The sequence below is a fragment of the Rhodococcus sp. 14-2483-1-2 genome (assembly GCF_002259405.1).
Taxonomy (GTDB): Bacteria; Actinomycetota; Actinomycetes; order Mycobacteriales; family Mycobacteriaceae; genus Rhodococcoides.
The window spans coordinates 287,361-518,046 of sequence record NZ_NPFW01000021.1; the positions used below are offsets into that span (position 1 = coordinate 287,361).

217 protein-coding genes, 3 tRNA genes, 1 other RNA gene and 1 riboswitch are annotated in these 230,686 nt (G+C 65.3%); of the genes, 127 read left to right on the plus strand and 94 right to left on the minus strand.

Annotation, left to right across the window (positions count from 1 at the left end; genetic code table 11):
- Positions 1-17: 17 nt before the first annotated feature.
- Both CH295_RS19835 and CH295_RS19840 read right to left on the minus strand, forming a co-directional pair.
- Positions 18-91 (minus strand) — tRNA-Ile (locus CH295_RS19835).
- Positions 92-160: 69 nt separating this feature from the next.
- Positions 161-2,296 carry a molybdopterin-dependent oxidoreductase gene (locus tag CH295_RS19840; protein WP_094741714.1) on the minus strand — a complete coding sequence of 712 codons (2,136 nt, stop codon included), beginning with the start codon at positions 2,294-2,296 and terminating at the stop codon, positions 161-163.
- A gap of 85 nt (positions 2,297-2,381) precedes the next feature.
- Between CH295_RS19840 and CH295_RS19845 the strand changes: the two genes are divergently transcribed.
- The 3 genes from CH295_RS19845 to CH295_RS19855 all read left to right on the plus strand — a co-directional run bounded on the left by CH295_RS19845 (position 2,382) and on the right by CH295_RS19855 (position 4,380).
- The gene (locus tag CH295_RS19845; RefSeq protein WP_094741715.1) at positions 2,382-3,185 is read left to right on the plus strand and encodes a serine hydrolase domain-containing protein; all 804 of its coding nucleotides are present in this window, start codon (positions 2,382-2,384) and stop codon (positions 3,183-3,185) included.
- A gap of 144 nt (positions 3,186-3,329) precedes the next feature.
- Entirely contained in the window at positions 3,330-3,842 is a 513-nt protein-coding gene (locus CH295_RS19850) for a DUF3145 domain-containing protein (protein WP_037192992.1), read from the plus strand.
- 91 nt (positions 3,843-3,933) lie between these two features.
- Positions 3,934-4,380: a cold-shock protein gene (locus tag CH295_RS19855; RefSeq protein WP_037192990.1), complete on the plus strand. Its 447-nt coding sequence runs from the start codon at positions 3,934-3,936 to the stop codon at positions 4,378-4,380.
- Between the two features lie 206 nt (positions 4,381-4,586).
- On the opposite strand, the gene CH295_RS19860 is transcribed toward CH295_RS19855, so the two are convergent.
- The 6 genes from CH295_RS19860 to aceE all read right to left on the minus strand — a co-directional run bounded on the left by CH295_RS19860 (position 4,587) and on the right by aceE (position 13,165).
- The gene (locus CH295_RS19860; protein WP_037192988.1) at positions 4,587-6,020 is read right to left on the minus strand and encodes an acyl-CoA carboxylase subunit beta; all 1,434 of its coding nucleotides are present in this window, start codon (positions 6,018-6,020) and stop codon (positions 4,587-4,589) included.
- 128 nt (positions 6,021-6,148) lie between these two features.
- Positions 6,149-7,399, minus strand: coding sequence for a KasA/KasB family beta-ketoacyl-ACP synthase (locus CH295_RS19865; RefSeq protein WP_037192986.1), 1,251 nt, complete (start codon positions 7,397-7,399; stop codon positions 6,149-6,151).
- A gap of 8 nt (positions 7,400-7,407) precedes the next feature.
- Positions 7,408-7,752, minus strand: coding sequence for a meromycolate extension acyl carrier protein AcpM (acpM, locus tag CH295_RS19870; protein ID WP_045199610.1), 345 nt, complete (start codon positions 7,750-7,752; stop codon positions 7,408-7,410).
- 89 nt (positions 7,753-7,841) lie between these two features.
- Positions 7,842-8,750 carry an ACP S-malonyltransferase gene (locus CH295_RS19875; protein WP_037192984.1) on the minus strand — a complete coding sequence of 303 codons (909 nt, stop codon included), beginning with the start codon at positions 8,748-8,750 and terminating at the stop codon, positions 7,842-7,844.
- 128 nt (positions 8,751-8,878) lie between these two features.
- On the minus strand, positions 8,879-10,258 hold the full coding sequence (locus tag CH295_RS19880) for a PucR family transcriptional regulator (RefSeq protein WP_230596340.1): 1,380 nt from the start codon (positions 10,256-10,258) through the stop codon (positions 8,879-8,881).
- 87 nt (positions 10,259-10,345) lie between these two features.
- On the minus strand, positions 10,346-13,165 hold the full coding sequence (aceE, locus tag CH295_RS19885; protein ID WP_037193545.1) for a pyruvate dehydrogenase (acetyl-transferring), homodimeric type: 2,820 nt from the start codon (positions 13,163-13,165) through the stop codon (positions 10,346-10,348).
- A 258-nt stretch (positions 13,166-13,423) separates the two neighbouring features.
- On the opposite strand from aceE, the gene CH295_RS19890 reads away from it, so the two are divergent.
- The 4 genes from CH295_RS19890 to CH295_RS19905 all read left to right on the plus strand — a co-directional run bounded on the left by CH295_RS19890 (position 13,424) and on the right by CH295_RS19905 (position 15,717).
- Entirely contained in the window at positions 13,424-13,846 is a 423-nt protein-coding gene (locus CH295_RS19890; protein WP_032379129.1) for a DUF3052 domain-containing protein, read from the plus strand.
- Positions 13,847-13,877: 31 nt separating this feature from the next.
- Positions 13,878-14,339 (plus strand): peroxiredoxin, encoded by a 462-nt coding sequence (locus tag CH295_RS19895; RefSeq protein WP_032394459.1) that lies wholly within the window; start codon positions 13,878-13,880, stop codon positions 14,337-14,339.
- Positions 14,340-14,426: 87 nt separating this feature from the next.
- Positions 14,427-14,498 (plus strand) — tRNA-Val (locus tag CH295_RS19900).
- A gap of 235 nt (positions 14,499-14,733) precedes the next feature.
- Positions 14,734-15,717: an AraC-like ligand-binding domain-containing protein gene (locus CH295_RS19905; RefSeq protein WP_094741716.1), complete on the plus strand. Its 984-nt coding sequence runs from the start codon at positions 14,734-14,736 to the stop codon at positions 15,715-15,717.
- A gap of 61 nt (positions 15,718-15,778) precedes the next feature.
- Here the strand turns inward: CH295_RS19905 and CH295_RS19910 are convergent, their stop codons facing one another.
- From CH295_RS19910 to CH295_RS19920, 3 genes are all read right to left on the minus strand, one after another.
- The gene (locus CH295_RS19910; RefSeq protein WP_037192979.1) at positions 15,779-16,549 is read right to left on the minus strand and encodes an SDR family NAD(P)-dependent oxidoreductase; all 771 of its coding nucleotides are present in this window, start codon (positions 16,547-16,549) and stop codon (positions 15,779-15,781) included.
- A gap of 26 nt (positions 16,550-16,575) precedes the next feature.
- Positions 16,576-17,007 (minus strand): nuclear transport factor 2 family protein, encoded by a 432-nt coding sequence (locus CH295_RS19915; protein WP_094741717.1) that lies wholly within the window; start codon positions 17,005-17,007, stop codon positions 16,576-16,578.
- A gap of 235 nt (positions 17,008-17,242) precedes the next feature.
- Positions 17,243-18,634, minus strand: a complete 1,392-nt coding sequence (locus CH295_RS19920) for an LLM class flavin-dependent oxidoreductase (RefSeq protein ID WP_094741718.1) — start codon at positions 18,632-18,634, stop codon at positions 17,243-17,245.
- A 169-nt stretch (positions 18,635-18,803) separates the two neighbouring features.
- Here CH295_RS19920 and CH295_RS19925 point away from each other — a divergent pair, with 169 nt between their 5' ends.
- From CH295_RS19925 to CH295_RS19940, 4 genes are all read left to right on the plus strand, one after another.
- Positions 18,804-19,811 carry a methionine ABC transporter ATP-binding protein gene (locus CH295_RS19925; RefSeq protein ID WP_094741719.1) on the plus strand — a complete coding sequence of 336 codons (1,008 nt, stop codon included), beginning with the start codon at positions 18,804-18,806 and terminating at the stop codon, positions 19,809-19,811.
- A gap of 83 nt (positions 19,812-19,894) precedes the next feature.
- Positions 19,895-20,512, plus strand: coding sequence for a methionine ABC transporter permease (locus tag CH295_RS19930; RefSeq protein ID WP_094741847.1), 618 nt, complete (start codon positions 19,895-19,897; stop codon positions 20,510-20,512).
- 25 nt (positions 20,513-20,537) lie between these two features.
- Entirely contained in the window at positions 20,538-21,425 is an 888-nt protein-coding gene (locus tag CH295_RS19935) for a MetQ/NlpA family ABC transporter substrate-binding protein (RefSeq protein WP_094741720.1), read from the plus strand.
- 98 nt (positions 21,426-21,523) lie between these two features.
- A complete protein-coding gene (locus CH295_RS19940; protein ID WP_094741721.1) occupies positions 21,524-22,198 on the plus strand; it encodes a nitroreductase in 675 nt (224 codons plus the stop codon).
- Here CH295_RS19940 and CH295_RS19945 read toward each other — a convergent pair.
- Both CH295_RS19945 and CH295_RS19950 read right to left on the minus strand, forming a co-directional pair.
- Positions 22,179-23,534 (minus strand): MFS transporter, encoded by a 1,356-nt coding sequence (locus CH295_RS19945; protein WP_094635655.1) that lies wholly within the window; start codon positions 23,532-23,534, stop codon positions 22,179-22,181. The genes CH295_RS19940 and CH295_RS19945 overlap by 20 nt on opposite strands.
- A 283-nt stretch (positions 23,535-23,817) precedes the next feature.
- Positions 23,818-24,759 (minus strand): NAD(P)/FAD-dependent oxidoreductase, encoded by a 942-nt coding sequence (locus tag CH295_RS19950; RefSeq protein WP_094741722.1) that lies wholly within the window; start codon positions 24,757-24,759, stop codon positions 23,818-23,820.
- 104 nt (positions 24,760-24,863) lie between these two features.
- On the opposite strand from CH295_RS19950, the gene CH295_RS19955 reads away from it, so the two are divergent.
- Positions 24,864-26,264, plus strand: coding sequence for an amino acid permease (locus CH295_RS19955; RefSeq protein ID WP_052047845.1), 1,401 nt, complete (start codon positions 24,864-24,866; stop codon positions 26,262-26,264).
- Between the two features lie 6 nt (positions 26,265-26,270).
- Here the strand turns inward: CH295_RS19955 and CH295_RS19960 are convergent, their stop codons facing one another.
- Positions 26,271-27,437 carry an iron-containing alcohol dehydrogenase gene (locus CH295_RS19960; RefSeq protein ID WP_094741723.1) on the minus strand — a complete coding sequence of 389 codons (1,167 nt, stop codon included), beginning with the start codon at positions 27,435-27,437 and terminating at the stop codon, positions 26,271-26,273.
- 29 nt (positions 27,438-27,466) lie between these two features.
- A complete protein-coding gene (locus CH295_RS19965) occupies positions 27,467-28,960 on the minus strand; it encodes a CoA-acylating methylmalonate-semialdehyde dehydrogenase (RefSeq protein ID WP_094741724.1) in 1,494 nt (497 codons plus the stop codon).
- A 112-nt stretch (positions 28,961-29,072) separates the two neighbouring features.
- Between CH295_RS19965 and CH295_RS19970 the strand changes: the two genes are divergently transcribed.
- A complete protein-coding gene (locus CH295_RS19970; RefSeq protein ID WP_094741725.1) occupies positions 29,073-29,969 on the plus strand; it encodes a LysR family transcriptional regulator in 897 nt (298 codons plus the stop codon).
- Positions 29,970-30,333: 364 nt separating this feature from the next.
- Positions 30,334-31,302: a cobalamin biosynthesis protein gene (locus CH295_RS19975; RefSeq protein ID WP_094741726.1), complete on the plus strand. Its 969-nt coding sequence runs from the start codon at positions 30,334-30,336 to the stop codon at positions 31,300-31,302.
- Here CH295_RS19975 and CH295_RS19980 read toward each other — a convergent pair.
- From CH295_RS19980 to CH295_RS19990, 3 genes are read right to left on the minus strand one after another with little or no spacing between them, the layout of a single operon-like run.
- Complete coding sequence (locus CH295_RS19980; protein ID WP_094741727.1) at positions 31,243-32,160, minus strand: SURF1 family cytochrome oxidase biogenesis protein; 918 nt, start codon at positions 32,158-32,160, stop codon at positions 31,243-31,245. The two genes, CH295_RS19975 and CH295_RS19980, sit on opposite strands and share 60 nt — an antisense overlap.
- Before the next feature lie 18 nt (positions 32,161-32,178).
- Positions 32,179-32,652 carry a low molecular weight protein-tyrosine-phosphatase gene (locus CH295_RS19985; protein ID WP_170945988.1) on the minus strand — a complete coding sequence of 158 codons (474 nt, stop codon included), beginning with the start codon at positions 32,650-32,652 and terminating at the stop codon, positions 32,179-32,181.
- Complete coding sequence (locus tag CH295_RS19990; RefSeq protein ID WP_037192952.1) at positions 32,649-33,341, minus strand: HAD-IA family hydrolase; 693 nt, start codon at positions 33,339-33,341, stop codon at positions 32,649-32,651. The genes CH295_RS19985 and CH295_RS19990 overlap by 4 nt, the downstream gene beginning before the upstream one ends.
- A gap of 55 nt (positions 33,342-33,396) precedes the next feature.
- Here CH295_RS19990 and cobC point away from each other — a divergent pair, with 55 nt between their 5' ends.
- From cobC to CH295_RS20020, 6 genes are all read left to right on the plus strand, one after another.
- Positions 33,397-34,434: an Rv2231c family histidinol phosphate aminotransferase CobC gene (gene cobC / locus CH295_RS19995; protein ID WP_094741848.1), complete on the plus strand. Its 1,038-nt coding sequence runs from the start codon at positions 33,397-33,399 to the stop codon at positions 34,432-34,434.
- 14 nt (positions 34,435-34,448) lie between these two features.
- Positions 34,449-35,570, plus strand: coding sequence for a Nif3-like dinuclear metal center hexameric protein (locus tag CH295_RS20000; protein WP_094741728.1), 1,122 nt, complete (start codon positions 34,449-34,451; stop codon positions 35,568-35,570).
- Positions 35,571-35,694: 124 nt separating this feature from the next.
- Positions 35,695-36,432: a zinc ribbon domain-containing protein gene (locus tag CH295_RS20005; protein WP_094635483.1), complete on the plus strand. Its 738-nt coding sequence runs from the start codon at positions 35,695-35,697 to the stop codon at positions 36,430-36,432.
- Entirely contained in the window at positions 36,429-37,547 is a 1,119-nt protein-coding gene (locus CH295_RS20010) for a bifunctional RNase H/acid phosphatase (protein WP_094741729.1), read from the plus strand. The genes CH295_RS20005 and CH295_RS20010 overlap by 4 nt, the downstream gene beginning before the upstream one ends.
- A gap of 606 nt (positions 37,548-38,153) precedes the next feature.
- Positions 38,154-38,516: a hypothetical protein gene (locus CH295_RS20015; RefSeq protein WP_212556194.1), complete on the plus strand. Its 363-nt coding sequence runs from the start codon at positions 38,154-38,156 to the stop codon at positions 38,514-38,516.
- Between the two features lie 345 nt (positions 38,517-38,861).
- On the plus strand, positions 38,862-39,515 hold the full coding sequence (locus CH295_RS20020; RefSeq protein ID WP_094741730.1) for a hypothetical protein: 654 nt from the start codon (positions 38,862-38,864) through the stop codon (positions 39,513-39,515).
- Positions 39,516-39,521: 6 nt separating this feature from the next.
- On the opposite strand, the gene CH295_RS20025 is transcribed toward CH295_RS20020, so the two are convergent.
- From CH295_RS20025 to CH295_RS20040, 4 genes are all read right to left on the minus strand, one after another.
- Positions 39,522-40,145 carry a hypothetical protein gene (locus CH295_RS20025; RefSeq protein ID WP_141217064.1) on the minus strand — a complete coding sequence of 208 codons (624 nt, stop codon included), beginning with the start codon at positions 40,143-40,145 and terminating at the stop codon, positions 39,522-39,524.
- 301 nt (positions 40,146-40,446) lie between these two features.
- Positions 40,447-40,683, minus strand: coding sequence for a DUF2188 domain-containing protein (locus CH295_RS20030; protein ID WP_094741732.1), 237 nt, complete (start codon positions 40,681-40,683; stop codon positions 40,447-40,449).
- Positions 40,684-41,083: 400 nt separating this feature from the next.
- On the minus strand, positions 41,084-42,334 hold the full coding sequence (locus CH295_RS20035) for an SLC13 family permease (protein WP_094741733.1): 1,251 nt from the start codon (positions 42,332-42,334) through the stop codon (positions 41,084-41,086).
- Complete coding sequence (locus CH295_RS20040; RefSeq protein WP_094741734.1) at positions 42,331-42,855, minus strand: DUF1697 domain-containing protein; 525 nt, start codon at positions 42,853-42,855, stop codon at positions 42,331-42,333. The genes CH295_RS20035 and CH295_RS20040 overlap by 4 nt, the downstream gene beginning before the upstream one ends.
- A gap of 63 nt (positions 42,856-42,918) precedes the next feature.
- Between CH295_RS20040 and rnpB the strand changes: the two genes are divergently transcribed.
- The 3 genes from rnpB to CH295_RS20055 all read left to right on the plus strand — a co-directional run bounded on the left by rnpB (position 42,919) and on the right by CH295_RS20055 (position 45,036).
- Positions 42,919-43,360: RNase P RNA component class A (rnpB, locus tag CH295_RS20045), an RNA gene on the plus strand.
- A gap of 60 nt (positions 43,361-43,420) precedes the next feature.
- Complete coding sequence (locus CH295_RS20050) at positions 43,421-43,603, plus strand: hypothetical protein (protein ID WP_037192936.1); 183 nt, start codon at positions 43,421-43,423, stop codon at positions 43,601-43,603.
- Between the two features lie 2 nt (positions 43,604-43,605).
- Positions 43,606-45,036, plus strand: coding sequence for an RNB domain-containing ribonuclease (locus CH295_RS20055; protein WP_094741735.1), 1,431 nt, complete (start codon positions 43,606-43,608; stop codon positions 45,034-45,036).
- Here the strand turns inward: CH295_RS20055 and pip are convergent.
- The 4 genes from pip to CH295_RS20075 form a co-directional block, all read right to left on the minus strand.
- Positions 45,026-45,982, minus strand: coding sequence for a prolyl aminopeptidase (pip, locus tag CH295_RS20060; protein ID WP_094741736.1), 957 nt, complete (start codon positions 45,980-45,982; stop codon positions 45,026-45,028). The genes CH295_RS20055 and pip overlap by 11 nt on opposite strands.
- A gap of 1 nt (position 45,983) precedes the next feature.
- Positions 45,984-46,430: a hypothetical protein gene (locus CH295_RS20065; RefSeq protein WP_052047844.1), complete on the minus strand. Its 447-nt coding sequence runs from the start codon at positions 46,428-46,430 to the stop codon at positions 45,984-45,986.
- Between the two features lie 41 nt (positions 46,431-46,471).
- Positions 46,472-47,323: a 3-methyl-2-oxobutanoate hydroxymethyltransferase gene (panB, locus tag CH295_RS20070; RefSeq protein WP_037192931.1), complete on the minus strand. Its 852-nt coding sequence runs from the start codon at positions 47,321-47,323 to the stop codon at positions 46,472-46,474.
- A 118-nt stretch (positions 47,324-47,441) separates the two neighbouring features.
- Entirely contained in the window at positions 47,442-49,172 is a 1,731-nt protein-coding gene (locus CH295_RS20075) for an NAD+ synthase (RefSeq protein ID WP_094741849.1), read from the minus strand.
- 80 nt (positions 49,173-49,252) lie between these two features.
- Between CH295_RS20075 and CH295_RS20080 the strand changes: the two genes are divergently transcribed.
- From CH295_RS20080 to CH295_RS20090, 3 genes are all read left to right on the plus strand, one after another.
- A complete protein-coding gene (locus CH295_RS20080) occupies positions 49,253-50,821 on the plus strand; it encodes an alpha/beta hydrolase (RefSeq protein WP_094635475.1) in 1,569 nt (522 codons plus the stop codon).
- Between the two features lie 102 nt (positions 50,822-50,923).
- Entirely contained in the window at positions 50,924-52,264 is a 1,341-nt protein-coding gene (gene glnA / locus CH295_RS20085) for a type I glutamate--ammonia ligase (RefSeq protein WP_032379097.1), read from the plus strand.
- Between the two features lie 129 nt (positions 52,265-52,393).
- Complete coding sequence (locus CH295_RS20090; protein WP_094741737.1) at positions 52,394-55,441, plus strand: bifunctional [glutamine synthetase] adenylyltransferase/[glutamine synthetase]-adenylyl-L-tyrosine phosphorylase; 3,048 nt, start codon at positions 52,394-52,396, stop codon at positions 55,439-55,441.
- 12 nt (positions 55,442-55,453) lie between these two features.
- Here the strand turns inward: CH295_RS20090 and CH295_RS20095 are convergent, their stop codons facing one another.
- The 5 genes from CH295_RS20095 to glnA (CH295_RS20115) all read right to left on the minus strand — a co-directional run bounded on the left by CH295_RS20095 (position 55,454) and on the right by glnA (CH295_RS20115) (position 60,682).
- Positions 55,454-56,437 carry a glycine betaine ABC transporter substrate-binding protein gene (locus tag CH295_RS20095; protein WP_037192922.1) on the minus strand — a complete coding sequence of 328 codons (984 nt, stop codon included), beginning with the start codon at positions 56,435-56,437 and terminating at the stop codon, positions 55,454-55,456.
- Complete coding sequence (locus CH295_RS20100) at positions 56,437-57,222, minus strand: ABC transporter permease (RefSeq protein WP_037192920.1); 786 nt, start codon at positions 57,220-57,222, stop codon at positions 56,437-56,439. Before CH295_RS20100 ends, CH295_RS20095 begins: the two co-directional genes overlap by 1 nt.
- Positions 57,219-58,415: an ABC transporter ATP-binding protein gene (locus CH295_RS20105; protein ID WP_094741738.1), complete on the minus strand. Its 1,197-nt coding sequence runs from the start codon at positions 58,413-58,415 to the stop codon at positions 57,219-57,221. Before CH295_RS20105 ends, CH295_RS20100 begins: the two co-directional genes overlap by 4 nt.
- Positions 58,408-59,058, minus strand: a complete 651-nt coding sequence (locus CH295_RS20110) for an ABC transporter permease (RefSeq protein WP_037192916.1) — start codon at positions 59,056-59,058, stop codon at positions 58,408-58,410. Before CH295_RS20110 ends, CH295_RS20105 begins: the two co-directional genes overlap by 8 nt.
- A 187-nt stretch (positions 59,059-59,245) precedes the next feature.
- A complete protein-coding gene (gene glnA / locus CH295_RS20115; protein WP_032368128.1) occupies positions 59,246-60,682 on the minus strand; it encodes a type I glutamate--ammonia ligase in 1,437 nt (478 codons plus the stop codon).
- A gap of 167 nt (positions 60,683-60,849) precedes the next feature.
- Between glnA (CH295_RS20115) and CH295_RS20120 the strand changes: the two genes are divergently transcribed.
- Positions 60,850-61,314, plus strand: coding sequence for an RDD family protein (locus tag CH295_RS20120; protein WP_037192914.1), 465 nt, complete (start codon positions 60,850-60,852; stop codon positions 61,312-61,314).
- A gap of 40 nt (positions 61,315-61,354) precedes the next feature.
- Here the strand turns inward: CH295_RS20120 and CH295_RS20125 are convergent, their stop codons facing one another.
- The 5 genes from CH295_RS20125 to sucB form a co-directional block, all read right to left on the minus strand.
- Positions 61,355-62,110, minus strand: a complete 756-nt coding sequence (locus tag CH295_RS20125) for a DUF4191 domain-containing protein (RefSeq protein ID WP_037192911.1) — start codon at positions 62,108-62,110, stop codon at positions 61,355-61,357.
- Between the two features lie 60 nt (positions 62,111-62,170).
- Positions 62,171-63,184 carry a lipoyl synthase gene (lipA, locus tag CH295_RS20130; protein ID WP_170945989.1) on the minus strand — a complete coding sequence of 338 codons (1,014 nt, stop codon included), beginning with the start codon at positions 63,182-63,184 and terminating at the stop codon, positions 62,171-62,173.
- A gap of 10 nt (positions 63,185-63,194) precedes the next feature.
- Entirely contained in the window at positions 63,195-63,974 is a 780-nt protein-coding gene (gene lipB / locus CH295_RS20135; RefSeq protein WP_037192909.1) for a lipoyl(octanoyl) transferase LipB, read from the minus strand.
- A 21-nt stretch (positions 63,975-63,995) separates the two neighbouring features.
- Positions 63,996-64,886, minus strand: coding sequence for a TIGR01777 family oxidoreductase (locus CH295_RS20140; protein ID WP_037192907.1), 891 nt, complete (start codon positions 64,884-64,886; stop codon positions 63,996-63,998).
- A 149-nt stretch (positions 64,887-65,035) separates the two neighbouring features.
- Positions 65,036-66,814 (minus strand): 2-oxoglutarate dehydrogenase, E2 component, dihydrolipoamide succinyltransferase, encoded by a 1,779-nt coding sequence (gene sucB, locus CH295_RS20145; RefSeq protein WP_094741739.1) that lies wholly within the window; start codon positions 66,812-66,814, stop codon positions 65,036-65,038.
- Positions 66,815-67,191: 377 nt separating this feature from the next.
- On the opposite strand from sucB, the gene CH295_RS20150 reads away from it, so the two are divergent.
- A complete protein-coding gene (locus CH295_RS20150) occupies positions 67,192-67,533 on the plus strand; it encodes an oxidoreductase (RefSeq protein ID WP_094741740.1) in 342 nt (113 codons plus the stop codon).
- A 48-nt stretch (positions 67,534-67,581) separates the two neighbouring features.
- Here the strand turns inward: CH295_RS20150 and CH295_RS20155 are convergent, their stop codons facing one another.
- Positions 67,582-69,105 (minus strand): leucyl aminopeptidase, encoded by a 1,524-nt coding sequence (locus CH295_RS20155; RefSeq protein ID WP_094741741.1) that lies wholly within the window; start codon positions 69,103-69,105, stop codon positions 67,582-67,584.
- A 117-nt stretch (positions 69,106-69,222) separates the two neighbouring features.
- On the opposite strand from CH295_RS20155, the gene gcvT reads away from it, so the two are divergent.
- Both gcvT and CH295_RS20165 read left to right on the plus strand, forming a co-directional pair.
- Positions 69,223-70,323, plus strand: coding sequence for a glycine cleavage system aminomethyltransferase GcvT (gcvT, locus tag CH295_RS20160; RefSeq protein WP_094741742.1), 1,101 nt, complete (start codon positions 69,223-69,225; stop codon positions 70,321-70,323).
- Positions 70,324-70,364: 41 nt separating this feature from the next.
- Positions 70,365-71,468 (plus strand): branched-chain amino acid aminotransferase, encoded by a 1,104-nt coding sequence (locus CH295_RS20165; protein ID WP_037192897.1) that lies wholly within the window; start codon positions 70,365-70,367, stop codon positions 71,466-71,468.
- Here the strand turns inward: CH295_RS20165 and CH295_RS20170 are convergent.
- From CH295_RS20170 to CH295_RS20185, 4 genes are read right to left on the minus strand one after another with little or no spacing between them, the layout of a single operon-like run.
- On the minus strand, positions 71,465-72,226 hold the full coding sequence (locus CH295_RS20170) for an adenosylcobinamide-GDP ribazoletransferase (protein ID WP_094741743.1): 762 nt from the start codon (positions 72,224-72,226) through the stop codon (positions 71,465-71,467). The genes CH295_RS20165 and CH295_RS20170 overlap by 4 nt on opposite strands.
- A 2-nt stretch (positions 72,227-72,228) precedes the next feature.
- Positions 72,229-73,347, minus strand: a complete 1,119-nt coding sequence (cobT, locus tag CH295_RS20175; protein ID WP_094741744.1) for a nicotinate-nucleotide--dimethylbenzimidazole phosphoribosyltransferase — start codon at positions 73,345-73,347, stop codon at positions 72,229-72,231.
- Positions 73,344-73,913: a bifunctional adenosylcobinamide kinase/adenosylcobinamide-phosphate guanylyltransferase gene (gene cobU / locus CH295_RS20180; protein WP_037192888.1), complete on the minus strand. Its 570-nt coding sequence runs from the start codon at positions 73,911-73,913 to the stop codon at positions 73,344-73,346. Before cobU ends, cobT begins: the two co-directional genes overlap by 4 nt.
- A 5-nt stretch (positions 73,914-73,918) precedes the next feature.
- Positions 73,919-74,578: a DUF3043 domain-containing protein gene (locus CH295_RS20185; protein WP_037192886.1), complete on the minus strand. Its 660-nt coding sequence runs from the start codon at positions 74,576-74,578 to the stop codon at positions 73,919-73,921.
- Between the two features lie 100 nt (positions 74,579-74,678).
- On the opposite strand from CH295_RS20185, the gene CH295_RS20190 reads away from it, so the two are divergent.
- From CH295_RS20190 to CH295_RS20200, 3 genes are all read left to right on the plus strand, one after another.
- Positions 74,679-75,752 (plus strand): glycerate kinase family protein, encoded by a 1,074-nt coding sequence (locus tag CH295_RS20190; RefSeq protein ID WP_094741745.1) that lies wholly within the window; start codon positions 74,679-74,681, stop codon positions 75,750-75,752.
- Positions 75,753-75,816: 64 nt separating this feature from the next.
- Complete coding sequence (locus CH295_RS20195; RefSeq protein ID WP_037192882.1) at positions 75,817-76,182, plus strand: HesB/IscA family protein; 366 nt, start codon at positions 75,817-75,819, stop codon at positions 76,180-76,182.
- Between the two features lie 104 nt (positions 76,183-76,286).
- Positions 76,287-77,261, plus strand: coding sequence for a carbohydrate kinase family protein (locus CH295_RS20200; RefSeq protein WP_094635465.1), 975 nt, complete (start codon positions 76,287-76,289; stop codon positions 77,259-77,261).
- A 94-nt stretch (positions 77,262-77,355) separates the two neighbouring features.
- On the opposite strand, the gene asnB is transcribed toward CH295_RS20200, so the two are convergent.
- On the minus strand, positions 77,356-79,284 hold the full coding sequence (gene asnB / locus CH295_RS20205; RefSeq protein WP_094741746.1) for an asparagine synthase (glutamine-hydrolyzing): 1,929 nt from the start codon (positions 79,282-79,284) through the stop codon (positions 77,356-77,358).
- 224 nt (positions 79,285-79,508) lie between these two features.
- Here asnB and ctaC point away from each other — a divergent pair, with 224 nt between their 5' ends.
- Both ctaC and CH295_RS20215 read left to right on the plus strand, forming a co-directional pair.
- Positions 79,509-80,588, plus strand: a complete 1,080-nt coding sequence (gene ctaC, locus CH295_RS20210; protein ID WP_037193526.1) for an aa3-type cytochrome oxidase subunit II — start codon at positions 79,509-79,511, stop codon at positions 80,586-80,588.
- Positions 80,589-80,606: 18 nt separating this feature from the next.
- Entirely contained in the window at positions 80,607-81,023 is a 417-nt protein-coding gene (locus CH295_RS20215; RefSeq protein ID WP_037192876.1) for a cytochrome c oxidase subunit 4, read from the plus strand.
- A 160-nt stretch (positions 81,024-81,183) separates the two neighbouring features.
- On the opposite strand, the gene CH295_RS20220 is transcribed toward CH295_RS20215, so the two are convergent.
- The 5 genes from CH295_RS20220 to ctaE form a co-directional block, all read right to left on the minus strand.
- On the minus strand, positions 81,184-81,459 hold the full coding sequence (locus CH295_RS20220; protein WP_037193523.1) for a helix-turn-helix domain-containing protein: 276 nt from the start codon (positions 81,457-81,459) through the stop codon (positions 81,184-81,186).
- Between the two features lie 224 nt (positions 81,460-81,683).
- Complete coding sequence (gene qcrB, locus CH295_RS20225; RefSeq protein WP_094741747.1) at positions 81,684-83,444, minus strand: cytochrome bc1 complex cytochrome b subunit; 1,761 nt, start codon at positions 83,442-83,444, stop codon at positions 81,684-81,686.
- Positions 83,441-84,652, minus strand: a complete 1,212-nt coding sequence (gene qcrA, locus CH295_RS20230; protein WP_255138312.1) for a cytochrome bc1 complex Rieske iron-sulfur subunit — start codon at positions 84,650-84,652, stop codon at positions 83,441-83,443. Before qcrA ends, qcrB begins: the two co-directional genes overlap by 4 nt.
- Entirely contained in the window at positions 84,649-85,497 is an 849-nt protein-coding gene (gene qcrC, locus CH295_RS20235; protein ID WP_037192872.1) for a cytochrome bc1 complex diheme cytochrome c subunit, read from the minus strand. Before qcrC ends, qcrA begins: the two co-directional genes overlap by 4 nt.
- 83 nt (positions 85,498-85,580) lie before the next feature.
- Positions 85,581-86,192, minus strand: coding sequence for an aa3-type cytochrome oxidase subunit III (ctaE, locus tag CH295_RS20240; RefSeq protein WP_037192869.1), 612 nt, complete (start codon positions 86,190-86,192; stop codon positions 85,581-85,583).
- A gap of 151 nt (positions 86,193-86,343) precedes the next feature.
- Here ctaE and CH295_RS20245 point away from each other — a divergent pair, with 151 nt between their 5' ends.
- Together CH295_RS20245 and trpD are read left to right on the plus strand one after the other, a co-directional pair.
- The gene (locus tag CH295_RS20245; protein WP_094741748.1) at positions 86,344-86,820 is read left to right on the plus strand and encodes a hypothetical protein; all 477 of its coding nucleotides are present in this window, start codon (positions 86,344-86,346) and stop codon (positions 86,818-86,820) included.
- Between the two features lie 51 nt (positions 86,821-86,871).
- Positions 86,872-87,933 (plus strand): anthranilate phosphoribosyltransferase, encoded by a 1,062-nt coding sequence (trpD, locus tag CH295_RS20250; protein WP_094741749.1) that lies wholly within the window; start codon positions 86,872-86,874, stop codon positions 87,931-87,933.
- Between the two features lie 12 nt (positions 87,934-87,945).
- On the opposite strand, the gene CH295_RS20255 is transcribed toward trpD, so the two are convergent.
- Together CH295_RS20255 and CH295_RS20260 are read right to left on the minus strand one after the other, a co-directional pair.
- On the minus strand, positions 87,946-88,221 hold the full coding sequence (locus tag CH295_RS20255; RefSeq protein ID WP_027497377.1) for an Lrp/AsnC family transcriptional regulator: 276 nt from the start codon (positions 88,219-88,221) through the stop codon (positions 87,946-87,948).
- Positions 88,222-88,275: 54 nt separating this feature from the next.
- Positions 88,276-90,075, minus strand: a complete 1,800-nt coding sequence (locus tag CH295_RS20260; protein ID WP_094741750.1) for a DEDD exonuclease domain-containing protein — start codon at positions 90,073-90,075, stop codon at positions 88,276-88,278.
- A gap of 147 nt (positions 90,076-90,222) precedes the next feature.
- Here CH295_RS20260 and CH295_RS20265 point away from each other — a divergent pair, with 147 nt between their 5' ends.
- From CH295_RS20265 to CH295_RS20285, 5 genes are all read left to right on the plus strand, one after another.
- Positions 90,223-90,504, plus strand: coding sequence for a hypothetical protein (locus tag CH295_RS20265; protein ID WP_037192862.1), 282 nt, complete (start codon positions 90,223-90,225; stop codon positions 90,502-90,504).
- A gap of 115 nt (positions 90,505-90,619) precedes the next feature.
- Positions 90,620-90,783, plus strand: a riboswitch (cyclic di-AMP (ydaO/yuaA leader).
- Positions 90,784-90,799: 16 nt separating this feature from the next.
- Entirely contained in the window at positions 90,800-91,354 is a 555-nt protein-coding gene (locus tag CH295_RS20270) for a C40 family peptidase (RefSeq protein ID WP_037192860.1), read from the plus strand.
- 307 nt (positions 91,355-91,661) lie between these two features.
- The gene (locus tag CH295_RS20275; protein WP_037192859.1) at positions 91,662-92,723 is read left to right on the plus strand and encodes a C40 family peptidase; all 1,062 of its coding nucleotides are present in this window, start codon (positions 91,662-91,664) and stop codon (positions 92,721-92,723) included.
- Positions 92,724-92,826: 103 nt separating this feature from the next.
- Positions 92,827-94,107, plus strand: coding sequence for a basic secretory family protein (locus CH295_RS20280; protein ID WP_252342113.1), 1,281 nt, complete (start codon positions 92,827-92,829; stop codon positions 94,105-94,107).
- Positions 94,108-94,130: 23 nt separating this feature from the next.
- Positions 94,131-95,255, plus strand: coding sequence for a glycosyltransferase family 4 protein (locus CH295_RS20285; RefSeq protein ID WP_094741752.1), 1,125 nt, complete (start codon positions 94,131-94,133; stop codon positions 95,253-95,255).
- A 10-nt stretch (positions 95,256-95,265) separates the two neighbouring features.
- On the opposite strand, the gene CH295_RS20290 is transcribed toward CH295_RS20285, so the two are convergent.
- Positions 95,266-97,071, minus strand: coding sequence for an AMP-dependent synthetase/ligase (locus tag CH295_RS20290; RefSeq protein WP_094741753.1), 1,806 nt, complete (start codon positions 97,069-97,071; stop codon positions 95,266-95,268).
- Positions 97,072-97,240: 169 nt separating this feature from the next.
- On the opposite strand from CH295_RS20290, the gene CH295_RS20295 reads away from it, so the two are divergent.
- The 6 genes from CH295_RS20295 (at position 97,241) to CH295_RS20320 (ending at position 101,900) form a co-directional block, all read left to right on the plus strand.
- A complete protein-coding gene (locus CH295_RS20295; protein WP_094635457.1) occupies positions 97,241-97,633 on the plus strand; it encodes a polyketide cyclase / dehydrase and lipid transport in 393 nt (130 codons plus the stop codon).
- A 133-nt stretch (positions 97,634-97,766) separates the two neighbouring features.
- Positions 97,767-98,201, plus strand: a complete 435-nt coding sequence (locus CH295_RS20300; RefSeq protein ID WP_037192848.1) for an SRPBCC family protein — start codon at positions 97,767-97,769, stop codon at positions 98,199-98,201.
- A gap of 29 nt (positions 98,202-98,230) precedes the next feature.
- Complete coding sequence (locus CH295_RS20305; protein WP_094741754.1) at positions 98,231-99,457, plus strand: ArsA family ATPase; 1,227 nt, start codon at positions 98,231-98,233, stop codon at positions 99,455-99,457.
- 31 nt (positions 99,458-99,488) lie between these two features.
- Positions 99,489-99,962: a hypothetical protein gene (locus tag CH295_RS20310; RefSeq protein ID WP_094741850.1), complete on the plus strand. Its 474-nt coding sequence runs from the start codon at positions 99,489-99,491 to the stop codon at positions 99,960-99,962.
- 55 nt (positions 99,963-100,017) lie between these two features.
- On the plus strand, positions 100,018-100,992 hold the full coding sequence (locus CH295_RS20315; protein WP_037192841.1) for an ROK family protein: 975 nt from the start codon (positions 100,018-100,020) through the stop codon (positions 100,990-100,992).
- A 179-nt stretch (positions 100,993-101,171) separates the two neighbouring features.
- Positions 101,172-101,900: a lysophospholipid acyltransferase family protein gene (locus CH295_RS20320; RefSeq protein ID WP_037192839.1), complete on the plus strand. Its 729-nt coding sequence runs from the start codon at positions 101,172-101,174 to the stop codon at positions 101,898-101,900.
- 22 nt (positions 101,901-101,922) lie between these two features.
- Here the strand turns inward: CH295_RS20320 and CH295_RS20325 are convergent, their stop codons facing one another.
- Positions 101,923-103,215: a glycosyltransferase 87 family protein gene (locus CH295_RS20325; protein ID WP_502694517.1), complete on the minus strand. Its 1,293-nt coding sequence runs from the start codon at positions 103,213-103,215 to the stop codon at positions 101,923-101,925.
- A gap of 80 nt (positions 103,216-103,295) precedes the next feature.
- Between CH295_RS20325 and CH295_RS20330 the strand changes: the two genes are divergently transcribed.
- Both CH295_RS20330 and CH295_RS20335 read left to right on the plus strand, forming a co-directional pair.
- Positions 103,296-103,787 (plus strand): polyadenylate-specific 3'-exoribonuclease AS, encoded by a 492-nt coding sequence (locus CH295_RS20330; RefSeq protein ID WP_027497365.1) that lies wholly within the window; start codon positions 103,296-103,298, stop codon positions 103,785-103,787.
- A 45-nt stretch (positions 103,788-103,832) separates the two neighbouring features.
- Positions 103,833-105,218, plus strand: coding sequence for a class II 3-deoxy-7-phosphoheptulonate synthase (locus CH295_RS20335; protein WP_032394396.1), 1,386 nt, complete (start codon positions 103,833-103,835; stop codon positions 105,216-105,218).
- Here CH295_RS20335 and pknB read toward each other — a convergent pair whose 3' ends face one another.
- Positions 105,219-107,201, minus strand: coding sequence for a Stk1 family PASTA domain-containing Ser/Thr kinase (gene pknB / locus CH295_RS20340; protein ID WP_094741852.1), 1,983 nt, complete (start codon positions 107,199-107,201; stop codon positions 105,219-105,221).
- A 186-nt stretch (positions 107,202-107,387) separates the two neighbouring features.
- On the opposite strand from pknB, the gene CH295_RS20345 reads away from it, so the two are divergent.
- Positions 107,388-107,759: an Rv2175c family DNA-binding protein gene (locus CH295_RS20345; protein ID WP_037192837.1), complete on the plus strand. Its 372-nt coding sequence runs from the start codon at positions 107,388-107,390 to the stop codon at positions 107,757-107,759.
- Here the strand turns inward: CH295_RS20345 and CH295_RS20350 are convergent.
- The 4 genes from CH295_RS20350 to CH295_RS20365 form a co-directional block, all read right to left on the minus strand.
- Positions 107,756-108,721 carry a phytoene/squalene synthase family protein gene (locus tag CH295_RS20350; protein ID WP_037193512.1) on the minus strand — a complete coding sequence of 322 codons (966 nt, stop codon included), beginning with the start codon at positions 108,719-108,721 and terminating at the stop codon, positions 107,756-107,758. The two genes, CH295_RS20345 and CH295_RS20350, sit on opposite strands and share 4 nt — an antisense overlap.
- A gap of 11 nt (positions 108,722-108,732) precedes the next feature.
- Positions 108,733-110,376 carry an alpha-(1->6)-mannopyranosyltransferase A gene (locus CH295_RS20355; RefSeq protein WP_094741755.1) on the minus strand — a complete coding sequence of 548 codons (1,644 nt, stop codon included), beginning with the start codon at positions 110,374-110,376 and terminating at the stop codon, positions 108,733-108,735.
- 157 nt (positions 110,377-110,533) lie between these two features.
- The gene (crtI, locus tag CH295_RS20360; protein WP_252342114.1) at positions 110,534-112,117 is read right to left on the minus strand and encodes a phytoene desaturase family protein; all 1,584 of its coding nucleotides are present in this window, start codon (positions 112,115-112,117) and stop codon (positions 110,534-110,536) included.
- A gap of 11 nt (positions 112,118-112,128) precedes the next feature.
- Complete coding sequence (locus CH295_RS20365; protein ID WP_094741756.1) at positions 112,129-113,187, minus strand: polyprenyl synthetase family protein; 1,059 nt, start codon at positions 113,185-113,187, stop codon at positions 112,129-112,131.
- 248 nt (positions 113,188-113,435) lie between these two features.
- Between CH295_RS20365 and metF the strand changes: the two genes are divergently transcribed.
- Entirely contained in the window at positions 113,436-114,362 is a 927-nt protein-coding gene (gene metF / locus CH295_RS20370; RefSeq protein WP_037192830.1) for a methylenetetrahydrofolate reductase [NAD(P)H], read from the plus strand.
- Positions 114,363-114,368: 6 nt separating this feature from the next.
- Here metF and CH295_RS20375 read toward each other — a convergent pair whose 3' ends face one another.
- From CH295_RS20375 to CH295_RS20395, 5 genes are read right to left on the minus strand one after another with little or no spacing between them, the layout of a single operon-like run.
- Entirely contained in the window at positions 114,369-115,538 is a 1,170-nt protein-coding gene (locus CH295_RS20375; protein WP_252342115.1) for a glycosyltransferase family 2 protein, read from the minus strand.
- On the minus strand, positions 115,535-116,290 hold the full coding sequence (locus CH295_RS20380) for an LppM family (lipo)protein (RefSeq protein WP_196250558.1): 756 nt from the start codon (positions 116,288-116,290) through the stop codon (positions 115,535-115,537). The genes CH295_RS20375 and CH295_RS20380 overlap by 4 nt, the downstream gene beginning before the upstream one ends.
- Before the next feature lie 27 nt (positions 116,291-116,317).
- Positions 116,318-117,178: a carotenoid biosynthesis protein gene (locus CH295_RS20385; RefSeq protein ID WP_037192825.1), complete on the minus strand. Its 861-nt coding sequence runs from the start codon at positions 117,176-117,178 to the stop codon at positions 116,318-116,320.
- Positions 117,175-118,782: a phytoene desaturase family protein gene (locus CH295_RS20390; RefSeq protein WP_094741757.1), complete on the minus strand. Its 1,608-nt coding sequence runs from the start codon at positions 118,780-118,782 to the stop codon at positions 117,175-117,177. Before CH295_RS20390 ends, CH295_RS20385 begins: the two co-directional genes overlap by 4 nt.
- 4 nt (positions 118,783-118,786) lie before the next feature.
- The gene (locus CH295_RS20395) at positions 118,787-119,404 is read right to left on the minus strand and encodes a GNAT family N-acetyltransferase (protein ID WP_037192822.1); all 618 of its coding nucleotides are present in this window, start codon (positions 119,402-119,404) and stop codon (positions 118,787-118,789) included.
- A 196-nt stretch (positions 119,405-119,600) separates the two neighbouring features.
- On the opposite strand from CH295_RS20395, the gene CH295_RS20400 reads away from it, so the two are divergent.
- Both CH295_RS20400 and CH295_RS20405 read left to right on the plus strand, forming a co-directional pair.
- The gene (locus CH295_RS20400) at positions 119,601-120,056 is read left to right on the plus strand and encodes an SAV_6107 family HEPN domain-containing protein (protein WP_094741758.1); all 456 of its coding nucleotides are present in this window, start codon (positions 119,601-119,603) and stop codon (positions 120,054-120,056) included.
- Positions 120,057-120,283: 227 nt separating this feature from the next.
- Positions 120,284-120,721, plus strand: a complete 438-nt coding sequence (locus CH295_RS20405; RefSeq protein WP_094741855.1) for an SCO2097 family morphological protein — start codon at positions 120,284-120,286, stop codon at positions 120,719-120,721.
- A 43-nt stretch (positions 120,722-120,764) separates the two neighbouring features.
- On the opposite strand, the gene CH295_RS20410 is transcribed toward CH295_RS20405, so the two are convergent.
- A complete protein-coding gene (locus CH295_RS20410) occupies positions 120,765-121,142 on the minus strand; it encodes a hypothetical protein (RefSeq protein ID WP_094741759.1) in 378 nt (125 codons plus the stop codon).
- A gap of 92 nt (positions 121,143-121,234) precedes the next feature.
- On the opposite strand from CH295_RS20410, the gene mraZ reads away from it, so the two are divergent.
- The 23 genes from mraZ (at position 121,235) to CH295_RS20520 (ending at position 147,949) form a co-directional block, all read left to right on the plus strand.
- Complete coding sequence (gene mraZ / locus CH295_RS20415) at positions 121,235-121,666, plus strand: division/cell wall cluster transcriptional repressor MraZ (RefSeq protein WP_027497352.1); 432 nt, start codon at positions 121,235-121,237, stop codon at positions 121,664-121,666.
- Positions 121,667-121,886: 220 nt separating this feature from the next.
- A complete protein-coding gene (gene rsmH, locus CH295_RS20420) occupies positions 121,887-122,918 on the plus strand; it encodes a 16S rRNA (cytosine(1402)-N(4))-methyltransferase RsmH (RefSeq protein WP_037192814.1) in 1,032 nt (343 codons plus the stop codon).
- Positions 122,915-123,709, plus strand: a complete 795-nt coding sequence (gene ftsL / locus CH295_RS20425) for a cell division protein FtsL (protein WP_502694518.1) — start codon at positions 122,915-122,917, stop codon at positions 123,707-123,709. Before rsmH ends, ftsL begins: the two co-directional genes overlap by 4 nt.
- On the plus strand, positions 123,706-125,562 hold the full coding sequence (locus CH295_RS20430) for a peptidoglycan D,D-transpeptidase FtsI family protein (RefSeq protein WP_094635449.1): 1,857 nt from the start codon (positions 123,706-123,708) through the stop codon (positions 125,560-125,562). The genes ftsL and CH295_RS20430 overlap by 4 nt, the downstream gene beginning before the upstream one ends.
- Before the next feature lie 158 nt (positions 125,563-125,720).
- Positions 125,721-127,322 (plus strand): UDP-N-acetylmuramoyl-L-alanyl-D-glutamate--2,6-diaminopimelate ligase, encoded by a 1,602-nt coding sequence (locus tag CH295_RS20435; RefSeq protein ID WP_094741760.1) that lies wholly within the window; start codon positions 125,721-125,723, stop codon positions 127,320-127,322.
- Positions 127,319-128,827, plus strand: coding sequence for a UDP-N-acetylmuramoyl-tripeptide--D-alanyl-D-alanine ligase (locus CH295_RS20440; RefSeq protein WP_094741761.1), 1,509 nt, complete (start codon positions 127,319-127,321; stop codon positions 128,825-128,827). Before CH295_RS20435 ends, CH295_RS20440 begins: the two co-directional genes overlap by 4 nt.
- The gene (gene mraY / locus CH295_RS20445; protein ID WP_032394385.1) at positions 128,824-129,909 is read left to right on the plus strand and encodes a phospho-N-acetylmuramoyl-pentapeptide-transferase; all 1,086 of its coding nucleotides are present in this window, start codon (positions 128,824-128,826) and stop codon (positions 129,907-129,909) included. Before CH295_RS20440 ends, mraY begins: the two co-directional genes overlap by 4 nt.
- Before the next feature lie 3 nt (positions 129,910-129,912).
- Positions 129,913-131,385 carry a UDP-N-acetylmuramoyl-L-alanine--D-glutamate ligase gene (gene murD / locus CH295_RS20450; RefSeq protein WP_094741762.1) on the plus strand — a complete coding sequence of 491 codons (1,473 nt, stop codon included), beginning with the start codon at positions 129,913-129,915 and terminating at the stop codon, positions 131,383-131,385.
- A complete protein-coding gene (ftsW, locus tag CH295_RS20455; RefSeq protein WP_094741763.1) occupies positions 131,382-132,992 on the plus strand; it encodes a putative lipid II flippase FtsW in 1,611 nt (536 codons plus the stop codon). The genes murD and ftsW overlap by 4 nt, the downstream gene beginning before the upstream one ends.
- Positions 132,989-134,131 (plus strand): undecaprenyldiphospho-muramoylpentapeptide beta-N-acetylglucosaminyltransferase, encoded by a 1,143-nt coding sequence (gene murG / locus CH295_RS20460; RefSeq protein ID WP_212556196.1) that lies wholly within the window; start codon positions 132,989-132,991, stop codon positions 134,129-134,131. Before ftsW ends, murG begins: the two co-directional genes overlap by 4 nt.
- Before the next feature lie 63 nt (positions 134,132-134,194).
- The gene (gene murC / locus CH295_RS20465) at positions 134,195-135,700 is read left to right on the plus strand and encodes a UDP-N-acetylmuramate--L-alanine ligase (RefSeq protein WP_094741764.1); all 1,506 of its coding nucleotides are present in this window, start codon (positions 134,195-134,197) and stop codon (positions 135,698-135,700) included.
- Positions 135,697-136,491, plus strand: coding sequence for a cell division protein FtsQ/DivIB (locus CH295_RS20470; RefSeq protein ID WP_170945990.1), 795 nt, complete (start codon positions 135,697-135,699; stop codon positions 136,489-136,491). The genes murC and CH295_RS20470 overlap by 4 nt, the downstream gene beginning before the upstream one ends.
- Before the next feature lie 172 nt (positions 136,492-136,663).
- Positions 136,664-137,938, plus strand: a complete 1,275-nt coding sequence (ftsZ, locus tag CH295_RS20475) for a cell division protein FtsZ (RefSeq protein WP_094741765.1) — start codon at positions 136,664-136,666, stop codon at positions 137,936-137,938.
- A complete protein-coding gene (gene pgeF / locus CH295_RS20480) occupies positions 137,935-138,699 on the plus strand; it encodes a peptidoglycan editing factor PgeF (RefSeq protein WP_094741766.1) in 765 nt (254 codons plus the stop codon). Before ftsZ ends, pgeF begins: the two co-directional genes overlap by 4 nt.
- A gap of 19 nt (positions 138,700-138,718) precedes the next feature.
- Positions 138,719-139,474 carry a YggS family pyridoxal phosphate-dependent enzyme gene (locus tag CH295_RS20485; RefSeq protein ID WP_094741767.1) on the plus strand — a complete coding sequence of 252 codons (756 nt, stop codon included), beginning with the start codon at positions 138,719-138,721 and terminating at the stop codon, positions 139,472-139,474.
- 83 nt (positions 139,475-139,557) lie between these two features.
- Entirely contained in the window at positions 139,558-140,205 is a 648-nt protein-coding gene (locus CH295_RS20490; RefSeq protein ID WP_094635445.1) for a cell division protein SepF, read from the plus strand.
- Between the two features lie 82 nt (positions 140,206-140,287).
- A complete protein-coding gene (locus tag CH295_RS20495; protein WP_037192795.1) occupies positions 140,288-140,575 on the plus strand; it encodes a YggT family protein in 288 nt (95 codons plus the stop codon).
- 160 nt (positions 140,576-140,735) lie between these two features.
- Positions 140,736-141,587 carry a DivIVA-like cell division protein Wag31 gene (gene wag31 / locus CH295_RS20500; RefSeq protein WP_094635444.1) on the plus strand — a complete coding sequence of 284 codons (852 nt, stop codon included), beginning with the start codon at positions 140,736-140,738 and terminating at the stop codon, positions 141,585-141,587.
- Between the two features lie 79 nt (positions 141,588-141,666).
- The gene (locus CH295_RS27885) at positions 141,667-141,843 is read left to right on the plus strand and encodes a hypothetical protein (protein ID WP_037192792.1); all 177 of its coding nucleotides are present in this window, start codon (positions 141,667-141,669) and stop codon (positions 141,841-141,843) included.
- A gap of 280 nt (positions 141,844-142,123) precedes the next feature.
- Positions 142,124-145,261 (plus strand): isoleucine--tRNA ligase, encoded by a 3,138-nt coding sequence (gene ileS, locus CH295_RS20505; protein ID WP_094741768.1) that lies wholly within the window; start codon positions 142,124-142,126, stop codon positions 145,259-145,261.
- Positions 145,258-145,905 (plus strand): peptide deformylase, encoded by a 648-nt coding sequence (locus tag CH295_RS20510; RefSeq protein WP_094741769.1) that lies wholly within the window; start codon positions 145,258-145,260, stop codon positions 145,903-145,905. The genes ileS and CH295_RS20510 overlap by 4 nt, the downstream gene beginning before the upstream one ends.
- Before the next feature lie 2 nt (positions 145,906-145,907).
- A complete protein-coding gene (locus CH295_RS20515) occupies positions 145,908-147,266 on the plus strand; it encodes a DNA polymerase IV (RefSeq protein ID WP_094741770.1) in 1,359 nt (452 codons plus the stop codon).
- Positions 147,267-147,463: 197 nt separating this feature from the next.
- On the plus strand, positions 147,464-147,949 hold the full coding sequence (locus CH295_RS20520) for a WKL family lipoprotein (RefSeq protein ID WP_170946004.1): 486 nt from the start codon (positions 147,464-147,466) through the stop codon (positions 147,947-147,949).
- Positions 147,950-148,047: 98 nt separating this feature from the next.
- Here the strand turns inward: CH295_RS20520 and CH295_RS20525 are convergent, their stop codons facing one another.
- Both CH295_RS20525 and CH295_RS20530 read right to left on the minus strand, forming a co-directional pair.
- Positions 148,048-148,791 (minus strand): hypothetical protein, encoded by a 744-nt coding sequence (locus CH295_RS20525; protein WP_094741771.1) that lies wholly within the window; start codon positions 148,789-148,791, stop codon positions 148,048-148,050.
- Entirely contained in the window at positions 148,788-149,759 is a 972-nt protein-coding gene (locus tag CH295_RS20530; protein WP_252342116.1) for a hypothetical protein, read from the minus strand. Before CH295_RS20530 ends, CH295_RS20525 begins: the two co-directional genes overlap by 4 nt.
- Positions 149,760-149,848: 89 nt before the next feature.
- Here CH295_RS20530 and lspA point away from each other — a divergent pair, with 89 nt between their 5' ends.
- The 4 genes from lspA to dnaE all read left to right on the plus strand — a co-directional run bounded on the left by lspA (position 149,849) and on the right by dnaE (position 155,752).
- Complete coding sequence (lspA, locus tag CH295_RS20535) at positions 149,849-150,481, plus strand: signal peptidase II (protein ID WP_094741772.1); 633 nt, start codon at positions 149,849-149,851, stop codon at positions 150,479-150,481.
- Positions 150,478-151,404 carry an RluA family pseudouridine synthase gene (locus CH295_RS20540; RefSeq protein ID WP_037192779.1) on the plus strand — a complete coding sequence of 309 codons (927 nt, stop codon included), beginning with the start codon at positions 150,478-150,480 and terminating at the stop codon, positions 151,402-151,404. Before lspA ends, CH295_RS20540 begins: the two co-directional genes overlap by 4 nt.
- Positions 151,404-152,069, plus strand: coding sequence for a hypothetical protein (locus CH295_RS20545; protein WP_094741773.1), 666 nt, complete (start codon positions 151,404-151,406; stop codon positions 152,067-152,069). Before CH295_RS20540 ends, CH295_RS20545 begins: the two co-directional genes overlap by 1 nt.
- A 146-nt stretch (positions 152,070-152,215) precedes the next feature.
- Positions 152,216-155,752: a DNA polymerase III subunit alpha gene (dnaE, locus tag CH295_RS20550; protein WP_037192775.1), complete on the plus strand. Its 3,537-nt coding sequence runs from the start codon at positions 152,216-152,218 to the stop codon at positions 155,750-155,752.
- Here dnaE and CH295_RS20555 read toward each other — a convergent pair.
- Positions 155,723-155,992, minus strand: coding sequence for a hypothetical protein (locus tag CH295_RS20555; protein WP_052047837.1), 270 nt, complete (start codon positions 155,990-155,992; stop codon positions 155,723-155,725). The two genes, dnaE and CH295_RS20555, sit on opposite strands and share 30 nt — an antisense overlap.
- Before the next feature lie 158 nt (positions 155,993-156,150).
- On the opposite strand from CH295_RS20555, the gene CH295_RS20560 reads away from it, so the two are divergent.
- Both CH295_RS20560 and ilvA read left to right on the plus strand, forming a co-directional pair.
- Positions 156,151-156,585 carry a nitroreductase family deazaflavin-dependent oxidoreductase gene (locus tag CH295_RS20560; protein ID WP_094635438.1) on the plus strand — a complete coding sequence of 145 codons (435 nt, stop codon included), beginning with the start codon at positions 156,151-156,153 and terminating at the stop codon, positions 156,583-156,585.
- 106 nt (positions 156,586-156,691) lie between these two features.
- A complete protein-coding gene (gene ilvA, locus CH295_RS20565; RefSeq protein WP_094635437.1) occupies positions 156,692-158,047 on the plus strand; it encodes a threonine ammonia-lyase IlvA in 1,356 nt (451 codons plus the stop codon).
- Positions 158,048-158,076: 29 nt separating this feature from the next.
- Here the strand turns inward: ilvA and CH295_RS20570 are convergent, their stop codons facing one another.
- The gene (locus tag CH295_RS20570; protein WP_094635640.1) at positions 158,077-158,601 is read right to left on the minus strand and encodes a TetR/AcrR family transcriptional regulator; all 525 of its coding nucleotides are present in this window, start codon (positions 158,599-158,601) and stop codon (positions 158,077-158,079) included.
- 137 nt (positions 158,602-158,738) lie between these two features.
- On the opposite strand from CH295_RS20570, the gene CH295_RS20575 reads away from it, so the two are divergent.
- Positions 158,739-160,286, plus strand: a complete 1,548-nt coding sequence (locus CH295_RS20575) for an MFS transporter (protein WP_037192768.1) — start codon at positions 158,739-158,741, stop codon at positions 160,284-160,286.
- Here the strand turns inward: CH295_RS20575 and treZ are convergent.
- Genes treZ through CH295_RS20595 form a run of 4 tightly spaced genes read right to left on the minus strand, consistent with a single transcriptional unit; the run spans position 160,259 to position 168,905 of the window.
- Positions 160,259-162,004 carry a malto-oligosyltrehalose trehalohydrolase gene (gene treZ / locus CH295_RS20580; protein WP_094741774.1) on the minus strand — a complete coding sequence of 582 codons (1,746 nt, stop codon included), beginning with the start codon at positions 162,002-162,004 and terminating at the stop codon, positions 160,259-160,261. The two genes, CH295_RS20575 and treZ, sit on opposite strands and share 28 nt — an antisense overlap.
- A 26-nt stretch (positions 162,005-162,030) precedes the next feature.
- Positions 162,031-164,406: a malto-oligosyltrehalose synthase gene (treY, locus tag CH295_RS20585; RefSeq protein ID WP_094741775.1), complete on the minus strand. Its 2,376-nt coding sequence runs from the start codon at positions 164,404-164,406 to the stop codon at positions 162,031-162,033.
- A gap of 3 nt (positions 164,407-164,409) precedes the next feature.
- The gene (gene glgX / locus CH295_RS20590; RefSeq protein WP_094741776.1) at positions 164,410-166,701 is read right to left on the minus strand and encodes a glycogen debranching protein GlgX; all 2,292 of its coding nucleotides are present in this window, start codon (positions 166,699-166,701) and stop codon (positions 164,410-164,412) included.
- A gap of 56 nt (positions 166,702-166,757) precedes the next feature.
- The gene (locus CH295_RS20595) at positions 166,758-168,905 is read right to left on the minus strand and encodes an acyltransferase family protein (protein WP_094741777.1); all 2,148 of its coding nucleotides are present in this window, start codon (positions 168,903-168,905) and stop codon (positions 166,758-166,760) included.
- 293 nt (positions 168,906-169,198) lie between these two features.
- Here CH295_RS20595 and CH295_RS20600 point away from each other — a divergent pair, with 293 nt between their 5' ends.
- Entirely contained in the window at positions 169,199-170,413 is a 1,215-nt protein-coding gene (locus tag CH295_RS20600) for an MFS transporter (protein WP_094741778.1), read from the plus strand.
- A gap of 529 nt (positions 170,414-170,942) precedes the next feature.
- Here the strand turns inward: CH295_RS20600 and CH295_RS20605 are convergent.
- Positions 170,943-171,740 carry a MerR family transcriptional regulator gene (locus tag CH295_RS20605; protein WP_094741779.1) on the minus strand — a complete coding sequence of 266 codons (798 nt, stop codon included), beginning with the start codon at positions 171,738-171,740 and terminating at the stop codon, positions 170,943-170,945.
- A gap of 16 nt (positions 171,741-171,756) precedes the next feature.
- Between CH295_RS20605 and CH295_RS20610 the strand changes: the two genes are divergently transcribed.
- On the plus strand, positions 171,757-172,755 hold the full coding sequence (locus tag CH295_RS20610; RefSeq protein WP_094741780.1) for a GGDEF domain-containing protein: 999 nt from the start codon (positions 171,757-171,759) through the stop codon (positions 172,753-172,755).
- A gap of 6 nt (positions 172,756-172,761) precedes the next feature.
- Here the strand turns inward: CH295_RS20610 and CH295_RS20615 are convergent, their stop codons facing one another.
- Positions 172,762-173,358 (minus strand): CHAP domain-containing protein, encoded by a 597-nt coding sequence (locus tag CH295_RS20615; RefSeq protein WP_094741781.1) that lies wholly within the window; start codon positions 173,356-173,358, stop codon positions 172,762-172,764.
- A gap of 47 nt (positions 173,359-173,405) precedes the next feature.
- Here CH295_RS20615 and CH295_RS20620 point away from each other — a divergent pair, with 47 nt between their 5' ends.
- Positions 173,406-174,182, plus strand: coding sequence for an SIR2 family NAD-dependent protein deacylase (locus CH295_RS20620; RefSeq protein WP_094741782.1), 777 nt, complete (start codon positions 173,406-173,408; stop codon positions 174,180-174,182).
- Between the two features lie 55 nt (positions 174,183-174,237).
- On the opposite strand, the gene CH295_RS20625 is transcribed toward CH295_RS20620, so the two are convergent.
- From CH295_RS20625 to CH295_RS20640, 4 genes are all read right to left on the minus strand, one after another.
- Positions 174,238-175,299 (minus strand): ABC-2 membrane transporter-related protein, encoded by a 1,062-nt coding sequence (locus tag CH295_RS20625; RefSeq protein WP_094741783.1) that lies wholly within the window; start codon positions 175,297-175,299, stop codon positions 174,238-174,240.
- Positions 175,296-176,156 (minus strand): ABC transporter ATP-binding protein, encoded by an 861-nt coding sequence (locus CH295_RS20630; protein ID WP_094741784.1) that lies wholly within the window; start codon positions 176,154-176,156, stop codon positions 175,296-175,298. The genes CH295_RS20625 and CH295_RS20630 overlap by 4 nt, the downstream gene beginning before the upstream one ends.
- On the minus strand, positions 176,153-176,554 hold the full coding sequence (locus CH295_RS20635; protein ID WP_037192750.1) for a GntR family transcriptional regulator: 402 nt from the start codon (positions 176,552-176,554) through the stop codon (positions 176,153-176,155). The genes CH295_RS20630 and CH295_RS20635 overlap by 4 nt, the downstream gene beginning before the upstream one ends.
- Positions 176,555-176,624: 70 nt before the next feature.
- The gene (locus CH295_RS20640) at positions 176,625-177,005 is read right to left on the minus strand and encodes a helix-turn-helix transcriptional regulator (protein ID WP_252342117.1); all 381 of its coding nucleotides are present in this window, start codon (positions 177,003-177,005) and stop codon (positions 176,625-176,627) included.
- 62 nt (positions 177,006-177,067) lie between these two features.
- Between CH295_RS20640 and CH295_RS20645 the strand changes: the two genes are divergently transcribed.
- From CH295_RS20645 to CH295_RS20655, 3 genes are all read left to right on the plus strand, one after another.
- The gene (locus CH295_RS20645) at positions 177,068-177,457 is read left to right on the plus strand and encodes a DUF6841 family protein (protein WP_094741786.1); all 390 of its coding nucleotides are present in this window, start codon (positions 177,068-177,070) and stop codon (positions 177,455-177,457) included.
- Positions 177,458-177,524: 67 nt separating this feature from the next.
- Positions 177,525-179,828: an accessory Sec system translocase SecA2 gene (secA2, locus tag CH295_RS20650; RefSeq protein ID WP_094741787.1), complete on the plus strand. Its 2,304-nt coding sequence runs from the start codon at positions 177,525-177,527 to the stop codon at positions 179,826-179,828.
- Entirely contained in the window at positions 179,821-180,228 is a 408-nt protein-coding gene (locus CH295_RS20655) for an META domain-containing protein (protein ID WP_170945992.1), read from the plus strand. Before secA2 ends, CH295_RS20655 begins: the two co-directional genes overlap by 8 nt.
- Positions 180,229-180,232: 4 nt before the next feature.
- On the opposite strand, the gene CH295_RS20660 is transcribed toward CH295_RS20655, so the two are convergent.
- Positions 180,233-180,820, minus strand: coding sequence for a TetR/AcrR family transcriptional regulator C-terminal domain-containing protein (locus CH295_RS20660; protein WP_037192738.1), 588 nt, complete (start codon positions 180,818-180,820; stop codon positions 180,233-180,235).
- 125 nt (positions 180,821-180,945) lie between these two features.
- Between CH295_RS20660 and bioB the strand changes: the two genes are divergently transcribed.
- Genes bioB through CH295_RS20675 form a run of 3 tightly spaced genes read left to right on the plus strand, consistent with a single transcriptional unit; the run spans position 180,946 to position 182,785 of the window.
- Complete coding sequence (gene bioB, locus CH295_RS20665; protein ID WP_094741789.1) at positions 180,946-181,938, plus strand: biotin synthase BioB; 993 nt, start codon at positions 180,946-180,948, stop codon at positions 181,936-181,938.
- A gap of 22 nt (positions 181,939-181,960) precedes the next feature.
- The gene (gene bsaP, locus CH295_RS20670) at positions 181,961-182,185 is read left to right on the plus strand and encodes a biotin synthase auxiliary protein BsaP (RefSeq protein WP_037192732.1); all 225 of its coding nucleotides are present in this window, start codon (positions 181,961-181,963) and stop codon (positions 182,183-182,185) included.
- A gap of 9 nt (positions 182,186-182,194) precedes the next feature.
- On the plus strand, positions 182,195-182,785 hold the full coding sequence (locus CH295_RS20675; protein WP_037193483.1) for a DUF2567 domain-containing protein: 591 nt from the start codon (positions 182,195-182,197) through the stop codon (positions 182,783-182,785).
- Between the two features lie 10 nt (positions 182,786-182,795).
- On the opposite strand, the gene CH295_RS20680 is transcribed toward CH295_RS20675, so the two are convergent.
- Positions 182,796-183,494, minus strand: coding sequence for an NUDIX hydrolase (locus tag CH295_RS20680; RefSeq protein WP_037193481.1), 699 nt, complete (start codon positions 183,492-183,494; stop codon positions 182,796-182,798).
- A gap of 79 nt (positions 183,495-183,573) precedes the next feature.
- Between CH295_RS20680 and nadA the strand changes: the two genes are divergently transcribed.
- From nadA to CH295_RS20700, 4 genes are read left to right on the plus strand one after another with little or no spacing between them, the layout of a single operon-like run.
- Entirely contained in the window at positions 183,574-184,632 is a 1,059-nt protein-coding gene (gene nadA, locus CH295_RS20685) for a quinolinate synthase NadA (protein ID WP_052047833.1), read from the plus strand.
- On the plus strand, positions 184,629-186,197 hold the full coding sequence (locus CH295_RS20690; RefSeq protein ID WP_094741790.1) for an L-aspartate oxidase: 1,569 nt from the start codon (positions 184,629-184,631) through the stop codon (positions 186,195-186,197). Before nadA ends, CH295_RS20690 begins: the two co-directional genes overlap by 4 nt.
- 1 nt (position 186,198) lies before the next feature.
- Positions 186,199-187,074, plus strand: coding sequence for a carboxylating nicotinate-nucleotide diphosphorylase (nadC, locus tag CH295_RS20695; RefSeq protein ID WP_094741791.1), 876 nt, complete (start codon positions 186,199-186,201; stop codon positions 187,072-187,074).
- A gap of 33 nt (positions 187,075-187,107) precedes the next feature.
- Complete coding sequence (locus tag CH295_RS20700) at positions 187,108-187,482, plus strand: RNA-binding S4 domain-containing protein (protein ID WP_037192726.1); 375 nt, start codon at positions 187,108-187,110, stop codon at positions 187,480-187,482.
- 32 nt (positions 187,483-187,514) lie between these two features.
- Here CH295_RS20700 and CH295_RS20705 read toward each other — a convergent pair whose 3' ends face one another.
- Complete coding sequence (locus tag CH295_RS20705; RefSeq protein ID WP_094741792.1) at positions 187,515-188,498, minus strand: LysR family transcriptional regulator; 984 nt, start codon at positions 188,496-188,498, stop codon at positions 187,515-187,517.
- Between the two features lie 78 nt (positions 188,499-188,576).
- On the opposite strand from CH295_RS20705, the gene CH295_RS20710 reads away from it, so the two are divergent.
- The gene (locus CH295_RS20710) at positions 188,577-188,993 is read left to right on the plus strand and encodes a DUF5997 family protein (protein WP_094635416.1); all 417 of its coding nucleotides are present in this window, start codon (positions 188,577-188,579) and stop codon (positions 188,991-188,993) included.
- Here the strand turns inward: CH295_RS20710 and CH295_RS20715 are convergent.
- The 3 genes from CH295_RS20715 to rhtB are packed head-to-tail and all read right to left on the minus strand — an operon-like array spanning position 188,990 to position 190,154.
- Positions 188,990-189,373: a YchJ family protein gene (locus tag CH295_RS20715; protein WP_094741793.1), complete on the minus strand. Its 384-nt coding sequence runs from the start codon at positions 189,371-189,373 to the stop codon at positions 188,990-188,992. The genes CH295_RS20710 and CH295_RS20715 overlap by 4 nt on opposite strands.
- Complete coding sequence (locus CH295_RS27890) at positions 189,370-189,516, minus strand: hypothetical protein (RefSeq protein WP_155292933.1); 147 nt, start codon at positions 189,514-189,516, stop codon at positions 189,370-189,372. Before CH295_RS27890 ends, CH295_RS20715 begins: the two co-directional genes overlap by 4 nt.
- A gap of 11 nt (positions 189,517-189,527) precedes the next feature.
- Positions 189,528-190,154, minus strand: coding sequence for a homoserine/homoserine lactone efflux protein (gene rhtB / locus CH295_RS20720; RefSeq protein WP_094635415.1), 627 nt, complete (start codon positions 190,152-190,154; stop codon positions 189,528-189,530).
- An 82-nt stretch (positions 190,155-190,236) separates the two neighbouring features.
- Here rhtB and CH295_RS20725 point away from each other — a divergent pair, with 82 nt between their 5' ends.
- From CH295_RS20725 to hisI, 12 genes are all read left to right on the plus strand, one after another.
- Positions 190,237-190,704, plus strand: coding sequence for an SRPBCC family protein (locus CH295_RS20725; protein ID WP_094635414.1), 468 nt, complete (start codon positions 190,237-190,239; stop codon positions 190,702-190,704).
- A 115-nt stretch (positions 190,705-190,819) separates the two neighbouring features.
- Positions 190,820-191,338: a DinB family protein gene (locus CH295_RS20730; RefSeq protein WP_094741794.1), complete on the plus strand. Its 519-nt coding sequence runs from the start codon at positions 190,820-190,822 to the stop codon at positions 191,336-191,338.
- 106 nt (positions 191,339-191,444) lie between these two features.
- Positions 191,445-192,797 carry a histidinol dehydrogenase gene (gene hisD, locus CH295_RS20735; protein ID WP_094741860.1) on the plus strand — a complete coding sequence of 451 codons (1,353 nt, stop codon included), beginning with the start codon at positions 191,445-191,447 and terminating at the stop codon, positions 192,795-192,797.
- Positions 192,794-193,924 (plus strand): histidinol-phosphate transaminase, encoded by a 1,131-nt coding sequence (locus CH295_RS20740; protein ID WP_094741795.1) that lies wholly within the window; start codon positions 192,794-192,796, stop codon positions 193,922-193,924. Before hisD ends, CH295_RS20740 begins: the two co-directional genes overlap by 4 nt.
- Positions 193,921-194,544 carry an imidazoleglycerol-phosphate dehydratase HisB gene (gene hisB / locus CH295_RS20745; RefSeq protein ID WP_032394340.1) on the plus strand — a complete coding sequence of 208 codons (624 nt, stop codon included), beginning with the start codon at positions 193,921-193,923 and terminating at the stop codon, positions 194,542-194,544. Before CH295_RS20740 ends, hisB begins: the two co-directional genes overlap by 4 nt.
- A 61-nt stretch (positions 194,545-194,605) precedes the next feature.
- On the plus strand, positions 194,606-195,724 hold the full coding sequence (locus CH295_RS20750) for an MFS transporter (protein WP_094741861.1): 1,119 nt from the start codon (positions 194,606-194,608) through the stop codon (positions 195,722-195,724).
- Positions 195,721-196,350, plus strand: coding sequence for an imidazole glycerol phosphate synthase subunit HisH (gene hisH, locus CH295_RS20755; RefSeq protein ID WP_037192708.1), 630 nt, complete (start codon positions 195,721-195,723; stop codon positions 196,348-196,350). The genes CH295_RS20750 and hisH overlap by 4 nt, the downstream gene beginning before the upstream one ends.
- Complete coding sequence (locus tag CH295_RS20760; RefSeq protein WP_037192707.1) at positions 196,347-196,553, plus strand: hypothetical protein; 207 nt, start codon at positions 196,347-196,349, stop codon at positions 196,551-196,553. The genes hisH and CH295_RS20760 overlap by 4 nt, the downstream gene beginning before the upstream one ends.
- A 56-nt stretch (positions 196,554-196,609) precedes the next feature.
- Positions 196,610-197,344, plus strand: coding sequence for a bifunctional 1-(5-phosphoribosyl)-5-((5-phosphoribosylamino)methylideneamino)imidazole-4-carboxamide isomerase/phosphoribosylanthranilate isomerase PriA (gene priA, locus CH295_RS20765; protein WP_094635411.1), 735 nt, complete (start codon positions 196,610-196,612; stop codon positions 197,342-197,344).
- A gap of 7 nt (positions 197,345-197,351) precedes the next feature.
- Complete coding sequence (locus tag CH295_RS20770) at positions 197,352-198,182, plus strand: inositol monophosphatase family protein (protein WP_094741796.1); 831 nt, start codon at positions 197,352-197,354, stop codon at positions 198,180-198,182.
- Complete coding sequence (gene hisF, locus CH295_RS20775) at positions 198,179-198,952, plus strand: imidazole glycerol phosphate synthase subunit HisF (RefSeq protein WP_094741797.1); 774 nt, start codon at positions 198,179-198,181, stop codon at positions 198,950-198,952. Before CH295_RS20770 ends, hisF begins: the two co-directional genes overlap by 4 nt.
- Positions 198,953-198,967: 15 nt before the next feature.
- Positions 198,968-199,321: a phosphoribosyl-AMP cyclohydrolase gene (gene hisI, locus CH295_RS20780; protein ID WP_037192701.1), complete on the plus strand. Its 354-nt coding sequence runs from the start codon at positions 198,968-198,970 to the stop codon at positions 199,319-199,321.
- On the opposite strand, the gene CH295_RS20785 is transcribed toward hisI, so the two are convergent.
- Positions 199,312-199,818 (minus strand): MarR family winged helix-turn-helix transcriptional regulator, encoded by a 507-nt coding sequence (locus tag CH295_RS20785; RefSeq protein ID WP_094741798.1) that lies wholly within the window; start codon positions 199,816-199,818, stop codon positions 199,312-199,314. The genes hisI and CH295_RS20785 overlap by 10 nt on opposite strands.
- Before the next feature lie 88 nt (positions 199,819-199,906).
- On the minus strand, positions 199,907-200,368 hold the full coding sequence (locus CH295_RS20790; protein WP_037192697.1) for a peroxiredoxin: 462 nt from the start codon (positions 200,366-200,368) through the stop codon (positions 199,907-199,909).
- Between the two features lie 56 nt (positions 200,369-200,424).
- Here CH295_RS20790 and CH295_RS20795 point away from each other — a divergent pair, with 56 nt between their 5' ends.
- The 12 genes from CH295_RS20795 (at position 200,425) to CH295_RS20850 (ending at position 217,100) form a co-directional block, all read left to right on the plus strand.
- Positions 200,425-201,993, plus strand: coding sequence for an anthranilate synthase component I (locus CH295_RS20795; protein WP_037192694.1), 1,569 nt, complete (start codon positions 200,425-200,427; stop codon positions 201,991-201,993).
- Positions 201,990-202,655: a TIGR02234 family membrane protein gene (locus CH295_RS20800; protein WP_094635410.1), complete on the plus strand. Its 666-nt coding sequence runs from the start codon at positions 201,990-201,992 to the stop codon at positions 202,653-202,655. The genes CH295_RS20795 and CH295_RS20800 overlap by 4 nt, the downstream gene beginning before the upstream one ends.
- A 79-nt stretch (positions 202,656-202,734) precedes the next feature.
- Positions 202,735-203,544, plus strand: a complete 810-nt coding sequence (gene trpC / locus CH295_RS20805; protein ID WP_037192691.1) for an indole-3-glycerol phosphate synthase TrpC — start codon at positions 202,735-202,737, stop codon at positions 203,542-203,544.
- A gap of 120 nt (positions 203,545-203,664) precedes the next feature.
- A complete protein-coding gene (trpB, locus tag CH295_RS20810; RefSeq protein ID WP_052047895.1) occupies positions 203,665-204,936 on the plus strand; it encodes a tryptophan synthase subunit beta in 1,272 nt (423 codons plus the stop codon).
- Positions 204,933-205,736, plus strand: coding sequence for a tryptophan synthase subunit alpha (gene trpA, locus CH295_RS20815; RefSeq protein ID WP_037192689.1), 804 nt, complete (start codon positions 204,933-204,935; stop codon positions 205,734-205,736). Before trpB ends, trpA begins: the two co-directional genes overlap by 4 nt.
- Entirely contained in the window at positions 205,733-206,755 is a 1,023-nt protein-coding gene (lgt, locus tag CH295_RS20820) for a prolipoprotein diacylglyceryl transferase (protein ID WP_094741799.1), read from the plus strand. The genes trpA and lgt overlap by 4 nt, the downstream gene beginning before the upstream one ends.
- Positions 206,748-207,620 carry a TM2 domain-containing protein gene (locus tag CH295_RS20825; RefSeq protein WP_094635407.1) on the plus strand — a complete coding sequence of 291 codons (873 nt, stop codon included), beginning with the start codon at positions 206,748-206,750 and terminating at the stop codon, positions 207,618-207,620. Before lgt ends, CH295_RS20825 begins: the two co-directional genes overlap by 8 nt.
- A gap of 40 nt (positions 207,621-207,660) precedes the next feature.
- Positions 207,661-208,281, plus strand: a complete 621-nt coding sequence (locus CH295_RS28610; protein WP_502694520.1) for a TM2 domain-containing protein — start codon at positions 207,661-207,663, stop codon at positions 208,279-208,281.
- 266 nt (positions 208,282-208,547) lie between these two features.
- Positions 208,548-213,131: a glutamate synthase large subunit gene (gene gltB, locus CH295_RS20835; RefSeq protein WP_094741862.1), complete on the plus strand. Its 4,584-nt coding sequence runs from the start codon at positions 208,548-208,550 to the stop codon at positions 213,129-213,131.
- Positions 213,124-214,629 carry a glutamate synthase subunit beta gene (locus CH295_RS20840; RefSeq protein ID WP_037192681.1) on the plus strand — a complete coding sequence of 502 codons (1,506 nt, stop codon included), beginning with the start codon at positions 213,124-213,126 and terminating at the stop codon, positions 214,627-214,629. The genes gltB and CH295_RS20840 overlap by 8 nt, the downstream gene beginning before the upstream one ends.
- A gap of 122 nt (positions 214,630-214,751) precedes the next feature.
- On the plus strand, positions 214,752-216,170 hold the full coding sequence (pyk, locus tag CH295_RS20845; protein ID WP_082323730.1) for a pyruvate kinase: 1,419 nt from the start codon (positions 214,752-214,754) through the stop codon (positions 216,168-216,170).
- A gap of 96 nt (positions 216,171-216,266) precedes the next feature.
- Positions 216,267-217,100, plus strand: coding sequence for an acyl-CoA thioesterase (locus tag CH295_RS20850; protein ID WP_230596361.1), 834 nt, complete (start codon positions 216,267-216,269; stop codon positions 217,098-217,100).
- Here CH295_RS20850 and CH295_RS20855 read toward each other — a convergent pair.
- On the minus strand, positions 217,066-217,590 hold the full coding sequence (locus tag CH295_RS20855; protein ID WP_094741801.1) for a DNA-deoxyinosine glycosylase: 525 nt from the start codon (positions 217,588-217,590) through the stop codon (positions 217,066-217,068). The two genes, CH295_RS20850 and CH295_RS20855, sit on opposite strands and share 35 nt — an antisense overlap.
- A gap of 57 nt (positions 217,591-217,647) precedes the next feature.
- On the opposite strand from CH295_RS20855, the gene CH295_RS20860 reads away from it, so the two are divergent.
- On the plus strand, positions 217,648-217,851 hold the full coding sequence (locus tag CH295_RS20860) for a hypothetical protein (RefSeq protein WP_141217065.1): 204 nt from the start codon (positions 217,648-217,650) through the stop codon (positions 217,849-217,851).
- Here the strand turns inward: CH295_RS20860 and CH295_RS20865 are convergent.
- The gene (locus CH295_RS20865) at positions 217,827-218,315 is read right to left on the minus strand and encodes an anthrone oxygenase family protein (RefSeq protein ID WP_252342125.1); all 489 of its coding nucleotides are present in this window, start codon (positions 218,313-218,315) and stop codon (positions 217,827-217,829) included. The two genes, CH295_RS20860 and CH295_RS20865, sit on opposite strands and share 25 nt — an antisense overlap.
- Positions 218,316-218,467: 152 nt before the next feature.
- On the opposite strand from CH295_RS20865, the gene CH295_RS20870 reads away from it, so the two are divergent.
- Positions 218,468-219,457: an AraC family transcriptional regulator gene (locus tag CH295_RS20870; RefSeq protein ID WP_094741863.1), complete on the plus strand. Its 990-nt coding sequence runs from the start codon at positions 218,468-218,470 to the stop codon at positions 219,455-219,457.
- Here CH295_RS20870 and CH295_RS20875 read toward each other — a convergent pair.
- From CH295_RS20875 to CH295_RS20885, 3 genes are all read right to left on the minus strand, one after another.
- A complete protein-coding gene (locus tag CH295_RS20875; RefSeq protein ID WP_094635402.1) occupies positions 219,442-220,173 on the minus strand; it encodes an AAA family ATPase in 732 nt (243 codons plus the stop codon). The two genes, CH295_RS20870 and CH295_RS20875, sit on opposite strands and share 16 nt — an antisense overlap.
- Positions 220,174-220,176: 3 nt before the next feature.
- On the minus strand, positions 220,177-220,353 hold the full coding sequence (locus tag CH295_RS27895) for a hypothetical protein (RefSeq protein WP_170945993.1): 177 nt from the start codon (positions 220,351-220,353) through the stop codon (positions 220,177-220,179).
- 74 nt (positions 220,354-220,427) lie between these two features.
- Positions 220,428-220,504 (minus strand) — tRNA-Leu (locus CH295_RS20885).
- 120 nt (positions 220,505-220,624) lie between these two features.
- On the opposite strand from CH295_RS20885, the gene CH295_RS20890 reads away from it, so the two are divergent.
- Both CH295_RS20890 and CH295_RS20895 read left to right on the plus strand, forming a co-directional pair.
- Positions 220,625-221,257, plus strand: a complete 633-nt coding sequence (locus tag CH295_RS20890) for an ANTAR domain-containing response regulator (protein ID WP_037192661.1) — start codon at positions 220,625-220,627, stop codon at positions 221,255-221,257.
- A gap of 173 nt (positions 221,258-221,430) precedes the next feature.
- Positions 221,431-222,765, plus strand: a complete 1,335-nt coding sequence (locus tag CH295_RS20895; RefSeq protein ID WP_037192660.1) for an ABC transporter substrate-binding protein — start codon at positions 221,431-221,433, stop codon at positions 222,763-222,765.
- A 145-nt stretch (positions 222,766-222,910) separates the two neighbouring features.
- Here the strand turns inward: CH295_RS20895 and CH295_RS20900 are convergent, their stop codons facing one another.
- From CH295_RS20900 to CH295_RS20915, 4 genes are read right to left on the minus strand one after another with little or no spacing between them, the layout of a single operon-like run.
- Positions 222,911-223,711 (minus strand): ABC transporter ATP-binding protein, encoded by an 801-nt coding sequence (locus CH295_RS20900; RefSeq protein WP_032394315.1) that lies wholly within the window; start codon positions 223,709-223,711, stop codon positions 222,911-222,913.
- On the minus strand, positions 223,711-224,805 hold the full coding sequence (locus tag CH295_RS20905; protein ID WP_252342118.1) for an ABC transporter ATP-binding protein: 1,095 nt from the start codon (positions 224,803-224,805) through the stop codon (positions 223,711-223,713). The genes CH295_RS20900 and CH295_RS20905 overlap by 1 nt, the downstream gene beginning before the upstream one ends.
- Positions 224,798-225,787 carry a branched-chain amino acid ABC transporter permease gene (locus CH295_RS20910; RefSeq protein WP_032404006.1) on the minus strand — a complete coding sequence of 330 codons (990 nt, stop codon included), beginning with the start codon at positions 225,785-225,787 and terminating at the stop codon, positions 224,798-224,800. Before CH295_RS20910 ends, CH295_RS20905 begins: the two co-directional genes overlap by 8 nt.
- Before the next feature lie 7 nt (positions 225,788-225,794).
- On the minus strand, positions 225,795-227,135 hold the full coding sequence (locus CH295_RS20915; RefSeq protein ID WP_052047893.1) for a branched-chain amino acid ABC transporter permease: 1,341 nt from the start codon (positions 227,133-227,135) through the stop codon (positions 225,795-225,797).
- A gap of 260 nt (positions 227,136-227,395) precedes the next feature.
- Here CH295_RS20915 and polA point away from each other — a divergent pair, with 260 nt between their 5' ends.
- Complete coding sequence (polA, locus tag CH295_RS20920) at positions 227,396-230,137, plus strand: DNA polymerase I (RefSeq protein WP_037192659.1); 2,742 nt, start codon at positions 227,396-227,398, stop codon at positions 230,135-230,137.
- 94 nt (positions 230,138-230,231) lie between these two features.
- Here the strand turns inward: polA and trxA are convergent, their stop codons facing one another.
- A complete protein-coding gene (trxA, locus tag CH295_RS20925) occupies positions 230,232-230,603 on the minus strand; it encodes a thioredoxin (protein WP_037192657.1) in 372 nt (123 codons plus the stop codon).
- Positions 230,604-230,686: the final 83 nt, after the last annotated feature.

Here is a 230,686-nt window from a genome sequence, read left to right on the forward strand (position 1 = left end):
GGCAGGCCAACCGGGTGTGGGGCGGGCGGGGCTCGAACCCGCGACCAATGGATTATGAGTCCACGGCTCTAACCGACTGAGCTACCGCCCCATGCCCGCACCAGGTACGAGCCTGCAGAATCGTACAGAATCGCGCAGCCTCGTCGGTGCATCGGGGCAGCTATTTCGCCCGGACCTGCACCGGTACGCCGTTGAGGATCGCGTTCGCCGATACGGCGTCGACGCGACTCGGGTCGGTGATGTCGTTGACACTGGGGCCGGTCACCGTCGTGGCAACGGACAGCTCCACGCCGGGGCGCTGATGCCCGAAGCCGTGCGGCATGCTCACCACACCCGGCATCATCTTCTCCGACGCCGCCACCTCGATGTCGACGGTCCCGGCGGCGGAGGTTACCGATACCATCGCCCCGTCCTCGATGCCGCGATGTTCCAGGTCGTCCGGGTGAGCCAGAAGTTGATGTCGCGCTTTGCCTTTGGTGAGCCGGGCGGTGTTGTGCATCCAGGAGTTGTTGCTGCGCAGGTGTCGACGACCGATCAGCAACAGTTCATCGCCGGTCGGAACGGCGCTCGAATGCATCAGGTCCACCAATGCGGGGAGTTCGGTGACAACGAGGTCCTGAATCAGCTGTACGCGCTTGTCCCGCGTCTTCAGCTTCTGCGGGAAGCCGGGACGCAACGGTCCGAGATCGACACCGTGTGGGTTGGCTCGAAGCTTTCTGAGCGACAAGCCTTTTCGCTGGCTGCGGAGCAGAATGTCCAGGGTGCGAGCGGGGGACAGTCGCAGGCTTGCCTCGCTGATCACGCTCTTGGGGGTCAATCGTGACTTCAGTCGACCGACCGTCGAACCGGCCATCCGGCTCTTGTAGCGGAGCGTCAGATCCCGGAATATCTCCCAATCGTGCTTTGCCCCAGCCTTCTTGGGCAGGACGGCCGGCATGTACTTGGCGGTGTTGTGGACCGCGAAGGAGTTGAAGATCAGATCGTAGTGGTCGCGTTCGAGAGACATCGTCGGCGGCAGAATCACGTGTGCGTGACGCGAGGTCTCGTTGATGTAGAAGTCGAACGACACCATGAAATCGAGACCTGCGAACGCATCGTTCAAGGTGGTGCCGCCGGGCATCGACAACACCGGATTGCCGGACAGGACCGCCATCGCGCGGATCTGGTCCTTGCCCTCGGTGGTGATCTCGTCGACGAGCGTCGAACAGGGGTATTCGCCCGCGAACTCGGGCAGGTTGCGAACGCGACTGCGCCACTTGTCGAAATGGCCGCGGCCGACGATGCCCTGCTTGATCAGATCGATCGCGGGATCTGTCACCATGGCACCGCCAGGTCGATCGAGATTGCCCGTGATGATGTTCAGTACCTGAATCGCCCACTGGCACACGGTGCCGAACTGCTGGGTCGAGACCCCCATTCGGCCGTATGTCACCGCGGACTTCGCCGAGGCGAAATCACGTGCCAGAGTCGAGATCTCCTCCGCAGCAATACCGACGACCGGAGCGACGGCTTCCGGTGTGAATTCTGCGACGAGATCCGCGAGCCGATCGGCCCCATCGATGTAGTCGGCCACTGTCACGGTGCCGTCGGCGACGATGGTGTGGATCATCGCGAGCAGCAGCAGTGCGTCGGTGCCGGGGCGAACGAAGAAATGTGTGTCCGCGATGTCCGCGGTCTCGGTCCTGCGTGGATCGACCACGACCAGGCGACCGCCCCGCTGACGCAGTGCCCGCGCTCTCTTGGCGAAATCGGGGACGGTCATCATGCTGCCGTTCGACGCCATCGGGTTGCCGCCGAGGACGAGGAAGAAGTCGGTTCGATCGATGTCCGGGATCGGCAGCAGCAGTTGGTGCCCGTACAGCAGGTGGTCGACGAGCTGATGCGGGAGTTGATCCAACGACGTGGCGGAGTATCGATTACGCGTCCGCAGGAGCGAGGTGAAAGGAATGCCGTGGGTCATGGCACCCATCGAATGCACGTTGGGGTTGCCCTGATAGAGGCCGACGGCATTGCGGCCGTGCTTCTTGCGCGTCGAGATCAGACCGTCGATCACGAGGTCGTAGGCCTCGTCCCAGCCGATCTTCTCCCATTTCTCACCCACACGTTTGACCGGTGTGGTGAGTCGGTCCGTATCGGCGTGCAGATCGATCAGCGACAGGGCCTTCGGGCAGATGTGGCCGCGCGAGAGAGGGTCCTTCTCGTCACCGCGGATGGCCGTCACCGCATCGTTCTCCACCGTGAACTCGAGCCCACAGATCGCTTCGCACAGATTGCACGATCCATACACAACTGACATCGCATTCCTCCCACTCATGTGCTGCGAGCGTAGCCCGGCGGGGGACCGGGGCAGCGTCATCGACAGACAATTAGGCTCGTGAATCGTGACCACCCTCGATCTCACGTCCTCCTGGCCCGTCGACCATGTCAGTGCAGCAGTCGTCACCGACTCCGGAGTTCGTGAGGAGGTCGGCGACACCGACCGCGTCTACGAGCTGGCCTCGGTCACCAAACTGCTCAGTGCGTACGCCGTTCTGGTCGCCGTCGAGGAAGGCGCGGTGGAGCTCGATCAACCCGCAGGACCGGAAGGGTCGACGGTTCGGCATCTGCTGGCGCACGCGTCGGGGTTGGCGTTCGGCGACCGCACCGTCCAGGCACCGGCCGGCACCAAGCGGATCTATTCGAGCGCCGGGTTCGAGGTGCTGGCCGAACTGATCGAAACCGAGGCAGGCATCGCCTTCCCCGACTACCTCGACGAGGGCGTATGCCGGCCACTGCAGATGACGAACACCGTACTACCGGGTTCGGCGGGCCACGGTGCCAGCTCCACCCTGGCGGACCTGAAGAAATTCGCGGCGGAGCTGTTGCAGCCCACGCTCCTCGCCTCGCAGACCTTCTCCGCGGCGACAGATGTGCAGTTTCCGGGTCTGAACGGGATCGTGCCCGGCTACGGATCGCACAAACCGTGCGACTGGGGGCTCGGGTTCGAGCTGCGCGGTGAGAAGACCCCGCACTGGACCGGAAGCACCAACTCGTCGGCCACGTTCGGTCATTTCGGTCAGGCCGGAACGTTCCTGTGGGTGGATCCGTCAGTGCGGACCGCGTGTGTGGTGTTGACCGATCGAGCCTTCGGGGACTGGGCGAAACCGCTGTGGCCGGAGCTGTCCGACGCCGTCCTGGCAGGGTGAACTCCGCCCGTTAACAGATTGCACTGGCGCAACAGGGGTAACTCGGGGCACACTAGTACACATACGTGTTGATTCACTGCAGCCAGCCGAAGCATGTCGAGGTCGTTGGGGAAGACGTCCCTCGTCGAAGCTGGAGGTAGTGCAATGCGTGGATCGAATCAGTTCGCAGAAGCGACGTCGGGTGTTGTGTACATCCACTCGTCGCCCGCTGCGCTGTGCCCGCACGTCGAATGGGCGTTGACCGACGCCCTCGATTGCCGTGCGAATTTGAAGTGGTCTGCGCAGCCCGCCTCCGACGGGCAGCTGCGCGCCACCACCGACTGGGTGGGCCCGGTCGGTACCGGAGCGAAGCTGGCCGGCATTCTGCGCTCGTGGCAGATGCTGCGGTACGAGGTGACCGAGGACGCAAGCGAAGGCGTCGACGGTGAACGGTTCTCGCACGTGCCAGGGTTGGGCCTGTGGCGCGGAACGACGAGCGCGAACGGGGACGTGGTGCTCGGCGAGATGCGGCTGCGCGCCCTCATGGAGAACAACCAGGGAAACTTCACCGCCGCCGTGGAGCACGCTCTCGGATCGGACTGGGACGCCGCCCTCGAGCCGTACCGCACCGGTGGTGCCGGAGCCGAAGTGACGTGGTTGAGCCGCAACGTCGGCTAGTCGTGGGAGTTGCTGGGGGTTCGGAGCCGCGGTAGTTTCGCGTTCGTGCCTGGGGTAGGCATGTGGGAACGACCGTGGAGTGGTGAGTTCGATGTTGTCGACCGGAAAAGTGATTCGATTCGACGAGTTCAAGGGGTACGGATTCGTAGCGCCGGACGAGGGCGGCGAGGACGTGTTCATTCACGTCAACGATCTGGATTTCGACAAGAGGCTGTTGGCACCGGGGGTTCGCGTCGAATACGTGGCCGTCGACGGCGACCGTGGTCTCAAGGCCACTCAGGTGCAGATCATCGACAGTCCCGCATCGACCGCGCTGGTCACCCGGCGCAAGCCCGACGTTCCGTTCCACGACGTTCCGGTCAGCGAACACCAGCAGCTCGAAGATGTCATCTGCGATGTGCTCTCCGAGGCGGACTTCACTGCCGAAGTGACCGAGGCGCTGCTGACGGCCAACGGAACAGTGACCGCAGCGCAGATCCTCGACATCCGATCGGCGATGCTGCGACTGGCTCACGATCACAAGTGGATCGAGAACTGACCGACGCGTAGCCGCTTCATCCCGCCTTGGAGCCCGTTCGGCTCCGGATGAATGTGGCTTTGTTGTCCACTCAGATCGCCTGAAAGCCGCATTGAGCCACCGTGAATGGACCATTACATGCGTCTGGGCCCTGCAAGGGTCCATTCACGCGGCCGGGGGAGGACGGGGCTGGGTGCTGAGTCAGGGCCGCAAGCGAAGCCGGACGATCAGAGCGGAATGTTCTTGTGGTTGCCGCGCGCCGCGGGGGCTGCCGCGAGAGCCTTGGCGACCGTGCTGCGGGTCTTGCTCGGCTCGATGACCTCGTCGACGACTCCGATGGCGACGGCACGCTCGACGCCGCCGGCGATGTTCTCGTGCTCGACGGTGAGGCGATCGTGCAGTGCCTCACGCTCCTCCTCGGGAGCGGCCGCGAGGGCCTTCTTGTGCAGGATGCCGACGGCTGCCTTCGCGCCCATCACGGCGACCTCGGAGCCGGGCCAGGCGTACACAGCAGTGGCACCGAGTGCGCGAGCGTTCATGGCGATGTATGCGCCGCCGTAGATCTTGCGTGTCACCAGGGTGACACGGGGGACTTTGGCTTCGGCGAAAGCATGCAACAGTTTCGCTCCGCGGCGGACGACGCCTTCCCATTCCATGCTGACGCCGGGCAGGTATCCGGGAACGTCGACGACCACGATCAGCGGGATGCCGAATGCGTCGCACAGGCGCACGAAACGGGCTGCCTTCTCGGCACTTTCGGAGTTGAGGCAACCGCCGAGACGAATGGGGTTGTTGGCGATGACGCCGACGGTGCGGCCGCTGATGCGTCCGAGGCCGATGACGATGCTGCGGGCCCAGCCGCCCTGGAACTCCTCGAAGGTCGATTCCCCTTCGACGTTGTCCAGCAACTCGTGGACGATCGGGTGGACATCGTATGCGCGACGGTTGGATTCGGGCATCAGAGCCCGAAGATCGGTGTCTCCGTGCTCGGCGGCGGCGATGTCGAATTCGCCCTGCTCGCAGAACATGGACACCAGACGGCGGGCGCGGGTGAACGCGTCCATCTCGCTGTCGGCGACGATGTGGCACACGCCGGACTTCTTGTGGTGGGTGTCGGGGCCGCCGAGCGAGGCCATGTCGACCTGCTCACCGGTGACGCTGCGGACGACGTCGGGACCGGTGACGAACACACGTCCCTCGGGAGCCATGATGACGACGTCGGTCAACGCAGGACCGTAGGCGGCACCGCCGGCTGCGAAGCCGAGGACGACGGAAACTTGGGGGACCAGGCCGGATGCTCGAACCATGGCCTCGAAGACGAGCCCGACGGCATGGAGGGCTTCGACGCCCTCGGCGAGGCGAGCGCCTCCGGAATGCCAGACGCCGACGATCGGAGCGCGCTGCTCGATGGCCGTGTCGATGGCGGCGACGATGTGCTTGCAGCCGTCGACGCCCATGGCACCGCCCATGACGGTGGCGTCGGAGCAATACGCGATGGTGTGGACGCCGTCGATCTCGCCGGATGCTGCGAGGATGCCGGATTTGTCCCGATCATGCAGCGGCACAGTGGTTCCGGCGTCGAACAGATTCTCGAGGCGGGCGAGTGGATCGCGGGGATCGGTGGACGTACCGGATCGTGTGACAGGGGCCAGAATAGTCATCGCTTGTCCTTCTTCAGGGCCCCTGAGGGGGCGAGGCCCGGACCGGAACCGTTCCCTGGGAACGGCCCCGGTCCGGATCATGCACTGCGAGAGCGAGATTCGCTGAGTCGAGGAGACGACTCAGGCCATCACGCCTTTCCGAAGGCGAGCGCTACGTTGTGCCCACCGAATCCGAACGAGTTGTTGATCGCGTAATCGATCTGTCCGACGCGGGGCTCGCCCTTGACGACGTCGAGATCGATCTGGGGATCCTGATTCTCCAAATTCAGTGTGGGAGGGATGATTCCCTCGCGCACTGCCAGCACCGTCAGTACCGACTCGAGGGCACCGACGGCACCGATCGAGTGGCCCAGAGCGGATTTCGGTGCGTACACCGCTGCGTGATTTCCGACGGCCTTGTTGATCGCCAGCGCCTCGGCGGTGTCTCCGATGGGAGTTGCCGTTGCGTGGGCGTTCACGTGGGTGATGTCGGACTTCTGCAATCCTGCGGTCTCGATCGCACGCTTCATGGCGCGCGCGGCACCTGTGCCCTCCGGGTCGGGAGCCACGAGGTGGAACCCGTCGGAGGTGATTCCGGCACCGAGCAGGCGGGCGTGGATCGTTGCGCCGCGTGCCTTGGCGTGCTCCTCGGTCTCGATGACCATGAGCGCACCCGCTTCACCGAAGACGAAGCCGTCACGATCCTTGTCGAACGGACGTGACGCACCCTTCGGATTGTCGTTGTTGGTGCTCATCGCCCGCATCATGGAGAAGCTGGCGATCGGAACCGCGTCGATGTAACCCTCGACGCCGCCGGTGACGACCATGTCCGCGTCGCCCATCACGATCATCCGCCACGCGTGAGCGATGGCTTCCGATCCCGAGGAGCAGGCAGAGACAGGAGTGATGACACCGGCCTGTGCTTTGAGCTCGAGTCCGACGACCGCTGCGGGGCCGTTCGGCATGACCATCTGAACGGCGAGCGGAGACACCTTGCGGTAGCCGCCGGCCTTCATCTTGTCGTTGGCGTCGATGAGAGAATCGCCGCCACCGAGGCCGGTGCCGATCGACACGCCGAGGCGGAGGGGGTCGACGTCGGGAGTCCCGGCGTTCTTCCAGACCTCACGACCGAGCACGGTGGCCAGCTGCTCCACGTAGCTCAGGCGTCGAATCTCGACCCGCGAGAGCAGGGTCTGCGGGTTCACCGCGAGGTGGCCGCCGATCCGCACGGGCAGGTCGTACTCGGCGACGAAATCGTCTTCCAGAGTTGCGATTCCGCTGTCGCCGTTCAGCAGACCCTTCCACGTGGCATCGACGTCACCCGCAAGTGACGTGGTCGCAGCGAGGCTGGTGACGACGACACTGGGGAAGCGTCCGTTGGCGGTGGATGGGTTGGTCATGGGCCGTGTCACTCGCTCGCGGAGTCGTCGAGCTTGGCCTTGATAGCTTCTGCGGCTTCGGGGTTCTCCGCTTCGAGCTTCTGGATGTAGTTGACGGCGTCGCCGACGGTGCGCAGACCTGCGAGGTCCTCGTCGGGGATCTTCACGCCGTACTTGTCCTCGGTCTGCACTGCGATCTCGACCATGGAGAGCGAGTCGATGTCGAGGTCGTCCACGAAGGACTTCTCGATGGTCACCTCGGACGGTTCGATGCCCGTGACCTCCTCGATGATCTCTGCAAGTCCGGCGATGAGGTCTTCCTGGCTGGCCACTGTTGTGGCTCCCTTCTCTTCTGTGTAGAACGCCGAAGTCATGTGCTTCGAGACGCGATTGTGCATTTCTGCCACTCGGGGAGTGGAAGTGTGATCCGCAGTTCTGTGACTGCGGGGTGTGTGGGGTCGAGCTAACCGAGCTCGGCCATTGCGGAAATGTCCGCCGGTGTCTTCAGGCCGAGGTTGGCGACGCCACGCAGTTCGCGTTTGGCGATGCCGACCAGTGCGCCTGCCGGGGGCAGTTCCACAAGTCCGGTGACCTGCGCGGTACGCAGGTAGGCATTGCACAGATCCCATCGCACGGGGCGAGTGACCTGAGCAGCAAGCTTGTTCAGTGCGTCGGCACCCGAGGCCACGGGCTGACCGTCCGAATTGGACAGCAGCGTCCGCGTCGGTTCCGACGGGGTGATGGCGGCAGCGGCTGCGGCGACGGTATCGCCCGCGGACGCCATGTACTTGGTGTGGAACGCGCCTGCGACCGGCAGTGCGCGAACCCGAGCCTTCTCGGGTGCGCTCTCGGCCAACTCGGCAAGCTTGGTGAGCAGTCCGGCCGCAACGATCTGACCGGCAGCGTTGACGTTGGCCGGAGCGAGGTCCAGCTCTTCGAGGCGGGCCAGGACAGCAGCTTCGTCTCCGCCGAGCACGGCGGACATGCCGGTCGGTTCGAGTGCGCATGCCTTGGCCATTGCTGCGCCGCGGACGGCGGCGAGCGACACGGCGTCGTCGGAGGAGATGACGCCTGCGATCGCGGCAGCGGCGAGTTCGCCCACCGAGTGTCCGGCGACGATGGTGTCTTCGGGGAACAGGCCGCGCGAGGCGATCTCTTCGAATGCGAGCAAGGCGGATGCCACGACCAGGGGCTGGGTCACCGCTGTATCGGTGATCTCCTCGGCGGTAGCAGTGGTACCGAGACGGACGAGATCGAGACCGGAGGCCTTCGACCACAACGCGAGTCGGTCTGCTGCACCCGGCAATTCGAGCCAAGGCAGCAGCATGCCGGGAGTCTGGGAGCCCTGACCGGGCGCAAGCAACGCAATCACAGGGTTAAGAGAACACCGTCGGGTGCCGAATGGGTGATGTCGCGCTCGATGAACTCTCGACAAGCAATTTGTGGGAACCCTACAAATTGCCTCGTGGGGAACCGCTATCGCCGGAGGGTGGTTCGGCGTTACGTGACTACTTCTCCGAATGTGACCTGTGTGACATATGGGGCAGGATGGGGCGGTTCGTGATGCGTTCGAGCCAACCTACCTACCGTTGCTGCAACTCTGAGCACGTACGCATCCCGCGGGTGAGTGGGGTCGCGACCGGTGACCTCGGCGATGCGCTTGAGCCGATACCGGACGGTATTTGGATGAACAAACAGCTGCCGTGCGCAGGTTTCGACGGCTCCGCCACAGTCGAGATACGCATCGAGGGTGTCGGCCAATCCCGAACCTGCCGCCGCCAACGGAACGACCACGTGATCGTTCAACGCCGATATCGCTGCACCGTCGTTGAGCAGTGCCCGTTCGGGCAACAGCTCACCGGCGTGCACCGGACGCGGCGCACCCCGCCAGCCGGCCACGGCCTGCATACCCGCGAACGCCTCCACCGCGCTCGAATGCGCCGCCCCGAGAGTCCGAGTGGTCGGGCCGATGACGACGGGTCCGTCCGAGAAGTTCTGCAGCATGTCGTCGATGAAGGCGCGATGGGTGGCAGTGTCGTCGAGTTGACCACTGACCACCATCACCAACCGCGTTCCCTGCACGACGGCCAACGCGGCGCGGCCGTGCTTCTGCGCGACGGCGTGCACGGTTCCGACCACCGACACGCCCCGATCGTCCGGGGGAGTGCCGACCAACACCGTGGCGGGCGCAGTGGCGTCCCAGTTCAACGTGGCGGCACGCGAGAGCATGTCCGAGCCGGTGTCTCCGCGCACGACGGCGTCGACCACGAGGGCTTCGAGGCGGGTGTCCCAGGCTCCGCGTGATTCGGCGGCGCTGGCGTAGACCGACGCTGCAGCGAAACCGAGCTCGCGTCCGTAGCGCAAGACGGCCTCGGTCAGCGCCACCAACTGCTGATCGTTGCGTGCCAGCGCCGGGAGCCACTGCTCGAAGAACTCCATCGCCACCCGGACCATGTCGACGGTCTGGCGCAGAGTGAGGCGTCGGGCAAGGTCTTGCGGAATGACCTGGAAGGCATCGAGCGAGAAGCGAATATCGCTGTTGGGGTTCTTGAGCCACTCGAGGAAGTTGTCGACAGCTGTCTGAATCAACAACTGAACACTTGCGCGTTGGGCGGCGTCGAGATCACCGAAGAACGGCAGTTGGCCCTGCATCGTCGTCACGGCCTCGGTCGAGAGTCGGCCGGAGAACTGTTTGACGCGACGCAGCAGCGCATCGGGCAGGGGATCGCGCTTCTGGCGCGAGGGTGCCAACGAGGCGACCGGAAGGTGCACTTCGTTGTCCGAGGTCAACGATTCACGCAACGCCTCACGGTAGGCGTCGCGTCGGGACACATCACGTGCGGACGCACTGTCCGGTGAACCGGGTTTCGCATCGGACATAAGGAGAACCTACGCCCGACCCCCGCCCCTATCGCGATGGACGTACTTCGCGACGTGGGACGGGGGTCGGGCGAACAAGGGTGGAACCTACGCGGAACCGGTGTCGGCGAACGACGTCGGCGCAGCGGTGACGTCGTCGATCTTGTACTTCTCCGCGGCCTCGACGGCCTTGGACTTGTCGATCTCACCGGAGTCCGCGAGCGCGGACAGCGTGGCGACGACGATCGACTCGGCGTCGACGTTGAACACCCGTCGCGCGGCCGGACGCGTATCGGAGAATCCGAAGCCGTCGGTGCCGAGGGTGACGTAATCACCCGGAACCCACTGACGGATCTGGTCCGGAACCGCACGCATCCAATCCGAAGATGCGACAACCGGGCCGTGCGCGTCGGCCAGTGCCGAGGTGACGAACGGAACGCGCTTGTCGGCACCGGGATTGCGCAGAGATTCCTTCTCGGCCTCGACGCCGTCGCGGCGCAGCTCGCCCCACGACGTCACCGACCACACGGCCGAACGAACGCCCCATTCCTCGAACAGCAGCTCTCGGGCCTTGCGGGCCGAGACCATGCCGACACCCGACGCCAACAGTTGTGCCTCGGGTCCGTCGCCCTCCTGGGGAGCCGCGAACCGGTAGATGCCCTTGAGCAGACCCTCGACGTCGAGGTTCTCCGGCTCGGCCGGCTGTACGTACGGCTCGTTGTAGAGGGTGATGTAGTAGAAGATGTTCTCGCCGCCGAAGCCTTCCACGCCTTCGGTGCCGCCGTACATCCGTCGCAGACCGTCCTTGACGATGTGTGCGATCTCGTACGAGAACGCCGGGTCGTAGGCCACGGCCGCCGGGTTGGTCGACGCCAGGAGCAGCGAGTGACCGTCGGCGTGCTGCAGACCCTCACCGGTCAGGGTGGTGCGGCCGGCGGTGGCACCGAGGACGAATCCGCGAGCCATCTGGTCCGCGGCAGCCCAGAGACCGTCACCGGTGCGCTGGAATCCGAACATCGAGTAGAAGATGTACAGCGGAATCATGACCTCGCCGTGCGTGGCGTACGAGGTACCGACCGCCGTGAACGACGACGTGGAACCGGCCTCGTTGATGCCCTCGTGCAGGATCTGGCCGACCGAGCTCTCCTTGTAGGCGAGCATCAGCTCCGAGTCCACCGAGGTGTACAGCTGACCGTTGCGGTTGTAGATCTTGAGCGACGGGAACCACGAGTCCATACCGAACGTACGGGCCTCGTCGGGGATGATCGGCACGATTCGGTGGCCGATCTCCTTGTCTCGCAACAGCTCCTTCATGACGCGCACGAGCGCCATGGTGGTGGCGACTTCCTGCTTGCCGGAACCCTTGCGGAGCGTCTTGTACGTGTCGTCGCCGGGCTGTGGCAGCGGCTTGACGTCCACTCGCCGCTCCGGAACGAATCCGCCGAGCTTGTTACGACGATCGAGCATGTACTGGATCTCGGGAGCGTCCGCACCGGGGTGGTAGTACGGCGGCATGTACGGATCCTTCTCGAGCTCCTCGTCGGAGATCGGGATGTGCTGGAGATCGCGGAACGTCTTGAGATCGTCGAGCGTCAGCTTCTTCATCTGGTGCGTGGCGTTACGGCCCTCGAAGTGCTTGCCGAGGGTGTAGCCCTTGATGGTGTGCGCCAAGATGACCGTCGGCTGGCCCTTGTGCGACATCGCGGCCGCGTAGGCAGCGTGCACCTTGCGGTAGTCGTGGCCGCCGCGCTTGAGGTTCCAGATCTCGTCGTCCGAGAGATCCTTGACGAGCTCCTTGGTGCGCGGATCGCGGCCGAAGAAGTGATCGCGGACGTAGCTGCCGTCGTTGGCCTTGTAGGTCTGGAAGTCGCCGTCGGGCGTGGTGTTCATGAGGTTCACCAGCGCGCCGTCGCGGTCCTTGTGCAGCAGCGAGTCCCACTCGCGGCCCCAGACGACCTTGATGACGTTCCAGCCGGCTCCGCGGAAGAACGACTCCAGTTCTTGGATGATCTTGCCGTTACCGCGCACCGGGCCGTCGAGACGCTGCAGGTTGCAGTTGACGACGAAGGTGAGGTTGTCGAGGCCCTCGGTGGCGGCCACGTGCGCGAGTCCACGCGATTCCGGCTCGTCCATCTCGCCGTCGCCGAGGTACGCCCACACGTGCTGATCGGAGGTGTCCTTGATGCCGCGATCGTTGAGGTAATGGTTGAAGCGCGCCTGGTAGATGGCGTTCATCGGGCCGAGACCCATCGACACCGTCGGGAACTCCCAGAAGTCCTGCATCAGACGCGGGTGCGGGTACGACGGCAGTCCGCCGCCCTCGTTCACGTGGCTGGCTTCCTGGCGGAAGCCGTCCATGCGCTCGGCCGGGATGCGACCTTCGAGGAAGGCGCGGGCGTAGATACCGGGGGAGGCGTGGCCCTGGATGAAGATGTGGTCGCCGCCGCCCGGGTGGTCCTTGCCACGGAAGAAGTGGTTGAAGCCGACCTCGTACAGAGCAGCCGACGAGGCGTACGTGGAGATGTGGCCACCGACGCCGACGCCGGGACGTTGCGCGCGGTGCACCATGATCGCGGCGTTCCAACGAATCCAGGCACGGTAGCGACGTTCCATCGACTCGTCGCCGGGGAACCACGGCTCGTTCTCGGTGGGAATGGTGTTGACGTAATCCGTCGACGTCAGCGACGGCAGCGCCACGCGGCGCTCACCGGCGCGCTCGAGCAACCTGAGCATCAGGTAGCGAGCGCGGTTGGGGCCGGACCTCTCCAGCAAGCCGTCGAACGACTCGATCCATTCGTTGGTCTCGTCGTTGTCGATATCGGGCAGGTACGACGCGACACCCTCGCGGATGACGCGGACCCGGCCGTCCGAGCCCTTCTTGCCTGCAGACGATGTGTTCTGCCGTTCGCCGCTGTTCACTTCGGACAACGTGTGCACTCCTCAATGTGGCGGACGCTCGGTGTGGCGCCCGGTCCCGGTAGACCCGCCCCTGTGACGGCGGTCTACTTTCCTCGTTCTCGTGATTCCTCCCCAATCCTGCCGCATCTCGTCGGTTCTGGTAGTACAGAGGTCCAATACCCACCAGTAGAAATTTATGTACTCAATTTCGGCGCGGTCAGCTTGCGCGAACGGCTTCAACACTGTTCGCTTTGACTACTGCACCCACAATTCAAGGAGGTCACCACCGTGGTCGCCGCGGCGGACGCTCAGAACTACGCTCAGAAACTTGGCATCACTCGCGACATGGTCGTACAGGAGCTGGGCTGGGACGAGGACACCGACGATGATCTGCGCGCCGACGTAGAAGATGCGATCGGTGGCGAGACCCTCGACGAGGATTCCGACGAGGTGATCGACGTTGTACTGCTGTGGTGGCGCGACGGAGACGGTGACCTGGTCGATGCACTCATGGATGCCATCGGTCCGCTCTCGGACGACGGCATCGTGTGGGTCCTCAGCCCCAAGACCGGCATGTCCGGTCACGTCGAACCCAGTGAGATTGCCGAGTCCGCCCCGACCGCAGGATTGACGCAGACCTCTGCGGCAAACCTCGGTGACTGGATCGGAAGTCGATTGGTTCAGCCCAAAACCCCTGCCACCAAGCGGTAGGCCGATTCTCGACACAGGAAGACGGTTCTAGATGCCGATCGAGGTTGGCGCGGTTGCGCCCGACTTCACCCTCAAAGACCAGAACAACCAGCTGGTCACGTTGTCGTCGTACAGGAACGTGAAAAACGTTCTGCTCGTGTTCTATCCACTGGCCTTCACCGGCACGTGCCAGGGCGAGCTGTGCAAAGTGCGCGACGAGTTACCGACCTTCGAGAACGACGAGACTGCCATCCTGGCAATCTCGGTCGGTCCGCCTCCGACCCACAAGATCTGGGCTGCAGAACAGGGTTACACCTTTCCGCTGCTGTCGGACTTCTGGCCGCACGGCGAGGTTGCTCAGGCGTACGGCGTGTTCAACGACAGCGCCGGGTTCGCCAATCGCGGGACGTTCGTGGTCGACAAATCCGGAATCATCCGGTTCGCCGAAATGAACGGACCCGGTGAGGCCCGCGACAGTTCATCGTGGGCCGAGGCACTCGCTCAGGTGAGCTGACCTGCGGAATTGTAGTTAGAGATCAGACACGATAAATTTCTCCAAGCGTTCCGGTGGCCCGGGGTTGTACCCAGGCCACCGGTACTCGGGCGTATAGCTCAGCGGTAGAGCTCTGGTTTTACACACCAGCGGTCGGGGGTTCGAACCCCTCTGCGCCCACCCTCGATCGAATTGCCACAGGTGTCGTCGTCCCTGATTCGGCCCGCCGGTCATCATCGGTCACAGTCGACCTCGTCCGTATCTGCCCGTCCATGCTCACGGCGCTTCACATCCGGTTCGTCGGCTGCGTGAGGTGACGGTTACGCGTCGACTCCTCACGTGCAACGGCTCGGAAACGACTGCCCAGCATCATCGGTGGGACGAGCGCGAACTTCGATACGGGCGAGGCTTGACCATGGAGCATTGGACGACGGAAGACCTGCCGGTGACCGACCAATTCGGCTACTGGCGCGACGCGATCTGCGACGCGTTCACACCGTTGTTCCCCCGCCGCCCGGCCGTAGACCCGACAGCCTCGTCGACACCCGGTGGGATGAGCGGGTGGGTTCGCGCTGCACCGGTTGGATCCATTCGGCTTGCGGAAATCGCGTCGGAGCCTCAACTCCACATTCACGGGCGTTCAGAGGTAGCGAGAACCACGGAGGACGTGACGTTCGTGAATCTGGTCTTGGAGGGCAGCTGTGTCGGGAGTCAGGCAGGCCGGACGTGTGTCGTGAACGCAGGCGATTTCGCGTTGTTCGATGCAACTCGACCGTTCGGACTCGATTACCGGAGCAGGTGGAGAGTGCTGTCGATGAAGGTCCCCAACGGCATGTTGACACCGTTGATCAAGGACTCGAACGGGAGAACCGCAGTATCTTTCTCGCCGGCCAATGCGTCCGCGCACGTAGCCGGCGCCGCGATGACTGCGGTGTGGCAGCGAGCCGATCGAATGGGGCGCGCGGATGTCCTTGCCACCAATTCGGCACTGCTCACTCTCATCGCATCAGCGGCCGGATCGAGCAGAGAAGAAGGGGCCGTCGACGGCCGGAGCATCCGAGCCGAGACGAGAGCCGCCATCAACACCTATGTGGCAGAACAGATTCGATTTGGATCGGTGCCTGCCGAGCACACCGCGCGGCGCTTCTCCATCTCCGTACGCAAGCTCCACCAGCTGTACGAGGAGACCGACCTCTCGTATGCCCGAACTGTCATGAAGTCGCGAGTCGAGGCGTGCGCCGCAGATCTCGACTCGGCGACCCGGCCGACGTCGATGTCCACCCTCGCAGCTCGGTGGGGTTTCGCGGACCTGTCGCATCTCAATCGTGTCTTCAGAACGCACAAAGGCTGTCTGCCTTCGGAATACCTCGGTCGACGAGCCGCGTCTCCGTCGTCATGACACCGACGGACGTGCTCACCGCCCGGTGCACTGTCTGCTTCGGGGCGGTGAGCGCCGACGATCACATTCCGGTCATGCCGCCGTCCGCGGTGAAGATGCTTCCGGTGACGTAGGACGCCTTGTCCGAGGCCAGGAAGAGCACGACATTCGCGATCTCCTCGGGCTCGGCGTACCGCTTGATGGCGGTGCTGTCGGCGAACTGAGACTTCGCTGCCTCGGGGTTGTCGGCCGACAGGCCGTTTTCGATTCCGCGCATCATGCGAGTGTTCACCGGACCGGGACACACTGCGTTCACTCGAACACCGCTGTCTGCTGCTTCCAATGCAGCCACGCGCGTCAGGCCGATCACAGCGTGCTTCGAGGCGGTGTACACACCGAGGGCGGGAAAGCCGATCAACCCGGCCATCGACGACGTGTTGACGATGGCACCCGACTTCTGTGTGATCATCGTCGACAGGACGTGTTTGATGCCGAAGAACGATCCCTTGACGTTCACGTCGAGGATCGTGTCCACGGTCTCGGCGTCGGTATCGACCAGGGCTCCGGTCTTACCTTCCACGCCCGCATTGTTGAAGAAGACGTCGATCCTGCCGAACCGCGTTGTGGCACCGGCGACGTATCCCTCGACCTCACTTTCGCTCCTGACATCGGCTGCGACGAGTAGCAGTCGGTTCTCGGGGAGGCCCAGATCGGCGGCGATCTTCTCGAGCGCCGACAGTGACAGATCCACCAACACCAACGTGGCACCTTGTTCGGCGAACGCCTTTGTCGCAGCGTGGCCGATGCCGCCGGCTGCACCGGTGATCAGAACTACCTTGTCTTCGAAATCCATGATTGCCTTCTTCGTTTCGCGAGTGGTCAGACGGGTTCGGTGACGGCGGTGAAGTCAGCGATCTTGGTGTGCGCGGTGACGTCCCTGCACGAGTACTTCCACCCGCTGTCCGTCTTTTCGAGCGCGTCGTTGTACTCGCAGATGGTCCCTTCGGTACGTCCGTCTTTCGCCGAGAAGAAGAGGAGATAGCACTTCTGAGTGGCTTCGTTGCCGCTCACCGTGATGATCTCGTTGGTCGTGAGGTGGTGCATTCGCCCGAACGCCTCGGTGACGATGGGCATGAAGCGAATCAGTTCCTCTGTGCCAGTCGGGGTCTGGCCCGGAAGGAGGGCGTTGAAGACGCCCGTGGAGGTGAAACAGTCGGCCCAGGCAGGACCGTCGGTTTCGTCCACCGCGAAGTTGTAACGAGCGTTGAGTTCTTGGATGGCGTGTACGTCTTCCACCGGTGAGTCGGTCATGGCGCTCCTGTCGAAATGGCTGAGCCGCCGATGTACAGCGGCACTGATACTCGGAGGGCGACAGTGACCTCGCGAGGTACCCCACGGACGAGAGTCGTTCTCGGTCGAGTGGGGCGACAGAATTCATCCAAGCGCGAGACGGTTCGGCTGCATCGAACCAGCGTGCACATGTTCTGGTACGGATGCGCACACATGACGGAGTCAGAGGGTATTCAGGGGCGCGTCCGATCGGGGGTCACGCCTGCGTGCGATGGCTCTCGACCTCCCGAACGATCTGCTGTGCCCGGTGTTCCTCGGGCAGTCGATCGCCCTTGCCGAAGAGCTTGTGGCGCAATGTGCCCGGCGTGTATTCGGTGCGATAGACGCCGCGGCGCTGCAATTCGGGTACGACGTAGTGCACGACGTCCTCGAAGGTTCCCGGTGTGATGGCGTAGGCGAGATTGAAGCCGTCCACGTCGGTCTCGTCCACCCACTCCTGCAGTTGATCCGCGACCTCGCCGGGGGAACCGACGATGCGCGGACCTGCACCGCCGATGCCGCCCCACTCGGCGATATCGCGCACCGTCCATTCCTTGCCATCGGCTCCGATGGACTGGAACGACGCGACGAACGACTGAATGGCATTGCTCTCGACATTGCCGAGCGGCTCGTCGAGCGCATACCGCGACAGGTCGACGCCCATCCAGCCTGACATGAACACCAACGCACCCTCGGCACTGGCATACGAACGATACTCGTCGTGCTTGGCATGAGCCAGCTCGGATGTCTCATCGGTGACGATGGTGAGCAGCTGATAGATCCGCGCCGAATACGGATCGCGCCCGGCATCGCGCAATGCTCGACGGATACTCGAAACCGTCTGCGCCAGAATCTCCTTGGTGGGCGCGCCGACGAAGATCGCCTCCGCATTCTGCGCGGCGAACCGTACGCCACGCGGTGACGCGCCGGCCTGGAAGATCACCGGTGTCCGCTGAGACGACGGCTCGGCGAGGTGGATGCCCGGGACAGTGAAGTGCTTGCCGCGGTGGTTGATTCGATGCACCTTGGCGGGATCGGTGAACACACCGGTCTCGCGATCACGGACCACCGCGTCGTCGTCCCACGACGCCTCCCACAGCTTGTAGAGCACCTCGAGGTATTCGTCGGCGTGGTCGTAACGGTCGTCGTGCTTCAGCTGGTCGTCGTGGCCCATGTTCTGCGCCGCCGACGGCAGGTACCCGGTGACTACATTCCAGCCGATCCGGCCGTTGGTGAGGTGATCGAGCGTGGAGAGCCGTCGCGCGAACGGATACGGATGCTCAAAACCGGTACCCGCAGTGATGCCGAACCCCAGATGTTCGGTCACTGCGGCCTGTGCACTGACGAGCAGCAGCGGATCCGAGACTGGAATCTGCGCACCGTGTCGGATGGCAGCGTCGTGATTGCCGCCGTACACGTCGTAGGTGCCGAGAACGTCGGCGACGAACAGGCCGTCGAACAGGCCCCGTTCCAACAACTTCGCCAGATCGGTCCAGTAGCCGAGTTCCTTGTACCGCCACGACTGATCCAACGGATGACGCCACAGACCGGGGGACTGATGCGCGACGCAATTCATGTCGAAGGCATTGAAACGAATCTCGCGTGACACGGGGGAACTCCTTCGGCGGGACGACCTGTCCGAATATCGACAGCGGTGCGACGCTACCGACGACCCAGGCCGGTGGGAACAGTTCGGATCGTGATGAGTCGATAGCTGGTCATGGAGCCGCCGACACCTCAGTGTTGCGCCGTCACATCACTGAAAAGAGCGTCGGAGCATGATCGAAATAGCGCAGTTGACCAAGACCTACGGGACGGGGAAGAACACAACCGTCGTACTCGACCGGCTGGATTTCTCGGTTCGGTCCGGCGAGATTCTCGCCGTGGTCGGCCCCAGTGGTGCCGGCAAGAGCACGCTGGCCCAATGCATCAACTTGCTCACCCGGCCCACCTCGGGCTCGGTGATCGTCAACGGGGACGACCTGACGGCGTTGAATGCCAAGCAACTTCGGGTGGCGCGGCGGCGCATCGGTACCGTGTTTCAGTCTTCGAGTCTGCTCTCGCGTCGAACCGTGGCGGAGAACGTCGCCTTGCCATTGGACTTCCTCGGGGCCACGAAAGCCGAGACGGCCAGGAGAGTGGGTGAGCTTCTCGACCGAGTCGGGTTGTCCGACAAAGCCGCTCGCTATCCCTTTCAACTCTCGGGCGGACAGCGTCAACGAGTGGGGATTGCGCGAGCGTTGGCGCTTCGACCGTCGGTGCTGCTCTCCGACGAGGCCACCTCCGGCTTAGATCCGCAGACCACCGAATCGGTGGTCGAGTTGCTGCGAGAACTGCGCCAGGACCTCGACCTTGCCATCGTGTTCATCACCCATGAAATGGATACCGTTCTGCGAGCCGCAGATTCGGTAGCTCGACTCGATCACGGACGCATCGTCGAATCCGGGAACCTCGTCGATCTGCTGACCGACCACACCTCAGCGCTCGGTTACGAGCTGCGCCCCAGGCGTGAGGACGCACAGGCCGCGGCCGGCGACGTGCAATGGAACGTGACCTACGATTCGCCCGAGGTTCCGCAGGACTGGATCGGCCGGTTGGGTCAGGACCTGGGCTCACCGGTGGCGCTACTCGGAGCATCGGTCCAGGTTGTCGCCGGAGTAGCTGTCGGCAGCGCGTCACTCGGCATCGGTGCCCACCTGAGTGCACGCGTTCCCGGTGCGCTGGAGGCGCTGGGGTTGTCCGGTTCGCCGCTCACCGAGCAGACGATCCTCGAGGCCGCGTCGTGATCGCAATTGTGGCCGCAGGCAACAAGGTTCCGGTCGATGAACTGCCCGCACTGCTGTTGCCCGCATTGGGCGACACACTGACGATGGTCGGGATAGTGATGTTCATCGTGGTGCTCGTCGGTGTACCGCTGGGTTCGACGCTGTTCAACCTGGGCCCCGGCGGGCTGTTCGAGAACCCGGTGCTCCATGCGCCGGTCAGCTGGATCGTCAGTATCGGGCGGTCGTTGCCGTTTCTGATCTTGATGGCTGCACTGGTTCCGGTCACGCGATGGATCACCGGGACCAACATCGGTATCGCAGCCGCTGTGGTGCCGATGTCGTTGGCGGGCATCGCGTTCTTCACCCGCATCGTCGAGAACTCTCTGCGCTCGGTCCCGACGTCGGTGGTCGACGTCGCCCGGGCGTCGGGTGGCTCCACATTGCAGGTCACCACCACGCAGTTGTCCGAGGCGGTGCCGTCGATCATCGGTGGATTGACCATCAACGTCATCGCCATGATCGAATACTCGGCCATCGCCGGAACGATCGGTGCAGGCGGAATCGGTTATGTCGCAGTCACATACGGATACCAAAGATTCGATCACACCGTCATGATCGCAACGATCGTCATCCTGATTCTCACCGTCGCCGCCGTCCAGCTCGTCGGCGACGCGCTCGTTCGCTACACCACACCTCATCAACGCGCTGTGCGCACTGTCTGAACCACATTCGAGAGGTCCATTCACCATGACAACGTCCACCGAAGCACACGGCTTCGAGCTGAAGAACCGTCGAAAGGCGCCCTGGATCATCGCGGCCGTCGTACTGCTGATCGCCCTAGCGGTGGTTGTCCGCATCGCGTTCTTCGGCGACACGGCCTCGGCCAACGAGACCGAGGGCGCAACCCTTGTTGTCGCCACTGCCGAAGGCAATGCATCCGAGCAGGCCCTGGTCGAATTCGTCGCTGACCAGGTTGCCCCCAAGTACGGCATCACAGTCGCATTCCGCGGACTCGCCGACAGCAACACCATCAACCGCGCGGTGAGTGAGGGCGAAGTGGCCGCCACGGTCTACCAGCACAAGCTGTGGCTCGGCCAGGTCCTCGAATCCAACCCGGACTTCCAGGAGGAAGCCGCAACCCCGGTGTTTCGCTGGGGCTTCGGACTCTGGTCCGACAAGTACTCCGACCCGGCCCAATTGCCGGACGGCGCAACAGTGTCGCTGTACTCCGACCCGGCCAACGAAGCCCAGGGCCTGTGGGTACTCGAACGAGCAGGTCTGATCACTCTCGACCCCGCGGTCGACAAGTCGACGGCTACGCAGAAGGACATCGTCGGAAACCCTAAGAACCTGCAGTTCACGCTGCTGGACTTCGCAGCGCAATCGCGGGCGCTGCCGGATCTCGATGCAGCAGTGGGCTACACCGAGTACTACCTCGCCGCAGGCATCCCCGTCGAGAAGCAGATCTTCGCGCCGCCTGCACCGGACGAGTTCGCCGGCCAGCTCACCATCGGTAGCCGCTGGGCCGATACCGACAACATCAAGAATCTCGTTGCGGCCTTCAAGGATCCTGCGGTGCAGGAATTCCTGGCCACCGACCCGCGAGTGAAAGACATCCTGCTACCCCTGCAGTAGCAGCACCCTGCGCCCGACGGTCCAGCAGCCGACCGTCGGGCGCAGCCGTGGTGTTACGTTCGACCCGCACCCGATGGCACCGACACGAGGCGGACGATGTGACCCGGTACGACGCGCTGACAGAACTACTCGACGAGCGGTACTCGTGCCGGCAGTTCCTGCCGACGCAGGTCTCGCGCGAGGTACTCGAACAGCTGCTGTCGGCCGCCCGGCGCACACCTTCTTGGTCCAACACCCAGTCGTGGCAGATCATCGTGACCGAAGGCGATGCCACCCGGAAGTTCTCCGACGCCTTGGTGGAGCACCTGGCGTCCGGTGTGCCGCAACCGGACTTTCCGTTCCCGGCGAATTACAACGCTCTGCACCGTGCACGGCGACGTGAATGCGGTGGCGCGCTGTACGAGAGCATCGGGGTGGTCAAGTCCGACACCGAGGCGACAACGCGTCAATTCATTCGCAACTACGAGCTGTTCGACGCGCCGCATGCAGCCATCATCACCACCGATGCCGACCTGGGCGTGTACGGCGCGGTCGATTGCGGGTTGTATCTGCAGACTTTCCTGCTGGCCGCCCAGAGTCTCGGTCTGGGAGCCATCGCACAAGCAGCCCTGGCCGCGTACTCACCGTTCCTGCACGAGTGGTTCGACATCCCGGACACTCGAAAAGTGGTGGCCGGAATCTCCTTCGGCTACCCGGACGAGACACACCCGATCAACGGATTCCGTACCGGCCGAGCGCCTCTGGACGAGACGGTCACCTTCGTCGGACGCTGACGTCGTCGTCGAGCGCACTCGTCGACGGCAGTACGTCTGCGGCTCGGCTGCCTGTCCGCAACCCGCCGTAGGTCTTCTGACGAATGGTCGCCAGAGTGATCATTCCGATCACGGCGGAGCCGATGACGAAGTACGCAGGTGACACCGAGCTTCCGGTGCGGTCGATGAGCCACGTCGCAATGTAGGCGGCGGTCCCACCCGTGGCGATCGTCGCAATGTTGAAGCCGAGAGCGACGCCGGTCAGTCGAACTCGCGAGTCGAACAACGACGGGAACAGGGGAGCGGTTGCCGTCTGGATCAAGGGTGTGCCTACCGCGAAGAACATGAAAGCAATTGCAGCAACGAACAACCCGTGTCCGCTCATCATCGACATTGCCGGGTACGCGAGCAGCGCCGAGGCGAGTAATCCGCTGGCCAGCACACGCACGCTGCCGAACCGATCCACCAGCAGCCCGGCGAGCGGCATTGACGCCGCGACGAGCACGATGACACCGGCCGCAGTCCAGGTGACCGAACTCTGACTGAATCCGCCTTCGCGCACCAGATGGATACCGATGTAGGTGAGCACCATGTATCCGGTCGCGTTCTGAGCCACACCCAGTCCGAAAACCTGCAGAACCTGCTTGGGATGAGTGCGAAGTAGTTCGGTCAACGGTGCCTTCGCCACCTCGTTTTCCGCGGCTGCATGGACGAACTGCGGGGTGTCTTCGATTCGCGTGCGGGTCCAGAGACAGAACAGCACCAGGGGGATGCCGAGCAGGAACGGAATTCGCCAGCCCCAGCTGGTCATCTGCGCGTCGGTGGTGAGTGTGGAGGTGATCGCCACGGCGATGGCCGCGAGTGCGAAACCGCTGTTGCTACCCAGTGCGACGAAGGACGCACCGAGCCCCTTGCGTTTTTCGCCGACCGTCTCGTAGACGTATGTGAGCGCGCCTCCGAGTTCTCCACCGGCCGAGAAGCCCTGGACCAGACGGGCGATGACCAACAGGATCGGCGCGAGAACCCCCGCGTTCTCGTAGGTGGGGAGGAAGGCCATCAGTGCACTGCCGACGCCCATGAGCAGAACAGAGAACAATAAGGCGCGCTTGCGCCCGTGTCTGTCACCGAGGCGGCCGAAGAAGATTCCGCCGATCGGACGCATCAGGTAGGCAGATGCGAAGACGGCCAGACTCGCGAGCAACGACGCAGTCGGGTCGTCGCCGGGGAAGAACAATGGGCTGACGACGACCGCGAGGTAGGCGTAGACGGTGAGGTCGTAATACTCGACGATGGTGCCGACCGTGGCAGCGAGTACGCCACGGCGTCTGGTCTGCTCAGGGGTGCGAATGGTGGCCACGGACTGCTCCGATTCTGTGTGCGACGGCGACGAGGGGGCGAGATCTGCACGTGTCGTCACACCTTAACCGGTTAAATGTGTACATACTTCGAAATAGTGAACAAGAATTAAAGTAACTATCCTACGGTCGACGTAGCTGCCGGCGATCCGGTTGAGAGATGTTCGCGCGCACTGTTTTCGGTGGCACCAGCGGGCATGAACACGGCAACGGTCCACACCGATTGCGCTACCGCCACGAGGAAACCCGAGCGCACAAGGGAGTGGAGCAGTCGCGCCGCGAGGTTCAGTGCCGGAGCGCGTCGACCAGCGCACGCGCCACATCTGTGCCCGAACGCCAGGCGCTCTCCACTCGGGGCACTCCGGACTCGCACCACTGATCGCCCGCCGAACCGACGAAGCGTCCGTCCTGCTCGCGAAGCGCGAAGTTGGAATCGTGCTGCGCTGCGGGCTTGGCGAAGGTCCACCGATGAGCGTGGGTCCATGTGGGTTGCGTGGATGCGACGGACAATTCGCGAAGGGCGTCGACAACTGGGGCGATCGCACCGTCGGGGTCGTCGAGATGCTGCTGCGCTCGTTCCGACGTGGTGTGCACCACCAGAACCGGAGCGCCGTCTCCGCGGCGTGCACCGTCGTCGACGACAAAATCAATATCGGGATGATCGTTGACGAACGCTGCGTCCCGGAAGGGAATGTCGAGCACGTCGAACCCACACGCCACCGAGATGACGGGTACGTAGTCGACCGCATCGGGAATTGTGGTCAGTCGCATCGCCTGAGGATCCGGCATGGCGAGCACGACGTGGCCGTCGGGCAATGCGGTCAACTCGGTGGAATGTTCGATGTCGAAGCCCTCGAGCATGTTTCGTACCAGCGATCGCAGACCGTTCGGGGTAGCCCAGCGAACCGGTCCGGTCGTTGTGCACGGTGCCGTGGCGGGCTTGAGGATGCCGAACGTGTTGGCCCACTGGCGCGCCAATCCACCCGACTCCCACTCGGCGACCACCGTCGAGAATTCCTGATCTCGGACGGTGAAGTAGCCGGCACCCAAGTCGACGCGACGGCCGTGCAACTCCGGCGATGACATCCGCCCACCCGGAGCTCGGCCTCGGTCGACGATGCGGAACGGCACGTCTGCGCCGCGAAGAACCCGCGCGCAGGCCGCACCGGCTATGCCCGCACCGACGATGGTGACCGGATCGGTGATGCTGCCCGCTTCGGAGTTCATCGGTCCAGTATGCCCGGATTTGCGCCAATATCTCTGTACCACCGGCTGTCTGGACATATCGGTCACCCGCTGCGTCCGCGTCCACATTGTGTTCGACTACAGGGATGGCCATTACGGAGAAGCCGGACACCGGCGAGAACGGACTCGGTACCAGCCTGAAACCACGGCACGTGACGATGATTTCGATAGCCGGAGTCATCGGCGCGGGATTGTTCGTGGGTTCGGCCAACGCCATCGCCACGGCAGGCCCGGCAGTGCTGCTGGCGTACCTGTTCGCGGGCACGCTCGTGATCTTGGTGATGCGCATGCTGGGGGAGATGGCAACGGCCAATCCCGACACCGGCTCGTTCTCCACGTATGCCACACGCGCGCTCGGGCATTGGGCCGGATTCTCGGTCGGATGGCTCTACTGGTGGTTCTGGGTGTTGGTGATCCCGGTCGAAGCCACCGCGGCTGCTTCCATTCTCACCAACTGGCTCGGCGGAGCCCAGTGGATGTGGGCACTGCTCATCGTCATCGCCCTCACCGCGACCAACCTGATCAGCGTCGGCAACTACGGCGAATTCGAGTTCTGGTTCGCCCTGGTGAAGGTCGTGGCGATCATCGCGTTCATAGGCCTCGGCATCGCCGCCATCCTGGGGTGGCTACCCGATTCGGAAGTCAGTGGTGTGGACCAACTCTGGGCCTCGGGCGGATTCATGCCCCTCGGGTTCGGTGCGGTGATCGCGGCCATGCTGACGACGATGTTCTCGTTCATGGGCTCGGAAATCGTCACCATCGCCGCTGCCGAATCCAAGGACCCGGCAAAGGGAATCACCCGCGCCACCAACTCGGTCATCTGGCGAATCTCGATCTTCTACTTCGGTTCCATCTTCGTCATCGTCGCGCTGGTGCCCTGGAACGAACTGGATCCCAATACGGGCTCGTACCAATTCGTACTGTCCAAGATGGGAATCCCGCACGCCGAGACCATCATGGACATCGTCATCCTGACTGCCGTCGCGTCGTGCCTGAACTCTGCGCTCTACACCGCGTCGCGCATGCTGTATTCGCTCGGCGATCGAGGTGACGCACCCCGGGCGGTCAAGAAGATCACCACGAACGGGGTGCCGTGGGTCGCGGTGATCGCCTCGATGGTGCTCGGGTTCCTCGCCGTCATCGGAAACTACATCCTGCCCGAGAAACTCTTCACCTACCTGCTGGCGACCACCGGGGCCGTCGCGCTCTTCGTCTACCTCGCCATCGCCAGCAGCCAGCTGGTGCTGCGGCGTCAACTCGACCGCGACGACGAACGCCCTGCCGTTCGGATGTGGCTGTACCCGTGGTTGACCTACCTGGCCATCGGGTTCATCGTGTTCGTCCTGGTGATGATGGTGGTGCGGCCGGAGCAGCGGTCGTCGATTCTGCTCTCGGCCGTCCTCGCCGCAGTGACCGTGATCGGCGGAATCCTGGTGCAACGCCGAAATACGCGGCGCGACACTGTCGCCGCCCGCGCATCGGAGTGAGTGCAACTAGACCCCCGCGTACACCTGCCGGTACAGATCGACGATCTGTTCGGTGGTCGGCACGACCGGATTGTTTCCCGGGCTGCCCGACGCGAGTGCCTGCTCGGCCATGAGTGGCAGCAGCTCGTCCCACTTGGCCTTGTCGATACCGAAGGTCTCCGGAGTCGGAACCTCCACCTCACGACACAGTGTGACGATCGCATCCTGCAGCTTGCCACCGGCAACCTGATCCGAATCGCTTTCCGACGCCGCGCCCAGTGCGCGTGCGCAGTCGGCGTAACGTGCCGGTGCCCCGTCGATCGAGAATGCCGTGACGGCAGGCAACAGCATGGCGTTGGACAGCCCGTGTGCAACATGGAAGTGCGCGCCGATCGGTCGACTCATGCCGTGGACCAGACAGACACTCGCATTGGAGAATGCCATGCCGGCCTGCGTCGAGGCATGCATCATCGCCTCGCGCGCCTGCCGGTCGTCGCCGTCCCGATACGCCCGCAGCAACGACGTCCCGATCGTGCGAATCGCACTGAGCGCCAAACCGTCGGAGATGGGGTTGGCCTTCTTACTGACGTACGCCTCGATGGCGTGGGTCAGTGCATCGACACCGGTATCGGCCGTCAGACGCGCAGGCATCGACATGGTCAGCTCGAAGTCGATGATCGATGCGATCGGGAGAAACGACAGCCCGGGGCACAGCATCTTCTCGTCCGAGGCGACGTCGGTGATGATGGTGAACTGAGTTGCCTCCGAACCACTTCCGGCCGTGGTGGGGATGGCGATGATCGGTAGGGCCGGGCCGGTCGACAGCACGGGAGCCTTGAAGTCCCGCATCGTGCCGCCCTGCACCGCGAGAATGGCCAACGCCTTGGCCGTGTCCATCGGACTGCCACCGCCGAAGCCGATGATCGAATCGGCCGAATGCTGCTGCACCGCTTCGAGACCGGCGACCAACGAATCGGTCGTCGGATCCGGAACGGTGCCCGAGAACAATGCAGGCGTCTTACCGGCCTCGGCCATGATCTTCATCAAACGATCCGCCGAGCCGTTGCCGGCCATGAACGCATCGGTGACGAGCAACGGCCGAGACACGTCGAGGTCGGTCAGAACGGTCCCCAGCTCCTCGACGGCACCGCCGCCCAGCTTGAGAAACCGAGGAAACGAAATATTGGCAACCATGGTGTGCTCCTTCGCGGTGTCTTCGGAACTCAGCTGTTTTCGGGGAAGCCGAGGTTGATGCCGCCGTGGCTGGGGTCGAGCCAGCGACTTGTGACAGCTTTGCCGCGGGTGAAGAAGTGGACACCCTCGGTGCCGTGTGCGTGGCTGTCGCCGAAGAGGGAGTTCTTCCACCCGCCGAAGCTGTAGTACGCCATGGGAACCGGGATCGGCACGTTGATGCCGACCATGCCGACCTCGACCTCGTTCTGGAAGCGTCGGGCCGCCCCACCATCGTTGGTGAAGATGGCGGTGCCATTGCCGTACGGGTTCTCGTTGATCAGTCGAAGGGCGTCGTCGTAGGTCTCGACGCGGACGACCGAGAGGACCGGTCCGAAGATCTCGTCGGTGTAGACGCTCATGTCGGGCGTCACGTTGTCGATGAGGGTGGGCCCGAGCCAGAATCCGTCGGTGCCGCCGTCGGGCTGGACGGTACGTCCGTCGACGACGAGGGTGGCCCCGTCTGCTTCGCCTGCATCGACGTACGAGGCGACCTTGTCACGGTGGGCCTTGGTGACGAGCGGTCCCATGTCTGCCCCGCGGGTTCCGTCACCGGTGACCAGCGGAGTGGTGCGCTCGGCGATCTTGGCCACGAGTTCGTCGGCGATGTTCCCGACAGCGACGAGTGCGGAGATGGCCATGCACCGTTCGCCTGCGGAGCCGAAACCGGCGTTGACCATGGCGTCGGCGGCGAGGTCGAGATCTGCATCGGGGAGCACGACGGCGTGGTTCTTGGCCCCGCCGAGGGCCTGGACGCGCTTTCCGTTGGCGGTGCCGGTGGAGTAGACGTACTGGGCGATGGGGGTGGAGCCGACGAAGGAGACCGACTTGATCTTCTTGTTCTCGAGAAGCTCGTCGACGGCCACCTTGTCGCCCTGAAGGACGTTGAACACGCCGTCGGGCAGGCCCGCCTCGGCCCAGAGCCGGGCGAGCCAAATGCTGGCGCTCGGGTCCTTCTCCGAGGGCTTGAGTACCACGGTGTTGCCGGCCGCGATGGCGATGGGGAAGAACCACATCGGGACCATGGCCGGAAAGTTGAAGGGGGAGATGATCGCTACCGGTCCGAGCGGTTGACGGATGGAGTAGACGTCCACGCCGGTCGACGCGTTCTCGGTGTACCCACCCTTGAGCAGATGCGCCATGCCGCAGGCGAATTCGACGATTTCCTGGCCGCGGGAGATCTCGCCGAGTGCATCGGAGAGGACCTTCCCATGCTCGGCGGTGATGATCTCGGCGAGCTCGTTCTTCCGCGCGTTCAACAGCTCTCGGAACGAGAACAGGACAGAGGTCCGCTTGGCGAGGGAAGTATCGCGCCACGCCGGGAATGCGGCTGCGGCCGCGTCGATGACCGCGCGGGCGTCGCCGGGATCGGCCAGGGTGAGGGTGCCGGTGACCTCGCCGGTAGCGGGGTTCGCGACGGGGGCGGTCCGGTCGGAGCTACCGGAATAAGTCTTTCCATCGAGCCAGTGCGCAATGACGTCGGTCAACGTTCGATCCTTCCATCGGTGTGTCTCGAGTCTCACTTGTACGGATGCACATGTCAAAGGCCAAAACCGCAGATCGCTGTGCAGAAATGCACACCGGCGATAGTCTCGGTGGGTGTTCAACGCAGACCATCTCCGCTACTTCCTCGAAGTGTCGAGGACCGGGCGTCTGACCGACGCCTCGCACACTCTCGGTGTGGACCACACCACCGTCGGTCGGCGCATCACGGCGCTCGAGAAATCGGCCGGGCAGCGCCTGTTCGACAGAACGCCGTCGGGTTGGCGACTCACCGAGGCGGGTCGACGCCTCGTCGGATATGCAGAGACCGTCGAATCGACACTCATCGCCGCCTTCGAGGATCAGACCTCCGACACCGGCTCCCTGCGAGGGACCGTGCGCATCGCGGCCCCGGACGGTTTCGGAGCGTTCGTCCTTACACCGAAGCTCGGCGTACTGCGAGACAAGCATCCGGATCTCGACATCGAACTGGTCACCGCCACCGAGCACAACTCATTGGCCACCAGGGAATTCGACATCGCCATCACGTTGGAGCGACCGTCGCCGCGATTCGTCGTCACTCGCAGATTGGCGACGTACTCCCTCGAGCTCTACGCTGCCGCACAGTATCTCGCCGCGATGCCGCCTATCGATACCGTCGACGATCTGCGAGAACACACGCTGATCTCGTACGTCGACGCGCTGCTCGACGTGGCACCGCTGCGAATCCTGGATGCGATCCTGCCGGAGGGCCGCGCGCAGATTCAGACCAACAACATCACCGGGCAGTGGATCGCGGCGAGATCCGGGGTGGGAATTGCGCCCTTGCCCAGCTACATCGGTCAGCCCGACGAGGCCCTCGCGTCGGTGTTGCCCGGCGTCGTCTCGGTCGAACGGACGTATTGGACGGTGGTTCCGCGAGAGCTGACCGGTCTGGCGCGGGTGAAGGTCGTCGACGAATTCCTCCGGTCGGTCGTGACCGACGAACAGCATCTCTTTCCTGTGCCGCAGTAACGACGGGCGAAGTGCACAGTCCGAGAGTGCCGGTGGCCGTTGACATTTGGACGTTCCGATGAGACGCGCGTCTCGTGATGACGGACACACGTGACGCCGACCTCAAAGGAGTGGGAAACGGCGAAGATAGGGGTAACAATCTGTTACAGACACATCCGCGGACGCGGATCCACTCGAGATTCTGGGGGAATCATGACACTGTTCGTAATGGCAACTGTCGGCTTCGTCGGTATGGCAATCGCACTGCTCAACGACGGTAGCGACATGAATTTCCGCGGTCGCCAGCTGGCGGGCGCGTACCGCCAACGCTGAGTCCGGCATACCGAATTCCTGCGCCGGGTGCGCAGTTGGCAAGATCCGTGGGATGTGGACACACCCCCGAGCGACCGGCTTACTGGTCGGCTACGGCCTCGATCGAGTGTTCGCAGACCCGCAACGCTGGCACCCGGTTGCAGGATTCGGCACCACGGCGCTGCGCGTCGAACACGTCCTGTATCGCGATAGTCGAGCGCTGGGCGTCGTCCACGCAGTCGCGCTGATCGGCTCGGTGACCGCACTCGGCGTCGGGTCGAGTCGGGTGGCCGGTCGGGTGGGTGCACCTGCCGAGGTCGCTCTGGTCGCGGCCGCTACCTGGGCCGCCCTGGGAGGCACGTCCCTGTCGAAGGTGGGTCGGCAGATGGCGGACCACCTCGACAACGACGACCTCGAGAGCGCACGCGCGCTGCTGCCGTCACTGTGCGGTCGGGATCCGGAACCACTCGACTCCGACGGCCTCGCACGCGCCGCACTGGAGTCCATCGCGGAGAACACGTCCGACGCGACGGTCGGAGTGCTGGTGTGGGGAGCACTGGCCGGGGTGCCGGGGATTCTGGCCTACCGAGCGAGCAACACGCTCGACGCGATGGTCGGGTACCGGTCTCCGAAATATCTGCGTTTCGGTTGGGCCGCAGCACGAATCGACGACGTTCTGAACCTGCTACCGGCTCGCGTCACCGGCGTGGCGACGGTTGTCGCAGCGCCCTCGGTGCAGGGTTCGCCCGCCCGAGCCCTGAAGATGTGGCGACGCGACGCCGCGCAGCACCCCAGCCCCAACGCAGGCGTTGCGGAGGCGTCGGCTGCCGGGGCACTGGGGCTGCAGCTCGGCGGCAGAACGCAGTATCGACACGGCGTGGAGATCAGGCCGACACTCGGTGACGGCCACGCGCCGACAGCACGCGATCTTCGTCGATCGGTCGCACTGTCGAGCCGAGTGCAGGAACTGTCTGCGGTCGCGTCAGCGATTCTTGCCGTAGCGATCGGCCAGGCGAGGATCCGACGGCGTCGTCTCGCGTGACGCCGCGCGCGCCCGTGCTCGCTTCTCGCGGCGGGTGGGCAGCGTGAATTCTTCTTCCGCGTCGGGACCGGCCTCGTCCTCGGGCTCGGTGTCCGGCTCGCCGGACATCGCGTCCGCGAGTTCGGCACGTGAATTGCGGCGTTCCCGTATCTCCGCCCGGGCGAAATACGCCAGGCCCAGCGGTGCCATGATGCCGAACGCCAGCCACTGCAGACCGTAGGACAGGTAGGGGCCTGCGTCGGTCTGCGGCAGTTCGATCAGGCCCAGACCGCCCGGCTGAGCGTCGTCGAGCTGTAGGTATCCGTCGATGGCGTCGACTCCGACCGCTGCGCCGATCTGTTCCGGATTGATGTTGTAGACCTGCAGCCGACCGTCGTCCTCGACGGGCTCGCGCGAGGTGCCTTCGGCTTGGCGTACCCGTGCGTTCAGCGTCACTTCACCGGCGGGTGCCGCCTCGAACTCCGGCGCTCTGGTTCCCTCCACCGGCAACACGTACCCGCGATTGACGAGCACGGTGGGCCCGCCGTCGATCACGAACGGGGTGATGACCTCGTAGGCGGGCTGATCACGGATGCTGCGTAGCCGCACCAGTACGTCGGAATCGGCGACATAGGACCCGGGCGCGATGACCCGACGCCACTCGTCCTCGGCCGGAAATCCGTTTGCGGTGAGAACATCGGAGATCGGCACCGGATCCGCGTCGACGGAGCGGGTGATCAGATCGTTGCGCTCGGACGTCGAGGTGTTCTTCCCCAACTGCCACGGAGCGAGCACGCTGAAACACAGGAACGCGAAGGCCAGCACCACCGCAGCCAGCACCAACCATTTGGGTCGCAGCAAGAACGCTAACTTTCGCACTCCACCACGGTAGCCGGGTCAGTGAGAGAGTCGAGACCGTGCCCAGTCCAGCATGCCGGGAACGGCACTTTCGATCTGCTCGCGCACCTCGGTGAACGCCGAATCGGACGAGTAGTACGGATCGGCCACCGACGAGTCGTCGGCATCGGGATCGAACGACCGCAGCAGGGCGACACGGTCTGCCGGAGCGCCGAGCTGCAGCAGGGCGCGCGCATGACCGGTATCGAGCGCGACGATCAGATCCGCGGCCAGGTGATCCGGCCCGACCTGCGCCGCCTCGTGCTCGCTGTCGTATCCGTGGGCATCGAGCTCGGCGACGGTTCGTGGATCTGCGCCGTCGCCCACATGCCAACCGCCGGTCCCGGCGCTCGAGACACGCACCGCCTCGCCCAGACCGGCGTCGCGCAGATGCCCTGCGAAGACCTTCTCGGCCATCGGTGATCGGCAGATGTTGCCGGTGCACACGAAGGTCACATGCAGTGGCTCGTTCACTGCACGGCCGCCGTGTTCTGCTCCAGCACGGTGGCCAGTTCGTCCATGCTCGACGCGGTGAACGCGGCGTCGTCGCTCTCGCCGTCGACGCCGTAGCCCCACTCCACGTACACCGTGGGAATGCCGAATCGAGCGGCACCGTGCACGTCGTGATCACGATCACCGATCATGATCACCCCGGCTGTGCCGCCGTCCGCGGACTCCACCGGATCGATGCCGAGGTTGGTCAGCGAATGCGCGATCACGTCGGACTTCGCCCGTCGGGTGCCGTCGTTGCTGGCACCGCCGATGAACTCGAAGTACCGCGACAGACCGAAGTGGTCCAGAATGCGGACGGCGAATCGCTCCGACTTCGACGTCGCAACGCCGAGGCGCACGCCGCGTTCCTGCAATCGCGTCAACACCGTCTCGATGCCGTCGAACGCGGTGTTCTCGGCCCAGCCGCGCTCGTCGTAGCGTTGGAAGTACGCCGCCAGTGCGCGCTGCGCTGCATCCTCGTCCAGGCCGAGCCCGCGCAACGTGTCGATCAGAGGTGGTCCGACGACCATCGACAGCTGTTCCTCGGTCGGTTCGGGAGCCTCGACCGACGCCAACGCATGACGAAAACCGGCATGAATTCCCGGTGCGGAATCGGTCAACGTCCCATCGAGATCGAACAGGACAACGGACGCGGGAGCATCGACAGACATGGTCGAAGCCTATCGGTGCGGGCCGTTCGGTGACGGCGCGGCTACGCTCGTCGCGATGTCCGACACAGCTGCCGATCCCGATGCGCTACTCCGTCACCACGGCGACGTCGAGGTCGATTCCGGCTTCGTCGACTTCGCCGTCAACGTGCGCGGTGACGGACCGCCGGCATGGCTTCGCGATCGGCTGGCCGCGGCACTGAGTTCGTTGGGTTCGTACCCGAGCACGGCCGCCGACAAGGCCGCACGAGAACAGGTGGCCGAACACCACGGCCGCTCACCGGACGAGGTGCTGCTGCTCAGCGGCGGGGCCGAGGGGTTCTCGATGCTGCCGCGGCTCGAGCCCCAGCTGGTGGCGACGATCCACCCGTCGTTCACCGAGCCCGACTGGGTGCTGGAGCAGGCGGGCATTCCGGTGCACCGAGTGATCCTGCCGCCGCCCTTCGAGCTCGATCCGACGCTCGTGCCCGATGCCGCCGACATGGTGATCCTCGGCAACCCGACCAACCCCACCTCGGTTCTGCATCCCCGTGAGGCGGTATTGAGTCTGCGCGGATCCGGACGCACGCTGGTGATCGACGAGGCCTTCGCCGACGCAGTTCTCGGGTCGGGGGAATCGGTCGCCTCACAGAGCCTTCCCGACGTGCTGGTCCTGCGGAGCCTGACGAAGACGTGGGCGCTGGCGGGATTGCGATGCGGGTATGCGCTGGGCCACCCCGACGTCCTGGCACGGCTGCAGTACGGCCGCGCGCACTGGCCTCTGGGGAGTCTGCAGCTCGAAGCGATCCGCGCCTGCACCGAACCGTTCGCCGTCGATCGGGCACGCGCCGAGTCCGAGCGAATCCACCGCGAACGCACCGCGATGATCCCGCGACTCGAGGCTCTGGGCCTTCTTGTCGCAGGCCCGGCTCGCGCCCCGTTCCTGCTGCTGCGCGTCGACGGAGCCGATTCGGTTCGAGAACGCCTGCGCACGATGGGTATCGCGGTCCGGCGCGCAGACACGTTCCCGGGGCTCGACCGTCACCACCTGCGCGTCGCGGTACGGGACTCGCAGCAGGTCGACATACTGGTGGACGCGTTGAACACCGTTCTGTGAGGAGAGCATCGACCATGGCAGTGACACTGGCGGACGTCATCGAGGTACTCGACGACGCGTACCCACCCCGTCTGGCGGAGAGCTGGGACTCGGTGGGCCTGGTGTGCGGAGATCCCGAAGCTGTTGTGCAGCAGGTCGTGTACACCGTCGACGTCACCGACGCCGTGGTCGACGACGCAATCGCTCGGGGTGCCGATCTCATCGTCGCCCACCATCCCTTACTGCTCAAAGGCGTCGACACCGTCGCGGCCGACACCGCGAAGGGCTCGGTGATCCATCGCCTGATCAAGGCCGACTGCGCGTTGTTCACCGCCCACACCAACGCCGACTCCGCCGATCCCGGTGTCTCCGACGCACTCGCGTCCGCCCTCGGAGTGATCGACACCAGACCGCTCGATCCCATTCCTGCTCCCGCACATGACAAGTGGGTGGTCTTCGTGCCGACCTCCGACTCCGCCGCAGTGCGACAGGCCATGTTCGACGCCGGAGCCGGACAGATCGGCGATTACAGCGAAGCCAGCTGGCAGAGCGCGGGTCTCGGCCAGTTCCGTCCGGGTCCGAACGCACACCCGACCCTCGGTGTTGCCGGAGAGGTGCACACCGAGGCGGAGGATCGAATCGAAGTCGTTGCTCCGAAAGGACTACGTGCTGAGGTGCTTTCGGCAATGCGTCGGGCACACCCGTACGAGGAGCCCGCGTTCGACGTCTTCGAATCCGCGGCTCTACCGTCGTGCACCGGCCTGGGTCGCATCGGTCGACTGCCGAATCCGATGACCCTCGCCGAATTCACCGACGTCGTTCGCGAGGCGTTGCCCACCACGACGTGGGGAGTGCGCGCCGCCGGAAACCCCGAGGCCACGGTCTCGGTGGTTGCGATGTGCGGGGGAGCGGGTGACTCGTTCCTTTCCGCGGTGGCGAGTACCGATGCCGATGTGTACGTCACCTCGGATCTGCGCCACCACCCGGTCGACGAGCATCTGCGGGCGGGTGGGCCTGCGGTGATCGACACCGCGCACTGGGCGTCGGAGTTCCCGTGGTGTGAACAGGCACGAGGCATCGTCGACGCCGCGTTCGGCGATACGGACGGCTGGAGCAGCCGCGTGACCGAGGTGTGTACCGACCCGTGGACCATCTGACTTGCGGTCGGGCAGGAGTGGAGCCTGTAGAAACGACCCTGATGGCCTCTATCCGGCTTTCTTGCTTTCGAGCAGCCGGTAGGGTGATCGGAACCAACTTCCATAGTCGCAGGAGTCATCAAGCGTGAACGTCGATCCCAAAGTCCAGGCCTCGCTGCTCGAATTGGCCGGTGTGGATACCGAACTCTCGCAGATCGCCCACCGCCGCAAGAGCCTCCCCGAGCAGCAGGAGGTGGACAAGCTCGAGACCGAGCGCACCACCCGCAAGGATGCCGCGGTGACGGTGCAGATCTCGATGGACGATCTCGACCGGGACATCCGCAAACTCGAAGGCGAGGTCGATGCGGTCCGGCAACGCGAGGCTCGCGACAAGAAGATGCTCGAGAGCGGCACCATCGCCCCCAAGCAGATGACCGAACTGCAGCACGAACTCGGCAGCCTCGAACGTCGCCAGGGCATTCTCGAGGAGGAACTGCTCGAGGTCATGGAGCAGCGCGAGGCCAGTGAGCGGGACTACGAGCACGCCGGCGCGCAGCTGACGCAGATCGAGGACGAGCTCGTCGACGCCGGTCGCCGCCGTGACGACGCCGTCGCAGACCTCGATGTCGCCGAGAAGCGCAGCGCCGAGCGCCGCGAATCGTTGGCCTCGGGATTGCCCGCGGACCTGCTGGCGCTCTACGAGAAGCAGCGAGCACTCACCGGCCGCGGTGCGGCCCTGCTGCAGGCTCGCCGTTGTGGAGCGTGTCGTATCGAACTCGATCGCAACGAGATCGCAAGCATCGCCAACAAGCCAGCGGATACTCTCATTCGTTGCTCCGAGTGCAATGCAATCCTGGTGCGCACCAAGGAATCCGGAATTTGAGTCAGGTATCGAGGGTCGTCGCCGAGGCCGACGGTGGATCGCGTGGTAACCCAGGCCCGGCCGGGTACGGCGCAGTGGTGTTCAGTGCCGATCGCTCGCAGGTTCTCGCCGAGCGTCGGGCATCGCTCGGCGTGGCCACGAACAACGTCGCCGAGTACAACGGACTGATCGCTGCTCTGAGCGCGGCCCGTGACGTCGGGGCCCGTGAGGTTGCAGTCCGCATGGACTCGAAACTCGTCGTCGAACAGATGTCCGGGCGCTGGAAAGTGAAGCATCCGGACATGATTCCGCTTCAGCGAAAAGCGGCCCAACTTGCTCGCGAATTCGATTCCGTCACCTACGAGTGGATTCCGCGCGCGCAGAACTCGCACGCCGACGCACTGGCGAACGAGGCGATGGACGCCGCGGCCGAGGGCGTGGACCTGTCGGAATTGCCCGATGCCGAGCCGGTTCCGAAGAAGACCGAGTCGCCCGGGTGGACCGGTGCCATGGGAGAACCCACCCGACTGCTGCTGTTGCGCCATGGACAGACCCCGATGTCGGTCGACCGTCGCTACTCCGGTCGCGGCAATCCGGATCTGACCGAATTGGGTCGACGTCAAGCCGATTCTGCCGCAACGGTTCTCGGCTCACGAACAGATATCGATGCCATCGTGGCCTCGCCACTGGCGCGCGCGCAACAGACCGCCTCGGCGACAGCCGACCGCTTGGGATTGCCCGTCACCACAGTCGACGGTCTCATCGAGACCGACTTCGGTGACTGGGAAGGACTGACGTTCACCGAGGCCATGGAACGTCACCCCGAGGGCCACAAGGCGTGGCGTGGCGACACCTCCGTCGCACCGCCGAACGGGGAGAGCTTCGACGCGGTGCGCGTGCGCATCGAAGCGACCCGCGACCAGTTGCTCACCGAGTACGCCGGCAAAACGCTCCTGGTGGTCACCCATGTCACCCCGATCAAGATGCTGCTGCAACTCGCACTCGACGTCGGCCCGTCGCTGCTGTATCGACTGCACCTCGACCTCGCGTCGCTGAGCATCGCGGAGTTCTACCCCGACGGCGGGGCTTCGGTGCGATTGGTGAACGACACCTCCCACTTAGCTGGACTGGCCTGATCGCTCCGCTGGTATATGGGACTCGACGTTCAACGACTATGTGGAGCTTGTGTAACTCGGCCAGTTCCAATAGTGCGTCACGTGAAGGCAAGCAAAGTTCTACAGACGTTCGTTTGTTGCAGCGGCGATCTGCCATGGTGTCACTGTCCGACACCTCGCGATCAACTACCGGACCTCGGTAGACACAGGATCGAGTAGTAGAAGGCAAGTCCTCTCCTACGATTTCTCCACGACCGCGGTGACTCGTCGAGAGTCGGGGACAATGTTCCAACGTCCCAGACTCGGACATTCGGTACAACACCCACCGACCGCACTGACCGCTTGAGTACGCCGCTGCTGCCCTGGGTGCACCGGGCCTGCTCGGGTGTGTGCGCTTCCGAGGTCTGGCTTGTCACCGGCCTCGGCCTGCCTTGACCAGCGGGATGCCGGTCTCGTGCCGGCCACCCAGGGGGATATACCCCTGCCCTCGCGCTAAGGATCGCCACGTAATGCGGGTGCCGTCCTCCGTGAGCAAACGGAAAGTTCATTTTTCAAGCGAGCCCCATGTCAGGGGCGATTTCATCCGAAAAGAAATGGGCTTTTGTGCCTACTTCGAGACGACCACGGATGCCGCAGAGCCTCGGATCTGCGGGCAAGCGATTGTGGACGACGACGACGCTCGACGAGTTCGAGCTCAAGGCCGAACTGCAGAAGGTCGAGATCCTGACCCACGCGTGCCGGGTCACCGACAAGATCGCAGAACTCAAGCGGTCGCAGCGGAGCGAACCGCTGACGGTGCTCGGATCGGCTCGGCAGCTGACGATCCACCCGTTGATTGCCGAGGTTCGCTTCCAACGCGGACTGCTCGCTCAGCTGCTCGGCAAGCTCGGCCTACCCGATACCGACGAGCAGATCGAGGCGAAGCGAGAAGCCGTCTCAGCCGTCCGTAGAGACGCCTCGAAGGCAGCGAAGTTCCAGGTGGGGCAATGACCCGCAGACGCGGCTCTCACGCCGTCTCAGGCTCGATCGAGTCGCTGCTGTCGCTGTTGCCCGAAAGGTTCTGGCTCCCGAACCCCGAGGTCGAGGACGGGCAGATGACCGGGCTCCAGCGCTACCTCTCAGACCTCGACAGCTGGCTTCGACACGAGCTGTCGCTGCCCGATGCCGGCGCGCCCAGGTCGAGGGGTGCTGGCGCACCACCCACGTTCGAGTTGATGAACGAGCTCGGAATACCTGTAGCCGAATGGTTCTCGATCGTCCTGCACGACCCGAGCCCATCCGGCCCGACAGGCAAAGCGCGCTGCCGAAGAGAGATTGCAACGTCAGGAGAACCGCATGACCACACCCGGAAGCAGCCGCCCACAGGGCGCATTCACGATCAGCTCCAACTTCGGCCAGGACTACGACGAAGACACCGTCTACGAAGGGATCACCGGTAAGACCCGGAGGGATCTCGGAGCAGCAGTAGAGGGCTTCGACGAGTTCAAGCTCGGGACGTACAACACCGCAGCGGATCTGGCGAACCTCCAGGGTCGTACCCAGCGTCTCGAAGGCGTCGTGGGATACGCCTACTCGTATTTGTCCGGTGGGTTGCATACCGGAAACCAGGACCTTTTCATCCCGTGCGATCGGCCGGTCGGTCCCTCCGTAGGAGTGACCGTTGCCGACAACAGATTCACGATGAACTCGCGTGGCCTGTGGGTGGCAAACGACCAGCTCGGGTTCGAGCCGGGAGGCGGTCTTGTGCAGAACAACTACGTCAACGTCCAGATCCGCATTTATGCACCGGACGGATCGTTGTTCGCGCATCGGATCTCCGAGTCGACGGAGTGCTCGGCACACACTCGAACGGTTCAGATGCCGTTCGTCGTGACCTCTGCGGGGTACCGGTGCGAGATGTGGGGTTGGGTCGGCCTGATCCGAGGGATCAAGGGCGGCTCGGGATGGACAGGCTTGTCCCTGCGGAGGATCAGCACCGAGACCGAATGATCGGGGTTACACCCGTACCCAGCCTGCTTCGGTCTGTTGATACTCCGCCACGATTCCCGGATGGTCGAAGGGGACAGTGACAAAGGGTGCCTCTTTGCTTTGCGTCACGGTCTTCGTAATTCGCTTCCCATCAATAACGAAGTCCAGCTCTAGGTACCAGGAGAGTGCCTCTGATCCGACGCTGGCGTACACGTGAAACGACTCCGCACGCGATGGCTCGATCTGATACTGGAGTGGGATTGGCTCTGTTGGCTCGAAGGGCGCGGAGTAAGGGATACAGAGCAGTTCACCGTTTTCGAGATTAATTTCCAAGCGATCCGACTCGATTGGACCTCCCGAGGGGTGGACAACCGACACACCGCGCAAGTTGCCGATGACGGTTGAGACCGCACGCCCACCGACCAGCACGACGTTGTGGTCTCCAACGCACTGGATAACAAGCTCGAAGGCTGTCATATGCAAAGGCGCGCCGTGGTTTGCGTTGACCCAGCTGCGGTAGGAACACCCGTAAGCATCGCGAGAGGTGCTCCCGTGGAGGTCATGTTTCAGCTCGGAGGGGTGCGAAACATCGGGAAAAAAATAGTTGGCAAGGCGACTATAGGGCGGGTCGCCAACTAGCGTCACGGACACACGCGATGACCGTAAGCGCCCGCCGAAAAGCCTATCGGCCGCCGCCCCGATCAGGACCAACAGGACTTCCATCACCAGCAAAACGCCCTTCGTGCTAATGCAAGATTTATGCGCCACAGTGTAATTGGCGCACATCTTGCATTGAGAGCAGCGACAGGATTGCACCCCGAGCCTGCGCTCGAGGTGCAATCACCGCTCTACCTTTTGGCCGGTTTGACCGTGATCCGACGGATCGGACCCGGAACCTTCACGGTCTTCTTTTCACCAGGCCGGATGGTGATGCGCCGCGTTGCCAACGCCCTCAGCCCTTCGAGGAGGTTGGGTCGTTGCCGGGAGCAACAGTGTCGGCGGCGCGAATCTGCCCCTGCACGTTGTGAGTGACCAGTTCGCCACCTCCAGCGTTGTGCAGAATGCGGCGTGCCGCAGCCTGCGCTTCGGCCTGGGTGTCGGTGTGGACACTGGCTCGCTTCGCGCCCGGGGCCTTTACGTCCCAGCCACTCTGCGGATTTGGCACGATGTGCCGTCGGTTAGGTGCCATGAGGCGACCTCCTTATTGCAGACCAATCGGACACATCCGGCACTCGGTTGCACCGGATGATTGGAGAGGGCTACGTTGGAATCGAACCCGCCAAAGTTCAGATACCGACTAGCTCCGCACCAGTCCGATTCCCCGGATTTGGTCCGGGGCTGTCGGTCTTTCGAAAACACTACACCTGGGGTCCGACATACCCCTACAACACGAGATGTTGCGAACAACATGCTTGGTATTCGCTGGTCACGGCCTTGCCGGCCCTAGCTAAGTCAGGCATTTCAATATGACGCAAGTCTCATTCGATGTGTGTGCTTGATCACCCAACTGGCTTCCACCGGTTGTAAAGCCATCCGATTGACTACTCCGCCGTGGACATCCCGTCGTCCTCCAAAGCCGCGCCGAAGGCCTAGATCTGCAGCGCAAGCCACAGGCCCGCCACCGCACCCACGATGGTCAGCGGAGTGGTGATGACGCCGAGCACAGTGAACGTCCTCAGGTCTGCCGGCTCGTCGTTGGCCGATGCGACGCGTCGCCACAGCATGATTGCCAGCGAGCCGACGTAGGTCAGGTTGGGTCCGAGGTTCACGCCGATCACCATGGCCAACAGCAACGCCGGGGGAGCGTCGGCTCCGAAGGCGGCCAGTAGCAGCAGCGTCGCAGGCAGGTTGTTGACGATGTTCGACGCCACCGCCGCGATGGCTGCGGCTGCCAGGAGCGACGCGAACGTGGTGTCGGACGGCAGGATTCGCGCCAGCCAGTCGCCGATCGGCCCTGTCGTGACGCCGAGAACGACGATGCCGAGCAGAAAGACGAAGCCGCAGAACGGTAGATCGGCACCGCGCAGAATGGCGCGAGCACTGGTGTGGCGGCCCCGGAGTGCGGGGATGGCCAATGCCACCGATCCCACCGCGGCCACCCAGAACGGTTCGATGTGGAACAGTCCCGCCACTGCAAAGCCGACGAGTGTCGCGGCGAGGATGGCGAGCGTGGTCCGCGGTGCGGGGACGTCGTCGGCGCTCTGCTGGGTGGAGTTCTCCGGCGGTGCGGCAGTGCGGCTCAGATCCTTGCGGAAGAAGATCAGGAATACCGCCAGCTCGATGACGACCGCGAAGATCCACGGTAGGGCCATCAAGGCAGTGAAGTGCAGGAAGGTCAGACCGGTCGCGGCGAATGCGAGAAGGTTGGTCAGGTTCGATACCGGCAGCAGCGTCGATGCCGAATTGGACAGATGCGCAGTGGCGTAACTGTGTGGACGCGGCGACATTCTCAGAATCCGCGCAGCACCGATGATGGCCGGCGTCAGGAGAACCACGGTGGCGTCGAGACTGAGGACTGCCGTGGTCGACGCCGCCGCTGCGAACACGAGAGTCAGTAGTCTGCGTGGGCTGCCCTTCGCGCCTCGTCGTAGCTTCGCCGCTATCCAGGTGAACACGCCGAGTGCGTCCGAGAGGTGCGCCAGAATCAGAATGAACGCCAGAAAGACCACGGTCGGCGCGAGTTCGAGTACTTGCTCGCGTGCAGCGTCGAGGCTGACGAGGCCGACGAGAAGAACGACTGCTGCCGCTGGAAGAGCAGCGACGATCTCGGGGAGACCGCGCGGACGAACGATGGCGAAGACGAGAACGGCGGCGACCAATGCCGCAGCGAGAACGGTCACGCGAGAATCTTCACGAGAGTCCGAACGTTTCGAGTGGTGGTCGTGGCCTTGTACTTCGCTTTGGCCGTGGCTTTCCCGAACGTACTGTCGGTGGTGTTGCCCTTGCGCACCTCCCAGTAGAGCACGCTGTTGCCCTCGGCGATCCTTTCGAGCTCGGGGTCGAGTTCTCCTGCAAGAGCGGACAATTCGGTCAAATGTCTGTCGTCGTTACCGAACACCACATAAGGATGCCAGCCCTCCCGTTCGGCGTCGAACGGGTAGGACTCCACTATCGCTCGAAGGGTCGGCACGTCCAGGACGACAACCCAGGCCTGGTAGCCGAACGTCTGAGCCAGCGCGCTCTCCACCTCCGTCTTCAACGCGGCGACGCTCAGTGAGGAGCTCAGCAGGACGTTGCCGGTCGCGAGGACAGTGCGGACATCGGTGAAGCCGGCCGCTGTCAGAGCCACGCGGAGATCGGCCATCTTGATGTTGATGCCACCGACGTTGATGCCGCGCAGCAACACGACCCATTCGCTCATGGAAGGAAATGTAGTTCGGTTCCCGGAGAGCGCGGAGCGCCGAGTAGAGTACGCAACTGCGAACGAGTTGGCCGGACGGCTGCGGCTCGGAGGACAGGCGAACGAGTGTCGTCGCGCTTCGGGCCGAGGAAAGTCCGGACTCCACAGAGCAGGGCGGTTGTTAACGGCAACCCGAGGTGACTCGCGGGACAGTGCCACAGAAAACAGACCGCCTGCGGATCGGTTCTTCGGAGTCGAACTGCAGGTCAGGGTGAAACGGTGCGGTAAGAGCGCACCAGCATCCCAGGTGACTGGGATGGCTAGGTAAACCCCGCCCGGAGCAAGGTCGAAGGCTGCACCGTTCAAGCGGTGCAGCTGCGCAGGTGCTCGAGGGCTGCTCGCCCGAGCCTGCGGGTGGACTGCTCGAGGTACCCGGCAACGGTGTGCCCAGATGGATGGTCGTCGAAGTCGAACCTGCGAAAGCAGGAACGGCAGACAGGATCCGGCTTACAGGCCGACTCGTTCGCACTCATTATTTCTCCCGCAGTTCTCCTGCGGCGTCGTTCCATGGGGCACACTGGAAGTCATGACCGACGACGACACCTCCTGGTACTACGACATCAACACCAAGCAGGTCGTACAGGGCAAGCAGACCAACGCCCTCGACCGTATGGGCCCGTATCCGGACAAGGCCACCGCGGAGCAGGCGCTGAAGATCGCCGCGGCGCGCAACAAGGCCGCCGATTCCGACGACGACTGGAACAACTGACGGTGCTGCTCACTCGGCTCAGGGCTCCGGGCTTCGACTTCGAGGCCATCAGATCCGAGTTCGCACTCACCGACGCTTTCGAAGCAGACGTGATGCGTGAAGCGATCGAAGCCCGAGACCTGCACGCCGACAGCAGAATCGACCGCTCCGACATCCCGTTCGTCACCATCGACCCACCCGGCTCGAAAGACCTCGACCAAGCCGTACACATCGAGAAGACGTCCAACGGGTTGGCGGTGCACTACGCGATCGCCGACGTGGGCGCACTGGTGACGCCCGGGGGAGCGCTCGACACCGAAACCCGTCGACGCGGCCAGACGTTCTACCTCCCCGACGGATCCGTGCCGTTGCATCCACGGGAGCTGTCGGAGGGTTCGGGCAGCCTGCTGGAGGGGCAGACTCGTTGCGCCGCGCTGTGGACCATCGAACTCGACGACGTCGGTGAGGCGGCCGCGTGGACGGTCACCCGGGCGCTCGTTCGATCGACCGCCCGGCTCGACTACGCCTCGGTGCAAGCCGATGTGGACGCGGGAACACCGCATCCGTCCATCGCGGCGCTGGCCGAATTCGGGGCACAGCGCGCAGCCGCGGCCAGACGGCGCGGAGCCGTCGACATCACCTTGCCCGAGCAGGAAGTGGTGCCCGACGGACAGGGCTGGCGCATCGTCCTGCAACCACGCACCGCAGTGGACGGGTGGAACGCCGACGTATCGCTGCTGACGGGAATGTGCGCCGCCAGAATCATGCTCGACGCCGGAATCGGTATCGTGCGCACCCTCCCGCCTGCCTCGTCCGAATCCGTGGACACACTGAAGAAAACGGCAGTGGCACTCGGAATCGACTGGCCCGCAGGAGCATCCGCCGGGTCTGTGCTGGCCGGCCTGCCCACCGACGAGCCGTCGACGCTGGCGATGATGACCCAGGCGACCGGTTTGCTGCGCGGCGCGGACTACCTCGCGTTCGACCGCACGACCAACCCTGTGGACAGTGACACTTCGGTCGAGCATTCGGGAATCGGCGCGCCGTACGCGCACGTGACGGCACCACTGCGTCGGCTGTCCGATCGCTTCGCCACCGAGGTGTGCCTGGCGGTCGTAGCCGGAGCGCCGGTACCGGACTGGGCGGCGCAGGCATTGCCGGAACTGCCCGCCATCATGCGTGGATCGGATTCCGCAGCGTCGAAAGTTGACCGCGCCTGCATCGACCTCACCGAAGCGCACGTACTGAAAGATCGAGTGGGCGAGCAGTTCTCGGCTGTCGTACTGCGTGGCGCGGAGGGCAAGCGGGATGCCGAGGTGTTGGTGTCACAGCCGATCGTTCTGGGAAAGTGCGACGGGGAACCGCCCGCGGGGGAGTCGGTGAAGGTCCGGTTGACCCGGGCCGACACCGACTCGCGCACAGTCCGATTCGACTACGAGGCCGTCACGGCCTGAAACGATCCGTGGCCTCGACGAGGTGATGCACGATGCCGGGCTCGGCCGCAGAATGGCCGGCATCGTCGACGATCACCAGATCGGCCGAAGGCCAGGCCTTGTGCAGCGCCCACGCGCTCGTGGCCGGGCACACGACGTCGTAACGGCCCTGCACGATGACACCAGGAATGCCGTCGAGCAGAGGGGCGTCACGCAGCAGTTGATTCTCTTCGAGAAAGCAGTTGTTGCGGAAGTAGTGGTTCTCGATACCAGCGAATGCCAGGGCGAACCGCGCATCCGAGTTGTTCTGCACCGCATCCGGTTTGGGTAGCAGGTAACTCGTTGCCGCTTCCCAGGTCGACCAGGCCACCGCTGCTCGCGTCGCGGCTTCGTGGTCCTCGGACATCAGCTGCCGGTGATACGCCTCGACGAGATTGCCGTCGCGCTCGTCCTCCGGAATGGGTTCGAGAAATTTGTCCCACAGGTCGGGAAAGATGTGGCCTGCCCCGCCGCCGTAGTACCAGTCGATCTCCGACGGCCGCACCAGGAATATCCCCCGTAGTATCAGCCCCCGGACGCGATCACGGTGCGACTGCGCGTAGGCCAGGGACAGCGTCGAGCCCCACGAACCGCCGAACACCAACCACGTGTCGATACCCAGGTGCTCCCGGAGCGTCTCCATGTCCGAGATCAATCGGTCGGTGGTGTTGACCGACAGATCGGCACCGTCGGCGATGTGCGGGGTCGACTGCCCGCAGCCTCGCTGATCGAACAACACGATTCGATAGGCCTGCGGGTCGAAATATCTGCGCTGCAACGGATTGGTGGCACCGCCCGGACCGCCGTGCACGAACACCACGGGCGCACCATCGGGGTTGCCCGATACCTCCCAGTAGATCTGTTGGCCGTCGCCCACGTCGAGGTGCCCGGTCTCGACAGGCGCGATCTCGGGGTAGAGGGTCCGCATCCTAGAAGCCAACCAGACCGGACGCGAGGTCCGGAATGTCGAGAGATCGGATGGCCTCGTCTCGTACGTCCGAGCACGTTTCCGTCGTGATGTCGTCGACGATCGCTCGGTTCTGCACCACCTGCAGGTTGATGACGCCGCTCTGCGCCGCCCAGGTCTGCACCAGGATGTTCAGCCCGCCGCGGCCCAGAGTGGGCCCCTGAACGCGCCAATTGGACAGCTGCGCCTCGAGATCGGTGCACAGCTGCTGCTTCTGGGCATCGGTGATCACTGCGTCCGCAGGCGGTGCGGTGACCGTGGTGGTCGGTGCGACCGTCGTGGTGGACGACGAACCGGTGTTGCTGGTGTCGGTGCTGCATGCAGTTGCCACGACGAGAAGCGCAGCCGCGCCTGCCAAGCCGACTGCGCCTCTGCCGAGAATGGAGATCGAACCCCGTCTGAGTTTCATGGTCCGAGTGTGCCACCCGAACCTGGACGAGGCGAGGACGGTCAGTAGCTGTGCTCGGGCCCGGGGAAGACTCCCGATCGCACCTCGGACAGGTACGTGGTTGCCGCGGTGCGCAGTGAATCGCCGACGTCGGCGAACTTCTTCACGAACTTGGCGGTCTTGCCATTGGTGTATCCGGCCATGTCCTGCCACACCAGAACCTGCGCGTCGCATTCGTTGCCCGCGCCGATACCGACCGTCGGAATGGTCAGCTTGCGGGTCACCTGGCCGGCGATGTCGGCCGGAACCATCTCCATGACGACGGCGAATGCTCCCGCCTCCTGGACTGCGATGGCATCGGCCACCAGCTGTTCGGACGCGTCTCCGCGACCCTGCACGCGGAATCCACCCAACGTGTTGACGCTCTGCGGGGTGAAGCCGACGTGAGCCATCACCGGGATGCCTGCGGCAGTGATCGCGGCGATCTGAGCGGCCACGCGCTCGCCGCCCTCGAGCTTCACTGCGCCCGCGAGCCCTTCCTTCATGAACCGAACGGCGGTTTCGAGTGCCTGCTGCGGGGAGGCCTCGTAGGTGCCGAACGGCAGATCTGCGACGACGAGGGCGTGCGGTGCGCCGCGGACCACTCCGCGGACCAGCGGAAGGAGTTCGTCGACGGTGATCGGCACGGTGGTGTCGTAGCCGTAGACGACGTTGGCCGCCGAATCGCCGACGAGCAGAACAGGAACTCCGGCTTCCTCGAAGATGCGAGCGCTGGAGTAGTCGTAGGCGGTGAGCATTCCCCAGCGCTCACCGTCGGCCTTCATCTGAAGAAGGTGGTGGGTGCGGGTCTTGCGGGTCAACGCGGTGGATGATGCTTCCTGAGCAGATCCGCCGTACACAGCAGTTTCGGACATATTTGTCCCTTTCTGGTCCTCGAGGCCCGCTCGGCGGGTCCCCGGGATGGGGTGTGATGACGTGGGCAAGTCTGCCACTGCGCGCGACCTGCCGGAGCGCTACGGGCAGTGCAATTGGTCACGCCCCTTCGAGCGTCGAGTAGTCCCGCCAGCCATTGGTGATCGGCATGCGGCGGTCACGTCCGAACGCACGAGAGGTGACCTTGGTGCCGATCGGATATTGACGCCGCTTGTACTCCGACGCGTCGACCTTGCGGAGAATGTCCGCGACCACCGCCGCGTCGAACCCGGCCGCCACGATGTCCGCGAAGCCTTGATCGTGGTCGACGTAGCGAAACACGATGGCGTCCAGTTCGTCGTAGTCGGGCAACGAGTCGGTATCCAGTTGGCCCGGCCGAAGCTCGGCGGACGGAGGCTTGTCGATGCTCGACTCGGGGATGGGAGGGACGTCCCCACGGTCGGCAGCGGACTTGTTTCGCCAGCGCGCCAGATCCCACACGAGCGACTTCGGCACGTCCTTGATCGGCGCGAAGCCGCCGACGGCATCCCCGTATATCGTCGAATAGCCAACGGCCAGTTCGGATTTGTTGCCGGTGGCCAGCACCAGATGGCCGAAGCTGTTCGACAGTGCCATCAACACCATGCCCCGGCAGCGGGCCTGGATGTTCTCCTCGGCCAAGCCGGTCAGATGCAGCTGGTCGACGTAACAGGCCACCATGTCAGCAATCGGTTCGGTACGGAAATGGATACCGGTGCGCGACGCGAAATCCTCTGCGTCGGTGCGGGAGTGATCCGACGAGTACGTCGAGGGCATCGACACTCCGTGTACCGCATCGTGGCCCAAGGCGTCGACGGCGATGGCGGCGACCACTGCCGAATCGATACCACCGGACAATCCGAGAGCCACCGAACGAAAACCGTTCTTGTGCACATATTCTCGTAGTCCGGTCACCAGTGCGCCCCACACCTGTTCCTCGGTGCTCGCGATGTCTGCGAGGGACGGCTCGGCTCGTTGCCAGCCGGTGACCGCGACGTCGGGGAGCGTCACCCGATCGATGGTCCAGCCGGGTACCTCGGCGGCATCCGGATGTGGTGTCGTCGGGGCATCGACGTCGACGATCAGCAGATGCTCGACGAATTGAGGGGAGCGGCCCCACATCGAACCGTCCGGCCCGACGACGAAGCTCGCCCCGTCGAACACCAGCTCGTCCTGTCCGCCGACGACGTTCACGTAGGCGATCGGAGCGCCGATCTCGGTGGCCCGTCGCAGGGCGATGGAGCGCCGCACCTCGTCCTTGCCCTGCTCGAAGGGACTGGCATTGAGGCAGAGCAACATGTCGACCCCGGCCGCGGCATAGGCGGGCACGGACCCGCCCGGTTGCCAGATGTCCTCGCAGACAACGACACCGAGCCGCAGGCCGTTCACCGTCGTGATACTCAGGCCGGATCCCGGAGCGAAGTAGCGGGCCTCGTCGAACACTCGGTAGGTGGGGAGCGAGTGCTTGTCGTATCGAGTCGTCACCCGTCCGTCGGCGATGACCGCCGCGCTGTTCCGCGAGCCCTCGGCGTCGCGATCGAGGTAGCCGACCACCACGATGCGGTCGCCGCACCCGGCACTGTCCAAGGCGGTCGCCAATTCGGTGAGGGCGTGAGCCGATGCGGCGGCGAACGACGGCCGCAGAGCCAGATCTTCGACGGGATATCCCGTCAGCGCCATCTCGGGAAACACCACCACGTTGGCACCGTCGTGAGCTGCGCGGACCGTCCACTCGACGATCGCGGCTGAATTCGCTGCGAGATCGCCGACGACGGAGTTGATCTGGGCCAGGGCGAGTCGAAGTGCCTGCACTGCGCCCACGCTAGTGCTCGGACGACGTCCCCGCCGGGCAGCGGGAGCGGAGCGCCCGAAAGACCTGGCACGATCGTGCCATGAGAACGCGCACCAGGAGCACGGCCGTGGCACTGTCCACGGTCGCCGTGTTGGCCGTCGGCTGCTCGAACTCGGAGCCGACAGCCACTCCCGAGAACTCCGCCGCGCCCGACAGTTCGTCGTCGGCATCGGCCGTCGGTCCGATCCCCTCGGGGCTCGAAGCGTTCTACACCCAGACTCCGGAGTGGGAATCCTGCGACCGGTACAACACCGACGGCAGCGAACTCGGAAGTGCTGTCGAATGCGCGATGGTGACAGTGCCGTTGGACTACGCCGACCCCGAGGGCACGACGATCGAGGTCGCCATCTCGCGGACGAAGGCAACGGGCGAGAAGATCGGATCGGTACTGATGAACCCGGGCGGGCCCGGCTCGTCGGGGCTCTACCTCGCCGGGCAGGCCGAAGGCACCGCGATCGCAGAGCGCTTCGATCGGATCGGCTTCGACCCACGCGGTATCGGAGCATCCGAGCCGGAGGTGCGGTGCCTGACATCCGACGAAGTCGACCAGGAACGTAGCGAACCAGACGTGGACGTCAGCCCCGAGGGCATCGCGGCGACCGAGGCCGAACATCGGGACTACGCCGCGCAGTGCGTCGAGCGCACCGGGGCGGACGTGCTCGAGCACGTCGGCACCCGGGAAGTGGTGCGCGACATGGACGTCATCCGCGCAGTTCTCGGGGACGAGAAGATGACCTACATCGGTTACTCGTACGGCACCCGGATCGGGACCGCGTACGCCGAGGAGTTCCCGTCGAACGTGCGCGCGATGGTGCTCGACGGTGCGCTCGATCCGGACCAGTCACCCGTCGACGAGGCCGTCGCCCAGGGTGCGGCGTTCCAGACCGCGTTCGATCAGTTCGCGGCGGACTGCGCACAGACCGACACCTGCCCGCTCGGAACCGATCCCGCGCAGGCCGTCGAGCAGTTCCGATCGCTGGTGGAACCGCTGATCGACCGGGCGGCCGAGACGACCGATCCCCGCGGTCTCAGCTACGACGACGCGATCACCGGTACGCAGCAGGCGCTGTACTCACAGCAGCTGTGGCGTCTGCTGCGAGCCGGATTGAACGAACTGCGCGACGGCAGGGGCGACACCCTGCTCCGGCTGGCCGACACCTACTCCGGACGGCTCGAGGACGGCAGCTACACCAACATCGACGACGCGTTCAACGCCGTTCGGTGCGTCGACGGCCCGCCGACCACCGATCGCGCAGCGGCCGACGAGGCAGACGTCAGGTTCCGTGCCGCCGCGCCGTATCTGGACGACGGCCGGGCGACGGGCAATGCGCCGCTCGATCTGTGTGCTTTCTGGCCGGTGCCGAACACGAGCGATCCGCACATCGTCGACGTCGAGGGACTGCCGACGTTGGTGGTGGTCTCGACGACCAACGATCCGGCCACGCCCTACCAGGCAGGTGTGGAGTTGGCCGCTCAGCTGCGCGGCGATCTGGTGACCTACGAGGGCACCCAGCACACGGTCGCCTTCTCGGGGGTCGAGTGCATCGACGATCCGTTGGTGAACTACCTCGTCGATCTGGTTCCGCCGGGGGACGGATTGCGGTGCTGACGTGCTACCTCACGACCTGGGAAGAGTGCTGAGAGTTTCACGAAGTGAGACCGAATTCACGATGTAACACAGATTTAACTCCGTTTGCTTACTCTCGCGTTCATGGATCGTCAAAAGGAATTCGTGCTCCGGACCCTCGAAGAGCGCGACATTCGTTTCGTCCGCCTCTGGTTCACCGACGTCCTCGGGTACCTCAAGTCGGTGGCGATCGCCCCCGCCGAGCTCGAAGGGGCATTCGACGAGGGAATCGGTTTCGACGGTAGCGCCATCGAAGGATTCGCCCGCGTGTCCGAGGCCGACACCGTGGCCAAGCCCGATCCGTCGACGTTCCAGATTCTGCCGTGGTCCACCAGCAAGGGGCACCAGCACTCGGCGCGGATGTTCTGCGACATCGCTATGCCCGACGGCTCGCCGTCCTGGGCCGACTCACGCCACGTGCTGCGTCGCCAGTTGAGCAAGGCCGCGGACCTCGGGTTCAGCTGCTACGTGCACCCCGAGATCGAATTCTTCCTGCTCAAGGACGCCCCGCAGGACGGCTCACCGCCGACCCCGGCCGACAACGGCGGTTACTTCGACCAGGCCGTACACGACTCGGCCCCGAACTTCCGCAGGCACGCCATCGACGCGCTCGAGTCGATGGGAATCTCGGTCGAGTTCAGCCACCACGAGGCCGCACCCGGCCAGCAGGAGATCGACCTCCGCTACGCCGACGCACTGTCGATGGCCGACAACATCATGACCTTCCGCTACGTGGTCAAGGAAGTCGCCATCGAAGAGGGTGTGCGCGCGACGTTCATGCCCAAGCCGTTCAGCGATCAGGCCGGTTCGGCGATGCACACGCACATGAGCCTGTTCGAGGGCGACGCCAACGCGTTCCACAACCCGGACGACCCGATGCAGCTCTCGGAGACCGGCAAGTCGTTCATCGCCGGCATCCTCGAACACGCCAACGAGATCAGCGCCGTGACCAACCAGTGGGTCAACTCCTACAAGCGGCTCGTGCGCGGCGGCGAAGCACCGACCGCAGCGTCGTGGGGACCGGCGAACCGCTCGGCACTGATCCGCGTGCCGATGTACACCCCGAACAAGGCATCCTCGCGTCGCGTCGAGATCCGGAGCCCCGACTCGGCCTGCAACCCGTACCTGGCGTTCGCGGTGCTGCTCGCTGCTGGTCTGCGCGGAATCGAGAAGGGCTACACCCTGCCGCCCGAGGCCGAGGAAGACGTGTGGGCGCTGACCTCCGCGGAGCGTCGCGCCATGGGCTACAAGGAACTGCCGGGCAACCTCGATCAGGCACTGAACGCGATGGAAGGCTCCGAACTGGTCGCCGAAGCACTGGGCGAGCACGTCTTCGACTTCTTCCTCCGCAACAAGCGTCGCGAGTGGGAGGAATACCGCAGCCACGTCACGCCGTACGAGCTGAAGGCCTACCTGGGTCTTTAACAGCACGGCGTCGTCATGGGCTACGTTCTAGTCGATCCTTCAATGGTAGTTCCGATGCCGACGCGAGCACCCTCGCGCCGCTGTGTACTGACGACGAGGTAATTCTGTGGCACCCCGAGGTGGATTCTGATGGTGCGTCCTCCGACCTCCAGATCCGTCGTTCCCGGACCGGGCCGTCTCGGCCTCGTCGAAGAAACTGCGCCGTCCGACCTGCGCACCCTCGGCTGGACGGGGGAGGAAAGCCTCGAGCTGCTGTGGTCACTCTCCCGTGCGCCCAACGCCGACCTCGCTCTGCGCACCCTGGTGCGGATGTACGAACTGCTCGGTGCCGGGTGGACGGAGTTCGACTCGGCACTACGCACCGACAAGGGATTCCGCGGGCGCATCCTCGGCCTCGTCGGTGCGTCGAGTGCGCTCGCCGATCACCTGGTAGCCGACGGCAGCACCTGGCGTCTGCTGCTGACCAAGGCGGGTCAGAGCAGCGGGGTCTCGGCCAAGATCGAGCTCCCCACCAAGGCCACCCTGGTTGCGGAACTGCTCGAGGCCGTCGGGGCCGAGCCCGAGACCGGCCCCAATGCCGCACCCGACCTGTATCGCGCGTCCGTCATCGGGCCGCCCGCCGTGATCGCGCTGCGCAAGAAGTACCGCGACCAGATCATGGTGCTGGCGGCATACGACCTTGCCGCGACCGTCGAGAACGAACCCGTCCTGCCGTACACGGTGGTCGGTTCGCAACTGTCCGACATGGCCGACGCTGCGCTCACTGCTGCGCTGGCCGTTGCCGTGGCCACCGTGTGCCCTGACGCTCCGTGTCCGACGCGTCTGGCCGTTGTCGCGATGGGCAAATGCGGTGCGCGCGAACTCAATTACGTCTCCGACGTCGATGTCGTGTTCGTCGCCGAGCCCGCCGACTCGCAAGCGAGCCGCATCGCCGGTGAGATGATGCGCATCGGATCCTCGGCGTTCTTCGAGGTGGACGCGGCACTGCGGCCCGAGGGCAAGCGCGGCGAGCTGGTCCGCACCCTGGATTCGCACGTCGCCTACTACAAGCGCTGGGCCAAGACCTGGGAGTTCCAGGCGTTGCTCAAAGCTCGCCCCATGACCGGCGACATCGCGCTCGGCAACGACTACGTCGACGCGGTCAACCCGATGGTGTGGTTGGCCAGCCAGCGCGAGGATTTCGTGCCCGAGGTGCGCGCCATGCGGCGTCGAGTCGAGGAGATGGTGCCGCCGGAGCTCCGCGAGCGCGAGATCAAACTCGGACGCGGCAGCCTGCGGGACGTCGAATTCGCCGTCCAGCTCCTGCAATTGGTGCACGGTCGCACCGACGAGTCGTTGCGCGTACTCGGCACGACCGACGCACTGACCGCACTCACCGAGGGCGGCTACGTCGGCCGCGACGACGCTGCGAACCTGACGGCCTCCTACGAGTTTCTTCGGCTGATCGAGCACCGCCTGCAGATGCAGCGGATGCGTCGCACACACACCCTGCCTCCTCAGGACGACGAGGAAGCCCTGCGGTGGCTCGCTCGTTCGGCGCACATGCGACCCGACGGCAACCGCGACGCCCTCGGCGTGCTCAACGCCGAGATCAAACGCAACGCGCAGCGCATCAGGCGGTTGCACGCAAAGCTCTTCTACCGGCCGTTGCTCGACTCGGTGGTCAAGTTCGACTCCGAGACAGTGCGTCTGACCCCCGACGCCGCGACGCGACAGCTCGCCGCACTCGGCTACGCGACCCCGCAGAACGCGTTGGGCCACCTGCGTGCGCTCGTCGGATCGGGTACCCGCCGCGGTCAGATTCAGGCCGTGTTGCTTCCGACGCTGCTCGAATGGCTTGCCGACACCCCCGATCCCGACGCCGGACTGCTCAACTACCGCAGACTGTCCGAATCGGCGGGGGAGCAGACGTGGTTTCTGCGCGTGCTGCGCGACGAAGGCGCTGTGGCACAACGGCTGATGATCGTGCTCGGCTCCTCGGCCTACGTACCGGACCTGCTGATCAAGGCCCCGGAAGTCATTCGGTTGTTCGCCGATGGACCGACCGGCCCGCGACTGCTCGACGTCGAGCCGGAAGAGACGTACCGCGCCATCCTGTCGTCCTCGGCTCGGTACGAGGACCCGGTGCGAGCCATCAACGCGGCCAGGGCATTACGACGCCACGAACTGGCGCGGGTGGCCTCGGCGGACATTCTGGGAATGCTCGATGTGCCTCAGGTGTGCCGCGCGCTGTCCTCGGTCTGGGCCGCCGTCATCAATGCCGCTCTGGCAGCTGCCATTCGGGCCAGCGAGATCGAGCGCGGCGAACCGGCTCCGGCAACTCTCGCCGTCATCGGCATGGGACGGCTCGGCGGCGGTGAGCTCGGCTACGGCAGCGACGCGGACGTACTGTTCGTCTGCGATCCGGTGGACGGAGTCGACGAGACCGTTGCGGTCAAGTGGGCCAACACCATTGCCGACCGTATCCGGAAGCTGCTCGGTGCGCCCAGCACAGACCCACCCCTCGAGGTCGACACGGGTCTGCGGCCCGAAGGCCGCAACGGCCCGGTGGTGCGCACCCTGGCGTCCTACGCCGCGTACTACTCGCAGTGGGCACAGGCCTGGGAAGTGCAGGCGCTGCTGCGCGCACATCAGGTCGCCGGAGACCAGGATCTCGGAATCCGATTCCTGCTCATGGCCGACAAGGTGCGCTACCCCGAGGGCGGCGTGTCCGCCGACGCGGTCCGCGAGATTCGACGCATCAAGGCGCGCATCGACTCCGAGCGTCTGCCCAAGGGGGCCGACCCCTCCACCCACACCAAGCTCGGACGTGGCGGACTGGCAGACATCGAGTGGACCGTTCAGCTCATTCAGCTCAGGTACGCGCACAAAGTCCTGACGCTGCACAACACCTCGACCCTGCAGTCACTCGATGCCATCGGTGCGGCCGAGCTGATGAGCGAAACCGATGTCGAATTGCTCAGGGAGGCATGGATCCTGGCGACGAAGGCGCGCAACGCACTGGTACTGGTCCGTGGTAAGCCGACCGATCAGCTGCCTGCACCGGGAGCTGTGCTCTCCGCAGTCGCACAGGTGGCGGGCTGGGAGAACGGCGACGCCGGAGCGTTCCTCGACAACTACCTGCGCGTGACGCGTCGGGCAAAGGCAGTGGTGGAGCGGACCTTCGGCGGGAACTAGTCCCGTCTGTCTCTAATCACTGCCGACGGTGACGAACCCCTGCTGAACCATCCAGTCCCGTGCGACGTCCGCAGGCTCGCGCCCGTCGATGTCGACCTGCTTGTTCAGCTCGGAAATGGCCTCGTTGGTCAACGCAGCCGAGATCGGCGCGGTCACCTCGGCGATCTCGGGGTACTGATCGGCAACCTCCTGGCGGATGATGACCGTGGCGTTGTAGCGCGGGAAGAACGACTTGTCGTCTTCGACGACGGTCAGATTCAGGCCCTTGATTCTTCCGTCGGTGGTGAACACCTCACCGAACCTGCACTGCGCGCCCTCGGCCGTGGCCTGATAGATGACGCCGGTCTGCAGAATCTGCACCGGCAACGTGCTCGCGTCGAACCCGTACGTGGCGGCGAGCCCGGGCAATCCGTCCTGGCGACTGTTGAATTCGGTCTCCACACACAGTGCGCCTGCGGCGGGGTCGCGGTTCACAAGAGCGGCGTAGTCGGACAGGGTGCGCACCCCGGTCTCCTGTGCAACCTGCTGATTCATGGCCAACGCATACGTGTTGTCCATCGGTGCCGGGTTGACCCAGTCGATGCCGTTGGCCTTGTCCGCGTCGCGCACGGCCTCGAACTGCTCGGTGGCGTCGGGAATGGGGGTTTCGTTGCCCAGGAAGTTGATCCAGCCGGTGCCGGTGTACTCGTAGGCAACGTCCACCTGGCCGCTCTGCATGGCCAGCCGCACGCTCTGCGAGCCGGCGATGTTGGTCAGGTCACGAACGTCGGCACCGGCCGCGCTCAACGCGAATTCGAGGATGTAGCCGAGGATGATCTGCTCGGTGAAGTCCTTGGAACCGACGGTGAACTGGGCACCTTCGAGGCCGGGGAGCGGGGTGATGCTTCCCGGTTCGACCGACAACGGCATGGCACCGCCGGATTGCAGTCCGCATCCCGAGAGCGCCAGTGTTGCCGCAGCGCACAGGGCCGCGAGTCGTCGAGTGGTGCGCCGCATCAGCGGAGTCCTTTCGGTCCGAGGAATGCCTCGGCAAGTGCGCCCAGCCAATCGACCAGAAGTGCGAGAGCGACGGCAAGAACCGCTCCCACCACCAGGATGATCGGTTGGTTGAGCTTGTAGCCGGTATCGATCAACACGCCCAGACCGCCCGCTCCGACGAGGAAGCTCAGCGTCGCGGTGCCCACGGCCAACACGAGTGAGGTACGCAGACCGGCGAGAATGAACGGAACCGCGAGGGGAAACTCGATGCGCCGCAGGATGCCCATGTTCGACATGCCCTGTCCGCGTGCGGCATCGATGTAGTTGGGATCGACTGTCTGGAAGCCCAACATGGTGTTCCGCAGCACCGGAAGCAGCGAGTAGAACGCGATGGGCAGAACGCCCGCAGTGAATCCGGTCCATCCGGTGGCCAGGAACAACAGAACGAGCAATCCGACTGCCGGCGCTGCCTGACCGATGTTGGCGATACCGATGAACAGCGGTGCCAGTTTTCGATACCCGGGCCGCGTCAGCAGAATCCCGAGCGGTACCGAGATGGCGAGTACGAGTGCCGTCACGACGAACGTGATCGCCACGTGCTCGCGGACGGCGGTGGTGATGCTGCCGGCGTTCAGGGTGCCCGACTGGGTGGCGGTGAGGTCCCGGCTGAACGTGTAGACCAGCAGCGCCGCCACGATGACGAGAACGACGACCGGCTGGATGAGAAGCCGTAGTCGCTCGGCGCGCTTGGCGGCTCGCGCGGTGTCTTTCGTGTCGTCTCCGGTATCGGCGAGTGTGGTCACGACGGCGTCCCGACGTCGCTGCGCGCCTCGTCGTGATCGTTCGCGTGCTGAGACCGCAGGGATTTGATGGTGTCGATCAGTACGTCGATCGTCACGGTGCCGACGTACTCGCCGCGGTTGCCGGTCACTGTGGCCGTCGCGTTGCCCTCGGACAGCAGCGCTTCCAGTGCGTCCTGCAGGGTGGATTGCGTCGAGACCATCTCACCCATCGGCACACCGACGTCGCGCAGGCTCCCCACTCCGACGAGGTGGCGTCGATCGGTCCAGCGGAGCGGGCGCTTCCGTGCGTCGAGGATGATTCCCCACGCCTCGGGATCGGAGCCCAGAGCGGTGTTCATCGTCTCCACCGAATCGTCCTCGCCGAAAACCGGCACGTCGGACAGTTCGATGTCGCGTACCCGCATCAAGGTCAACTGCTTCAATGCCGCTCCGGCACCGACGAAACCGGCGACGGTGTCGTCTGCGGGGTTGGCGAGAACGGCCTCCGGAGTGTCGTACTGGAGGATGGTCGACTGGTTGCCCAGAACGGCGATCCGGTCGCCGAGTTTCACGGCCTCGTCGAAGTCGTGGGTCACGAACACGATGGTCTTGCCCAGTTCCGCCTGCAGCCGCATCAACTCGTCCTGCAGCAGTCCTCGGGTGATCGGATCGACCGCGCCGAAGGGCTCGTCCATCAGCAACACCGGGGGATCGGCGGCGAGAGCGCGGGCGACGCCGACACGCTGCTGCTGGCCACCCGAGAGCTGACGCGGATAGCGCTGCCGGTACACCCCCGGATCGAGCCCGACGAGATCGAGCATCTCGTCGGTGCGATCGTCGATGCGCTTCTTGTTCCACCCGATGAGCCCGGGCACCATGCCGACGTTCTGCGCGATCGTCATGTGCGGGAACAGACCCGCCTGCTGAATGGAGTAGCCGATGGTGCGACGCAACTCGTTGGGGTCGATCGAGAGCGCATCCTTGCCGCCGATGGTGATGCGGCCCGACGTCGGCTCGATCAGCCGGTTGATCATGCGCATCGTCGTCGTCTTGCCGCAGCCCGAGGGCCCGACCAGAACGACGACCTCGCCGGCGGGAATCGTCATGGACACGTTGTCCACCGCCGCGAGCTTCTGGCCCGGGTAGCTCTTGGTCACGTTCTCGAGCACGATTTCCGCGCCGGAGACGTTCGATGTACGGGTCGAGTCACTCACGGATACCCCTCGAGGTGGTCAGTTTGCCGATCAACACGTAGATCCCGTCCAGGATCAACGCCAGCAGGACGATCAGGACAGTGCCGGTGAGGGCCTGCGGTAGGGCCGTTGGGCTGCCTACGCGTGCGAGCCCGGAAAACAACAGGTTGCCCAGGCCAGGGCCCTTCGCATACGCAGCGATGGCCAGGATGCCCATGGCCATCTGCGTGCTGATCCTCATCCCGGTGAGAATCGACGGCCAGGCGAGAGGGATTTCGATGCGTCGCAGCACCAGCGTGCGACTCATGCCGATACCGCGGGCGGCGTCGGCGACGGCCGGATCGACTGCCGCCAGCCCGACCACGGTGTTGCGGATGATGGGCAGCAGGGAATAGAGGACCAACGCGGTCACCGTGGGCCGCACGCCCAATCCCATGATGGGGATGAGAACACCCAGCAGCGCGAACGAGGGGATCGTCAGGATCGTGCTCGCGAGCGCCGTCGCGATCGCCGACCCAGCGGGGCTGCGGTAGACGAGAACTCCGATTGCGACCCCGATGACGGTGGCGATGACGACGCACTGCACGACCGCCGAGACGTGCAGATAGGAGTCGATCGCCAGTTGCCTTCGCCGTCCGACGATGAATTCCCACAGTGCATCCATGCAGTTGTCGTCCTCTGTTCGCCGGTAGCGGATAAATACCTTTACCCCGCGTACCGACTATCAAACTCCGACCGGTACGAATTCTTTTGTCGCTTGCCCGAAACGACGCCGAACGGAAACAATCGAGAACGCGACAACGCCCGGCCGAAAAGATTCGGCCGGGCGTTGTCGGTGAGAAATCAGACGATCACACGTCGTAGTACAGCGAGAACTCGTACGGGTGCGGACGCAGGTTCACCGGAGCGATTTCCTGTTCGCGCTTGAGCGAGATCCAGGTCTCGATCAGGTCGGTGGTGAACACGCCACCCTCGGTGAGGTAGTCGTGATCGGCCTCGAGCCGGTCGATCACGGCATTCAGCGAGGTAGGTGCCTGAGGAATGTTCTTGGCTTCCTCGGGCGGCAACTCGTAGAGGTCCTTGTCGACCGGAGCCATCGGTTCGATCTTGTTCTTGATTCCGTCCAGACCTGCCATCATCTGAGCGGCGAAGTTCAGGTAGGGGTTACCCGAGGAGTCCGGCGCACGGAACTCGAGGCGCTTGGCCTTGGGGTTGTTGCCGGTGATCGGGATACGAACCGCGGCGGAGCGGTTGCGCTGGCTGTAGACCAAGTTGATGGGGGCCTCGTAGCCCGGCACCAAGCGGTGGTACGAGTTGATCGTCGGGTTGGTGAACGCCAACAGCGACGGCGCGTGGTGCAGGATGCCGCCGATGTAGTGGCGTGCGAGATCCGACAGTCCGGCGTATCCGGCCTCGTCGTGGAAGAGAGGCTTGCCGTCCTTCCACAGCGACTGGTGGACGTGCATACCCGAGCCGTTGTCGCCGAAGAGCGGCTTCGGCATGAATGTTGCCGACTTGCCGTTCTGCCACGCGGTGTTCTTGACGATGTACTTGAACAGCTGCAGGTCGTCCGCTGCGCGAAGCAGCGTGTTGAACTTGTAGTTGATCTCCTGCTGGCCGCCGGTGCCGACCTCGTGGTGCGCACGCTCGAGCTCGAAGCCCGCGTTCTGCAGGTTGGTCGAGATCTGGTCGCGCAGGTCGACGTAGTGGTCGTACGGAGCGACGGGGAAGTAGCCACCCTTGAAGCGCACCTTGTAGCCGAGGTTCGGGCTGCCGTCGGCCTCGGTCTCGGCTCCGGTGTTCCACCAACCCGAGGACGAATCGACCTCGTAGAACGCGCCGTTCGCCTGCGAATCGAAGCGCACGGAATCGAAGATGTAGAACTCGGCCTCGGCACCGAAGTACGCGGTGTCGGCGATGCCGGTGCTGGCCAAGTACTCCTCGGCCTTACGTGCGACGTTGCGCGGGTCGCGGCTGTAGGCCTCACGCGTGAACGGATCGTGAACGAAGAAGTCGATGTTCAGCGTCTTGGCATTGCGGAAGGGATCGACCTGAGCGGTGGCGTAGTCCGGAAGCAGGATCATGTCGGACTCGTGAATGGACTGGAAGCCGCGGACGGACGAGCCGTCGAACGCAAGGCCGTCTTCCAGTGTGTCCGCCGTGAACGCCTTGGCGGCGATCGAGAAGTGCTGCTGTGCACCCGGCAGATCCGTGAACCGGATGTCGACGTATTCGATTCCTTCATCCGCGATGAACTTGATGACCTCTTGGGCCGTGGAAAACGCCACGCTTTTGCTCCTTTGTTGAGTCCGTCGACCTGACGGTATGGACTTGGTGTTGCCCGCCCGTCAAGCTCGTGTTTCGCCCGTGTTACGCGTCCTGGTTCACGAGTGGCACGAACAACAGTACGTCCGCGTGTTTTCCCGTGTGCCCGTCCGCGCCTATCCTGGAAATCATGGCACGAATGACAGGGTCCTGGTTGTCCGGACCGGCGGCCGCGAACCCGCGTGAACCCCAGAACTTCCGCGGGGAGGAGTTGGGCCTTCCGAAGCAGGGCGTCGGCGCGCTGGCCGGCACGGGACGTCGAATCCTCGCGCTGGTGCTGGATTGGACGATGGCCACCGGCGTGGCGTCGCTGATTCTCGGTGGTTACACCACGAGCGGACTGATCTCGACGATCGTGCTCGCCGTGTGGTTCGGCGTCGGACTGGTGAGCGTCTCGCTGTTCTCGTTCACCCCTGGCCAGTTCATCGTCGGTATTCAGGTGGCACGCATCGACGCGCAGGCGCGGGTCGGCTTCGTGCGCGCGCTGGTGCGCCAGTTGATTCTGCTGTTCGTCGTCCCGGCCGTCGTCACGGACATGGACGGCCGAGGCATGCACGACCGCGCAACGGGAACAGCCCTGCTGCGGGCCCGCTGAGGGGTCGTCGCACCAGGGCTGTCCGAGTGATCGTGAGAGGCTAGCGGCGCTTCATGGTGCGCTGAACGCCCTTCATCTTGGCTCCGCCGGGAATGGGTCCCTTCGGCATCGCCGGGCCCCCCTTGGTGCCCAATGCGGAGAGCCGCGACTCGATGGTGTCCATGCGCTTGCCGTCGATGTTCTTCGGCAACTTGGACAGATACTTCTGCAGACCCGAGAGCGGAATCTGGTTCTCTTCGTTGCCGACGATGATGTCGTAGATCGGAGTGTCGCCCACCAGGCGGGCGGTCTTCTTCTTCTCCTGAGCCAACAGTGACTTCACGCGATGCGGTGCACCCTCGGCCACGAGAATGACACCGGGCTTGCCGATGACGCGATGCACCGCGTCCAGATGGGTGGTTCCGGCGATTGCGTTGGTCACCCGCCACGATCCCTGCAGATTGTCCAGGGCCCACGCGGCCGCGCCGGCCTGACCGTCGGCCTTCTTGTACACCGACTTCTGCACGCGGCGTCCGAAGATTATGAACGCGACCAGGACGCCCAGGAGCAGTCCGATGGGGAGCAGGAACCACTGGAAATCGAAGGCCAGGCCGATGAGGAATCCGAGGAGCCCCAGCCCGACCACCGCGCCGATCATCAGCGGAAGGAGAACCTTGTCGTCCTTGCGCTGCATCTGAAACGCCTGCCAGAGCTGCTTGCGCCGTTCCCTCGATGCCTGCTTGCGCGCTGCCTTGGCAGCCGCTTTTGCTTCCTTGCTGGGCTTTGCTGCTTTGCCAGCCTTACTGCCGTTCGCCATACCTCACAGGATACGTCCTGTGCCGGCGCTCACTCGCACCGCGCCGGGTTGAGGCGAGGATCAGCGAGCAGCCAGTCGTGCCATCAGCGAACTGGCCTCCTGTGACGCTTCGCCACCGTCGGTCAGGTGGCTCATGCTCTCGGGAAGCTGGCGGCCGTGATGTGCCATGGCCTGTGCGTAGAGGCGTCCGGCTCGGTAGGAGGAGCGGACCAACGGCCCGGCCAACACACCGGCAAAGCCGATTTCGGTCGCGTAATCGGAGTGCTCGACGAACTCCTCCGGCTTGACCCAACGCTCGACCGGATGGTGGCGCGGCGACGGGCGCAGGTACTGGGTGATGGTCAGGATGTCGCATCCGGCCTCGTGCAGGTCGCGAATGGCTTCCTGCACCTCTTCCGGGGTCTCACCCATGCCGAGGATCAGGTTGGACTTGGTGACCAGACCGTCGTCGCGGGCTGCGGTGATGACGTCCATCGACCGCTGGTACCGGAAGGCGGGACGGATGCGCTTGAAGATGCGCGGCACCGTCTCGACGTTGTGAGCCAACACCTCGGGCCGTGACGAGAAGACCTCGGCCAACTGATCGGGCTTGGCATTGAAGTCCGGGATGAGCAGCTCGACGCCGGTGTTCGGATTCAGCTTCTTGATGTACCGAACCGTCTCGGCGTACAACCACGCGCCGCCGTCCTCCAGATCGTCCCGAGCGACTCCGGTGATCGTGGAGTAGCGCAGACCCATGGCCTGCACGCTCTCGGCCACCCGGCGCGGCTCGTCTCGATCGAGATCCTCCGGCTTGCCGGTGTCGATCTGACAGAAATCGCAACGGCGGGTGCACTGCTCACCGCCGATGAGGAAGGTCGCTTCGCGATCTTCCCAGCATTCGTAGATATTGGGGCAGCCGGCTTCCTCGCACACCGTGTGCAGACCCTCACGCTTCACAAGACCCTTGAGCTCGGTGTATTCCGGGCCCATCTTGGCTTTGGTCTTGATCCAGTTGGGTTTGCGTTCGATGGGGGTCTCCGCGTTTCGGATCTCGAGGCGGAGCAGCTTGCGTCCTTCTGGGGCCACAGTCACAGCTTCGATGCTACGCGCCGAAGCGAACCGTCGTGAACTGCGGGTTGATCGACGCCTCCGTGAGCGCCGGATGCTCGATCTCGTGATCCTGCACGGGCATCGACCCGTCGAGCGCGGCCAGAACGGCCTCGGTCACAGCTGCGGTGACCTCGGCGACGGTGACGTCTCGGCCCAGCTCCAGCGACAGCGACGTCACACCCGCATCGGCGATGCCGCACGGCACGATCGCATCGAAACCGGTCATGGCCGCGTTGCAGTTCAGTGAGAAACCGTGCAGCGTCACTCCGCGCTGAACACGGACCCCGATCGCCGCGATCTTGCGTTCGGGCAGCCACACGCCGTCTCTCGGCTGCGCGGCGAGCCACACCCCGGACCTACCGTCGACGCGCCCGCAGCCGATACCGTAGGCGGACACGACGGAGATCAGAGCTTCTTCGATACGGCGTACGTATCTGACGACGTCGATGGGCTGCGCGAGCTTGACGATGGGGTACCCGACCAACTGGCCGGGACCGTGCCAGGTGATCTTGCCGCCTCGATCGACCTCGACAACGGGGGTACCGTCCCGCGGCATGTCCTCCTCGGAGGTACGCCTGCCCGCCGTGTAGACGGACGGATGCTCGAGCAGCAGCATCGTGTCGGAGCCGGTACCGTCCGCCCGGGCACCGGCCAGCTCGCGCTGCAGTGCCCACGCCTCTGTGTACTCGACGGTGCCCAACTCCCGCACCACGACCGGCTCCGAGCTCGCGCGTGCCGACACGGCGACCGACGAAGAGTTCGCATCACTCATGAATCGGAACGGTACGCCGCGTCAGCCACCCACAGCCACCCGCAGTGCCTCTCCCACGGTGTTGTGCTCGAACGTGTAGCCCGCGTCCTCCAGGGCTTTCGGAATGGCGCGTGGGCCGGTGAGAATGGCTTCCTCGGCGAACTCGCCGATGACGGCCTTCAGCGCGAAGCCGGGGACGACCCAGGGTGCCGGACGGTGCACCGCGCGCGACATCGCGCTGTTGAACTGTGCGTTGGTCACCGGAGTTGGACCGACCATGTTGACCGGTCCACGCAGGGAGTCGTTCTCGATACCGTGGACGATGGCACCGATCTCGTCTTCCAAGGAAATCCACGGGAAGTACTGGCGTCCACTGCCGAGCCGCCCGCCGAGGGCGAACAGATACAGCGGGCGAAGCTTGCCCAACATTCCGCCGCGCTGCGACAGCACGACACCGCTGCGCAGCATGATCGTGCGGACACCGGCTTCCGACGCCGCTGTCGTGGCATTCTCCCAATCGCGACAGACCTCGGCCAGAAATCCGTCACCGACGGGAGCCGTCTCGTCGACCACTCGATCGCCCGTGTCGCCGTAGAAGTTGACGCCGCTGGCATTGATCAGGGTGGGTACACCCGCGTCGGCGGCAGCCCCGGCGAGAACCTCGGTGGGAGCGATGCGACTGTCTCGCACCAGCTGCTTGTACGCACCGGACCACCTCTTGTCGCCGATTCCGACACCACAGAGGTTGACGATCGCGTCGGCACCATCGAGCGCGGCCGCGTCGATGCTCCCGCGCGACGGATCCCACTGCGACTCGTCCGGCCCCGCCGGCGATCTCCGAACCAGGCGGGTGACGTCGTGGCTACGACCCCGCAGCGCTGCGACCAGGGCAGTGCCGATCAAACCCGATGAACCTGCAATGACTACGCGCATGTGAACGAAAGCCTCCTTGACGCAAACGGGGCACCATTCGCGAACGAATGATGCCCCGGATGCACGGTTCGTGCCCCTCTTGTCGAGACTCCGATGCGAATGTTTCGCGCTCTCACGAGAATACGTGAGAGGCGCGATTCGCCGGTTGCCTACAGGCCGAGATCGGCCTCGAACGACGCCACTTCGAGACGCTGCTTGATCGTCGTCAGGAAGCGTCCGGCGTCGGCTCCGTCCACCAGACGGTGGTCGTAGGTGAGCGGCAGGTAGCACATCGAGCGAACACCGATCGACTCGTTGCCCGAGTCGTCCTTGACGACGACCGGACGCTTGACGATCGCACCCGTGCCCAGCATGGCCGCCTGTGGCGGAACCAGGATCGGGGTGTCGAACAGCGCGCCCTGGCTGCCGATGTTGGTGATGGTGAACGTGCCACCGGACAGCTCGTCGGGCTTCAGTCCGCCCGAGCGTGCACGGGAGGCGATGTCGTTGATCGCCCGAGCCAGTCCGGCGAGCGACAGGTCGCCCGCATTGTGGATGACGGGGGAGAGCAGACCCTGCTCGGTGTCCACGGCGATACCGAGGTGGACATCGGCGTGGTACGTGATCTCCTTGGCGTCCTCGTTGATGCTCGCGTTGACGTTGGGGTGCGCCTTGAGAGCCTCCACGACCGCCTTCGCGAAGAACGGCAGGTACGTCAGGTTGACGCCCTCGTTCTCGGCGAACTTCGCCTTCGCCTTGGTCCGCAGACCGGCGATCTTCGTCACGTCGACCTCGAAGGTCTGCGTGAGCTGTGCAGACGTCTGCAGCGACTCACGCGTCTTCTTCGCGGTGATCTGCCGAATCCGGTTGATCTTCTGCGTGGTTCCGCGAAGATGCGCGAGCTCCGGACGAACACCTGCGGTGGCCGGGGCAGCGGGCTTCGATGCGGCGGCGGGCGCAGCAGCGGCGGCCGGAGCGGCCGGAGCCTTCTTGGCCTCGGCTGCGGCGAGCACATCCTGCTTGCGGATGCGTCCACCGACACCGGTGCCCTTCACGGTCGACAGGTCGACGTCGTTGTCCGACGCCAGCTTGCGCACCAGGGGAGTGACGTACGGGCTGGAATCACCCGAGGGTGCCGACTCCTTGGCGGGAGCTGCCTTGGGAGCCTCCTGCTTGGGCTCGGCCTTCGGCTCGGCCTTCGGAGCTTCCTGCTTGGGAGCCTCTTCCTTCTTGGGCTCTTCCTTCTTCGGCTCTTCGGCCTTCGGAGCCTCGGGCTCCGGGGTGGCCTCGGGCTCGGGGGCCTTCTCGGCCGGCGATCCCGATCCGATGACGGCGAGCTGGCCACCGACGGCGACCGTGTCGTCTTCCTCGGCGGAGATCTCGAGCAGAGTTCCGGCGACCGGAGACGGGATCTCGGTGTCGACCTTGTCGGTGGACACCTCGAGCAGCGGCTCGTCGACAGCAACCTCGTCACCGACAGCCTTGAGCCACCGAGTCACGGTGCCCTCGGTGACGGACTCGCCCAACTCGGGCATCGTCACCGGCGTGCCGGATCCGGACGAGTCGGACGATGCACTCGCTGCGGGTGCCTCCTCCTCGGCCTGCGGCTCGGGCTCGGCTGCGGGAGTGGGCTCCTCGGCAGCTTCCTCGGGTGCAGATTCCTCGGCGGGCGCTGCGTCCTCGGCCGGTGCATCGGACGAGGGAGCCTCGCCTGCGTCACCGATCTGGGCGAGCTCGCCACCGATCTCGACGGTGTCGTCTTCCTGAGCGACGATCTTGGTCAGGACACCGGCTGCAGGCGACGGGATCTCGGTATCGACCTTGTCCGTGGAGACTTCGAGCAATGGCTCGTCGACTTCGACGGTGTCGCCTTCTTGTTTGAGCCACCTCGTGACAGTTCCCTCGGTGACGCTCTCACCAAGAGCTGGCATCTGGACGGAGAAGGCCATGTCTGTTGACTCCTCGACAGTTGTATGCGGGTGATGTGGTTCGACGACTTGTGGTCGCAGACCATTGTGCTGGCGGAACAGGGTTCATGGACGAGAGTTGCGTGATTCGGTTCGACGGAGGCACCGGTGCACACGGCACCGATCGAGCGTGTTCGGCTCGACACAGCGCCCACGTGGACACTCCCTCTCGGCAATTCACTCACTCACTTCACGAGCCTTGGTTCACTATCAAGAGAGCTGAACCCTCTAATGTCATCCTTCCATTGTTATCGCCTCGCCGTTCCCCTAGGGCGTGCAACACGCCTGGCAAACTGGCGGGTAACAACATTCCGGCACCAGAACCGGTGATCCATCGGCCGTACGAAAAGGATGTTCTCGTGGGATTGTTCGATCGACTCAAGCGCAGCGGCGGGGGCGCGAAACGGGCCCCGGGGGGGTCGGTTGCCCAGTACCTGGCCGATTGGACCGCGGCGCGAATCGGTGTCGAGGCCTACGTCGAGCCGAAGACGACGGTCACCCCGCTGACCGTCGTACTGGTCGCGAACGACGGCGAATGGACCCGTCGGCCGCTCGATGAAAAATATGCACGAAAGATCGGACCCGACCTGAAGATCCCGGTCTACGACGTCCGCAAGACCGGGTATCCCCAGCGCATGCGCGACCACGACGCTCGCCAGAAGATCATCAGGAAGCGCGAGCAGCAGCAGCGCGATCTCTGACCTCACCCGTGCGTGCGGACGACGATCCGCACGCACGGTCGAGCGCGATCAGCCGTTCTCGACGATGTCCTCGAGGACCGCGAACATCGTCCGCACGGGAACACCGGTGCCGCCCTTGCCGGTGTATCCGAAGGGGCCACCGGTGTTGTACGCCGGACCCGCGACGTCGATGTGAGCCCACTCGACGCCGTCGGCGACGAATTCCTTCAAGAACAGGGCGGCGGCCAGCATTCCACCGGCCCGGCCGTTGGTGACGTTCGCCAGATCGGCCACCTTGGAATCGAGTTCGCGTCGGATCTCCTTCGGCAACGGCATCGCCCATGCGTTTTCGCCGATGGCCTGAGAGATCTCGGCGACGCGGTCGCGGAAGTCCTCGGTACCCATGACCCCCGGAGTTCGATTGCCGAGTGCGACCACCTGAGCGCCGGTCAGTGTCGCGGTGTCGATGAGGTAATCCGGATCGTCCTCGCAGGCGCGCACGATCGCGTCGGCCAACACCAAGCGGCCTTCGGCGTCGGTGTTGATGACCTCGACGGTGATGCCGCCGTACTGGGTCAGGACATCGCCCGGACGCTGCGCAGTGCCCGACGGCATGTTCTCGGCCATCGGCACCGTCGCGATGACATCGAGTGGCAGACCGACCTTCGCGGCCAGGCTCACCGTCGCGATGACCGCAGCCGCGCCGCCCATGTCCGAGGTCATGTTCTCCATGCCCGCAGCGGGTTTGATGGAGATGCCGCCGGTGTCGAACGTGATTCCCTTGCCCACCAGGGCGACCTTCTTCGCGCCCCGCTTACCGCCCGAATGCGTCAGACGGACCAGTCGCGGCAGTCGAGAAGAACCCTTGCCGACGCCGTGAATGCCGCCGTAGCCGTCCTTCTCCAGTGTCTTGTCGTCGAGGATCTCGACCTTCAGGCCCGCAGCCGTACCCAGGGCCTTGGCCTGCGCCGCGAACTCCTCCGGGTAGAGGTGGCTCGGCGGGGTGTTGACGAAATCGCGCGCTACGGCGACGGATTCGGCGATGGCGAGCGATCGTGCCAGCTCGTTCTTGGCGTCCTTGGAGCGGGTGTCGGGAACGAGCAACTCGACGCGGGCGAGGGGAAGCGCGTCGGACTTCGGTGCCGACAAGGCCGACTTGAACTCGGTGAACTGATATGCGCCGAGAAAGAAGCCTTCAGCGGCCGCACCGAGGTCGAGTGCCGACAGCGTCGTTGCGGCCGTATCGACGCCTTTCAGCGCACGAGCTGCGGTTCCGGCCGACTGGCGGATGCGCTCGCTGTCGATGTCGGCTGCACTGCCGAGGCCGACCGCCAGCACGCTGTCCACGGACAGGCCGGGCGGTGCCGGAATGCGCACCAGCTCGTCGGCCTTGCCGGTGGCGCCGACGGACTCGAAAGAGTCCAGCAGCGCTGCGGCGACGGCGTCGTCGGAAATGTCGTCGGTGATGGCGAGTTCGAGTCCGTCGTCACTCGTACTCAGCGCGACGACGAGAACGTCGACTTTCTTACCGAGCTTGCCCGCGAGGACCAGGTCGGGTCCGAGAGTGCGGGAAGGCGTCGAGGGTGAAGGCACGTGGCTGCTCCTGTAGGGGTTGACGTGTACGTACCCCGATCCTAATGACGACTCGGCGCCGGACGCAGTCGGTCTGCCGGGCCCGCAACGGCCGCCATGTGAGCTAGCGTGACCGCCATGACCGACACCGAGCTGATCGAGGGACCACTTCACGCCGTGCACACCGAATTGGGCGCGACATTCGCACCTTTCGGCGGCTGGACCATGCCGGTGTCGTATGCCGGTGTCGTCGTCGAGCACACGGCAGTGCGAGAGGCCGTTGGCCTCTTCGACGTCGGGCATCTCGGCAAGGCGTCGGTGACCGGACCTGGAGCAGCTGCGTTCGTGAACTCCGTGCTCACCAACGATCTGAACCGAATCGAACCGGGCAAGGCGCAGTACACCCTGTGCTGCACCGAATCCGGCGGTGTCGTCGACGACCTGATCGCGTACTACGTCTCGGACGAGGACGTCTTCCTGGTGCCGAACGCAGCCAACACGGCGGCGGTCGTCGCGGCGATGGCAGAGCAGGCACCCGACGGGGTTTCGGTGGTGAACCAGCATCGTGAGTTCGGAGTGCTCGCCGTGCAAGGACCGAAATCGACCGAGGTCCTGCAGGAACTGGGGCTGCCGACCGACATGGACTACATGGCATTCGAGGACGCCACCTGGAATTCGGTGGCGGTCCGCGTCTGCCGGACCGGATACACCGGCGAACACGGCTACGAGCTCGTTCCTCCTGCGGGAGATGTGGAACCGCTCTTCCGGGCACTCATGGCTGCCGTGCGATCGCGTGGAGGGCAGGTGTGCGGGCTCGGTGCACGCGACACGTTGCGCACCGAGATGGGGTACCCGTTGCACGGACACGAACTGGCGCTGGACATCTCGCCGCTCGAGGCACGCTGCGGCTGGGCGATCGGGTGGAAGAAGGACACGTTCTGGGGCAAGGAAGCCCTGTCCACCGAGAAGGCGAGCAGACCGGCGCGAGTGCTGCGCGGACTGAAGGCCCTCGAACGCGGTGTGCTGCGCCCCGGCCTCGCCGTCAGGGCTTCGGGACAGCAGATCGGAACGACGACGTCCGGCACGTTCTCGCCGTCGCTCAAGATCGGAATCGCACTCGCCCTGCTCGACGCGGAAGCCGCTCCTGAGGTGGGCACGGAGGTGGAGGTCGACGTTCGTGGGCGAGCGTTGCGCTGCGAAGTGGTCGCGCCGCCGTTCGTCGCAGCGAAGACCAGGTGACCGCGCGAGAGCTCGGTGACGTTGACGATAGGATCTCCGGCATGACAGGTGTTTCCGAATTCACGCACGTGCAGCATTCCTCGCCCGCCACTGCCGCGGAGCGCGACGCGGTGCTCGCTGCACCCGGTTTCGGAAAACACTTCACCGACCACATGGTGTACATCGACTACACCCGTGAGAGCGGTTGGCACGATGCGACGATCGCGCCGTACGGTCCGATCGAACTCGACCCCGCAGCGATGGTCCTGCACTACGGCCAGGCCATCTTCGAAGGACTCAAGATCTACCGTCAGCCGAACGGCGACCTCTCGACTTTTCGGGTCGACTCCAACGCCGAGCGTTTCCGCTCCTCGGCTCGCCGTCTGGCGATGCCGGAGTTGCCGGACGAGCTGTTCATCGGATCGATCGAGAAGCTTCTCGAACTCGACCACGACTGGGTTCCCGCGGCCGGCGGCGAGGACGCGCTGTACGTCCGGCCGTACATGTTCTCCACCGAGGCCGGGCTCGGTGTGCGCCCCGCCGACTCGTACCGCTACATGTTGATCGCCTCGCCCGCGGGCGCGTACTTCCCCCGCGGCGTCAAGCCGGTGAGCGTCTGGCTGTCCACCGAGTACGTCCGGGCGGCTCCGGGCGGAACCGGTGCGGCGAAGTTCGCGGGCAACTACGCCGCGTCACTGCTCGCGCAGGCGCAGGCGAGTGACGAGGGATGCGACCAGGTGGTGTGGCTCGACGCCACCGAGCGTCGCTACGTCGAGGAGATGGGCGGGATGAACCTGTTCTTCGTCTTCGGCTCGGGCTCCGACGCGCGTCTGGTGACGCCCTCGCTGTCCGGATCGCTCCTCCCCGGCATCACCCGTGACTCGCTGCTGGCCCTGGCGACGGATGCAGGTATTCCCGTCGAAGAGCGGCGGATCTCCACCGAGGAGTGGCGCAAGGGTGCCGATTCGGGTGAGATCACCGAGGTGTTCGCATGTGGCACGGCAGCGGTCATCACACCGGTGGGCAGCGTCAAGTCCACCGAGGGAACGTTCGAGATCGCAGGCGGCGAGCCGGGCGAGATCACGCTCGCACTGCGTGACACGCTCACCGGCATCCAGCGCGGAACGTTCGCCGACACGCACGGCTGGATGACGACGCTCCGCTAGCTCCCCACGAGCAGACCGATCGCGGCCAGCGCGGTGGTGGTCTCGATCCCGGCTCCGAGCACGTCGCCGGAGAGCCCGCCGAAGCGTCGGACGCAGTGCCGAGTGGCCAGTGTCCCGAGCACCAGAACGGCGACGACCACCAGCGGTCCCTGCCACGGGTGGTCGGGCTCTGCGAACACCGAGATCGCTACTGCGACAACCACCCACAGCGCTGGAGTCACGTTCGACTGCGTGCCTGCGACCAGTGCACCGAAACCGTTCGGAGACGACGCGGCCGTGCCCCGGCGGCAGGCGAGCACCACCGACACCCGGCCGATCACCGGCAGGACAGCGATCGCCCACCACAGCTGCTGCTCCGCGAGCTGGCCCAGGCCCGCGGCCTGAACCGCCAGAACGAGTGCGATGGTCGCAACTCCGAACGGCCCGGCACTGCCGGACTTCATGACTTCTCGCGCGCGCTCGGGAGGTCCGTAACAGCCCAGTCCGTCTGCGGTGTCGGCCAACCCGTCGAGATGCATCCCCCGAGTGAGCAGTGCCGTGGCCGCGACGGCGATCAGTCCGCCGAGCAGGGGAGACAGGCCTGCCGTCATCGATGCCCACAGAATGATCGCGCTGATGGCGCCCAGGGCGATGCCGACGATCGGAGCGAGCGCTATCGCGCGCCCGGCGGAGTCCCTGTCGACCTCGTCCGGGCCACGTACAGGCAGCACCGTCAGCCAGGAGAACGCGAGCACCAGTGCATCGGCTCGCCCGCGCACCGTCAGTGCTCTTCGATACTGCTGTGGGCTTCGATATCGCTGCGGGCTTCGCTGTCGCCGGTACTGACACCGGAGTCGGCGAAGGTGGCCATCGAATTCAGGGTGCCGACACCCGCACGAACCAGAGGCAACGCCGCCAGCGCACCCGAGCCTTCCCCGAGGCGCATCTCCAACTCCACGATCGGCTCGAGACGCAAGTGCCGCAACGCAAGTGAATGGGCAGGCTCGGCCGAACGATGCCCGGCAACCCACCAGCTGCGTGCCCCGGCTGCCGCGTCCTCGGCCACCAGAGCGGCCGCTGTCACCACCAGGCCGTCCAGAATCACGGGGGTTCGCCGATGCGCGGCCTGGGCGAGAAAGCCGGCGAGGGCCGCGATGTCGGCTCCGCCCGCGACCCGCAGCAGATCGGTTGGGTTCTTCGCGACCGGTCGTGCTCGACGCATCGCGTCCCGGATCGCTGCGGTCTTCCTGATCCACCCGGCATCGTCGATTCCGGTGCCGCGACCGACAGCGGCAACCGGCTCGGTGTCGGTCAGGGTGGCGATCAATACCGTTGCAGGAGTGGTGTTTCCGATACCCATGTCGCCTGCGATGAGAAGATCTGCGCCGCCGTCCACTTCTTCGTCGGCGATGGCGGCTCCGGCGGCGATCGCGGCCAGAACCTCGTCCTCGGTCAGTGCGTCCTCGCGGTCGATCGATCCGCTGGACCGTCGAATCTTGAACGCGGACACAGAGGAATCCGTATCGGCGTCGACAGCGATGTCGACAACCCGAACCGCGGCACCGGCGATATCGGCGAGCACATTGACCGCGGCACCACCGGCGCGGATGTTCTCGACCATCTGCGCCGTCACCTCGGGAGGGTACGCAGAGACCCCGTGCGCAGCGACGCCGTGATCGCCTGCGAACACGACGACTCGCACTCGTTCGAGAGAGCGCGGCGGGCAGGTGTCCTGGCAGGCGGCGATCCACTCACCGAGCGCCTCGAGGCGACCGAGGCTGCCGGCAGGCTTGGTCAATTCCCGTTGCCGGTCCGCGGCGGCCGATCGAGCCGAGTCGGATGGAGCGGTCACCGGACGGAACGGCGATGACGCCGAATTCTCTTCCGAAAGAATTGTCACACTGTGCCTTTCGCGGTGATGAAGTCCGCCGGAGGTTCCTTGAGAGTCAGCGCGAGTCCCGCGACGACCAGCAGAACCCTGTCACACACTGCTGCGAGCCGAGAATTGAGCAAGCCCAACTCGTCTCGGAAGAGGCGACCGGAACGGGATTCGGGCACCACGGACAGGCCGACCTCGGGACTGACCAAGACGAGAGTGGAGGTGCAGTCCGCGACCGCCCCCACCAGGTTGTCGACAGCCGGTGCGATGGTGCCGCGGGGGAGCTCCCACGCCTGCGCGTCGTCGAGCATTCCCGTCAGCCACGTTCCGAGATCGTCGACGACGGTGGTGCCGTCCCACGGCTGCGACAGGACTCCCGACAGTGTTGCGACGGTTTCGACAGTGGACCAATGTGTCGGTCTCGACGCGCGATGACGGTCGATGCGGAGCTGCCAGTCCTCGTCCGTGGCGTCGCGCCTACCGGTGGCGAGATAGCGAACCGGCTCGAGAAGGGCAAGCGACTCGGCGTGCCCGGACTTACCGGATCTGGCTCCACCGAGCACGAGGGTTCGTCTCGGTTCGCCCACCGACGTCAGACGGCCTCGCCGGCGCTGACTCGCGGCTTGGGAGCGCGCATCTTGCGGATCTGGGACGCACGAACGAAGGCGTACCAGCCGATCTTGAAACCGCCGTCGGTGGTCTCGGGGAACCGCACCCGAATCTTGTTGTTGATCATCTTGCCGAGGTAGACGCCCTCGCCGACCATGAAGAGCATCATGACGAACATGCCGAGGGTGACGTATTGCTGCACCTGAGGCTGCAGGAACAACGCGAAGATCAGGATCAGCGCGAGTGGCATGAACAGACCAACGAGGTTGCGCCGCGCGTCGACGATGTCGCGCACGTAGGCGCGGACCGGACCCTTGTCTCGCGGGAGCAGGTACTTGTCGTCGCCCGCAAGCATGCGTGCGCGTCGTTCGGCTGCGGCGGCGCGTCGCTCGTTGGACGCGGCCTTGCGATCTTCCTTGCTGCCCTTGTTCGCCTTGCGACGCTCGCGTGCCTCTTTGCTCGTCAGCGGAGCAGGAGCAACCGGTCCGCGACGCCGGGCCTCGGCGTCACGGCGCTTGGGGGTCGGTCGGCCCTTGCCGAGAGACACCGAAGTGGTCGCGTCGCTCCCGGCCGTCGTCGACTCGGATTCGTTCGAGTCGTTTCCGTCCGAATTGTCAGAGTTTCCACGGCGTAGCAGCTTCACGCACTCAGAGTATGGGATGACTCGTCGGTGTCGAACACCGGCCAGGTCAGCGGCGAAACAGCGGATGCCGTTCCGGCGCTGCAGCCCTAGACTTCCGACGATGCGAGTGATGATTGCGCCGGATTCGTTCGGAGACACCCTGACTGCCGCGGCCGCGGCGGAGGCCATCGCCAGGGGATGGGCCTCGGTTCGTGAGAACGATCGACTCGAACTCGCGCCCCAATCCGACGGCGGCCCCGGCTTCGTCGAGGTCCTGGCCTCGCGCATCGGCACCGTGCACTCCGCGGACGTCGACGGGCCACTCGGCAACCCGGTCCGAGCCCACTGGCTGCTCGACGGTACGGCGGCGTACATCGAATCGGCCCAGGCCTGCGGTCTGCATCTGCTCGGCGGCCCGCCCACCACACTGTCTGCCCTGAAGGCAAGCAGCTACGGCGTCGGCCAGCTTCTCGACGCCGCCCTCGATGCAGGCGCTCGTACGGTGTTCGTCGGACTCGGCGGAAGCAGCTGCACCGACGGCGGGCGCGCGATGATTCGTGCATTGGGCGGACTCGGCGCGGCAGTCGCGCGGTTGTCGGACATCGACCTCGTCGCCGCGTCGGACGTGGAGAACCCGCTGCTGGGCGATACCGGTGCAGCCCGCGTGTTCGGCCCGCAGAAGGGTGCCGACGCGGACACCGTCGCTCGGCTGGAGGAGTTCAACACCGATTGGGCCGCAGTGCTCGCTGCCGCCGGTTACGACGTGGCAGATCGTGCCGGCGCCGGAGCCGCAGGCGGACTGGGAGCCGCTCTGTTCGCACTCGGCGGCAGGCAGCTTCCCGGTGCCGTCGTGGTGGCCGAACGGACCGGTCAGCAAGAACTTCTGGACTCCGTCGACCTGGTTCTGACCGGTGAGGGCAAATTCGACTCGCAATCGCTGCGAGGGAAGCTGGTGACCAGAATCGCTGCCGCGGGCGGCGCGACCGGGATCGACACGATCGTGCTGGCGGGACAGGTCACCTTGTCCGAGGACGAACTGGCCTCGGCGGGTATCTCGTCAGCGCATTCGATCAGTGAGTTCGCGGGATCGGTGGAGCTGGCGATGTCCGACGCGGCGAACCAGCTCGAACAGCTGGCCGCGCGCGTCGCGGCCGACGTTGCCGAAACCTCGGTCGAACCGAGGCGGCGAGCGTGAGGAATAGAGCCACCGGGAGTACGGTTGAGTAATTCACGGGTTGTACGACTGATAGGGAGAGCCCATGACCGTTTCGAATGAGACCACAACGACCGAAACCACGGCGCACAAGGTCACCATGACGGAGACCGCATCGACCAAGGCCAAGGCGTTGCTGGATCAAGAAGGCCGCGACGACCTCGCTCTGCGCATCGCCGTGCAGCCAGGTGGTTGCGCAGGACTGCGCTACCAGCTCTTCTTCGACGACCGAAGCCTCGACGGCGACCTCGCGGTCGACTTCAACGGCGTCACCCTCGCGGTGGACCGGATGAGCGCTCCCTACGTGGAGGGTGCATCCATCGACTTCGTGGACACGATCGAGAAGCAGGGCTTCACGATCGACAACCCGAACGCCACGGGATCGTGCGCGTGCGGCGACTCGTTCAACTGAGCTGACTCGTTCTCGACTGTGACCGGTACACGCACGCGTGTATCGGTCACAGTGGTGTCTGCCTGTCAACACCCCAGCATTTCCGAACCGAAAGGCCCTCCTTCGTGACTCTCGCGGTATCCGGCTCGATAGCGACCGACCATCTGATGCGATTCTCCGGACGGTTCGCCGAGCAGATCGTCGCCGACCAGCTCTCGAACATCTCGTTGAGCTTTTTGGTGGACGATCTGGTCATCCGCAAGGGCGGCGTCGGCGGCAACATCGCATACGCACTCGGAGTGCTCGGCGGTGCGCCACTGCTCGTCGGAGCTGTGGGACCGGACTTCTCCGAATATCGGAGCTGGCTCGAAGAGCACGGAGTCGACTGCAGTGGTGTGAGCGTGTCCGCTACCGCGCACACGGCCCGCTTCGTCTGCACCACGGACGAGGACATGGCGCAGATCGCGTCGTTCTACCCCGGAGCGATGAGCGAGGCCCGTGATATTTCCATCGAGGCACTGGCAGCGCAGCACTCGATGGACCTGGTTCTGATCGGTGCCAACGACCCCGACGCCATGACGGCGCACACGGCGCAGTGCCGCGCTGCCGGCATCCCGTTCGCGGCCGACCCGTCACAGCAGCTCGCCCGGCTCGACGCCGCGCAGGCAACCGACTTGATCGACGGTGCCGCGTACCTGTTCACCAACGAGTACGAATGGGCGCTTCTCAAGCAGAAGACCGGAATGTCCGACGCAGATATCGCCGCGAAGGTGGATCTGCGTGTCACCACCCTGGGTAAGCGGGGCGTCGACATCGTCGCCAAGGGCGGCGAACACACTCACATCGGTGTCGTACCCGAGACGAGCAAGGTCGACCCGACCGGTGTCGGCGACGGTTTCCGAGCAGGTTTCCTCACCGCGCACATGGCCGGAGCCAGCATCGAACGTGCAGCGCAGCTCGGTTCGCTCGTGGCCGTGCTGGTACTCGAGACCACCGGCACTCAGGAGTGGGATCTCAACCGCGACGACGCCATCAAGCGTCTGACCGCGGCCTACGGTGCCGACGCGGGCGAGGAGATCGGGGCATTGCTCCCCGCCTGATCGAGGTTGTTCGTTCGCCCGCCGGATCAATGTGGCTTTGTTGCACTCCGAGTGACCGAAAGTCGCATTGATCCGCCGGGGACGGTCGTCCAGGTCAGATGTTGACCGGATACTCGGGTTCGGCGATCTGCGGCACGATGCGCTTCTCGACGAAGATGCCGTGCCACACCATGAAGATCAGCAGCGTCCACAGTCGTCGGCTGTGATCGGACTTGCCGGCGCGGTGGTCGTCGAGCATTGCGACGACGGCGGCCTTGTTCAGCAGGTGGTCGGTCTGCGAATCGGCGATCTGCTGGTGCGCCCAGTCGAAGAGTTCCGGGCCGCGCAGCCAATGGCGCAGTGGCACGGGGAATCCCAGCTTGGCGCGGTGCAGCACGTGACCGGGAACGATTCCCTCCAGCGCCTGGCGCAGTGCGTACTTGGTGGTGCTCTTGGTGATCTTCTGCTCGAGCGGAAGCTTCTCGGCGACCTTGTAGACCTCGGAGTCCAGGAACGGAACTCGCAGCTCGAGTGAGTTCGCCATGGTGATCTTGTCGGCCTTGACCAGAATGTCGCCGCGCAGCCAGGTGAACAGATCCAGATGCTGCATCCGAGCAACCGGATCCCAGCCCTGCGACTGCGCATAGATCGGCGCGGTGACGTCCTGATGAGTCCACTCGGATCGGAACTCGCGCAGCACGGATCGCAACTGCGCGTCGTTGAAGCTGCGAGCGTTGCCGTAGTACCGCTCTTCGAGAGTCATCGATCCACGGTTGAGCAGGCTCTTGCCGCGCGTGCCCTCCGGGATTCGCTCGCTCAACGAGCCGGCTGCACGTCGAAGGAAGGCGGGAAGCGACTCGAACGGCTTCAACGACAGCGGTTCGCGGTAGATGGTGTAGCCACCGAACAATTCGTCCGCACCTTCACCTGAGAGCACGACCTTCACGTGCTTGCGTGCTTCCTTGGCGACGAAGTACAGCGGCACCAACGCGGGGTCGGCCACGGGATCGTCCAGATACCAGACGATCTCGGGGATGGACGCCGCGAACTCTTCCGGCCCGACGACCTTCACGATGTGCCGGGCACCGATTGCGGCCGCGGACTCCGCTGCCACGTCGACCTCCGAGTAGCCGTCGCGCTCGAATCCGGTGGTGAACGTGATCAGGTCGGGATTGTGACGAATCGCCAGAGCCGCGATGGCCGTCGAGTCGATGCCGCCCGAGAGGAACGAGCCGACGGTGACGTCGGCACGCATGTGTTTGGCAACCGAGTCCTCGAGTGCCTCGGCGATTTCCTGGTACCGCGCCTTCTCGCTGCCGGGTGCGAAGGGCTGCACCGGAAACTTCGGGGTGAAGTAGCGGGTGACCTTCGGCGAGGTACCGGGGGAGAGGGTGGCGTAGCAACCGGATTCGAGCCGGCGAACGCCTGCGTGCAGGGTTTCGGGCTCCGGGACGTACTGCAGCACCGTGTAGTGCTCAATCGCGCGAGGATCGAGATCGGCGTCGACGCCGAGCAGATCCATCAGCTCGAGCACGCTCTTCTTCTCGCTGCCGAACGCGGTGCCGCCCGGACCGGTGGCCAGGAACAGCGGCTTGATGCCGAAGGGATCGCGTGCGATGAACATCTCGCGAGTCTCGGTGTCCCATACGGCGAACGCGAACATGCCTCGCAGTCGCTGCACGGCGGCAGCGCCCCAGTAGTGGAACGCCGCGACGATCGACTCGCTGTCACCTTCGGTGGTGAACTCGGCACCGTGGTCGCGTGCAAGTTCTGCGCGCAGTTCCAGATAGTTGTAGATCTCGCCGTTGAAGACGAGCGCGTACCGGTTCGGTGATTCCGGCGGACCCCAACGCATCGGCTGATGGGAGTGTTCGATGTCGATGAAGGACAACCGATTGAAGCCGTAGACGACGTCGTCGTCGTGCCAGGTGCCACCGGGTTCGTCCGGGCCACGGTGTCGCATGCAGTGTGTCGCCGAAGCGACGAGTTCGACTCCGGCGGCGGTCGTTCCGTGAGACGTGAGTACTCCGAGCAGTCCACACACGGCGTCTGCTACCTCTTCTCGCAGTTGGGGACAGTGCAGGGGTCCTGGTCTCCGCGAGTGTCGTCAGCGGGACTGTAGATCAGGAACCGAGTATGCCGCAGACACGCTCGGACGTAGGTAACGACCCAAGGGTGGTTCTCCTCGGGCTTTGGTCTACGCTGCGTAGTACTCGGGCATCTCCATGTGGAAGCCCTTATTCTTCAGTGGTGGGCAATCAGGAAGGCGTGAACGTGGCGCAGAGTCGGATCCTTCGGCGAGCGGGGCTGACAGCATTTCTCGGTGTAGCCGCGTTGATGCTGTCGGGCTGTTCCATCAGCAGCGACAACGTACTCAATTTCGGTTTCGCCTCGGGCGTCACCCCTCAGGGGCGACGCATCGGCGACCTGTGGACGTGGTCGGTCATTGCCGCCCTGGTCATGGGCATCATCGTGTGGGTTCTGATCTTCTGGGTGGTGCTGTTCCACCGTAAGAAGAAGAGCTCACCGGAGTTCCCCCGCCAGACGGCGTACAACGTTCCGCTCGAGCTGTTCTACACAGCGGTTCCGTTCGTGATCATCGCCGTCCTGTTCTACTTCACCGTGGTGGTGCAGAACTACGTCGACGAGAAGCAGGCCGATCCCGACGTCCAGGTGGATGTCACGGCGTACCAGTGGAACTGGAAGTTCGGATACCGGACCATCGACCTCAAGGACGGTGCCGCCAAGTACGAGGGCACCGACGAGGAAGAGCAGGCTGCCGCCGAGGCCGCCGCCACCCCGGGCGAAGGTGCCGAGGGCAGCGAGGACGGCGAGTTCGTTCCGGGCCCGATCAACGGAGCATCCACGCAGGACCTGTCGTACCTGCACTACAACAAGATCGAAACGGTCGGCTCCAGCGAAGAGATCCCCGTCCTGGTTCTGCCCACCGGCAAGCGCATCGAATTCGTGCTCGCGTCCTCGGACGTCATCCACGGATTCTGGGTCCCGGAATTCCTGTTCAAGCGTGACGTTCTCCCGAACCCCGAGGAGAACCACTCCGACAACGTGTTCCAGATCAGCGAAATCGAACGCGAAGGCTCCTTCGTCGGACGGTGCACCGAGATGTGTGGCACCTTCCACTCGATGATGAACTTCGAGGTGCGTGCCGTGTCTCCGGAGCGGTTCGAGCAGTACATCGAACTTCGCAAGCCCCTGTCCGAAGGCGGAGAAGCGCTGACCAATGCGCAGGCGCTCGAAGCCATCGGCGAGAGCCCCGTCGCAACGAGCACCGCGCCGTTCTCGACCGACCGCACCGTCCGAACAGCCGCTGTCGCTGAAGGCAACTGACCAAGGAAGCATGCTGATATGAAAATCGAAGCCAAGATCTTCGAAATCCTCACTGTCTTCTTTCTCCTGGTCGGCATCGTGTACACGTTGTTCACGGGCCTGAGCCGCACAGGAGTCGAGTGGGCCGGAGTCACCGCGATCTTCCTGTCGGTGGGTCTGACCTTGATCATCGGTACCTACTTCAGGTTCGTCGCCCGACGCCTGGACACGCGCCCCGAGGACTTCGACGACGCCGAGGTGAGCGACGGCGCAGGCGACCTCGGCTTCTTCAGCCCCGGCAGCTTCTGGCCGATCGTGCTGGCAGCAGCGGCATCCGTCACCGCCATCGGATTCGCGTTCTTCCAGCCGTGGCTCATCGCCCTGGGCGTCGTGTGCGTCATCGCTGCGGCCGCAGGTTTGGTCTTCGAGTACCACGTGGGTGCCGAGCGCCACTGACTCCACCAGCTACACCCGGAAAGGGCCCCGGTCGTTCTCACGAGCGACCGGGGCCCTTTTCTGCTGTCCGGGGCACAGGCAAGGACGGGATGATCGGCTCACGGCGCAGTGGGGTGTGAACCGGCGCAGATGAACGGGAGAGCTGAACGAGGTGGGGCCGTCAGGAGACGTCGGCCTCCGAGTGGGACCGGACGGAGCTGGACGTCGAATCGGCGAGCGAATCGAGGGAGATGTTCAGCGCACCGCACAATGCGGCGACGGTGAAGAACGCCGGCGTCGGAATTCTGCCGGTCTCGATCTTCCTCAGAGTCTCGACCGAGATACCGGCCGCATCCGCGACGTCGGTCATGGTTCGACCACCACGGGCATGACGGAGAGCAGAGCCGAGCCTGGCACCTCGGGCGAGTTCGCCGGGGGTGAGGGGAATGCGAACCATGACACCGATAGTAATACCGGTGTTCGCAAGCACCTGAGCCGAGAACGGTCGGCACACCGGGTCGGTGGGTCATCCGCCCGGTGGGGGAGGGGAGGGGCCGGCAGGACCTTCGCCGGTGTGGAGCCGTCCTGTAGCGAAGGCTTCGAGCCCGGATAGTCTTCGCAGACAACAAAAGAGGGCGACACCGTTGCCGGTGTCGCCCTCTTTTCGGACTCTGTCAGATGTCAGCGTTCTCTGTCGTTGTCGCTTCGACCCGAAGCGATAGCGGTGTCCTCGTCCGAGTGCAGCCCATTGCCGTTCCCGTTCGAGTGGCCGTTGCCATTGGCATGGCCATTCCCGTTCGAGTGGCCATTGCCGTTCGAGTGACCGTTGCCGTGGATGCCCGCCTGGTAGTTGCGGAGCATCGTGAGCTGCTCGTGCTCACCCTTGTGGTGGGCGTCTTCGAGAGCCTTGCTCTGTGCCACCGGATCCGGCGTGAACAGCGATCCCGAGCCGGGCTTTCCGGCCGAGCCGAGCTTGTTCATCTTCTTCGGTACGGGTGCGCCCTGGTAATCGAGGGGAATCGGGTGTCCGTGATCGTCGACCGGTCCGAGCGGCTGGTGGATTTCCACGTACTGGCCGTGCGGGAGTCGCTTGATGATTCCGGTTTCGATGCCGTGCTCGAGAACAGCCCGGTCACTGCGCTGCAGTCCGATGCAGAATCGGTATGCAATGAAGTACGCGAGCGGGGGCATGGTCAGAATTCCGATACGACCGATCCACGTCATCGCGTTCAGCGAGATGTCGAACTTGTATGCGATGAGGTCGTTGATGCACGAGAGCGTGAGGATCACGTAGAACGTGAGGGCCATCGCGCCGATCGCGGTACGCACCGGAACGTCGCGGGGACGCTGCAGCAGGTTGTGATGCGCAGTGTCTCCGGTGAGACGCTTCTCGATCCAGGGGTAGGCGATCATCACGGTGAAGACGAGACCCATGATCACTGCCACCCAGAACACTGCCGGGATGGTGTAGCGGCCGGCGATGTATATCTCCCAGGCAGGCCACAGTCGTGCCATGCCGTCGGTCCACATCAGATAGAAGTCGGGCTGTACGCCTGCCGACACTTGCGACGGGTTGTACGGTCCGAGATTCCAGATCGGGTTGATCTGGAGCAGTCCGCCCATTGCTGCCAGTACACCGAAGGTGACGGCGAAGAAGGCACCGGACTTGACTGCGAAGACCGGGAGAATACGAACGCCGACGACGTTCTGCTCCGTGCGGCCCGGTCCGGGGAACTGCGTGTGCTTCTGGTACCAGACCAGGGCCAGGTGGGCTGCGATCAGCGCCAGGATGATGGCCGGTAGAAGAAGCACGTGAGCGACGTACAGGCGCGGGATGATGATCGTGCCGGGGAAGTCGCCGTCGAAGATGAGCCAGTGCATCCACGTGCCGATGATCGGGATGCTCATCGTGATGCCACCGAGAGCGGCGCGGAGGCCGGTGCCGGAGAGCAGATCGTCGGGGAGCGAGTAGCCGAAGAAGCCCTCGAACATCGCGAGGATGAGCAGCAGGCAACCGATGACCCAGTTGGCCTCACGCGGGCGACGGAACGCACCGGTGAAGAAGATGCGCATCATGTGCACGATGATCGACGCCGCGAACATCAGAGCGGCCCAGTGGTGAATCTGCCGCATGAACAGACCGCCACGAACCTCGAACGTGATGTCGAGAGCGGTGGCGTATGCCCTGGACATCGTCACGCCGTTGAGGGGGGTGTACGCACCGTCGTACACGACTTCGCTGAGCGACGGATCGAAGAACAGGGTGAGGAACACACCCGAGATCAGCAGGATGACGAAGCTGTACAGCGCGATCTCACCGAGCAGGAACGACCAGTGCGTGGGGAAGACCTTGTTGATCTGGCGACGCAATCCCGGCGCCAAGTGGTAACGACTGTCTACGCCGTCGGCCTGCTTGGCGGCGAGGGTTTGCAATGTACTCATGAGTCACGCTCCGGACGACGTTCCCAGAAGGCGGGTCCAAGAGCTTCGGTGAAGTCTCCCGAAGCGACGAGGAATCCCTCTTCGTTGACAGTGATGGGAAGTTGGGGCAGCGCACGCGCAGCCGGTCCGAAGATCGGCTTGCCGTACTCGAGCGCGTTGAACTGCGACTGGTGGCAAGGGCACAGAATTCGGTTGGTCTGCTGCTCGTACAACGATGTCGGGCAACCCAGGTGCGTGCAGATCTTCGAGTAGGCGAAGTAATCGCCGTAGTTGAAGCTTTCTTGGCCCTTGCGCTTGACGACGGTGCTGGCGGCGTCCGGGCGAAGGCGGATGAGCATGACCGAGTTACGAACACCGCGCAGAGATACGAGCAGGTCGTGCTCGCTCTCGCGGTCCGCTTCGCGGAACGGGAAGACGGTCTCCATGGCACCAGCGTCCAAGTCCTCGGGCCGAACGAGAACGACATCTTCCGGTCGCCCGGTGTCTCGTCGGAGGTAGATGGTCTCTCCATCGTAGCGAGGAGTCCAGCCGGATACCCACAACGGAGAATCTTCGCCCTTCGCCCACGGGTTCTTGATCAGGCCACCGAGGGGAAGCAGCGCCATGACGCCGAGTGCGCCACCACCGAATACCAGCGATCGCTTGATCACCTTGCGACGACCGATGGTCGACGTGTCGAGGGAGTCGCCCAGCTCGGCGACGAGCGTCTTGCGGTCCGTCTCCGACGAACCACCGTCGTGGCGATCCTGGATCGAGACCTCTTCCGGGATGAACTTCTTGGTGAACTGCACCGCGCCGACACCGACCGCGAGGATCGCCAGGCCCATCGTGCCGCCGATCAGCGGGGTGTACAGCGAGTAGGCCAGGTAGTTCTCTTCGCCGATGCCGGCGTACTGCCACGGCCAGAACAGGTAGATACCGATGAACGCGACTGCGGCGAGACCGGCGATCGTGAACCAGATCGCGACGCTGCGCTCGGCGCGCTTCTCGGCGCGGGTACCTTCCACAGCCCAACGGTTGCGGCGGAAAGCGACGTCGACGCCGTCGAGGTTGGTACCGAGCTCGACCAGTTCGTCGCGGCTCATCGCGGCGAGCTCTTCGTCGGTGTACTTCTTGTCCGCGTTCACGCCTTCGGAACCGGTCGCATCCTTGCGTCCGGATTCGTCGTCGTTGTTCGCGTCCTTACGGCCGGAATCGCCGTCGGTCATGATCTAGCTCCGATCCACAAAGTTGCTCCGACGACGGCGATGATGCCGACCGTCCAGATAGCGATCATCTCGGTACCGGGACCGAAGCTTCCGATGCTCCAACCGCCTGCGGGAAGCGTTTCCTGGGCCGACTTGACGTACGCGATGATGTCGGACTTCTCCTCGATCGTCAGCTGACGATCGGAGAACTTCGGCATGTTCTGCGGACCGGTGACCATCGCGGTGTAGATCTCCTGCTCGTTGGCAGGGCCGAGGGACGGTGCGAACTTGCCCGAGGACAGAGCGCCGCCTTCACCGGTGAAGTTGTGGCAGGAAGCGCAGTTGAGACGGAACAGTTCGCTGCCGCGTCCGATGTCGCCGCCGCGCAGCGACTCCTGGGCGATCTCACCGTTCTCGTCGCGGATGACCGTGGGTCCGCCGCCGTTGGCGTTGATGAACGCACCGAGGGCGTCGATCTGCTTGTCGTTGAACTTCGGCGGCTTGCGCATCGCCTGTGCCTCGTTGCGAACGGCGGGCATACGGCCGCTCGACACCTGGAAGTACACGGCTGCTTCGCCGACGCCGATGAGGCTCGGTCCGCGATCCTGAACACCCTGCAGGTTGGCACCGTGGCACGTGACGCAGGACGTGTCGTAGAGCTGCTTGCCCTCGCGGATCAGCGCTGCCGAATCGGTATCGGCGGTCGCGACCTGCGGGGTCGGCGTCAGAGCCGAAGCGAGGAACCCTGCGCTCAGAAGGCCCATCATCAGTACGAGCGCACCGGTGATGCGCCGGCGCGTCTTACGCTGCCGTCTCGTCTTGGAGGCGGCGTTGTCGTCGGATGCTGCTGGGGGAGATGAACTCATCTTCTATCCCTTGTCGTGTCGGGACGGACCGAACGTCGGGGGCTGAATCCGTTCGCTCGTTATCTTTGGCGTGCTGACTGTCACTAGCGGATGAAGTAGATCGTTGCGAAGAGGGCAATCCAGACGATGTCGACGAAGTGCCAGTAGTACGAAACGACGATGGCGGCGGTGGCCTGCGCGGGCGTGAACTTACTGACCAGCGTCCTGGTGATCAGGAACACGAAGGCGATGAGTCCGCCGATCACGTGCAGTCCGTGGAAGCCGGTCGTGATGTAGAAGACCGAGCCGTACACGCTGCTCGAGAGCGTCGTGCCCTCGTGGACCATGTGGTAGTACTCGTACGCCTGGCCGGCCACGAAGAACGCGCCCATGACCAACGTGATGATGTACCAGCGGCGCAGTCCGAAGACGTCACCTCGCTCGGCGGCGAACACGCCCAGCTGGCAGGTGAACGACGATGCGATCAGCACCGCGGTCACCGGCACAGCGAGAGCGAGGTTCAGTTCCGTCGGCTCCGGCGGCCAGATTCCGTTCGCCTGGGCGCGTGCGACGAAGTACATCGCAAACAGCCCGGCGAAGAACATGAGTTCACTAGACAGCCACACGATCGTGCCGACGCTGACCATATTGGGGCGGTTCAGCGAGTGCACGCGTTGGGTGATTGCCGATCCTTGAGTCCCTACAGCGCTCGTCACAAAGAGAAGTATGACCCGTCGTAGTACGGAAGGCATATCCGGGTCCGCTCTTGGCGCGTCGTGTCGGAACGAATCCGAGTGCCTCCTTGTTCCCGTGCTGGTGGAAGGCCCTGTACGGGCCGGTAGGGTCCAGTCGTGCAAGGCTGGCCTCATGGCAAAGCGCACCGAAGGTGGATGGTTTCGGAGACTGTTCTCGCGATCGACGGACGAACGTCTGGACCCCACCCGCGACGACCTGGTGACAGTGGCGAGTTGCTTCGACGACGCACAGGCATGCTCGGCCGTGCTCGACGAAGCGGCGAGGACCCAGCCGGTGTGGACGGAGGCGTCGGACGTGCTGCTTCGGCACCATCTGCTGTTGCCCGCTCACGAAGTGGAGGACGCCGCGTCCGTCGCGGCGCAGGACGGTTACGAAGTCGGACCGAACGTCGAACTCGCGGACAGCGAGGGCTATCGCCCGAAGGTCGACGACGGCGTCCCTCTGGTGCTGCAACGTGTGCAGGTGCTCGACGCCTTGCACTGCTCGCAGGAGCGTTCTCGCATGGCGGGCCTCGCTCAGCGTCGAGGGGGAGCCGTACTCGGCTGGGACGCGCTGCAGCCCGCGCAGCCCGACGCAGCGTCTGGCTAAGCTTCCACGGCACCGAGTGCATCGACGGCAGAAGGGCACGGCAGAACCACCATGACCGCAGCGATCAGCGACGAACAGCCGCGAACCTGGCGTCGAATCCTCGGCGCGTTGACGAACCACACCGACCTGTCCAGCGCCGACACCGGCTGGGTCATGGACGAAATCATGGCCGACAACGCGACAGCCGCGCAGATCGCAGCCTTCGGCGTAGCGCTCAAGATGAAGGGCCCGACGCCGGCGGAGGTGAACGGGCTGGCCGAGTCGATGCTGGCGCACGCAGTGCTGGTGCACACCGACACCGACGCCGTCGACGTCGTGGGGACCGGAGGGGACGGAGCAGACACCGTCAACATCTCCACGATGGCCGCCGTCGTCGTCGCTGCCAGCGGCATCCGAGTCGTCAAGCACGGCAACCGCGCAGCCTCGTCGAAGAGCGGCACGACCGACGTGCTCGAGGCGTTGGGTGTCCGCGTGACACTCGGGGCCGCCGCAGTCGCGGCGAGCGTCGAGCAGGTCGGCATCGGCTTCTGCTTCGCGCCGATCCACCACCCCGCACTGCGCTTCGCTGCCGCACCGCGCAAGGAAATCGGAATCCCCACGGTCTTCAACGTGCTGGGGCCACTGACGAACCCGGGCCGCCCGCGCGCAGGCCTGATCGGCTGCGCGTTCGAGAACCTGGTCCCCGTGGTCGCCGATGTGTTCGCCGCCAGGGGCAGCTCGGTGCTCGTCGTCCGCGGCGACGACGGACTGGACGAGATCACCCTGTCGACCACCACGACCGTGCACGTGGTGTCCGGTGGTTCGGTGAAAGTCGAGACGATCGACCCGCTCGACTACGGCATCGCCCGAGCGCCCATCGAAGCTCTGAAAGGCGGAGACGCCCAATTCAACGCAGCCGTGGCGCATCGCGTGTTCGCCGGTGAACACGGCCCCGTCCGCGACGCAGTACTGCTCAACGCGGCCGCAGCGATGGCAGCGCACCATGGCGTGTCCGGCGACCTCCACACCCGGATCGAAGCCGGATTGGCCACTGCCGCAACGACAGTCGATTCGGGCGCGGCAGCACGTCTGCTCGCCGATTGGGGTCGATGCACCAACGAACTCGTCGACTGACGTAGAGGACGCCTACTCGCCGATCGAGAAGCCGGCATCGACATCGGCGCTCGAATAGGACTGGAACGCAATGTGAGTGGTGGTGCTGCGCACTCCCCGCACACGATTGATGTGCTTGGTGATGACCTCTGCGATCGAAGCATGATCGCGAACCTTGACGATGGCGATCAAATCGACATCCCCAGCACACGAGTAGACCTCCGACACCCCGTCGACATCGGCAACGGCCTGAGCCGCCTCCGGAATCAAGTCGGCCTCGGCGTCGATCAAGACGATGGCATTGATCATCTGTGCTCCTCAAGCATCTCGAGCTCGGTGTCCGACGCGAGCTACCCCCAGACCCTAGTTGCTGCCGTGCTGCAAGAGTCGTTCCGCAGGCTCCAATCCTGCCCTGAACGGTCGTTCCGCAGGCTCCACTCCTGCCCTGAACGGTCGTTCCGCAGGCTCCACTCCTGCCCGTGCTGCTTCTCGCGCCGTCCGACACCACGACTCCCACGAACCCGCCGACCGTGCCGGGCTGCAGTACCCACTGCTCGTACGCACGATCCGGACTCCGTCCGTACGCAGCCAGGCCGCAATCAGTCCGACTTCCTCCGGCGGCGCGCCGCGAAGCGGGGTGGTATCGGGCAGCACCGTCTCGGCCGACGCGGTGATGGCATCGACAACAGGCATCGGATGCACTCCGCGCGGCGCGACGGCAGCGCCGGCCAGACGCCCGAAGCGCACCACGATCAACTCCCACCCGCCGTCGGACGTCCGCTTCGCCGCAACCAGTTCGGCAATGGTGGCCACTGCTGCCGATCGGTGCATCCTGCGCAGTGCATCGACGGTGATCGCGATCCGGTCGCGTAGACGAGCTGCCGTCTCGTACAGCTCCTTGTCCGCCAACTCGGCGACGCGGCTGCGCATGGAATAGAGAACGGCATCGTCCTGACCGCACACGAGGGCGAGAAACTGTGTCGGGGCGTCCGAGTACTCGTCGGCCGTCAACGGGCCGGACAGTGCCGCTGGGCAGCCTCCGACGTCGGTTGCCGGACAGTGGTCACCGTGTCGGACCGAGCGAGCCAGACGTCGAGTGCACGTTCGTAGGCGGCAGAACTCCGCGACGAGCGCAGCGGCCTCGGCGGCGTCGCCGCGAACCGAGAACGGTCCGAGGCTGTTCGGTGTCGGTGTGCGAACGATCGACAGGCGGGGAAACGCCTCGTCGGTCAGGGTGATCCACCACCCCTTCCTGGGAAACTTCGAGCGGCGGTTGTACGGCGGGATGTGCGCCGAGAGCAGCCGTAGCTCGCGGACTCCGGCCTCGAGCGCGTGCGCACACTCGACGTGGTCGACGCGAGTGGCCAATGCGACCATCTCCTTCATCCGGCCTCTCGTCTCCGAGCCGGTGAAGTAGTTGCGCACGCGTCGCTTGAGGTTGTTGGACGTACCGACGTACAGCACCTCGTCGGACGGGCCGCGGAACAGATAGACGCCGGGGGTGCCGGGTAGATGAGCAGCCAGGCCGCGTTTGGCGCGCTGGCCGGCCGACACCGCGGGTAGGTAGTCGACCAACTCGGCGTAGCTGTGGACTCCCTGATTGCCCACACGTTCGATGAGGCCGTGCAGAACGTCGACGGTCGCCCGGGCGTCGTCGAGTGCGCGGTGGGTGGGCCTGGTGCCGGACCGGAACAACGTCGACAGTGCGGACAGCTTCACCGACGGGGCCTCGTCGCGCGTCAGAACTCGACGAGCCAGCTTGACGGTGCACAGCACCTGAAACCGTGGCCACGTGATGTCGAGACGACTGGCGGCCGCTTTGAGGAAGCCCGTGTCGAAGCCGGCGTTGTGCGCCACCAGCACCGAACCGCGCGCGAATTCGAGGAAACCGGGCAGGACCCGTTCGATGCGCGGCGCGCCGATGAGCATCGCCGATGTGATGCCGGTCAGCTCGACGATGTACGGCGGGATGGATCTGCCCGGGTCGATCAGGGTGGCGAACTCGCCGAGAATTTCGCCGCCTCGAACCTTGACTGCCCCGATTTCGGTGATGGCCTCGGTGTCCGCGCTACCACCGGTGGTCTCGAGGTCGACGACGACGAACGTCGTCTCGTGCAGGGGGGTGTCGAGTTCGTCGAACGTCAGCTGGATGGGCAGGCTCACCGGGACGACGTTAGGGCCGACCTCCGACAAGAACGCTCAGCGCGCCGCCGAACGTCGTCGTGTCACGAAACCTGTCGGTGCCCGACGCTATCTTTCGCTTCGTCGGCCGATTCGGCCGCCGGAAACCGCAAAGAGACAAGGATCACAATGATCATCGACTGCAGTGACTGCCTGGTCCGTGACATCGCCTGCGCGGACTGCGTCGTGACGGTGCTTCTCGGGGCTCCGGGGATGCCGTCGAGATCGGACGGGCGGTGGGTCGGTCCGCCGTCTCGTATCACTCTCGAGCAGGAAGAACTCGGTGCCATGGGTGTGCTCGCCGATGTCGGTCTCGTGCCCACTCTCAAGCTCGTCGTGAACGACGAGGACACCGCCGAGGTTCCGTTGTTATCGACTCGTGACACACCGGGGGATCAGCGCGCCGGCTAGCGAGAATCGGGGCGAATTCACTCGCCTCGGCGAGTTGGGGTCGACACAGGGGTATGCCATTTCGTAACCTTCCTGAGACCTTGCGGAGTCTCGCCAGTCCAAACCGGAGTGGCGTCGCAAGTCACCGCCTAATCGTTCACTCGCGAGAGTGTTCGTACCGGGAACCCGATATCTACTGGGGTGAATCCCGCTGAGCCACCACACGGTGGCCGGTGGGTAGGGCTGCTCTTCCCAGCCCGAACCCGTCAGCTAACTCGGTCGGCGGACGATAGGAAGAAACGGAGCACCATCTTTCGTGGCGTCACAACTTTCCAACCGATCATTGCGGCGAGTCCTCGTAGCCGGAGCGCTCACGGCAGGCGTGGTCATTCTTCCCGCTGCGCCCGCAATGGCGGCCCCCCTCACCATTCCCGGCGTCGGAACCTTCGAGATTCCTGACATCCCGGGCCTCCCTCCCCTCAACATTCCCGGTGTGCCTGCGCCTGGTGCGCCGTTGGCACCCCAGGTCACCCCGGCAGCGAAGGCCGTTCAGGCCGCAGAATCCAAGATCGGAGCACCGTACGTGTACGGCGCTTCGGGTCCGGATTCGTTCGACTGCTCCGGCCTCGTTCAGTGGGCGTACAAGCAGGCCGGCATCAGCTTGCCCCGTACGAGCTACGACCAGGCGGCCGCAGGCACTCCGGTCTCGCGCGACAGCCTCGCCCCCGGCGACGTCGTCTCGTTCTACGACGGATCGCACTCGGGCATCTACGTCGGCAACGGCAATGTCGTGCATGCATCCACGTCCGGCGTGCCGGTCAAGGTTGCTCCGCTTGCCTCGATGCCGTTCGACGGTGCTCGCCGTTACTGATTCGAGCGACCGACGTCTGCTGTGATCGACCGACAGGGTCGAGCCGTTCATCGGCTCGGCCCTGTCGGCGTATCCGGACACGGACCGCGCGACACGCCGGTCCGGTGGACAGGGAAGCATCCAGTTCGTAATCTGATCGAGACCTGGTCGATGTTTATTTTGTGACCTGTCACCTCGAACCCCCGTCGATTTCGGACCGTGTTCACGTCCGCGCCCGTAAGAGCATGGGTATGGTTCGTTTTCGGTCTACTTTTCCAACCGTTGCCTCGGTCGAGGTGACATCTGTGAGGACGGAGAGTCGCTTTCCGTGGCGATATCGAGATCTACCCGAGCGTTGCGTACGGCCCGTAACTCGCTGGTTGCTGTTGCACTGACCGCATGCATCGCCGTGGTGCCGACGACGACGGCGACCGCGCAGCCGGGATTCGGTTCGGCGTCCGACGCGCAGACCGAGCTCGCCGAGCTTTCTCGCCAGTCCGAGCAGACCACCGAATCTCTGCACAATGCTCAGATCGATCTCGACGCCAAGAACCAGCAGCAACTCGACGCGCAGGTCGTCGTCGACCAGAGCCGTGCCGCGGTGGACGCAGCGCAGGCTCAGTTGGAGCAGCTCAAACCGGCCATGGACAAGGTCGCCAACGTCAACTATCAGGGCGCGCGGACCAACCGACTGTTCGCCGTCATGGTCAGCGACTCGCCACAGCAGTTGCTCGACCAGATGTCGGCGCTGGATGTGATCTCTGCGGAGACCGCCGACCAGGTTGCTCGTTTCAAGCAGGCGAGCTCGGATGCCGAGACGGCCGAGCAGGCCGCAACGACGGCCGCCGAGCAGGCGCGCGTCGCCGCGGAACAAGCCAAGGCCGTCAGCGACGACCTCCAGGCCAAGCAGAGTGAGCTGCAGGGGCAGATAGCCGAGGTCATGGCCGCCTACAGTGCGCTCTCGTCCTCGGAGCAACTGGCTCTGGCCGGTTCGGCCCTGCCCGACGGATTCGACCCCGCCACGATTCTGCAGAACCTGACGCCGGGATCGGGTGCCAGTGCGCTGCAGGCCGGCCTGACGCAGATCGGCAAGCCGTACGTGTGGGGCGCAACCGGCCCGGACGGCTTCGACTGCTCAGGGTTGGTCGTATGGGCGTACAAGCAGGTGGGCAAGACGTTGCCGCGGTCGAGTCAGGCGCAGGCGGCAGGCGGAACTCCGGTGGATCAGAAGGATCTGCAGCCGGGTGACGTCGTCCTGTTCTATCCGGACATCTCACACGTCGGCATCTATGCCGGAAACGGCAACGTGCTGCATGCCTCCACCTTCGGTGTTCCCGTGAAGGTGCAGTCGATGGCTTCGTTCCCGTACTACGGGGCGCGTCGATACTGAGGGTGTGTCTCGACGATCGACTGACGGCGGCATGAACGCCTCGAACCGGCCATCCGGGTTGCAGGTTCTCCTCCGATCGTCATGGCTGCGTTGGACAGCGGTCGTGGTCGTCGCAATCGTGGCCGTCTCGGTCGTCCTGATTCACCGATTCGACAGCACGTCCAGTGCCGGGACCGCCGACGTGACGGTCGCTCAGGCCCCGCCGACCTACGATCAGCAGCGCCGCGCCGATGTGACCGTCCTCCTCGACCAGTGGGCGCGGGCGGTTCGCTCCGGAGATCTCGATGCACTGCGCGAGTTGATGGATCCGCAGGCCGACCCCGACTTCGTGGAAGCACAGATGCGTCGGGCGGCAGTGGTTCCGGGCGTCCCCTTCGCCGAGTTCGGCTACGACCTGGGTGACGACCCCGAGACCCCGGTGCCGCCGCCGATCGCCGCGGCGCTCGATTCCACCGATGTGTGGGCACCCTCGGTGTATCTGCGTTACGCGGTCACCGGTCCGGACGCATCGCCGACGCGGCGGCCGGTCTCACTGGTCGTGGCCGAGCGGGACGGTCGGTGGCGGCTGGTCGACGACGCGGACCTGACCGAGTATCGACGCCACACCTGGCGTGGGCCGTGGGATTTCGGCCCTCTGACCGTGCGATCGGTGCCCACCGCGGCCGGGACATCGGTGGTCATGGGCCATCCGGACCGCGAGCAGTTCGTCGAGAGCCTCGCGGCCGAACTTCCGTCGGCAACCGCAGCCGTCACCGACTTCTGGGGAGACGACTGGGCGCGCGACGGGCTGGTCTTCGTCGCATCCTCCGCGGAGGAGTTCGCCGAACTGACGGGATCCGATCCGTCCACCGATGTGGCCGCGGTGACGGTGTCCGACGCGGTTGCGGGGGACGGCTCCCGGCCGACGGGTCAGCGAGTGGTGTTCGGTCCCGACGCGGCGACGCGGTTGACTGCGTTCACCGTGCGCTCGGTTCTGCGACACGAGTTGACTCATGTGGCGGCGAGGACGCGGACGTCCGACGGTACGGAGTTGTGGGTGTCGGAGGGGTTCGCCGACTATTCCGGGTACCGAAATTCGGGTGCCGACTTCGGGCAACTTGCGCCCACGCTCGCGGCGATCGTGGCGGCGGGTGGACCGCCGACGGTGCTGCCGAAGAACGAGGACTTCGGGGCCGGTGGTGCCCGGTCGAGTGTGGCCTACGAATCGGCGTGGTCGGTGTTCGCATTCGTGGCCGATCGGTTCGGGGAGTCGACCCTGCGCTCGTTGTACGAAGCTCTCGCGTCCGAGAGCTCCACCGATTCTGCCTTCGCGTCGGTGCTGGGGTCGGACCGAGCACAGTTCGTGGCCTCGTGGGGCGACTGGGTGGCTCGCCAGGCCCGCTGAGACGGGGCGCTACGGTTGACGCCATGCGTCGTACTCTGCTCGTGACGAACGACTTTCCGCCTCGCCCGGGTGGAATCCAGTCCTATCTGCACAGCTTCGCCTCGCAGCTGCCGGCCGACGAGCTGGTGGTCTACGCACCTCGGTGGCGCGGCGACTCGCACGAGAAATTCGACGCCAGGCAGCCGTTCGAGGTGATCCGGCATCCGACGACTCTGATGCTGCCCACTCCGCTCGTCGCGCGTCGGGCAGCTCGAATCCTGAAGTCCCGAGACTGCGATTCGGTGTGGTTCGGTGCGTCGGCTCCGCTGGCCGTGATGTCGTCGCACCTGCGCAAGGCCGGGGCGGAGCGCATCGTGGCGAGTACGCACGGTCACGAGGTCGGTTGGTCGATGGTGCCGGGCGGGCGGGCGACTCTGCGCACGATCGGCGCGAACACCGACGTGGTGACCTACGTCAGCAAGTACACCCGGGGGCGCTTCAGCTCGGCGTTCGGTCGGACCGCAGCGCTCGAGCACCTGCCGCCCGGTGTCGATACCGATCGCTTCGTGCCCGACGACGCTGCACGAGCGGAACTGCGCGCGCGCTACGGCCTCGGTGATCGCCCGACCGTTCTGTGCCTGTCCCGGCTCGTTCCGCGCAAGGGTCAGGATTTCCTGGTCCGGGCGCTCCCGGGGATCCGCCGGGCCGTCGACGGTGCGGTTCTGGTGATCGTCGGCGGCGGGCCGTACGAGAAGACTTTGCGCGAGCTCGTTCGATCCACCGGCATGGAGCAGCACGTGGTGTTCACCGGTACCGTGCCGTCGGCGGAGCTCGCCGCCCACCACACCATCGCCGACGTGTTCGCGATGCCGAGCCGAACCCGAGGCGCCGGTCTCGATGTCGAAGGTCTCGGCATCGTCTACCTCGAGGCGTCTTCCTGCGGAGTACCCGTTGTCGCAGGCATGTCCGGGGGAGCGCCGGAAGCGGTGCAGCACAACAAGACCGGCCTCGTCGTCGACGGGACGTCGGTCTCGGACATCACCGACGCGATCGTGAAGATCCTGTCCGATCGCACGCTGGCCACGCAGATGGGCAACGCCGGCCGCGCATGGGTCGACGCGGAATGGCGCTGGGACGTACTGACGGAAAAGCTGCGTTCGTTGATCTAGGCAGTACGGCTCAACGGGCGTAGATCGCCTCGATCTCGTCGGCGTAGGCCGCGGTGATGACGTTGCGCTTGAGCTTCATCGTGGGAGTCAGCTCGCCGCTCTCCTCCGAGAAGTCGTGGGGGAGTAGTCGATACTTCTTGATGGACTCTGCATGCGAGACGGACCTGTTCGCGTCGGCGACGGCGGCGTCGATCTCCGCGACGAGTTCGGGATCGGTCTGCAGATCCGCTGCGGTGGCGTCGGCGGCCTTGCCGTGGGAGGACTTCCAGCGATCGAACGCGTCCGGATCGAGGGTGATGAGCGCGCCGATGAAGGGCTTCTGATCGCCCACGACGACTGCCTGGCTGATCAACGCGCCCGCCCGCAGCTGGTCTTCCAGTCCGGCCGGTGAAACGTTCTTGCCGCCTGCGGTGACGATCAATTCCTTCTTGCGCCCCGAGATCGTGATGTAGCCGTCCTCGTCCACGGAACCGAGATCGCCGGTCCGGAACCAGCCGTCGTCCAGCGACTCGGCGGTCGCGTCCTCGTTGCGCCAGTAGCCGTCGAACACGACCGGTCCGCGGAGTTGGATCTCGCCGTCCTCGGCGATGCGCACGGTGTTGCCGGGCAGTGGACGCCCGACGCTGCCCACGCGTTGGAATCCGATGGTGTTGACCGCGAACGCCGCGGTGGTTTCGGTCAGCCCGTAGCCCTCGTAGATCGTCACGCCGATGCCCCGGTAGAAGTGGCCGAGACGGGAACCGAGCGGCGCGCCGCCGGAGATGGCGAGTTCGCACTTGCCGCCGAGCGCTGCCCGCAGTTTGCCGTAGACCAACTTGTCGAACACGGTGTGCTTGGCGCGCAACACGATTCCCGGTCCGCCGGTGTCCTGTGCCTCGCTCCACGCCACTGCGCATTCGGTGGCGAGGTCGAAGATCTTTCCCTTGCCGTCGGCGTGCGCCTTCTGCTTGGCGGTGTTGAAGACCTTCTCGAACACTCGCGGTACCGAGAGGATGAAGTCCGGCTGGAACGTGCCGAACGTCGCGACGAGATTGGGGATGTCGCTGGTGTGCCCGAGGGTGACCCCGGCGTCGAACGAGGCGATGGACACCGCGCGTGCCAGCACGTGCGCCAACGGAAGGAACATCAGCGTGCTGCGGCCCTGCCTCATCAGTGATTTCAGCGACGTCTCACGAATGCCGAGTGATTCGGCGAGCAGGTTGGCGTGGGTCAGCTGGACGCCCTTGGGGCGACCCGTGGTTCCCGAGGTGTAGATGAGGGTTGCCGGGTCCGACGAGGCGAGTTTCGAAACCCGTTGGTGCACCTCGTCTTCGGTGATCCCGGCCCCGCCGTCGATCAGTGCCTGCACTGCGTCGGTGCCTGCCGAGTTCGCGATGACGAACGTCTGCCGGACCGACGGGGCAGCTGCCACAACGGACTTCGTCTCCTGCACGTGCGCGTCGTTCTCGAGAATCAGCAGGACCGGCTCGGCGTCTTCGAGAATCCACTCCACCTGCCCGGCCGAGGACGTCTCGTAGATCGGTACCGTCACGCCGCCCGCGGCCCAGATCGCGTAGTCGAGAACCGACCACTCGAAACGCGTCGACGACATCAGTGCGACCCGATCGCCCTGCGCGATGCCCGCGGCGATCAGACCCCGCGCCACCCCGACCACCAGGCGCTCGAACTCGGCGGCGGTGACGTCGATCCACTGCCCGTCCGACAAGCGGCGGAACACGACCGCGTCCGGCGAGGTGCGGGCGCGAGCGAAGACGGTATCGACAGCCGAGTCGGTGTCCGCGATGGCGTATTCTGCGGCGACGGTGAACTCGCGCACGGGATTACCTCCGGATAGAACGGGGAGAACGAAAGTCGATAGCTCGGCTTCACAGATACTCTAGACCCGGGCTCACGGCGTCGAAATGCGCCTCGAAAGAAGGCTGCAGGAACGAGCCTGAAGAGAGGGGACGCGCATTGCCCAGGACCCGATATGTGAAGCTCTGTCGATGAGCAGTATTCAAGTTGCGGATCAGACATTCGTGGCCGCCCCCGGTGAGCGGGTGGCGCAGGCGTTCGCGTCGCCCGAGCGGTGGCGTCGATGGTGGCCGGATCTGAACCTGACCATCACCGAGGACCGGGGTGAGAAGGGGATCCGCTGGGCAGTGCGCGGCGGGGTCGTCGGAACGATGGAACTGTGGCTCGAGCCTGCGCTCGACGGTGTGATCGTGCATTACTTCCTGCATGCCGAACCTGCCGCGGACGTCGACGTGGCGGCGCACCAGCACACTCGTCGGGTGGCCGGACGAGCGATGACGTTCGAGCTCAAACGACAGCTCGAGGCCGGTCGGTCTGCAGGTGAGGCACCCCACCACGTAGCGTCGACTCCGGCTCGAGAATGAACCGCGCGGTACGGTCGGCCGGTTCGCGTTGTGCGTCGGCGGATCGATCGTGTGAGATAGGCCTGCGCGAGTTCGGCGGTGCAGAAGCGAGCCGAGCTGATCGAAGTACCCGAGAGGAAGCGGACGAGTAGTCATGGCGGAGAAAACCCAGAGGTCGATCGTCGTCGAAGCCCCACCGAGCCGGGTCATGGACGTCATCGCCGATTTCGACGCGTACCCCACGTGGGTGTCGGCCGCGAAGTCCGTCGAGGTCCTCGAAGTCGGCAAGGACGGTCGTGGCAAGCGCGTCAAGTTCGTGCTCGACGCAGGGATGGTGAAAGACACCTACGAGCTCGAGTACGACTGGGCAGCCGACGGCAATTCGGTCTCCTGGAACCTCGTCTCGGGCGAGATGCAGAAATCCCAGAACGGCTCGTACACGTTGCGCGAGTCCGGTAGCGGCACCGACGTGACGTACGAGCTCACCGTGGACCTGAACATTCCGATGATCGGTCTGTTCAAGCGCAAGGCAGAGAAGGTCATCACCGACACTGCGCTCAAGGAATTGAAGAAGCGGGTCGAAGGCTGAGCGAAGCTCGCACCGAAGCCCGCACCACGGTGTTGCTGTTTCTCGGCAAAGGTGGCGCGGGTAAGACGACGCTGGCGGCTGCGTCGGGGCTGCGACTCGCCCAGGCCGGTGAGCGGGTGCTGATCGCCTCCGTCGACCAGGCGCACTCGCTGGCCGACGCGTTCGCGGGGGACGCCGAGGCCGAGGACCCGTCCGGTGTTCGTTCGATCGCGCCCGGCCTGGACATCGTCGAGATCGACACGCTGGCGTTGCTCGAAGCGCGGTACCGGGTGCTCGGCTCGCTGATGGCCGTGGCGTCCGCCGGACACGAACACGGGGTGAGCTTCGGGGCGATCGAACCGGAGGAGCTGCTCGGTCTCCCCGGAGTCGAAGAGTTGCTCGGAATGCACGAGATCGGCCGTCTTGCCGACGAGAATCGCTGGGACACAGTCATAGTCGACCTGCCCGCATCGGCGGATGCCCTACGCATGCTGCAGTTGCCCGACACCGTCGCCGCGTACGTCGAGCGGATCTGGCCTCTGCACGCACGGATGGTCGCCGGCACCGGTTCCGATGTACGTCTGACCCTCGTGGTGGCGATGATCGAGCGAATCCTCGCGCAGGTCGACTCCGTACGGTCCCTGATCACCGACTCCGCCCGAACCGGCGCGACCGTGGTCGTGACCGCCGAACAACTTTCGGTCGTCGACGCGGAACGAACACTGTCGGCAGCTGCTCTGCTCGGAATCAGAATCGATCGTGTTCTGGTCAACAAAATCCTGCCGAAGCTCAACGCGTCGTCGATCGGTCTGGTGGGCGCTCATCCGGCCGTGTTCTGGTTCGAGAGGTGGCGGGCGGCGCAGCTCGACGCGGTCGCCGAGCTGCGCCGACGCGTCGGCACGGTGCCGATCGTGGAGGTGGAGCACGCTCCCGGCGAACCGGTAGGGTTGGGGCCCTTGCAAGATGTGGCCGATCGCCTCGAACCGGACTCCCTCGAACGGCGCGCGCCGGGCTGGGGTGAGCAACCTTCGGTTGTGCTCGAGTCGGGTCGCGGACTCGAATCCGTGTACGCGATGAGAATGCTTCTGCCGGTGGTGGATTCGACGACCTTGGGCCTGGGGCGAGTGGAGGACGACTTGATAGTGAGTGCCGACGGGAGGCGACGGCGCATCAGATTGGCGTCGGTGCTGCGTCGGTGCGTCGCGGACTCCGCCGAACTCGACGGACCGTGCCTGGTGGTGCGTTTCCGTCCGAACCCCGACGTGTGGCCACTGTGACTCGTACAACCCCGACGGTCGGGGTGTGTCGATGAACTCGGACCATTCCGAGCTGGGGGCGGACCTGCTGGCCCTGGCCGAGACCGTGTTGACGCGACTGGAGCCCATCCTGCGTCGCGTCGCCGAGACACAGCAGGATCGTGACCAACAGGGATGCAGTTGGTGCCCGGTCTGCGCACTCGCGGCGCTGGTGCGCGGGGAGCGCCACGATCTCGTCGAACTCGTGGCCTCCGAGAGCGCCGTGGTGATCGCGCTGTTGCGTCAGTTGCTCGCCGATCACACGACCTCCGGGGCGACGCACTCCGCAACGCAGGCTCCGCCCGCCCCGTCGTCACCCGGAACCGCGGCCGAACCCGGGCCCGGCAGTGCCGGTGCCCCCTCGGACCCGGCAGAGGTCGCGGACGTGTCGATGGACACGAATTCACAGGACGACCGCCCCGCGTCGTTCGTTCCGATTACCGTTCGAGTGAAGAATTCGCGTTCGGACGAGCAGGAGCGTCCGTGATCGACGCGACTCGGGTGCAGGCCGCGTGGGGGACGGCCGAGGAAGGCATGAACGAATGAAGCGGCACCACCAGCGACTGACGGTCGGCATCGACGTGGGCGGGACCAGCCTGCGCGCGTCCGTCGTCGACGAGGACGGTCAGGTGCTCGACTCGACGGCTGCTCCCACCCCGCACACTGCTCGCGCGCTCGAACGCGGTCTGGATCGGGCCGTGCAGGAGCTGGCCGGGCGACACGACATCGCGGCAGTCGGGCTCGCCGTCGCCGGGTTCATCGACTCCGACCGCACGACGGTTCTCTTCGCCCCGCATCTGCCGTGGGTGAACACTCCGGTGGCGACGGAAATGAGCATGCGCATCGGTCTGCCGGTGTTGCTCGAGCACGACGCCAATTCGGCGGCATGGGCCGAGTATCGCTTCGGTGCCGCGTCCGGTGGCCGCAACGTGGTGATGGTGGCCATCGGTACCGGTATCGGTGCGGCGCTGCTGATCGACGGCAGGATCTATCGGGGTAGCCACGGCGTGGCACCGGAACTCGGTCACATCCAGGTCGTGCCGGACGGCCGGGCCTGTCCCTGCGGCAAGCGCGGTTGTTGGGAGCGGTACTGCAGCGGTACTGCTCTGGTGGACACCGCGGTCGAGTTGCTGGCGGCGGACCCGGCGTCCTCGACGACCCTGGCTCGTGAGGTGTTCCTCGACCCGGGTTCGTTGACCGGCCGCCGGATCGCCAGTGCTGCGCACGAGGGTGACTCGATCGCCCGCCGCACCATGGAAGACTTCGCGCAGTGGCTCGGCGTCGGGCTCTCGATGGTCAGCGACGTGTACGACCCGGATCTGATCGTGTTGGCCGGTGGAGTGGCGACGTCGTCGAGTCAGTTCCTGGCGCGCGCGACCGACAAGTATGCGGAGCTGGTGACCGGTGCGGGGCACCGACCGCTGGCCCGAATTCGCAGTACTCAACTCGGTGAGGCAGCAGGCATGATCGGGGCCGCGGAGTTGGCCCGGGCGCAGTTCGTCACCGGGGTCCGCTGACTGTTCTTCGCTCGCTTCCTGTGACCTCTGTCCCCGTGTCGGCGATGATGTGGCTGGTGTCATAAACCGTGGGTACAGTTCACTACGCGGCACGGTTCGAGGACGCACGGCCGCAGTCGATTCGCTTCAGGGCGAGGCGGCACCAAACGAATTCCGGACCATCATCAGGGAGCATGTCAATGTGGTACTGGCTGGTTAAGTACATTTTCGTCGGCCCCCTTCTCATCGCCCTGGGTCGGCCCACGATCGAGGGTGCGGAGAACATCCCGACGGAGGGTCCGGTCATTCTGGCCAGCAACCACAAGGCCGTTCTCGATTCGTTCTACCTCCCGCTCAAGACGCCTCGCCGCATCACCTTCCTCGCCAAGAGCGAGTACTTCACCGGACCGGGGCTCAAGGGCGCGTTCCAGAAATGGTTCTTCACCGCGGTCGGGCAGGTGCCGATCGATCGCACCGGAGCCGACGCGGCACAGGACGCGCTCAACGCAGGCGTACGCGTGATCGAAGCAGGCAAGGTTCTCGGCATCTACCCCGAGGGCACGCGGTCACCCGACGCGCGGCTGTACAAGGGCAAGACCGGGATGGCGCGTCTGGCATTGCAGACCGGAGTTCAGGTGATCCCGGTCGCGATGATCGGTACCGAGAAGATGAACCCGATCGGTTCGCGCGTGTGGCGTCCGGCGAAGGTCACCATCCGGATCGGAAAGCCCATCGACTTCTCTCGGTTCGAGGGCATGGCAGGCAATCGCTTCGTCGAGCGTGCCGTCACCGACGAGGTGATGTACGACCTGATGTTGCTCTCCGGTCAGGAGTACGTGGACGTGTACGCCGCATCTCTGAAAAAGGCTGCACCCGAGGCGGAGTCGGCTCCGACCGCGCAGCGTATCCCGGATTCCAAGGCCAGCTGACCCTGTTCGGGCCGCGTCGCGATCACTGCGCGGCGCGTGTACCGACTGTCGCGTTCGTTCGATCGGACCACGTGATCGCGGCCGTGGCGACGATCGAGGCGAGCGCCCACCACACGTAGCCCGAGGCAGCGAACTGATCCACGAGCGGCCAGCCCAGCCCGCTCCATCGACCCTCGCCGAGCTTCCAGTGCGGCGGGTAGAGCATCAACGCCAGCCCGACGGCCACCAGAGTCGCCAGCAGCGCACTGCGGCGGCGGTAGCCCAGTACGGCGAGCACGACGACGAACGGGATGGCCCACACCCAGTGGTGTGACCAGGAGACCGGCGACACCAGCAGTCCGAACATGGCGTTGATCGTCAGCGCGAGCGCAGTCTCGCCTGCGGCGAACGCCTTTCGCATCGCCACCGCCGCGATGGCGAGCACCACCACCGACAACGCGATCCACAGGATCGACCGGGGTAGTTCGTCCAACCCGAGCCGCGCGAGCACTCCGGTGATCGACTGATTGGGCGGGTAGGCCGGGCCGCCGATTCGGTCGGAATCGACGATCGTCTCGGTCCAATACTTCACCGAGTCCGACCACGTCAGCGCGAAGCCGATCGCGGTGAACACCGCAAAACTCAGTACCGACACCACTGCTGCGCGAAAGTCCTTGCGCAACAAGAAGAACAGTACGAACACTGCGGGGGTGAGCTTGACGGCGGCCACGAGACCGATCAGCACACCTCGGGGCCACGGCGTCTTCTTCGGCAAGCAGTCCAGTGCAACGAACGCCATCAACACGATGTTGATCTGTCCGTAGTTCAGCGTCGAGGTGACCGGCTCGAGGAGCAGCACGGCCACGGCGAACACAGCTCCGGCAGACCACCACACGAGCGTGCGGGGACGCAGTCCGAGCGAGGTGAGGGTCACCACGACGGTCACCAGCAGCAAGAGCATGGACAGCACGGTGACCGCGATCGAGGCGGCGTACAGCGACACCGACGACAGCGGGCTGAAGATCGCCGCGGCGATCGGGGGATAGGTGAACGGCAGCGTCGTACCGGTCGCGATCGGTGGCAGCTGACCGTAGAGATCCCCGCCCTCGGCGAACACCTGCCCGCCCAGTCGATACACGTCCAGATCGAGACGGTAATGCTCACCGATCGTCCGCAGCCCCGGAAAGCCGTTGAGATGGAACAGCACACCGACGACGGCACCGATCAGAACGAGGACCCTGCTCGACGCCACCGCCCAACTCGGCCACCGGCGTCGCGTCGGCGCGGCCGGCTCCGATGCTTCGGCGACCGGACGGTTGGAGTCGGGCGAAGTCACTGGCGTTCCCTTTCAGGGCTCTTCGGATCGGGGCTACCGGTACGTGGGGGACGTGTCGGGGACGCGCTAGGGTGAGCCGCGTGCGCTACTTCTACGACACAGAGTTCATCGAGGATGGTCGCACAATCGAGTTGGTCTCGATCGGTGTGGTGTCGGAGGACGGTCGCGAGTTCTATGCGGTGTCCTCCGAGTTCGACCCCGAGCGCGCCGGCCGCTGGGTTCGACGCAACGTGCTTCCCAAGCTGCCACCGTACTCGTCGCCGCTGTGGATGAGCCGGTCCCGAATCCGAGACGAACTGCTCGAATTTCTCGTTCCGCACTACGGTGCCGAGGTCGAACTGTGGGCGTGGGTGGCGGCGTACGACCACGTGGCCCTCTGCCAGCTGTGGGGCTCGATGACCGAATTGCCGCGTTCGTTGCCGCGGTTCACTCGTGAGCTGCGCCAACATTGGGAGGATCGCGGCAGTCCCGAGCTGCCGTCGGTTCCCGACGATGCTCACGACGCCCTGGCCGACGCGCGGCACAATCTGGCGAAGTTCCAGGCGATCGAGGAGTACTCGTACCGCGGGTGAACACCCGTTGTCCTGCGGCTTCGGCGGTGCGAATATCCTGTAGCGGTGAACTGGACTGTCGACGTACCCATCGATCGCTTGCCCGACCTGCCGCCGTTGTCACCGACGCTGCGCTCTCGATTGGACGATGCGTTGGCCAAGCCGGCTGCGCAGCAACCGCAGTGGGATCCCGAGCATGCTGCCGACATGCGCAAGGTGCTCGAGAGCGTTCCCCCGATCACCGTCGCCGGTGAGGTGGAGGCGTTGTCGGACAAGCTCGCCGCCGTCGCTCGCGGTGAGGCCTTCCTGCTGCAGGGTGGTGATTGCGCCGAGACCTTCGTCGACAACACCGAGCCGCACATCAAGGGCAACATCCGCACGCTGCTGCAGATGGCGGTGGTGCTCACCTACGGCGCGAGCATGCCGGTGGTCAAGGTCGCCCGCATCGCGGGGCAGTACGCCAAGCCGCGTTCGTCGAACATCGACGCGCTCGGTCTGCAGTCCTACCGCGGCGACATGATCAACTCTCTCGTCGCCGACGAGAGCGTCCGCGGCCACGATCCGTCGCGACTGGTGCGCGCCTACGCCAACGCGAGTGCAGCGATGAATCTGGTCCGCGCACTCACCGGTGCAGGCATGGCGGATCTGCACAAGGTGCACGACTGGAACCGCGAGTTCGTCGCCCAGTCGCCCGCCGGTGCCCGCTACGAGGCGCTCGCGGGGGAGATCGATCGCGGACTGCGCTTCATGGATGCCTGCGGCGTCTCGGACCCCAACCTGCACACCGCGCAGATCTTCGCCAGCCACGAAGCACTCGTTCTCGACTACGAGCGCGCGATGCTGCGCCTGGACAACACCGACGATCACCCCAAGCTGTACGACCTGTCCGCACACTTCCTGTGGATCGGCGACCGCACCCGCCAACTCGACGGGGCGCACATCGCGCTGGCCGAGCTGATCTCCAACCCGATCGGTCTCAAGATCGGGCCCACGACCACGCCCGAGATGGCCGTCGAGTACGTGGAGCGCCTCGACCCGACCAACAAGCCGGGACGTCTGACGCTGATCTCGCGCATGGGCAACGGCAAGGTGCGCGACATCCTGCCCGCCATCATCGAGAAGGTGCAGGCCACCGGCCACCAGGTCATCTGGCAGTGCGATCCGATGCACGGCAACACGCACGAGGCCTCGACCGGCTACAAGACGCGTCACTTCGACCGCATCGTCGACGAGGTGCAGGGATTCTTCGAGGTGCACAACGGCCTCGGAACGCATCCGGGCGGAATTCACGTCGAACTGACCGGCGACAACGTCACCGAGTGCCTCGGCGGTGCCCAGGACATCTCGGACCTCGACCTCGCAGGCCGCTACGAGACCGCCTGCGACCCGCGTCTGAACACGCAGCAGAGCATCGAGCTGGCGTTCCTCGTCGCCGAGATGCTCCGCGACTGATCAGGGCAGCGACACGACCATGACCTCGGAGCCCGGTTCCACCCGAGAACCGGCTCCGGGGCTCTGGGTGATGACCAGAGACCCGTCGGTGTCCACCACCTGACGGACGTCGATCGTCAGGCCCAACGTCTCGAGCGTGCTCCGGGCCGAGCCGACCGACCGACCCAGCAACGACGGCACGGTGACGGCGTTGGACACCTCGAGCACCGCGGTGGACCCGGACCTCACAGTCTGACCGGCCTCCGGTGTGGTTGCGATCGCCTTGCCGCCATCGGTGTCCTCGTCGAAGGTCTCGCGAACCTCGCCGACGGTGATGCCCACCGATTCCAGCGTCGTTCGGGCCTGGTCGACGCTCTGCCCGCGTACGTCGGGTACCTCGACCGGCGGTGCCCCCTTGCTGCGCAGCACCGTGACCGAGCTTCCCGTCGTCAGCACGGTGCCGGGCGGTGGGTCCAGTGCAGCGACCCCGCCGATCGGAGCGGACGTGCTGAAGGCCTCGCCGCCGTCGACGGGCGTGAACGTCCGGTCTCGCAGCTGTTGTTCCATGTCGTCGACGGTTGCGTCCGTGTCGATGGAGGGAACGGTGGGGCGGCCCAGCGACACCAACAGAAACACCGTGTCGCCCTTGGCGATTCGCGATCCGCCGGTGGGATCGGTGCCGATGAGAAGGTCGGTGTCCACCGAGTCGGAGTACGTTCCGCGCACAGCCGACTCGAGACCGGCGGCTTCCACGGCGCTCGTGGCACCGGTGGTGTCGAGCCCGTCCACCATCGGGACTGCGGTGTAACGACCAGAGCCCATCCACCATCCGCCGAAGCCGACCAGTACGGCGAGCAGGGCGACAACGAGCAGCCAGACGACGATCGCTCGGCGCGAGCGTTGGCGATCGGCGTCGAAATCGGGGAACTCGTAGTGCCGTCTGCCGGTCGGGGGTGGCCCGGCGGGCGGCGGATCGGTGATGTCGGAGCCGTCGTCGATGCCTCGGGACGTGGGCGAGGTGACCACTCGGGTGTGCTGCACCCCGTCTCGAGGGGGCTGGGGCGGAGAATTGTCCACGACCTGGGTGCGAGCGGCCGGTGGACGGCCGCCTGCGACCGTCGTCGGTGCGCCGGCTGCGGCCGAGCTCAGATGTTCGGCCGAGCGCTTGGGCGCGGGCACTCGGTACTCGGGCAGCGCGAGCGCCGACGCGGCAGCGCGCAGAGCGCGGGCCATGTCGTCGGCATTGCGGTACCGGTGTTCCGGGGCGCGAACGGTGGCGCGTTGGACCACCTCGTCGAATTGCGGGGGTACGCCCGCGATGAGAGTGGAGGGGAGCGGTACGTCGTTGTCGATGCGCTGGTAGGCGATGGACAGTGAGGTATCGCCGGTGAACGGTGTGCGTCCGGTCAGTAGCTCGAACAACACGACGCCGACGCCATAGACGTCGCTGCTCGCGGACGCGGAGCCGGTGGTGACCTGCTCGGGAGACAGGTACGCGGCGGTGCCCAGAATCACACTGCTCGACGTCACGGTGGAGGCTGCGATGGCTCGGACGAGTCCGAAGTCGGCGATCTTCACGTCGCCGTCGTCGCTGATCAGAATGTTCTCGGGCTTGATGTCGCGGTGCACCAGACCGGCTCGGTGGGCCACTGCGAGCGCGTCGAGAACCGGTCGGATGACGGCCGCTGCAGCGTGCGGGGGCATCGGTCCACGCTCGCGCAGTAGTTCACGCAGAGTTCCGCCCTCGACGAGTTCCATGACGAGGAAGGCGTGTTCGCCGTCGCGCCCGTGGTCGTAGACGGCGACGAGGCCGGGGTGACTGAGCCTGGCCACGGCCCGAGCCTCGAACTCGAAGCGCTGGACGAACTGCGGGTCCTCGGCGAACTTCGGATCCATGATCTTCACCGCGACGGGGCGGTCGAGCCTGGTGTCGAGTCCGCGGTAGACCGTCGACATACCGCCGCGCGCGATCGGTGCGTCTATTCGGTATCGACGATCGAGCATCGAACCCGGTATCACCGAACCTCCCCTCGTCGTCCATTGATTTCCGGCTTTCGGTGCCGGATGCTGAAGTCGATCGTATCGGTGCCGGAGATGCCGACCGACGATCGTGGATCGTGTCCTCGGTCCCGACCGACCCGGATTCTGCGCTTTTGAAGTCTGGACGCCGGACCCGTTAACGTTACCTGCGTGAGTGCCATTCCCTATGCCGACGACGTGCTCGATCCGTCGGTGTCTTTGCTGCAGTTCGCCGATGTCGCGAAGATCCTCGACATCCCCAAGACCCGCGTCGAACAGCTCGTCCGAGATCGCCAGTTGCTCGCCCTGAAGCGTTCGCGCGTGCCCGGTGTGCCGGAGCAGTTCCTCGACGCGAGCAAGGGCACCATCGTCAAGGGGCTTCCCGGTCTGCTGGCCGTGCTGCACGACGGCGGTTACGAGGACGAGGAAATCCTGCGGTGGCTGTTCACCGAGGACGAGAGCCTGCCCGGTGCACCTGTCGCCGCTCTGCACGGCGACCTGATGCGCGAAGTGATCAGACGCGCACAGGCGATGGCCTTCTAGCGAACCGTTGCGCGCTTCCAGCCGGTGACGGCGAACTGCGGAAGCGCGATGCGCGCTCGGGTCAACTGCGGCACCGTCGCGCGTTGGGAGAGCACGCGGTAGCCCTGTGACTCGACCTCTGCGAGGATGCGGCCGTACAGGATCGACGCCGTGCGCATCGACGGTCGCACTCGCGGATCCAGCATCTCGATGCCCGCATCGGACGTGCGGTAGATCGAGCGGGTGACGGCGATCAGGTGCGCGAGAGCGCGGGTGACCCTGGCATCGACATTTCCCGTGGTGCGGCACCATCGAAGAAGTTCTTCGTCGACGCCGAACGCCGCGAGTTCGTCGGTGGGCAGGTAGATGCGGTCGCGATCGAGGTCCTCACCCATGTCTCGGATGAAGTTGGTGAGCTGGAACGCCTCGCCGAGGGCTGCGGCGGGCGGCTCGGCCTCCGACCGCTCGACGACGGTTCCCAGGATCGGCAACATCTGCAGTCCGATGACCGCAGCGGAGCCGTACATGTACTCGCGCAACTGCTCCATCGTGCGGTAGCGGGAGACGAACATCGGGCTTCCCGGAATGTCCATGCGCATCGAGTGCATGAACGCGAAGAAATAGTCGTGCGGAATGTCGTAGCGCGCCACGGTGTCGCACAACGCGCTCAACACTCGATCGGACACGCTGTCGGACAACGGTTTTCCCGCCAACGCGTCGCGCACCCGGGATTCGATCACGTCGAGTTCGACGATGCGACGGGCGTTGAGCTCGTCCGACCCCACGGCGATGTCGGTGCCCTCGAGGTCGACGATGTCGTCGACCATCCGGGCGAACCCGTACAGCGCATGCACGCCTGCGCGCTTGTCGGTGGGGAGCAGGCGCGTGGCGAGGAAGTACGTCTTGCCGTGCTGGGCGTTGAGTTCGCGACAGATGCGGTATGCCTCGTGCAGCTCCGGATCGATACCGTCCAGTTCTTTCATCACGCGGGCCTTCATGATGTGGATTCGTCTCCGGTCGGTTCCGTTGCTGGGGTCCTGGGCGCGTTCGGCACGGCACGGTGTTCCCTGGATCGGTCCGATCGTAAACGCAGCGGATCGACGCGCGTCAGGGCCAGAGCCGCGACGACCGCGGCGAAGATCGCCAGTGCGACGTGCCCGAAGGTGTACAGGCCGATCGATCCATCGGGTTGGAAGACGAGCATGAGCCACGTCGACAGACCCGTCAGGATCATCAGGGTCGTGCGCGAGAGTGCGAAGCCTGCGGCGATCGCCAACGGCCACGAGTAGTACCAGGGCAGGGCTGCGGGGGAGAGGACGACGGTGGCCACCAGGGCGATCAGGATGCCCTTGACCGCATCGCGTTCTGATCTGCGACCCAACCACCAGGCCACCGCGAGAACGACCACCAGTGCGATCGCGCACAGCAGACGGGTGACGTCGAGAACGGGTCCGAGGCGCAGATCGAGGAACCATGATGTGCTGACGGTCACCAGGTGCGCCAGGATCGTGGGGAGCGAGAGCCAGTTGATGATCTTGGCCGATCCGGAAAGAGCGGTCAGCCAACCGATTCCGACTCCGGCGATCACCGATGCCACGGCGAACACGGCGATAAAGACGGCGGCTCCGATTCCTGCGGTCTTGACGAATGCCAGGCCGGGCGCCATCGGCGTTCGGCCCTCCGCCCGCGCCTTCTCGCGCAGATGGATCATCCAGATCCACACCAGGAAAGGCAGCGCCAGGCCTGCTGTGGCCTTGATCGCCACCGCGATCGCGACCAGTGCGATGCCGCCCACGTGCTTGTGCTCGAGCGTCAGCACGATCCCCGCGGTCATCAGGCCGACCATGAGCAACTCGTTGTGCACTCCGCCGATCAGGTGGATCAGCACCAGAGGGTTGAGGACGGCGAGCCACACCGCGGTGGTCGCTCGGCCGCCGAGGTGCTTCGCCAGCCGCGGAACCGCCCACATCATCAGTGCCAGACCGGGCAGCATCGTCAGGCGCAGCAGCATGGTTCCGGCGATGACGTTGTCACCGGTCAGGCTGGTGATTCCGCGACCGAGCAGTAGGAACAACGGGCCGTAGGGCGCAGTGGTGGTGGTCCAGACATTGCTGACGTTGTCGAGTAGAACTCCTGGATTGGCAACGGGTCCAACGGCATACGGGTCGAATCCGTCGCGGAGCAGTGCGCCCTGCGCCAGGTAGGAATACGCATCGCGGCTGAACATCGGCACCGACAGCAGCAGCGGTGCGGTCCATGCCGGGACGACCCAGCGCAGTTCGCCCACGGTGGTGCGGCCGTGCAGGGTCGCGCGGCCGAGCCGAACCCATGCGGTGATCATCAGCAGGACGCCGACCCACACGATGATGGTCGAGAGTACGAATCCGTGACCGAATCGCAGCCACGACAGGTGCATCTCCTCGAGCAACGGATCGCGTCGGCGCACACTGCCCGCGCCGAATCCACCGAACACGATGCAGACGGCACCGACCACACCGAGCAGTGCGGCTTTGCCCTCGGGACTGCGCAGGAAATTGCCCGTTGCGGTCAGTCTGGACGGTCGTCGCGAAGCCGAGGGCGGGGGGCCGCCGTCCGACGATCGATCCTCGGAGGTGGAGTGCGACGAGATCGAAGACATTGCCGCCTGCTCCTCCTCTGCAACGAGTTGTGGGTCGAGATCTGTACGCCGGACGATGGTTCACGCCGATCACCGAACGATCATGGTCGCAGCAATGAGCGCGACCGGCAAACGATCGCGCTCAGCTTAGTTGGTCGACGCAGTGAATCGAACGAACCTACCGTCCGGTGGGCCCCGTCACCCGCTCTGCGGCGAGCTTTCCGGACACCAGAACCGTGGGAACGCCCACTCCCGGCGTGGTGCCCGAGCCTGCGAGGACCACGTTGTCGAGCCCGGCGACCATGTTCTTGCGTCGGAACGGCCCGGTCTGCCTGAACACGTGGGCGGACGAGAACGGAGAGCCCTCGATCATGCCCTTCTGCGCCCAGGTCTCGGGTGTGTCGATGTGATCGAGCGTGAAGCCGTCGAGCAGACCTTTGTATCCCCGAGCTTCCAGCGTCGTCAGGATCTCGGTGAGGTACGGCTGCGCCAGCTCGCCCCACGGCAGTGGAGCACTGTCGAGGTTGGGGCACGGTGCAAGGATCGACACCGGCTCGCTGCGCACTCCGCCACGCACCACTTCGAGATCGGGATCGCTCACCGACGGTCGGGTGATGAGCAGGGACGGATCGGCCATCAGGGATCCCTTGCCCGATCGTGCGGTGATGCGGCGGAAGGTCTCGGCCCATTCGTCGCCGAAGTCGATGGTGTGGTGCGCGCGGGCCGGCCACGTCGCCGTCAGCTCGACGGGAACGGTTCCGTGCGCGACGACCGCCGACGGTGACACCACGCCGTATCCGTTCCGTCGGCCCTTCTTGGACACCGACGCTCGGTCGAGCAGTCGATCGACCACGGGCAGGTCGGCAGTGAGAACGAGTGCGTCGCAGGCGATTCGACTGCCGGCTGCGGTGACGACGGAGTCGGCACGACCTCGGTCGACGGTGATGTCGACGATCTCGGTGCCGAGTTCGAGCGTGCCGCCTGCGGTGACGAACGCGTCGGCCATGGCCTTGGCGATGGCCGCCATGCCGCCTTCGGGGAAGAACACCCCGAGTGAGGTGTCCATGTGTGCGATCGCTCCGTAGACCGCGAGGGCCTTCTGGGGTGCCATCCCTGCGTAGAGCGCCTGGAACGTGAACACGCGGCGTAGGCGGGTGTCCTTCAGGAACTTGTCGACGCGGGGCCCGAGACGGCCGAAGCCGCCCAGCTTGGTGAGCGTCGCGGTGTCGGAGATCGCAGCCTTCGATCCCACGAGATCGAGCGGTGAATCGAAGTTCGAGTCGATGAAGCGGTCGAACTCGGCGTCGAAGATGTCGGCGAGCCAGCGCCGCAGTTCGCGATATCCCTGCGCCTCGGCGGGGCCGCAGGTGCGTTCCACCTCGGCCGCCATGGCTTCGGGATCGGAGTAGACGTCGATGGACGTGCCGTCGGCGTAGCGCGTGTGATAGGACGGCGACAGTGTGGTCAGCCGAATCGGCGGCGTGGTCGACTCGAAGTCCGCACCCACGGCGGCGAGCGCCTCGAGCACCAGGTTCGGCATCGTCAGCACGCTCGCACCGTTGTCGATGTCGTACAGGTGCGATCCGTCGGCGTCCGATACCGGGTACACCCCGACTCGGCCGCCCACGGTCTCGTCACGCTCGACGATGGTGACTTTCCTGCCTGCTCCCAGCAGATGCAGACCGGCGGCCAGACCGGCCAATCCCGCTCCCACGACGACGACGGTGTCGGTGGTGCCGGAGACCGTGCGGATCGAAGACATGACGCTCTCTTTCAGTACTGCCGTTGAATGGCGGCGGTTGCCATGGCGCGTAGGTGCGCCGCAGCGACCGGTTCGATCGAACTGTTGTCGAGGGCTGCGACCGCCCGGGTCCCGAGCTCGTCGATCTGCTTCTCGACCGCATCCACTGCGCCGAGTTCGACGAGAATGGAACGGATGTCGGCCACTTCGTTCGCGTCGAGTTCGGTTCCGAGGCTGGCTCTGATCGTGGCTGCACGATCCGGCCGGGTCTCGTCCGCCTTCTGCAGTGCCAACGCGATCAGCACGGTGCGTTTGCCCTCGGTGATGTCGTCGCCCGACGGTTTGCCGGTCACCTCGGGATCACCGAACACTCCCAGGAGGTCGTCGCGCAGCTGGAACGCGATTCCGATGTCTGCACCGAAGTTGCGGTAGGCCGAGATCAGGTTCTCGTCGGCATCGGCGAGAGCTGCGCCCAGATGCAGCGGCCGCTCGACGGTGTACGCAGCGGTCTTGTAGCGGTTGACGCGCATCGCAGCCTCGACACTCTCGTCGGTGCCTGCCTCGGCTTCGATGTCGAGCAACTGGCCGCCGAGAACCTCGGTGCGCATCGCCGACCACACCGGCTGGACTCGCCGCGCGGCATCGGCGTCGATACCGGACTCGCGCAGTAGATCATCGGCCCAGCACAGGGCGAGATCGCCGACGAGGATGGCTGCCGATTCACCGAAATGGTCCGCGGCACCGGACCAGCCCGCGTCCCGGTGGCGCTGGGCGAAGCCGACATGCACCGTAGGGAAACCACGTCGCGTGCTGGAGGAGTCGATGATGTCGTCGTGGATCAGGGCGCAGGCCTGGATCAGTTCGAGAGCCGAACACGCCCGCAGCACTGCCTCCGCACGGGCACCGGTGGATTCACCGCCTGCACCGAGCCACGCGGTCCAGGCGAACGCGGGGCGCATGCGCTTGCCGCCACGAAGCACGAACGCCTCGAGATCGGCCACCGCAGCGGGATAGCCGCCGCCCACGGTGTCGACTACACCTCGGCGTGAGGCGAAGAACTCGGCGAGGGTCGCATCGACGGCCGTGCGCATCGCCTTGGGGTCGTTCGCGGCGGCGGGTGTGTCGACTACGGGCGAAGAAAAGTCTCCGGACAGGACGATCCTCCAAGGTTGCTGTGGATTGCATGAATTCTGAATCCCACAGTAATGGCCGTGCAAGCCCTGGACCGACGTGCAGCGAACATCTTTCGTCAGGGAGGCCCGACGGGCTTCGTTGGGGCGCAACCTATGATCTTCGGGTGAGCGAAGATTCCGTCAGGGGGCGGTCGAGTCGAGGATTCGTGACGAGGACACCGTCCATCGTCGACCGACTACGGACAGAACCCGAGGCCAGGATCCCGTTCTCGGTGGAGTTCTCGCCTCCACGAGACGAGGCCGCCGAGGCCAGGCTGTGGCGGGCGGTTCGTGAGTTCGAACAACTTCAGCCGGCATTCGTGTCGATGACCTACGGCGCAGGCGGTTCGACCCGCGATCGCACGGTGCGCGTCACCGGGCAGATCGCCGAGGAGACCACCCTGCTTCCTGTGGCTCATCTCACTGCTGTCTCGCACAGCGTGGACGAGTTGCGATCGATGGTCGGGTCCTACGCGGACCGCGGCATCACCAACATTCTCGTACTGCGCGGAGATCCCCCCGGAGATCCACTCGGTGACTGGGAGAAGCATCCGGACGGAGTCGAGTACGCGGAGGAGCTCGTCCGGCTGGTACGCGATCTCGGCGACTTCCACGTCGGCGTTGCGTCGTTCCCCGAAGGGCACCACCGTGCTGCCGACCTCGAGCAGGACACTCGCTGCCTGGTCGGCAAGTTGCGGGCGGGTGCGGAGTACTCGATCACCCAGATGTTCTTCGATGTGGACGACTACCTGCGCCTACGGGATCGCGTGTGCGCGTTCGACGCCGAGCAGGGTGCCAAACCGATCATTCCCGAGATCATGCCCATCACCTCGCTTCGGTCGGTTCGTCGGATGCTCGAGCTCTCGGGCACGACGCTCCCGTCGCACCTGGACGAGAAGTTCACTCGCGCCGCCGGATCCGGTCCTGAGGAGGACCGCGCCGCCGTCCGCGAGGTGGGCATCGAACTCGCCACGAACATCGGTGAGCGCCTGATCTCCGAGGGCGCGCCCGGATTGCACTTCATCACCCTGAACTTCGCGCGCGCGACGCGTGAGGTGCTGAGCAACCTGGGGCTTGCGGCCGCGCGAGTGTGAGACGGGTCAGGGCTGCGGCGCGGGCATCGGGCGCGACTTCCACGACAGCGCGCCACGACGCCTGCGCACGTGGGATTCCGCGACGAGTCCGACGAACGCGAGAATCGACACCGGGTGCAGTGCCGCGTCGAGTGCGTCGCCCACCCCGAACCGCGACCCCACCTCGCGCCGCCGGGTCGACAACCGAGACACCGTTCCGGCGAGGTACCCGGCGAATCCGAGGCGACGCGCGCGACCCGAGGACGTGAGCGCCGTGATCGGGGGCAACACGTACACGGCGGTCAGTGCCAGGGCAGCCGCAGCCGAACCTGCCGGTCCACCGAACTCGTTCCACAGCCACCTGCTGTAGCCGGATCGAAGTTCTGCCGCCGATCGATACATCCGGCAGCGGACGAACCCCGCACCCGACGCCACCGCCGTCGAGAATCCACGCCGACGCAGAGCACGTGCCAGATCGAGGTCCTCGGTCGCGCTCGCGGCGACGCAGCCGTGGCCCCCGATGGCGCGATAGGCGGCGGCATCGAAGGCCATGAACTGCCCGCAGGCGACCGCCATCGACGGTGCGAGCGTCGCGTTGCCCAGAGGGACGGGGAGCGTGGACATCCACGACCATGCGAGCAACGGCTGGACGAGTCGCTCGACGGTGCTCTCGGCCAGTTGCTCCGGCCACGGGCACAGCAGTGAAGCGCCGCGCCTTCGCAGCATCCGGGCGGCTGCCGCCACGGCCTCCGGTTCGAGTCGCACATCGGCATCGACGAACACGATCAGCGACGTCATCGGGTCGTCCTCGTCGGCCAGCCTCGCGAGTTCGGCGCACGCAGCTGCCTTGCCGGTCCAGCCGGCCGGGGGAGCGACACCGGAGGTCACGATGCGAATCCTCGGATCGCCGTCCGCAGCCGCACGGGCAGCGGCCGCCGTTCCGTCGGTCGAGTCGTCGTCGAGAACGATGACTCGCAGATCCGTGCACGATCGTTGCCGCGCGAGATCGCCGATCAGCGCAGGCAGCGTCGCGACCTCGTTACGGGCGGGAATGCAGACCACGACGCGCTCGGTGACGGCCTGCTTCGGGGAGCGCAGGCTCGGCATGAACCGCGAGTTGAACACGGACACCGCGGCCGACGCCGTTGCGAGAACGCTTGCGGTCGCCGTCGTGCGCGCGAGCAAGCCGTCCTTCACGCAGACGTTCTGTCGGTGGAGCTTCCGGACTCGGTACCGCGCGACCCGCGGACCCGCAGCGGTGGATTGCGCGAGACCCACGCCATGGCCCCGACGATGGCCGCGACGCCGACGGTCACGCCGCCCACGATGCCGGCCCAGCCGGCGAAGCTTCGGGTGTTGGGATCGGGATAATTGACCTCGGCGCGCATCGAGGTGACCTCTCCTGCCGGCAACTTCCACGAAATCGAGTTGTCGCTCTCGCGGGTGCCGTTGGTGGTGCCGATGCGGGCCGGGAACGCGATGGTGAACTGTACGTCCGAACCCTGAGCCGGAACGGAGGACAGATCGGCGTTGCCTGCCAGAGTGACGGTGTCACCGGAGCGCTGCAGCGTCAGCTGGAACGAACCGGCCGCGTTCTGGAAGATCGAGCCGAGGGTCTGCACGTCGCCGAACGAGAGATCGTCGAAGATGGCCTGCGACCCGACGTATCCGTCCTGGCTGTACGGCTCGACGCGAACCTTGTCCTCGATCGAGGAGGGAACCACCAGTTCGGGACCGGTGTCGGAGTCCGATGTCGGCACTGTGGCAGCCACGATCTGACCCGCGACGCGGTCGTTCGCCGACACGCCCATCGTGACCTGCACGCGCAGGCAACCGGCCAGCATCGGCGCGACCAGCAGCGCCAGTGCGACCACCGAGAGAACACGGCGGCGGTGGGTTCGATGAGATGTTCGCGATGTCGACTGCACAGCGACATCGTGCCAGGGCATCGAGGTGATGTCAGTCGGCAGGGGTTGTCAGCGAGGCGTGTCGGTACCGGAGCGATCGACCGTCGCACGCGGCTCGGACCCGAGTGGTCGACCGCGACGGGCATTCCATGACAGACGGACATTCCACAACAGCGGGATACCGACGACGCCCATGACGACGAACCCGTACACCGCCGAGTACCGAAGTTCCGGACCGTCGAGGAACACCGCGTGCGCGAGCGCCGATCCGAGCCACGTCCACAGGAACAACCCGATGGGCACCGTGTCGTCGGATGGCTGTGGGCGACCGACGGCGCGGTCGAGCGATTCCATCACCGCAGCCATCAGCGTGGCCACCACCAGCCAGCCGAGGTAATTGGTCAGCGGAATCGACGGCACTCCGGGCAGCCCGACGGAACCGGCGGTCCAGGTCCACTGTCCGTCGGTGACCATCTGAGGATCGAGGTAGAGGTCCCAGCCGACCATCCCCACCGCCACTGCCACGATTCGGAGTGCGGTGGCGCGCGCCTGCGTCGTGTCGAGACGGCGAACGACGAAGGTCACGGCGCACCAGATCGGGTAGAACCCGGCCGTCCACGCCAAGGGAACCACGACCGGCACCTCGAACAGGCTCGGGCCCAATCGATTCTGCGCGTAGAAGTACTCGCCGAACGGGATGCCGGTTGCCGTGCCGACGAGCTCGGACGCGAACCCGGTACCTGCGGTCACGACGACGAGAATGGTGGCCCACACGACGCCGCGGTTCAGCGCCGCGTGCAGGATCGACGCGAGCGCGAGCAGGGCCACCACCGCCACCGTCACCACGTCCCTTGTCGATCCCGATACCAGTGGATAGACGATTTGGCAGCCGACAGCGGCGGCAGCCACGACGATCGGCACAACCTTCATTCCCGTTTCCTTCCGAAGAACGTGCGACGGCGGGCTGCGCGGGCGTCGGCGATCGCGATTCGCGCCGCCGACCGACCACTGGCCGCAGTGACCCCTCCGCCGGGGTGGGTCGATGCGCCGGTGAGATAGAGCCCGTCGGCACCGGGGACCCGATGTCCGGCCAGTTGAGGGTGTGGTCGCCACATCATCATCTGGTCCAACGACATGTCCAGGTGCATGATGTTGCCTCCGATCAGACCGAGCTCGCGCTCGATGTCCGGCGGCGATTGAACGAACCGATCCAACACCGATCCCGCGAAACCGGGTGCGTACCGGTCCAGTTCGGCCACGATCCGGTCCGCCTCGAACTCGGCCAACGAGCGCTCGCCCGGAACGTTCGATCGCCATTGTCTGCCGTCGGCGAGGGTGTGGGGATGCCACTGCGACCACAGTGAGATCTGGTGCTGTCCCGGCGGCGCGATGGTGGGATCGAGTGCGCTGAACGACATTCCCAGGACGGCCGGGGTGGGCGGCAGGTCGCCGGCGAGCGCGTGCCCGTGCGCCAACCGCAACTGGCTGCGGTCGCGTACCAGCAGCGCCAGACCGTGGGTGCCGTCCTCGATCCGGTCTGCACTCGGGTACGCGGGTAGGGCGTCGGTGGCCAGTCTGACCGCGGTACCGATCCCGGGCCCCACCCGAATCGTGCTGCGCCACCGGGCGATCTGCGCCGAGTCGTGTCCGCCTGCTTCGAGGAGGTCGAGGGTGGTCACGATGTGGCAGCCGGCCACGACTACACGACTGTCGATCTCCCGTCCCGACGCGGTCCTGGTGGTCCAGCCGTGTGGCCGGCGTACGAGCGAGGTCACGGCGTCGCCGAGTGTCAGTTCGGCACCGTCGCGCTGCAGCCGAGCGATCATCGCCTCGGTCAGTGCGCCGCTGCCGCCGACCGCGCGGCCCGGCGGAAGGGTGTGCATGAGGGCAGCGAATCCGACCATCGGTGCGGTGCCCGGCTCGGACATCGGCGGACCCGACTGCGCGCCGAACCACGCGAGGGCAGCCTTGAGTCGTTCGCTCGAGAACATCTCGTCCAGCAGGGAATCGCCGGTGGCGAGAAATTCACGCGAGAGCATGCTGCCGCCGTCGGGCGCGCCGAGGCCCCAGAAGGATCGGAGCAGTTTCGGGCCGGTCGGTGGCCCACCGAAGGCACGCATGGTGCGTTCGCTGCGAGGGCCCCAGACGGAGACGAAGGTGCGGTAGGCGCGCGCGTCGGCTGCGCCGCAGGCGGCGGCGATGGAGTCGCAGGTTCGGTCGAGGTCGCGATGGAAGACGATGCCGCGTTCGTCGGTGTCGACAGCTCCCGGCGCGAAGGCCCAGGGATCGCAGTCGATGTAGCGCAGTCCGAACTCGGCGAGTCCGAGCTCCTCGATGATGCCGGTGTGACGAATCATGATGTGCGCCGACGAACCGCGGTCGACACGGTGGCCGGGAAAGCGTTCCACCGTCGAGACCGCGCCGCCCGCGATGGTGTCGCGCTCGAGAACCTCCACCGACATACCGGCATCGGTCAGATAACAGGCAGAGGTCAGGGCATTGTGGCCGGAGCCCACCACCACAGCATCGATCACGCCTTCAGGCTACTGGCCCGTCGAGAGGCAACCGGCGGCCCAGGACTGCGAAGGGGCGTCGGTCGCCGGCGAAGGTGAAGTCGCGCAGCACGTCTTCGAACCCGAGCCGCCGGTACAGCCGCCAGGCTCGGTTGTCCTCTCCCGCGACCTCCGGTGTGGACAACATCACGTTGTCCGCGGAGACGCCGCCCAGCAGTCGGCTGCACAGTCGTCCGCCGAGCCCGTGGCCCTGGGCGCTCGGGAGGACGTGCAACTCGGTGAGTTCGAAGTAATCGTCGAGCGTGGCCTCGACACTGTGCGGGGAATGCCCCGTGCGCCGCAAGCCGTCGCGCACCTGCTGATGCCACCACTGGTGCGCGGCACCGTGGTAGCCGTATGCGACGGCCACCAGCGAATCCGGCTGGTTCGGGTCGGTGTTCGGGAGCAGTGCACCGACTGCTCGCCAGCCCGGCCGGTGCAGATGTTCGCTCCACATCGGTGCCCTGCTCTGTTCGGTTCCACGCGGATAGCCCATGGCCTCGACGTAGATGGACAGTGCCTCGAACAGCCGCTGGCGGAATTCCGGGGGCGTCAGATCGACCAGGTACGGCGTTGTCTGCGCATCGGTGACGACTGTTCTCAACCTTTCTTCGGCAACTTGTCGGTGGGCACAGCTATATTGAATGTGTCGAACGGGTGTTCGACAATCGGGGCCGAGTGCGCCGGTGGCTTCGGCTCGGATCGTCGAGACGGATTCTCCGGAGTTCGACTGTAAGGCTTCGCCACGGTTCCGGCCGCGTCAGGTACGCGCCGGAGATTCGAACTGGAGGTGTTCGAGTATGACGATCACGAAGGCATTCGATGCCGGAGTGCGGTCGCCGGTGTCGCGTCAGGCTCAGGTTCTGCTGGGTCGAGCCGATGCCCTGCTGTCCGAGTCCATCGGGGAGAGCGATGCCGGAGATCGATTTCTCGGGAGCTACGCCGCCGCGTTGAAAGGTGCGGCAGCTGTGCTGGCGTCGCTGCCGAATTCGATCGGAGCACGTCCCCGTTCACGCAGTGCATGGGTGCTGATGGCCAAGGCGGCACCGGATCTCGCTGTCTGGGCCGACTATTTCGCGTCCTTCTCGGCCACGCGGGCCGCGGTCGAGGCCGGCGCGTCGAGCACGATCGCCGATCTCGATGCCGACGATTTTCATCGGCACGTCGGTCGTTTTCTGAACTCGGTCGAGGATCGACTCGGCGGGCAGGCTCGATTCGCGTCCGTCGATCCGATGACTGCACCCTTGTCGGCGTAGCTCACCGAGCTGGACGCCGGGTGACAATCGCCACGTCATACGGTGTTCGCTCGGAGTTTTCGGGACGTCCGTCTCCAAAACTTCGGTGTTTCTCAGGAACACATCGACCGAGTAGGTGGTAAGCGGCCGATTCAGCTCGTATCATCGACAGCAGGTAGCCGCCAAGGTCAGCTTCCCGTCGTTTCGCAACCGAAATGACCTTCAATATCTGTGCAGGGGGAGGTACCGTGCCACTCTCCGAGCACGAGCAGCGCATGCTCGATCAGATCGAGAGCGCTCTCTACGCCGAGGATCCCAAATTCGCGTCTCATGTGAGGGGCGGTCGCGTACGCGCGGCGTCGAGCAGGAGGCGCTTTCAGGCTGCCGCGCTGTTCGTAGTGGGACTCGTGTTGCTCGTCGCCGGTGTTGCATTGTCGACGAACAGTCTGGCTTTTCTCGTCGTCAGTCTCATCGGTTTTTTGTTCATGTTCGGTGCCGGGGCACTGTTCCTGTTCGGCGGTTCCAACAAGGGAGCCGCAGCGTCGCAGGACGAAGTCAGCACAGCCAACGATGCTGCCGAACCGTCCGGGCGTAGTACCGGGCAGAAATCGAAGGGTGGTCGCAAGGGCGGCAGCTTCAGCTCTCGCATGGAAGATCGGTTCCGTAAGAGGTTCGAGCAGGAGTAGTCGACCGGGTTCGACGGACCGCTACCGGCTCGTCTCCACAACTTCACGCGTCAACGTAGAACAGCATCTCACCTTCGGGTGAGGTGCTGTTGTCGTTTCTGCCCTCGGACGGACGCCGCCGAATCGCCCGTAGCCCTCCGCTTCGCGTCGAGGGCCGGCTCGGCCGTCCCCGCGCACGGGAGTTCTGGGATGCCTCCCCGACATCCCCCACTTTCACCCACAGTCCCCACTTCTCCCCACCCGAGCCCCACTGGAGGGTCGAGATCTGCGTTCGTTCACCACGCCCGATGCCGAGGTGCTGGTCAGGCGGCTTCAACGATGGACTCGAGCGCTGTCGCTCCCGAATCGAACCGGCGATGTCGCCTGCGGCGTCGCGGCCGACGACACCGATCTTGTGCATGCTGAGCTGCATGAATGTCATTTCGGTCAAAGTTTTCCGGCTGTGGATGGTTCGAAGTGGGGGAGAGTGGGGTAAAGTGGTCCGCAGCGGAGAGTCGAGGCTGGAGGTGGCGAGTGTTTCTCGGTACCTACACGCCGAAGCTCGACGACAAAGGTCGACTCACGTTGCCGGCCAAGTTTCGGGACGCGCTTGCAGGAGGAGTCATGGTGAGCAAGGGGCAGGATTTCAGCCTCGCTGTCTACACCGCGGCGGACTTCGCAGAGCGCTCACGGAAATTGACGGCGGCTTCTCGTGCCAACCCCAAAGCCCGTGCCTACGTTCGTCAGTTCTTTTCGGGAACCGACGAACAGCGGCCGGACGGACAGGGTCGTATCACCATCAGTCCCGAGCATCGCCGCTATGCGGGGCTCGAACGAAACTGCGTGGTGATCGGTTCGATGGACTTCATCGAAATCTGGAACGACGAAGCGTGGGCGCGCTACTCCGCTGAGAACGAGCAGGACTTCTCCGACGCTTTCGACGAGTCCCTCGGAGGGATCTTGTAGCCCCAACCAGGTCGCCTGCGAGTGCAGCGAGGCCTCTGCCCGATCAGAACCCTGACGTTCTTCCCCAACGCCAGGTTTCGCAGATCAGGACCCTGACGTTCTTCCCCAACGCCAGGTTCCCTATCGGACAGGGACCTCGATGCATTCGCATCGGCTTCGGTGGGCGACCCGCACGGCCCGGACCCGGGCGAGAAGTACGTACGCGCGACCGGGAGGAACCATGACGGAGGGCACCGGACCGGACGACAACGAGTCGTCCGCCGACCGAACCCACCGTCGATCCGCAGGCCCGGTCCACGTTCCGGTTCGACTCGAACGAGCCGACGAATTGCTCGGACCCGCACTCGAATCCACCGGCGACACCCGAGTCATGATCGACGCAACACTCGGACTCGGCGGTCACGCCGAGCACTTCCTGCGGACCTATCCGCACCTGCATCTCATCGGACTCGACCGGGACCCCGACGCGCTCGAGCTGGCCGGAGCCCGGTTGGCTCCGTTCGCTGATCGAATCACGTTGGTGCACACGACCTACGACGGCATCGCCGACGCGCTCGACGAGGCAGGCCTGCCTGCGGTCGATTCCGTTCACGCCATCCTGTTCGACCTCGGAGTGTCGTCCATGCAGTTGGACGAGTCCGATCGCGGATTCGCGTACTCCGTCGACGCCCCACTGGACATGCGAATGAATCCGACCGTGGGAATCACCGCCGCAGACGTGCTCAACACGTACTCGCACGGCGACATCGCCCGGGTTCTCAGCACCTACGGCGAGGAACGATTCGCCGGCAAGATCGCCTCGGCTGTACTGCGTCGACGAGAGCACACGCCCTTCACCACGAGCGGCCCGTTGGTCGAATTGCTCTATGCCGCAATCCCGGCCGCGACGCGGCGCACCGGCGGACACCCTGCCAAGCGCACCTTCCAAGCGCTGCGCATCGAGGTCAACGGTGAACTGGATTCGTTGAAGGCGGCGGTCCCTGCCGGGCTCGACGCGTTGGCTGTCGGCGGCCGGGTGGTCTTCATGTCGTATCAATCGCTCGAAGATCGAGTTGTCAAGCAGGAGTTGGCACCTCGGATCAAGTCGCGCAGTCCCGAGGGGCTGCCGGTCGAGCTACCCGGAATGGGTCCGGAGTTTCGGCTCCTGACCAGAGGTGCCGAGCGTGCCTCGGATGCAGAAATCGACGTCAACCCACGTTCGGCTCCGGTGAGATTGCGCGCCGCCGAACGGATTGCAAGGAGAGCGGAATGACGGTTCCAGGCACAACCGTTGGGACACAACGCAATCGGGTTCCAGCGCCGCGGCACGAACGTACGGGTAAGGGCGGTGGACGATCCGGTGCTGCACTGCGCGCATACGAGCGCAGGCAACAGCGCGCGTCGATCCACACCTCGGATTCTGCGCGTGGATCCGGAACCGGTGCGCGGCCTTCGTTGAACGGGAGCGCTATCGCAGCGCGAATTCCGTTCGTCGCCTTGATCATCGGCCTGCTCGCCATCGGTCTCGGTCTGACGTTGCTGCTGACCACTCGGTCCGCGGGCGACTCCTACGATCTCAGCGCCGCCAAGGCCGTCAATGCCGAACTGGCTCAGCAGCGGGCGTCGCTGCAGCGTGATGTCGAGTTGGCGGAGTCGGCTCCGGAGTTGGCGCGCAAGGCCGCCGAGCTCGGAATGGTCCCGGTGAAGAACTCTGCGCATCTCATCGTCGCGCCGGACGGCGGCGTCCAGGTCGTCGGTACCCCGGCTCCGGCGGACGGTGCACCGGTGGCACCACTCGATCCGGTATCGTCCGCGGCCGCAGGCGAGGGCACCGTCGCGAATCCGAGCACACAGTCACAGCAGCAGCAGACGCCGAGAAGCGCCTCGCAGCCCAATCGGACGTCGGGAACGATCGACACCCGTGCCGCCACGCCGAATACAAGCAATGGAGCTGGAAACACCGCGCTTGCTGAACAATTGGTTCCCATGAGCATCCCCTCGCTCGAAACACCTGCGGTCGAAGCCCCCGAGCCCACCGGCGAAGCATCGGGTGACGGGCAGTGACCAGGCCTTCGCCTGCTCCACGTCGTCGGCCGCCGAGCCGAAAGCGTCTCGACTCGTCCACCTTTCGGTTTCGCCACGGCACCGGCCGCGTTCTGATGTACCTGGCGCTCGCCGTCGCGGCGGCCCAGTTGCTGTGGATTCAGGGATTCGACGCGCCGAGGTTGTCGGCCGAGTCGGCGTCCCAACGCACCACCACGCTCGTCGATCCGGCGATGCGTGGATCCATCCTGGACCGGAACGGCAACCCGATCGCCTTCACGATGGAGGCCAAAGCGCTGACGTTCCAACCGGTTCGGGTTCGCAAGGAACTCGACGAGGCCCGGGCGAAGGACCCGACCGAACCGGAGACGGATCAGTACCTCGAGGACATCGCCGCGCGCATCCACAGCGACCTCGGCGATGTGATCAGCGAGAAGGACCTGCTCGCGAAGCTGAAGAGCAACGACGAGTTCACCTACCTCGCCCGCGGGGTGGACGCCACCGTGGCGTCGAAGATCAGCAAGGATTTCAAGCAGGTAGGACTCGAGCGTCAGGACATCCGTGAGTACCCGGGCGGATCGCTGGCCGGGAACATCGTCGGTGCCACCGGATGGGACGGACACGGTCTGCTCGGTCTGGAGGATTCGCTCGACGCGACCCTGGCCGGAACCGACGGTTCGCAGACCTACGACCGCGGATCCGACGGTGCCGTCATTCCCGGAAGCTGGCGGGACAAGCAGCCGGCCGTGAACGGTTCGAGCGTCGAACTGACCATCGATGCAGATCTGCAGTACTACGTGCAGCAGCAGGTGCAGCTGGCGAAGGACCTGTCGGGAGCGAAGAACGCCTCGGCGTACGTGCAGGATTCGCACACCGGCGAGGTGCTCGCCATGTCGAACGACAACACCTTCAACCCCGGTATCGGGGTCGGCAACAACGAGCGCACCAAGGAAATGGGCAATCTGTCCGTCACCACGCCGTTCGAACCCGGTTCGGTGAACAAGATCATCACCGCGGCCGCAGCCATCGAGTACGGACTCACCACACCCGACGAGGTGCTGCAGGTACCGGGCAGCATCTTCATGTCCGGCGTGTCGGTCAAGGATGCGTGGGACCACGGCGTCGCGCCGTACACGTCGACCGGTGTGTTCGGTAAGTCGTCGAACGTCGGCACCCTCATGCTGGCGCAGCGCGTCGGGGAGGATCGCTACGCGGACATGCTCACCAGGTTCGGCCTCGGCCAACGCAGCGACGTCGGTCTGCCCGGCGAGAGCGCGGGAAACGTACCGAGCCGTGATCAGTGGTCGGGCGGCACGTTCGCCAACCTCCCCATCGGTCAGGGACTGTCCATGACGCTGTTGCAGATGACCGGGATGTACCAGGCCATCGCCAACGACGGAGTCCGCATCCCGCCGCGGATCGTCGAAGCGACGGTGGACGCCAACGGTCAGCGAACCGAGACCCAGCAGCCCGACGGTGTGTACGTGGTCAGTCCCGATACCGCGAAGACGGTCCGCAACATGTTCCGATCCGTCACCCAGGACGACACCGGAAATCAGCGCGGTACCGGAGTCGCTGCGGGCGTCGAGGGTTACCAGATCAGTGGCAAGACAGGTACGGCTCAGCAGGTCGACCCCGAGTGCAAGTGCTACTCGAACTCGAACTACTGGATCACTTTCGCCGGTATCGCGCCCGCGGACGATCCCCGCTACGTGATCGGAATCATGCTCGACGCCCCGACGCGCAGCGCGGACGGTTCGGGCGGTCAGTCGGCAGCACCGCTGTTCCACAACATCGCCAGCTGGATGCTGCAGCGGGACAGCGTGCCGATGTCCGCCGACCCCGGACCCAAGCTGGTTCTGCAGGCGGACTGAGATTCCGACCCGCCGGTTCGGGAGTCGGGGCGGCGACATGACTGTCCCGGACGCCGGTAATCTGACACATCGGCTCGTCCGTGTTCGTTCGGCTGTCGCCGCGGCGTGATCGAGCCGCGGCGGGCGCGCGGCCGGCAGTAGAGAGGAAGGGAGCAGGAGTGACTGTGTCATCGGATTCACAACCGGCTCCGGGTTCACGTCCGGCGCATCCACCACACACCGAAGTTCGGGAGGTGGCGTCCGCGGTCGGTGCAACGATCGGCGAGGGCGACCCCGCCGGTGTGAGCGTGACCGGTATCGATCTGCGAGCACAGTCCGTTCTTCCCGGCGATCTCTTCGCAGCACTGCCCGGATCTTCTCGACACGGTGCCGAGTTCGTCGCCGACGCGATCGAGCGTGGTGCGGTGGCGGTGTTCACCGACCCGGCCGGACTCGAGATCGTGCGGGGAGCGCTCGCAGGCACGGATCGACAGTTTCCGGTGCTCGTGCACGAACGTCCGCGCCAGGTGTTGGGGGCGATCTCCGCTCTGGTGTACGGCAACCCGTCGTCGAAGATGACCGTCATCGGTATCACCGGTACGTCGGGAAAGACGACGACGTCGTATCTGCTCGAAGCCGGGCTGACCGCTGCCGGTCGGCGGTGCGGTCTGATCGGGACCATCGAGACACGTGTTCTCGGCCGGCACGTACCGAGCGCGCTCACCACTCCCGAGGCTCCACAACTGCACGCGCTCTTCGCCGTCATGGTGGAGGAGGGTGTCGACACGGTGGTGATGGAAGTGTCCTCGCACGCGTTGTCCCTCGGCCGGGTCGACGGCACCCGCTTCGCGATCGGTGCGTTCACCAATCTTTCGCAGGACCACCTCGACTTCCACGATTCTCTCGAGGACTACTTCTCGGCCAAGAGTCGCCTGTTCGCGGCCGACTCGGCGGTTCGTGCCGACACCGCCGTCGTCTGTGTCGACGACGCGTGGGGCGTGCGGATGGCAGACATCGCTCGAGCGGCCGGGTCGACCGTGGTGACCGCGTCGACCGGTGCCGAGTCACAGTGGACGGTCTCGGACTGGGCCAAGCACGACGACGGCACACAGTCGTTCACCGTCGCCGATCCGCAGGGTGCGTCACTTCCGGTCTCGGTCCGGTTGCCGGGTCGCTACAACGTCGCCAACACCGTCCTCGCGTTGGCTACTTGCGCTGCGGCCGGGGTCGACGTGCGCAGCGCTGTGGCCGGGGTCGCCACGGTCGACGTGCCGGGTCGCGTGCAGCGGATCGATCGTGGACAGAACTTCCTTGCGGTGGTCGACTACGCGCACAAGCCTGCGGCCGTCGAGGCCGTGCTGGCGACGCTGCGCGAATCCTCGCGCGGACGGATAGCGGTTGTGCTCGGAGCAGGTGGCGACCGCGACACCGCGAAGCGTCCGCTGATGGGCGCTGCCGGAGCGCGCGGTGCCGAGCTGCTGGTGGTGACGGACGACAACCCGCGCAGCGAGGATCCGGCCGCCATTCGGCAGGCCGTCGAGGACGGCGCGCTGTCGGTGCCCGACGAGGCCCGCGGTGAAGTACGGAACGTGGCAGGCCGCGCAGCGGCGATCGAGCAGGCCGTGGCGTGGGCACGTGAAGGGGATGTTGTGTTGATCGCAGGTAAAGGGCACGAGACCGGCCAAGAGGTAGCGGGTGTGAAGCATCCGTTCGACGACCGAGTGGTACTGGCCTCGGCCATCGATGCGCGTCGGGTCGGCACGAGCGCGGGCGTACGGTGATCCCACTCTCGATCGACCGCATCGCCGAGATCGTCGGAGGCACGGTGCACGACGTGCCGGATCCGACGGTCGTGGTGCCGGGGCCGGTGGAGTTCGACTCCCGCAAGGTGACCTCCGGCAGTATCTTCCTCGCCCTCCCCGGAGCGAAGGTGGACGGTCACGACCACGCCGCCGACGCGGTTGCCGCCGGTGCGGCCCTGGTGCTGGCCGCGCGTCCGGTGGGTGTACCGGCCGTGGTCGTGCGTCCGGTTCCGCACGACAGTCGCGCGATGGCGCTCGAGAACGACCCCGACGGCTCCGGTTCGGCAGTGTTGACCGCACTGGGCGCTCTGGCCCGGGCCTCGGTGCTCGAGTTGACCGCCGAACACGGCCTGACCGTCGTCGGCGTGACGGGATCCTCGGGGAAGACCTCCACCAAGGATCTGATTTCCGCAGTCCTCGAGCCCCTGGGCTCGGTGGTGGCACCACCCGGATCGTTCAACAACGAACTGGGACATCCGTGGACGGCGCTGCGAGCCGATGCCGAGACCGATTTCCTCTGTCTCGAGTTGTCCGCCAGGGGAATCGGTCACATCGCCGAACTCGCCACGCTCGCACCGCCCAGGATCGGGGTGGTCCTCAACGTCGGCACCGCGCACCTGGGCGAGTTCGGCTCGCGCGCGGCCATCGCACTAGCGAAGGGCGAACTGGTCGAAGCACTGCCGAGTGCTGCCGACGGGGGAGTGGCGATTCTCAACATCGATGACCGACTGGTCGCCGAGATGGCCACCCGCACAACGGCATCCGTCGTCACGGTGGGACGCAACGCAGATGCCGACATCAGGGCGATCGACGTGCAGGTCGACACCGACGCCCGGGCGTCGTTCACGCTCGAATGCGCAGCGGGTTCGGTACCGATCACGCTGGCGGTGCACGGTGAGCATCAGGTCGGCAACGCCCTCGCGGCAGCGGCCGTCGCACTCGAGTGTGGAGAAACGCTGACGCAGGTTGCTCAGGCGCTCGGGACGGCCGCACCGACGTCGATCAGGCGGATGGACGTGCGCACCCGCGCCGACGGCGTCACTGTCGTCAACGATTCGTACAACGCCAACCCCGATTCGATGCGCGCTGCACTCAAGGCGCTGGTGTCGATGTCGCGTCGCGACGACGGACCGAAACGCCGCAGCTGGGCGGTGCTGGGGGAGATGGGCGAACTGGGTTCGGACTCGGTGGTCGAGCACGACGCGATCGGCCGGCTCGCCGTCCGCCTCGACGTCGATCGTCTGATCATCGTCGACTCGGGACGTCCTACTCGTGCGCTGCATCAGGGTGCAGTCATGGAAGGTTCGTGGGGCGAGGAATCGATGCTGGTGCCCGACCGTGAATCGGCGATCGAAGTGCTGCAGGAGGAGGTGCGTCCCGGCGACATCGTGCTGGTGAAGGCCTCGCAGTCCGGGGCGATGTGGACCGTCGCAGACGCTCTGCTGGCCGATGCCTCCGGTGTCGCTGCGGAGGGTGAGCAGTGAGGCAGATCCTGTTCGCCGGAGGCATCGCACTCGCGGTCGCGATTCTGCTGACCCCGGTCCTGATCAAGACCTTCTCGAAACAGGGCTTCGGCCAGGAGATCCGGGTGGAGGGCCCGGCGAGTCACCAGTCCAAGCGGGGCACACCGACAATGGGCGGCGTCGCAATTCTGGTCGGCATCTGGGCCGGGTACTGGGGCTCGCATCTGATCGGCATCGGCTACGACGCGGACGGTCCGTCGGCCTCGGCCCTGCTCGTTCTCGGCCTGACCACGGTGCTCGGTCTCGTGGGCTTTCTCGACGACTTCATCAAGATCCGCAAGCAGCGCAACCTGGGTCTGAACGCCACCGGCAAGTACGTCGGTCAGATAACGGCTGCCGTGCTGTTCGCGATCCTGGTGTTGCAGTTCCGCAGCGAGAGCGGGCTCACTCCGGGCAGCACCCAACTGTCGTACGTTCGCGACATCGCCACGTGGTCGATGTCCGCGGTGGTCTTCGTGTTCTTCGTCTGCCTGCTCGTGATCGCGTGGTCCAACTCGGTCAACCTCACCGACGGACTCGACGGCCTCGCCGCCGGGTCGATGACGCTGGTGCTCGGTGCTTACACCGTCATCACTTTCTGGCAGTACCGCCAGGCGTGTGCTGGGCCCGCCGGTCCTGCCCCCGGCTGCTACGACGTCCGAGATCCCCTCGATCTGGCCCTGGTCTGCGCCTCGGCAGCGGGAGCCTGCATCGGCTTTCTGTGGTGGAACGCCGCGCCGGCCAAGATCTTCATGGGTGACACCGGTTCACTGGCCCTCGGCGGTCTGATCGCAGGCCTGTCGGTGGTGACCAAGACCGAGCTGATCATGGTGGTCATCGGTGCACTGTTCGTCGCCGAGGCCGCGTCGGTCGTCATCCAGGTCGCGGTGTTCCGGTCCAGTCGCCGACGCGTGTTCCGCATGGCACCGTTCCATCATCACTTCGAGTTGGCCGGATGGGCCGAGACGACGGTGATCATCCGGTTCTGGTTGTTGGCCGCCATCGCGTCGGCCGTCGGACTCGCTCTGTTCTACAGCGAGTATCTCGCTGCTGTCGGCGGATAGAGCATGGACGAACTCGTGCACGACTCTCGGACCGATCTGACCTGGTTGCGTGGCAGCGCGGTGCTGGTGACCGGTGCCCGCATCTCGGGACTCGCCGTCGTGCAACCACTGCTCGATCTCGGTGCCGTCGTCACGGTCACCGACTCCAATCGTGCCGCGCTGGACGAGGCGTCGAACTCCGGTGCTGCGGTGGTGCTGCAGGACGACCTGCTCGCCGATCCAGCGGCGCTCGCAGCGTTTTCGCTCGTCGTCACCAGTCCAGGGTTTCGTCCCGACTCTCCGGTGTTGGCCGCTGCCACGAAGCAGGGCATTCCGGTGTGGGGCGATGTCGAGTTGTCCTGGCACGTGGACCGGGTCGAGCTGTACGGACCCCGAACCCGCTGGCTGGTCGTCACCGGCACCAACGGAAAGACGACCACCACCTCGATGCTGGCGTCGATACTCGACGCCGCAGGCATCGAGTCGGTCGCCTGCGGCAACATCGGACTCCCCATCGCCGACGCATTGCGCGGTACCCCACATCCGAGTGTGCTGGCGGTGGAGTTGTCGTCGTTCCAGTTGTTCTGGGCTCCGTCGGTGCGTCCGGCGGCGGGGGTGGTGCTCAACATCGCCGAGGACCATCTCGATTGGCACGGCGGTATGGACGGGTACGTCCAGGCCAAGGCTCGTGCGTTGAGCGGCGATGTCGCGGTGGTCGGTCTCGACGACTCCAGGGCGGCGAGCCTGGCGGCCGGGTCTGCGGCGGCGACCGTCGTCGGTTTCCGGCTGGGTGAGCCGGCCTCGGGTGAGCTGGGAGTGCGGGCGGGGCTGCTCGTGGACAACGCCTTCGGGGAGGACGTCGATCTTCTCGCTGCGGACGACGTGGAGCCGAGCGGCCCGTCCGGCGTTCTCGATGCGCTCGCTGCGGGCGCGCTGGCTCGTTCGATCGGAGTGGCGGCCGGAGCTGTTCGGGTAGGGCTGCAGACCTACCGAGTGGGACCGCATCGTGCTGCGGTGGTGCGCGAGCTCGGCGGGGTGACGTTCATCGACGATTCGAAGGCAACGAACCCGCACGCTGCTCGCTCCTCGATTTCTGCGCACGATCGCGTCGTGTGGATCGCGGGTGGGCTGTTGAAGGGTGCGGTGATCGACGATCTGGTGGTCGAGATCGCCGATCGGCTCGTGGCCGCGGTCGTTCTCGGGCGCGATGGGATGCAGATCGCGGAGGCTTTGGCGCGACACGCGCCCGATGTTCCGGTCGTCAGGCTCCCTTCGGGAGACGATGCTGGTGTGACTCATGGTGCTGAAGATGCTGATGCGGTGATGCGGGCGGTCGTGGCCCATGCGGCCGAACTCGCCGCGCCGGGGGATACGGTCCTGCTGGCCCCGGCCGCCGCGTCACTGGACATGTTCGCCGACTACGGCCACCGCGGCCGCAGCTTCGCCGAGTCGGTCCAGCGCCTCGATGCCACCGACATCGGATCGCCGCGATCGTGACCGCCGGTCATCCGCCGCGTCCGCCTCGCCGCACCGCCGCTCCACGCACCCGAATCGGCCTGTGGTTCGGCAGGCCGCTCGCGTCCTTCCACCTCATCGTCACGATCGCGGTACTGCTCACGGTGTTGGGCCTGGTGATGGTGCTGTCGGCGTCGTCCGCCGAATCCTTCGCAGCCGACGAGTCCGGGTACGCGCTGTTCACACAGCAGTTGATCGGTGTCGCGCTGGGAGTCGTCGCGTTCTACGTCGCTCTCCGGCTGCCGGTTCGGTACCTCAGGAAGCTGTCGTTTCCGCTGTTCCTGGTCTCGATCACCATGTTGATGCTGGTGCTCATTCCCGGTATCGGTGCCGAACGTCAAGGTGCGCGCCGCTGGTTCGACTTCGGCGTCGTGTCCTTCCAGCCGTCCGAGCTGGCCAAGGTCGCGCTGGTTCTGTGGGGTGCGCACCTGTTGGCCTCGCGTCGCAGCGAGCACGGCAACATCAAGTCGCTGCTGCTGCCGCTGCTTCCCGCGGGTCTGCTGATGTGTCTGCTCGTCGTGCTCCAGCCGAACCTCAGTACTGCCATCGCCCTCGGCATAATCCTGGTGGCGCTGCTGTGGTTCGCCGGCCTCAACGCTCGGCTGTTCGGTGCGGTGCTGATGACCGGTCTGGCGCTGGCAACCGTGCTCGCGTTCACCGCCGGTTACCGATCCAATCGCGTCAAGGCCTGGCTGAATCCGGGTGAGGACACCCAGGGCCTGTCGTATCAGTCGACCCAGGCGAAATACTCGCTGGCCGACGGCGGAATGTTCGGTCGCGGACTCGGGCAGAGCCGCGCGAAGTGGAGTTACCTGCCCAACGCACACAACGACTTCATCTTCGCCATCATCGGCGAGGAACTCGGGATGATCGGCTGCCTCGCAGTCATCGGATTGTTCGGTCTCTTCGTCTACACCGGCCTGCGTATCGCCATGCGTTCGGTCGATCCGTTCCTGCGCCTGTTGACCGCAGGTGCCACGTGCTGGGTGTTCGGCCAGGCCATGATCAACATCGGCTACGTCGTCGGGCTGCTGCCGGTGACCGGCCTACAGCTGCCGCTGGTCTCCTACGGTGGCACCTCGACCGCGATCACGCTGTTGATGTTCGGCATCATTGCGAGCGCCGCCCGGCACGAACCGGAGGCGATCGCAGCCCTGCACGCGGGGCAGGAAGGCCGTATCGCGCGAGCCCTGAAGCTGCCGCTGCCCGCCGTGTTCTCGCCCAAGCGAGCCGCGATGGCACGGTCGAAGTCCACTCGCCCCACGCTGGCGGCGCAGGATCGCAAGCGTCTCGAGTCCCGTAAGAGCCAGGGCAAGGACGGTCGCGCAGCGAGGGCAGCCGAGCCCGGTCGCGCAGCGAGGGCAGCCGAGCCCGGTCGCACCCGCACTCGAGTCTCCAGCTCACGGACCGACACGATGGCGCCCACATCGGCTGCGTACCGGGGCGATTCGTCCCGCGGCAACCCCCGTCGTGGCGAGCCAGTCCGGCGAGAGCCCGCCGCCGGATCGCGATCGGCATACCGTCCGCGGCCGGAACCACAACCCGGTCGCCCGCCCGTCCGCTCGGGTGAGCGAGGATATCGACGGTGAAGCAGACATCTCGACCGATTTCCGTAGTGGTTGCCGGGGGCGGAACGGCCGGGCACATCGAGCCCGCGCTCGCTGTGGCCGATGCCTTGCGTGTCCTCGACCCCACCGTGACCGTGACCGCTCTCGGCAGTAGCCGTGGTCTGGAGACGACGCTCGTCCCGGCTCGCGGGTACGCGCTCGAACTCATTCCACCCGTTCCGCTGCCCCGTAAGCCCACCGTCGACCTGCTCAAGTTGCCGCTGCGCGTCGTGCGATCGGTGCGCCGCACCCGAGAGATCTTCGCGGCCGTCGAGGCCGACGTACTCGTCGGATTCGGCGGCTATGTCGCGTTGCCTGCCTATCTCGCTGCCCGCGGTCGCCTGTTCGGCCGCGGCGGCCGAATTCCGGTGGTCATTCACGAGGCCAACGCGCGAGCGGGCATCGCCAACAAGGTCGGTGCCCGGTCGGCCCAGCGGGTGCTCGCCGCGGTCGCGGGCTCGGGTATCGCCGCACGCGGTGCCGCCGACGCGGATGTGATCGGAATTCCCGTGCGTCCCACCATCACCGAACTCGACCGGGCCGCGGTTCGCGCGGAAGCTCGTGCGCACTTCGGTCTGCCCGAGAAAGGCCCGGTGCTGCTGGTGTTCGGCGGCTCGCAGGGGGCCCGATCGCTCAACGATGCGGTGTCCGGAGCCGCGGCGGCCCTCGCCGACGCCGGCATCTCGGTTCTGCACGCTCACGGTCCCAAGAACTCGCTCGACGTCGAGCAGCGCAATCCGGACGCGCCGTACGTGGCGCGTCCGTACATCGACCGAATGGATCTGGCGTATGCGGCCGCGGACCTCGCGATCTGCCGGTCCGGTGCGATGACGGTCGCCGAGGTTTCCGCGACCGGGTTGCCTGCCGTCTACGTACCCCTGCCGCACGGCAACGGCGAGCAGGAACTCAATGCCCGTCCGGTGGTCGACGCCGGAGGTGGCATCCTGGTATCCGATGCGACACTGACCGAGCAGTACGTGAGCGAGACGGTGGTCGCGCTGTTGGCCGACACCGAACGAATTGCCACCATGTCTCGGGCCGCCGCCGGTGCCGGGCACAAGGGCGCAGCAGCTGCCGTCGCGCAGATCGTGCTCGACACCGCGCACGCGGCGCGGCGCTGAGCTCGGCGGCGTCGAGCATGAGAAGAGAACGAGGGAGACGTCCGCGTGACAACTGAGGGTGCGATGTCGGATCTGCCGGCAGAGCTCGAACGAGTACACATGGTGGGCATCGGTGGTGCCGGAATGTCCGGCATCGCGCGGATCCTGCTGGCTCGCGGGGGACAGGTGTCGGGTTCGGATGCCAAGGAATCGCGCGGCGTGCTCGCACTGCGTGCACGCGGTGCCCAGGTCCGCATCGGTCACGACGCCAGCGCTCTGGACATGATCGACGGCGGACCCACCGTGGTGGTGACGACCCACGCCGCAATTCCCCAGTCCAATCCCGAACTCGTCGAAGCTCGGGAACGCGGAATCCCGGTGGTGCTGCGGCCGGCCGTGCTGTCTTCTCTCATGCAGGGATACCGCACGTTGTTGGTCTCGGGTACGCACGGGAAGACGTCGACGACCTCGATGCTGGTCGTCGCCCTCCAGCACTGCGGGTTCGATCCGTCGTTCGCCGTCGGGGGAGAACTCAACGAGGCCGGGACCAACGCCCACCACGGCAGCGGCGACGTGTTCGTGGCCGAGGCGGACGAGAGTGACGGCTCGCTGCTGCAGTACACGGCCAACGTCATCATCGTGACCAACATCGAGGCCGACCATCTGGACTACTTCGGCACCACCGACGCCTACGTTCAGGTGTTCGACGATTTCGCCGCGCTGCTCGGTCCGGGCGGTGTGCTCGTGGCCTGTATGGACGATCCCGGTTCGGCGGCGCTGGCTCGACGCGTGGTCGAGCGGAACCTTCCCGGAGTGAAGGTGCTGGGATACGGGTCCTCGGACGTCGACGCGGGGCCGGTCGAGGTGGCCGTTCGACTGCTGGCGTGGGAGCCCGAGGACATCGGCGGTGTCGCGCAGTTGCAGATCGCAGGCGAGGACGCGGCGCGCACCGTTCGGCTCGGTGTTCCGGGACGCCACACCGCCCTCAACGCGCTGGCGGCGTTCGTCGCGGCGCGTCAGGTCGGTGCCGGTGTCGAGGAATTGCTGGCCGGGCTCACCGGTTTCGGCGGAGTCCACCGGCGCTTCCAGTTCACCGGGCGTGAGCACGGCGTCCGCGTGTTCGACGACTACGCGCACCACCCGACCGAGGTGCGTGCGGTGTTGACGGCCGCGCAGGCTCTCGTGGCGGGCCAGGACCGTTCGGGTCTCGAGCAGGGACGGGTGGTGGTGGTGTTTCAGCCGCACCTGTACTCGCGGACCGCGACGTTCGCCGAGGAGTTCGGTGCCGCATTGTCGTTGGCCGACGAGATCGTCGTGCTCGACGTCTACGGCGCGCGCGAGGAACCGTTGCCCGGTGTGACGGGGGCGCTGGTTGCCGCGTCGGTCACCAAGCCGGTGAACTACCAGCCGGATCTGTCGTTGGTGGCCAAGCAGGTCGCCCATCTGAGTATGCCCGGCGATGTCGTCATCACCATGGGCGCAGGCGACGTGACGATGCTCGGCGGACCGATTCTGGATGCGCTTCGCTCGAAGACCGATTTCGGTGCTGCGACCGGCCGCGGGGCACCGAAGGATCGGCCGTCGACGTGACCCGCCGCTCCGATCGAGTCCGTTCTTCGAGGTCGGGAACAGCTGCAGGAGAGGGTGATTCGCCGTCCGCGGTCACCGACAAGCAGGCACGTGCTCTGGCGCGGGAAGAAGAGCGCGCCCGGGTGAAGCGGTCGCGGCGCAAGGCCCTGCTCATCGCGCTGGCCGTGGTGGTCGTCATGGTGGGATCAGCTGTGCTGGTGTACTTCACACCGTTGCTGTCCGTTCGCACCATTGCGGTCGCGGGGGCATCGTCGGTGTCCGAGGAGGAGATCCTGGAACGGCTCGACGTCCCCGTCGGCCTTCCGTTGGTTCGGGTGGACACGGCGGCCGCGGCACAGCGGGTGGCGACGATTCCGGCACTGGCCACGGTTCGCGTGCAGCGGAAGTATCCGTCCACCGTTCAGGTGACGGTCGAGGAGCGAGTTCCGGTGGCGTTCTTCGATTCTCCGGACGGCACCCATCTCCTCGACTCCACCGGCGTCGATTTTGCGATCGCGCCACCACCGCCCGGAGTGGTGCGTCTGGTGACCGACAACCCGGTGTTCGGTGATCCGGTGACCGAAGATGCACTCGCGGTTCTCGATACGTTGCCACCGCTGCTGCGCGATCAGGCAGGAGAGGTGCGGGCGAGCACGTTGTCCGACATCTCGATTCTGCTGCTCGACGGGCGCACCGTGGTGTGGGGCAGCAAGGACGACTCGGAACGCAAGGCCGCAGTTGCGATCGCGTTGCTGTCCCAGCCCGGGCAGATCTTCGACGTGTCGAGTCCGGATCTGCCCACCACCAAATAGTTTCGACGCGCGTGACGGGAATTTCTCGCGCGGCGTCGGCGCGCCTAATGGCGATAGTCGTCGGCGATGAATAGCGTTTCGACCAGTTCAGTACTTGACATAACTCTAAGCCTGTGGTTTAGGTTGAGGGTTTTCCACATTTCACGCAACAATCCACGGAAGGCGAGAGCCCATGACGCCCCCGCACAACTACCTCGCCGTAATCAAGGTCGTCGGCATCGGCGGCGGCGGCGTGAACGCGGTCAACCGCATGATCGAACAGGGACTCAAGGGAGTCGAGTTCATCGCGGTCAACACCGACGCTCAGGCCTTGCTGATGAGTGACGCAGACGTCAAGCTCGACGTGGGTCGCGAACTGACTCGCGGACTCGGCGCAGGTGCCGACCCGGAGGTCGGCCGCCGCGCAGCGGACGATCACAAGGACGAGATCGAAGAGGTGCTCAAGGGTGCCGACATGGTGTTCGTCACCGCAGGCGAGGGTGGTGGCACCGGCACCGGTGGTGCTCCCGTCGTCGCCAACATCGCTCGCAAGCTCGGTGCGCTGACCGTCGGTGTCGTCACCCGGCCGTTCTCGTTCGAGGGCAAGCGGCGCGGTGGACAGGCCGACACCGGAATCCAGCAGCTCCGTGAGTCCTGCGACACGCTCATCGTGATCCCCAACGATCGACTTCTCCAGCTCGGCGACGCGGCCGTGAGCCTCATGGACGCATTCCGCAGCGCCGACGAGGTATTGCTCAACGGCGTCCAGGGCATCACCGACCTGATCACCACTCCCGGCCTGATCAACGTCGACTTCGCCGACGTCAAGGGCGTCATGTCCGGTGCAGGCAGCGCATTGATGGGTATCGGATCCTCACGCGATGAGGGTCGAGCCATCAAGGCAGCCGAGTCGGCGATCAACTCGCCGCTGCTCGAAGCCTCGATGGAAGGTGCACGCGGTGTGCTGCTCTCCATCGCCGGTGGATCCGACCTCGGTCTGTTCGAGATCAACGAGGCCGCCTCGCTGGTGCAGGAAGCCGCACACATCGACGCCAACATCATCTTCGGCACCGTCATCGACGACTCCCTCGGCGACGAGGTCCGCGTGACCGTCATCGCCGCGGGCTTCGACGGCGGAACTCCGACCCGACGTCCGGTCGAAGCGGCTGCCTCCACGCGTGGCCCGATCGGATCTGCTCGCTCGGGCGAGGTGTCCTCCAGGTCGAGCGACAGTTCCGACGGTGCTGTGTTCCGCGATCCGGTCGGCGCACCGAGTGGTAGCAGTCTGCCGCCGCTGAACTCGTCGAGCTCGTCCAACCGCGAATCGTCGAGCCGCGAATCCGCAGCCGGTCACGGCCGTGACTCGGCCGGCCAGGGCCGCGAATCCGTCGGGTCCGGCCGTCGCGTGCCGATCGCCGAGGACGAGGGCGAAGACGAAGTCGATGTGCCGTCCTTCATGCGGCGGTGAGTGACACCGCATCCGCCGGTCCGTTTCGTGTCCGACGCGTCTCGACGACGCGGGAGGGCGGCGTCTCGGCACCGCCGTTCGACACGTTCAATCTCGGCGACCACGTCGGTGACGACCCCGCTGCGGTGGAGGCCAACCGTCGACGCCTGGGTGACCGATTGGGCATGGGACTCGAACGGTTCGTCTTCATGGAGCAGGTCCACGGACGCACTGTCACGGTGGTCGACGGTCCGGTGTCCGAGCCGGTACCGATGACCGATGCGTTGGTGACGACGCAACGTGACCTCGGTTTGGTGGTGCTCACTGCCGATTGCGTGCCGGTCCTGCTCTCCGACGAGGAGGCCGGGGTGATCGCCGCCGTGCATGCCGGACGGGTCGGTGCCCGCATCGGCATCCTTCCTCGGGTGTTGGCCGCGATGGTCGAACTCGGTGCTGTCCCGTCGCGGATCGGTGCATTTCTGGGTCCGGCCGCGAGCGGTCGGCAGTACGAGGTGCCCGCGTCCATGCGAGCGGACGTCGACAAGCATCTCCCGGGCAGCGCGACGACGACGGTCCGCCGTACGCCGGGGCTCGACATTCCCGCCGGTATCCGCACTCAACTGCTCGCTGCGGGAGTGTCCGGGGTGGCGCAGGATCCGCGGTGCACCATCGAGGACCGGGCCTTGTTCAGCCACCGTCGCGAAGGGTCGACCGGCCGCATTGCCAGTGTCGTCTGGATGGACACATCCGCAGGAGATCGGCCGGAAACGGCCGATCGGTGAATCGGCAGAGAAGGTTGTCATGAGCGAACCCACCGACAGCGGTTCGGGCACGGACCGGGCGCGAGAGATCGAGACGGCGTTGACGTCGGTGCGCGAGCGGCTTCATCGCGCCTGTGTCGATGCAGGCCGGTCGCCTGCCGACGTGGCTCTGCTGCCGGTGACCAAGTTCTTCCCCGCCTCGGACGTACGGATCCTGTACGACCTCGGGTGTCGCGATTTCGGAGAGTCCCGGGAGCAGGACGCGTCGCCCAAGGTCGCCGAGACCGCCGAGGCTTTCCGCGGTGATCTGCCTCGGTGGCACATGATCGGTCACCTGCAGCGAAACAAGGCGAAGTCGGTGGCCGCCTGGGCGCACTCCATTCATTCGGTGGACAGTGCGCGGTTGGTGGCCGCACTGTCCAAGGCGACGACGGCGGCACTGGACGAGGGCGTGCGTCGGACCGAACTCGACGTGATCGTTCAGGTCAGTCTCGACGGGGATGTGCACCGCGGAGGCGTCGAACGCGACGAACTGCGCGAGCTCGCGGACGCGGTGTCGAATGCGTCCGGATTGCGTCTCGCCGGGTTGATGGCGGTGCCGCCGCTCGATGCCGATCCGGACGCCGCGTTCGCCGACCTCGAGAGTCTGCATCGCCGGCTGTCGGCCGACCATCCAGGAGCGCTCGAGCTGTCCGCAGGCATGACCGGAGACCTGGAAGCTGCTGTGCGGCACGGATCGACGTGCGTGCGTGTCGGTACCGCAATACTCGGCGCGCGGCCGATAACCTCGCAATAACAGTCCATGGATCACATCAGTCACAACAGACACTTGCGAACCTGGAGATGGACAGTAGACACACCGCCACGGAAGGCAGAACGATGAGCACCCTGCACAAGTTCAAGGCGTACTTCGGCATGGTTCCGCTCGCCGACTACGAGGACGACTACCTCGACGATCCGGACACGCGACGCAGCTCCCGTGGTGGTCGCGACAGCTACGACGACATGGACGAGCGCGAGTTCGTGAAGCCGTCGTTCGGTGGATCTCGGCACTCGCAGGTCGAGGACGACTACGACGATTACGAGGCACCGCGCCCGGCGGCCACGCTGGCACCGATCGGTGGACGAGGACGTGGCGTGGCACCGACCACGCGAGGTGCGGCAACCAGGGGAGCGCTCGCCATGGACACTCGGATGGACGTGCGCGCGGAGACCCGACGTAGCCCGATCGTGGACGACGGTGGCCCGCTCTCGAAGATCACCACGTTGCGACCGCGCGACTACAGCGAGGCACGCACCATCGGTGAGCGCTTCCGCGACGGCACTCCGGTCATCATGGACCTGGTCGAGATGAGCAACGCGGACGCCAAGCGTCTGGTGGATTTCGCCGCCGGGCTCGCTTTTGCACTGCGCGGTTCCTTCGACAAGGTGGCGACGAAGGTCTTCCTGCTCTCGCCCGCCGACGTCGACGTCTCGCCGCAGGAGCGCAGGCGGATCGCCGAGACCGGTTTCTACAGTCAGCAGTGAGAGATTCACTGTTCGGGGTGGTAGTACAGGGCTGTGACCAGCGCGCTTTGCTCAGCCCGGCGAATTCAGGCAGAGTATAGCCGTGATCGTGTTCACGGTGATCAACATCGTATTGTTTCTTTTTTGGCTCCTTCTCATCGGTCGAATCATCGTCGAGTTCATCAGAACTTTTGCGAGAGATTGGCAACCGACCGGGGTGGTCGTCATCCTGCTGGAGGCGATCTTCACGGTCACCGACCCGCCGGTGAAGTTCCTCCGGAAGATAATTCCGCCGCTCAACCTCGGTGGAGTTCGACTGGACCTGTCCATCATGGTCCTGTTGTTCGTCGTCTTCATCGCGTGGAATGTGACCAGCGGTCTCGCGGCCTGAGATCGCAGACGAAATGTTAGAACGCGGGACCCAGCGCATGCTGCGTGTCCCGTGTGACAGAATGGACGCCAGTTACAGTTTGATTGTTCTGCACTCGCGCGGAATGGCATATAACTGAATGCTTGCTCTACCGCCCCAAGACGCGTGAAGGGATCCTTCCATGCCGCTGACTCCAGCTGATGTGCACAATGTCGCGTTCAGCAAGCCGCCCATCGGTAAGCGCGGTTACAACGAAGACGAGGTCGACGCTTTTCTCGACCTCGTCGAGCAAGAGTTGTCGCGACTGATCGAAGAGAACGCCGACCTACGCCAGCGAGTCGGTGAACTCGACCAGGAGCTCGCGGATGCCAAGAACGCTGCGCGGCAGAACCCGCAACCGGCGCAGGTCGCGGCACCGAAGGCCGAGCCGCAGCGCCCGGTGGATCCCCCCAAGCCGCCGCCCGTCGCAGCGCAGCCCGCGCCGGTCGCGCCCGTTGCAGCAGCCCCGCAGCAGAGCGGCGACTCCAACATGCAGGCCGCCAAGATCCTGGGCCTCGCGCAGGAGATGGCCGATCGCCTCACCGGTGATGCCAAGTCGGAGTCCGAGCAGCTGCTCGGTAACGCGCGCACCAACGCCGAGCGTTTGGTTTCGGATGCACGTACGCGTTCGGAGTCGATGATGTCCGAGGCTCGGCAGAAGTCCGAGTCGCTGCTGTCCGACGCACAGACGCGGTCGGAGACCCAGCTGCGTCAGGCCAAGGAGAAGGCCGACGCACTGCAGGCCGACGCCGAGCGCAAGCACACCGAGATCATGGCGACGATCAACCAGCAGCGGTCCGTGCTCGAAGGTCGTATCGAGCAGCTCAAGACATTCGAGCGTGAGTACCGCGTGCGGCTCAAGTCCTACCTCGAATCGCAGCTCGAAGAGCTCGAGAACCGTTCCTCGGCGCTGCCGGTGGACAACGGTCAGGACAACTTCAACCAGGACAACCAGTCCTCGGGGTACAGCCAGTCGTACGCCAAGGGCAACTGACGCACCACCGAACTCCGACGCTGTCGATCCCGACAGCGTCGGACCAGGTTGTGGCGTCGAGTGGTGAGCGAGGAGTCCCGTGTTGGTCCTGACTCTCGGCGCAGCAGCGATCGGCTTCGGCTTTCTGGTTCTCGCCCTGATGACGGGTTCGGTTGTCTGGGCGTGGGCCTGCATCGTCGTTTGTATCGTGGGTGCAGTGCTACTGCTCGTCGGCGCGCTCACGGGCCGACGGCCTCCGTCCGAGCTCGACAGGTAGCATCACGACTCAGGCAATCAGATTCAAGGCGTCGATCCGGCCATCACCGGGGAGCTTTCGGAAGAACGACGTCGGCACGAAACGCCCAGGTGTTTCGGAACGACGTTCAGTAGAACCGAACGGGTGAGCCCGTCACAGCTCATCAGGAGTGGCGCGCTCCGACTCGAGAGCGTGCAAGCGGGGTGGTACCGCGGTATCGGGCGTACGAATCGCCCGGATGTCGTCCCCGTGCCAACTTTGCGTCGCGTTCGAAACGCGGCCGGCACGGAGGAGACACGACATGACAGATGCAACCGCACGTCCGAACTCGAAGTCCTACCCGCTGGTGGATCTGGCCGAGGGCCGATCGGGCAGCGTCCCGTTTCCCGATCTCGAGCGCATCGTGCTGCACGAATGGGCCGAGGACGGCACCTTTCGAGCCAGCATCGACAATCGAGCGGATGCCGAGGAGTTCGTCTTCTACGACGGCCCACCCTTCGCCAACGGTCTGCCGCACTACGGTCACCTGCTCACCGGCTACGTCAAGGACCTCGTACCGCGATTCCAGACGATGCGGGGCAAGAAGGTCGAGCGTCGCTTCGGGTGGGATTGCCACGGTCTGCCCGCCGAGCTGGAAGCGGAGAAGCAGCTCGGTATCAAGGACAAGTCCGAGATCGACGAGATGGGCCTGGCGAAGTTCAACGCCTACTGCAAGCAGTCGGTACTGCAGTACACCGACGAGTGGCGGGACTACGTCACCCGGCAGGCGCGGTGGGTCGACTTCGACAACGACTACAAGACCCTCGACGTCGACTTCATGGAGTCGGTCATGTGGGCGTTCAAGACGCTGCACGACAAGGGCCTGATCTACCAGGGATACCGAGTTCTGCCGTACAGCTGGTACGAGCAGACGCCCTTGTCCAATCAGGAGACCCGCCTGGACGACGCGTACAAGATGCGTCAGGATCCCGCGGTCACCGTCACGATGCCGTTGACGGCTCCCGGCTCGCCCCTGGACGGTGCGAACGCGCTGATCTGGACCACCACGCCGTGGACCCTGCCGTCGAACCTGGCGATCGCGGTGCATCCCGAGGTGCAGTACGTGCAGGTGCGAGGCGGCGACGGTGAGCGTTACGTACTTGCCGCGCAGCGACTTTCGCACTATGCGAAGGAACTCGGCGAGGAGCCCGAGGTGCTCTCGGAGCACACCGGCTCCGACATGGTCGGACTGTCCTACACACCGCCGTACGACTTCTTCCTCGGCCACGAGAACGCGCACCGCGTACTCGAGGCCGACTACGTCACCACCGATTCGGGCACCGGAATCGTCCACCTCGCACCGGCTTTCGGTGAAGAGGACATGGACGTCGCCACCGCCAACGGAATCGAGGTGGTGCAACCGCTCGACGCAGGTGGCAAGTTCACCTCGTTGGTTCCGCCGTACGAGGGCCTGATGGTGTTCGACGCCAATCCGGTGATCATCAAGGACCTCAAGGCCTCCGGTCGCCTGCTGCGGCACGAGACCATCGAGCACTCGTACCCCCACAGCTGGCGCAGTGGTCAGCCACTGATCTACATGGCGGTGCCGTCGTGGTTCGTCGCGGTCACCAAATTCCGCGATCGGATGGTCGAGTTGAACCAGGAGATCACCTGGGTTCCCGAGCACATCAAGGACGGCCAGTTCGGCAAGTGGCTCGAAGGTGCACGCGACTGGAACATCAGTCGAAACCGGTACTGGGGCAGCCCGATTCCGGCGTGGACGTCCGACGACCCGGCCTACCCGCGCCTGGACGTGTACGGCAGCCTGGACGAGCTCGAGCGTGACTTCGGCGTGCGTCCGACGGATCTGCATCGTCCGTACATCGATGACCTGACGCGACCCAACCCGGACGATCCGACCGGCAAGTCGACGATGCGCCGCGTCCCCGAGGTGCTGGACTGCTGGTTCGAGTCCGGCTCGATGCCGTATGCGCAGGTGCATTTCCCGTTCGAGAACGAGGAGTGGTTCCAGACACACAACCCGGGCGATTTCATCGTCGAGTACAACGGGCAGACGCGCGGCTGGTTCTACACGCTGCACGTGCTGGCGACCGCGCTCTTCGATCGCCCGGCGTTCAAGACCGTTGCCGCGCACGGCATCGTGCTCGGCGACGACGGTCTGAAGATGAGCAAGTCGAAGGGCAACTACCCGGACGTCAAGGAGGTCTTCGACCGCGACGGCTCCGACGCCATGCGGTGGTTCCTGATGTCCTCACCGATCCTGCGCGGCGGCAACCTCATCGTCACCGAGCAGGGCATCCGCGAGGGCGTCCGCCAGGCGTTGCTGCCGATCTGGAATGCATGGAGTTTCCTGCAGCTCTACGCGTCGACGCCAGGGCAGTGGCGAACCGATTCGCCGCACGTGCTCGATCGCTACGTGTTGGCCAAGCTGTCGGCCACTCGCGACGCGATCACCGATGCGCTCGAGGGCAACGACATCGCCGGTGCCTGCGACGAGCTGCGCACGTTCTGCGATGCGTTGACCAATTGGTATGTGCGACGGTCTCGCTCGCGGTTCTGGAGCGAGGACGCCGACGCGATCGACACCCTGCACACCGTGCTCGAGGTGCTCACTCGCATCGCCGCTCCTCTGTTGCCGCTGATCAGCGAGGTGGTATGGCGCGGATTGACCGGTGGCCGCTCGGTGCACCTGACCGACTGGCCCGAGGCAGGGGACCTGCCGTCGGATCCCGAACTGGTCGAGAGCATGGACGAGGTCCGCACCGTGTGCTCGACGGTTCTGGGCCTGCGCAAGGCGCAGAACCTGCGCGTGCGGTTGCCGCTGCCCGAGGTGACGGTCGCGGCCGCCGATGCGGAGCGGCTGCGTCCGTTCGTCGACATCATCTCCGACGAGGTCAACGTCAAGAAGGTCGACCTGACCGAGGACGTCGCCGTTCACGGAAAGTTCGAGCTCGTCGTCAATGCCCGCGCTGCCGGTCCGCGTATCGGCAAGGACGTCCAGACGGTCATCAAGGCCGTCAAGGCAGGCGATTGGTCCGAGGACGCAGACGGTGTGGTCAGCGCAGCAGGAATCGCGTTGCTGCCGGAGGAGTACACGCGCAAACTCGTTGCCGCCGAACCCGAATCGACGGCGCCGCTGCCCGGAAACGCCGGACTCGTCGTGCTCGATTCCGCCGTCACCGAGGAGCTGGAGGCGGAGGGCTGGGCCAAGGACCGCATCCGCGAACTGCAGGATGCGCGTCGTAATCACGGATTCGACGTCTCGGACCGCATCGACATCGTCATCGAGGTGCCCGAACACCGACAGGCGTGGCTCGACACCCATCGAGATCTGATCGCAGGCGAGGTGCTCGCACTCTCGCTCGTCGACGGACGCGTCGGAGACGACGGCAGCGATCTCGGTGAGGGAGTGCGGGCAGCGATCACCAAGTCGTCATGATCGACGGCGACGTATCGGTCGACGCCGTCCGCGAGCTTCTTTCCGAGGCCCGCGGCGGCGTCGTGCCCATCGTCGCTGCAGGTGACCCGGTTCTGCGGTCCGGGGCTGCGCGGTATTCCGGTCAGCTCGACTCCGAGACGTTCGCGGAGTTGATCGAGGTGATGCGCGCGACCATGCACGACGCGCCCGGTGTCGGTCTGGCCGCACCGCAGATCGGCATCCCGCTGCAGATCGCGGTGATCGAGGATCTGTACGACGTCGGAGCGGATGTGGCCCGGGTACGGGAGCGCACGCCGCTGCCGTTCCGCGTACTGGTCAATCCGCGGTACACCCCGGTCGGGTCGCGGACCGCAGGGTTCTACGAGGGGTGCCTCAGTGTTCCCGGGTATCAGGCCGTCGTGACGCGCGCGGCCGAGGTGCGGCTCGAGTGCACCGACGAGTCGGGCCGCGAGATCGACGAGGTGGTTCGCGGTTGGCCGGCCAGAATCGTGGCCCACGAGACCGATCATCTCCACGGCACCCTGTACATCGACACGGCGCACATGCGATCGCTGACGACGAGCGAGGTGTACGGCGAGCTGTGGTCGGATCCGACTCCCGACCGTGCGGCCCAGGCGCTCGGCTTCACCGTCGATATCGGCTGACGATGTCGAACATCGCCGACGACACTCTGCGGAGTCGCCGATGGGTGCTGCACCTGGACATGGACGCGTTCTTCGCTTCCGCAGAACAGCTGACGCGCCCCACGTTGCGGGGCCGCCCGGTTCTCGTCGGCGGTGCGGGCGGGCGGGGAGTGGTGGCCGGTTGCAGCTACCAGGCCCGCGCGTACGGGGCACGTTCTGCGATGCCGATGCATCAGGCCCGCCGACTCGTCGGGGCCGGGGCCGTGGTGTTGCCGCCGCGGTTCGTTCTCTACTCCGAGCTGAGCCGACGAGCATTCGAGGCACTCCGGGGACCGATGCCCGTCCTCGAACAACTCTCGATCGACGAGGCGTTCGGCGAGCCGCTCGAACTCGCCGGAGCGACGGTGCACGAGGTCGAACAGTTCTGCGCAGGCCTACGAGCGTTGATCCTCGCCGAGACCGGGCTGGTTGCCTCCATCGGTGCCGGATCCGGGAAGCAGATCGCCAAGATCGCGTCGGGACTGGCCAAACCCGACGGCATCACCGTCGTCGCTCCGGGAATCCAGGCCGAGCTGATGGCGGCTCTGCCGGTCCGGAAGTTGTGGGGGATCGGACCGGTGGCAGGCGAACGATTGCGGCGCTTGGGCATCGACACCATCGGCAAGTTCGTGGCCACACCCGAGTCCGAGGTGGCGTCGATTCTCGGGACCACGATGGGGCCGAGCCTGCATCAGCTCGCACGAGGAATCGACAATCGCGTCGTGGCCGAGCGGGCCGAGGCCAAACAGGTCAGCGCCGAGACGACGTTCGCACAGGACCTGATCTCCCTCGCTCAGCTCCGCCCGGCCATCGAGTCCATCGTCGACTCGACGCATCGCCGGTTGCTGAAGGACGGTCGGGGTGCCAGGACGGTGGTGCTCAAACTACGAAAGTCCGACATGAGCATCATCACCCGATCGGCCACGTTGCCGTACGCGACGGTGGACAAGCAGACCATCGTCGCCACGGCGCAGCGACTTGCCGTCGATCCGGTCGACGTCGGTCCGATCAGGCTGGTCGGCGTCGGACTGGCCGGACTGTCGGCCGTGCGACAGGGATCGCTGTTCCCCGAATTGGAGTACGAGCCGGTCGCGGATGCGACGGAGGAGTCGCCCGCCCCGATCGAGGCGGCTGCGGATATCGTCGTAGAGGAAGGCCCCCGGTGGCAGCCGGGTATGGACGTCCGGCATCCCGACTTCGGTCACGGCTGGGTGCAGGGGGCCGGACACTCGGTGGTGACCGTCCGGTTCGAGACCCGAACCAGCGGGCCGGGAATCGCGCGCACCTTCGCCGAATCGGACGAGAACCTGGTCCCTGCCGACGTTCTCGACAGCCTGACGTGAGTTGTGGCGTCGCTGAGGAAACTCTGTGAGGTTTCACAGGTATGCCGATCGCGTTGTGACTCGGGCGTGTCGAGCTGACATAGTGGACCAGGTCCGAGACGACCCCATTCCAGACGACCGACGAGTCACAGAACGATCGAGACGTGACTCAGAGTGAAAAGGACAAGCACTTGAAGCTTCGCAACACCCGACGGACAATGGTTGCCGGCATCGCCATCGCCGCAGCGCTCACCATGACCGCCTGCAGCTCCGAGGGCGGTGACGAGCCGACCACGACGACCACGGCCGTCACCACCTCTACGTCTGCCGCTCCCGACGCCGGTGCGTACCCCCCGGTCCCCACCGTCGAGGAGCTCAACGGCCAGCTCGCGCGCGGGCTCGACCCGAACGTTCCGGTCGAGGAGAAGGCCGCCCTGATCCAGGGTGCCTCCGCCGATCCGGAGCTGATCAACCAGGTCGCCGCCGCAGCGGTCGCCAACAACGCCCAGATCGAGATCACCAGCATCGACGATCTCGGCACCGGAGTCCTCAACGCCGGCATCACCATCACCCTCAACGGGCAGGCCAACCCCGGCACGTTCCAGTTCGTCCCCGAGGACGGCGTCTGGAAGCTGTCGAAGGACAACGCCTGCGGCATCGTGTCGCTCGCGCAGCTGACCAGCCCGGCGTGCCCCGCACCCTGAGTCCTGCCGATCGTCTCTGACCGACACGACGAACTGCCGGTGACATGTCCCCTCGGGGATATGTCACCGGCAGTTTTTGTCGGCCGAGTCGGCCCGATTCACATGCTGGGCGTCACCGATCGAATGCGCTCGACGGCCGCTTCGGCGACCGCGGTGACGGTCTCGGGTTCCAGACCACTCTGATCCGAGACGACGACCTGGACGACGGTCGAGTCGACCACGGCCACCACGACGTCGGAGATCAAGGTGAACCCCTCGCTGCTGGTGGTCAGGCGTATCGAGGCCGATGCATCGCCGACCGACGACTGCTCCCGGCCTGCCAACGCGTAGTCGACGCTCACCCCGTCCGCATCCGTGCCGCTGAACGCCGTACATCCGGCCCACGCCTGCTGAACCGCCGTGAAGGCCTCGGCCGTGCCCGTATCGGGGTAACTTGCCGCATCCTCGTCGATCGACGAGAAGTTCGGTCCCGAGAACCGGGCGACTGCGTTCGACGCCGCTCCGCTCCGCTGCTCCGAGATCGGTGCCAGTACCGCGGCGCACTCGGCCGGGTCGGTACCGGACTTGTCGGGGGAGTCGTACTCGGGAGCCGGGTCGAGTCCTAGATCCTGGACCGGGTCGGGGATCGAGGAGAACCCGTCCGGGAGGTCGCCGAGACCCAACATCGCCGCGGCCAGGACTCCGGAGTCGGTGATGGGGGCACCGAGCAGGGGATCGGGTGCGGCGACGGAGCTGGGTGCGACTGCAGGCGCCGGGGCAGGCTCGTCCGCGCTGCATCCGGCCGCGGCGACGCCGACGAGCGAGAGCGCCGCCAGCAGCTGCGTCGTGGTCCGCGCCGTCATCGGGCACCCCAGGCGATCGAGTCTCCGACGGTCTGACGCAGCACGGTCGTGCTGTCGGGGTCGGTGTACATCTGCTCGCCACCTGCGGTGATCGACCCGCCGACGGGGAGTGGGCGGGTCAGATCGATGTCGAGCGTTCCCGAGCCGGTGAAGGTGTACGTCGCGATGTTCAGCGTGCCGGCGTCGTCGGGCAGGTTCCATGTCGTCGATTCGGGCGTCTGGGTGATCGCGATGTCCAGGGTCGCCCGGTCACCGTCGAGTGCTCGCAGCGTGACCGTGGTGCGCTGATTCAATGTGATGCCGCTCAGCACCTGCTGATCGACGGTCCAGACGGCACCCACTCCCACCTCTGCGTCAGGAAAGTCGACGGAGCGGTACACCGCTGCGTTCAACGACCGTTCGATCGCCGCGCGGGCGGTGTCGAGGGCAGCGTCGGCGGGGGTGATGTGCAGTGCGGTGATCGCTCCCGAGTCGCTGGTCGCCAGCCGTGCCGTCGAGCCCTCGGAGGCGGACAGTGCGTCGGTCAGTCCTTCGTCGGGCGACGTCGCAGCTCCGATGGTCAGCTCGACCGAGCGCGTTGCGCCGGTCGCGGCGTCGTCGTCCGGCACGGTATCGGACGTCGACGCGGACAGGGGAACGGTCAGTTCGGGACTGGAGAAGTCCTGCGGTGCATCGTTGTTGATCTGCTGCGAGACGGTGGAGGTGGTGGTGAGGTCCACGTTCTGCTCGTCCGAGTCGGAGGTGGCGAGGGCCAGCACGCGCCGCGGCTCGGCACCGGGGTCGACGACCGTGGTCGTCGTCGGTGTCACGGCGATCGTCACCTCGTTCGAGGACGCGGCCTGTTCGGGAGCGGGATCGGTGTCGGTGCTCGAACATCCGGCGACGAGCGCCACTGCACAGCAGGCAGCGAGAAAACCGGAACGGACGGTGCCGGAGCGGACGGTGCGGATACGATCGGTCGACTTCACGGGCACCAGGCTACTGACACCGCTCGTAGTGACGGGTGGTGCGCGGCACGGATGAGGACCCGCCGCCGTCCATACGCCATGATGGACAGGTGAGTGAAGACCGCGCCGACGATCCGCCAGCCGAGACGAGTAGTGTTCCGGCACCGAACGAGACCGCGGACTCCCAGGTGACCGATACCGACAAAGCAGTGAATCGACTTCCGAAGCCGCTCAGGACACGGTTGCTGGTCGCGATCGCAGCCGTGATTCTGCTGTTCGACCTCGTGACCAAGATCGTGGTGGTGCACTACGTCAAGCCCGGCAACCCGATTTCGATCGTCGGAGACGTCGTGACGTTGCGCCTGGTGCGTAATCCCGGTGCGGCGTTCTCGATGGCCACCGGGATGACCTGGTTGCTCACGGTCGTGGCCGTCGCTGTCGTCATCGGGGTGATCAAGATCGGCCGGACGCTGCGATCGCCGTGGTGGGCACTGGGATTGGGTCTGGTTCTCGGGGGTGCCCTCGGCAACCTGATCGACCGTTTCTTCCGTGCACCGGGGCCGTTCCAGGGTCACGTCGTCGACTTCGTGTCGGTGGGCTGGTGGCCGGTGTTCAACGTCGCCGACTCGTCCATCGTCTGTGGTGCGATCCTGCTCGTCGTGCTGAGCCTGTTCGGCTTCGAGCCGAACGGTGAACGGGTGACCAAGTCGAAGTCCGACGTCGCAGGCGAGGCCGACAAGTGAGGGAATCGCGCTCGATGCCGGTGCCCGACGGTCTGGACGGAATGCGGGTGGACGCCGGTCTCGCTCGGCTGCTCGGGCTCTCGCGTACCGTTGCCGCGACCTTGGCCGAGGAAGGCTCTGTTCTGGTCGATCACGGTACCGTCGGCAAGTCCGACCGGCTGGCCGCTGGTTCGTGGCTCGAAGTGACGCTGCCCGAGCCGGCCCGCGAGTTGACGATCGAGGCGGAGCCGGTCGAGGGGATGGAAATCCTCTACGCCGACGACGACATCGTGGCCGTGGACAAGCCCGTCGGGGTCGCCGCGCATGCCAGTGTCGGCTGGACCGGCCCCACCGTCATCGGTGGACTCGCGGCCGCCGGTTTCCGAATTTCGACCTCCGGTGCGCACGAGCGGCAGGGCATCGTCCATCGCCTCGACGTCGGCACGTCCGGAGTCATGGTGGTCGCCACGTCCGAGCGGGCGTACACCGTGCTCAAGCGGGCGTTCAAGGCGCGCACCATCGACAAGCGTTACCACGCACTGGTGCAGGGCCATCCGGATCCGAGCAGTGGAACGATCGATGCTCCGATCGGTCGACACGGCAGCAACGACTGGAAGTTCGCCGTGCGTGCCGACGGCAAGCCCAGCGTCACCCACTACGACACGGTCGAGGCTTTCCAGGCCGCGAGCCTGCTGGACGTGCACTTGGAAACCGGTCGCACGCACCAGATTCGGGTGCACTTCTCGGCTCTGCGACATCCGTGCTGCGGCGATCTGACCTATGGTGCCGATCCGCGGCTGGCCGAACGGTTGGGCCTGGAGCGGCAGTGGCTGCACGCACGGTCGCTCGGCTTCGCGCATCCGTCCGACGGCCGCTGGGTGGAAATCGAGAGCAAGTATCCGGCCGACCTCGAGCACGCACTCGAGGTGCTTCGGAAGGCGTGATGCGCACCAGCGGAGTCTCCGGTGTGCTCGGCGGCGTCGTTGCCGCTGCGCTCGTGGTCGGATCGCTCGCCGTGGTCGGGCACCTCAATCCGGTACGACAGCTGAGCGTGAGCACCGACCGGCTCGGCCCGGACAGCGGCGAGCAGGTGACCGACTATCTGGCCCGCGCCGAGGCGAGCCTGCGTAGCGACAACACCGAACCTCGATGGGGCTCGGTGTCGTTCGATCGCGAACTCACCGCCGAACAGGCCTACGCCGTCGCCGACGGGATTCGTATCTCGCAGGTGGTCCTGCGTGTTCCGCTCGATCGCGTGCAGACTCCGATACTCACCGTGGGCGTGCCGGGCAGCGAACGCTCGGTACTGAATTCGACCGCGCGCGCAGCGAGCCAGGCGACCGAATCGTTCGGGGCGGGGGATCGGCAGGCGCAGATCGCCGCAGTGTCGCAGCGACGTCTCCTCGACGGGTGTGCGTGTGTGGTGACGGTGGTGGTGCGTGGGACCCCTGCCGAGTTGACCGAGCTGGCCGGCCGCGCCGATGTGCGAGCGGTGCAGGCGCTTCCGCCGGATGCGGTGTCCGGCAAGTTCGCGGTCGAGCCACTTCTGCCGGAGTACGTCGACGTCGTCGCGCCGTTGCCGGACGACGGTCCCGTGCCGGCAGAGTGAGAACATCTTTCGTCGCATCCGTCACACCTGTCACGTCCTCCCAGGACACACCGGCGGCCTGAAAATTCTGTCGGATTCACCGCCTAGAGTGGGTGCATTCGCGGCTCGTATTTTCGAAAACGCACGACCTTCAGGAGAGAACCTTCGTGGCCGATTCGTTCGTTCATCTGCACAACCACACCGAATATTCGATGCTCGACGGTGCCGCCAAGATCGGGGCGATGTTCGCCGAGGCGGCACGGTTGGAGATGACGGCGGTCGGCATGACCGACCACGGCAACATGTACGGGGCCAGCGAGTTCTACAACGAGGCCAAGAAGGCAGGCATCAAGCCGATCATCGGCATCGAGGCCTACATCGCCCCCGAGTCGCGGTTCAACAAGAAGCGCGTGCTCTGGGGTGACCGCAGTCAGAAGTCCGACGACGTCTCCGGTAGCGGTGCCTACACGCACATGACGATGGTCGCCGAGAACGCCACCGGGGTCCGCAACCTGTTCAAGCTGTCCTCGCTCGCCTCCATCGAGGGCCAGCTGGGCAAGTGGGCCCGAATGGACGAGGAGATCATCGCCTCGCACGCCGAGGGCATCATCGCCACCACGGGCTGCCCGTCGGGGGAGGTGCAGACTCGGCTCCGACTCGGCCAGGAGCGCGAGGCGCTCGAGGCCGCAGCCAAGTGGCGCGAGATCTGGGGCCCGGAGAACTTCTTTCTCGAACTGATGGATCACGGCCTGTCCATCGAGCGACGCGTCCGCGAAGGTCTGCTCGACATCGGCAAGAAGCTCTCGATCCCACCGCTGGCCACCAACGACTGCCACTACGTCACCAAGGACGCCGCCGAGAACCACGAGGCGCTGCTGTGCATCCAGACCGGTAAGACGCTCAGCGATCCCACTCGCTTCAAGTTCGACGGCGACGGCTACTACCTCAAGTCCGCCGCCGAGATGCGCGAGCTCTGGGACGATCAGGTGCCCGGTGCCTGCGACAGCACGCTGCTCATCGCCGAGCGAGTGCAGCCCTACGACGAGGTGTGGGCGCACCGCGACCGGATGCCGATCTTCCCCGTGCCCGAGGGCCACACCCAGGGCACCTGGCTGCGCCACGAGGTCATGACCGGGCTCGAGCGTCGATTCCCCGACGGACCGGCCGAGGACTACCTCGCGCGCGCGGAGTACGAGATCAAGGTCATTCTCGAGATGGGCTTCCCGGCCTACTTCCTGGTGGTCGGCGACCTGATCAACCACGCCAAGGCCGTCGGCATCCGCGTCGGGCCCGGCCGAGGATCCGCTGCCGGATCGTTGGTCGCGTACGCCATGGGCATCACCAACATCGACCCACTCCCGCACGGTCTGCTGTTCGAGCGATTCCTCAACCCCGAGCGCGTGTCGATGCCCGATATCGATATCGACTTCGACGATCGTCGCCGCGGTGAGATGGTCCGCTACGCCACCGAGAAGTGGGGCAGCGATCGAGTGGCCCAGGTGATCACGTTCGGCACCATCAAGACCAAGGCCGCCATCAAGGACTCCGCACGAGTGCAGTTCGGCCAGCCCGGCTTCGGAATCGCCGATCAGATCACCAAGGCGCTGCCGCCGCCCATCATGGCCAAGGACATCTCGGTGGCCGGCATCACCGACCCGGCGCACGAGCGGTACAAGGAAGCCGTCGAGGTTCGAGCGCTGATCGACTCCAATCCCGACGTCGCGACCATCTACAAGACGGCCAAGGGACTCGAAGGCCTGATTCGCAACGCAGGCGTGCACGCCTGCGCGGTCATCATGTCCTCCGAGCCGCTCACCGATGCCATCCCGGTGTGGAAGCGCGCGCAGGACGGCGCGATCATCACCGGCTGGGACTACCCGTCGTGCGAGGCCATCGGCCTGCTCAAGATGGACTTCCTGGGTCTGCGCAACCTCACCGTCATCGGTGACGCCATCGACAACATCAAGGCCAACCGCGGCATCGACATCGATCTCGACGCTCTCCCACTCGACGACCCGGCGACCTTCGACCTGCTCTCTCGCGGAGACACTCTCGGCGTCTTCCAGCTCGACGGCAGTGCCATGCGTGATCTGCTCCGCCGTATGCAGCCCACCGGCTTCGAGGACATCGTCGCCGTCCTGGCCCTCTACCGGCCGGGTCCGATGGGCATGAACTCGCACAACGATTACGCCGACCGCAAGAACGGTAGGCAAGAGGTCAAGCCGATTCACCCGGAGCTCGAAGAGCCCCTCAAGGTGATTCTCGGCGAGACGTACGGCCTGGTGGTCTACCAGGAGCAGATCATGCAGCTCGCGCAGAAGGTGGCCGGCTACACGCTCGGCCAGGCCGACCTGCTCCGTCGTGCCATGGGCAAGAAGAAGCTCTCCGAGCTGGAGAAGGCCTACGCCGGGTTCCGGCAGGGCATGTTGGACAACGACTTCTCCGAGGCGGCCATCAAGGCGCTGTGGGACACCGTGCTGCCCTTCGCGGGCTACGCGTTCAACAAGTCTCACTCCGCGGGCTACGGCCTGGTGTCGTACTGGACGGCATACCTCAAGGCGAACTACCCGGCCGAGTACATGGCAGGCCTGCTCACCAGCGTCGGCGACGACAAGGACAAGGCCGCGATCTACCTCGCCGACTGTCGCAAGCTCGGTATCACGGTGCTGCCACCGGATGTCAACGAGTCCGAACTGAACTTCGCGTCGGTGGGCAAGGACATTCGGTTCGGTCTCGGCGCTGTCCGCAACGTCGGTACCAATGTGGTCGCGTCGATCATCAGGGCGCGATCGGAGAAGTCGAAGTACACCGACTTCTCCGACTACCTCGGCAAGATCGACGCGATCGCGTGCAGCAAGAAGGTCACCGAATCCCTCATCAAGGCAGGTGCTTTCGACTCGCTCGATCATCCGCGCAAGGGTCTGATGCTCATCCACGCCGATGCGATCGACGCGGTGATGGGCACCAAGAAGGCCGAGGCGATCGGTCAGTTCGATCTGTTCGGCGGCGAGGATGCCGACGAGTCCATCTCCGCAGTGTTCAACGTTCGGGTGCCGGACGAGGAGTGGGAATCCAAGCACCGGCTCGCCCTCGAACGCGAGATGCTCGGCCTCTACGTCTCGGGTCACCCGCTTCTGGGCGTCGAGCACATGCTGGCCGCGAAGTCCGACTGCAACATCCCCACCATCCTCGAGGGTGACATCAAGGACGGCACTCAGGTCACCGTCGGCGGCATTCTCGCCTCGGTGAATCGTCGGATCAACAAGAACGGTTTGACGTGGGCGTCGGCTCAGCTCGAGGACCTGGCCGGTGGTATCGAGGTGCTGTTCTTCCCGCAGGCGTACTCGGTGTTCGGTGCCGACGTCACCGAGGATTCGGTGGTACTGGTCAAGGGTCGGGTCTCGGTGCGTGACGACCGGGTGTCCTTGATCGCGAACGACCTTGCGGTGCCGGATCTTTCGGCCATCGGCATCGACAAGCCGCTTGCGGTGAGTCTACCGACGCGGCTGTGCACCGCCGACAAGGTCGGCGCGCTCAAGCGGGTGTTGATCAGTCACCCGGGGACCTCGGACGTTCATCTGCGGTTGGTCAGTGGCGACAAGATCACCACGATGAAACTCGATGACAGTCTGAGGGTGACGCCGACCTCGGCGCTGATGGGAGACCTGAAGGCGCTACTGGGGCCGGGCTGCCTGACGGGCTGACGCCGGGCCGGTCGAACCGAGCTCGGTCAGGCGCAGCGTCCACCACGCGACGACGGCAACCGCTGCGCCTGCCAGCACTGCTGCCTGCAGGGAGCCGGCAATGACGAGGGTCGCGGCGAACACGAGAAATCCGAGTGCGAGGGCTTCGAGCTTGTACACGGGCCACGCGATGCCTGCGACGTCAGCGGTGCGCAGCGCGGGAGCGGGTCGACGGCTCACCTGGGTGCTCGTGTAGGTCATCGCGTTCTCCTCTGGTAACCCCGGCAGGTTCGGGTGTCCGCTGCAGGAAGTTCAGACTATACCCAACAAAAGATTCGGTCCACCGAACTTGACCCTCGGGCCTGGCAATGTGATCGATCTCGTGGCGTCACGCCCGCGAGAGGTGTTCACTCGAAGTCATGCCATTGACAGGAGAATACGAACCGAGTTCATCCGACTGGGCCCGCGAGCAGGCCGAGCTGTACGAGAACTCCGGCGGAACCGAAGGCACGATGATGAACGGCATGCCGGTGGTGCTGTTGACCACCAAGGGCAACAAGAGCGGCAAGCTGCGCAAGTCGCCGTTGATGAAGGTCGAACACGACGGCGAGTACGCCATCGTCGCCTCGCTCGGCGGAGCACCGAAGCACCCGGTCTGGTACCACAACGTCAAGGCCGAGCCGCTCGTCGAGCTGCAGGACGGTCCGGACAAGCACGACTACATCGCACGCGAAGTGACCGGCGACGAGAAGGCCGTGTGGTGGGAACGTTCGGTTGCCGCGTACCCCGACTACGCGGAGTATCAGAAGAAGACCGACCGCGAGATACCTGTTCTCGTACTCTCACGCGCCTGAAACGGCGTCGCCGGCGTTCCGGAGTCGAGCCTGCGGAACGACCCGGTGTCCAGCGTGGAACGGTCCCGGATGGGCAACCGTTCGACGCTGGTGGCAGCATGTCCTGGTGTCTTCATCCCCTGAACTCGCCTCCCAGCACTCATCGTCGGTAGCCGTCACCGCTGCCGACATCGATGCCGCTGCCGTGCGAATTTCTTCGGTGGTGGCGGCGACGCCCCTGCAGCTGTGCGAGCGACTGTCTGCGGAGACGGGCGCGAAGGTCTACCTCAAGCGCGAGGACCTGCAGATCGTGCGGTCGTACAAGATTCGCGGCGCATACAACCTGATGGATCAGCTGACGGACGCCGAGCGCTCCGTGGGCGTGGTGACGGCGAGTGCAGGCAACCATGCTCAGGGCGTCGCGTTCGCGTGCCGGACGATGCAGGTGCGGGGGCGGATCTACGTCCCGGCCAACACCCCCAAGCAGAAGCGTGACCGAATCCGGGTGCACGGCGGCGAGTTCGTCGATCTCATCGTCATCGGGGACACGTTCGACGCTGCTGCCGCAGCGGCGGCCGAGGACGTCGCTCGTACCGGTGCCACGATGGTGCCGCCGTTCGACGATCCCCGTACCGTGGCCGGCCAAGGCACCATCGCCGCCGAAATAGTCGACCAGCTCGGCAGCGCGCCGGACGTCGTCGTGATGCCCGTCGGCGGCGGCGGATGCATCGCGGGCATCTCGAGCTACCTGCGCGAGCGAGCACCGCAGACCTCACTGGTGGGCGTCGAGCCGTCCGGAGCCGCGTCGATGACCGCCGCACTGATCGCCGGTGGCCCGGTGACGCTCTCCGACATCGATCCGTTCGTCGACGGAGCTGCCGTCCGCCGCATCGGAGACGTGCCGTACGCCGCGCTGCGGTCGCTGGGCGCGAGCGTGGTCTCGCACGCGTCGTTGCCGCTGCTCACCGCGCCGGTGTTCGACAGTGCAGGCCCCGGTGCGTTCCTGATCACGCAGATCGACGAGGGCGCGATCTGCACTGCGATGCTGGCGCTGTACCAGAACGAGGGCGTCATCGCCGAGCCCGCGGGTGCACTCGCGGTGGCTGCGCTCGAACACCTCGACATCGCCCCCGGCAGTACCGTCGTGTGCCTGGTCTCGGGTGGAAACAACGACGTCTCCCGATACGGCGAGATCCTCGAGCGCTCTCTGGTGCATTTGGGGCTCAAGCACTACTTCCTGGTGGATTTTCCGCAGGAACCCGGAGCGCTTCGCCGATTCCTCGACGAGGTACTCGGCCCCGAGGACGACATCACGCTGTTCGAGTACGTCAAGCGAAACAACCGGGAGACCGGTGCCGCACTGGTCGGCATCGAACTCGGGTTCGCGAGCGGATTGGGCCCGCTTCTGGAACGCATGCGGGATTCGCACCTGCACGTCGAGCAGCTGGAGCCGGGTTCCCCGGTGTACCGCTATCTGACCTGAGTCGGCACACCGAACGTACCCGCGCGAAGTCACCGGCCGAGAAGGCGATCGACCACCCGTCGATGCAGGTCGGGGTCCACTCCCGGAAGATCGAGGAGGGCACCGAGGTAGATCCCGTCGCCGACGAGTCTGATGATCTCGGCCTGGACCGGATCGTCGATCTCGGTGCGCAGACCCTCGTCCCACAACCGCATCATCTCGGTGACGGCGTCCTGCACCTCGCCGGAATTGCCGTCGACGCTGCGTAACGCGGCCAGGGTCGATCGATACAGTGCAATCTCCTTCTCGGAGATGGAGTCGGGCGGTTGCAGATACCACTCGGCCACCGAGGTTCCGCCTGCTGCGGCGTCGGCGCGCTGCTGGTCGGCCTGGGCACCGAGTCGTCGCACCATGGCGGCGATCAGCGCGTCCTTGGTCTTGAAGTGATAGAGCAGACCGCCCTTGGAGACGCCTGCGGCGGCGGCGACGCTGTCGAGGGTCACCTTGGTCATGCCGTGTTCGATCAGCATCGATTCGAGTGCGTCGAGTATTCGGTCGCGGGTGTCCGATGACATGAAAGTCACTTTACCGGCTGGACGGTTCGCGGTACTCTCGATCACTGTACCGGCTGGACGGTTGGTGCTCGCAGGCGTTTCGGACCCGGCCATCGCCGGCGCACCGAGCGCAGAACGTAGGAGATGTAGTGAGTGACATGCGCACCGGATCGGTGCACGAGGTAGCCGGGGGATCCGAGCACCGGGCGACCCCTCGGGACTGGCTCGGTTTGGTGGTGCTGGCGTTCGCGGTGCTGCTCATCGCTGTCGATGGCACCGTCCTCGATCTGGCACTGCCGTTCATCAGTTCGGACTTGGCACCGACCAGCAACCAGCTGCTGTGGATCATCGACGTCTACTCGTTCGTCCTGGCCGGCCTGCTCATCACCATGGGCACGCTCGGCGATCGCATCGGCCGTCGCCGACTGCTGCTGATCGGAGCAGCGGGCTTCGGCATCGCCTCGCTCGTCGCCGCTGTGTCGACCAGCGCCGAGATGCTCATCGCCGCGCGGGTGTTGCAAGGTATTTCCGGCGCGACCTTGATGCCCGCGACGCTCGGCCTGATCAGGACCATCTTCCTGAACCCGCGTCAGCGTGTCGCCGCCATCGGCGTGTGGGGCGCGATGGCGGGTGGCGGTGCTGCGGCCGGTCCACTCGTGGGCGGTTGGCTGCTCGAGCACTTCTGGTGGGGCTCGGTGTTTCTCATCAACATTCCCGTGATGATCGTGCTGATCGCGCTCGGGCCACTGGTGATTCCCGAGTCCAAGGATCCGAATCCGGGCCGCTTCGACCTCACGAGTTCGGCGCTGTCGATGCTCGCCATCGTGCCCGTGGTGTTCGCGGTGAAAGAAACCGCAGCGCACGGATTCGACGTGGTGTACCTGCTCTCCGCCGTGATCGGTGTGATCGCCGGCTTCGTGTTCGTCCGCCGGCAGCGGACCCTCGCCGCGCCGATGATCGACCTGAGGCTGTTCGCGAACCGGGCGTTCTCGACGGGCGTCGCCACGAACTTCCTGTCGGTGTTCGCCCTCGCCGGGGTGCTGTTCTTCGGCTCGCAGTACCTGCAGCTCGTACTCGGCAACAGCCCGCTCGAAGCCGGATTGCTGCTGCTACCGGGCACGGCGGCCAGTATCGTCACCTCACTGCTGGTTGCGGTGCTGGTTCGATACTTCAGCGCGGGAACGGTTCTCGGCGTCGCGATGTTCGTGGCCGCCGCGGGCGCAGGCCTCCTGGTCGGCCTCGCAACCGACAGCGGCCCGGCGTTGTTCATCGCCGGATTCGTCCTCGTCGGAGCGGGAGTCGGTGTCGCGCTGACGCTGACCTCCGAGTTGGTCGTCAGCTCCGTCGAACCCGAACGAGCGGGAGCTGCCTCGGCGGTGTCGGAGACCGCGTACGAGCTGGGTATCGCGCTGGGTGTCGCCGTGCTCGGCACCGTCGTGATGGCCATCTTCCGTCGCGGAATCGACGTCACCCAGCTGACCCCCGAGCTCGGAGCCAAGGCAGGCGAGACACTCGGCGGAGCGGATGCGGTGGCTCGTGAGTTGCCGGACTCGGTGGCGACGGTTCTGCTCGATTCCGCACATGCTGCGTTCGTATCGGGCATGCATGTCGCGGCCGTCGCCACCGCGGTGGTGCTGGCGATCACCGCCGTGTTCGTCCTGGTCAATCTACGCAGGCGTCAGGACTCCAGCACGACGACGGAGTGACCAGGAACCGTGGTGGCGGAGCCGGTCCGGTCCGAGGTCGTCGGCTCCCACTCGAGCAGGGCGGAGCCGCCGACCGGCACCGCCACCGCGGATTCGGACAGGTTGCACACCACGCTGATGCGGCCTCGGCGAACGACGATCCACTTCGCGTCCTCGTCGTACTCCACCTTCACGTGGTCGAGCCACGGATCGGTCAATTCGGTCCGGTCACGGCGCAGCCGCAACAGATCGCGGTAGACGGCCAACAGTCGCGCATGATCGCCGTCGCCCAGCTCCGCCCAGTTCAGCTTCGATCGCGTGAACGTCTCGGGATCCTGCGGATCCGGGATGTCGCTCTTGTCCCAACCGTGCTCGGCGAACTCCGCTTTGCGCCCCTCTGCGGTGGCCTTGCCCAGCTCGGGCTCGGGGTGCGAGGTGAAGAACTGGAACGGCGTCGACGCTCCCCATTCTTCGCCCATGAACAGCATCGGAGTGTAGGGCGAGGTCAGCACCAGGGCGGCCTTGATCGCGAGCTGGCCGGGGGAGAGGTAGAAGCCCGGTCGATCGCCGATCGCACGGTTGCCCACCTGGTCGTGCGTGGTCGTGTAGGTCACCAGGGAGCTGGCCGGGATTCGTCGGGTGTCCAGCGGGCGACCGTGGATACGGCCGCGGAAACTCGAGTACGTTCCGGCGTGAAAGAAGCCCTGCCGCAGCGTGTTCGCAAGCCCCTGCAGCGAACCGAAATCGCCGTAGTAGCCCTGCCGCTCACCGGAGACCGCGGCATGGATCGCATGGTGGATGTCGTCGTCCCACTGGGCGTCGAGTCCGTAACCGCCGCCCGACCGAGCGGTGATCAGCATCGGATCGTTGAGATCGCTCTCGGCGATCAGGGTCAGTGGCCGACCCAGATGTGCCGAGAGACTTCGGGTTTCGATCGACAGCTGTTCGAGCAGGTGCACCGCAGTGTGGTCGACGATCGCGTGTACTGCGTCGAGTCGCAGCGCGTCGATGTGGAACTCGGAGAACCACCGCAGCGCGTTGTCGAGGGCGTAGCGTCGCACCTCGCCCGAGTCGGCCTCGGCGTAGTTGATCGCCTGGCCCCAACTGTTGGCACCCTCGGTCATGTACGGGCCGAAGCGGTCCAGGTAGTTGCCGGACGGGCCGAGGTGGTTGTAGACCACGTCGAGAACGACGCCGATGCCGCGGCCATGGCAGGCATCGACCAAGCGCTGCAAGCCTTCCGGGCCGCCGTACGTCTCGTGCACGGTGTACCAGAGCACACCGTCGTAGCCCCAGTTGTGCACGCCGTTGAACCCGTTGACCGGCATGATCTCGACGAATGTCACGCCGAGGTCGACCAGATGATCGAGCTTGGTGATGGCCGCGTCGAACGTGCCCTCGTCGGTGAACGTGCCGATGTGCAGCTCGTAGATCGACGAGCCGGGCAGTTGCCGTCCGGTCCAGGCGGCGTCGGTCCACAGCGTCGGATCGACCTGGAAGACCTGGGACAGCTCGTGTACGCCGTCGGGCTGCCGAGGCGACCGCGGATCCGGGAGCGCCTTGTCTGCGTCGTCGAGCAGGAAGCCGTAACGACTCGTCGGGCTGCAGTCGACATCCGCGTGCCACCACCCGTTCGAGGAGCGCTGCATCGGATGCACCGTGTCGTCGAGCTGGAGGCGGACGGTCTCGGGGGTCGGTGCCCAGACCTGGAACCGACGAGTCGCTGCCGGTGATGTCACTGCTGTCGATGTCGCTGCTGTCGATGTCACTGTGTCACCGCTTCTTCGTTGTCGCGCACCAGGAGTGCGACCGGGAGTGAGGCGAACATCTCGGCGACCGACACGGTGCCGGTGTGTTCGACGTCGGTAATCCGATCGCGCCAGCGGCCGTCGGGCAGGGACACGGTTGTCTCACCCCAACCCTGCTCGGAGACGCCGAGTGAGAGTCTGGTGGCCAGTGCGATCACGTCGGCGTTGCCGGCCAGTGGGCCACGCGCGAATCCGACGAGGTGCTCGGCTGCGGATCCGTTCGCGACGATGGGGGTGTAGGTTCCGCCGACGAAACTTTCGGGTCGCTCGCGTCGCACGTGCAGTGCGGAGCGAACGACGGCGAGCTTGGCAGCACCCGTATCGACCGAGAGTGCAGCGGAGTTCGACGCGGCGAGCATCGATCGACGGACCGAGTAGTCGACGGGCCGTCTGTTGTCGGGGTCGACGAGCGAGTCCTCCCACAACTCGGTGCCCTGGTACACATCGGGGATACCGGGCCCGGCCAGGTTCAGCAGTTTCTGACCCAGTGCGCCGGAATGGCCGTGCGGAGCGAGCTTCTCGACGAGCATCGACATCGAACGCGCGACGGCACCGTCGAAGATCGCGTCGAGCCAGCTGTGTACCGCGGACTCGAATTCCTCGTCCGGGTCGGTCCACGTCGTGCGAAGGGCTGCCTCGCGGATCGCCTTCTCCGCGTATGCGTGGACGCGTTCACGCAACGAGGAGGTGACCACGCCGTCCGTCGGCCAGACTCCGAACAGGTTCTGCCACAGGAACATTCCAGTGGTGCCGTCTGGACTCGGGGCCAGTTCTTCCCAGTCGGTGATGCATCGGGCCCACAGTTCGGGAGTCTGCGACAGCACGCCGATGCGCGCTCGCACATCCTCGCCTCGCTTGGTGTCGTGAGTCGACAGCGTGGTCATCGCAGCAGGCCAACGCTTCGCGCGGTCCGCATTGGTGAGATGGAAGAACTCTGTGCTGCAACCGAATCGGCTGGGATCGCCGCCGACCTCCTGCAGCGAGATGAGCCGGTTGGCGCGATAGAACAAGCAGTCCTCGACGCCCTTGGCGGTGACGGCACCGCACACCTGATCGAATCGCACCGGCGATTCGGCACCGCCGATGAGAGCTGTCGTCAACGCACCGAGGCCGGCTGCCAGTTCGGGCTGCTCCTCGCCGATCTCCGCGATCACGCCGGGCAGGACGCGGGCGAGCGGCGCGTAGTCGGTCCTGTACACGGGAACGGCCGCGACGACGGCGACGATCGCGTCGATGACGGACTCGAGATCGACGCTCGTGCCGGACTCGCGCACGACGGCCCGCGCCAGGCGTCGTACCTCCGGGGACAGATCCCCGCGGGCGACACCGGTCTTGAGGTCGAGTTCCGTCTCGTGCAGCGTCTCGCTGTCGTAGGCGATGCCCGAGCGCACCTGGGACAACGCGGTGAGCGCGTGCACGCCCTCGGGGTCGACGAACACTCCGCCGACTGCGGCCAGGGCGTCGTATCCGGTCGTGCCGTCGACGGGGAGCGACTCGTCCAACGGTTCGCCGTCGGCGAGAATCTTCTCGATGACCAGCCACCGATCGGGGCCGAGAAGTCCGCGTAGTTCGGTGAGGTAGCCGGCGGGGTCGGCCAGACCATCGGGATGGTCGACGCGAAGTCCGTCGATCAGACCGTCCTCGATCCAACTGGCCACCTGACGATGGGAGTCGGTGAAGACGTCGAGGTCTTCCTGCCGAATTCCCGCGAGGCCGTTGACCGAGAAGAACCGTCGGTACCCGATCAGCCCGTCGGACCAGCTCACCAGTCGGTACGACTGACGGTCGTGCACGGCCTGCGCGTCGCCGCTGTCCGTGCCGTCGGCGATGGGGAAGCGGTGCTCGTAGAACGCGAGCAGAGGCTGGTCCTCGGAGCGGTCGACGGTCAGCTCACCGACGTCGCTCGCGCTACCCAGGACGGGGATGGCGATCTTGCCGTCGACGCCGTTGTCGGCTCCGAAGTCGATGTCGAAGTACGTTGCGTACTCGGAGTCGCGACCACGCCGCAGTACGTCCCACCACCATCCGTTCTGCCGCGGATCCTCCACTCCGACGTGGTTGGGCACGATGTCGACGATGATCCCCATGCCCAGTTCGGCAGCACGAGAATGCAACTGCGTGAATGCCTCTCGGCCCCCGAGTGCGGCCGAGACAGTCGAGGTGTCGGTGACATCGTAACCGTGGGTCGAGCCCTCGGTCGCAGTGAGGATGGGCGACAGATAGAGGTGGGTGACGCCGAGGTCGTGTAAATAATCGACCACGTCGGAGGCGTCGGCCAGGGTGAAGGCATCGCCCCGCAGTTGTAACCGGTATGTACTGGTGGGCAGCGGCATATGTCAGGCAGTCTTTCGTAGAACGAGCAAGGAACGAGCGGTGACTTCCACCGGTGTACCCGCTTCGATCGATTTCTCACTTGTCCCGGTTCGCGACGCGGTGTTCAGCGCCACCGTCCACTCCTTGGCGTAGTTTCCGTCCGGGGTCACGAACTCGATGGTCTCGTGATGTGCGTTGAAGCACAACAGGAACGAGTCGTCCACCACGCGCTCGCCGCGCTGGTTCGGTTCCGGGATTCCGTCACCGTTGAGGAACACGGTGAGCGATTTGCCGAATCCGCTGTCCCAGTCCTCCGGAGTCATCTCCTCGCCCGCGGGGGTGAGCCAGGCGATGTCTCGGGCCTGCTCGCCGGTTCGAATGGGACGGCCCTCGAAGAACCGTCGACGCCGGAACACCGGGTGCTCGGCACGCAGCGCGATGGCGTTGCGGGTGAACTCGATCAGTTCGGCGTTCTTCTCGGCCAACGACCAGTCCATCCAGGCCAGTTCGGAGTCCTGGCAGTAGACGTTGTTGTTGCCCTGCTGAGTGCGCGCCATCTCGTCGCCGTGGGCGATCATCGGCGTGCCCTGACTGAGCAGCAACGTCGCCATGATGTTGCGGATCTGGCGGGCACGCAGGTCGAGGATCTCCGGATCGTCCGTCGGGCCCTCGACGCCGCAGTTCCACGAGCGGTTGTGGCTCTCGCCGTCGTTGTTGTCCTCGCCGTTGGCGTCGTTGTGCTTGTCGTTGTAGGACACCAGATCGTTGAGGGTGAACCCGTCGTGCGCGATGACGAAGTTGATGCTGGCACCGGGGCGACGGCCGGTGGCCTCGTACAAATCCGAGGATCCGGTCAGTCTCGACGCGAACTCGCCCAGCGTGGCAGGCTCGCCCCGCCAGTAGTCGCGCACGGTGTCGCGGTATTTGCCGTTCCATTCCGTCCACAGGCCGGGGAAGTTGCCGACCTGGTAGCCGCCTTCGCCGATGTCCCAGGGCTCGGCGATCAGTTTCACCTGGCTGACGACCGGATCCTGTTGCACCAGATCGAAGAACGCGCTCAGGCGATCGACGTCGTGCAGTTCGCGAGCCAGGGTGGACGCGAGGTCGAAGCGGAATCCGTCGACGTGCATCTCGGTGACCCAGTAGCGCAGTGAGTCCATGATGAGCTGCAGCGTGTGCGGGTGTCGCGCGTTGAGGCTGTTGCCGGTACCGGTGTAATCCATGTAGTGCTCAAGGTCGCCGTCGACGAGCCGGTAGTACGCGGCGTTGTCGATGCCGCGGAAGCTGATGGTCGGGCCCATGTGGTTGCCCTCGGCGGTGTGGTTGTAGACCACGTCGAGGATCACCTCGATGCCGGCGGCGTGGAACGAACGAACCATGGCCTTGAACTCGGTGACCGCGGCACCGGGGGACTTGTGTGAGGAGTACTCGGCGTGCGGGGCCAGGAAGCCGAATGTGTTGTAGCCCCAGTAGTTTCGCAGTCCCTTGTCCAGCAGAACCTGATCTTGCATGAACTGGTGCACCGGCATCAGCTCGATGGCCGTGACACCGAGGTGGTTGAGGTGGTCGATGATCACCGGATGCGCCAGGCCTGCGTAGGTGCCGCGCTCGGTTTCGGGGATGTCGGGATGGTTGATCGTCATGCCCTTGACGTGGGCCTCGTAGATCACCGTCTCGTGATACGGGCGCTTGGGGGCGCGATCGGCCTGCCAGTCGAAGAAGGGGTTGATCACGACGGTGGTCATCGTGTGCCCGAGCGAATCGTGCTGGGGGAAGTCGTTGTTCGGCACGTCGTCGTGCGCGATGGGAGCGTCCTCGATGATCTCGTCGTCGGGATCGGCGAGATCGGTGGCGTCCTCGAACGGGGCCTCGGCGTCGAGTGAATCCGCGGATTCCTCGTCGATCCGTACCTCGGCCTCGGGTTCGGGAGCCGGCGCGTCCATGTTGTACGAGAACAGCGATCGGTCGCCGTCGAACGATCCCTCGAACGCCTTGCCGTACGGATCGACGAGCAGCTTGCTCGGGTCACAGCGGTGCCCGGCTGCCGGATCCCATGGGCCGTGGACGCGGTAGCCGTAGCGCTGACCCGGTTCCACCGTGGGCAGATACGCGTGCCAGACGTAGCCGTCGGACTCCTCGAAGCGGATGCGGGTCTCGGTTCCGTCGTCGGCGATCAGGCACAGATCCACGGCCTCCGCGGCCTCGGAGAACAGTGCGAAATTGGTTCCTGCTCCGTCGTAGGTCGCGCCGAGCGGATAAGCGGATCCCGGCCATACTGCGATGGCAGGCGTGTCGTCGGAGGCTTCGTGCAGCATGGATCAACCCTACTGTGGCGGGTGGGCCCGGGCTTACCGAGCGCGACCCGCTCCGGTCACGGTCCGGCCCACCAGCCGGTGGCCGATCCGATCTGTCGGCCCAGCTCGGTGGTGAGAGTTCGCACGTAGGTCGCGGTGAGATGGTGTTCGTCACGGTAGATCAGAACGTTGCCCTGCTCGACGCGGCACACGGTGTCGTCGCACACGGCATCGGACAGGTCGAGAGCAGAGAACCCGGGCAGCTGGAACGAGGAGGCAAGGGCCGGGTTGACGGGGTCCAACGCCTCGTCCCTCGGGATACCGCACGAGGCGGCCGTGCCGCCGTCGGCGAGGCAGTCGATAGCCCGATACGCAAGCCACGGGGTGTCCCTGACACCCAGTATTCCCACTCCGTCGCCGATCAGTTGCTGCCATACCGAGGCGTACCAGTTGGGGGTGTAGTCGCCGGGAACGTCCTCTCGGGGGCGGGTGGCGGTGGTGAACACGTAGTCCGGCTGCATCGCGGCCACGTCGGCGAGCACGGTCTGCGTCCAATCCAGGCAGTCGGGGTACTCGTTGGGGCCGAGCATCGGCATCGTGTCCGTGCTCAACGGACAGCCCATCTTGAGAAACGTGACGACCTTGAAGCCGTGCCGGAGACCGAGTGTGTCGAGGGCCGTCACCCAGTGTTCGGCATGTGAACTGCCTGCCAGCACGATCGTTCGGTCCGAGTCGACGTCGCCGTAGGTGCAACAGATCGCGTCCCGCGTCTCGAAGTCCGCGATGCAGCCCTCGAGGGTGGTGACGGGGAGATCCTCGGGAGCGGAGTAGAGCGGCGGACTGATGTCGGCCGGCTCCACGCGAATCCCGTCGGTGAGTTCGAGCGCTCCGGGGTGAGTCAGTTCGTCGACCGATCCGTCCGCCTGCACCGCGGTGATCGACCGATCGATGTAGACGTTCCATCCGACCGAGCCGGCCGTCACTGCGACTGCGGCGATCGTCGCGGTCGCAGTCACCGCGATGCGTCCTGGTGTGAACGTGCTCGACTGGGTGGGGCGCTCGACGAGACGGACGGTGAGCCATGCCAGTGCGACCGAGGCTCCGATGATGCCGAGACCGCCGAGTACGTCGGCGTGGGGCCGGCCGGTGGCCGACAGATAGAAGATCAGCAGCGGCCAGTGCCACAGGTACAGCGGAAACGCGATCGATCCGACCCAGGCGAAGAACCGATTGGAGAGCGTGGCCGCGACGGCGGTCTCGGAGCCGGCGACGATCAACGCGATGGTGGCCAACACCGGAACGAGGGCCAGGGGGCCGGGAAAGGCAGTCACTCCGTCGACCACGAAGCCGCACCCGACGATGACGGTCATGCCGACCACGGCGAGAACCGAGCGCACGGTCGACGACGAGCGGGGGTATCGCGACGACGTCTCGGTCGGACCGTGGCTTCGTGCGGCGAACACGGCGGCGACGGCGGCACCGAGCATGATCTCCCAGAGCCGCGCACCGGTGTCGTAGTAGTTCCACGCCTGATGGCGTTGCACACCGTCTGCTGCGTAGACGAAGGACACCACCGCTATCACGGCGAATATCGCCGCGAACGTCTGCGGTCGAAGGCTTCGTAGTCCGTCGGGACGCACGGTGCGTCGTATCCACGCGAGACCGAACACGACGGCAATGGCCAGTAGATAGAACTGGAACTGCACGGCCACCGACCACAGGTGCTGCAGTGGGCTCACCGAGGGGTCGGCCGCAAGGTAGTCGTTGGCCGTCGTCGCCAGCTGCCAGTTCACGTAGTAGAAGACACCGGATACCAGTTGATCGCCCAGGTCGGCCCAACGAGTGCGCGGCAGCAGGAACACCGATGCGACGGCAACCGCAAGCAATGTGATCAGCAGGGGAGGCCCGAGCCTGCGCAGCACCCGCGTGATCCGGGTGAACGGATTCAGGCTTGCCCCGGCCTCGGCCGATCGAAGCAGAGATGCGGTGAAGAAGAAGCCGGACAGTGTGAGGAATACATCGACGCCGCCCGAGACCCGACCCATCCAGATGTGGAAGACGACAACGAGGGCGATCGCGACACCGCGCAGGCCGTTGAGATCTCGGCGTTGCGGTGGCCGGTGCGTACCGCTGGGCGGAGAATCTGCATCCCCCTGAGCCGCAACAACCGGGGCCGAGGTATCGGCGACCGAATCGGTGCCGGCTCTGCTGTGGGGTACGTGCATGGAGGAGAAGTGACTTCCCGGCTGTGTATCGACCACTCGGTCGGGGGTCGCGGACGGTGGTACCCGATCTTGATGAGACCGGGATTCTGGGGCAAACAATACGTGTACGTGAGGTGAAGTACTCCTCGGAGTCTGCTTTGCCGCAATCGGCCCAGTTCGGGGGCGGTTTCGGGCGCCTTGCGCATCGTACGGCTTGCGCATGTATGAGGCGTATGCAAGCATTTATCAAGCGCGTGCAACTAAACGCGATAGCTCGATAAATGCGTACGCATCTTCCATTCAGGAGTTCAGACATGCCACTCGGCTTGCTCGCCCTCGCCATCGGGGGATTCGGAATCGGTTTGACCGAATTCGTCATCATGGGCCTACTGCCCGAAGTCGCGGCCGATTTTGCGGTCACCGAGGCCACCGCCGGCTGGCTCATCACCGGCTACGCGCTGTCCGTCGTCGTCGGGGCACTGTTCGTCACCGCAGCCGTGACACGGTTTCCTCGCAAGAACGTCCTGCTCGCACTGATGTGCCTGTTCATCGTCGGCAATCTCGTTTCCGCACTGTCGAGCAGCTACGAGATGATGCTGTTCGGCCGCGTCGTCGCAGCGCTGTGTCACGGAGCGTTCTTCGGCATCGGTGCCGTCGTCGCGGCGAGCCTGGTCGAGCCGGCGAAGAAGGCCGGAGCCATCGCCATGATGTTCGCCGGCCTCACCGCCGCCAACGTCCTGGGAGTTCCGTTCGGGACGTTCCTGGGTCAGAACCACGGTTGGCGCTCGACGTTCTGGGCGATCACGGTGATCGGCATCGTCGCGTCGATCGGCATCGCCGCCCTCGTTCCTCGCGACACCGGGAGCGGTGAGGTGAGCAATCTGCGGCGAGAGTTGCGCGCGTTCCGATCGGTGCAGGTATGGCTGTCCATCGTGGTCACGGTGCTCGGGTACGGCGGCATGTTCGGTGCGTTCACGTACATCGCGTTCACGCTCACCGACGTCAGTGGCTTCGCGTCGAGTTCGGTGCCGTGGCTCCTCGTGCTGTTCGGCGGCGGGTTGTTCGTCGGCAACTATCTCGGCGGCAAGGCGGCAGACCGCAACCTCACCGGCACGCTGACGATTCTGCTCGGTGCGCTGACCGTCGTACTCGTCTTCTTCGCGCTCACCGCGGAGAGTCGTCCGGCGACGATCGCATCTCTCGTGCTCATGGGTGCGTTCGGCTTCGCAACGGTCCCGGGGCTGCAGATGCGGGTGATGTCGTTCGCATCCGACGCTCCGACGATGGCGTCCGGCGCGAACATCGCCGCGTTCAATCTCGGAAACGCGTTGGGCGCGTGGCTCGGCGGTGTCACGATCTCGGCCGGTCTCGGCTACACCTCGCCCATCTGGGCCGGATCCGGCATCACCGCGGCTGCCTTGATGGTGTTGTTGTTCGCGACCGGTCTGCTCCGACGCGCCGACGTGAATCCGATCGCGGGGGCGGGACGACCGAGCGCTGCAACCAGTGCCGCGGGATCGTCCACCTGAAGGCCGAAGGAGTGGGCGCTGCCCTCGACCCTCCACCGCTGCAGGGGCGAGGGCACGGCAACCGTTGTAGGGCAGGACAAATCGATGTCGACGGTGGTGCCGTCCTGATGCGGTAGGACGAGTCGGCCGCCGTCGAGCGTCGGCGACACGACGCCGTAGCGGCGGTGGATTCGGGCGGAGACGATGGTCGCTCGGTCCACCATCGCGACGACCTTCCCGGAGGTTCGCAGAGTGAGTGTGGTCGGCGAGAGAACGTGAGGATGGACGCGGGCCAGCGCGACCGACGAGGTGAGCACGATCAGTGACGCCACCGACAGAGCTGCGAGGACTGCACTGATCCACAGCACCGGAATCAGCAGATGCAGAACGACCATCTCGATGACGGTGACGACGCCGAACATCACCGGCATCGCAAGGGTTCCACGTACCGCGGTGAACACTGCCGAATCCGCGCCGATCGGCGCATGCCGTCGACGGCCCCACAGCAGCAATGCGTGCCATCTGCCGACCCGGACCGGGGTGTGGACCGTCATCGAGCAGCACCGGGGCGGCTGGGTTCGCTGGTCTGCAGACGTGCGATGGCGTCGATGATCACTGCGCGCTGAGCGGGATCGGGCACGATGTCGTCGATACTCAGCGGGCCGGTCTCGTGGGTGGAGACCTCCGGCTCCGCCGAAACGAGAGCGGGAATATCGAGCACCGACGCCAATTCTGCTGCGAGCGAATCGATGTCGGCTGCGGCATCGTCGACCCCTCGGCCTTCGAGCGCGCTGAATCTGCGCAGGAGCGCCAGGTACTTCACCCGGGTGTCGGGATCGGCCAGCGTCGCTGTCATCGACTCGAAGAACGACGAGGGGACGGTGCCCGAGATCGCCATCACCTCGAGCAGGTCACGCTCACGGAGCAGCGCTTCGCGGTCGGTCTCGGCAGCGGCATCGATCAACGCGGCCAGTGTGTCCGCCGCATCGCGCGGCAGCGCGGTCAGTGGACGATGCTCGACGGCGTCGTCGAGCAGGGCCGACAAGCGAGTGTGCCGGTGCGCCAGAGCTTTCTGCTGCGATTCGATACCGGACAACAGAGCGCGTAGATCGGCGACCACGTCGCTCTCGTCCGCCTCGGACCGGTCGAGGGCGGCAGCTATCGCGCCGAGAGGCATTCCGCAGTCGGCAAGCCAACGGATTCTCATCAGTCGAACCACGTCGTCGATCGTGTACTCGCGATAGCCGTTGGACAGACGGCGTGGCTCACCGAGCAGGCCGAGACGGTGATAGTGCCGCACTGTTCGAGGTGTCGTTCCGGCGGCGTCGGCCAGGGATCCGATTCTCATGTGTTCAGTGTGAACCGTGACGCTACGTCAAGGTCAAGATCGGCAGCGCCCTGCTCACAGGCAGCCCCTGTGCGACGCACCGAGTATTCTCGGTGGTCCGTGCGATTCGACGTGGTTCGCACTGTTCGAGGAAGAGACCTGGCTGAAGATGGTCGACACCGATCGTTGGTATCGGGAGATGTTCGAGGCCAGCACGGTCGGATTGGCACTGGCCGACGAGAACGGACTGTTGGTTCTCGCGAACGAGGCGTACGCGGCAATCGTCGGTTGTCCGCGTCATCTGTTGGCCGGCCGCTCCTCTCGCGAATTCACCCATCCCGACGATCTGGCCCAGCACGCCGCCATGGAACAGATCATGGACGACTCCAAGGCGCGTGGGGAATCGGTCCACGTCGAGAAGCGCTACCTGCATCCGGACGGCACGGTGCGGTGGGGATGGATCTCGGCCAGTGAGGTCCCCGGCCCCGGGGGCATTCGGTGGACGATGGCCGTCGTGCACGACATCACCGATCGTCGGCGTCTCGAGGACGACCTCCGCCAGGCCGCGCACACCGATGCCCTCACCGGATTGCTCAACCGGCGTGGATGGCGCGATCGGCTGCATCAGTTGACGACACCGCGTGCTGCCGGTGTCGCACTGGCTCTGGCGATGGTCGACTTCGATCGATTCAAGTCGTACAACGACAAGTACGGTCACGGACGCGGTGATCGGCTGTTGATTCAGTTCTCTGCTGCTGCCGAGGACCTGCTCGGCAGTCGAGCCTCCATCGCCAGGTGGGGCGGCGAGGAATTCGCTCTCGTCATGCCCGATGTGGGTCCGACGACCATGTCGGCCGTGCTTGCCGAGTTGTCGGCGGTCGTGCCCGACGGACAGACATTCTCGGCCGGCTACACGACACTGCGTGTGGGGGAGTCCGTCGACGACTGCTTCGACCGCGCGGACATGTTGCTCTACCGAGCAAAACGCGACGGTGGTGCGCGTTCGTACGGGGACGCAGCCGCGATTCCGACGTGACGACCGTCAGTTCTGCAGGCGACCGAATCCGACGACCCCGGAATCGGATGCGTAGTGCAGCGTGTGCACCCTGATCTTGCCGGCTTCGTTGCCGCCGACGGTGATGGCCTCGTCGCCGTCCACCGCGACGATCACGTTGGTGTGTTGGCCGGCCCAGCTGGTGTTGTCGTAGAGCACCACATCGCCCACCGAAGGCGTGTAGCCACCGACCGCTTCGAATCGGCCCTGCTCCTGGTAGTACTCCTGCAGGGTGTAGACGCCGGGAATCCGCCACGAACCCGAATTGGGGTTCGACAACGGCAGGCCCGCCTCCTTCATGATCCAGCTGACGAAATCCGCGCACCACGCTTCGTCGACGCCCTCGGCGTAGAACGTCCCCGGCCGCTGCTGCTCGTGCTCGGTGCGGAGGAGTTCGACCACCCGGGCCTGATCGGCGGTCAGCTCGCCTGCGTTCACCTCGGGGAAGGCTTCGGTGTCCCACGGGAGATACCGGCTCGGTGCCAGCCACAGAATTCCGACCGCCACCACGACGACGACAGCGGCGCAGGCCGCCGACCACAGGGGCCAGCGTCGTCGAGTGCGCGCGGTGGTGTCGATGCTCATGCGACCACGGTAGCGCGACGTGCCACACCGCTCGGCACAATGACCGTGTGACCACTTCCGAGAATCAGTCGCCCGTTGCCGTTCCGCAGCCTGTCGTGGACTCCGCGCGAGAGGCGTCGCGGATCACCGTACTGACCGGCGCAGGCATGTCCGCCGAGTCGGGGATCGCCACATTCCGGGACGCCCAGAGCGGGTTGTGGAAGGACTTCGACCCCAAGGATCTCGCCAGCCCGGAGGGGTGGCTGGCCGACAGTGACCTGGTGTGGGGCTGGTATCGATGGCGAGCCGAATTGGTCCGGCGCTCCGAGCCCAACGCCGGTCACGTGGCACTGGCTCAATGGCAGGCCCGCGCGCACGTCGACATCGCCACCCAGAATGTCGACGACCTCCACGAGAGGGCCGGGGCCACAGTTCTCGCGCACGTGCACGGCAGCCTGTTCGAGCCGTATTGCAGCGACTGTGGGACACGAGCGCAGTTCGACGGTGCCGCCGATGCTCCGGCCGAGGCCGATCAGCGGGTTCCGCCGCCGGAGTGCCCGCTGTGCGGTGGGTTGATCAGGCCGGGAGCGGTGTGGTTCGGCGAATCGCTGCCCGAGGCCGCGTGGGAGGCGGCCGAGGACGCGGTGCGCACTGCCGACCTCGTTCTCGTCGTCGGCACGTCGGGAGTGGTGTACCCGTTCGCCGGGCTGCCTGCGATCGCGCGCAGCGCCGGAGCGACGGTGGTCGAGATCAACCCGGTCGAGACCGAGCTCTCGGACATGGCCGATCACCGGTGGCGCACCACGGCCGCGACGGGATTGCCTGCATTGGTTGCCCAACTCTGATCCGCCACATCAGGCCGGTGGCCACTCGCTGCTTCGTCTGATGACGGACCCGCCGTCACGGGCGTAGTCGCCGAACCAGCAGCAGTGAAAGCCCACCGAACAGGCCGGCGATCACCAGGGTCAGGGCTGTCTCCATCGCCTGGAATCGCCAGAACAGTCGATCCTCGTGGTACTTCGTCTGGAAGGCCTCGGCACCCTGGGCGCGGATGCAGTCGATCTCGATTCTGGCGTTGTTCGCGCGCTGACGATCGGAGTACTGCTCGTATTCTGCGACCGTCTCGAATTCGCTCATGTCTCGGTAGTCGTCGGGCCAGTCACACTGCTGCAGGTCGATGGCTACGGCATCACCGTGTCGATCGACGTAGTCCGACGAGACGTTCCACCGCGGATAGATCCTGATCGAATCCATCGGCAGATAGAAGTCAGGGGTGCCGCCGTACATGTCGCCCACCTTCTGCTCCACCGTCAGTCGCTCGACTTCGGGGTTCGCGTAGTGCTCGCGGATCTGCGTCGGCAGCAGCGCCAGGAACGCAGTGGACACGACGAGGGTCGTGATCATCGCGGCGATCGTGTTCGTCATGGCCAGCGCGCATGCTGCGCCGAGCATCAGTCCCACAGCCGTGTACGCGCCTGCTACGAACCCCGTTGCCCCGAATGTCGGGAAATCCAAGCGCGATTCGCCGGTGCTCATGAACGTGAACGATCCTGGGGAAGTGCGATATTTCGCCCAGTACAGGGCGCAGCCGAGCAGTGCCATGGCGAGCATCGTCGGTACGAACACGACGAGCACGCGCACTCCGTACCACCGTCGTCTGCTCACCGATTGGGTCAGACCGAGTACGTGAGTTCGACGTTCGAGATCGCGGGTGAACACGGTGACCCCGACGAAAGTTCCGAGCACGACCGGGAGGGCGATCGTGAGAAGAATCGCCAGGCTCTGCGCGGTCTCCGCTGTGCAGTAGTCCTCACCGATCCCGAGGCAGCCCTGCAGCGCGGGAATCGGTGCCACACCGCCGTCGATCAGCGTGATGGCAATCGTGATGGCCGCCAACAGCAGTGGGGTCAGCACTCCGAACAGAATGGTCGCGCGGAACTGTCTCCACGTTACCCAGATCATGCCGCTACCGCCGCTCCGAGGTGGGCGAGCACGACGTCGTCCAGGGTGGCGTCTTCGACGCTCCAGCCCGGTGGCGTCGTCTCCGGCCGGGTGCCGTGGACGACGAACACTGCTGCGCTGGAACCGGATACGTCGGAGACGATGGTTCCGTCGTCGACGGTGGGTTCGGCATCGGTGCTCCCGACGAGCAGGTAGTGCTCGGCCGTGATGGTGTCGAGTTCGCCGTCGAGTCGAATTTTCCCGTCGCGCAACAGGAGTAGTCGATCGGCGACGTCGACCAGCTCGGACAGAACGTGTGAGGACAGGACGATCGTCGTGCCGTTCTCTGCTGCGTCGCGCATCAGCGTTCGGGCCACAGCACGTCGGGCGACCGGATCGAGGTCTGCGAGCGGCTCGTCGAGTAGAAGGACCCCCGGTCGTCGGCCCAGCGCCAGAGCCAGAGCGACGCGGGTGCGGTGACCGGGGGAGAGAGCTTTCACTCGCGCCGAGACGGAGATTCCGGCCGCATCGACGAGCTCGGCGGCGTAGGCATCGTCCCAGTGCACGTTGGTGTTTCGGCCGAATCGCAGCATGTCGTCGACGGTGAAGTGGGGGTAGAGGGGCTTGTGCTGGGCCAGATAGGACAGGCCGGGCGCTATTCCGCGTTGGCCCACGACCTCGCCGAGCACTCGGATGGATCCGGCGTCCGGTGCGAGCAGCCCGACTGCCAATGACATCAGAGTCGACTTACCTGCACCGTTGGAGCCGACGAGTGCTGTGACGCTTCCTTTTTCGATGTCGAACGAGCAGCCGTCGAGTACGGCCCTGCGTCGGAACGACTTGACCACCTCGTCCATGGTGAGAACCGCGTCGGTCATGAATCGCTGCCTTCGGGTCGGTCGAATTGTGTGTCGAGTGCTGCGGTGACGATGGCCTCGAGGTCCGGTCTGTCCAGTCCTGCTGCGAGGCAGTGGCGAATCCAGCGGCCGAGTTCGGCCTCGAGCGCCGACCTTTCGGCCATGCCGGGTTTCGCCAGCGAGGCGACGACGAAGGTTCCCGATCCGGTCCGTGGTTCGACCAGGCCTTCGCGCTCCAGTTCGCGGTAGGCCTTGAGCACGGTGTTCGGGTTGATGGCCAGTGCCGTGACCACGTCCTTCGCCGTCGGGAGCTTGTCGCCGACGGTGAGTGATCCGAGGCGTAGGGCCTGTTTGGTCTGCAGTATCAGCTGGACATAGGTGGGGATGCCGGACCGACGATCGATGCGGTACGCGATCATCAAGACCCTTTCACTAGTTGATTAGTGGAAGACGGTAATGCGGACTTCTCGGTTTGTCCAGATCTCACGGTCACTCGGTGGTCAATGCCTCGATCAGAGCGCTCATTGCCGATGCGGCACTGTCGGTTTCGCTGGGTCCCAGGGCGGCGAGGCTGGCGATGAGTGCTGCTATCTCGGGAGCGGTCAACCGCACTGGCCGGGGCTTGGCGACACTCGTCAACCGAGATCCGCCGTGCACACCCGGCACTGCATCGACAGGAACCCCGGACTCACGCAACCGGGCGAGGTCGCGCTCGACGGTGCGCACGGAAACCCCGAGCCGCTGCGCGAGTTCGGGCGAGGTCAACGGCGCAGCCGCCGACCCCAGCCATTCGACGATCCGCTGCTGACGCGCGACACGGCGCAGGGTGAGCGCGCTGTCGAGCGACCGGGGCGCATTCTCCTTCGGCACCGTTCGAATTCTTCCCGATTCCCGACACGGCCCTGACGGGAATGAGTCCTACCGTTGTCGATATGACACCTGACACCGAATCGATCGACAGCTTCTTCGCTCGTTATACGGGGTACCTGACCTCGGGTGATCTCGACGGTCTGGCCGAGATCTACAACTACCCGGCTCTGGCGGTCACGGCACGTGGATGTGCGGCGATCGGCGATCCGCAGCAGACTCGAGAATTCTTTCGGCAGGGGCAGACCTACTATCGGTCGCGCGGAATCGAGGGTGTGCGGGCCCGCGACATCGTCACCGAGGCAGAGGTGCCGGGTATCTGGGTCGGGCATCTTCTTCTGGAGAACCTCGACTCCGACGGCTCGCCGGTGGGAACCGAGCGCAATGCCTATCAGGTGGTGACGCTGGACGACGGCACGCGCCGGATCGCGGTGACGACGCCGCTCGATGCCTAGCGCTGGGCGGGACCGCACTCGGTACTGTGGGTGGGAACGGTTCTTCTTTCTCAGGTAGGGATTACAGATGGCTTTGGGCTCCGACCGATTCTGGCGTGTACTCGGCCGCTCAGCGCAGAAGGCGCAGAGCACCTCGCTTCGACGCGTCGACCGAGCCCAGGAGCACGCGGAGTGGGCAGCTGCCCTGAGTGAGAGCGAGTTGGCCTCCGAGGCGACCGCTCTGCGCGTCGACGATGCCGAGCGTCTCGACGTTCCGCGGTATCTGGCATTGACGCGCGAGGCGAGCGAGCGTGCGCTGAACCTACGGCCCTTCGATGTGCAGTTGCACGGCGCCGTGCGATTGCTCGCCGGTGACGTGGTGGAGATGGCGACCGGCGAGGGCAAGACGTTGGCCGGTGCCATCGCTGCCGTCGGATACGTGCTGTCCGGGCGCTCGGTGCACGTCATCTCGGTCAACGATTTTCTCGCGCAACGTGACGCGCAGTGGATGCAGCCGCTGTTCGAGTCCCTCGGCATCACCGTCGGTTCCATCGGCGAGTCGTCGACGGCACAGGATCGACGCACCGCCTATGCCTGCGACATCACCTATGCCTCGGTCAACGAGATCGGTTTCGACGTTCTGCGCGATCATCTGGTGAACGATCGAGACGATCTGGTCGCGCCCGGGCCGGACGTTGCCCTGATCGACGAGGCCGATTCCGTGCTGGTCGACGAGGCGCTCGTGCCGCTGGTGTTGGCCGGTTCGGTCTCCGGTGACGTCTCGACATCGACGGTCATGGAGGCAGTCCGGTTGTTGGACAAGGGTGTCGATTTCGACACCGATGCCGAAGGACGCAACGTGTTCCTCACCGACGAGGGCGCGCTGCGGATGGAGAAGGAACTGGGCGGAATCGATCTGTACTCCGAGCATCACGTCGGGACGACGTTGGTGGCGGTCAATGTGGCACTGCACGCCCAGGTGCTGGTCCAGCGCGACGTCGATTACATCGTCCGTGACGGCCGGGTGCAGCTGATCAACGCCTCGCGTGGCCGAGTGGCCGAACTGCAGCGCTGGCCGGACGGGTTGCAGGCCGCGGTCGAGATCAAGGAAGGGCTCGCCCCCACCGAGACCGGTGAAATTCTCGACACCATCACCGTGCAGGCGTTGATCAATCGGTACGCAACGGTGTGCGGTATGACCGGTACGGCCATGGCGGCGGGGGAGCAGCTTCGCACGTTCTACGGCCTCGGCGTCTCGGTCATTGCGCCCAATGTGCCGACGGTGCGCGTCGACGAAGACGACCGTGTGTACGACACGATCGAGCACAAGAACGCTGCAATTGCGCTGCAGGTGAAGGACATTCACGAGACCGGTCAGCCGATTCTCATCGGCACCCACGATGTCGCCGAGTCCGAGGCGCTGGCCGAGACCCTCACCGCGTCGGGCGTTGAGGTGGTGGTGCTCAATGCCAAGAACGACGCAGAGGAAGCGGCGGTCATCGCCGCGGCGGGTGTGCACGGCGCGGTGACGGTGTCGACTCAGATCGCCGGGCGCGGAACCGACATCAAGCTCGGTGGTCCCGACGGTGCCGATCGCGAACGTATCGCCGAGCTCGGCGGACTGTTCGTTCTCGGCACCGGTCGACACACCACCGAGCGACTCGACAATCAGCTTCGAGGACGCGCAGGCCGGCAGGGTGATCCAGGCCGGTCACTGTTCTTCGGCAGTTGGGAGGACGACGTCGTCGCGAACAACATCGGCGACAAGGATGCACCGAAGGGTATCGACGAGAGCGGAAAGTTCACCTCGTCGGCAGCGGCCGACCGTGTCGATCATGCACAACGCATCGCCGAGGGGCAGATGCTCGAAATACATTCGCGCACGTGGCGCTACAACCAGCTGACGGCTCAGCACCGTGAGATCCTGGATCGCCGACGGGCCACGTTGCTCGACTCCGACGAGGCGTTGACGTTGCTCGAGCAGCACGCACCGACGCGCTCGAAGGAACTTCGCGAGACCGTCTCGGAGGAGACTCTGGTCGAGGTCGCCCGCCAGATCGTTCTCTACCACCTCGATCGATCCTGGTCGGACTACCTCGCGCATCTCGCCGACGTGCGCGAGAGCATCCACCTGCGCGCACTGGGCCGAGAGAATCCACTCGACGAGTACCACCGTATCGCGGTCGAGGCGTTCAAGACGGTGTCCTCCAAGGCGATGGATCTCTCGCACGCGACGTTCGAGTCGGCCGAAATCACCTCGGACGGAATCGATCTGGACGAATTCGGCTTGCGTCGACCGACGTCGACCTGGACGTACATGGTGCACGACAACCCGTTCGCGTCCCGCGGAAATGCCGGTGCGGCCGGTCTGGGGCCGATTTTCGGTGGCTGACGCGCGGCGCGCGTTTCTCGCTCTCGCGTTGGGTGCGAGTGCGGTGGCCTCCGGGTGCGCCGACTCGTACGGCGAATTCCCTGCAGGCAAGACGTATTCGTCGATCGAGGCACCCGACTCCTACACGCCGGTCGCCGGAACGACGGTCAGGCTCGAGTTCGTCGACGACAGAATCTCGGCCGAGGCGGGGTGCAACAGGTTGTTCGGCACCGTGGACACCTCGCAGGGCAGGATCACCGTCGACTCCCTCGGGTCGACGCGGATGGCCTGCCCTGAGGCGTTGATGGAGCAGGACATGTGGCTGTCGGCTTTCCTGACCTCCACTCCACTGTGGTCTCGGGACAAGGGCACCATGACCTTGGACAACGGGAGTCAGCGCATCGTCTTCGCGGAATTCTGATCGATCAGCGGCGGATGCGGTCCGCCGCGGTGTGGCGTACTCCGTCGAGGAAGAGTTTCAGTCCGAAATCGAATCTGCTCGTCGGGTCGGGACTCTCGAAGAGCGGCGACGCGTCGGGCGTGAGGGCTCCGACCGAGTCCATCTGGAGTCGTGACTGCTCGTCCACGGTCTGACCCAGGATGTAGTACAACAACGTGTCGGCGGTGAGTTCCGCGTCGCGGCGCGGCAGCCCCGCGCGAATGCACACGGCGGCAATACGTTCGCGAATGTGGTTGGTGGTCAGCCTCGACGCGTAGGTCGCGGCCACCAATTCCGCACCGTCGCGTCGGGAGAGCAGAGCATCGCGCAGCCGGTGCGCGATCTGTGCGATCTGTGCGTCCCACGAATCCTCGGTCGACGGTGCATCGGCACCCGAGAGTATGTGGTCGGCAATGGCACCGAGCAGCGTCTGCTTGTTGGGGAAGTGCCAGTACAGCGCGCCCGGCTGCACGTGCAGGGACGTCGCCAGACGCCGCATCGTCAGGTCTGCCAGGCCGTACTCGTCGAGAATGGCGATCGCGCCGTCCAGGACGTCCTGCCTGTTCAGTTGCACTGCTACCCCCAAGTCGTTCGACGCGTCTTCGCTTTGACAGTAGCCGAGCGCGGTGCCTAACGTGAACGCCGTTCAACTTGAACGGTGTTCAATGATGATGCCGTTCGACTACGAGGGGACCCGGAATGGACATTTTGCGCACGGCGCGTACACAGGTGCTCGGCGACGGCATCGCGCTCGATCGATCTCAGGTTCTCGAGGTTCTCGAGCTCGGCGACGACCGTCTCGAGGAGACGATGCTGTTGGCCCACGAGGTGCGGATGCAGTGGTGCGGGCCCGAGGTCGAGGTGGAAGGAATCATCAGCCTCAAGACCGGCGGGTGTCCCGAGGACTGCCACTTCTGTTCGCAATCCGGTCTTTTCGCGTCCCCGGTTCGTGCCGCGTGGCTCGATATCCCGTCGCTGGTCGAAGCCGCGAAGCAGACCGCGAAGACCGGAGCGACGGAATTCTGCATCGTCGCCGCGGTACGCGGACCCGACGCTCGGCTGCTCGCGCAGGTCGCCGCAGGTATCGAAGCCATCCGGAACGAGGTCGAGATCGATATCGCCTGCTCGTTGGGAATGCTCGATCAGGATCAGGTCGATCAGCTCGCGGCGATGGGTGTACATCGCTACAACCACAACCTCGAGACCTCCCGCTCGTACTTTCCGAACGTGGTGACCACCCACACGTGGGAGGAACGGTGGAACACACTGCGGATGGTGCGCGAGGCAGGCATGGAGGTGTGCTGCGGCGGAATTCTCGGTATGGGGGAGACGCTGGAGCAACGTGCCGAGTTCGCCGCCGATCTCACCGCGCTCGAACCCGACGAGGTGCCCCTGAACTTCCTCAATCCAAGACCGGGAACCCCGTTCGGAGACCTCGATGTGCTGCCTGCATCCGATGCTCTGCGCGCCGTCGCCGCGTTTCGTCTCGCTCTGCCGCGCACGATTCTCAGATTTGCCGGTGGCCGCGAGATCACTCTCGGAGATCTGGGTGCCAAGCAGGGAATTCTCGGCGGCATCAATGCCGTCATCGTCGGCAACTACCTGACGACGCTCGGTCGTCCGGCAGAGCAGGATCTCGATCTTCTCGGCGAGCTGCAGATGCCGATCAAAGCGCTCAACTCGACTATCTGATGGGCGTATTAGGGTGGGTCGAATGACGAGCGAGACCCACTTCGACCCGTACACCGGTCGGCCTGTCGACGCCGGAGCCGAGGCGGGTGCGGATTCGTTGTCGGTCGCCGTCCGGCTCGGGTTGGAGCCGCCGCGGTTCTGCGCAGAATGCGGTCGCCGCATGGTGGTCCAGATCGTCCCCGACGGGTGGACGTCGCTGTGCTCGCGTCACGGCCTCGTCGATTCGGCCGCGACGGGTAGGCGCTAGGTGGTGGTCATGTCGGACGTTCTCGAAACGCCACCGCGGAGCAGCACCGTTCGTGTGCTGTCGGTGGTCGTCGGAATCTCGGTGGCAGTGTCGGCTCTGGGCGGGGTGCTGTGGGGGTTCTTGGCACCGGCGCAGCAGTTGCTCGTGGTGGCGCAGGATCGCGGGGCGGCCCTGACCGGGGAGAGCCTGCACAGCTTCGACGGCCTCGCACTGTTCGCGTTCGTGTCCCTGGCCCTCGGTCTCGTTCTCCCGATCGGGTGGTGGCTGTGGAGATCGGAGCGGGGTCCGCGGCTGTTCGGTGCCGTCTTCGTCGGTGCACTCGCCGGCTCGGTCGCTGCGGTCCTGGTGGGCAACGGGATTGCTGCTCTTCGGTTTCCGAAGGCCGGCGACCCGGCGGTCGGGTCGATCGTCACCGTTGCGCCCAGTATCGATACTCCGCTGGTGCTGATCGTTCAGGCGCTGACGGCTTCGCTGGTGATCCTGCTGCTGGCGGCGATGAATCCCAACGACAATCTGCAACACACCGATCCCGATCCGGACGACCTCGATGTCGAGTTCTTCCCGCCGCCACCGTCGTTCGACTCGAATCGAGCCGACTGACAGCAGCAGTTCACGCCTGGGGTGGCCTCAGTGCGGCGAACTCGTCGGTGACTCGAATGCTGTTGTCGGCAAAGCGAAACAGTGCAGGCGGTCTGCCACCGGCCTTGCCGGACGGCGCGCGCCGTCCGGTGGGTTCGATGACACCGCGCCGGCTCAGCACCCGCTGCAGGTTGGTGGCATCGACCTGATATCCGAGTGCGGCACCGTAGATCTCGCGCAGCGACGAGATCGCGAAATCGACCGGAGCCAGTGCAAATCCGATGTTGGTGTACGAGAGTTTCGCGACCAGTCGATGTCTCGCGTGCGCGACGACGGTTCCGTGATCGAAGGACATGTCGGGCAGTGCCGAAACCGGGTGCCATGCGGTGTCCGAAGGGAGTGTCGGTTCTGCCGAGATCGGCACCAGGCCGAGGAAGGTCGACGCGATCCGCCGATCTCCCGGTACGCGTTCGGGTTCGCTGAAGACGGACAGCTGCTCGAGGTGCGCCACCGAGCGCACGTCGACCTTCTCGGCGAGCTGACGGCGCGCGGACGCGGCGAGATTTTCGTCGTCGCGCAGGGTGCCACCGGGCAGCGACCAGGTGCCGGCCTCGGGGTCGAGCGCGCGTTGCCACAGCAGCACCCCCAGTTCCGGGGCGTCGGGGTCGGAAAAGGGTCGAACTTGGAACACCGCGATGAGTACTTCGTGGACGGTGCTACGATGGATCATGTTTTCGATCATAGGTCGAAAACTCCCTCGGAGGAAATTCGGTCACCGACGACCGGATGATCGGTGAAGGAGAACCGTCATGACCAGCAGCGCTACCCGGGTGAACATCCTGGACTCGGCATTCGCCGGAGTTCGCGACATCGTCGATGGAGCAGGTGGTTACGGGGGAGTGGAGGCAACTCCGGAATGGGCGGCCGAGGTTCGACGGCTCGCCGATCTGCGCGGCGCGACGCTGCTCGCGCACAATTACCAGCTGCCTGCGATTCAGGACGTTGCCGACCATGTCGGCGACTCGCTCGCGCTCTCGCGGATGGCCGCCGAGGTCCCCGAGGACACGATCGTGTTCTGCGGAGTGCATTTCATGGCCGAGACCGCAAAGATCCTGAGCCCACAGAAAACGATCCTCATCCCGGACCAGCGAGCCGGCTGCTCACTGGCCGATTCCATCACCGCAGACCAGCTCCGCGAATGGAAGGCCGATTTTCCCGACGCCGTCGTCGTCTCGTACGTCAACACCACCGCCGAGATCAAAGCACTGACCGACATCTGCTGCACCTCGTCGAACGCCGTCGAGGTGGTCGAGTCGATCGATCCGGGTCGCGACATCCTGTTCCTTCCCGATCAGTTCCTCGGCGCGCACGTCAAGCGCGTCACCGGGCGCGAGAACCTGCACATCTGGGCCGGCGAATGCCACGTACACGCCGGCATCAACGGCGACGAACTGGCCGAGAAGTCGCGCACCCACCCCGATGCCGAGCTGTACGTGCACCCCGAATGCGGCTGCGCAACATCGGCGCTGTACCTCGCAGGCGAGGGATTCGTACCCGCCGACAAGGTCAAGATCCTCTCCACCGGCGGCATGCTCGACGCTGCCCGCACCACCGCGTCCAAGCAGGTTCTGGTCGCCACCGAGATCGGCATGCTGCATCAACTGCGGATGGCGGCACCCGACGTCGACTTCCTCGCCGTCAACGACCGCGCATCGTGCGGCTACATGAAGATGATCACCCCAGCTGCTCTGCTGCGCTGCCTCGTCGAGGGGCGCGACGAGGTGCACGTCGACCTCGAGACCGCGAACATCGCGAGCAAGTCGGTGCAGCGGATGATCGAGATCGGCACCCCGGGCGGCGGCGAGTGAATCCAACGGTCGCGTGGGAAACCGCGGCCGATCTCGTCGTCGTCGGCGGTGGAATTGCCGGACTCACCGCGGCCCGCACTGCGGCGGCCCGCGGCCTGCGGGTGGCGACCGTCAGTAAGGGACATTCCACCGACACGGCGACGCAGTACGCCCAGGGTGGGATCGCGGTCGTCGGTCCCGCACTCGAGGATTCGATCGAATCGCATGTGGCCGACACCTGCGTTGCCGGTGCCAGCCTGTGCGACGAGGACTCAGTGCGCTCCATCGTCTCGGGCGGACGCGCGGCGATCACCTCGCTCGAAGCTGCGGGTGCCGAGTTCGATCGCGCTGCCGACGGCTCCGTCGCGCGGACCCGCGAAGGCGGTCACAGTGTGCGCCGCATCGTTCACGCCGGTGGAGACGCCACCGGGGCCGAGGTGCAACGCACCCTCGACGGTGCAGTGCCGACGGTGCAGTTCGACACGACCGCGCTGCGGGTGCTGACCACCGACGGCGAGGTCGTCGGCCTCCTCGTGCGCGGGCCTCGCGGTGTCGGCGTCGTTCATTGCCCGACGGTTCTCCTGGCCACCGGCGGACTGGGACAGCTGTATTCGTGCAGCACCAACCCACCGGGTGCGACGGCCGACGGCATCGCACTCGCCCTCGATGCAGGTGCACGGATCGCGGATCTGGAATTCGTGCAGTTCCATCCGACGGTGCTGTTCGCCGCCGGGTCCACGGGCCGTCGTCCGTTGATCAGCGAGGCGGTACGCGGCGAGGGTGCCCATCTGGTCGATGTCGCAGGCCGTGCGTTCATGGCCGGAGTGCACCCGCTCGGTGACCTTGCGCCCCGCGACGTGGTGTCCCGGGCCATCGCCGAACTGCTGTACGAGCGCGGTGACGACCACGTGCTGCTGGACGCCCGCCTCGTGGAGCACTTCCACGAGCGATTCCCGACTGTGACCGCCTCGTGCCTCGAGGCCGGAATCGATCCGGCGACGGACCTGATTCCGGTGGCACCCGCAGCGCACTACTCGTGTGGGGGCGTGGCGACGGATACAACCGGGCGCACCTCGGTTCCCGGCTTGCTCGCCGCAGGCGAAGTGGCGCGCACCGGCTTGCACGGTGCCAACAGGTTGGCGTCGAACAGTCTGCTCGAGGGTCTCGTCGTCGGTGAGCGCGCGGCCTACGTGGCTGCCGAACGGGTCGGCCGACACGGCAGCATTTCGGATGTCCCATTGCCCACGTATCGCCGCATCGACCGCGCGGTGCTGCAGCGAACCATGACCGCCGAGGTCGGCGTCGTACGCGATGCAACGGGTCTTGCTGCGGCGCAACGCGTCCTGGCGCACGGTGTCGTATCGGAACCGCCGGTCGATGCACGTGCTGTCGAGGATGCTGCGTTGACCGCTGCGGCGGAGGTCATCGTGCTGGCCGCGAACCACCGCCGCGAAAGCAGAGGGTGCCACACCCGACGGGATTTCCCCGAGAGTGCACCGGCGCAACGTCGAAGCCTGCACATCGAACGAGATCCCGAGGGACGGTTGGCGATCGTGAACGACGAAGTGATGACGGGAGCACGCTGACATGACCGATACTGCGAACGAGGTGAACCCGGGCGTCGATCGCGCCGAGGTACTCGCACTGATTCGGACCGCGCTCGACGAGGACCTGCGGTTCGGACCCGACATCACCACGCTGGCAACGGTTTCCGAGGATGCCATCGCCACGGCGTCGGTGGTCTCGCGTCACTTCGGCACGATCGCCGGGATCGATGTCGGCCTCCTGGTTCTCGACGAGGTGATCGGAGCCGACGGATACTCCGTCGTGCATCGCATCGAGGACGGATCCGAAGTCGAACCAGGACAAGCCGTGCTGACGGTCGAGGCCCCGACTCGGGGCTTGCTCACTGCCGAACGCACGATGCTCAACGTCGTCTGCCATCTCTCGGGGATCGCCACCGCGACGGCCGGCTGGGTCGCCGAGGTTGCAGACACCGAGTGCAAGATCCGGGACAGTCGAAAGACGTTGCCGGGGTTGCGTTCGCTGCAGAAGTACGCGGTGCGTGCCGGTGGCGGCGTCAATCACCGGATGGGTCTGGGCGATGCTGCGCTGATCAAGGACAATCACGTGGCAGCGGCCGGTTCGGTCGTCGCTGCGTTGAACGCGGTTCGGGCCGCTGCGCCGAACATCGCCTGTGAAGTGGAGGTCGACAGCCTCGAGCAACTCGACCAGGTGCTCGCCGCGAACGTCGAACTTGTTCTGCTGGACAACTTCGCGCTGTGGCAGACGCAGATGGCCGTGCAACGTCGCGATACGTTCGCGCCGCAGACCAAGCTGGAATCCTCGGGCGGACTGACCGTCGACGTGGCACGGGACTACGCGCGCACGGGGGTCGACTTCCTCGCGGTGGGCGGTCTGACACACTCGGTGACAGTGCTCGATCTCGGCCTGGACATGTAGTCGAGCCTCGCAATGTGAGGAATTCGTACGAAGATGGAAGTTCAGAGTGTCCGCCTCGACAGTTGGATCTGGGCGGTCCGGTTGTTCAAGACGCGGTCTGCCGCCGCTGCTGCCTGCCGCGGCGGCCACGTCCGTGTCAACGGAACTCCTGCCAAACCCGGGCATCGCATCGGCCCCGACGACGAGATCAGGCTCCGGTCCGACGGAGTGGAGAAGATCGTCGTCGTGGTGCGGGCCATCGGCAAACGCGTCGGCGCAGCGGTCGTTCCCGAGTGCTTGATCGATCGCAGTCCGCCGCCGCCCCCGAAAGAAGTTCTGGCTTCCGTACCGAGACGGGATCGAGGGGCGGGTAGGCCCACCAAGCGCGATCGTCGTGAGATCGACCGACTGCGGGGCCTTGGCCTCTAGTGCGCCCGGTTCTTCGCAGGGTGTGAGCCCGTCTAGCGGCGCTTTCCGCTGCGTCGGGCGTTCGTCTTCGTCTTGGCAACGGGGCGAGCAGGTTTGGAGGGGTGCGCTTTCTTCTTCTTGACCGGCACCTCGTCCGATGCACCGCGCGAGCTACGGGTCGACCGTCCTCGAACGATGCCGATGAACTCCTCGATGCGGTCGTCCTCGTGTTCTGCGACCCAGGCCAACGCAATCTGGGACTGCTCTATGTCGGTCACTGGGCGGTAGACGAGATCTTTGCGTGCGTTGAATCGGGCCACCGAGTGCGGCACTATTGCCACCCCCAGCCCGGCAGCCACGTACTCGAAAGTCTCCGCGACGGTATTCATCGGCGGTAGTTCCGGGCGGTTGCCGACTTCGAGTTCCGTTGCCACAGCTGCCCATTCGGGTACCGTCGCGGGATCGGCCAGCAGATGCTCGTCGGCGAGATCGCTCGCGGTGACCGAATCGAATGCGGCGACTGCATGGTCCTTCGGGACCACCACGACCTGGACTTCCTGATACAGGCCGATGGCGTTGAGGCCCTGACGATCGAGCGGCGGTCGGACGAAGCTCACATCGACCGTGCCGTCGCGCAACGCCGCCACCTGTGTCTCGGGTGTGGTCGCGACCACGGAGAGCGTGACATCGGGGAACCGATCAGCCCAGATGCGCGTCCACTTCGTCAGCGTCACTCCCTCGGCGTACCCGATGGTGAACGTGGTCGGCTCGGCAGCAGCAACCTGCGCGAGTTCCGAGAGTCGATCGTCCTCGGCGATGTCCACCAGCGCCCGCTCGAGCAGAGCGCGGCCGTCCTCGGTGAGCTCGGTGGGGGATGCCCCCGGCACGAACAGATCGACGCCGAGCTGTTCCTCGAGTTCCACGACCGTCTTGCTCAAGCGGATTCGCGAGATTCCCAGTGACTGAGCAGCGCGCGCGAAATGCAGTTGCTGCGCCACCGCCGCGTACCAGCGCAGTGTCTGCACATCGATGTTCACGGTGTCGAGCCTATGGGACGACGCGGACCGGGAGCGACCGTGGCGTCGAGAGTGCCGATGGCCGGATAAGCTGTTCCGGTGAGCCCGGAGAACAAGCAGCAGACCATGAAGCCATTGACCGCGGCGAACAAGCTCGGCATCTACCTTCCCGCAGCACCCGAAGAGTTCCAGAACTCGATGGTCAGCAGGTCCGAACTGGACGCACTGCGCAGCGATCCGCCGCAGTGGTTGACCGAACTGCAGACCAACGGACCCTTCCCCCGCGACGTCATCGCGAAGAAGCTGGGCGTGTCCATCGCAGGGCTGGCCCGTGGTGGTGTCACCGAGGCGCTGACCAGCGAGGCGATCGAAGAACTCGTTGCCAGCCCACCGCAGTGGCTCGTCCGGGAGCGTCGCACCCAGATTCAGGTGCGCAAGGATGCCGAACGCATCAAGGAGAAGCAGGAAGCGCGTCGTACCTCGGGCAACCGACCGACCAAGCTGCGCAACCTCTAGCTCGAGACGATTCCGTCGAGGTAGAGCCACCGGCCGTCCACGCGGACGAAGCGGCTCACCTCACTCATCGAGCCCGCCCCGCCCGGATGCTTGTATCGAGCTCGGAACTCGACGGTTCCCGCGTCGTCGAACAGCCCGCCGGCGTCGGTCGCGAGAATGTCGAGTCGGTACCACCGTTGATCGGGGTCCAACTCCAGCTCGGCCGGTGCGGTGTCGGGATGCCACGATGCGCGGAGATAGTCCACGTCTGCGACGGCGAACGCAGTGAATCGAGATCGCATCAGCTTCTCGGCTGTCGGCGCGCTCGCAACGCCGCGCAGGTACGGCTCGCAGCACGCGTCGAACGTGTCACCGCTCGAACACGGACACCGCCCGCTCACTCGTCGACAACCTCGACCGTATAGGTGCCGAGTTCGTGCTCGTCGCGCTTGCCGACGTCCTGGATCCACGTGTTGGCCTCGAGGAGTGTGTCGAACAGTCCCAGCGGAATCGGGTCGCCGCCGAGTGCGTTCTTCATGATCACGCGGTATTTCCTCACGGTGTCACGCGCCGGACGGTCGCGAGGAACGTAGCGGCAGCGAAGAACATCCCGGCGAACGTGCGATTCATCGTTTTCTGCTGGCGCTGCGAGCGCATCAGCCGCAGAACCCGAGATGCCAGCGAGGTGTATCCGGTCATCACCAACATGTCGACCGCGACCATCGTGGCCGCGATGACGAGGTACTGAGTGAGCAGAGGCCGCGCTGGATCGAGGAACTGGGGAAGGACGGCAACCATGAACACGACGGCCTTCGGGTTGCTGGCGTTGACGAGGAATCCTCGTACCAGCATCGTCGTTCCGCGATCGGCCACCGCGGGGGCGTCGGCGACGTCGGTCGGGGCTGCCCGCCACTGCCGAATGCCCAGGTAGACCAGGTACGCGACACCGAACCACTTGATGGCAGTGAACGCGAGCGCCGAGCTGGCGAGCACTGCCCCCAGTCCGACGGCGACGATGCCGATCTGCAGGAGCAGACCGATCTGCAGACCGAAGATGTTCCAGTATCCGCGGCGCAGGCCGTAGCGAAGCCCGGTGGACATCGACGCGATGGCGCCTGCACCGGGGGAGAGACTGATGACGATGCTCGCGCCGAGGAAGGCGAGCCACACTGACCAGGACATGCGTTCATTGAACTACGACCGTCAACTCGAATTCGGCCCGGCCGTGGGTGTCGAACGCGCCGAAGCAGGGTAGGCCACCGAGATGGCAGACATCAGAAGTATCGACACCGGCCCCCAGCAGGTCACCCGGCAGACCGAAGTTCGGGCACCGGCATCCGAATTGTTCGACATCGTGGCCGATCCCAACCGGCACGGTGAGCTCGACGGGTCCGGGACGGTCAAGGACACCGTCCGCGGCCCCGATCGACTGAGCACCGGCGCGAAGTTCTCCGTCGGCATGAAGCAGTACGGCGTGCCGTACAAGATCACCAGCACCGTCACCGAGTTCGTCGACGCCGACAAGCACAAGGTGATCGAGTGGCAGCACCCGATGGGGCACACCTGGCGCTGGGAGTTCGAGGAGAAGCAGCCGGGGCTGACCACGGTCACCGAGAGCTTCAAGTACGGCACCGCCAAGGTCCCGAAGATGCTCGAGCTGTTCAAGATGCCGCAGAAGAATGCCCAGGGCCTCGAGAGCACGCTGCACAACCTCGCGGCCCGCTACGCCTGACAGTTTTGGCGACAACCCTCGCTGTCCACAATTCGCGTTCGGATGCACAACCGACGATCGACGACGCGAATTGTGGACACCGAGGTGTCCCTTGCCCTGATCTATTCTGACCGGCATGCCGATCGATCCCGACACCAAGAACTGGACCTGGGTACTCGAGCGAGCGTGCCCGGATTGCGGGTTCGACTCGAGTGCCGTCGAATACGACGCAATCCCGGACCTGATCCGCGCCGACGTCGAGCGTTGGGAAGCGGTTCTGCGGCGCGAGAACGTTGCACTGCGTCCCGACGACTCGACGTGGTCCGCGCTCGAATACGCCGCGCACGTACGTGACGCGCACCGCATCTTCCGGACCCGGCTCGCACTGGTGTTGACCGAGGACGATCCCGAGTTCGCGAACTGGGACCAGGACGCCACCGCGCTGGCCGAGGACTACAACTCCCAGAATCCTGCGGAGGTGGCGTCGGAACTCGGCGACGCCGCCCGCGCTCTGGCCGACGATTTCGCCGCTGTACCGCCGGAGAATCGGCATCGGACCGGTCGGCGCAGCGACGGATCGAACTTCTCGGTCGAATCACTGGCCGCCTACTACATTCACGACCCCATCCATCATCTGTGGGACGTGCGGGGCTGAGCGGAATTCGGTGGAACTATCCTGGGTGTTCGAACCACACTGTTTCGACCGAACCCCGGCTTCGACCGAACTCCGGCACCGAACCGACTTCACGAAGGGGCCCACTATGCCTGCCCGCATCGAGCTCGCCCGCGTCGATCTACGCGGACGAACTCCATCCACTGCCGAACTACGCGGCGCACTTCCCCGAGGCGGAGTGGATGTCGATTCGGTGCTGCATCAGGTTCGCCCCGTCGTCGACGCGGTCAAGGAGCGCGGTACCGACGCGGCCCTCGAGTTCAGCGAGAAGTTCGACGGAGTCCGACCGGACCGCATTCGAGTTCCTCAGCAGGAATTGGTTCGAGCACTAGAGGAGCTGGATCCGGCCGTCCGAGCGGCGCTCGAGGTCGCGATCGAGCGAACCCGTCTGGTGCACTCGGATCAGCGCCGAACCGACCACACCACCCAGGTGGTACCCGGCGGCACCGTGACCGAACGCTGGATCCCGGTCGATCGCGTCGGCCTGTACGTGCCCGGAGGCAACGCTGTGTACCCGTCGTCGGTCGTGATGAACGTGGTGCCCGCGCAGATCGCCGGCGTCGGATCTCTGGTGGTGGCTTCGCCGCCGCAAGAGAACTTCGGCGGACTGCCGCACCCGACGATCTTGGCTGCGGCGCAGCTGCTCGGCGTCGACGAGGTCTGGGCGGTCGGCGGTGGCCAGGGTGTCGCGCTGCTCACCTACGGAGGCGTCGACACCGACGGCGGCGAGTTGGCACCGGTCGATCTGATCACCGGTCCGGGCAACATCTACGTCACGGCGGCCAAGCGGCTGTGTCGCTCGCTCATCGGAATCGACTCCGAGGCAGGACCGACCGAGATCGCGATTCTCGCCGACGCCACCGCGGACCCGATTCACGTGGCGGCGGACCTCATCAGCCAGGCCGAACACGACGTCATGGCGGCCAGTGTGTTGGTCACCGACAGCATCGAACTGGCCGATGCCGTGGACCAGGCCGTCAACGCACAGATGGCATCCACCCGGCATGCAGAGCGCGTGGCCACCGCACTGAACGGAAGCCAGTCCGGCATCGTGCTGGTCGACGACGTCACTCAGGGATTGGCCGTGGTCAACGCCTACGCCGCCGAGCATCTCGAGATTCAGACGAAGGACGCGTCCGACGTCGCATCCCGGGTGCGCAGCGCCGGTGCCGTGTTCGTCGGAGCGTGGTCGCCGGTGAGCCTCGGTGACTACTGCGCCGGCTCCAACCACGTACTTCCGACGGCGGGATGCGCACGCCACTCGTCCGGCCTGAGTGTGCAGACGTTCCTGCGCGGCATCCATGTGGTGGACTACAGCGAAGCCGCGCTGAAAGATGTTGCGGCGCACGTCATTGCGCTGGCCAACGCGGAGGATCTCCCGGCTCACGGAGAAGCGGTGCGGCTGCGGTTCGAAGGGCTGCGTACCGGTGATCCATCATGACCGATGCTCTGGGACAAGCGGTCTCGCTGGACGACCTCCCGCTGCGTGAGGCACTGATCGGCAAAACGCCGTACGGTGCGCCGCAGCTCACCGTGCCGGTTCAGTTGAACACCAACGAAAATCCGCACCCGCCGACGCAGGCATTGATCGACGATGTGGCGGACTCCGTTCGGCTCGCCGCCGGTCAGCTGCACCGCTACCCGGATCGCGATGCGGAGGAGCTGCGTGCCGACCTCGCTCGCTACCTCACCGAGCAGACCGGCTTCGCTGTCGACACCGCCAACGTGTGGGCGGCCAACGGGTCCAACGAAATTCTGCAGCAGTTGCTGCAGGCGTTCGGGGGACCGGATCGCACCGCGCTCGGCTTCGTGCCGTCCTACTCGATGCACCCGATCATCTCCTCCGGGACCCAGACCGAATGGATTCCGGCGAAGCGTCGGGCAGATTTCTCTCTCGATGTCGACTACGCAGTGCAGGCGATCGAAGAACGAAAGCCCGACGTCGTGTTCGTCACCAGCCCCAACAATCCGACGGGCCACAGCATCGACGAGGCGGATCTGCGCCGAATCCTCGACTCCGCACCGGGAATCGTGGTGGTCGACGAGGCCTATGCGGAATTCTCCTCTGCGCCCAGCGCGATCGGGTTGATCGAGAGCTACCCCAGCAAGATCGTGGTCAGCCGAACCATGAGCAAGGCGTTCGCGTTCGCCGGCGGTCGGCTGGGATATCTGGTGGCTGCCCCGGCCGTCGTCGACGCAATGCTGTTGGTGCGCTTGCCCTATCATCTCTCGGTCGTCACGCAGGCAGCTGCGCGGGCGGCGCTACGGCACGCCTCGGACACTCTCGGGAGCGTGGCCGAACTCTCCGCCGAACGAGATCGTGTGGCAGCGGCTCTCGGCCACCAGGGGTACGACGTGGTGCCGTCCGACGCCAACTTCCTGCTCTTCGGCCGGTTCTCCGATGCGGCCGCGACCTGGCAGCGGTACCTGGACGACGGCGTGCTCATCCGGGACGTCGGAATTCCCGGGTATCTTCGCGTCACCATCGGACTGGCGCACGAGAACGACCGATTCCTCACCGTCAGCGCAGCACTCGCATCGACCGAAACAGCAGAGGCACCGAAGTGACAACACCCGCCCCCCGCATCGCCAAGATCGAGCGCACCACCAAGGAATCCGACATCTCGGTCGAGCTGAACCTCGACGGGACCGGCATCGTCGACATCTCCACCGGCGTTCCGTTCTACGACCACATGCTCACCGCGCTCGGCACCCATGCTCGTTTCGACCTGACGGTGCGCGCGAAGGGCGACATCGAGATCGAGGCGCACCACACCGTCGAGGACACCGCGATCGTGCTCGGGCAAGCTCTCGGCCAGGCCCTCGGCGACAAGGCGGGCATCACTCGGTTCGGCGACTCGTTCATTCCGATGGACGAAACGCTCGTGCACGCGGCTGTCGATGTGTCCGGTCGTCCGTACTGCGTACACACCGGTGAGCCCGACTACATGGTGCACTCGGTGATCGGCGGCTACCCCGGTGTTCCGTACTCCACCGTGATCAACAAGCACGTGTTCGAGACGCTGGCCTCGAACGCTCGGATCGCACTGCACGTCCGGGTGATCTACGGCCGCGATCAGCACCACATCACCGAAGCCGAGTTCAAGGCCGTGGCTCGGGCACTGCGTCAGGCCACCGAGTACGACCCTCGCGTGACCGGTGTGCTGTCCACCAAGGGAAGTCTGTGATCGGTCGATCGGCGCTCGTGCGTTGAGTGGCCTGAGCTCCATCCGCGGTCTTCCGGCCGCGATGGCCATGGGCGCGGCCTCCTTCGGCGGGTGGGGGTTGCTGCTCCCGGTGGTTCCCCTCGCTGTGTCCCAGTCGGGGGCATCGGACGCGGTGGCCGCGGCCAGTACCGCGATCTTCATGGCCACGACGGTGATCACTCAGCTGTTCGTGCCGGGCATGCTGATGCGAGTCGGCCACCGCGCGGTTCTGGCCGCCGGGTGTCTGCTTCTCGGGCTGCCTGCACTGCTGTTCATCGTCTCCGTCGAGGCCGTACCGGCGCTGGCGGTGTCGGCCCTGCGGGGCACCGGATTCGGAATGTTGACCGTCGCCGGTGCCGCCATCGTCGCCGAGCTCGCTCCGACAGCGCTGCTCGGCCGGGCGACGGGCGCGCAGGGCATCGCCGTCGCCTTGGCTCAGATGGTCACGCTGCCATTGGGTCTGGTGATATTCGCGGCGAGTCCTACTGCCGTGTTCGTACTCGGTGCTCTGGTGCCCGCAGCAGGCCTGATCGGCGTGGCGCTGTTGCCGCCGACCCGGCCCGCGCCGCAGCCGCCGAGGATCGAGCGGGTTCGCCTCGACGTTCGTCAATTCCTGGTGCCGTGTCTCGTCGTGGCCTCGGTGTCCGCGGCCTACGGGGGAATCACCAGTCTGCTGCCCATCGCCGAATCGAACCGAGCCGCGATGATCGGACTCGCACTGGCCGTCGTCAGTGCCTCGATGCTCGTCGGGCGTTACGCCGCTGGCTCGGTGGCGGACCGCATCGGAATCGGACGCTCTGTGCTTCCGGCGCTGGTGTCGGCGGCGATCGGGATCGCCCTGTTCGCGATCGCTGCGCTCGGCAACATGCCCGCGGCGCTGTTCTTCGTCGCAGCCGTCCTGTTCGGAATCGGGTACGGCGCATGCCAGAACGACAGCCTCGTGATGGCGTTCGACGCAGCCGGACCCGCCCGCTACAGCAGCGCGAGCGCCGTCTGGAACATCAGCTTCGACGCGGGCACCGGGGCGGGCGCACTCGCCCTCGGTGTCCTCGCGACAAGTGTGGGGTACACCGCGGGATTCACCGCAGCCGCTGCCACGGTGGTCGTCGTCGCGGCGGTGGCGCTCATCGCGAGACCACGCCCCGATAGACTCCGCGCATGACTTCTGTGGTGTTGCTCGATTACGGCTCGGGCAATCTGCACTCGGCGAAGAGGGCTCTGGCCCGGGTCGGTGCCGATGTGACCGTGACCTCGGACTTCGACGAGGCCCTGAATGCAGAAGCGCTGGTCGTTCCCGGTGTCGGTGCGTTCGCCGCCTGCATGGAAGGTCTGCTGGCGGTGAAGGGCGATCGCATCATCGGGCGTCGACTCGCCGGTGGGCGTCCCGTGCTTGGTATCTGCGTCGGAATGCAGATCCTGTTCGACCGCGGCGTCGAATTCGGTGTCGAAGCCAACGGGTGCGGGGAGTGGCCGGGAACGGTCGAGCGCCTGCAGGCCGAGGTGCTGCCGCACATGGGCTGGAACACCGTCGAGGCGCCGGAGAAGAGCGTGCTGTTCGACGGCATCGATCCCGAGACCCGGTTCTATTTCGTCCACTCCTACGCTGCCCAGCAGTGGGAGCTCGAACCCAGCGACACCATCGCTGCGCCGTTGCTCACGTGGGCCGATCACGGCGGCCGATTCCTCGCTGCCGTGGAGAACGGCGCTCTCTCGGCCACTCAGTTCCACCCGGAGAAGTCCGGTGACGCCGGGGCTGCGCTGCTGGAGAACTGGGTCCGATCGGTGTGAGCGACCGCGAGTTCTCACTCGGGCGCTTGGCCTTTCGCGCACTCGGTTCGGCTGTGATCGTGCTCGCCCTTGCGACGGCACTGATCGCTGTGCTGCAGCCGAGTGCCGGGGTGGGTCTGGTCATCGCGTTGGCCGGTGTGGTCGGCGCGATCGCGGCCATGGGTGTGGTGTCCACGCGCATGACGCGCAAAGAACTCCGGTAGGACGACAGACGACCCGTTTTGAGTTCACAGCCGCTCGGCCCGTAGCATAACCGCACGTGAGCCTGGTCTTATTACCTGCTGTCGATGTCGCAGGCGGCGAAGCTGTCCGTCTCGTTCAAGGAGAAGCCGGAAGCGAAACGAAGTACGGGTCGCCTCGCGACGCTGCACTCGCGTGGCAGAACGACGGCGCCGAGTGGGTCCATCTCGTGGATCTCGACGCCGCGTTCGGACGCGGATCCAACCGCGAGCTGCTGGCGTCCGTCGTCGGCGAGCTCGACGTCAAGGTGGAGCTGTCCGGCGGAATTCGTGACGACGAGTCGCTGCGCGCGGCGCTGGCGACCGGTTGCGCGCGAGTCAATCTCGGCACCGCGGCCCTCGAAGATCCGCAGTGGTGCTCCCGCGCGATCGGCGAGTTCGGCGATCGAGTTGCCGTCGGTCTGGACGTGCTGATCGTCGACGGAGCGCCGCGGTTGCGCGGTCGCGGCTGGGTGAGCGACGGCGGCGACCTGTGGGAGGTTCTCGAGCGGCTCGAACGCGACGGGTGCTCGCGCTACGTCGTCACCGACGTCACCAAGGACGGCACGTTGACCGGGCCCAACCTGGAACTGCTCGCCGAGGTGTGTGCCAAGACCGACAAGCCGGTCATCGCATCGGGCGGCGTGTCCACGATTGCAGACCTGGAAGCGATCGCCGGACTGGTCGACCGGGGTGTGGAAGGTTCCATCGTCGGAAAGGCGCTGTACGCCGGACGTTTCACGCTCCCGGACGCCCTCGCTGCGGTGTCTCGGTAACACAGGGATGACCCTTCCCGAGGAACCGACTCGTCTGCTCGAGATCGCCGGTGGTCTGCTCGATGGCATCCACGATCGGTTCGTCGCCGGCGTCGGCGCGCCGAGCGCAGTGCAGAAGGGCCCCGACGACTTCGCCACTGCGGTGGATCTGGAACTCGAGCGGCGGCTCGGTGCGGAATTGCTCGAGGCCACCGGAATTGCCGTTCACGGTGAGGAGTTCGGCGGACCGGATCTGAATTCGGGACTCGTCTGGGTGCTGGACCCGATCGACGGCACCTTCAACTACTCGTCGGGATTGCCTTCGGCCGGAACGTTGTTGGCGTTGCTCGACGATGGAGAACCGGTCCTCGGACTCACCTGGCTGCCGTTGGTGGATCAGCGTTTCGCCGCTGTGGCGGGCGGCCCCCTGATGCTCAACGGTGTCGCGCTTCCGGCACTGCAGCCGAAAGTGCTGCGCGAATCCATGATCGGGTTCGGTGCGTTCAATGTCGCCAGCCGCGGTTCGCTGCCGGGTCGGTTCCGGTTCCGCATCCTCGAAGAGTTGTCGATGCATTCCTCGCGATTGCGGATGCACGGTGCCACCGGGGTCGATCTGGCCTACACGGCCAGTGGAGTACTCGGCGGCGCGGTCGTATTCGGTCACCGGGCCTGGGACAATGCAGCCGGTGCGCTGCTGGTGCGCGCGGCTGGCGGAATCGTCACCGACCTCGCGGGCGAACCCTGGACGGTCGACTCGGCGTCGGTCCTCGCAGCCGGACCGGGAGTGCACGAAGAATTGCTGAAGGTGATCACCGAACTCGGTGATCCCGTCGACTATCTGGAAGGACCGGTGCGATGAGCGTCGCGGTCAGAGTGATTCCGTGCCTGGACGTCGACGCCGGACGGGTCGTCAAGGGAGTGAACTTCGAAAACCTCCGTGACGCAGGCGATCCCGTGGAGCTCGCGGCCGTCTACGACGCGCAGGGAGCCGACGAACTGACCTTCCTCGACGTCACCGCGTCGACGTCGGACAGAGGCACGATGCTCGACGTCGTCAGCCGCACCGCCGAGCAGGTGTTCATCCCGCTCACCGTCGGCGGGGGAGTGCGCACCGTCGCCGATGTGGATCGACTGCTGCGAGCCGGGGCGGACAAGGTCAGTGTCAACACCGCTGCGATCGCCCGGCCGGAGTTGCTGCGTGAGCTCAGCGAACGGTTCGGCTCACAGTGCATCGTGCTCTCGGTCGACGCCCGAACCGTCCCCCAGGGGCAGCAGGACACCCCGTCGGGCTGGGAGGTCACCACGCACGGCGGCAAACGTGGCACCGGCATCGACGCCGTCGAATGGGCGGTACGTGGTGCAGAACTGGGCGTCGGAGAGATTCTGCTCAATTCGATGGACGCCGACGGAACGAAGGCCGGATTCGATCTGCCGATGATCGCCGCCGTCCGGTCCGCGGTACATGTGCCGGTGATCGCCAGCGGCGGAGCAGGCGTGGTGGAACACTTTTCGCCGGCCGTGCACGCCGGAGCGGACGCGGTGCTTGCCGCGAGCGTGTTCCATTTCGGCGATCTCACCATCGGCCAGGTCAAAGATGCGATGCGCGCCGAGCACATCGTCGTTCGATAGCGAAGAGGATTTCCGATGACACTCGATCCCACGCTGTCCGCGCGGCTCAAGCGCAACGAGGCCGGGCTGTTCAGCGCTGTCGTGCAGGAACGGTCGACCGGTCAGGTACTCATGGTGGCGTGGATGGACGACGAGGCACTCGCTCGAACCCTCGAAACCCGCAAGGGCACTTACTATTCCAGGTCCAGGCAGCAGTACTGGGTCAAGGGTGAGACGTCGGGTCACACGCAGTACGTGCACGAGGTTCGGCTCGACTGCGACGGTGACACCGTGCTCCTGATCGTCGATCAGGTCGGCGCGGCGTGCCACACCGGCACACATACCTGCTTCGATGCCGACGTCCTGTTGGGCCCCGACACTCAGGCGTGACCGGTTCCCGCTGCAATTCCCTTGTCCAACTGCGCCAGCAGAGTCGAACTCAGGGTCGCGAGCTGCTCGACCTCCGCGTCGGACAGACCCTCGAACACCAGCGACTGCACCGTGCCGACGTGCCCGGGCGCCGCTTCCACCACCTTGGCCATGCCTGCGTCGGTCAGTACCGCATAGGAACCGCGGCTGCCCGGGATGTTCTCGCGCTTGACCCACCCGGCCTTCTCGAGCTTCGTCACCACGTGTGACAGGCGCGAGAGCGAGGCGTTCGCGTACTCGGCCAGATCGCGGAGTTGGATCCGTCGCTGTGGATTCTCGCTGACCGTGGCGAGGACGAAGTAGTCGAAGTGGGTCAGTTGCGAATCGCGCTGCAACTGCGCGTCCAACGCTGCCGGCAACCGAGTGACCAGAGCGACGAGTGATCGCCAGGCCTCCTGCTGACTCTCGGTGAGCCAACGGGGATCCACCGTGTGTTGCGGTGTCGCCGACGTATCCATCGCGGGGAACCTCTCGATCAAGTTGGTTGTTGCCTGCACATGATGCCTCGAGGTTCCCCCCACCCGAGGCATCGCGTCGGACAGTGCTCTAGGTGCGATGTGCCCGCAGGTACTCCAGAGCCTTGTCCGCATGCGCTTCGAACCGTACTTCGCTGGAGAAGGTCTCGAGGACCTTCCGGTCGGTGCCGATGACGAACGTCGCGCGCTTCACCGGGGACAGCTTGGCCAGCAGACCGCGCTTGACGCCGAACGCGGTGGCGACGGTGCCGTCCTCGTCGGAGAGCAGCGGGTAGTCGAAGGATTTCGAGGCGGCGAACTCTGCCTGCTTGGCGACGGCATCGGCACTGATGCCGACACGGGTTGCTCCGACCTCGGCGAACTCCGATGCCAGGTCCCGGAAGTGGCACGCCTCGGCGGTGCACCCGGGGGTGAATGCAGCGGGGTAGAAGAACAGCACTATCGGACCGTTTGCCAGCAATTCGGTCAGTGTTCGGGTCTCTCCGGTCTGGTCCGGCAGGGAAAAATCGGGAACGAGCTCGCCTGGTTTCATGCTCGGCAGGTTACCGCGAGCGCCGACCCTGCACCCGAACCTGGGAGGATGGAGCAATGCACGGCGAGACGACCACCGACCCCAGCCCCACTCCCGACACCGAGAACTCGGACTCGACCACCTCGCGTGAGGTGTTCCGGCATCTCGCCGCAGAGCACCGCGTGGTGCCCGTGACGCGAAAGGTGCTCGCCGACTCCGAGACTCCTCTGTCGGCGTACCGCAAGCTCGGTGCCGACCGACCCGGAACCTTCTTGCTCGAGTCCGCACAGAACGGCAGTTCGTGGTCCAGGTGGTCGTTCATCGGTGCAGGTGCTCCGGCATCGCTCACGGTCATCGACGGTGAGGCCGCGTGGCGTGGCAACGTCCCCGCCGGGGTGCCGAGCGGCGGCGATCCTCTCGAAGTGCTGGCGCGGACATTGGAGCTGCTGCACTCGGAGCGGCTGCCGGGTCTGCCCCCGTTGACCGGTGGCATGGTGGGTTACCTCGGATACGACTCGGTGCGGCGCATCGAGAAACTGCCCGAGCACGCGCAGGACGACCTCGGTGTTCCGGAGATGGTCATGCTGCTCGCCACCGATCTCGCGGCCGTCGACCATCACGAAGGCGCGATCACCCTGATCGCGAACGCCGTGAACTGGAACGGCACCGACGATCACGTCGACGAGGCGTACGACGACGCAGTGCGCCGTCTCGATCGCATGTGTGCGGACCTGTCGAAGCCCGCTGCCTCCACCGTCTCCACCGTGTCCAGGCCTGCGCCGCAGTTCCGCCGGCAGCGCACGTCCGAGGGGTTCGGTGCCGACGTCGCTCGCCTGGTCGAGGAGATCGAAGCAGGTGAGGCGTTCCAGGTGGTGCTCTCCCAGCGTTTCGAGATGGACACCGATGCGTCGCCCCTCGACGTCTACCGAATGCTGCGGGCCTCCAATCCCAGCCCGTACATGTATCTGATGCACGTACCGGGCGAGAACGACGAGACGGCGTTCTCCATCGTCGGATCGAGCCCCGAGGCATTGGTGACGGTGGTCGACGGTCTGGCCACCACACATCCGATCGCGGGTACGCGTTGGCGCGGCACGTCCGAGGAAGAGGACGTGCTGCTCGAGAAGGATCTGCTCGCCGACGAGAAGGAGAACGCCGAGCACCTGATGCTCGTCGATCTGGGCCGCAACGATCTCGGGCGTGTCTGCGCTCCCGGCACCGTGCGCGTGAGCGACTACCGCCACATCGAGCGATACAGCCACGTCATGCATCTGGTGTCGACGGTCACCGGACGGTTGGCCGAGGGCAAGCGTGCCCTCGACGCGGTCAAGGCCTGCTTCCCGGCAGGCACCCTGTCCGGGGCACCGAAGGTGCGCGCGATGGAACTGATCGACGAGCTGGAGCCGACGCGACGCGGCATCTACGGCGGCATCGTCGGCTACCTCGACTTCGCGGGCGACGCCGACACTGCCATCTCGATTCGCACCGCCCTCATCAAGGACGGCACCGCGTACGTTCAGGCCGGGGCAGGCGTCGTGGCCGACTCGGTTGCCGAATACGAGGACGACGAGGCGCGGAACAAGGCGATGGCGGTGCTGGGAGCCGTCGCCGCAGCGGAATCGCTCCGTGAGGTCGGTGGCCGATGAGCGAGCGATCCGGTCGCCGCGGGTCGGCCGCTCTCCCCGTCGCCCTTCTGGTGGTTGCAGCGGCGTGCCTGTGGGGCGCGTCGAGAATGACCTGGGTTCGGGTGACGTCGTTCGACGGACTCGGCGAGAGCCGGACCGACGAGCTTCTCGGCAGCACCTGGGCTGCTGCCACGACGCCGCTCGCGCTGGTGCTGGTGGCTGCGATCGCCGCGTCGTTCGCCGTGCGGGGGTGGGCCTCTCGGGTGCTGGCCCTGTTGATCGCCGTTGTGGCCGTGGCGGCTGCGATTCCGGCAGTTCGATTGCTCACCGCCGGGGCGTCGGATTCGGAGTCCGCGGCGCTCGCGGAGCTTCCGGCACGCGCCCAGGTCTCGATGACGGACGTCTCGGTTCTGCCGGCGATCGTCACCCTCGTCGGTGCCGTCTGCGCCTTCGCTGCTGCCGTGGTGTCGATTCGGAAAACGTTTGCCACGCAGGTACTCTCGTCCAAGTACGACGCCCCGGCGGTGCGTCGCGACGAGGTCGCTCGGCGCGCGCGCACCACGGCATCCGGTGCCGGCGTGCAGGACGAGGGAGAGGACCTCACCGAACGCATGATGTGGGACGCGCTCGACGCCGGTGAAGACCCTACCGACGAGTCCGGTACCCGGCGTTCGTCGGATTGAAACGGACCTCTACGCTAGGTCCGACCCCGATGAGATTCCTCACATCGGACGTCGACGCTCAGAAAGGACTGGGGGCACCATGACTGTTCTCGACTCGATTCTCGACGGTGTACGAGCCGACGTGGCCGCGCGCGAATCGGTGGTCGATTTCGCCGCCGTGAAAGCAGCAGCGAAAGCAGCCCCGGCCCCCCTCGACGCGGCAGCCGCCCTCCGTGAGGACGGTATCGGCGTCATCGCCGAAGTGAAGCGGGCGAGCCCGTCCAAGGGCGCGTTGGCAGACATCGGTGATCCAGCTGTTCTCGCTCGCGCATACGAGCAGGGCGGCGCTCGCATCATCAGCGTCCTCACCGAAGAGCGTCGCTTTCACGGATCTCTCGCAGACCTCGACGCGGTTCGTGCCGCCGTCTCGATTCCTGTGCTGCGCAAGGACTTCATCGTCGGTCCGTATCAGATCCACGAGGCTCGGGCGCACGGTGCCGACGTCATCCTGCTGATCGTCGCGGCTCTCGAACAGGACGCGTTGACGTCGTTGCTCGATCGCACCGAGTCGCTGGGTATGACGGCGCTGGTCGAGGTGCACACCGAGGCCGAGGCGGATCGCGCCCTCGAGGCCGGTGCCAGCGTCATCGGCATCAACGCCCGCAATCTGAAGACGCTCGAGATCGATCGTGACAGCTTCGGCCGTATCGCGCCCGGGTTGCCCAGCGAGATCATTCGTATCGCGGAGTCCGGGGTGCGGGGCACTGCAGATCTGCTCGCCTACGCCGGTGCCGGTGCCGACGCGGTACTCGTCGGCGAGGGCTTGGTCACCGCAGGGGATCCGCGCACGGCCGTCTCGGACCTGGTGACGGCGGGAACGCATCCGTCGTGCCCCAAGCCCGCACGCTGACCCGGCACCCGACCCGAGCGCGGCGGCGGTCCGCCGTTGGGGCACACTGGACCGGTGAGCACCAGCAATTCTTCTTCCATCACGGACGCCCCGCAGGCAGTCCGTTTCAAGGGCGCTGATCTGCCGCAGAGCAGCATCGGCCTCACCGATCGCAGCGCGCACGAGCCTGATGTGGGCGGCCATTTCGGTGTCTACGGCGGCAGATTCGTACCCGAGGCGCTGATGGGTGTGATCGAGGAAGTCACCGCCGAGTACGAGAAGGTGCGCAGCGACAACGAGTTCCTCGGTGAACTCGACCGACTGCAGCGCGATTACACCGGTCGCCCCTCGCCGGTCTTCGAGGCGACACGGTTGTCCGAGCACGCAGGCGGCGCTCGAATCCTTCTCAAGCGAGAAGACCTCAACCACACCGGTTCTCACAAGATCAACAACGTTCTCGGCCAGGTACTCCTGGCCAAGCGCATGGGCAAGACACGGATCATCGCCGAGACCGGTGCAGGCCAGCACGGAGTGGCCACCGCCACGGCGTGCGCGCTCCTCGGACTCGACTGTGTCGTGTACATGGGCGAGGTCGACACCGAACGGCAGGCACTCAACGTCGCTCGGATGCGTCTGCTCGGGTCCAGTGTCGTGGCCGTCAAGTCGGGATCGCGCACCCTCAAGGACGCCATCAACGAGGCGCTGCGCGACTGGGTCACCAACGCGGACAACACCTACTACTGCTTCGGCACCGTCGCCGGGCCGCACCCCTTCCCAGTCATGGTGCGCGATTTCCAGCGCATCATCGGCCTCGAAGCGCGGCAGCAGGTCCTCGCGTCCACGGGCCGGCTGCCCGACGCCATCGCTGCCTGCGTCGGCGGTGGATCCAACGCGATCGGCATCTTCCACGCCTTCATCGACGACGCGGATGTTCGACTGATCGGCTTCGAGGCGGCGGGTGACGGCGTCGAGACCGGCCGCCACGCTGCGACGATCAGCGGTGGAACTCCGGGAGCCCTGCACGGTGCGTACTCCTACCTGCTGCAGGACGAGGACGGTCAGACCGTCGAATCTCATTCCATCTCAGCGGGATTGGACTACCCGGGCGTCGGTCCGGAGCATTCCTACCTGCACGACATCGGGCGTGCCGAGTACCGCGGCATCACCGATACCGAAGCCATGAACGCCTTCAAGCTACTGTGCCGAACCGAAGGCATCATCCCGGCCATCGAGTCCTCGCACGCCATCGCCGGCGCGCTAACCCTCGGCAAGGAGCTGGGCAAGGACGCGATCATCCTGGTGAACCTCTCCGGACGTGGAGACAAGGACGTCGACACCGCGGCCGAATGGTTCGGTCTGATCGACGGAGACGGCGAAGCGAACGTGGACGACGAAGCAGGTATCAAGCCATGAGCAACAACGACTCTCGCCTCTCCGGGACCTTCGCGCAGTGCCGTGCCGAAGGGCGCGCAGCACTCGTCGGCTACCTCCCGGCAGGTTTTCCGACGGTGCCGCGGTCGGTCGAGGTGTTCAAGACGATGGTCGACGCCGGATGCGACATCGTCGAGGTCGGCATTCCGTATTCCGATCCGGTGATGGACGGCCCCACGATCCAGGCCGCGGCAGATGTGGCACTGCGAGCCGGGGCCCGGGTCAAGGACGTCTTCGCCGTCACCGAGCAGGTCGCTGCTGCGGGCGGAAAAGCGGTCGTCATGACCTACTGGAACCTGGTTCTCAAGTACGGCATCGAGAACTTCGCCCGGGATCTCGCAAATGCGGGTGGGCTCGGAATCATCACCCCGGATCTCATTCCCGACGAAGCGCAGGAATGGATCGAGGTCTCGAACCGCTACGAACTCGACCGAATCTTCCTCGTCGCCCCGTCGTCCACCGAGGAGCGGCTCGTCAGCACCGTCGAAGCCAGTAGCGGCTTCGTCTACGCGGCCTCGACGATGGGTGTCACCGGTGCCCGCGACGCGGTGTCCTCGATGGCACCTGCACTCTCGGCCCGGATCCGTCAACACTCCGACATTCCCATCGGCGTGGGGCTCGGGGTCCGCTCGGGTGCGCAGGCCGCCGAGATCGCCCGCTACGCCGACGCCGTGATCGTCGGTTCGGCACTGGTCAGTGCCGTCGACAAGGGACTCGACGCCGTACGCGACCTGACGACGGAACTCGCCGAGGGTGTCCGTTCCGCTAACGTAGCGTCGTGACTTCGACCGCGATCCTGGCCTACATTCCCAGTCCGCCGCAGGGGGTGTGGCACGTCGGACCGCTGGCTCTGCGGGCCTACGCCCTGTTCATCATCATCGGCATCATCGTTGCCGTGGTGTGGGGTGATCGACGCTGGGTGGCCCGAGGTGGAACCAAGGGCACAGTCCTCGACGTCGCGGTCTGGGCGGTCCCGTTCGGCCTGCTGGGCGGACGGCTGTACCACGTGGCAACCGACTGGAAGACGTACTTCGGTCCCGGCGGAAACCCGATCGAAGCGCTGTACGTGTGGAACGGCGGCCTCGGAATCTGGGGAGCAGTGTTCCTCGGCGGCGTCGGTGCCTGGATCGCCTGCCGTCGACGCGGAATCCCGTTGCCCGCGTTCGGTGACGCCGTCGGTCCACCGATTCTGCTGGCCCAGGCGATCGGCCGCATCGGCAACTACTTCAACCAGGAACTGTACGGACGCGCCACCACCCAGCCGTGGGGTCTGGAGATCTACGAACGGGTCGACGCCAACGGACGGCTCGATCCACTCAACGGGATCTCGACCGGTTTCGTGGAAAAAGTGGTGCATCCGACGTTCCTGTACGAACTGTTGTGGAGCGTCGCGGTCGTCGTGCTTCTGGTTCTCGTCGACCGCAAGTACACGATCGGGCACGGTCGATTGTTCGCGCTGTACGTGGCCGGATACTGCGCCGGACGGTTCTGGGTGGAACTGATGCGCAACGACTTCGCCACGACGATCGCCGGCATACGCATCAACACCTTCACCTCCGCCATCATCTTCGTTCTGGCGATCGCGTACTTCGTGATCGCCACCAAAGGCCGTGAGGAACCGGCGACGCTGAGGTCGAACGACGACGAGGATCGCGAGGTTGCTCCCGAGGACACCTCCTCGGATGCGGAAGGCTCGCGCCCGACGCCGGCCGACGACACCACGGCCTCAGACACCGTCGACGCGCAGCCCGTTCGGGCAACCGACAAGAAAGCCGAGGAAGAAGGCAGTACCCGTGGTTGATTTCGACAAGACCCCTGATCCGGAATCGGGTTCCGGCACCGCCGATTCGAGCGACAGCGTGACGAAGCCGACCGCGTCGTTCGGCACGCCGTTCGACTACGACGCCACCGCCGAAGCGTCGCTCTCGGAGGCACCCGGTACCTCGGAGTCCGCGCCCTCACACGGCCCGACCGGCCCCACGGGTCCGGGGTGGGACACGTACTCGGGTATCGGAAACGGACCGGGTTGGTCCAGCACGCCGAGCTACCCGGCACCGAGCCCCGACGGCAGTACCGACAATCCTCTCGGTGGGTTTCCGGCACCTCCCGGCTACCCGCAACAGGAGTACGGCCAGCAGGGCTATTCGCAGCCGAACTACGGACAGCAGGGCTACCCGCAGCAGGGTTACGGCCAACAGCAGGGGTACGGCCAACAGGGCTTCGGGCAACAGCAGGGTTACGGCCAGCAGGGGTACGGCCAGCAGGGCTTCGGGCAACAGCAGGGGTACGGCCAGCAGTACGGCTACGGCCCGCAGGGTTACGGGATACCCCCTGGCTACCAGGGTGGACCCGCGTTCGGTGTAGGCCCCGACGCGCCGTACGGGCGTGATCCGATGACCGGCGAGGCGCTGTCGGACAAGTCCAAGATCGTCGGCGGCCTGCTGCAGATATTTCTCGGCTGGTTGGGTGTCGGTCGTTTCTACCTCGGCAGTATCGGGATCGGCGTCGCACAGCTGTTGGTGTTCTTCTTGGGGGTGCTGCTCATCGCAGCGTTCGGCCTCGGACTGGTCGTGTTGTTCGGGCTGTTCGTCTGGCATCTCGTCGACGGCGTTCTGATACTGGTGGGCAATGTGAAGGATCCTCAGGGGCGAAAGCTGAGAGACTGATGCCCTCGCTGATACTGCATCGGACGTAAGGGAGCTCGACATGGGTGAATCGGGTACACCGTCTTCGGACGGATCCTCGGGCGATGGATCCACTCCGTCGGAGCCGACCATCTCGTTCGAAAAAGGCACTCCCGCAGGGTCGGGTCCCGTCTACGGGGTTCCCGACCCGAACTACAGCACGCCGAACTACAGCACTCCCGACGTCGACGAGCAGGGCCGGTTCGGACCTCCGCCCGGAGCGGGTTACCCACCGCCATCCGAAGGGTCCGGCCAGTACGGTGCGCCGCCGCCCCCGCCGTATGCGGGCGGGCAGTACGGCGCTCCCCAATACGGCGGCCCTCAGTACGGCGCTCCCCAATACGGTGGCCCCCAGTTCCCAGGCGGGCCCGGATACATGGATCCGATGGCTCCGTACGGTCGGCACCCGGTCACCGGGGAGCCGTTCTCCGACAAGCAGAAGCTGACGGCAGGTCTGCTCGGCATCCTGTTGGGCGCGTTCGGTGCAGGGCGTTTCTATCTGAATCAGCCGGGCATCGCGGTGGCGCAGATAGCCGTCACGTGGCTCACCTGCGGTATCGGCGGAATCTGGCCGTTGATCGACGGCATCATGATGCTCACCGGCAGCGTGCGTGATGAGCACGGTCGACCGTTGCGCGACTGACGATCACATTCGTCACAGCTGTCATTCGCGATTGCATCGATGCGAATGACAGCTGCTACGATTTCGCCATCCGGGAGAGATCTCGGATTCTTTCGCGGGCCAGAGCTGTCCCGGTGAATTCCCGATAGGCAGTTCAATTCGGCTCATCCGACCGTCCCGGTCGACTCGAGCCGACCAGCCGGCGGGGTTGCCGAGACTTCCGATGCAGGGTCGAAGACACTGCACCGCTTGCACGCACCCCACCGGCCTACGTGGAGGTGATCGTGGTGCTGTTTTCTCGGATGCCTGCGGAGCAAGGTCTGTACGACCCGAGCTCGGAGAAGGATTCCTGTGGCGTGGCGATGATCGCCGACATCGCGGGTCGCCGCTCCCACGCGATCGTCGCCGACGGCGTTCTGGCACTGGAGAACCTGGAGCATCGCGGAGCTGCCGGTGCCGAGCCCAACAGTGGTGACGGCGCGGGCATTCTGATCCAGCTGCCGGTCGAACTCCTCGCCTCCCTCGCGCCGTTCGATCTGCCCGCGGCCGGAGCCGACGGCGACAACACGTTCGCGGCCGGAGTGTGTTTTCTGCCGCAGGGCATCCGTGAGCGCGCGATCGCCGTCGAGCGCGTCGAAACCGTTGCGGCCGAAGAGGGTCTGGACATCCTGGGTTGGGTTCCGGTCGAGGTCGATCCCGATCGAGCCGATGTGGGCCTCACCGCCCTCGGCTGCATGCCCTACATGAGCTACCTCTACGTCACCGCCCCCGAGGTCGACGGCACGCGTCCCGCCGGTCTCGCGCTCGACCGTCTCGTCTACGGATTGCGCAAGCGTTCCGAGCGGGTCACCCCCGAGATCGAGGCCGAGGGGTCGGGGCTGTTCTTTCCGTCGCTGTCCTCGCGCACCATCGTCTACAAGGGCATGCTTACCACGATGCAGCTGCCGCTGTACTTTCCGGAACTTCGTAACCCTTTGTGCACGAGCGCCATTGCCATCGTGCACAGTCGCTTCTCGACCAACACGTTCCCGTCGTGGCCGCTGGCGCACCCGCATCGCTACGTCGCGCACAACGGCGAGATCAACACCGTCAAGGGCAACCGAAACAGGATGCGGGCTCGCGAAGCGTTGCTGTCGAGCGACCTGATCCCCGGGGACCTGGAGCGTTTGTTCCCGATCTGCAACCCCGATGCCTCGGACTCGGTGTCCCTGGACGAGGTGCTCGAACTACTGCACCTCGGCGGACGCAGCGTGCCGCACGTGGTGATGATGATGGTGCCCGAGCCGTGGGAGAACCACCGCACGATGGATCCGCGGGTGCGAGCGTTCTACCAGTTCCACTCGTCGATGATGGAGGCCTGGGACGGTCCGGCCTGCGTGACGTTCACCGACGGCAGCTATGTCGGAGCCGTGCTGGATCGCAACGGCCTTCGCCCCGGCCGCTGGTGGCAGACGGCGGACGGTCGCGTGATCCTCGCCAGTGAGGCAGGCGTGCTCGACGTGCCCCAATCCGAGGTCGTCGCCAAAGGTCGCCTCGAGCCCGGCAAGATGTTCCTGATCGACACCGTCGCCGGACGTCTCGTGCCGGACGAGGAGATCAAACTCCAACTGGCAACCGAACATCCGTACCAGGAGTGGCTGCACGCGGGTCTGCTCGAGATCAAGAGCCTGCCCGAGCGTGCTCACATCCAGTACAACCACGACTCGGTGGTGCGCAGGCAGGTCGCTTTCGGCTACACCGAGGAAGACCTCCGCGTCGTACTGACGCCGATGGCCGCATCCGGGGGCGAGCCGCTCGGTTCGATGGGTACCGATACCCCGGCCGCAGTGATGTCGCAGCGATCGCGCCAGCTCTACGACTACTTCATCGAACTGTTTGCGCAGGTCACCAACCCGCCGCTCGACTCGATCCGCGAGGAGATCGTGACCTCGCTCGCGCGGGTGATGGGTCCGGAGCAGAACCTGCTCGAGCCCACTGCTGCGTCGTGCAGGCAGATCGTGTTGCCGTGGCCGGTGCTCGACAACGACGAGCTCAACAAGATCATTCATATCAACGACGACGGCGACCATCCGGGACTGTCGGCCACGGTGTTGCGTGGGCTGTACGAGGTCGAGCGCGGCGGCGAAGGTCTCGCCGAGGCCATCGAGGAGTTGCGTGCCCGGGCATCGGAGGCGATCGCTGCGGGGTACACCACGCTGATCATCTCCGATCGCGATTCGGACCACACCCGCGCCCCGATCCCGTCCCTGCTGGCCACCTCGGCGGTGCACCATCACCTGGTTCGCACGAAGGAGCGCACCAAGATTGCGCTCGTCGTCGAATCCGGTGACGCGCGCGAGGTGCACCATCTGGCGCTGCTCATCGGCTTCGGTGCCGCAGCGGTCAACCCGTATCTGGCGATGGAGTCGATCGAGGATCTGGTCGGCGAAGGCGAACTCACCGGAGTCGAACCGACGATCGCGGTACGGAATTACCTGTACGGGCTCGGCAAGGGCGTGCTCAAGGTGATGTCGAAGATGGGTATCTCGACCGTCGGGTCCTACACCGGCGCACAGGTTTTCGAGGCCGTCGGTCTCGATCGCGAGGTGGTGCGCGAGTACTTCAAGGGCACGGTCAGCAAGCTCGGCGGCGTCGGTCTCGACGTGCTCGCCGAGGAGGTCAAGCTGCGCCATCGGCGGGCGTACCCCGAGAATCCGACCGACCGCGTCCATCGCCGGTTGGAGATCGGCGGTGAATACCAGTTCCGGCGCGAAGGCGAGCTGCACCTGTTCACCCCCGAGACGGTGTTCCTGCTGCAGCACGCAACGCGTACCGGTCGATACGACGTGTTCCAGAAGTACACCGACGAGGTGGACCGGCTCGCTCGCGAAGGCGGTGCGCTGCGCGGTCTGTTCGAGTTCAAGGACGGTGTCAGGCCGCCGGTTCCGCTCGACGAGGTGGAATCGGTCGAGTCGATCGTCACGCGGTTCAACACCGGCGCGATGAGCTACGGATCCATCTCCGCCGAGGCGCACGAGACGATGGCCGTCGCGATGAACAATCTGGGCGGACGGTCCAACTCGGGGGAGGGCGGCGAGGACGTCGACCGGCTCTACGACCCGACGCGACGCAGTGCAGTCAAGCAGGTGGCCAGTGGTCGGTTCGGTGTCACCAGCGACTATCTGGTCAACGCGACGGACATTCAGATCAAGATGGCGCAGGGTGCCAAGCCGGGCGAGGGTGGCCAGCTGCCCGGTTACAAGGTGTACCCGTGGGTGGCCAAGACCCGACACTCGACGCCGGGTGTCGGCCTCATCTCGCCGCCCCCGCACCATGACATCTATTCGATCGAGGATCTCGCGCAGCTGATCCACGATCTCAAGAACGCCAACGAGAAGGCGCGCGTGCACGTCAAGCTCGTCAGTTCCGTCGGCGTCGGCACGGTGGCGACGGGCGTGAGCAAGGCCCACGCCGATGTCGTCCTGATCTCCGGATACGACGGCGGAACCGGTGCTGCGCCGTTGACCTCGCTCAAGCATGCAGGCGCTCCATGGGAGATCGGCCTTGCCGACGCCCAGCAGACGCTGGTGCTCAACGGCTTGCGTGATCGCATCACCGTGCAGTGCGACGGGGGCATGCGCACCGGACGCGACGTCATCGTTGCGGCGCTGCTCGGTGCGGAGGAATTCGGGTTCTCGACGGCCCCGCTGATCGTGGCCGGGTGCATCATGATGCGCGTCTGCCACCTCGACACCTGCCCGGTCGGTGTCGCGACGCAGAACCCGGAGCTGCGCAAGCGGTTCACCGGCAAACCCGAGTTCCTCGAGGACTTCTTCAAGTTCATCGCCGAGGACGTGCGAAAGTACCTCGCGCAGCTCGGTTTCCGGAGCATCGACGAGGCCGTCGGTCACGCCGATGCGCTCGAGACGGCAGCCGGAGTGGCGCACTGGAAGAGCAAGGGACTCGATCTCGCGCCGATCTTCGCGATGCCCGTCGACCGCCACGGTGCCCCGATGACGCAGCGTCGACGCCTCCGCGCGCAGGACCACGGTCTCGATCTCGCGCTGGACCGCACTCTGATCCAGTTGGCCGAGGGAGCGCTCGAGGACGCGCATCCGGTGAAGCTCGAGCTGCCGGTACGCAACGTCAATCGCACCGTCGGAACTCTGCTGGGGTCCGAGGTCACCCGGCGTTACGGCGCGGTCGGGTTGCCGGACGACACCATTCGCATCGCGTTCACCGGATCGGCCGGTCAGTCTCTCGGGGCCTTCCTGCCGCCGGGCATCACCATCGACCTGGTCGGTGATGCAAACGACTATGTCGGCAAGGGATTGTCGGGTGGCCGAATCGTCGTGCGGCCCGCCGAGGATGCACCGTTCGTCGCAGAGGACAACGTGATCGCAGGAAACACCATTCTCTACGGTGCCACCTCGGGCGAGGTGTACCTGCGCGGCAAGGCAGGGGAGCGGTTCGCGGTCCGTAACTCGGGAGCGATCGCGGTGAACGAGGGCGTGGGCGACCACGCGTTCGAGTACATGACCGGCGGTCGTGTCGTGGTGCTCGGGCCCACCGGTCGCAACATGGCGGCGGGTATGTCCGGCGGTATCGCGTTCGTCCTCGGTCTCGATCCGGCGGACGTGAACATGGCGATGGTCGAACTGCAGGTGCCCAACCCGGACGATCTGGTGTGGCTGCGCGAGACCGTCGAGAATCACCGACGGTGGACCGGTTCCACCGTCGCGACCTCGTTGCTGGCCGACTGGCCCCGGAGGTCTGCGCTGTTCACCAAGGTCATGCCCGTCGACTACCAGCGGGTGCTGGAAGCGACAAGAATGGCGCGCGCCGAAGGGCGCGACGTCGATGCTGCGATCATGGAGGCTGCACGTGGCTGATCCACAGGGATTTCTGAAAGTCGTCAAGCGTGAGGCTGCCAAGCGTCCGATCGGCGAGCGCGTCAAGGACTGGAACGAGGTGTACTCGCACCAGCCGGCGAGCGAGCGTGCTGCCGAGGTCTCCGATCAGGCGCGTCGCTGCATGGACTGCGGTATTCCGTTCTGCCACTCGGGAACTGCGGGCTGCCCGCTGGGAAATCTGATTCCCGAGTGGAACGACCTGGTGCGCCGCGGCCGCTGGGATGCGGCCAGCGACCGACTGCATGCGACCAACAACTTTCCGGAGTTCACCGGGCGGGTCTGCCCGGCCCCGTGTGAATCGGCGTGTGTGCTCTCCATCTCCGAGGCGGCCACCGGCGGAAGCGTGACGATCAAGCGGGTCGAGCAGACCATCGCTGACCTGGCCTGGGAAGACGGCAGCATCGTTCCGCAGCCGCCGACGATCACCACCGGCAAGCGGGTCGCCGTCGTCGGATCCGGTCCTGCGGGATTGGCTGCGGCGCAACAGCTCACGCGCGCCGGGCACGACGTCACCGTGTACGAGCGTGACGATCGTCTCGGCGGACTGCTCCGCTACGGCATCCCCGAGTTCAAGCTCGAGAAGTCCGTGCTCGATCAGCGCCTCATGCAGATGCGGGCCGAGGGAACGCACTTCGTCACCGACTGCGAGGTCGGGATCGATTTCACCGTCGAGCAACTGCGCGAATCCTTCGACGCAGTCGTTCTCGCGGTCGGAGCTCTGCGGGCCCGTGACAACGCCGAGGTCATCGGTCGCGAGCTCGACGGTATCCACCTGGCCATGGAGCATCTGGTGCCGTCGAACAAGGAATGCGAGGGCGACGGTCCCACCTCCATCTCCGCAGCGGACAAGCACGTGGTCATCATCGGTGGCGGTGACACCGGAGCCGACTGCCTGGGTACGGCCCACCGCCAAGGTGCCGCTTCGGTCACTCAGCTCGACTACAACCCGGCTCTGCCCGGGGCTCGCGACGACAGTCTCTCGCCGTGGCCGTCGTGGCCGCTGGTGCTGCGCACCTCGCCCGCGCACGCCGAGGGTGGCGTCGTGCGTCATCAGGTCGCGGTTCAGCGATTCCTCGGTGACGAGCGCGGGCACGTTCGTGCGATGGTGCTCGCCGAGGTGGAGGTGCAACGCGACGCGGACGGTCGACGCATCGTCACGCCCATCGGGGAGGAGATCGAATTGCCCTGTGATCTGGCGTTGTTCGCCATCGGTTTCGAGGGCGTCGAGCACGGTCCGCTGCTCGACGAGTACGGCCTGGCACTGACCAAGCGGGGCGCGCTCTCGTGTGGTCCCGACTGGCAGACCACGGCACCCGGCGTGTTCGTGTGCGGGGATGCGCATCGCGGGGCTTCGTTGGTCGTGTGGGCGATCGCGGAGGGTCGATCGGCGGCCCATGGAGTCGACGCTTTCCTCACCGGACACTCGGAATTGCCGTCGCCGGTACACCCGACCGCACTGCCGCTGGCGGTCGTGTGACCCCCGTCTCTGAACCGGTACAGACCATCTCAGCAGCGGGGTAGCGTGGCTACCGATCGGTAGTATCGCGGTGGATGCGTCTGCGATAGAGAACGCGGCGTCCAGCGGCTAGGCTCGCTTTCGTGAGCCGACGTACTAAGATTGTCTGCACCCTTGGACCTGCAACCGCAACCACAGAGCGCATCCGTGAACTCGTAGAGAGTGGAATGGATGTCGCACGACTGAACTTCAGCCATGGTGATCACCCCGATCATCAGGCCAACTACGAGAGGGTTCGCGCAGCATCGGACGCCACCGGCAAAGCCGTGGGCATTCTGGCCGACCTGCAGGGACCGAAGATTCGTCTCGGGCGTTTCGCCGAGGGCTCGACCACCTGGGCGGCCGGCGAGCTGATCCGCATCACCGTCGAAGAGTGCGAGGGCACTCACGACCGGGTGTCGACCACGTACAAAGAGCTGGCCCAGGACGCCAAGGAAGGCGACCGTCTGCTCGTCGACGACGGCAAGGTCGGCCTCGTGGTCACCGGCGTCGAAGGCAACGACGTGCTGTGCCGTGTCACCGAAGGTGGACCGGTCAGCAACAACAAGGGTGTGTCCCTGCCGGGCATGGACGTGTCCGTTCCCGCCATGAGCGAGAAGGACATCGCCGACCTCGAGTTCGCCCTCGCTCTGGGATGCGACTTCATCGCACTGTCGTTCGTGCGTTCCCCCGCGGACGTCGAACTCGTCCACGCCGTCATGGACCGCGTCGGCCGCCGAGTTCCGGTCATCGCCAAGCTCGAGAAGCCCGAAGCCGTCGACAACCTCGAAGCCATCGTGCTCGCGTTCGATGCGATCATGGTCGCCCGCGGTGACCTCGGCGTCGAGTTGCCCCTCGAGCAGGTGCCGCTGGTACAGAAGCGTGCCATCCAGATCGCCCGCGCCAACGCCAAGCCCGTCATCGTCGCGACCCAGATGCTCGAATCGATGATCGAGAACTCCCGCCCGACGCGCGCCGAAGCGTCCGACGTCGCCAATGCCGTGCTCGACGGCACCGACGCGGTCATGCTCTCCGGTGAGACCTCGGTCGGTAAGTACGTGATGGAAACTGTGCGGACCATGGCCCGCATCGTCGAGACGGTCGAGACCGAGGGCGACAGTGTTCCTCCGCTGACGCACGTCCCGCGCACCAAGCGTGGCGTCATCTCGTACGCCGCCCGTGACATCGGTGAGCGCTTGGACGCAAAGGCGCTCGTGGCGTTCACCCAGTCGGGAGACACCGTTCGACGGTTGGCTCGTCTGCACACCAAGCTTCCGTTGCTCGCCTTCACCTCCATCTCCGAGGTCCGCAGCCAGTTGTCGCTGAGCTGGGGCACCGAGACGTTCCTGGTCCCGGATGTGGGTTCCACGGACGCGATGGTCAAGGAAGTGGACCGGGCGCTGCTCGAGCTGGGTCGATACAGCAAGGGCGATCAGGTCGTGATCGTGGCCGGTGCCCCTCCCGGCACAGTAGGCTCGACCAACTTGATCCATGTGCACCGAATCGGAGAAGAGGACCGGTAAGTGGTCGAAGCGGGGGGAACCGGCGTCAGCGAAAGCGCGCCGAGCAGTACAGCAGTACGCAGGACCGATCTCGAGACGCTCCTCGATCTCCTCGCACTGGAGGAGATCGAGGAGGACGTGTTCGTCGGCGTTCACCCCGAGCAGGTGGGCAGCCGTACGTTCGGGGGACAACTGGTCGCTCAGGGCCTGATCGCGGCGGGTCGCACCGTCTCCGGTACCTCGCGAGACGTGCATGCGATCAACGCCCACTTCATCCGCGGTGGCGACGTCAAGAAGCCCATCGAATACCGGGTCTCGCGCCAGCGCGACGGACGCGCTTTCGCCAACCGGCAGGTCACCGCAGTTCAGGACGGCAACGAGCTGTTCGTCATGCTCGCTGCCTTCCAGGATTTCGGTACAGGACTCGAACACAGTGTCGAGGTGCCCGAGGTTCCGTACCCCGACGCGCTGCCACCGCTCGGCGATCACTTCGTCGGGTACGAGGATCGACTGCAGATGTTCGTCGACGCCCTCAAGCCGATCGACATGCGGTACGCGAACGATCCGGCGTGGATCATGCACGGCACCGGCGAGAAGCTCAACCACAATCGCGTGTGGATGAAGGCCGACGGGGATCTGCCCGACGCCTCGATCTTCCACGCCGCAACCATGGGCTACGCGTCGGACACCACGGTGCTCGACTCGATCATCACCACCCACGGACTCTCGTGGGGACTCGATCGCATCGTGGCGGCGACGGTCAACCATTCCATCTGGTTCCATCGCCCGTTCCGGTTCGACGAGTGGGCGCTCTACGCCACCGAATCACCCGTCGCTGCAGGGTCCCGTGGCCTGGCCACCGGACGGTTCTTCTCGATGGACGGCCAATTGCTGGCCACCGTCGTGCAGGAAGGTCTCATTCGCCACTTCCCGAAGCGGGTCCGAGCCTGAGTGCGTCCGACCACGCGCGCGTCTTCGCATCCAGGTTCAGTGAGGCGTGCGCCGGGCTGGTCGACGGTAATCGAGTGAATTCGACGTGGGGTAGCGGCAGTTTCGTTGCTACGTACCGTCGGTAGCTCTCGGCTGCTTTGGCTCCGTTGAAGAACACCCTGACGATGCCGGGGTGCTCGGCGAACAATTCGTTGAAATCGTTTGTCTCGATGGAGGATTCGATGATCGCCGAGTCCAGACTTCCCTCGCGCGTGCACAACTTCAGCACGTCCCACACCGCGACGCCATGGCTGCGCAGGCGCTCGGTGCGCGCGTCGTAGTGGAGTTCGGGGCCTGCATCGAACACCGTTCCCATGATTGGCCAGAACGCATTTCGTGGATGGGCGTAGTACTGCTGCGCGGCCAGCGAGGCGACGCCGGGCATGGACCCCAGGATCAGGATTGTTGCGCCCGGTCCGATTATCGGATCGAAACTGTGCACCACGGTCATTGCGTGATTACAGCAAATCCCCGCGGGGGCACCGGACGGGGGACCACAATGGACGTCATGTTGGATCCACGCGTACTCGACAACAACGAACTCGAAGCCGAACTCGCCGCACTGCGCCGGGGGCGTGACGCGGCGATGGACGAAGGCGCGCGAGATGTCTCGACCGCCGACACCGACCACCTCATCGCGCGGTTCGAAGAAGAAATTCGCAAGCGACACCAGGATTCGGTGTCCGATCAGCCCAGTGCCGATCTGCCCTGACCCACGATCAGGACGGCGCAGGCGGCGGTCGCCGCGACCGTCCTGACGTTGTTCCATCGCGTCCACTTGTCGGTGAAGTTCTGCCACACCGCCGTGCCTGCCGCACTGCCGGGATCCACACCGGCCAGTGCGTCGTTGAGGGGGACGTTCAGAACGGCCGTGATCGCGAAGCATCCGAGAATGTAGAGAACGGCACCGCTCACGACGAGCAGGGGTGAACCCCGACCGGTCGACACGGCGAGAATCACTGCGACAGTGCATGATATGGCCGTTCCGAAGAACAGGCCGAGAAACATCGGGTTGAGAATCGCCGCATTGAATCTCTGCATGGCGGCGATGGCGTCGGGTACCGGCAGTGTTGCCAGGCCGGGGAGCACGCTGATGGAGAAGGCGAGCAGCACTCCTGCGACCAGCCCGCATCCGATGGCGGACACGAGGGTGGCGACCGAGGACGCCCGCTCCATCACGACGGGTCTGTTCGGTTGATGTTCACGGTCGGTGATCCTTTCGACGAGGACTTGTCCTGTCGTCCACTGTTGCTCGGAACAGCAGGATGATCAATGCTCGAAACGCCGGATTCGATGTCCGATCGTCCAAGTGGTGCAACAATCGACCGATGCGTGGACTCGACCCCTGGAAGTCGCCCGATCCGCTCGGTGAGGCCCTGCACTTTCTGCGGTTGACCGGATCGTTCTACGTGCGATCCGAGATGAGCGGTTCGTGGGGTCTCGACCTGCCCGCCATGGAGGACGCGCTGTGGTTTCACACGGTGGTGGACGGTCGGTGCCTGCTGTCGGTTCCCGATGAGCCGATGCGTGAGTTGGTGCCCGGCGATTTCGCATTGGTCCCGCATGGGCGAGGTCACGTTCTCGCCGCCGACGAGGATGCGGCGACACGAGCGGCGAGTGTGTACGACCTCCCGCACGAGTACGTCAGCGACCGATACGCGGTGATCGCTCACGGTGAGGGAGCAGGACCGGCCGCCACCCTGGTGTGCGGAGCGGTGCGGCTGGATCACCCTGCGGCGCAACAGCTCGTCCGTCTGCTGCCTGCTGTGGTGTTCGTCGATGCGGAGCCCGGACCGAAACAAGCGAGAATGCAGAACGTCCTGGCGATGGTGGCGGACGAAGCCCGAGTCCTCGAGCCCGGGGGAGAGGCGGTCATCACCCGGCTGTCCGACATTCTGGTGATCCTCGCACTGCGGTCGTGGATCGCCGGCAGTCCGCGAGCGCAGTCCGGGTGGCTCGGAGCGTTGCAGGACGACCGAATCGGAGCTGCGTTGGCTCTGATTCATCGACATCCCCACGAGCGGTGGACCGTTGCGGCTCTGGCGTCGAGCGCGAACATGTCACGTTCGGCGTTCTCGGCGCGTTTCACCGAACTGGTCGGCGAATCGGTGATGAGCTACCTGGCGACGTGGCGAATGCAGGTCGCGTATCAGACCTTGCGTTCCGAGGACGTCGTGCTGGCCGAATTGGCCCGACGCAGTGGGTATCTCTCGGAGGCGGCATTCGGTAAGGCCTTCAAACGGGCGATGGGGGTTTCCCCGGGAAGTGTGCGTCGGCGTCGTGAGGTGTCGATGGCCGACGGTCAGTCGAGCAGATGACGGAGATAGCTGTTCGGGTCCTCGAGGTAGCGACGCCAGTGCTGTACCAATTCGAGTTCGTCCCAGGTACTTCGGCGTAGACCGTGTTCGCCGACTTCGACGATGTCCGCACCGGGGGTCGACGCCAGAATCGGTGAGTGGGTCGCGCAGACGATCTGCGCGCCCTCGTTACCCAGCTCGGACATCAGTGCAACGAGCTGCAGGCTCGCGGTGAACGACAGGGCCGATTCCGGCTCGTCCAGAACGTAGAAACCGGGTTCGGCCAACATAGCGCCGAACATGGTCAGAAAACCTTCGCCGTGGCTCATCTCCGCGGTGTTCTCGTCCCAGAAGCCCGGCATGCCGCCGAGGTTCTCGGCCATGTCGAATGCGGTCTCGGCGCGCAGGAAGAAGCCGCGCTTGTTCGGTCGTGGTCCACGAAGCATTCGAGAACCCCGCGGCGTGGTCTCGAGTTCGAGTACCTCGCCGAGGGCGCTGGTCACCTCGTCGAGTCGACGTGATTGCTGCGCCGCCCGACCACCACGGGCATCGATACCGAAACCCTCGGCGATCGCCTCGACGAGGGTCGATTTACCGGAACCGTTGTCGCCGACCAGAATTGTGACCGGTGCCAGGAACTCGAGTCCGTCGCGAGCGAGGTCGGCGACAGCAGGCACGGTGAAGGGCCAGTCCGATCCGACGTCGTCGGCGTGGACGTGGGCGCGTTCTACGAACATGGTTCAGGCAGTGACCAGGCGGTCGACGTAACCGGTCTCGTGGGCGGTGTCGGCGCTGCAGGTGTAGTAGACCCACTCCGCCGACCGGTCCGCCGAATCCCCGAAACGATGGTCGACCTTCGCTGCGCACAAACTGCCCGCACTGGTGTCATGACAACGGAGACTGCTGGGTATGTACATGACTCCACTGTAGGCGCGATCATGGGCGGCCATTACCGACCGCTCGATCGTGTCAAGACCGCGCTTCGCTGTTGTGGTGCCCTCGGTGAGACTCGAACTCACACTGGACGGGTTTTGAATCCGTTTCCTCTGCCAATTGGGATACGAGGGCTGGCGTCTTTCAAGCAACGATTGACGAGTTTAGAAGATGCGCTTTCGGGGGCGCGCACCGGTACCCTTCAGATGCTCGACGGCCCTGATGGGCGATGACTGTCAAAGGAGACCGATACAGATGAATGCTCCTGGTGCGCACGGTACTGGCAAGCCCCCGCTTCGCGTGGTGGTCGCGGAGGACGAATCCCTGATCCGACTCGACCTCGTGGAGATGCTCCGGGAAGAGGGTTACGACGTGGTCGGTGAAGCGGCCGACGGTCAGCAGGCGGTGGAGTTGGCCGTCGAACTGCGTCCCGATCTGGTGATCATGGATGTGAAGATGCCGCGTCGGGACGGAATCGATGCGGCATCGGAGATCGCCGAGAAGCGCATTGCGCCCGTTGTCATTCTCACCGCGTTCAGTCAGCGCGAGCTGGTGGAGAAGGCGCGCGATGCCGGAGCGATGGCGTATTTGGTCAAGCCGTTCACCAAAGCCGACCTGATGCCCGCGGTGGAGTTGGCCGCCAGTCGTTTCGGTGAGATCTCCGCTCTCGAATCCGAGATCGTGGATCTGCAGGACCGGCTCGAGACGCGCAAGCTCATCGAGAAGGCCAAGGGCATCCTGATGACCTCGCAATCGCTCACAGAACCGCAGGCGTTCAAGTGGATTCAGCGTGCCGCCATGGATCGCAGGACGACGATGAAGGCCGTCGCGGAGGTCGTGATCGAGACTCTCGGTACCCCCGCGAACAAGCCTGTGGCAGAGAGCTGATCGACCCGCGAAAGCTACGGACACGTAAAACTTCGACTCTCTAGGTCACAGTCAGGTCACGAGCGTCGTTCTAGGCCTTGCGAATCAGCTCCGAGCATTAGCGTCTGACCCACACGTGAGCCACATGTAACTCAGGTGCGCTTCATCGACGAGCAATTTCAAGGAGAACCTAGATGGCAATTCGGACCTATGTCCGCACGGCTGCGGTGCTGAGCGTTACCTCGCTCGCACTGTTCGGCTGTTCGTCGAGCGACGACTCGGGCTCGACCGACTCCACCAGTGCCAGCGGCGGCACTGCAGCCGCGGAAACGACCGTCTCCACCGACTGCACGCCCGAGCAGGCCACTGCCGGGGCAACTCCCGACACGGCACCGCTGGTGGTGGGAACCCTCCTCCCCGAGACCGGAACCCTGGCCTTCCTCGGCCCGCCCGAAGTTGCCGGCGTGCAGTTGGCCATCAACGACGTCAACGAAGCCGGTGGTGTCCTCGAGCAGCCCGTCACGCTCATCCCCGGTGACTCGGGTGACACGACGACAGATACCGCCAACACCACGGTGGACCGTTTGCTCGCCGGCGGCTCCGACGTCATCGTCGGTGCAGCGTCGTCCTCGGTCTCGCTCAAGGTCATCGACAAGATCGCCAGCGCAGGCGTCGTGCAGTTCTCGCCGGCGAACACGTCCGATCAGTTCGTCTGCTACCCGGACAAGGGCCAGTACTTCCGTACCGCACCCACCGACGTGCTGCAGGCCCAGGCCTTGTCCCAGCTGATCGCCCAGGACGGCGCGCAGCGCGTGTCCATCCTCGCGCTCAACGACCCGTACGGCACGGGCCTGGCCGCGAACACCGCGGACAACCTCGAAGAGGCGGGCATCGCGGCGGACCAGATCCAGACCACGATCTACGACCCGAACGCACAGTCGTTCAACGCCGAGGTCGACGGTGTGAAGAACTTCAACCCGGACGCCGTGGCCATCATCGGCTTCGAGGAGTCCGCGAAGATCATCACCCGTATGCACGAGATCGGCATCGGACCGTCCGACGGCACGCTGGTCTACGGCGTCGACGGCAACATGGGTAACGCCCTCGGTGAGTCGGTTGCACCGGGTCTGCTCGACACGATGCGCGGCACCACTCCGTTGACCGATGTCGGCACCGGATTCCAGGACCGTCTCAAGGTCGTCGATCCGGCTCTGGTGGACTTCAACTACGCGGGTGAGTCCTACGACGCAGTGATCATCTCGGCGCTCGCTGCAGAGCAGGCCAAGTCGACGGCAGGCACCGACATCGCTGCCAACATCAACAGTGTCACCAAGGACGGCACCAAGTGCACCAGCTACGCCGAGTGCCTTCCGCTCGTCAAGGCCGGAACCGATATCGACTACGACGGAATCACCGGCGCGCTGAACTTCAGTGACGCAGGAGAGCCCGCCACCGGTTCCTACGGCAACCTGGTCTTCGGACCGGACAACACCCTGACGACGGAAGATTACATCGTCGTCGGTGAGTGATCTGTAACTGTCACACAGCCTCTGGGCCCGAGTCCTCGATCAGGACTCGGGCCCAGAGGTTTTCGTATGCGTCGCTTGTTCGACGGCAGCGAGAAGGCCCCGGTTCGATGGCGATCGAACCGGGGCCTTCGTCGTTGTCGAGCAGCTACTTCTTCTCTTTGCTTCCTGCCAGTGTGCCGAGGTACAGCTCGATCACCTTCGGGTCGTTCATCAATGCCGGACCGGTGTCGGTGTAGGCGTTGCGGCCCTGGTCGAGGACATAGCCACGGTCGCAGATCTGGAGGCAGCGACGGGCGTTCTGCTCGACCATGATGATCGAGACGCCAGCTGCATTGATCTTCTTGCAGCGGATGAACACCTCGTCCTGGAACATCGGTGACAATCCGGCCGACGGTTCGTCGAGGAGCAGTACCGACGGCTCCATCATCAGTGCGCGTCCCATGGCGACCATCTGTCGCTCGCCGCCGGACAGCGCGCCTGCCTTGACCTTCTTGCGCTCACCGAGCAGCGGGAACAGCTCGCTGACGAACTCGAAACGCTCGCCGAACTTCTTGGGACGCAGATAGATTCCCATTTCGAGGTTCTCTTCGATGGTGAGCGACGGAAACACGTTCTGCGTCTGCGGAACGTAGCCGACTCCCTTGGTGACCAATACGTGCGCTTCTGCGGAGGTGATGTTGTCACCTCGCAGTTTGACGCTGCCCTCACGGACGGCGACCAGCCCGAACAGGGTCTTGAGGAGGGTCGACTTTCCGGCACCGTTGGGCCCGATGATGCCGACGATCTCCCCGTCGTTGAGGAAGAAGTTGCATTCGCTGAGGATGTTGACACCGGGGATGTACCCGGCCACCAGCCCATCGGCGCGCAGCAGTGCACCCTCGGCGAGTCGCGCGTGCTCCTCGGGTGTCGCGGCGAATTCCGCAGGCGTCAATGTCTGTTCGCTCATCAGTTGTCCTCCTTGGCCCGGTGTGAGCCGCCCTCGGCGACGTCGGGCGTCACTGGGCTGACGAACTCCGGTTCCGAAAGATCGCCTCCCGCTTCGAGTTCCTCTTTCTCGGCCTGCTTCAAGGCCTCGGCCAGTTCGGCGGTGGCTCCGACCGGATTGCCGTCGGCGTCGAATTCCAGAGCCTGATCGTGATGGCTACCGAGATACGCGTCGACGACGGCTCCGTTGTTGGAGAGCTCCTCCGCGGTGGACTCGGCGATGATGCTGCCCTGCGCCATCACCACCACCCAGTCACTGATGTCGCGGATGACGTCCATGTCGTGCTCGACGAACACCACCGTCATACCGTCGTCGCGAAGCGACTTGATGTGCCCCAGAAGTGACTGCGTCAGAGCCGGATTGACCCCGGCCATCGGCTCGTCGAGCATGACCACCGACGGATCGGTCATCAGTGCTCGCGCCATCTCCAGCAGCTTGCGCTGACCGCCGGACAACGAGCCGGCCAGGTCGTCGGCCTTGGCGTCGAGCTTGAAGCGGCTCAGTAGCTCGTATGCGCGTTCGGTGATCTGACGTTCCTGGGCCTTCCACGTCCACGGCATGAACGTGTTGATCATGCGTTCACCGCGCTGACCGGTTGCACCCAGTCGAACATTGTCCAGCACAGTCAGTTTCGACAGCGCCTTGGTCAACTGGAACGTGCGCACCACACCTTTGCGGGCCACCTGGTGCGGATGCATCCGACCCAGTTCCTGGCCGTCCATCGACCACGTGCCGGTGTCGGGTCGATCGAATCCGGTGAGCAGGTTGAACAGGGTGGTCTTGCCTGCACCGTTGGGCCCGATCAGACCGGTGATGCAGCCACGCTGAATTTCGAGGTGCGCCACGTCGACGGCTTTGAGGCCGCCGAAGGTACGCGAGACGCCGTCGACCACCATGGTGGCGTCCGGCTTCGGCGCGCCGGGTTCGTTGGGCACACCGGCGAACAGGGCGGCGCGTTGATCGCTCGACAACGCCTGGGCAGCGCGTGATTCGAGGGTGCTGGCTTTCTTGCTCGGTGCGGCCGTTGCAGCAGCATCCTTGCTCGGGTCAGGCATTGAGTTGAACCTCTCGCTTGTTGCCGAGAATGCCCTGAGGTCTGAACACCATCAAGACGGCGATCAGGATTCCCAGGAGCACGAATCGCGTGGCACCGACCTGGGCGCCGGTGAGGTTGAGCACCGGGTCGTCGCCGGAGATCAATTGCCGCAGAATCGCATCGGGAATGGACAGCAGGAACCAGAAGAGCATCGCGCCCAGTACCGGGCCGAACACCGTTGCCGCCCCGCCGAGAATCAGTGCGCCGAAGGCGAAGAACGTCTGTGCGGTCGAGTAGAAATCGGGGTTGATGGACTGGGTCTGCAGTGCGTTGAACACACCGCCCATACCGCCGATGACGCCACCGAGAACCAGTGCCTGCATCTTGTAGACGAAGACGTTCTTGCCCAGCGAGCGGGCAGCGTCCTCGTCCTCACGGACGGCCTTGAGGACGCGTCCCCAGGGGCTGTGTGTCAGGAGGTAGATCACTCCGCACAACAGCAGGACCAGGGTCCAACCGACGAGCATGGCCCACAGGTCGTTGCCCAGGAAGCGCACGCCGAGGAAGCTGTACGACTTGCCGCCCTCGAACGGACTCATGCTGGTGAACGGTCCGGCGAAGCCGGTGATGCCGTTTGTCGACTTGGTCACCGAATCCGTTGCGGTCGAACGGAACACCAGTCGCAGAATTTCCGAGGCGGCGATGGTGACGATCGCGAGATAGTCGGCTCGCAGTCGCAGCGTCGGAATGCCGAGCACCAGGGCGAGCAGCCCGGCCGCGGCGAGTCCCACCAAAATGCCGAGCCAGAGCGGCTGTTCGTAGGTGATCGTGGTGATGCCGACGCCGTATCCGCCGAGCAGTGCGAAGCCGATCTGGCCGAAGTTGAGCAGTCCGGCGTAGCCGAAGTGCAGGTTCAAGCCGATGGCGAGCAGAGCGTAGAAGATGGCGGACGGGCCGACCAGCTGAGCGAGTGAGATCTGAAGTGCACCGATGATATCCATGTGAAGGTCACCCGATCCTTTGTCGCGAGCCGAGGATGCCCTGTGGGCGGACGACGAGGATGAGAATCAAGACGAGCAACCCTCCGATGTATTTGAGATCGGGATTGATGACCAGCGTCGACCACTGCACGAGCAGACCGACGATGACGCAACCGAGGAAGGCGCCGTAGGCCGTTCCCAGTCCACCGAGCGTGATGCCGGCGAACATGAGCAACAGGAGTTTGAAGCCCATCTCCCACTGCACGCGACCGCCGAGTTCGGAGAGCCCGAACAACACGCCGCCGAGGGCAGCCAGGCCACCGCCGAGGCACCAGACGAACGTGACCACGCGCTCGACGTTGATGCCGGAGGACGCGGCGAGGTCCCGGTTGTCGGCCACCGCACGCATGGCCTTGCCGATCTTGGTGCGCTGCAACATCAGTGCAACGCCGACCAGCACGACGATGCTGATGACGATGCAGGCGAGGTTGACGTTGGTGATCGACAGCGGACCCCAGTTGTTCTCGGTCTGAGCCTGGTAGTCGTCGAAGGGTTCGGAGCGGTCCGAGAAGAAGATCAGGATGAGATAGCGCAGTGCGATCGCGAGGCCGATCGTCACCACGAGCTGTGCGATGAGGCCGGTTCGTCGCTTGCGCAACGGCCGCCATATCAGGGCGTTGTTGAGCCAGCCGATCGCGACTCCCACGACGATCGCCAGCAGCGTGGCCGGAATCAGTTGTATCCCGACACTGACGTTGAAGAACCACGCCGCGACGGCACCGAGCGTGACCATTTCTCCGTGCGCGAAGTTCGTCAGACCGGTGGTGCCGAAGATCAGACTCAGTCCGACCGCGGCGAGCGCGATGACGAGGCCGAAGCGAAAGCCGTCGACGGTGGTGCGGACGAACTTCTCGTAGAACGGGATGCTGGTGGCGGTTCTGGCCTCACCGAACGAGAAGATGACAGTGTTGGAACGCCCTGCCTGCACATCGCGCTGGACCTCGCCCTGGACGCTGACCCCGTCGGGGAGCGTTTCCTGAACGACCTGGAATGTGTATGTGCCGGGAGACAATTCGAGGGTCCACCGGCCGCCGGTTTCACTGGTGGTGCGGGCGACTTCGGAGCCGGACGCGTCCAGCGCCGCGACATCGACGCCGATGAGTCGTTCGCCACCGTTGTTGAGAGATCCGGCGACGCTGACCGCGTCCGCAGGCGGTGCTTGTTCGGCGCTGGTCCCCGGTGCTGCCGGGGGAGTGGGGGTAGGTTCCTGGGCCAATGCCGGCGCACTGAACAGCAGCGCGGCAATGGAACTCAGAACGGCGAGTAGGAGTGTTCGCTGGAAGAGCCGAACGGCAGATCTTGCGCGCAACCTCGGCGGTTGCACCTTTCTGGTCCATCGAACATTTGGAGCCACGCACGTCCTCCGGACGGTTGTCGTTGAGTCACGGGTTGGGGATTTACTGCAATTGTCGGACTCTATCCGCTGAAACGACGCAAAATCGGCGACTGAGATTTCCGGAAAGTATCGGTTGTGTTTCGCGGTGCGCGACGCGCGCCGCGAGTGCGTTCGTGTCGTGGCACCTGCATCCGGCTACGAGTTGTCGGACCGGCTCCCTAGACTGATCAATCGTGAGCCCAGTAACGGAGAAAAGTGCAGCGCCGGCAGCCGAGACCGATGCGAAAGCGGGCGGGGAGCGGCCGACGTTGCTGCTCATCGACGGTCACTCGATGGCGTTCCGGGCATTCTTCGCATTGCCTGCGGACAACTTCAAGACCACCAGCGGCCAGTCGACCAACGCCGTCTACGGGTTCACCTCGATGTTGATCAATCTGCTGCGGGACGAGAAACCGACGCACATCGCGGCGGCGTTCGACGTCTCTCGGCAGACCTTCCGCGCCGAGCGGTTCCCCGAGTACAAGGCGAACCGCAGCAAGACGCCGGACGAGTTCGCCGGCCAGGTCGACATCACCAAGGACGTACTCGGGGCCATGGGTATCCCGGTGATGGCAGAGGCGGGCTTCGAGGCAGACGACATCATCGCCACTCTGGTGACCCAGGCGGAGGCGCTCGGCTACCGCGTTCTGGTGGTCACCGGCGACCGCGATGCGCTGCAACTGGTGACCGACAACGTCACGGTGTTGTATCCGCGCAAGGGCGTCTCGGATCTGACTCGGTTCACCCCCGACGAGGTCGCCACCAAGTACGGGTTGACGCCCTCGCAGTACCCGGACTTCGCGGCCCTGCGCGGAGACCCGAGCGACAACCTTCCTGGCATTCCCGGGGTCGGCGAGAAGACGGCCACCAAGTGGATCATCGAATACGGTTCCCTCACCGCGCTCGTCGACAACGTGGACAAGGTCAAGGGCAAAGTGGGAGATGCACTGCGCGCCAACCTGTCGAGCGTGGTGCTCAACCGCGAGCTCACCGAGATGGTGCGCGATGTGCCGTTGCCGTACACCCCAGATCAGCTCGAACTCGCTCCGTGGGACCGCGAGAAGATCCACGCCCTGTTCGACGATCTGGAGTTCCGCATTCTGCGGGACCGGTTGTTCGAGACTCTCGCGTCGGTCGAACCCGAGGCGGAGGAAGGGTTCGACGTCCGCGGTGGCATCGTCGCGCCGGGCGAACTGGCCGCGTGGCTGGCAGAACACGCAGCCGACGGCCGGCGCAGCGGGCTGTCGGTTCTCGGCCCGCGTCGGCCGTTCGACAGCGACGCGACGTCGGTGGCGATCGCCGCGGCCGACGGTGAGGGTGCGTTCGTCACGACGACCGCTCTGGACGAATCCGACGAGCAGGCACTCGCCGCCTGGCTCGCCGATCCGGCGCAACCCAAGGCACTGCACGAGGCCAAGTGGGCTCTGCATGCGGTTCGTGGGCGGGGCTGGACCCTCGCCGGGTTGACCACCGACACCGCCCTGGCGGCGTACCTGGTTCGGCCCGGTCAGCGATCGTTCAATCTCGACGACCTGTCGTTGCGCTACCTCAAACGCGAACTCCGGGTGGAGGATGCAGGCGAAGGTCAGATGTCGTTGCTCGACGCCGAGGACACCGCAGATGCGGCGTTCGCGGAGGGCGAGATTCTCAAGGCGCGGGCCGTCATCGACCTGGCCGATGCGCTGGACGCCGAGCTCGCCGCCATCGAGTCGACCACCCTGCTCTCCGAGATGGAGCTGCCTCTGCTGACGGTATTGGCCGATGTCGAGGCAACCGGTATCGCCGTGAACGGTGATCACCTGCGCGCACTGCAGTCCGGATTCGCCGCTCAGGTGGACGAGGCCGCGAACTCCGCGTACGGCGTGATCGACAAGCAGATCAACCTCGGGTCACCGAAGCAGTTGCAGGTGGTGCTGTTCGAGGAACTCGACATGCCCAAGACGAAGAAGACCAAGACCGGGTACACCACCGATGCCGATGCGCTGCAAGGGTTGTTCGAGAAGACCGAGCATCCGTTCCTGAAGTTCCTGCTCGATCACCGGGACGCGACGCGGATGAAGGTGACGGTCGACGGCCTGCTGAAGTCCGTTGCCGACGACGGACGTATCCACACCACGTTCAATCAGACGGTCGCGGCCACCGGACGACTGTCGTCCACCGAGCCGAACCTGCAGAACATTCCGGTGCGCAACGAGGCGGGTCGCCACATCCGGGACGGCTTCGTCGTCGGCGCCGGGTACGACACCCTGCTCACCGCCGACTACAGCCAGATCGAGATGCGCATCATGGCGCACGTCTCCGGCGACGAAGGGCTGATCGAGGCGTTCAACACCGGCGAGGATCTGCACAGTTTCGTCGGTGCCCGGGCGTTCGGCGTGCCGATCGAGGAGGTCACTCCCGAGCTGCGTCGTCGGGTCAAGGCGATGTCGTACGGATTGGCCTACGGACTGAGCGCATTCGGTCTCGCCGCGCAGCTCAAGATCTCCACCGACGAGGCGAAGCAGCAGATGGAGGCGTATTTCGCGCGTTTCGGTGGCGTCCGTGACTACCTGCGCAACGCCGTCGAGGAAGCGCGCAAGGTGGGGTACACCTCGACGCTGTACGGCAGGCGTCGCTACTTGCCCGATCTGAACAGCGACAATCGTCAGCGCCGCGAGGTCGCCGAGCGGGCCGCACTCAACGCCCCGATCCAGGGCACCGCCGCAGACATCATCAAGGTCGCGATGATCGACGTGCACCGATCGCTGGCGGAGTCGACGCTGAAGTCACGAATGCTGTTGCAGGTGCACGACGAACTGGTACTCGAGGTCGTCGAATCCGAGCGTGAGGAAGTCGAGGCGCTGGTACGCGACAAGATGTCCTCGGCCATCGAACTGTCGGTGCCGCTCGAAGTGTCGGTCGGTACCGGCCGCAGCTGGGATGCCGCAGCTCACTGAATCGGGCCAGCTCACTGATCGAACCCGTGGCACAGCGAAGGGCCGCTCACCGAAAACTCGGTGAGCGGCCCTTCGCGCCGTTCTGTGTGACGAGCTACTCCGCTGCGGGAGCCTGCTCGGCGATCTGCTGGCGCACGACGTCCATGTCGAGTGCCTTGATCTGACCGACGAGGTCCTCGAGCGCCGGTGCAGGCAGTGCGCCTGGCTGTGCGTACACGAGAATTCCTTCGCGGAACGCCATGATCGTCGGGATCGACTGGATCTGCGCTGCGGCTGCCAGGCCCTGCTCGGCCTCGGTGTCCACCTTGGCGTGCACGACGTCGGGGTGTGCGTCGGACGACTTCTCGAACGTCGGCGCGAACTGGCGGCACGGTCCGCACCAGGATGCCCAGAAATCGACCAACACCACGTCGTTGTTCGTCACGATCTCGTCGAAATTCTGCTGGGTCAAAGTCTGAGTGGCCACGCGGTCCCTTTCGATTGATTGCGCTTCTGGATTGTCTCAACGCAGCTACCGGCCGGAATCATCCCGGCCGGGTCGGAGCGCGG

Excerpts from the sequence above, each read along its gene's own strand:
- CH295_RS20595 (WP_094741777.1), bottom strand. The coding sequence starts at position 168,905 with ATGCACGTACCCCACAGCAGAGCCGGCACCGATTCGGTCGCCGATACC.
- ileS (WP_094741768.1), top strand. The coding sequence starts at position 142,124 with ATGACAGATGCAACCGCACGTCCGAACTCGAAGTCCTACCCGCTGGTG.
- CH295_RS20140 (WP_037192907.1), bottom strand. The coding sequence starts at position 64,886 with ATGCGCGTAGTCATTGCAGGTTCATCGGGTTTGATCGGCACTGCCCTG.
- CH295_RS20910 (WP_032404006.1), bottom strand. The coding sequence starts at position 225,787 with ATGGATATCATCGGTGCACTTCAGATCTCACTCGCTCAGCTGGTCGGC.
- lipB (WP_037192909.1), bottom strand. The coding sequence starts at position 63,974 with ATGAGTGATGCGAACTCTTCGTCGGTCGCCGTGTCGGCACGCGCGAGC.
- CH295_RS20555 (WP_052047837.1), bottom strand. The coding sequence starts at position 155,992 with ATGACCTACACGAGCACCCAGGTGAGCCGTCGACCCGCTCCCGCGCTG.
- gcvT (WP_094741742.1), top strand. The coding sequence starts at position 69,223 with ATGACCGACACCGAGCTGATCGAGGGACCACTTCACGCCGTGCACACC.
- CH295_RS27895 (WP_170945993.1), bottom strand. The coding sequence starts at position 220,353 with ATGTACATACCCAGCAGTCTCCGTTGTCATGACACCAGTGCGGGCAGT.
- CH295_RS20645 (WP_094741786.1), top strand. The coding sequence starts at position 177,068 with ATGACACCTGACACCGAATCGATCGACAGCTTCTTCGCTCGTTATACG.
- hisD (WP_094741860.1), top strand. The coding sequence starts at position 191,445 with ATGCCTGCCCGCATCGAGCTCGCCCGCGTCGATCTACGCGGACGAACT.
- CH295_RS20895 (WP_037192660.1), top strand. The coding sequence starts at position 221,431 with ATGGCAATTCGGACCTATGTCCGCACGGCTGCGGTGCTGAGCGTTACC.
- bsaP (WP_037192732.1), top strand. The coding sequence starts at position 181,961 with ATGACGAGCGAGACCCACTTCGACCCGTACACCGGTCGGCCTGTCGAC.
- CH295_RS28610 (WP_502694520.1), top strand. The coding sequence starts at position 207,661 with ATGGGTGAATCGGGTACACCGTCTTCGGACGGATCCTCGGGCGATGGA.
- murC (WP_094741764.1), top strand. The coding sequence starts at position 134,195 with ATGTCGGATCTGCCGGCAGAGCTCGAACGAGTACACATGGTGGGCATC.
- CH295_RS20295 (WP_094635457.1), top strand. The coding sequence starts at position 97,241 with ATGAGCAGTATTCAAGTTGCGGATCAGACATTCGTGGCCGCCCCCGGT.
- CH295_RS20110 (WP_037192916.1), bottom strand. The coding sequence starts at position 59,058 with ATGGATGCACTGTGGGAATTCATCGTCGGACGGCGAAGGCAACTGGCG.
- pip (WP_094741736.1), bottom strand. The coding sequence starts at position 45,982 with ATGCGGACCCTCTACCCCGAGATCGCGCCTGTCGAGACCGGGCACCTC.
- CH295_RS20350 (WP_037193512.1), bottom strand. The coding sequence starts at position 108,721 with ATGAAAGAACTGGACGGTATCGATCCGGAGCTGCACGAGGCATACCGC.
- CH295_RS20625 (WP_094741783.1), bottom strand. The coding sequence starts at position 175,299 with ATGATCTGGGTAACGTGGAGACAGTTCCGCGCGACCATTCTGTTCGGA.
- CH295_RS20220 (WP_037193523.1), bottom strand. The coding sequence starts at position 81,459 with ATGGTTCGCATTCCCCTCACCCCCGGCGAACTCGCCCGAGGTGCCAGG.
- CH295_RS20800 (WP_094635410.1), top strand. The coding sequence starts at position 201,990 with ATGAGCGAGCGATCCGGTCGCCGCGGGTCGGCCGCTCTCCCCGTCGCC.
- CH295_RS20875 (WP_094635402.1), bottom strand. The coding sequence starts at position 220,173 with ATGTTCGTAGAACGCGCCCACGTCCACGCCGACGACGTCGGATCGGAC.
- CH295_RS20300 (WP_037192848.1), top strand. The coding sequence starts at position 97,767 with ATGGCGGAGAAAACCCAGAGGTCGATCGTCGTCGAAGCCCCACCGAGC.
- qcrA (WP_255138312.1), bottom strand. The coding sequence starts at position 84,652 with ATGACCGACGGCGATTCCGGCCGTAAGGACGCGAACAACGACGACGAA.
- CH295_RS20675 (WP_037193483.1), top strand. The coding sequence starts at position 182,195 with ATGTCGGACGTTCTCGAAACGCCACCGCGGAGCAGCACCGTTCGTGTG.
- CH295_RS19880 (WP_230596340.1), bottom strand. The coding sequence starts at position 10,258 with ATGTCCGATGCGAAACCCGGTTCACCGGACAGTGCGTCCGCACGTGAT.
- ftsL (WP_502694518.1), top strand. The coding sequence starts at position 122,915 with ATGACGGTTCCAGGCACAACCGTTGGGACACAACGCAATCGGGTTCCA.
- CH295_RS19950 (WP_094741722.1), bottom strand. The coding sequence starts at position 24,759 with ATGAACTCCGAAGCGGGCAGCATCACCGATCCGGTCACCATCGTCGGT.
- CH295_RS20860 (WP_141217065.1), top strand. The coding sequence starts at position 217,648 with ATGTTGGATCCACGCGTACTCGACAACAACGAACTCGAAGCCGAACTC.
- CH295_RS19955 (WP_052047845.1), top strand. The coding sequence starts at position 24,864 with ATGGCCATTACGGAGAAGCCGGACACCGGCGAGAACGGACTCGGTACC.
- nadA (WP_052047833.1), top strand. The coding sequence starts at position 183,574 with ATGACCAGCAGCGCTACCCGGGTGAACATCCTGGACTCGGCATTCGCC.
- CH295_RS20040 (WP_094741734.1), bottom strand. The coding sequence starts at position 42,855 with ATGAGCGAATGGGTCGTGTTGCTGCGCGGCATCAACGTCGGTGGCATC.
- CH295_RS20320 (WP_037192839.1), top strand. The coding sequence starts at position 101,172 with ATGTGGTACTGGCTGGTTAAGTACATTTTCGTCGGCCCCCTTCTCATC.
- CH295_RS20865 (WP_252342125.1), bottom strand. The coding sequence starts at position 218,315 with ATGGAGCGGGCGTCCTCGGTCGCCACCCTCGTGTCCGCCATCGGATGC.
- CH295_RS20020 (WP_094741730.1), top strand. The coding sequence starts at position 38,862 with ATGACCACACCCGGAAGCAGCCGCCCACAGGGCGCATTCACGATCAGC.
- CH295_RS19915 (WP_094741717.1), bottom strand. The coding sequence starts at position 17,007 with ATGACCGACTCACCGGTGGAAGACGTACACGCCATCCAAGAACTCAAC.
- CH295_RS20080 (WP_094635475.1), top strand. The coding sequence starts at position 49,253 with ATGAGAACGCGCACCAGGAGCACGGCCGTGGCACTGTCCACGGTCGCC.
- sucB (WP_094741739.1), bottom strand. The coding sequence starts at position 66,814 with ATGGCCTTCTCCGTCCAGATGCCAGCTCTTGGTGAGAGCGTCACCGAG.
- CH295_RS20380 (WP_196250558.1), bottom strand. The coding sequence starts at position 116,290 with ATGCCCTGGCACGATGTCGCTGTGCAGTCGACATCGCGAACATCTCAT.
- CH295_RS19930 (WP_094741847.1), top strand. The coding sequence starts at position 19,895 with ATGGTCGGGATAGTGATGTTCATCGTGGTGCTCGTCGGTGTACCGCTG.
- CH295_RS20030 (WP_094741732.1), bottom strand. The coding sequence starts at position 40,683 with ATGGCACCTAACCGACGGCACATCGTGCCAAATCCGCAGAGTGGCTGG.
- rhtB (WP_094635415.1), bottom strand. The coding sequence starts at position 190,154 with ATGTCCTGGTCAGTGTGGCTCGCCTTCCTCGGCGCGAGCATCGTCATC.
- CH295_RS20570 (WP_094635640.1), bottom strand. The coding sequence starts at position 158,601 with ATGTCATCGGACACCCGCGACCGAATACTCGACGCACTCGAATCGATG.
- CH295_RS19840 (WP_094741714.1), bottom strand. The coding sequence starts at position 2,296 with ATGTCAGTTGTGTATGGATCGTGCAATCTGTGCGAAGCGATCTGTGGG.
- CH295_RS19990 (WP_037192952.1), bottom strand. The coding sequence starts at position 33,341 with ATGTCTGTCGATGCTCCCGCGTCCGTTGTCCTGTTCGATCTCGATGGG.
- CH295_RS20195 (WP_037192882.1), top strand. The coding sequence starts at position 75,817 with ATGACCGTTTCGAATGAGACCACAACGACCGAAACCACGGCGCACAAG.
- CH295_RS20525 (WP_094741771.1), bottom strand. The coding sequence starts at position 148,791 with ATGACGGCGCGGACCACGACGCAGCTGCTGGCGGCGCTCTCGCTCGTC.
- CH295_RS20600 (WP_094741778.1), top strand. The coding sequence starts at position 169,199 with ATGCCACTCGGCTTGCTCGCCCTCGCCATCGGGGGATTCGGAATCGGT.
- CH295_RS20605 (WP_094741779.1), bottom strand. The coding sequence starts at position 171,740 with ATGAGAATCGGATCCCTGGCCGACGCCGCCGGAACGACACCTCGAACA.
- CH295_RS20065 (WP_052047844.1), bottom strand. The coding sequence starts at position 46,430 with ATGAAACTCAGACGGGGTTCGATCTCCATTCTCGGCAGAGGCGCAGTC.
- crtI (WP_252342114.1), bottom strand. The coding sequence starts at position 112,117 with ATGTCTTCGATCCGCACGGTCTCCGGCACCACCGACACCGTCGTCGTC.
- acpM (WP_045199610.1), bottom strand. The coding sequence starts at position 7,752 with ATGACTTCGGCGTTCTACACAGAAGAGAAGGGAGCCACAACAGTGGCC.
- CH295_RS19860 (WP_037192988.1), bottom strand. The coding sequence starts at position 6,020 with ATGACTATTCTGGCCCCTGTCACACGATCCGGTACGTCCACCGATCCC.
- CH295_RS20725 (WP_094635414.1), top strand. The coding sequence starts at position 190,237 with ATGGCAGACATCAGAAGTATCGACACCGGCCCCCAGCAGGTCACCCGG.
- CH295_RS20770 (WP_094741796.1), top strand. The coding sequence starts at position 197,352 with ATGACCCTTCCCGAGGAACCGACTCGTCTGCTCGAGATCGCCGGTGGT.
- cobC (WP_094741848.1), top strand. The coding sequence starts at position 33,397 with ATGTCCGACACAGCTGCCGATCCCGATGCGCTACTCCGTCACCACGGC.
- CH295_RS20615 (WP_094741781.1), bottom strand. The coding sequence starts at position 173,358 with ATGAGCATCGACACCACCGCGCGCACTCGACGACGCTGGCCCCTGTGG.
- CH295_RS19935 (WP_094741720.1), top strand. The coding sequence starts at position 20,538 with ATGACAACGTCCACCGAAGCACACGGCTTCGAGCTGAAGAACCGTCGA.
- CH295_RS20385 (WP_037192825.1), bottom strand. The coding sequence starts at position 117,178 with ATGAAGGTTGTGCCGATCGTCGTGGCTGCCGCCGCTGTCGGCTGCCAA.
- CH295_RS20265 (WP_037192862.1), top strand. The coding sequence starts at position 90,223 with ATGATCATCGACTGCAGTGACTGCCTGGTCCGTGACATCGCCTGCGCG.
- trpA (WP_037192689.1), top strand. The coding sequence starts at position 204,933 with ATGAGCAACAACGACTCTCGCCTCTCCGGGACCTTCGCGCAGTGCCGT.
- CH295_RS19975 (WP_094741726.1), top strand. The coding sequence starts at position 30,334 with ATGTGGACACACCCCCGAGCGACCGGCTTACTGGTCGGCTACGGCCTC.
- CH295_RS20485 (WP_094741767.1), top strand. The coding sequence starts at position 138,719 with ATGAGCGAACCCACCGACAGCGGTTCGGGCACGGACCGGGCGCGAGAG.
- CH295_RS20545 (WP_094741773.1), top strand. The coding sequence starts at position 151,404 with ATGCGCACCAGCGGAGTCTCCGGTGTGCTCGGCGGCGTCGTTGCCGCT.
- CH295_RS20245 (WP_094741748.1), top strand. The coding sequence starts at position 86,344 with ATGGCAAAGCGCACCGAAGGTGGATGGTTTCGGAGACTGTTCTCGCGA.
- CH295_RS20355 (WP_094741755.1), bottom strand. The coding sequence starts at position 110,376 with ATGTCTTCGATCTCGTCGCACTCCACCTCCGAGGATCGATCGTCGGAC.
- CH295_RS19960 (WP_094741723.1), bottom strand. The coding sequence starts at position 27,437 with ATGGTTGCCAATATTTCGTTTCCTCGGTTTCTCAAGCTGGGCGGCGGT.
- nadC (WP_094741791.1), top strand. The coding sequence starts at position 186,199 with ATGACCGATACTGCGAACGAGGTGAACCCGGGCGTCGATCGCGCCGAG.
- CH295_RS19855 (WP_037192990.1), top strand. The coding sequence starts at position 3,934 with ATGTTGTCGACCGGAAAAGTGATTCGATTCGACGAGTTCAAGGGGTAC.
- ftsZ (WP_094741765.1), top strand. The coding sequence starts at position 136,664 with ATGACGCCCCCGCACAACTACCTCGCCGTAATCAAGGTCGTCGGCATC.
- glnA (WP_032379097.1), top strand. The coding sequence starts at position 50,924 with ATGGATCGTCAAAAGGAATTCGTGCTCCGGACCCTCGAAGAGCGCGAC.
- wag31 (WP_094635444.1), top strand. The coding sequence starts at position 140,736 with ATGCCGCTGACTCCAGCTGATGTGCACAATGTCGCGTTCAGCAAGCCG.
- CH295_RS19865 (WP_037192986.1), bottom strand. The coding sequence starts at position 7,399 with ATGACCAACCCATCCACCGCCAACGGACGCTTCCCCAGTGTCGTCGTC.
- treY (WP_094741775.1), bottom strand. The coding sequence starts at position 164,406 with ATGCCGCTGCCCACCAGTACATACCGGTTACAACTGCGGGGCGATGCC.
- CH295_RS20560 (WP_094635438.1), top strand. The coding sequence starts at position 156,151 with ATGCCATTGACAGGAGAATACGAACCGAGTTCATCCGACTGGGCCCGC.
- qcrB (WP_094741747.1), bottom strand. The coding sequence starts at position 83,444 with ATGAGTACATTGCAAACCCTCGCCGCCAAGCAGGCCGACGGCGTAGAC.
- CH295_RS20285 (WP_094741752.1), top strand. The coding sequence starts at position 94,131 with ATGCGTCGTACTCTGCTCGTGACGAACGACTTTCCGCCTCGCCCGGGT.
- CH295_RS20190 (WP_094741745.1), top strand. The coding sequence starts at position 74,679 with ATGCGAGTGATGATTGCGCCGGATTCGTTCGGAGACACCCTGACTGCC.
- CH295_RS19910 (WP_037192979.1), bottom strand. The coding sequence starts at position 16,549 with ATGGATTTCGAAGACAAGGTAGTTCTGATCACCGGTGCAGCCGGCGGC.
- CH295_RS20120 (WP_037192914.1), top strand. The coding sequence starts at position 60,850 with ATGGCACGAATGACAGGGTCCTGGTTGTCCGGACCGGCGGCCGCGAAC.
- CH295_RS19895 (WP_032394459.1), top strand. The coding sequence starts at position 13,878 with ATGCCGATCGAGGTTGGCGCGGTTGCGCCCGACTTCACCCTCAAAGAC.
- CH295_RS20255 (WP_027497377.1), bottom strand. The coding sequence starts at position 88,221 with ATGATCAATGCCATCGTCTTGATCGACGCCGAGGCCGACTTGATTCCG.
- CH295_RS20490 (WP_094635445.1), top strand. The coding sequence starts at position 139,558 with ATGAGCACCCTGCACAAGTTCAAGGCGTACTTCGGCATGGTTCCGCTC.
- CH295_RS20680 (WP_037193481.1), bottom strand. The coding sequence starts at position 183,494 with ATGATCCATCGTAGCACCGTCCACGAAGTACTCATCGCGGTGTTCCAA.
- hisI (WP_037192701.1), top strand. The coding sequence starts at position 198,968 with ATGACACTCGATCCCACGCTGTCCGCGCGGCTCAAGCGCAACGAGGCC.
- CH295_RS20635 (WP_037192750.1), bottom strand. The coding sequence starts at position 176,554 with ATGATCGCGTACCGCATCGATCGTCGGTCCGGCATCCCCACCTATGTC.
- CH295_RS20520 (WP_170946004.1), top strand. The coding sequence starts at position 147,464 with ATGGTTGCCGGCATCGCCATCGCCGCAGCGCTCACCATGACCGCCTGC.
- CH295_RS20125 (WP_037192911.1), bottom strand. The coding sequence starts at position 62,110 with ATGGCGAACGGCAGTAAGGCTGGCAAAGCAGCAAAGCCCAGCAAGGAA.
- panB (WP_037192931.1), bottom strand. The coding sequence starts at position 47,323 with ATGTCCGAAACTGCTGTGTACGGCGGATCTGCTCAGGAAGCATCATCC.
- CH295_RS20870 (WP_094741863.1), top strand. The coding sequence starts at position 218,468 with ATGCGTGGACTCGACCCCTGGAAGTCGCCCGATCCGCTCGGTGAGGCC.
- CH295_RS20700 (WP_037192726.1), top strand. The coding sequence starts at position 187,108 with ATGGAAGTTCAGAGTGTCCGCCTCGACAGTTGGATCTGGGCGGTCCGG.
- trpD (WP_094741749.1), top strand. The coding sequence starts at position 86,872 with ATGACCGCAGCGATCAGCGACGAACAGCCGCGAACCTGGCGTCGAATC.
- CH295_RS20575 (WP_037192768.1), top strand. The coding sequence starts at position 158,739 with ATGCGCACCGGATCGGTGCACGAGGTAGCCGGGGGATCCGAGCACCGG.
- CH295_RS20790 (WP_037192697.1), bottom strand. The coding sequence starts at position 200,368 with ATGAAACCAGGCGAGCTCGTTCCCGATTTTTCCCTGCCGGACCAGACC.
- CH295_RS20740 (WP_094741795.1), top strand. The coding sequence starts at position 192,794 with ATGACCGATGCTCTGGGACAAGCGGTCTCGCTGGACGACCTCCCGCTG.
- CH295_RS20730 (WP_094741794.1), top strand. The coding sequence starts at position 190,820 with ATGCCGATCGATCCCGACACCAAGAACTGGACCTGGGTACTCGAGCGA.
- CH295_RS20410 (WP_094741759.1), bottom strand. The coding sequence starts at position 121,142 with ATGACATTCATGCAGCTCAGCATGCACAAGATCGGTGTCGTCGGCCGC.
- CH295_RS20400 (WP_094741758.1), top strand. The coding sequence starts at position 119,601 with ATGACGATCACGAAGGCATTCGATGCCGGAGTGCGGTCGCCGGTGTCG.
- CH295_RS20315 (WP_037192841.1), top strand. The coding sequence starts at position 100,018 with ATGAAGCGGCACCACCAGCGACTGACGGTCGGCATCGACGTGGGCGGG.
- CH295_RS19850 (WP_037192992.1), top strand. The coding sequence starts at position 3,330 with ATGCGTGGATCGAATCAGTTCGCAGAAGCGACGTCGGGTGTTGTGTAC.
- CH295_RS20855 (WP_094741801.1), bottom strand. The coding sequence starts at position 217,590 with ATGACCGTGGTGCACAGTTTCGATCCGATAATCGGACCGGGCGCAACA.
- pknB (WP_094741852.1), bottom strand. The coding sequence starts at position 107,201 with ATGCTCGATCGTCGATACCGAATAGACGCACCGATCGCGCGCGGCGGT.
- CH295_RS19905 (WP_094741716.1), top strand. The coding sequence starts at position 14,734 with ATGGAGCATTGGACGACGGAAGACCTGCCGGTGACCGACCAATTCGGC.
- glgX (WP_094741776.1), bottom strand. The coding sequence starts at position 166,701 with ATGCTGCACGAAGCCTCCGACGACACGCCTGCCATCGCAGTATGGCCG.
- CH295_RS20050 (WP_037192936.1), top strand. The coding sequence starts at position 43,421 with ATGACCGACGACGACACCTCCTGGTACTACGACATCAACACCAAGCAG.
- CH295_RS20165 (WP_037192897.1), top strand. The coding sequence starts at position 70,365 with ATGACAGGTGTTTCCGAATTCACGCACGTGCAGCATTCCTCGCCCGCC.
- CH295_RS20900 (WP_032394315.1), bottom strand. The coding sequence starts at position 223,711 with ATGAGCGAACAGACATTGACGCCTGCGGAATTCGCCGCGACACCCGAG.
- bioB (WP_094741789.1), top strand. The coding sequence starts at position 180,946 with ATGGACATTTTGCGCACGGCGCGTACACAGGTGCTCGGCGACGGCATC.
- CH295_RS20905 (WP_252342118.1), bottom strand. The coding sequence starts at position 224,805 with ATGCCTGACCCGAGCAAGGATGCTGCTGCAACGGCCGCACCGAGCAAG.
- hisH (WP_037192708.1), top strand. The coding sequence starts at position 195,721 with ATGACTTCTGTGGTGTTGCTCGATTACGGCTCGGGCAATCTGCACTCG.
- CH295_RS20310 (WP_094741850.1), top strand. The coding sequence starts at position 99,489 with ATGAACTCGGACCATTCCGAGCTGGGGGCGGACCTGCTGGCCCTGGCC.
- CH295_RS20890 (WP_037192661.1), top strand. The coding sequence starts at position 220,625 with ATGAATGCTCCTGGTGCGCACGGTACTGGCAAGCCCCCGCTTCGCGTG.
- qcrC (WP_037192872.1), bottom strand. The coding sequence starts at position 85,497 with ATGAGTTCATCTCCCCCAGCAGCATCCGACGACAACGCCGCCTCCAAG.
- CH295_RS20015 (WP_212556194.1), top strand. The coding sequence starts at position 38,154 with ATGCCGCAGAGCCTCGGATCTGCGGGCAAGCGATTGTGGACGACGACG.
- CH295_RS20515 (WP_094741770.1), top strand. The coding sequence starts at position 145,908 with ATGTCGAACATCGCCGACGACACTCTGCGGAGTCGCCGATGGGTGCTG.
- CH295_RS20000 (WP_094741728.1), top strand. The coding sequence starts at position 34,449 with ATGGCAGTGACACTGGCGGACGTCATCGAGGTACTCGACGACGCGTAC.
- CH295_RS20095 (WP_037192922.1), bottom strand. The coding sequence starts at position 56,437 with ATGCGGCGCACCACTCGACGACTCGCGGCCCTGTGCGCTGCGGCAACA.
- murD (WP_094741762.1), top strand. The coding sequence starts at position 129,913 with ATGGACGAACTCGTGCACGACTCTCGGACCGATCTGACCTGGTTGCGT.
- CH295_RS20630 (WP_094741784.1), bottom strand. The coding sequence starts at position 176,156 with ATGACCGACGCGGTTCTCACCATGGACGAGGTGGTCAAGTCGTTCCGA.
- CH295_RS20090 (WP_094741737.1), top strand. The coding sequence starts at position 52,394 with ATGGTGCGTCCTCCGACCTCCAGATCCGTCGTTCCCGGACCGGGCCGT.
- hisF (WP_094741797.1), top strand. The coding sequence starts at position 198,179 with ATGAGCGTCGCGGTCAGAGTGATTCCGTGCCTGGACGTCGACGCCGGA.
- rsmH (WP_037192814.1), top strand. The coding sequence starts at position 121,887 with ATGACGGAGGGCACCGGACCGGACGACAACGAGTCGTCCGCCGACCGA.
- CH295_RS19925 (WP_094741719.1), top strand. The coding sequence starts at position 18,804 with ATGATCGAAATAGCGCAGTTGACCAAGACCTACGGGACGGGGAAGAAC.
- CH295_RS20785 (WP_094741798.1), bottom strand. The coding sequence starts at position 199,818 with ATGGATACGTCGGCGACACCGCAACACACGGTGGATCCCCGTTGGCTC.
- CH295_RS20215 (WP_037192876.1), top strand. The coding sequence starts at position 80,607 with ATGAAAATCGAAGCCAAGATCTTCGAAATCCTCACTGTCTTCTTTCTC.
- CH295_RS20795 (WP_037192694.1), top strand. The coding sequence starts at position 200,425 with ATGCACGGCGAGACGACCACCGACCCCAGCCCCACTCCCGACACCGAG.
- CH295_RS20750 (WP_094741861.1), top strand. The coding sequence starts at position 194,606 with ATGGCCATGGGCGCGGCCTCCTTCGGCGGGTGGGGGTTGCTGCTCCCG.
- CH295_RS20510 (WP_094741769.1), top strand. The coding sequence starts at position 145,258 with ATGATCGACGGCGACGTATCGGTCGACGCCGTCCGCGAGCTTCTTTCC.
- trpC (WP_037192691.1), top strand. The coding sequence starts at position 202,735 with ATGACTGTTCTCGACTCGATTCTCGACGGTGTACGAGCCGACGTGGCC.
- CH295_RS20365 (WP_094741756.1), bottom strand. The coding sequence starts at position 113,187 with ATGCGCACGGCCGTCGATGCGACCCTCGCCGAGTTCTTCGCCTCACGC.
- secA2 (WP_094741787.1), top strand. The coding sequence starts at position 177,525 with ATGGCTTTGGGCTCCGACCGATTCTGGCGTGTACTCGGCCGCTCAGCG.